The 230,686-nt window shown below is 34.9% G+C and carries 208 protein-coding genes, 1 tRNA gene, 9 pseudogenes, 2 riboswitches and 1 other annotated feature (2 of these 221 running past the window's edge); of the genes and pseudogenes, 51 read left to right on the top strand and 167 right to left on the bottom strand.

Translation table 11 applies throughout. The features are described from left to right. The 21 genes and pseudogenes from PYW37_RS06390 to PYW37_RS06285 all read left to right on the top strand — a co-directional run. Positions 1-900, top strand: partial view of a WaaS/CpsH family glycosyltransferase gene (locus tag PYW37_RS06390; RefSeq protein ID WP_023189226.1) — the 3' portion only. 3 nt of this gene lie to the left of the window's left edge; only the last 900 of its 903 coding nucleotides appear in the window; its start codon lies beyond the left edge, outside the window; the stop codon is at positions 898-900. Between the two features lie 216 nt (positions 901-1,116). Next, complete coding sequence (locus PYW37_RS06385; RefSeq protein WP_021723439.1) at positions 1,117-3,066, top strand: cation:proton antiporter; 1,950 nt, start codon at positions 1,117-1,119, stop codon at positions 3,064-3,066. A gap of 329 nt (positions 3,067-3,395) precedes the next feature. Further along, a complete protein-coding gene (locus PYW37_RS06380) occupies positions 3,396-4,103 on the top strand; it encodes a hypothetical protein (RefSeq protein WP_025017084.1) in 708 nt (235 codons plus the stop codon). 269 nt (positions 4,104-4,372) lie between these two features. After that, a complete protein-coding gene (locus PYW37_RS06375) occupies positions 4,373-5,839 on the top strand; it encodes an AcpB/EbpR/MafR family transcriptional regulator (RefSeq protein ID WP_025017083.1) in 1,467 nt (488 codons plus the stop codon). A gap of 367 nt (positions 5,840-6,206) precedes the next feature. Beyond that, positions 6,207-7,703 (top strand): annotated as a pseudogene (glpK, locus tag PYW37_RS06370) (glycerol kinase GlpK). A gap of 36 nt (positions 7,704-7,739) precedes the next feature. Beyond that, a complete protein-coding gene (gene glpO / locus PYW37_RS06365) occupies positions 7,740-9,569 on the top strand; it encodes a type 1 glycerol-3-phosphate oxidase (protein WP_044009675.1) in 1,830 nt (609 codons plus the stop codon). Between the two features lie 51 nt (positions 9,570-9,620). After that, a complete protein-coding gene (locus PYW37_RS06360) occupies positions 9,621-10,358 on the top strand; it encodes an MIP/aquaporin family protein (RefSeq protein WP_004257908.1) in 738 nt (245 codons plus the stop codon). 299 nt (positions 10,359-10,657) lie between these two features. Continuing rightward, complete coding sequence (locus PYW37_RS06350) at positions 10,658-10,861, top strand: DNA recombination/repair protein RecA (RefSeq protein ID WP_250645389.1); 204 nt, start codon at positions 10,658-10,660, stop codon at positions 10,859-10,861. Between the two features lie 113 nt (positions 10,862-10,974). After that, entirely contained in the window at positions 10,975-11,196 is a 222-nt protein-coding gene (locus tag PYW37_RS06340) for a RecA family protein (protein WP_306305599.1), read from the top strand. Between the two features lie 480 nt (positions 11,197-11,676). Beyond that, positions 11,677-12,327, top strand: coding sequence for a deoxynucleoside kinase (locus tag PYW37_RS06335; RefSeq protein ID WP_023189232.1), 651 nt, complete (start codon positions 11,677-11,679; stop codon positions 12,325-12,327). Between the two features lie 2 nt (positions 12,328-12,329). Continuing rightward, complete coding sequence (locus PYW37_RS06330) at positions 12,330-12,884, top strand: LOG family protein (protein WP_025017081.1); 555 nt, start codon at positions 12,330-12,332, stop codon at positions 12,882-12,884. Beyond that, positions 12,868-13,347, top strand: coding sequence for a nucleoside 2-deoxyribosyltransferase (locus PYW37_RS06325; protein ID WP_023189234.1), 480 nt, complete (start codon positions 12,868-12,870; stop codon positions 13,345-13,347). Before PYW37_RS06330 ends, PYW37_RS06325 begins: the two co-directional genes overlap by 17 nt. 64 nt (positions 13,348-13,411) lie before the next feature. Next, positions 13,412-14,464 (top strand): BMP family lipoprotein, encoded by a 1,053-nt coding sequence (locus PYW37_RS06320; protein WP_023189235.1) that lies wholly within the window; start codon positions 13,412-13,414, stop codon positions 14,462-14,464. A gap of 179 nt (positions 14,465-14,643) precedes the next feature. Next, positions 14,644-15,567 (top strand): FAD:protein FMN transferase, encoded by a 924-nt coding sequence (locus PYW37_RS06315; RefSeq protein ID WP_023189236.1) that lies wholly within the window; start codon positions 14,644-14,646, stop codon positions 15,565-15,567. Positions 15,568-15,582: 15 nt separating this feature from the next. After that, a complete protein-coding gene (locus PYW37_RS06310; protein WP_025017080.1) occupies positions 15,583-16,188 on the top strand; it encodes an NADPH-dependent FMN reductase in 606 nt (201 codons plus the stop codon). 53 nt (positions 16,189-16,241) lie between these two features. Continuing rightward, the gene (locus PYW37_RS06305) at positions 16,242-17,453 is read left to right on the top strand and encodes an NAD(P)H-dependent oxidoreductase (RefSeq protein ID WP_023189238.1); all 1,212 of its coding nucleotides are present in this window, start codon (positions 16,242-16,244) and stop codon (positions 17,451-17,453) included. A gap of 375 nt (positions 17,454-17,828) precedes the next feature. After that, positions 17,829-17,963: a RecA protein gene (locus PYW37_RS06300; RefSeq protein WP_023189240.1), complete on the top strand. Its 135-nt coding sequence runs from the start codon at positions 17,829-17,831 to the stop codon at positions 17,961-17,963. 73 nt (positions 17,964-18,036) lie between these two features. Then, positions 18,037-18,342 carry a P-loop NTPase family protein gene (locus PYW37_RS06295; protein WP_023189241.1) on the top strand — a complete coding sequence of 102 codons (306 nt, stop codon included), beginning with the start codon at positions 18,037-18,039 and terminating at the stop codon, positions 18,340-18,342. Next, positions 18,276-18,518, top strand: coding sequence for a hypothetical protein (locus tag PYW37_RS13265; protein WP_330218590.1), 243 nt, complete (start codon positions 18,276-18,278; stop codon positions 18,516-18,518). The genes PYW37_RS06295 and PYW37_RS13265 overlap by 67 nt, the downstream gene beginning before the upstream one ends. A 259-nt stretch (positions 18,519-18,777) precedes the next feature. After that, complete coding sequence (locus tag PYW37_RS06290; RefSeq protein WP_023189242.1) at positions 18,778-19,269, top strand: MarR family winged helix-turn-helix transcriptional regulator; 492 nt, start codon at positions 18,778-18,780, stop codon at positions 19,267-19,269. Further along, entirely contained in the window at positions 19,266-20,057 is a 792-nt protein-coding gene (locus PYW37_RS06285) for a hypothetical protein (protein WP_025017078.1), read from the top strand. Before PYW37_RS06290 ends, PYW37_RS06285 begins: the two co-directional genes overlap by 4 nt. 479 nt (positions 20,058-20,536) lie before the next feature. On the opposite strand, the gene PYW37_RS06280 is transcribed toward PYW37_RS06285, so the two are convergent. Further along, positions 20,537-20,938, bottom strand: a complete 402-nt coding sequence (locus PYW37_RS06280) for a MerR family transcriptional regulator (RefSeq protein ID WP_023189244.1) — start codon at positions 20,936-20,938, stop codon at positions 20,537-20,539. 215 nt (positions 20,939-21,153) lie between these two features. Between PYW37_RS06280 and PYW37_RS06275 the strand changes: the two genes are divergently transcribed. From PYW37_RS06275 to xerS (PYW37_RS06205), 15 genes are all read left to right on the top strand, one after another. Further along, entirely contained in the window at positions 21,154-21,627 is a 474-nt protein-coding gene (locus PYW37_RS06275; protein WP_025017077.1) for a flavodoxin family protein, read from the top strand. A 16-nt stretch (positions 21,628-21,643) separates the two neighbouring features. Continuing rightward, positions 21,644-22,501 carry an aldo/keto reductase gene (locus PYW37_RS06270; RefSeq protein WP_025017076.1) on the top strand — a complete coding sequence of 286 codons (858 nt, stop codon included), beginning with the start codon at positions 21,644-21,646 and terminating at the stop codon, positions 22,499-22,501. 570 nt (positions 22,502-23,071) lie between these two features. Then, positions 23,072-23,145: transfer RNA gene (locus PYW37_RS06265), tRNA-Met, on the top strand. Positions 23,146-23,249: 104 nt separating this feature from the next. Beyond that, positions 23,250-23,450, top strand: coding sequence for a hypothetical protein (locus PYW37_RS06260; RefSeq protein WP_023189247.1), 201 nt, complete (start codon positions 23,250-23,252; stop codon positions 23,448-23,450). A gap of 130 nt (positions 23,451-23,580) precedes the next feature. Further along, the gene (locus tag PYW37_RS06255) at positions 23,581-23,781 is read left to right on the top strand and encodes a cold-shock protein (protein ID WP_003132324.1); all 201 of its coding nucleotides are present in this window, start codon (positions 23,581-23,583) and stop codon (positions 23,779-23,781) included. 278 nt (positions 23,782-24,059) lie between these two features. Next, positions 24,060-24,260: a cold-shock protein gene (locus PYW37_RS06250; protein ID WP_025017075.1), complete on the top strand. Its 201-nt coding sequence runs from the start codon at positions 24,060-24,062 to the stop codon at positions 24,258-24,260. A gap of 866 nt (positions 24,261-25,126) precedes the next feature. Then, positions 25,127-25,450, top strand: coding sequence for an ArsR/SmtB family transcription factor (locus PYW37_RS06245; RefSeq protein WP_021723433.1), 324 nt, complete (start codon positions 25,127-25,129; stop codon positions 25,448-25,450). Positions 25,451-25,464: 14 nt separating this feature from the next. Then, positions 25,465-25,860 (top strand): arsenite efflux transporter metallochaperone ArsD, encoded by a 396-nt coding sequence (gene arsD / locus PYW37_RS06240; protein WP_023189248.1) that lies wholly within the window; start codon positions 25,465-25,467, stop codon positions 25,858-25,860. A gap of 12 nt (positions 25,861-25,872) precedes the next feature. Continuing rightward, a complete protein-coding gene (gene arsA, locus PYW37_RS06235; RefSeq protein ID WP_025017074.1) occupies positions 25,873-27,588 on the top strand; it encodes an arsenical pump-driving ATPase in 1,716 nt (571 codons plus the stop codon). A gap of 16 nt (positions 27,589-27,604) precedes the next feature. Beyond that, entirely contained in the window at positions 27,605-29,284 is a 1,680-nt protein-coding gene (locus tag PYW37_RS06230) for an FAD-dependent oxidoreductase (RefSeq protein ID WP_025017073.1), read from the top strand. Next, complete coding sequence (arsB, locus tag PYW37_RS06225; RefSeq protein WP_023189251.1) at positions 29,281-30,333, top strand: ACR3 family arsenite efflux transporter; 1,053 nt, start codon at positions 29,281-29,283, stop codon at positions 30,331-30,333. Before PYW37_RS06230 ends, arsB begins: the two co-directional genes overlap by 4 nt. 8 nt (positions 30,334-30,341) lie before the next feature. Next, positions 30,342-30,545 (top strand): hypothetical protein, encoded by a 204-nt coding sequence (locus PYW37_RS06220; protein WP_023189252.1) that lies wholly within the window; start codon positions 30,342-30,344, stop codon positions 30,543-30,545. Positions 30,546-31,149: 604 nt separating this feature from the next. Beyond that, a complete protein-coding gene (xerS, locus tag PYW37_RS06215; RefSeq protein WP_025017072.1) occupies positions 31,150-32,205 on the top strand; it encodes a tyrosine recombinase XerS in 1,056 nt (351 codons plus the stop codon). 83 nt (positions 32,206-32,288) lie between these two features. Next, entirely contained in the window at positions 32,289-32,579 is a 291-nt protein-coding gene (locus PYW37_RS06210; protein WP_044009676.1) for a hypothetical protein, read from the top strand. 478 nt (positions 32,580-33,057) lie between these two features. Beyond that, positions 33,058-34,128 carry a tyrosine recombinase XerS gene (xerS, locus tag PYW37_RS06205; protein ID WP_003131037.1) on the top strand — a complete coding sequence of 357 codons (1,071 nt, stop codon included), beginning with the start codon at positions 33,058-33,060 and terminating at the stop codon, positions 34,126-34,128. A 44-nt stretch (positions 34,129-34,172) separates the two neighbouring features. On the opposite strand, the gene trmFO is transcribed toward xerS (PYW37_RS06205), so the two are convergent. The 13 genes and pseudogenes from trmFO to leuC all read right to left on the bottom strand — a co-directional run bounded on the left by trmFO (position 34,173) and on the right by leuC (position 49,407). Next, positions 34,173-35,516: a methylenetetrahydrofolate--tRNA-(uracil(54)-C(5))-methyltransferase (FADH(2)-oxidizing) TrmFO gene (gene trmFO / locus PYW37_RS06200; RefSeq protein ID WP_025017071.1), complete on the bottom strand. Its 1,344-nt coding sequence runs from the start codon at positions 35,514-35,516 to the stop codon at positions 34,173-34,175. Positions 35,517-35,587: 71 nt separating this feature from the next. Continuing rightward, the gene (gene topA / locus PYW37_RS06195; RefSeq protein WP_023189256.1) at positions 35,588-37,720 is read right to left on the bottom strand and encodes a type I DNA topoisomerase; all 2,133 of its coding nucleotides are present in this window, start codon (positions 37,718-37,720) and stop codon (positions 35,588-35,590) included. 261 nt (positions 37,721-37,981) lie between these two features. Beyond that, complete coding sequence (gene dprA / locus PYW37_RS06190; RefSeq protein WP_012897825.1) at positions 37,982-38,830, bottom strand: DNA-processing protein DprA; 849 nt, start codon at positions 38,828-38,830, stop codon at positions 37,982-37,984. Positions 38,831-38,975: 145 nt separating this feature from the next. Beyond that, positions 38,976-39,356: a RidA family protein gene (locus tag PYW37_RS06185; RefSeq protein WP_003131142.1), complete on the bottom strand. Its 381-nt coding sequence runs from the start codon at positions 39,354-39,356 to the stop codon at positions 38,976-38,978. 40 nt (positions 39,357-39,396) lie between these two features. Then, positions 39,397-40,106: pseudogene (budA, locus tag PYW37_RS06180) on the bottom strand (acetolactate decarboxylase). Positions 40,107-40,221: 115 nt separating this feature from the next. Further along, the gene (ilvA, locus tag PYW37_RS06175) at positions 40,222-41,472 is read right to left on the bottom strand and encodes a threonine ammonia-lyase IlvA (protein ID WP_017864495.1); all 1,251 of its coding nucleotides are present in this window, start codon (positions 41,470-41,472) and stop codon (positions 40,222-40,224) included. 55 nt (positions 41,473-41,527) lie between these two features. After that, entirely contained in the window at positions 41,528-42,550 is a 1,023-nt protein-coding gene (ilvC, locus tag PYW37_RS06170; protein ID WP_025017225.1) for a ketol-acid reductoisomerase, read from the bottom strand. Positions 42,551-42,595: 45 nt separating this feature from the next. Further along, the gene (gene ilvN, locus PYW37_RS06165) at positions 42,596-43,072 is read right to left on the bottom strand and encodes an acetolactate synthase small subunit (protein WP_010905839.1); all 477 of its coding nucleotides are present in this window, start codon (positions 43,070-43,072) and stop codon (positions 42,596-42,598) included. Further along, positions 43,065-44,792, bottom strand: coding sequence for an acetolactate synthase large subunit (locus PYW37_RS06160; protein WP_025017226.1), 1,728 nt, complete (start codon positions 44,790-44,792; stop codon positions 43,065-43,067). The genes ilvN and PYW37_RS06160 overlap by 8 nt, the downstream gene beginning before the upstream one ends. 10 nt (positions 44,793-44,802) lie before the next feature. After that, positions 44,803-46,515: a dihydroxy-acid dehydratase gene (gene ilvD, locus PYW37_RS06155; protein ID WP_025017227.1), complete on the bottom strand. Its 1,713-nt coding sequence runs from the start codon at positions 46,513-46,515 to the stop codon at positions 44,803-44,805. A 121-nt stretch (positions 46,516-46,636) separates the two neighbouring features. Further along, complete coding sequence (locus PYW37_RS06150; RefSeq protein WP_023189262.1) at positions 46,637-47,416, bottom strand: ABC transporter ATP-binding protein; 780 nt, start codon at positions 47,414-47,416, stop codon at positions 46,637-46,639. Between the two features lie 13 nt (positions 47,417-47,429). Beyond that, on the bottom strand, positions 47,430-48,005 hold the full coding sequence (leuD, locus tag PYW37_RS06145) for a 3-isopropylmalate dehydratase small subunit (protein WP_003131129.1): 576 nt from the start codon (positions 48,003-48,005) through the stop codon (positions 47,430-47,432). 19 nt (positions 48,006-48,024) lie between these two features. Next, complete coding sequence (gene leuC, locus PYW37_RS06140; RefSeq protein WP_023189263.1) at positions 48,025-49,407, bottom strand: 3-isopropylmalate dehydratase large subunit; 1,383 nt, start codon at positions 49,405-49,407, stop codon at positions 48,025-48,027. A 124-nt stretch (positions 49,408-49,531) separates the two neighbouring features. On the opposite strand from leuC, the gene PYW37_RS06135 reads away from it, so the two are divergent. Next, entirely contained in the window at positions 49,532-49,675 is a 144-nt protein-coding gene (locus PYW37_RS06135) for a hypothetical protein (RefSeq protein ID WP_023189264.1), read from the top strand. Positions 49,676-49,698: 23 nt separating this feature from the next. Here PYW37_RS06135 and leuB read toward each other — a convergent pair whose 3' ends face one another. Beyond that, complete coding sequence (leuB, locus tag PYW37_RS06130; RefSeq protein WP_023189265.1) at positions 49,699-50,736, bottom strand: 3-isopropylmalate dehydrogenase; 1,038 nt, start codon at positions 50,734-50,736, stop codon at positions 49,699-49,701. An 11-nt stretch (positions 50,737-50,747) separates the two neighbouring features. Next, positions 50,748-52,289 carry a 2-isopropylmalate synthase gene (locus PYW37_RS06125; protein ID WP_023189266.1) on the bottom strand — a complete coding sequence of 514 codons (1,542 nt, stop codon included), beginning with the start codon at positions 52,287-52,289 and terminating at the stop codon, positions 50,748-50,750. A gap of 425 nt (positions 52,290-52,714) precedes the next feature. Between PYW37_RS06125 and trhO the strand changes: the two genes are divergently transcribed. Continuing rightward, positions 52,715-53,674, top strand: a complete 960-nt coding sequence (gene trhO, locus PYW37_RS06120; RefSeq protein ID WP_025017194.1) for an oxygen-dependent tRNA uridine(34) hydroxylase TrhO — start codon at positions 52,715-52,717, stop codon at positions 53,672-53,674. Between the two features lie 13 nt (positions 53,675-53,687). Here the strand turns inward: trhO and PYW37_RS06115 are convergent, their stop codons facing one another. From PYW37_RS06115 to PYW37_RS05960, 33 genes and pseudogenes are all read right to left on the bottom strand, one after another. Further along, entirely contained in the window at positions 53,688-54,497 is an 810-nt protein-coding gene (locus tag PYW37_RS06115; protein ID WP_023189268.1) for a histidinol-phosphatase, read from the bottom strand. Further along, the gene (hisIE, locus tag PYW37_RS06110; protein ID WP_023189269.1) at positions 54,498-55,136 is read right to left on the bottom strand and encodes a bifunctional phosphoribosyl-AMP cyclohydrolase/phosphoribosyl-ATP diphosphatase HisIE; all 639 of its coding nucleotides are present in this window, start codon (positions 55,134-55,136) and stop codon (positions 54,498-54,500) included. Then, entirely contained in the window at positions 55,133-55,912 is a 780-nt protein-coding gene (gene hisF / locus PYW37_RS06105; RefSeq protein WP_012897811.1) for an imidazole glycerol phosphate synthase subunit HisF, read from the bottom strand. The genes hisIE and hisF overlap by 4 nt, the downstream gene beginning before the upstream one ends. Beyond that, on the bottom strand, positions 55,902-56,621 hold the full coding sequence (gene hisA, locus PYW37_RS06100; RefSeq protein ID WP_012897810.1) for a 1-(5-phosphoribosyl)-5-[(5-phosphoribosylamino)methylideneamino]imidazole-4-carboxamide isomerase: 720 nt from the start codon (positions 56,619-56,621) through the stop codon (positions 55,902-55,904). The genes hisF and hisA overlap by 11 nt, the downstream gene beginning before the upstream one ends. Next, the gene (gene hisH / locus PYW37_RS06095; RefSeq protein WP_023189270.1) at positions 56,622-57,230 is read right to left on the bottom strand and encodes an imidazole glycerol phosphate synthase subunit HisH; all 609 of its coding nucleotides are present in this window, start codon (positions 57,228-57,230) and stop codon (positions 56,622-56,624) included. 38 nt (positions 57,231-57,268) lie between these two features. Continuing rightward, entirely contained in the window at positions 57,269-58,057 is a 789-nt protein-coding gene (locus PYW37_RS06090; RefSeq protein WP_025017193.1) for an aminoglycoside 3'-phosphotransferase, read from the bottom strand. Then, positions 58,054-58,656 (bottom strand): imidazoleglycerol-phosphate dehydratase HisB, encoded by a 603-nt coding sequence (hisB, locus tag PYW37_RS06085; RefSeq protein WP_025017192.1) that lies wholly within the window; start codon positions 58,654-58,656, stop codon positions 58,054-58,056. Before hisB ends, PYW37_RS06090 begins: the two co-directional genes overlap by 4 nt. A 149-nt stretch (positions 58,657-58,805) precedes the next feature. Beyond that, on the bottom strand, positions 58,806-59,399 hold the full coding sequence (locus PYW37_RS06080) for a methyltransferase domain-containing protein (protein ID WP_023189273.1): 594 nt from the start codon (positions 59,397-59,399) through the stop codon (positions 58,806-58,808). A gap of 95 nt (positions 59,400-59,494) precedes the next feature. Further along, on the bottom strand, positions 59,495-60,751 hold the full coding sequence (gene hisD / locus PYW37_RS06075) for a histidinol dehydrogenase (protein ID WP_232238914.1): 1,257 nt from the start codon (positions 60,749-60,751) through the stop codon (positions 59,495-59,497). 22 nt (positions 60,752-60,773) lie between these two features. Then, a pseudogene (gene hisG / locus PYW37_RS06070) lies at positions 60,774-61,399 on the bottom strand (ATP phosphoribosyltransferase). Continuing rightward, positions 61,392-62,378 (bottom strand): ATP phosphoribosyltransferase regulatory subunit, encoded by a 987-nt coding sequence (locus PYW37_RS06065; RefSeq protein WP_023189276.1) that lies wholly within the window; start codon positions 62,376-62,378, stop codon positions 61,392-61,394. The pseudogene hisG and the gene PYW37_RS06065 overlap by 8 nt, the downstream one beginning before the upstream one ends. Next, positions 62,366-63,449 (bottom strand): annotated as a pseudogene (gene hisC, locus PYW37_RS06060) (histidinol-phosphate transaminase). Before hisC ends, PYW37_RS06065 begins: the two are co-directional and overlap by 13 nt. Before the next feature lie 469 nt (positions 63,450-63,918). After that, entirely contained in the window at positions 63,919-65,916 is a 1,998-nt protein-coding gene (rnr, locus tag PYW37_RS06055; protein ID WP_023189278.1) for a ribonuclease R, read from the bottom strand. Positions 65,917-66,016: 100 nt separating this feature from the next. Continuing rightward, positions 66,017-66,091: a hypothetical protein gene (locus PYW37_RS13260; protein WP_228764464.1), complete on the bottom strand. Its 75-nt coding sequence runs from the start codon at positions 66,089-66,091 to the stop codon at positions 66,017-66,019. Positions 66,092-66,295: 204 nt separating this feature from the next. Continuing rightward, positions 66,296-66,861 (bottom strand): annotated as a pseudogene (locus tag PYW37_RS13255) (MucBP domain-containing protein); the annotation flags it as partial. A gap of 709 nt (positions 66,862-67,570) precedes the next feature. Further along, a complete protein-coding gene (locus tag PYW37_RS06040) occupies positions 67,571-67,915 on the bottom strand; it encodes a helix-turn-helix domain-containing protein (protein ID WP_012897802.1) in 345 nt (114 codons plus the stop codon). A 792-nt stretch (positions 67,916-68,707) separates the two neighbouring features. Continuing rightward, positions 68,708-69,337 (bottom strand): potassium-transporting ATPase subunit KdpC, encoded by a 630-nt coding sequence (gene kdpC / locus PYW37_RS06035; protein WP_023164159.1) that lies wholly within the window; start codon positions 69,335-69,337, stop codon positions 68,708-68,710. A 17-nt stretch (positions 69,338-69,354) separates the two neighbouring features. Beyond that, positions 69,355-71,421: pseudogene (gene kdpB, locus PYW37_RS06030) on the bottom strand (potassium-transporting ATPase subunit KdpB). A gap of 8 nt (positions 71,422-71,429) precedes the next feature. Beyond that, positions 71,430-73,157: a potassium-transporting ATPase subunit KdpA gene (locus PYW37_RS06025; RefSeq protein WP_025017049.1), complete on the bottom strand. Its 1,728-nt coding sequence runs from the start codon at positions 73,155-73,157 to the stop codon at positions 71,430-71,432. Between the two features lie 9 nt (positions 73,158-73,166). Then, complete coding sequence (gene kdpF, locus PYW37_RS13310; RefSeq protein WP_072285303.1) at positions 73,167-73,247, bottom strand: K(+)-transporting ATPase subunit F; 81 nt, start codon at positions 73,245-73,247, stop codon at positions 73,167-73,169. 246 nt (positions 73,248-73,493) lie between these two features. Next, the gene (locus PYW37_RS06020) at positions 73,494-74,204 is read right to left on the bottom strand and encodes a response regulator transcription factor (RefSeq protein ID WP_025017050.1); all 711 of its coding nucleotides are present in this window, start codon (positions 74,202-74,204) and stop codon (positions 73,494-73,496) included. After that, positions 74,194-76,824 (bottom strand): sensor histidine kinase, encoded by a 2,631-nt coding sequence (locus PYW37_RS06015; protein ID WP_023189285.1) that lies wholly within the window; start codon positions 76,822-76,824, stop codon positions 74,194-74,196. The genes PYW37_RS06020 and PYW37_RS06015 overlap by 11 nt, the downstream gene beginning before the upstream one ends. Before the next feature lie 287 nt (positions 76,825-77,111). Beyond that, on the bottom strand, positions 77,112-79,580 hold the full coding sequence (locus PYW37_RS06010; protein WP_023189286.1) for a lectin-like domain-containing protein: 2,469 nt from the start codon (positions 79,578-79,580) through the stop codon (positions 77,112-77,114). A 304-nt stretch (positions 79,581-79,884) separates the two neighbouring features. After that, on the bottom strand, positions 79,885-83,562 hold the full coding sequence (locus PYW37_RS06005) for an LPXTG cell wall anchor domain-containing protein (protein WP_269083691.1): 3,678 nt from the start codon (positions 83,560-83,562) through the stop codon (positions 79,885-79,887). 104 nt (positions 83,563-83,666) lie between these two features. Further along, positions 83,667-85,223 (bottom strand): KxYKxGKxW signal peptide domain-containing protein, encoded by a 1,557-nt coding sequence (locus tag PYW37_RS06000; protein ID WP_232238891.1) that lies wholly within the window; start codon positions 85,221-85,223, stop codon positions 83,667-83,669. A 441-nt stretch (positions 85,224-85,664) separates the two neighbouring features. After that, positions 85,665-87,328 (bottom strand): annotated as a pseudogene (gene alsS / locus PYW37_RS05995) (acetolactate synthase AlsS). Positions 87,329-87,482: 154 nt separating this feature from the next. Continuing rightward, complete coding sequence (locus PYW37_RS05990; protein ID WP_023189289.1) at positions 87,483-88,739, bottom strand: tetratricopeptide repeat protein; 1,257 nt, start codon at positions 88,737-88,739, stop codon at positions 87,483-87,485. 27 nt (positions 88,740-88,766) lie between these two features. Continuing rightward, positions 88,767-89,939, bottom strand: a complete 1,173-nt coding sequence (locus PYW37_RS05985) for an AI-2E family transporter (RefSeq protein WP_003130134.1) — start codon at positions 89,937-89,939, stop codon at positions 88,767-88,769. A 66-nt stretch (positions 89,940-90,005) separates the two neighbouring features. Then, a complete protein-coding gene (locus tag PYW37_RS05980) occupies positions 90,006-90,626 on the bottom strand; it encodes a class I SAM-dependent methyltransferase (protein WP_023189290.1) in 621 nt (206 codons plus the stop codon). Position 90,627: 1 nt separating this feature from the next. Further along, positions 90,628-92,235: an NAD(P)/FAD-dependent oxidoreductase gene (locus tag PYW37_RS05975; protein ID WP_023189291.1), complete on the bottom strand. Its 1,608-nt coding sequence runs from the start codon at positions 92,233-92,235 to the stop codon at positions 90,628-90,630. Positions 92,236-92,271: 36 nt separating this feature from the next. Next, a complete protein-coding gene (gene rlmD, locus PYW37_RS05970; RefSeq protein ID WP_032943539.1) occupies positions 92,272-93,642 on the bottom strand; it encodes a 23S rRNA (uracil(1939)-C(5))-methyltransferase RlmD in 1,371 nt (456 codons plus the stop codon). A 206-nt stretch (positions 93,643-93,848) separates the two neighbouring features. Beyond that, complete coding sequence (locus tag PYW37_RS05965) at positions 93,849-94,094, bottom strand: hypothetical protein (protein WP_003130138.1); 246 nt, start codon at positions 94,092-94,094, stop codon at positions 93,849-93,851. Between the two features lie 286 nt (positions 94,095-94,380). After that, positions 94,381-95,202, bottom strand: coding sequence for a MurR/RpiR family transcriptional regulator (locus PYW37_RS05960; protein WP_003130139.1), 822 nt, complete (start codon positions 95,200-95,202; stop codon positions 94,381-94,383). Between the two features lie 159 nt (positions 95,203-95,361). Between PYW37_RS05960 and PYW37_RS05955 the strand changes: the two genes are divergently transcribed. Next, a complete protein-coding gene (locus PYW37_RS05955; protein WP_025017051.1) occupies positions 95,362-96,057 on the top strand; it encodes an N-acetylmannosamine-6-phosphate 2-epimerase in 696 nt (231 codons plus the stop codon). A gap of 61 nt (positions 96,058-96,118) precedes the next feature. Here PYW37_RS05955 and PYW37_RS05950 read toward each other — a convergent pair whose 3' ends face one another. From PYW37_RS05950 to PYW37_RS05895, 12 genes are all read right to left on the bottom strand, one after another. Further along, positions 96,119-98,626 carry an HAD-IC family P-type ATPase gene (locus PYW37_RS05950; protein WP_044009681.1) on the bottom strand — a complete coding sequence of 836 codons (2,508 nt, stop codon included), beginning with the start codon at positions 98,624-98,626 and terminating at the stop codon, positions 96,119-96,121. 553 nt (positions 98,627-99,179) lie between these two features. Next, on the bottom strand, positions 99,180-100,628 hold the full coding sequence (gene cls / locus PYW37_RS05945; protein ID WP_023189295.1) for a cardiolipin synthase: 1,449 nt from the start codon (positions 100,626-100,628) through the stop codon (positions 99,180-99,182). Positions 100,629-101,017: 389 nt separating this feature from the next. Beyond that, a complete protein-coding gene (locus tag PYW37_RS05940) occupies positions 101,018-101,365 on the bottom strand; it encodes an AbiJ-related protein (protein ID WP_003130146.1) in 348 nt (115 codons plus the stop codon). 638 nt (positions 101,366-102,003) lie between these two features. After that, complete coding sequence (locus PYW37_RS05935; protein WP_010905797.1) at positions 102,004-102,567, bottom strand: hypothetical protein; 564 nt, start codon at positions 102,565-102,567, stop codon at positions 102,004-102,006. After that, a complete protein-coding gene (locus PYW37_RS05930; protein ID WP_025017053.1) occupies positions 102,530-102,919 on the bottom strand; it encodes a DUF4430 domain-containing protein in 390 nt (129 codons plus the stop codon). The genes PYW37_RS05935 and PYW37_RS05930 overlap by 38 nt, the downstream gene beginning before the upstream one ends. Positions 102,920-102,941: 22 nt before the next feature. Continuing rightward, on the bottom strand, positions 102,942-104,192 hold the full coding sequence (locus PYW37_RS05925) for an MFS transporter (RefSeq protein WP_021721826.1): 1,251 nt from the start codon (positions 104,190-104,192) through the stop codon (positions 102,942-102,944). Between the two features lie 233 nt (positions 104,193-104,425). Next, positions 104,426-106,684 (bottom strand): B12-binding domain-containing radical SAM protein, encoded by a 2,259-nt coding sequence (locus PYW37_RS05920; protein WP_025017054.1) that lies wholly within the window; start codon positions 106,682-106,684, stop codon positions 104,426-104,428. Between the two features lie 98 nt (positions 106,685-106,782). Next, positions 106,783-107,643 (bottom strand): Rgg/GadR/MutR family transcriptional regulator, encoded by an 861-nt coding sequence (locus PYW37_RS05915; RefSeq protein WP_023189298.1) that lies wholly within the window; start codon positions 107,641-107,643, stop codon positions 106,783-106,785. Positions 107,644-108,017: 374 nt separating this feature from the next. After that, complete coding sequence (locus PYW37_RS05910) at positions 108,018-109,085, bottom strand: ABC transporter substrate-binding protein (RefSeq protein WP_023189299.1); 1,068 nt, start codon at positions 109,083-109,085, stop codon at positions 108,018-108,020. Positions 109,086-109,132: 47 nt separating this feature from the next. Beyond that, on the bottom strand, positions 109,133-109,933 hold the full coding sequence (locus tag PYW37_RS05905) for an ABC transporter permease (protein WP_010905791.1): 801 nt from the start codon (positions 109,931-109,933) through the stop codon (positions 109,133-109,135). Between the two features lies 1 nt (position 109,934). Further along, entirely contained in the window at positions 109,935-110,723 is a 789-nt protein-coding gene (locus PYW37_RS05900) for an ABC transporter permease (RefSeq protein ID WP_012897758.1), read from the bottom strand. After that, positions 110,720-112,006: an ABC transporter ATP-binding protein gene (locus PYW37_RS05895; protein WP_023189301.1), complete on the bottom strand. Its 1,287-nt coding sequence runs from the start codon at positions 112,004-112,006 to the stop codon at positions 110,720-110,722. Before PYW37_RS05895 ends, PYW37_RS05900 begins: the two co-directional genes overlap by 4 nt. A gap of 429 nt (positions 112,007-112,435) precedes the next feature. Between PYW37_RS05895 and PYW37_RS05890 the strand changes: the two genes are divergently transcribed. Continuing rightward, a complete protein-coding gene (locus tag PYW37_RS05890) occupies positions 112,436-112,576 on the top strand; it encodes a hypothetical protein (protein ID WP_023189302.1) in 141 nt (46 codons plus the stop codon). 153 nt (positions 112,577-112,729) lie between these two features. Here PYW37_RS05890 and murB read toward each other — a convergent pair whose 3' ends face one another. The 13 genes from murB to PYW37_RS05825 form a co-directional block, all read right to left on the bottom strand. Next, positions 112,730-113,629 (bottom strand): UDP-N-acetylmuramate dehydrogenase, encoded by a 900-nt coding sequence (gene murB / locus PYW37_RS05885; protein WP_010905790.1) that lies wholly within the window; start codon positions 113,627-113,629, stop codon positions 112,730-112,732. A gap of 42 nt (positions 113,630-113,671) precedes the next feature. Further along, positions 113,672-114,271, bottom strand: a complete 600-nt coding sequence (gene niaX / locus PYW37_RS05880) for a niacin ECF transporter S component NiaX (RefSeq protein WP_025017055.1) — start codon at positions 114,269-114,271, stop codon at positions 113,672-113,674. 254 nt (positions 114,272-114,525) lie between these two features. Further along, entirely contained in the window at positions 114,526-115,416 is an 891-nt protein-coding gene (gene thrB / locus PYW37_RS05875) for a homoserine kinase (protein ID WP_012897755.1), read from the bottom strand. 4 nt (positions 115,417-115,420) lie between these two features. Continuing rightward, complete coding sequence (locus tag PYW37_RS05870) at positions 115,421-116,707, bottom strand: homoserine dehydrogenase (protein WP_023189304.1); 1,287 nt, start codon at positions 116,705-116,707, stop codon at positions 115,421-115,423. Positions 116,708-116,882: 175 nt separating this feature from the next. Then, the gene (locus PYW37_RS05865; protein ID WP_025017056.1) at positions 116,883-117,521 is read right to left on the bottom strand and encodes a deoxynucleoside kinase; all 639 of its coding nucleotides are present in this window, start codon (positions 117,519-117,521) and stop codon (positions 116,883-116,885) included. A gap of 129 nt (positions 117,522-117,650) precedes the next feature. Continuing rightward, complete coding sequence (locus PYW37_RS05860) at positions 117,651-118,934, bottom strand: bifunctional folylpolyglutamate synthase/dihydrofolate synthase (RefSeq protein ID WP_025017057.1); 1,284 nt, start codon at positions 118,932-118,934, stop codon at positions 117,651-117,653. 18 nt (positions 118,935-118,952) lie between these two features. Continuing rightward, on the bottom strand, positions 118,953-119,450 hold the full coding sequence (locus PYW37_RS05855; protein ID WP_021721819.1) for an NUDIX domain-containing protein: 498 nt from the start codon (positions 119,448-119,450) through the stop codon (positions 118,953-118,955). A 2-nt stretch (positions 119,451-119,452) separates the two neighbouring features. Then, positions 119,453-120,526 carry a dihydropteroate synthase gene (gene folP, locus PYW37_RS05850; protein ID WP_023189308.1) on the bottom strand — a complete coding sequence of 358 codons (1,074 nt, stop codon included), beginning with the start codon at positions 120,524-120,526 and terminating at the stop codon, positions 119,453-119,455. Then, positions 120,523-121,572, bottom strand: a complete 1,050-nt coding sequence (gene folE, locus PYW37_RS05845; RefSeq protein ID WP_023189309.1) for a GTP cyclohydrolase I FolE — start codon at positions 121,570-121,572, stop codon at positions 120,523-120,525. The genes folP and folE overlap by 4 nt, the downstream gene beginning before the upstream one ends. Positions 121,573-121,651: 79 nt before the next feature. Beyond that, entirely contained in the window at positions 121,652-122,002 is a 351-nt protein-coding gene (gene folB / locus PYW37_RS05840; protein ID WP_003132106.1) for a dihydroneopterin aldolase, read from the bottom strand. Positions 122,003-122,055: 53 nt separating this feature from the next. After that, positions 122,056-122,643 carry a ribosome biogenesis GTP-binding protein YihA/YsxC gene (gene yihA, locus PYW37_RS05835; protein WP_010905788.1) on the bottom strand — a complete coding sequence of 196 codons (588 nt, stop codon included), beginning with the start codon at positions 122,641-122,643 and terminating at the stop codon, positions 122,056-122,058. Further along, entirely contained in the window at positions 122,640-123,875 is a 1,236-nt protein-coding gene (clpX, locus tag PYW37_RS05830) for an ATP-dependent Clp protease ATP-binding subunit ClpX (RefSeq protein ID WP_012897750.1), read from the bottom strand. Before clpX ends, yihA begins: the two co-directional genes overlap by 4 nt. A gap of 243 nt (positions 123,876-124,118) precedes the next feature. Then, positions 124,119-124,625, bottom strand: coding sequence for a dihydrofolate reductase (locus tag PYW37_RS05825; RefSeq protein WP_010905786.1), 507 nt, complete (start codon positions 124,623-124,625; stop codon positions 124,119-124,121). A gap of 398 nt (positions 124,626-125,023) precedes the next feature. Between PYW37_RS05825 and PYW37_RS05820 the strand changes: the two genes are divergently transcribed. Together PYW37_RS05820 and PYW37_RS05815 are read left to right on the top strand one after the other, a co-directional pair. Then, entirely contained in the window at positions 125,024-125,533 is a 510-nt protein-coding gene (locus PYW37_RS05820) for a tRNA (cytidine(34)-2'-O)-methyltransferase (RefSeq protein ID WP_010905785.1), read from the top strand. Positions 125,534-125,767: 234 nt separating this feature from the next. After that, a complete protein-coding gene (locus tag PYW37_RS05815) occupies positions 125,768-126,055 on the top strand; it encodes a hypothetical protein (RefSeq protein ID WP_223848639.1) in 288 nt (95 codons plus the stop codon). Between the two features lie 28 nt (positions 126,056-126,083). Here PYW37_RS05815 and PYW37_RS05810 read toward each other — a convergent pair whose 3' ends face one another. The 27 genes from PYW37_RS05810 to pcrA all read right to left on the bottom strand — a co-directional run bounded on the left by PYW37_RS05810 (position 126,084) and on the right by pcrA (position 153,882). Then, on the bottom strand, positions 126,084-127,388 hold the full coding sequence (locus PYW37_RS05810; RefSeq protein WP_023189312.1) for a nucleobase:cation symporter-2 family protein: 1,305 nt from the start codon (positions 127,386-127,388) through the stop codon (positions 126,084-126,086). Between the two features lie 48 nt (positions 127,389-127,436). Beyond that, complete coding sequence (locus tag PYW37_RS05805) at positions 127,437-128,030, bottom strand: xanthine phosphoribosyltransferase (protein ID WP_003132093.1); 594 nt, start codon at positions 128,028-128,030, stop codon at positions 127,437-127,439. Positions 128,031-128,141: 111 nt separating this feature from the next. Continuing rightward, positions 128,142-128,239: riboswitch (purine riboswitch) on the bottom strand. Between the two features lie 62 nt (positions 128,240-128,301). Beyond that, positions 128,302-129,291, bottom strand: coding sequence for a GMP reductase (guaC, locus tag PYW37_RS05800; protein WP_012897747.1), 990 nt, complete (start codon positions 129,289-129,291; stop codon positions 128,302-128,304). Between the two features lie 258 nt (positions 129,292-129,549). Further along, positions 129,550-130,167 carry a TIGR01906 family membrane protein gene (locus PYW37_RS05795; protein WP_021721812.1) on the bottom strand — a complete coding sequence of 206 codons (618 nt, stop codon included), beginning with the start codon at positions 130,165-130,167 and terminating at the stop codon, positions 129,550-129,552. Positions 130,168-130,269: 102 nt separating this feature from the next. Next, positions 130,270-131,043, bottom strand: coding sequence for a TIGR01457 family HAD-type hydrolase (locus tag PYW37_RS05790; RefSeq protein WP_012897745.1), 774 nt, complete (start codon positions 131,041-131,043; stop codon positions 130,270-130,272). A gap of 49 nt (positions 131,044-131,092) precedes the next feature. Further along, on the bottom strand, positions 131,093-131,821 hold the full coding sequence (locus PYW37_RS05785; RefSeq protein ID WP_017864442.1) for an acyl-[acyl-carrier-protein] thioesterase: 729 nt from the start codon (positions 131,819-131,821) through the stop codon (positions 131,093-131,095). A 96-nt stretch (positions 131,822-131,917) separates the two neighbouring features. After that, on the bottom strand, positions 131,918-132,358 hold the full coding sequence (locus PYW37_RS05780) for a deoxycytidylate deaminase (RefSeq protein WP_021721810.1): 441 nt from the start codon (positions 132,356-132,358) through the stop codon (positions 131,918-131,920). Between the two features lie 105 nt (positions 132,359-132,463). After that, the gene (locus PYW37_RS05775) at positions 132,464-133,267 is read right to left on the bottom strand and encodes a glycoside hydrolase family 25 protein (protein WP_014570581.1); all 804 of its coding nucleotides are present in this window, start codon (positions 133,265-133,267) and stop codon (positions 132,464-132,466) included. 58 nt (positions 133,268-133,325) lie between these two features. Continuing rightward, the gene (hemW, locus tag PYW37_RS05770; RefSeq protein ID WP_003132086.1) at positions 133,326-134,465 is read right to left on the bottom strand and encodes a radical SAM family heme chaperone HemW; all 1,140 of its coding nucleotides are present in this window, start codon (positions 134,463-134,465) and stop codon (positions 133,326-133,328) included. Positions 134,466-134,644: 179 nt separating this feature from the next. Then, positions 134,645-135,172: an IbrB-like domain-containing protein gene (locus tag PYW37_RS05765; protein ID WP_003132085.1), complete on the bottom strand. Its 528-nt coding sequence runs from the start codon at positions 135,170-135,172 to the stop codon at positions 134,645-134,647. Continuing rightward, positions 135,154-136,473, bottom strand: a complete 1,320-nt coding sequence (locus PYW37_RS05760; protein WP_025017058.1) for a phosphoadenosine phosphosulfate reductase — start codon at positions 136,471-136,473, stop codon at positions 135,154-135,156. Before PYW37_RS05760 ends, PYW37_RS05765 begins: the two co-directional genes overlap by 19 nt. Before the next feature lie 231 nt (positions 136,474-136,704). After that, positions 136,705-137,292 carry a hypothetical protein gene (locus PYW37_RS05755; RefSeq protein ID WP_023189315.1) on the bottom strand — a complete coding sequence of 196 codons (588 nt, stop codon included), beginning with the start codon at positions 137,290-137,292 and terminating at the stop codon, positions 136,705-136,707. Positions 137,293-137,340: 48 nt separating this feature from the next. Next, complete coding sequence (locus PYW37_RS05750) at positions 137,341-138,312, bottom strand: choloylglycine hydrolase family protein (protein WP_023189316.1); 972 nt, start codon at positions 138,310-138,312, stop codon at positions 137,341-137,343. A gap of 162 nt (positions 138,313-138,474) precedes the next feature. After that, positions 138,475-139,233 carry a triose-phosphate isomerase gene (tpiA, locus tag PYW37_RS05745; protein ID WP_003132078.1) on the bottom strand — a complete coding sequence of 253 codons (759 nt, stop codon included), beginning with the start codon at positions 139,231-139,233 and terminating at the stop codon, positions 138,475-138,477. A 130-nt stretch (positions 139,234-139,363) separates the two neighbouring features. Then, a complete protein-coding gene (locus tag PYW37_RS05740; RefSeq protein ID WP_003132077.1) occupies positions 139,364-140,215 on the bottom strand; it encodes a MurR/RpiR family transcriptional regulator in 852 nt (283 codons plus the stop codon). Next, positions 140,216-142,156, bottom strand: coding sequence for a glucose PTS transporter subunit IIA (locus PYW37_RS05735; RefSeq protein ID WP_023189318.1), 1,941 nt, complete (start codon positions 142,154-142,156; stop codon positions 140,216-140,218). It lies immediately after the preceding gene. A gap of 34 nt (positions 142,157-142,190) precedes the next feature. Then, positions 142,191-143,084, bottom strand: coding sequence for an N-acetylmuramic acid 6-phosphate etherase (gene murQ / locus PYW37_RS05730; RefSeq protein WP_003132073.1), 894 nt, complete (start codon positions 143,082-143,084; stop codon positions 142,191-142,193). Continuing rightward, positions 143,077-144,138 (bottom strand): DUF871 domain-containing protein, encoded by a 1,062-nt coding sequence (locus tag PYW37_RS05725; protein ID WP_023189319.1) that lies wholly within the window; start codon positions 144,136-144,138, stop codon positions 143,077-143,079. Before PYW37_RS05725 ends, murQ begins: the two co-directional genes overlap by 8 nt. Positions 144,139-144,296: 158 nt before the next feature. Further along, positions 144,297-145,268: an L-lactate dehydrogenase gene (locus PYW37_RS05720; RefSeq protein ID WP_023189320.1), complete on the bottom strand. Its 972-nt coding sequence runs from the start codon at positions 145,266-145,268 to the stop codon at positions 144,297-144,299. A 97-nt stretch (positions 145,269-145,365) separates the two neighbouring features. Continuing rightward, entirely contained in the window at positions 145,366-146,268 is a 903-nt protein-coding gene (locus tag PYW37_RS05715; RefSeq protein ID WP_025017097.1) for a bifunctional riboflavin kinase/FAD synthetase, read from the bottom strand. Between the two features lie 30 nt (positions 146,269-146,298). Beyond that, entirely contained in the window at positions 146,299-147,288 is a 990-nt protein-coding gene (gene truB, locus PYW37_RS05710) for a tRNA pseudouridine(55) synthase TruB (protein ID WP_023189322.1), read from the bottom strand. Positions 147,289-147,428: 140 nt separating this feature from the next. Beyond that, on the bottom strand, positions 147,429-148,121 hold the full coding sequence (locus tag PYW37_RS05705; protein WP_012897733.1) for a hypothetical protein: 693 nt from the start codon (positions 148,119-148,121) through the stop codon (positions 147,429-147,431). A 170-nt stretch (positions 148,122-148,291) separates the two neighbouring features. Further along, positions 148,292-149,800, bottom strand: coding sequence for a flavocytochrome c (locus PYW37_RS05700; RefSeq protein ID WP_025017096.1), 1,509 nt, complete (start codon positions 149,798-149,800; stop codon positions 148,292-148,294). Positions 149,801-149,964: 164 nt separating this feature from the next. Then, positions 149,965-150,423, bottom strand: a complete 459-nt coding sequence (locus PYW37_RS05695; protein WP_017864437.1) for a VOC family protein — start codon at positions 150,421-150,423, stop codon at positions 149,965-149,967. 77 nt (positions 150,424-150,500) lie between these two features. Further along, positions 150,501-151,073: a DNA-3-methyladenine glycosylase I gene (locus PYW37_RS05690; RefSeq protein WP_014570578.1), complete on the bottom strand. Its 573-nt coding sequence runs from the start codon at positions 151,071-151,073 to the stop codon at positions 150,501-150,503. Positions 151,074-151,118: 45 nt separating this feature from the next. Next, positions 151,119-151,586 carry an 8-oxo-dGTP diphosphatase gene (locus PYW37_RS05685; RefSeq protein WP_010905770.1) on the bottom strand — a complete coding sequence of 156 codons (468 nt, stop codon included), beginning with the start codon at positions 151,584-151,586 and terminating at the stop codon, positions 151,119-151,121. 19 nt (positions 151,587-151,605) lie between these two features. After that, the gene (gene pcrA / locus PYW37_RS05680) at positions 151,606-153,882 is read right to left on the bottom strand and encodes a DNA helicase PcrA (protein ID WP_003132060.1); all 2,277 of its coding nucleotides are present in this window, start codon (positions 153,880-153,882) and stop codon (positions 151,606-151,608) included. A gap of 156 nt (positions 153,883-154,038) precedes the next feature. On the opposite strand from pcrA, the gene PYW37_RS05675 reads away from it, so the two are divergent. Beyond that, positions 154,039-154,815 carry a rhomboid-like protein gene (locus tag PYW37_RS05675; protein WP_010905769.1) on the top strand — a complete coding sequence of 259 codons (777 nt, stop codon included), beginning with the start codon at positions 154,039-154,041 and terminating at the stop codon, positions 154,813-154,815. Here the strand turns inward: PYW37_RS05675 and PYW37_RS05670 are convergent. The 11 genes and pseudogenes from PYW37_RS05670 to PYW37_RS05620 all read right to left on the bottom strand — a co-directional run bounded on the left by PYW37_RS05670 (position 154,760) and on the right by PYW37_RS05620 (position 171,263). Continuing rightward, complete coding sequence (locus PYW37_RS05670) at positions 154,760-155,389, bottom strand: DUF998 domain-containing protein (protein ID WP_010905768.1); 630 nt, start codon at positions 155,387-155,389, stop codon at positions 154,760-154,762. The genes PYW37_RS05675 and PYW37_RS05670 overlap by 56 nt on opposite strands. After that, on the bottom strand, positions 155,376-158,141 hold the full coding sequence (locus tag PYW37_RS05665) for a phosphatidylglycerol lysyltransferase domain-containing protein (protein ID WP_023189326.1): 2,766 nt from the start codon (positions 158,139-158,141) through the stop codon (positions 155,376-155,378). The genes PYW37_RS05670 and PYW37_RS05665 overlap by 14 nt, the downstream gene beginning before the upstream one ends. Before the next feature lie 121 nt (positions 158,142-158,262). Next, positions 158,263-159,507 carry an XcbB/CpsF family capsular polysaccharide biosynthesis protein gene (locus PYW37_RS05660; RefSeq protein WP_023189327.1) on the bottom strand — a complete coding sequence of 415 codons (1,245 nt, stop codon included), beginning with the start codon at positions 159,505-159,507 and terminating at the stop codon, positions 158,263-158,265. A gap of 115 nt (positions 159,508-159,622) precedes the next feature. Continuing rightward, positions 159,623-161,293, bottom strand: coding sequence for a transglutaminase-like domain-containing protein (locus PYW37_RS05655; protein ID WP_223848638.1), 1,671 nt, complete (start codon positions 161,291-161,293; stop codon positions 159,623-159,625). Between the two features lie 81 nt (positions 161,294-161,374). Beyond that, on the bottom strand, positions 161,375-162,121 hold the full coding sequence (locus PYW37_RS05650) for a class A sortase (RefSeq protein WP_012897725.1): 747 nt from the start codon (positions 162,119-162,121) through the stop codon (positions 161,375-161,377). Between the two features lie 121 nt (positions 162,122-162,242). Continuing rightward, positions 162,243-163,325: pseudogene (locus tag PYW37_RS05645) on the bottom strand (FAD:protein FMN transferase); the annotation flags it as partial. A gap of 83 nt (positions 163,326-163,408) precedes the next feature. After that, a complete protein-coding gene (gene gyrA, locus PYW37_RS05640; RefSeq protein ID WP_010905763.1) occupies positions 163,409-165,898 on the bottom strand; it encodes a DNA gyrase subunit A in 2,490 nt (829 codons plus the stop codon). Between the two features lie 245 nt (positions 165,899-166,143). After that, entirely contained in the window at positions 166,144-167,610 is a 1,467-nt protein-coding gene (locus tag PYW37_RS05635; protein WP_025017094.1) for an APC family permease, read from the bottom strand. Between the two features lie 172 nt (positions 167,611-167,782). Then, on the bottom strand, positions 167,783-168,418 hold the full coding sequence (locus PYW37_RS05630) for an SDR family oxidoreductase (RefSeq protein WP_012897721.1): 636 nt from the start codon (positions 168,416-168,418) through the stop codon (positions 167,783-167,785). A gap of 66 nt (positions 168,419-168,484) precedes the next feature. Continuing rightward, on the bottom strand, positions 168,485-170,308 hold the full coding sequence (gene lepA, locus PYW37_RS05625) for a translation elongation factor 4 (protein WP_023189331.1): 1,824 nt from the start codon (positions 170,306-170,308) through the stop codon (positions 168,485-168,487). 289 nt (positions 170,309-170,597) lie between these two features. After that, positions 170,598-171,263 carry an acetolactate decarboxylase gene (locus PYW37_RS05620; protein WP_012897719.1) on the bottom strand — a complete coding sequence of 222 codons (666 nt, stop codon included), beginning with the start codon at positions 171,261-171,263 and terminating at the stop codon, positions 170,598-170,600. A 110-nt stretch (positions 171,264-171,373) separates the two neighbouring features. Here PYW37_RS05620 and murT point away from each other — a divergent pair, with 110 nt between their 5' ends. Both murT and gatD read left to right on the top strand, forming a co-directional pair. Next, positions 171,374-172,723 (top strand): lipid II isoglutaminyl synthase subunit MurT, encoded by a 1,350-nt coding sequence (gene murT / locus PYW37_RS05615; RefSeq protein ID WP_003132046.1) that lies wholly within the window; start codon positions 171,374-171,376, stop codon positions 172,721-172,723. Further along, positions 172,724-173,509, top strand: coding sequence for a lipid II isoglutaminyl synthase subunit GatD (gene gatD, locus PYW37_RS05610; RefSeq protein WP_021722506.1), 786 nt, complete (start codon positions 172,724-172,726; stop codon positions 173,507-173,509). Between the two features lie 75 nt (positions 173,510-173,584). Here the strand turns inward: gatD and PYW37_RS05605 are convergent. From PYW37_RS05605 to PYW37_RS05585, 5 genes and pseudogenes are all read right to left on the bottom strand, one after another. Beyond that, positions 173,585-176,266, bottom strand: a pseudogene (locus tag PYW37_RS05605) (ABC transporter permease). A 3-nt stretch (positions 176,267-176,269) separates the two neighbouring features. Then, positions 176,270-176,971: an ABC transporter ATP-binding protein gene (locus PYW37_RS05600; protein WP_010905758.1), complete on the bottom strand. Its 702-nt coding sequence runs from the start codon at positions 176,969-176,971 to the stop codon at positions 176,270-176,272. A 129-nt stretch (positions 176,972-177,100) separates the two neighbouring features. Next, positions 177,101-177,925: an NAD(+) synthase gene (gene nadE, locus PYW37_RS05595; protein ID WP_025017093.1), complete on the bottom strand. Its 825-nt coding sequence runs from the start codon at positions 177,923-177,925 to the stop codon at positions 177,101-177,103. Between the two features lie 60 nt (positions 177,926-177,985). Continuing rightward, positions 177,986-178,474 carry a GNAT family N-acetyltransferase gene (locus tag PYW37_RS05590; protein ID WP_023189335.1) on the bottom strand — a complete coding sequence of 163 codons (489 nt, stop codon included), beginning with the start codon at positions 178,472-178,474 and terminating at the stop codon, positions 177,986-177,988. Beyond that, positions 178,471-179,943: a nicotinate phosphoribosyltransferase gene (locus PYW37_RS05585; protein ID WP_021722509.1), complete on the bottom strand. Its 1,473-nt coding sequence runs from the start codon at positions 179,941-179,943 to the stop codon at positions 178,471-178,473. Before PYW37_RS05585 ends, PYW37_RS05590 begins: the two co-directional genes overlap by 4 nt. A 539-nt stretch (positions 179,944-180,482) precedes the next feature. Here PYW37_RS05585 and PYW37_RS05580 point away from each other — a divergent pair. Continuing rightward, positions 180,483-181,070, top strand: a complete 588-nt coding sequence (locus tag PYW37_RS05580; RefSeq protein WP_004255345.1) for a nicotinate-nucleotide adenylyltransferase — start codon at positions 180,483-180,485, stop codon at positions 181,068-181,070. A 22-nt stretch (positions 181,071-181,092) separates the two neighbouring features. On the opposite strand, the gene PYW37_RS05575 is transcribed toward PYW37_RS05580, so the two are convergent. The 8 genes from PYW37_RS05575 to PYW37_RS05540 all read right to left on the bottom strand — a co-directional run bounded on the left by PYW37_RS05575 (position 181,093) and on the right by PYW37_RS05540 (position 189,316). Beyond that, on the bottom strand, positions 181,093-182,304 hold the full coding sequence (locus PYW37_RS05575) for a voltage-gated chloride channel family protein (protein ID WP_015426309.1): 1,212 nt from the start codon (positions 182,302-182,304) through the stop codon (positions 181,093-181,095). 91 nt (positions 182,305-182,395) lie between these two features. After that, a riboswitch (Fluoride riboswitch) is annotated at positions 182,396-182,470 on the bottom strand. 44 nt (positions 182,471-182,514) lie between these two features. Then, on the bottom strand, positions 182,515-182,757 hold the full coding sequence (locus tag PYW37_RS05570; protein ID WP_004255340.1) for a DUF896 domain-containing protein: 243 nt from the start codon (positions 182,755-182,757) through the stop codon (positions 182,515-182,517). A gap of 110 nt (positions 182,758-182,867) precedes the next feature. Continuing rightward, the gene (glyS, locus tag PYW37_RS05565; RefSeq protein WP_023189338.1) at positions 182,868-184,889 is read right to left on the bottom strand and encodes a glycine--tRNA ligase subunit beta; all 2,022 of its coding nucleotides are present in this window, start codon (positions 184,887-184,889) and stop codon (positions 182,868-182,870) included. Next, the gene (gene glyQ, locus PYW37_RS05560; RefSeq protein WP_003130667.1) at positions 184,889-185,842 is read right to left on the bottom strand and encodes a glycine--tRNA ligase subunit alpha; all 954 of its coding nucleotides are present in this window, start codon (positions 185,840-185,842) and stop codon (positions 184,889-184,891) included. Before glyQ ends, glyS begins: the two co-directional genes overlap by 1 nt. Before the next feature lie 285 nt (positions 185,843-186,127). Beyond that, the gene (locus tag PYW37_RS05555; RefSeq protein WP_023189339.1) at positions 186,128-186,874 is read right to left on the bottom strand and encodes a bifunctional UDP-sugar hydrolase/5'-nucleotidase; all 747 of its coding nucleotides are present in this window, start codon (positions 186,872-186,874) and stop codon (positions 186,128-186,130) included. Between the two features lie 114 nt (positions 186,875-186,988). After that, entirely contained in the window at positions 186,989-188,008 is a 1,020-nt protein-coding gene (locus PYW37_RS05550; RefSeq protein WP_012897709.1) for a DUF475 domain-containing protein, read from the bottom strand. 47 nt (positions 188,009-188,055) lie between these two features. Further along, complete coding sequence (locus PYW37_RS05545; protein WP_023189340.1) at positions 188,056-188,553, bottom strand: VanZ family protein; 498 nt, start codon at positions 188,551-188,553, stop codon at positions 188,056-188,058. Positions 188,554-188,686: 133 nt separating this feature from the next. Then, positions 188,687-189,316: a YigZ family protein gene (locus PYW37_RS05540; RefSeq protein ID WP_003130660.1), complete on the bottom strand. Its 630-nt coding sequence runs from the start codon at positions 189,314-189,316 to the stop codon at positions 188,687-188,689. A gap of 56 nt (positions 189,317-189,372) precedes the next feature. Here PYW37_RS05540 and PYW37_RS05535 point away from each other — a divergent pair, with 56 nt between their 5' ends. Beyond that, a complete protein-coding gene (locus tag PYW37_RS05535) occupies positions 189,373-190,722 on the top strand; it encodes an ATP-dependent helicase ComFA (RefSeq protein WP_025017173.1) in 1,350 nt (449 codons plus the stop codon). Between the two features lie 60 nt (positions 190,723-190,782). On the opposite strand, the gene PYW37_RS05530 is transcribed toward PYW37_RS05535, so the two are convergent. The 11 genes from PYW37_RS05530 to PYW37_RS05480 all read right to left on the bottom strand — a co-directional run bounded on the left by PYW37_RS05530 (position 190,783) and on the right by PYW37_RS05480 (position 198,541). After that, a complete protein-coding gene (locus tag PYW37_RS05530) occupies positions 190,783-191,361 on the bottom strand; it encodes a nucleotidyltransferase family protein (RefSeq protein WP_023189343.1) in 579 nt (192 codons plus the stop codon). A 13-nt stretch (positions 191,362-191,374) separates the two neighbouring features. Beyond that, a complete protein-coding gene (locus PYW37_RS05525) occupies positions 191,375-191,830 on the bottom strand; it encodes a diacylglycerol kinase family protein (RefSeq protein WP_003130653.1) in 456 nt (151 codons plus the stop codon). After that, positions 191,814-192,302 carry an rRNA maturation RNase YbeY gene (ybeY, locus tag PYW37_RS05520; RefSeq protein WP_003130652.1) on the bottom strand — a complete coding sequence of 163 codons (489 nt, stop codon included), beginning with the start codon at positions 192,300-192,302 and terminating at the stop codon, positions 191,814-191,816. The genes PYW37_RS05525 and ybeY overlap by 17 nt, the downstream gene beginning before the upstream one ends. 151 nt (positions 192,303-192,453) lie before the next feature. Further along, the gene (locus tag PYW37_RS05515) at positions 192,454-192,933 is read right to left on the bottom strand and encodes an NUDIX hydrolase (protein WP_003130650.1); all 480 of its coding nucleotides are present in this window, start codon (positions 192,931-192,933) and stop codon (positions 192,454-192,456) included. A 57-nt stretch (positions 192,934-192,990) separates the two neighbouring features. Next, on the bottom strand, positions 192,991-193,959 hold the full coding sequence (locus PYW37_RS05510) for a PhoH family protein (RefSeq protein WP_003130649.1): 969 nt from the start codon (positions 193,957-193,959) through the stop codon (positions 192,991-192,993). Positions 193,960-194,060: 101 nt separating this feature from the next. After that, positions 194,061-195,593, bottom strand: coding sequence for an Nramp family divalent metal transporter (locus tag PYW37_RS05505; protein ID WP_023189345.1), 1,533 nt, complete (start codon positions 195,591-195,593; stop codon positions 194,061-194,063). A 264-nt stretch (positions 195,594-195,857) separates the two neighbouring features. Continuing rightward, on the bottom strand, positions 195,858-196,142 hold the full coding sequence (rpmA, locus tag PYW37_RS05500; protein WP_003130646.1) for a 50S ribosomal protein L27: 285 nt from the start codon (positions 196,140-196,142) through the stop codon (positions 195,858-195,860). Position 196,143: 1 nt separating this feature from the next. Beyond that, positions 196,144-196,479: a ribosomal-processing cysteine protease Prp gene (locus PYW37_RS05495; RefSeq protein ID WP_012897702.1), complete on the bottom strand. Its 336-nt coding sequence runs from the start codon at positions 196,477-196,479 to the stop codon at positions 196,144-196,146. 2 nt (positions 196,480-196,481) lie between these two features. After that, complete coding sequence (rplU, locus tag PYW37_RS05490) at positions 196,482-196,796, bottom strand: 50S ribosomal protein L21 (RefSeq protein ID WP_003130644.1); 315 nt, start codon at positions 196,794-196,796, stop codon at positions 196,482-196,484. Between the two features lie 39 nt (positions 196,797-196,835). Beyond that, positions 196,836-196,909, bottom strand: a sequence feature (ribosomal protein L21 leader region). A gap of 56 nt (positions 196,910-196,965) precedes the next feature. Continuing rightward, positions 196,966-198,141: a DUF998 domain-containing protein gene (locus tag PYW37_RS05485; RefSeq protein WP_017864425.1), complete on the bottom strand. Its 1,176-nt coding sequence runs from the start codon at positions 198,139-198,141 to the stop codon at positions 196,966-196,968. Continuing rightward, positions 198,134-198,541: a YwiB family protein gene (locus PYW37_RS05480; protein WP_023189346.1), complete on the bottom strand. Its 408-nt coding sequence runs from the start codon at positions 198,539-198,541 to the stop codon at positions 198,134-198,136. Before PYW37_RS05480 ends, PYW37_RS05485 begins: the two co-directional genes overlap by 8 nt. A 168-nt stretch (positions 198,542-198,709) precedes the next feature. Here PYW37_RS05480 and PYW37_RS05475 point away from each other — a divergent pair, with 168 nt between their 5' ends. From PYW37_RS05475 to PYW37_RS05465, 3 genes are all read left to right on the top strand, one after another. Beyond that, on the top strand, positions 198,710-200,071 hold the full coding sequence (locus PYW37_RS05475; protein WP_023189347.1) for an HD domain-containing protein: 1,362 nt from the start codon (positions 198,710-198,712) through the stop codon (positions 200,069-200,071). A gap of 46 nt (positions 200,072-200,117) precedes the next feature. Next, positions 200,118-200,933, top strand: coding sequence for a sugar-phosphatase (gene yidA / locus PYW37_RS05470; protein WP_003130632.1), 816 nt, complete (start codon positions 200,118-200,120; stop codon positions 200,931-200,933). A 121-nt stretch (positions 200,934-201,054) separates the two neighbouring features. Beyond that, entirely contained in the window at positions 201,055-201,420 is a 366-nt protein-coding gene (locus tag PYW37_RS05465) for an iron-sulfur cluster biosynthesis family protein (protein ID WP_003130630.1), read from the top strand. 38 nt (positions 201,421-201,458) lie between these two features. Here PYW37_RS05465 and PYW37_RS05460 read toward each other — a convergent pair whose 3' ends face one another. From PYW37_RS05460 to PYW37_RS05400, 13 genes are all read right to left on the bottom strand, one after another. Then, positions 201,459-202,232 carry a Nif3-like dinuclear metal center hexameric protein gene (locus tag PYW37_RS05460; protein ID WP_023189348.1) on the bottom strand — a complete coding sequence of 258 codons (774 nt, stop codon included), beginning with the start codon at positions 202,230-202,232 and terminating at the stop codon, positions 201,459-201,461. Next, entirely contained in the window at positions 202,229-202,921 is a 693-nt protein-coding gene (locus PYW37_RS05455; protein ID WP_023189349.1) for a tRNA (adenine(22)-N(1))-methyltransferase, read from the bottom strand. The genes PYW37_RS05460 and PYW37_RS05455 overlap by 4 nt, the downstream gene beginning before the upstream one ends. Further along, complete coding sequence (gene nth / locus PYW37_RS05450) at positions 202,914-203,570, bottom strand: endonuclease III (RefSeq protein WP_021722525.1); 657 nt, start codon at positions 203,568-203,570, stop codon at positions 202,914-202,916. The genes PYW37_RS05455 and nth overlap by 8 nt, the downstream gene beginning before the upstream one ends. 21 nt (positions 203,571-203,591) lie before the next feature. Continuing rightward, the gene (locus PYW37_RS05445; protein ID WP_012897694.1) at positions 203,592-204,260 is read right to left on the bottom strand and encodes a DnaD domain-containing protein; all 669 of its coding nucleotides are present in this window, start codon (positions 204,258-204,260) and stop codon (positions 203,592-203,594) included. 406 nt (positions 204,261-204,666) lie between these two features. Next, complete coding sequence (locus tag PYW37_RS05440) at positions 204,667-205,938, bottom strand: dihydroorotase (RefSeq protein ID WP_025017171.1); 1,272 nt, start codon at positions 205,936-205,938, stop codon at positions 204,667-204,669. 300 nt (positions 205,939-206,238) lie between these two features. Next, a complete protein-coding gene (gene pyrE / locus PYW37_RS05435; protein WP_044009682.1) occupies positions 206,239-206,868 on the bottom strand; it encodes an orotate phosphoribosyltransferase in 630 nt (209 codons plus the stop codon). A 569-nt stretch (positions 206,869-207,437) separates the two neighbouring features. After that, positions 207,438-207,599 carry a hypothetical protein gene (locus tag PYW37_RS05430; protein WP_021214547.1) on the bottom strand — a complete coding sequence of 54 codons (162 nt, stop codon included), beginning with the start codon at positions 207,597-207,599 and terminating at the stop codon, positions 207,438-207,440. Between the two features lie 64 nt (positions 207,600-207,663). Continuing rightward, entirely contained in the window at positions 207,664-207,852 is a 189-nt protein-coding gene (locus tag PYW37_RS05425) for a hypothetical protein (protein ID WP_025017230.1), read from the bottom strand. A gap of 33 nt (positions 207,853-207,885) precedes the next feature. Then, entirely contained in the window at positions 207,886-208,068 is a 183-nt protein-coding gene (locus tag PYW37_RS05420; protein ID WP_003132753.1) for a hypothetical protein, read from the bottom strand. A gap of 9 nt (positions 208,069-208,077) precedes the next feature. Continuing rightward, on the bottom strand, positions 208,078-208,809 hold the full coding sequence (locus PYW37_RS05415; RefSeq protein ID WP_023189355.1) for a hypothetical protein: 732 nt from the start codon (positions 208,807-208,809) through the stop codon (positions 208,078-208,080). A gap of 246 nt (positions 208,810-209,055) precedes the next feature. Further along, complete coding sequence (locus PYW37_RS05410) at positions 209,056-209,757, bottom strand: Rgg/GadR/MutR family transcriptional regulator (protein WP_023189356.1); 702 nt, start codon at positions 209,755-209,757, stop codon at positions 209,056-209,058. Positions 209,758-209,931: 174 nt separating this feature from the next. Beyond that, entirely contained in the window at positions 209,932-211,839 is a 1,908-nt protein-coding gene (locus PYW37_RS05405) for an ABC-F family ATP-binding cassette domain-containing protein (protein WP_039115323.1), read from the bottom strand. A 177-nt stretch (positions 211,840-212,016) separates the two neighbouring features. Then, positions 212,017-212,409, bottom strand: coding sequence for a Spx/MgsR family RNA polymerase-binding regulatory protein (locus PYW37_RS05400; protein WP_023189358.1), 393 nt, complete (start codon positions 212,407-212,409; stop codon positions 212,017-212,019). Between the two features lie 224 nt (positions 212,410-212,633). On the opposite strand from PYW37_RS05400, the gene PYW37_RS05395 reads away from it, so the two are divergent. Continuing rightward, complete coding sequence (locus PYW37_RS05395) at positions 212,634-213,284, top strand: redox-sensing transcriptional repressor Rex (RefSeq protein ID WP_003132737.1); 651 nt, start codon at positions 212,634-212,636, stop codon at positions 213,282-213,284. Between the two features lie 180 nt (positions 213,285-213,464). On the opposite strand, the gene PYW37_RS05390 is transcribed toward PYW37_RS05395, so the two are convergent. The 18 genes in view from PYW37_RS05390 to PYW37_RS05305 are tightly spaced (at most 59 nt apart) and all read right to left on the bottom strand, a layout consistent with a single transcriptional unit that may run on beyond the window. Then, complete coding sequence (locus PYW37_RS05390; protein ID WP_058222345.1) at positions 213,465-214,244, bottom strand: peptidoglycan amidohydrolase family protein; 780 nt, start codon at positions 214,242-214,244, stop codon at positions 213,465-213,467. Next, positions 214,244-214,531: a phage holin gene (locus PYW37_RS05385; RefSeq protein ID WP_010905390.1), complete on the bottom strand. Its 288-nt coding sequence runs from the start codon at positions 214,529-214,531 to the stop codon at positions 214,244-214,246. Before PYW37_RS05385 ends, PYW37_RS05390 begins: the two co-directional genes overlap by 1 nt. 12 nt (positions 214,532-214,543) lie before the next feature. After that, positions 214,544-214,894, bottom strand: coding sequence for a hypothetical protein (locus PYW37_RS05380; RefSeq protein WP_003131003.1), 351 nt, complete (start codon positions 214,892-214,894; stop codon positions 214,544-214,546). Between the two features lie 12 nt (positions 214,895-214,906). Then, the gene (locus PYW37_RS05375) at positions 214,907-215,143 is read right to left on the bottom strand and encodes a hypothetical protein (protein WP_025017282.1); all 237 of its coding nucleotides are present in this window, start codon (positions 215,141-215,143) and stop codon (positions 214,907-214,909) included. A 10-nt stretch (positions 215,144-215,153) separates the two neighbouring features. Next, complete coding sequence (locus PYW37_RS05370; RefSeq protein ID WP_232238893.1) at positions 215,154-219,566, bottom strand: phage tail protein; 4,413 nt, start codon at positions 219,564-219,566, stop codon at positions 215,154-215,156. Then, positions 219,566-221,101: a distal tail protein Dit gene (locus PYW37_RS05365; RefSeq protein ID WP_059232549.1), complete on the bottom strand. Its 1,536-nt coding sequence runs from the start codon at positions 221,099-221,101 to the stop codon at positions 219,566-219,568. The genes PYW37_RS05370 and PYW37_RS05365 overlap by 1 nt, the downstream gene beginning before the upstream one ends. Next, a complete protein-coding gene (locus PYW37_RS05360) occupies positions 221,101-224,874 on the bottom strand; it encodes a tape measure protein (protein WP_025017200.1) in 3,774 nt (1,257 codons plus the stop codon). Before PYW37_RS05360 ends, PYW37_RS05365 begins: the two co-directional genes overlap by 1 nt. A gap of 17 nt (positions 224,875-224,891) precedes the next feature. After that, on the bottom strand, positions 224,892-225,062 hold the full coding sequence (locus PYW37_RS05355; RefSeq protein WP_021166226.1) for a hypothetical protein: 171 nt from the start codon (positions 225,060-225,062) through the stop codon (positions 224,892-224,894). 17 nt (positions 225,063-225,079) lie between these two features. Beyond that, the gene (locus PYW37_RS05350; RefSeq protein ID WP_021166227.1) at positions 225,080-225,424 is read right to left on the bottom strand and encodes a phage tail tube assembly chaperone; all 345 of its coding nucleotides are present in this window, start codon (positions 225,422-225,424) and stop codon (positions 225,080-225,082) included. 59 nt (positions 225,425-225,483) lie between these two features. Beyond that, on the bottom strand, positions 225,484-226,089 hold the full coding sequence (locus PYW37_RS05345) for a phage tail protein (protein WP_025017201.1): 606 nt from the start codon (positions 226,087-226,089) through the stop codon (positions 225,484-225,486). A gap of 1 nt (position 226,090) precedes the next feature. Then, a complete protein-coding gene (locus tag PYW37_RS05340; protein ID WP_010905383.1) occupies positions 226,091-226,486 on the bottom strand; it encodes a DUF806 family protein in 396 nt (131 codons plus the stop codon). Beyond that, on the bottom strand, positions 226,483-226,965 hold the full coding sequence (locus PYW37_RS05335) for an HK97 gp10 family phage protein (protein WP_232238894.1): 483 nt from the start codon (positions 226,963-226,965) through the stop codon (positions 226,483-226,485). Before PYW37_RS05335 ends, PYW37_RS05340 begins: the two co-directional genes overlap by 4 nt. Next, positions 226,965-227,300, bottom strand: coding sequence for a phage head closure protein (locus PYW37_RS05330; RefSeq protein WP_025017203.1), 336 nt, complete (start codon positions 227,298-227,300; stop codon positions 226,965-226,967). The genes PYW37_RS05335 and PYW37_RS05330 overlap by 1 nt, the downstream gene beginning before the upstream one ends. Continuing rightward, positions 227,287-227,592 (bottom strand): head-tail connector protein, encoded by a 306-nt coding sequence (locus tag PYW37_RS05325; protein ID WP_025017204.1) that lies wholly within the window; start codon positions 227,590-227,592, stop codon positions 227,287-227,289. Before PYW37_RS05325 ends, PYW37_RS05330 begins: the two co-directional genes overlap by 14 nt. A 10-nt stretch (positions 227,593-227,602) precedes the next feature. After that, positions 227,603-228,916: a phage major capsid protein gene (locus tag PYW37_RS05320; protein ID WP_025017205.1), complete on the bottom strand. Its 1,314-nt coding sequence runs from the start codon at positions 228,914-228,916 to the stop codon at positions 227,603-227,605. Then, positions 228,906-229,493 (bottom strand): HK97 family phage prohead protease, encoded by a 588-nt coding sequence (locus tag PYW37_RS05315; RefSeq protein ID WP_025017206.1) that lies wholly within the window; start codon positions 229,491-229,493, stop codon positions 228,906-228,908. Before PYW37_RS05315 ends, PYW37_RS05320 begins: the two co-directional genes overlap by 11 nt. After that, a complete protein-coding gene (locus PYW37_RS05310; protein ID WP_025017207.1) occupies positions 229,493-230,572 on the bottom strand; it encodes a phage portal protein in 1,080 nt (359 codons plus the stop codon). The genes PYW37_RS05315 and PYW37_RS05310 overlap by 1 nt, the downstream gene beginning before the upstream one ends. Next, a protein-coding gene (locus PYW37_RS05305) for a hypothetical protein (RefSeq protein WP_032943695.1) crosses the window boundary here: on the bottom strand, positions 230,569-230,686 show its 3' portion. 47 nt of this gene lie beyond the right edge of the window; 118 of the gene's 165 nt are visible here — the last part of the coding sequence; its start codon lies beyond the right edge, outside the window; its stop codon occupies positions 230,569-230,571. The genes PYW37_RS05310 and PYW37_RS05305 overlap by 4 nt, the downstream gene beginning before the upstream one ends.

Raw genomic sequence — 230,686 nt, 5'->3', positions numbered from 1 at the left:
AAAGAAATTTCTTACAGTAAAATACTCTTAGTAGCTAAAAATGCACATCTTTATTTTTTCGATACCTTAGATAATATTGATGTAATTTCAGGACGCCGATTAGTCCATTTTATAAAAAGTGATTTGGGAAAGCATCGGCTTGCCCGTTATCAGCTTATTATATTTTTAGATTCTGGTTTTAAAGCTAACTATCCTAATATTATAAAGGATTTTACCGAGGCAAAGATGATTCTATTTTTTTGGAATCATTTGACTCAAAAATATATTGATTTGCTACATACCTCTAGAGAAATAGGAGTAATTGATTCCTACTATAGTTTTGACCCTATTGAAGCAAAAAAATATGGGCTCTATCATAATTCTACTTTTTATACTCCTTGTATAAATTTACCTCTTCAAATACCAGATTATGATTTGTTTTTTGGAGGAAATGATAAAGGAAGAACTCAACTTGCACATGTTATTTTAGATAAATGTGCCAGTTTAGATATTTCAATATTACTTTATATCATTAATGGAGAAAAAGGTTTTAAAAATAAAGGATATTTACCCTATCCAAAATTTTTAGAGTTCTTAATTAACAGTAATGGTATTCTTGAAATTATGCAAGAAAACCAGACAGGTTTGACCTTGAGAACAATGGAGGCTATTTTCTTTAAGAAAAAATTAGTTACAACAAATAAAGCCATCAAGCATTACCTATTTTATCATCCAGATAATATTTTTATTTTAGGAGAGGACTCAATAGAGAACTTATCTAATTTTTTGGAAAAAGACTATCATCCGCTAGAACATGATAAAATCAATTTTTTTGAAAGCCAAAACTGGTTTGACAGATTCTTATTTCCTGAAAAGGAATTACTGAATATTGAATATCGTGATAGTTTACTGGATGGTTAAAATGTTCAGCAAAATTACTAATGACCAAATCAAAATAAATAAAAAGACGTCAAAATAGATGTCTTTTTATCATTATATTAATAATCTAAATAACTTTTATATACTATGAAAATGACAAATCGTCTTGTATATTTCATAAATTTTAATACTAGTCTTGGAAACCCAATCTTGAACATGTTATACTGTAAGAGTATAAAAATTAGGAAATGGTGTTTTATGTCAGCTATTAGTTTTATTGCTGTGATGATGATTGGTGTTATCGGGGCAAATATAATCAAAGAGTTTTTTCCACAAATTTCAGAAACTTTTATCTTGATTGGTGTGGGCCTTATTTTGAGTTTCCTACCAGAATTTCAAAATTTTGAATTGGAGCCAGAGTTTTTTATGATGTTAATCATTGCTCCATTAATGTTTTATGAGGGAAGTAAAACTTCATTAAAAAAAGTACGTAAAAATTTTAGAGGAATATTTTTTCTATCAATTACTTTAGCAGTGGTAACTGTACTTTTGGTAGCAGTGCTTACGAATAATATAATGGGTAGTTGGATTTTTCCTTTAGCTATCTGTTTTGCAGCAATTGTAACGCCAACAGATGCAGTTGCTGTAAAGTCAATCATTTCTGGAAAGAAAATGCCCGAAGGGGTTAATGAAGCAGTTGAATTTGAATCTTTATTTAATGATGCAACAGGGTTAGTTTTACTGAGCTTAGGATTATCTGTTTTAGAGAGTGGGCATTTCAGTATTTGGGAAGGACTTGGTCGCTTTATATTTGTCTCAATTGGTGGAATTATAATTGGTTTAGTTGTCGGTGCTCTACTGGTACGAATTAGGACGGCAATCAATCTCAGAGCAACTCGGCCAGAAGCTACCATAATTCCTATTTCAATTCTGACCCCCTTCTTTATTTATTTGTTAGCAGAACATTTTGGAACTTCCGGTGTTTTAGCTGTAGTTGCTGCTGGGTTGATTCATAATTTTGAAGGAGATATGCTCAAACTGACTTCAACAAATGTTCAATTAACGAATAATACAATCTGGGAGATTTTAAGCGATATTCTGAATAACTTTGTTTTCATTCTCTTGGGTGTAAGTCTATTTGGAATTTGGGACATTTTTAAATCACTTGGTTGGAAAGAATCAATTGTACTATTTTTGATAAGCGTTTTAGTTTATTTACTTATGTTATTCATAAGAAAATTTTGGACTAATAGAAAAGGAAATAGATCAATCGAACACTTTTTCTCTGATGTAAAAGAAGAGCGTAATAGTGATTCAACAATTTTTGCTTTGTCAGGAGCCCATGGAACAATGACATTAGCAATGGCTTTCTCTTTACCTTTGAATACTAGTATTTTGAGCAACGAGAATAGGGAAATTATTATTACAATGGCCGCTATTGTTATTCTTTTAAGTCTTATTGTACCAACACTGATTCTGCCAAAATTATTACCGGCACTTGGAGGTGAAAGTACTGATAATATAAATCAGGTTCGTAACGATATGGTTGATTATGCGATTCTTCATATGGTAGAAGAAATTGAGGATAGTAAAGTTCGTAGTAGTCTTACCAAACAACTACAATCACAAAAAGGATTACAAATCCCTGACCACACTAAGAGTAGTAAATTAATGGACGAGATAATAAGTTGGCAGGAAACATTACTTGATACAACAACTATAAAAGCACAATTTTCATCTAAAGTTATTGACTATTTTAGAATTTATCTAGAAAACAGTAGTAAACATTCAACTAGTAAGAAAATAAGACGATTATTCTCCAAAAGACGACGTGGCAGAAGAGTAGATTCAGTAGAAATGCAAGAATTTGCGACAATAAGAACTGATATAAGCCGACTAGAAAGCAGTTTATATCAACAAACAATCGAAAAATTAAGTTCTCTTGAAAAAGAGCGATTAGAAAATAAGATAACTGACTTTAGTGATATTGAAGAAGTAAAACATATTTTGGAAAATAGACATTACCGTATTCGTAACGAAATTCAAGAAGATACAATTATTCCAAACGAATTACTCATAGAGGCTTTTCAACTTGAATATCAATTTATATTGAACCAGGTAAAAACTGATGTAATTTCTAAAGAAACAAGTAATAAACTTTTTAAAGAGATAAATAATGCTCAAGTTTTACAATTACAGAAACAATAAAAAGCCTATTGAGGCTTTTTTCTAAAGTAACTAAATATATTACCAATAAAGTTGATTCGCATGGTTCATAGCAACGATAAACGATTATGTTCCATCAAACAGCCGTAGGATCATTACCCTCTTTATTAGAACTCAGTTGATTACTGGTAATTATCAATTCTATTTGCTAGAATATGCTTGTGTTGGACAAGAGCTTATGATGTTGGAGTGTCTTTATTATTTCATTGATAATAATAAAATCAGTCTGTAACAAGTAATGGATGCCTAATGAATTTACAAAAATTTAAAAGATTGTTGCTAGAGAAATTGATACATGGAGGTAATGATAGATGAAATTAATACGATCATCAATTTTGTTAGGATTCGGTGGATTTGATCCAGTGGGAGCAGTGCTTATAATGGCTGCACTAGCAAATGGAACAAAGAAAAAACAAGTATATTTATTTTCTTTGATGGCTCTACTTTCCACGGTCGTTTTCGGATTAATATTTTCATACGGTACTAGTATAAGCTTGAATTATTTTATAGATATAATGAATCATATTCCAGATATGGCTTATGTATTTACCGGTTTTTTGATATCCATTGTATGTGTAGCTTGGTTTATAAGATCTACCTTACTAAAAGGAAATAAAGAAAGAGTAGATGATCAGAAAGAATCGAAATTTATGAAATTTGCAAAGAGAAGTATGCCACTTGTAGGTTTTATTTTTGGGTTTTGGGCTATGTCAGATCCGACTTTTTGGGCAGTGGTTGCACTAAGTGCAAAAGAGGGGAATATACTATTAACAATATTATGTTTAACAATTTGGATGTTGTTAGGACAGATTCCTTTATATACTTTAGTAATATCATTAATATTTAATGTCTATGAAAAATTGATTAAAATAGCAAGTAGTTATTTAGATAAAAATAACCGAAGAAAAAAATTAAGTAATGTCACTAGAATAATAATATCATTATTTATATTAGGTATTGGTATTTATTTTTTTATTGATTCATTGGTATATTTACTAAAAGGGATTTGGTTATATTAGTTTATATATTATCGTGAATTAATATAAAACATGTTTAGTGTTTGATAAACAGATTATAATCTAAGTTTATCTAATCACTTTTATAGTTTAGTCGCAAAATATAGAAGTTTAAAAGAAGAATAAGGCTTTTGGTCATATTCTTTTTAGTGTCCAATTTACTATGTTCATACTGAGCAATTTTTAATAACAAAATATAGGGGAGTGATAAAATAGAATGAGAATATGAAAACTCCTACAAAAAATATTAATTTAGAAAAAGAGGAACAGCTGTGAATATTGAAGTTTTACTTGAAAAGAAAGAACAAATACAGGTTAAGATTTTACGTCAGTTGTTCCTCAAACATGATAAGCTAACTGCGCAGGAACTGTGTGATTGGGTAAACCTCTCTCGACCTTCAGTTCAGAGTTATTTGGAGGATATATCTTATATAGGACGAATGATTGGGAAACCCATGGAAGTTATTCGTCAGAACAATAAACTCGTTCTAAACATGTCGGAATCACAAACCTTAGATGAAGTCATCAGTTTTTTAATCCAAGATAGTGTCAAATATCGCCTGATTCTCTTATTTTTAGAACAAAAAAATTACATGATTTTTGAATTAGCAGAACTCTTGCTACTCAGTGAATCTACTTTGTTTCGCAAAATCAAAGAACTCAATAAACTTTTATTGGAATTTGATATTCAAATCAAAAATAATAAATTGATCGGAGAAGAAAGTCAAATTCGCTATTTTTACTATCTGCTATTTGATTCGCTTCATCCTAAATTTCGACCAGATTTGCTGCAAGTCACTAAATTTCAGGTTGAATTTGTACGGCAACTTGAAGAAACATTAAAAGTAAATTTTTCCGAAAGTAGCAAAGATAAACTTTATCGGTGGTTGGCAATCACAGAAAGAAGGCGGAAACTTACAGATATCCAAATTACTAAATCTTTAGAAATGAAGAAAATATACCAAGATGACCATCTCTATCAACTATTGGATTCTCTTTTTTATCAACATATTTATGATAATCAGAGCAAGGATAACTGTGAGACAATTTTTTTCTACGGTTTTCTCCAATCTTTTTTCATTCTAGATAAAGAAAGTTATTACCGTTTTGATATTTATCGCAGTAAAAAAATTCCAACTGTTCTCTTGAATATTTCTTTAAGAGAGCGAATGTTAAACCACTATCGTCCCCATCGTTTAGGTTTCGAAGAGGAGAAATCCATCAGTTATCAGTTAGCTCAAGTAAACAATAAATTCACCTTTTTCCAAGGTAGCCTCTTTACCAAAATTCAAGAAGATTTGATGCTACATAAACAAAACTGGGTCGATAAGAGTTTTCAAGATTTACTCGATAACCTCAAAGATATTGCTTTAAGTTATATACCCAAAGAGCAGGATTTGCCAGAACTCATCTTTGGTTATCGCAATGCCTTGATGCTGCTGGAGCTCTTATCTGCTCAACAATTGACGGTGGCTTATGATTTGTCTGATACACCTGCCTATCAAATCCCGATGGAACACTATCTGAAAAATCACCTCAGATCTGTTGAAAAGATAAAATTAGAGCATTATCAAGAAAGCCAGAGTTATGATCTACTTATCTCAAGTAAAAGAAATGACAGTCGAAAGTTTGTCTATATACTTTCCGAGTTTTCCAGTGATTATGATTTTGAAGAGTTATTGTCGCGTATTGAAAACTTAAAAAAAGAAAAATTTCAAAAAAAAGCAATTTTGAATTAAGAATGAAACACGAAAGAGGGGTGCTCTCCTCTTTTTTTATGTTTTCACGTGAATATTATTTTACATTTATGAATATATTACTGCGGTCCCATTATTTAGCATTTTCTCACTGAATTTATTACAGAATAGATGAAGAATTAAGAATAGCAAATCAAATAAGTTTAAAATTAAATTGGGGTAGAGACTCCCTCTCTCATTATTTCTTAGTAAGCACAAACTGCCCAAATTCAAGTAATTTTTCTATGCGAATCTGTTGTTTATTTTCGACTGCCAATTTTTTTTTGAATTTGATAAAAAATGAAAGTTTCTATTCGTTTTAAAATGCTATAATATAAATCATAGAAAACGTTTACAAAGGAGAAACAACATGACAGAAACTTCTTACATTATGGCAATTGACCAAGGTACAACAAGCTCAAGAGCTATTATATTTGATAAACATGGTAAACATATCGGCAGCTCCCAAAAGGAATTTACACAGTACTTTCCTAAAGAAGGTTGGGTGGAACATGATGCCAACGAAATTTGGAACTCTGTTCAGTCTGTTATCGCAGGGGCTTTTATCGAGTCGGGGATTAAGCCTGTACAGGTTGCGGGTATCGGTATTACTAACCAACGTGAAACTACCATTATATGGGACAAGAAAACAGGAAAACCAATCTATCATGCTATTGTTTGGCAATCTCGTCAATCTGCCGATATTGCCAATGGTCTTAAAGAAGCAGGACATGAGGAACTCTTCCATAAAAAGACAGGACTTATTGTCGATTCATATTTTTAAGCCACAAAAATTCGTTGGATCCTTGACCATGTCGAAGGAGCACAAGAGCGTGCAGAACGCGGAGAGCTCCTCTTTGGAACCATCGATACATGGCTCTTGTGGAAGTTGACAGATGGTGATGCACACTATACTGACTATTCTAATGCCAGCCGTACCATGCTCTACAACATTCATGAGTTGAAATGGGACGAAGAAATCCTGAAAATTCTTAATATCCCAGCTTCAATGCTTCCAGAAGTCAAGTCCAACTCAGAAGTTTACGGCGTGACTAAAGGTTTCCATTTCTTTGGCTCTGAAGTGCCAATCTCAGGTATGGCAGGGGACCAGCAAGCTGCATTATTTGGTCAAATGGCCTTTGAACCTGGAATGATTAAAAATACCTATGGTACAGGTTCGTTTATCGTCATGAACACAGGTGAGAAACCACATATTTCGAAAAATAATATGCTTACAACAATTGGTTATGGCATTAATGGAAAAGTTTATTACGCCTTAGAAGGAAGCATCTTTGTTGCGGGGTCCTCTATCCAATGGTTACGTGATGGTTTGAAAATGTTGGAACGTGCCAGTGATTCCGAAGAAGTGGCACTCCAGTCTAGGAGTCAAGATGAAGTTTATGTGGTGCCAGCTTTTGTCGGCCTTGGTGCTCCGTATTGGGACCAAGAGGCGCGTGGTGCTATGTTTGGCTTGACACGTGGAACAACAAAAGAAGATATTGTGAAAGCAACCTTACAAGGGATAGCTTATCAAGTTCGTGATGTAGTCAGCACCATGAAAGAAGATACAGGAATTGATATGTCTGTGCTCAAGGTAGACGGTGGCGCTGCAAACAATGAATATTTGATGCAGTTCCAAGCTGATATCTTGAATATCCCAATCCAACGTGCGGGAGATTTGGAAACGACAGCACTTGGTGCAGCCTTCCTTGCAGGACTTGCCGTTGGTTTCTGGAAAGACTTAGAAGAGCTTAAAGAATCCTATGAACCGGGCAAAATTTTCCAAACTCAGATGCAAGAAGAACGTAGAGAAGAACTCTATGCCGGTTGGAAAAACGCCGTGAATGCGACACGCGCTTTCAAATAATAATCAATCAGACAGTAATCTAAAAGGAGAATAGAAATGGCTTTTTCTAAAAAAACAAGACAAGAAGCAATCACAAAAATTCAAAATGAAGAGATGGATTTACTCGTTATCGGAGGAGGGATCACTGGTGCTGGTTTGACATTACAAGCGGCGGCGGCTGGCATGAAAGTTGCTGTACTTGAAATGCAGGATTTCTCAGAAGGGACATCCTCACGCTCAACAAAACTCGTGCATGGTGGCATCCGTTACCTCAAAAACTTCGATGTCGAAGTCGTTTCCGATACAGTTTCAGAACGCGCTGTTGTTCAAGGCATTGCGCCACATATTCCTAAGCCAGATCCGATGTTACTTCCTATCTACGATGATGAAGGCAAGACAACGTTTGATATGTTTTCTGTGAAAATTGCGATGGATTTGTATGACCGTTTGGCCGGTGTGGATGAAGATTCGCCATATGCCAACTACACTATCTCACCAGAAGAAGTCCTGCGCCGCGAGCCACTCATCAAGAAAAAAGGTTTGCAAGGGGCTGGAGTCTATCTTGACTACCGTAACAACGATGCCCGCTTGGTGATTGATAACATCAAAAAAGCTGTGGAAGACGGTGCCCAAGCCATAAGCAAGATGAAAGTGATTGATTTTATCTATACAGACGGACAAATTTCTGGTGTTCGTGCGCGTGATTTGTTGACAGATCAAGTCATTGAAGTCAAAGCTAAACTTGTGATTAACACAAGTGGACCTTGGGTAGATAAGATCCGTTACTTGAACTTCACACGTCCCATCGTACCCAAAATGCGTCCAACAAAAGGTGTCCATCTTGTAGTAGATGCGGCCAAATTACCTGTGCCACAACCAACTTATTTTGATACAGGCAAACACGATAAACGCATGGTCTTTGCCATTCCACGTGAAAATAAAACTTATTTTGGTACGACAGATACGGATTATCATGGCGACTTTACCGATCCAAAAGTAACTCAAGAAGATGTAGATTACCTCTTGGATGTTATTAATTTCCGTTACCCAGAAGCAAATATTATGATTAATGACATCGAAGCTTCATGGGCTGGATTGCGTCCATTGTTAGGCGGTAATTCTGGATCAGACTATAACGGCGGTGATAATGGTGCGGTCTCTGAAACCAGCTTTAACGCTGTCGTTGAGGCGGTGCTCCGCTATAAAAATAAAACAGCAACAAAAGCCGAAGTGGAGCATTTGTTGAACAATATGGAATCAAGTCTTTCCGAAAAAGGAGATGCACCATCTTCCGTTTCTCGTGGCAGCTCACTTGAACGCGAGAGCGATGGTTTGATTACTTTAGCGGGTGGTAAAATCACGGACTACCGTAAAATGGCAGCAGGTGCGATGGAGCTCATTTGCCAACTGCTTGAGGAGGACTTTGGTTTGAAATACGAACCTATTGACTCTAAAAAATACCAAATCTCTGGTGGCGAATTTGACCCAACTAAAGTTGAAGAAGTCGTTGATGGAAACATGAAGGTTGGTGTCGCTGCAGGTCTTACAGAAGAAGAAGCAAAATACATTGCTGACTTTTATGGTATGAATGCACTCCAAGTCTTTGCCTATGCTTCTGAAATGGAAGTTTACGAAGGCTTATCTCTAGCCGAATCCGCACGTCTTCGCTATGCGCTTGAGGATGAAATGATCTTAACACCAGTGGACTACTTGCTTCGTCGTACCAACCATATTTTGTTTATGCGTGAAGGAGTAGATGCTATCAAGGTACATGTTGTCAATGCCATGGCGGACTACCTTGGCTGGTCTGCAGAAGAAAAGGCAGAACAAGAAAAAGCTTTGGAAGAAGCACTTCGTGAATCTGACTTGTCGGACTTGAAGAAGTAAAAAAATGTAAAAATAATTGAAACAAATAAAAAATAGAAAAAAGGAGTCAATATGCACTCAGAAATGGTACAGTTACTTGGTGAATTTTTAGGCACATTTATCTTAATCCTTCTTGGTAACGGTGTGGTTTCAGGCGTTGTCCTGAACAAGACGAAAGCTACAGGAGCGGGTTGGGTTGCCATCACACTCGGTTGGGGCTTTGCAGTAATGATGGGGGTTTATGTTTCCGGATTTATGTCGCCTGCCCACTTGAATCCAGCAGTAACAATTGCAATGGCAATGATTGGCAGCTTTAGCTGGAGTCTGGTCTTCCCTTATATTATCGCACAAATGCTCGGGGCAATGGTGGCCAGTATTATCCTCTATCTGATGTTTTACCCTCACTATGCGGAAACTAAAAATCCAGCAGATATCTTGGGGACATTTTCTACAGGTCCTGCCATTCGCCAGACGAGTTCAAACTTAATCAGTGAGATTGTGGGAACAGCAGTCTTAACGACAGGTATTCTGGCCTTTGGTCAATACGCAATTACGCAAACTTCAGGTGTTTCACCTCTTTTAGTGGGTGCTATCATCACAGCTATTGGTTTATCACTTGGTGCAACAACAGGATACTCTTTAAATCCCGCACGTGACTTAGGCCCCCGTATCATGCACGCTATCTTGCCTATCAAAGGCAAAGGGGATTCAGACTGGTCTTACGCATGGATTCCTGTCGTAGGTCCAATCATTGGAGGTAGCTTGGGCGCCCTTCTCTTTAACATGGTTATTCAATTTGCAAGTAAATAAACTGAAATAATATACAAAAAAAGAGTTAGACAAAGTTCTAACTCTTTTTTTAAAAAATAAATGAGCCATAAGAAAAAATTTTCTATAATCAAAGTCACATAATCAATTGAGAAAAAATTTAATTCAAATATAATTCTTGATGATGATGGGAAGTCTGTCCAGCATGTTCAGGCAGTACTTACTGGTATTCTGTCATTAGACTGTGCAATTGGAAGTGGTGGTTATGCAAAAGAAAAGGACGTTTTATAGGACTGTTCGGGGCAGAATCCTCTGAAAACCTTGAGGTAAAATCGGAAAGTTTGATATTCGTTCAACCAGATACAGGCGAAGAGGCCTTCAATATGATTAACGAGTTTATCAAAACAGGGGCCTTTGATTTAATTGTTGTCGATTCGGTTGCTGCTCTGACACCTACTTTAGAGATAGATGGAGTGAGTATTCCAGGTCAGCAAGCTAAAATGATGTCAGAACAGCTCTCTAAGCTCGTTTCAAAAGTCAACTAAACAAAGACGGTCATTATCTTCATCAATCAAGTGCGTTCAACCATGAGTGGACTATTCTTAAATAAAGAAACCACTCCAGGGGGGCAGCACTAAAATTTTATTCTTCTGTACGGATTGAAGTTAAATCAGGACAAAAAATCAAAGATGGCATTGATACTATCGGTAAGAAAACCACGCTTCATACCGTTAAAAATAAGGTATCAGCTCCATATAAAAAGCCAACTGTTATTAATGTATTTGGAGATGGATTCTCTCAAGAAATAGACGTGGTCACATTAGCGATTCAAATGGGTGTGCTTAAGAAGATGAACGAATGGTACTCGTTTAATGGTTAGAAGTTAGGTCGTGGAATTTTTAGCGTTAAGAAATAACTAGCAAGTCATCAATTTGTTTTTGAAACGCCTAAAAACTTAACCAGAGAGTCGCTACAATTTTTCTAAAATAAACAACTTACATAAATAGTATTATGTAAATAAAAAAGTTAACTACCAAGAGTCGACTTTTTTATTTGTAAATTTATGTTAAATAAAATAGAAATATCACATTTTTTTATTAAATAAATCGCTTAGTAAAAGCTATACACAAACAAATGTAAAAAAAGTTTGACATTTTTGCAGTTTAAACACGCTACTATATGTTGTGTTGTGCTATAATAAAAAGCGTCACAAAACACAACATGTAGTAACTTGTGTTTTATTGACGTTTGTTTCACGTGGTAACATACAAAATCGTCTTATTTTCTATCAAGAAAATGAGCAGTATATATTAACTCTTATAGTCTATATTAATAGATTTATTAGAATAGGAAGGACATAATGTCAGTGTTAGTATTAGCAGGTACAATTGGAGCTGGAAAAAGTTCCCTTACAGAAATGTTGGCCAAAGAATTAGGTACGGAGGCTTTCTATGAAAGCGTAGATGACAATAAAGTTTTACCTCTTTTCTATAAAGATCCTCAAAAATATGCGTTTTTACTTCAAATATATTTTTTAAATAAGAGATTTGATTCAATAAAACAAGCATTATCAAACAATAATAATGTTCTTGATCGATCGATTTATGAAGATAGTTTACTTTTTCACCTTAATGCTGACCTGGGAAGGGCAACAAAAACAGAGGTTGAAGTTTATGATTCATTATTAGAAAATATGATGCAAGAAATCAATATATTAACTTTTAAGAAAAAACCAGATTTACTCATTCATATCAGTGTCTCCTTTGAAAAAATGTTGGAACGCATCCAAAAAAGGGGTAGAAAATTTGAACAGTTGGAATATGACCCAAGTTTGTTTGACTATTATAAAGAACTCAATAGAAGGTATGAAGATTGGTTTGATAATTTTGATATTTGCCCTAAAATACAAATTGATGGTGATAAATTTGACTTTGTAGAAGAAGAATCAGCGCGTAAGATTGTTTTAAATAAAATCAACGATAAATTAAAAGAAATTGGAAAGGACAAGTAAAAATGAATGTTACAGTATTTTTATCAGCACGAGATGGAAAAAATCCTATCCATAGGATTAAAAGTCAACGTTTAGGTGAGCTACTACCCAAATCTGGACATACTTTGGTTTATGGAGGCTCTATGGAAGGATGTATGGGTGTGGTATCTGACGCTGTTTTAAAAAATCATGGTAAAGTAATTGCAGTATATCCCGATGGAATACTACCTTTAGAACCTCCTAGACAAAATGCAACCGAGTTACATTTAGCTAAAACTATGGATGAACGTAAACATAAATTAATCGATTTTGGTGATGCTTTTGTTATTCTCCCAGGCGGATTTGGAACAATGGAAGAGGCATTTCAGTTATTAACAGAAATGTCAATCGGTCAAACGTTAATCAGACCCGTAATTTTTATTGGAATCAATTTTTATAAACCCTTATTTGAAATGGTGCAGCATCAAATTGAAGAAGAAATGTTAAGCTTAGAAGTGGTTAAAGAAATGTACCTTGTAGATACAACTGAGGAAGCAATGCAATTAATTGGAGATCAAGAATATGAACAAATTATTTAATAAACCTGTAAAAGTCTATTTAGCAGGACCTTTTTTTAGTGAAAAACAGATACAAAAAGTGGAACAACTTGAAAAAGCGCTCCTAGATAATAAGACAGTATCATCAATATTTAGTCCAATGCGTTGTCAACGCCCCGAAGAACTAGCAGAAGAAATAGAAGATTTCACACCCGAGTGGGCAAAAATAACGATGGAAAATGATGTAAAAGAAGTAGAAGCCGCAGATATTATTATTGCAATTGTGGATTTTGATGATGAAGATACAGATTCTGGAACTGCGTGGGAATTGGGCTATGCAATTGCTCAAGAGAAACCAACGGATTTGATTCGCTTTGAAGAAACTGTCCCTACTAATATTATGCTTACGGAACGCAACCGAGCTTTCTTTACTGAGATAAATCAAATTAGAAACTACGATTTTTTGGCATCACCAGCAATTCCTTATAGCGGTAAATATCAATAAGAAATAATTATGATTAAACGAAAGTAAATTTGAATAATAAAAATTTTTTGGGGGAAATCTTTCTATGAAGAAGCAAAAGATAATTGTGAGTGCTATTGCGCTCATATCATTATTTAGTCTTACAGCTTGTGGATACAACAGAGAAAATCAATCAGGTAAAGCAAAAACGACTCTAAAGGTGGCACTTGTTCCAGGAACAGGAGGAGTCAACGATCGCTCATTTAATCAATCCGCTTGGGAAGGATTACAGGATTGGGGTAAAGAAAACAATTTAAAAAAGGGGGTAGGTTATAATTATTATCAGTCAAATTCAGATTCTGAATATATAACAAACTATAACTCAGCTAAACAAGCTGGCTATAAACTACTTTTTGGTATCGGTTATTCGCTGCAGGATGCTACAACGATAGCGGCTAAAAATAATCCTGATTCAAATTTTGTCATTATAGATTCTGTTATCACAAGTCAAAAAAATGTTGCGTCAGCAACATTTGCAGATAATGAAGCAGCTTATCTTGCTGGTGTCGCAGCAGCTAAGGCATCAAAAACCAATAAAATTGGTTTCATTGGTGGAATGGAGTCAGATATTGTAACCCATTTCGAAAAAGGATACATTGCTGGAGCCGAGTCTATAAAGCCAAACATTCAAGTTAAAGTTCAATATTCAGGAACATTTACAGATGCTGCGAAAACTAAAACAATTGCAGCTGCCATGTATGCTTCGGGAAATGACGTTATCTTTCAATGTGCTGGTAATGCTGGGTCTGGGGCTTTTAATGAGGCAAAATCATTAAATAACAATAGAAAAGAATCAGATAAAGTATGGCTTATAGGTGTAGATCAGGATCAAAAATATTTAGGTAAATATACCTCAAAAGATGGTAAAAAGTCTAACTTTGTTTTAGTTTCTACTATTAAAGAGGTGGGAGAAGTAGTTAAGGATATATCTGAAAAGACGAAAAATAATAAATTCCCTAGCGAAGAAGTCATTAAGTATGACCTTAAAAATGGAGGTGTTAGCCTAGGGCTGGATAATGTTACTTCAGAAATCAAAAACTCTATTATACAAGCTAAGGAAAAAATTGTTTCAGGAAAAATCATTGTTCCTGAAAAATAATATTTTATACACAAAAAGGAAGCCTTAATGGTTAACCTTTTATTTTTTTCATAATATAAATTCAAAATATAAAACAAAATACCACTATTTGTACAACTAATATTTATCTATGTAAGCATTATCTTTTTGAAAGTATTATAATAAACTTGTTTAATGCTATACGAAAGTGAGGATAATTATTGAAGTTAAGTCAACAAATTCATATGATGGGAACAACAATTGACCTTCTCATTGAAGATGATCAGGCAGACCTGAAATTAGAAATTGCTTGTCAATTACTCGATATCTATAACAAAAGATTCAGTGCTAATGACTCTGAATCAGAATTATCTCAAATTAATCATCAGGCTGGTCTCAAACCAGTACAGATCCATCCTGAGTTGTTTGAACTTATTAAAATAGGTAAAAAGGAAAGCTTATCTACTCCTAGTAATCTTAATATTGCTCTAGGCCCGGTTACACAAGCTTGGCACATCGGATTTCCTGATGCCAAGCTACCGGATAGTCAGGAGATACAAAAATTACTTTTATTGAGTAATCCAGAAATGATTATTTTAGATGAAGAGAACTTAACCGTTTTTCTTCAACAAAAAGGAATGATAATAGATTTAGGGGCATTAGCTAAAGGATATATCGCTGATCAGATAATTAAAAAAATCAATGCAAGTTCCATACTAATTAATCTTGGAGGAAATGTTCTAGTTTCAGGACCAAATTCTAACAGAGAATCAAGTTCTTGGAATATCGGGATTCAATCTCCAACAAAACCCAGAGGAATGCATGTTGGAGTAGTATCGATAGAAAACCAATCGGTTGTAACCTCGGGCATTTATGAACGTAGCTTTGAGTTGGAAGGAAAAACTTATCACCATATTTTTTCATCTAGGACCGGCTATCCTATAGAGACTGAAATGGCAAGTTTAACAATATTAGCGGATAAATCATTAACTTGTGAAATTTGGACCACGCGGCTTTTTGGATTACCCATTTTGGATGTTCTTCAAATAATAGATGACCGACCAGAAATAGAGGGAATTATTATTACTAAAGCCGGTCAAATTTTATATTCAGAAAATATAAAATCACATTTTAACTTAATATAGAAAAGAGAATAACCAATGAAATTAATTGGACTCGTGGGAAGTAACTCTAAGAAATCAACTAATCGTATACTTTTACAGTATATGCAGAAGCATTTTACGGAAGGGGTTGAAATTAAACTTATTGAAATAAAGGAATTTCCAATGTTTAATAAACCTGCTAGCATGAAGCTACCAGATATCGTTCAAGAAATATCTGAAGAAATTAAACTATCTGATGGTGTGATCATCGCTACCCCAGAATATGATCACGCAATTCCAGCAACGTTAATGAATGCTTTAGCTTGGTTATCATATGGAATAGACCCATTTTTGAATAAACCTGTTATGATTATAGGAGCTTCGTATGGTACATTGGGTTCATCTCGTGCTCAACTTCAATTGAGACAAATTCTTGATGCACCTGAGCTTAAGGCCAATGTTATGCCTGGCTCAGAATTTTTACTGGCTCATTCTTTACAGTCATTTAATGAAGCAGGCGATTTATCTGATATTGAAGTTGCAAAAAATTTAGAAAAACTCTTTAAAAGTTTTCAGCTCTTCGTAAAAATGGTCGCAAACTTTTCCAGTGCAAAGGAATTTATCCTCGAAGATACTGAGAATAAAGAATCATTGAATAAATAAAAAATATGAATATCTATTCGTAAACAAGAATAGTAATATAGAAGGTAAATAATATGAAATTTGTCGGAATAGTAGGTTCGAATGCTGAACAATCTTATAATAGAAAGTTGTTAAAATTTATTCGACGTCATTTTAAATTGAAGTTTGAACTTGAACTTTTAGAAATAACTGATATCCCAATGTTTAATCAAGATATTGATGCTTCAGATAATTTTAATTTAAAACTCCTTTATAATAAAATTACTCGTGCTGATGGTGTAATTATAGCAACACCTGAGCATAATCATACAACTACTCCAGCACTTAAAAGTGTTATTGAGTGGCTATCTTATGATTTACATCCTTTTGAGCATAAACCAGTTATGATTGTTGGTGCTTCCTATTATGATCAGGGGTCTTCACGTGCTCAACTTCAATTAAGACAAATTCTTGATGCACCAGGTGTCAACGCATATGTATTACCTGGTAATGAGTTTTTACTTGGTAAAGCTAAAGAAGCTTTCGACAATAATGGTAACCTCATTAATTCATCTACTATAGAATTTTTAGAACTCTGTCTTGATAACTTTACGAAGTATGTCGAAGTTGTTTCGCATTTAAAAAAACCAAAGCCTCTTGATCCAGAAGATTTAACAGTAGGAAAACCCATTTCAACAACAATAAAAGGAATCGATCCAGATGATCCTCACTGGGTTGAAAAAGCTTCTGAGCAAGTTGGAGCAGTATCTGGAGATACGTATGTGAAGCTTAATCACGGTTTACTTACAGTGGATCAAATTAATATGTTTCTAGATTCTATGCCTTTTGAGCTAACGTATGCGGATGATAATAACCAATTTTTATATTATAATAACAAACATCAAGACCCAGAAACTATGTTAGCAAAACGGATACCCGAACAATCTGGGAATCGGCTTTCTACTGTCCATAGCTCACTTCCACCTCAAAGAATGAAAAATGTAGAGTGGGTTATTGCAACTCTTAGGGCGGGCAATCAGGAGTATGTTCGGACTGCTATTCCAGGAAAGAATCCGGATTTAATTAATACTCATAATTATCAAGCTATGTACTACCCTAATGGTGACTATGCTGGTATCAATGAGATTGTGCTCAATTTTAAACCTTGGCTAGACTGGTACTTGAATCAAACTGGTCAGCATCTATCAGGAGGAAATAAAGTCGATGCTACAAGTGGTGCATCTTCAACGTCAAATACAACTATTGAAAATGAAACAGATGCTACAAGCGGTGCATCTAGTCATTAATAAAGACTAAATACATTGCTCATAAAGTGTACTATGTTAATATTTTTATATCGAGCTATCATAATATTATCATCAAAAAGACAACTAATTAATGTTAGTTGTTTTTTATTTATCATAAGATATTAAAATATAATAACTGTGATCAAAAATTCTTTCGAATTATAATATTCTTTATTGAATTTTCTTGAGTAAAGAACTTGAGAAGGACCCAACTTTTGCTAACTGATAAGGTAGGCAATAAGTACGGGAATGATTAGAGGACTTTTAAAAAACTATTTTTGGGTGAGAGGAACAATTTTTTTCACTGCCATTCTATCATTAGATTGTACCCTTGGTATTAGTGATTATGCAAAAGGACATGTCTAGAGTTATTTGGTGCTGACACCTGATACTGAATATACTGAAGATATTGGGGTAAAATCAGAAAGTTTGATATTTGCTCAACCAGATACAGGCGAAGAAGCCTTTTATATGATAAACGAGTTTGTAAAAAGAGGGCTTTTGATTTAATTGTTGTTGATTCGGTTGCTGCTCGGACACCTGCTTTAAAAATTGAAATATTCCAGGTCAGCAGGCTAAAACGGTGTCAGAACAACTCTCTAAGCTCCTTTCAAAAGTCAATCAGACTAAGACGGTCATTATCTTCATCAATCAAGTGCGTTCAACCATGAGTGGACTATTCTTAAATAAAGAAACCACTCCAGGAGGTTCAGCACTAAAATTTTATTCTTCTGTACGAATCGAAGTTAAATCAGGAGAAAAAATCAAAGATGGAATTGATACTATCGGAAAAAAACAAGTCTTCACATTGTTAAAAACAAGGTGTCAGCACCTTATAAAAAGCCAACTGTTATCAATGTCTTTAGGGATGGATTCTCTCAAGAAATAGACGTGGTCACTTTAGCGATTCAAATGGGAGTAGTTAAAAAGATAAATGAGTGGTACTTGTTCAACGATCAAAAGTTAGGACGTGGAATCTTTAATGTTAAGGAGTATCTGGCAAGTCACCAATCCGTATTTGAAACACTTAAACATCTTACTAGAGAGTCGCTACAATTCTACTAAACACATCGTATACATAAATTTTATTATGTATTTATTTTTAGTCACTGCATTCAGGTAAGTGGCTTTTTTTTCTTAGTTGTTGGGGTCGATATTAAGTTCAATTTGTAGTCGTTATACTTTTTACAAAAATTAGAAATATTCTTTGTTAAACATTATTCACAAATCAAAATACTTTACAAATATTGTATAGTACTATACTATATTATTATCAAAGCTCCGAACTTTGATAATAATATAGAACTAAATTAAAGGAGGATTTATGACTAAAATAGAAAATCAAGATTTCAATACATTAGTTGAAAATTTTTTCAAAGTAAATAATAAAATTACACAGATTCAAAAAATACCTCTATCATTTCCAAATGGAATTAAATTATCAACTAATGCTCTTCATCTAATAGAGGTAATAGGTAAACACCCTGATTCAAACATAACAGATCTTGCTCAAATATTAGAAGTTACCAAAGGTGCGGTTTCGCAACAAATACCAAGGTTAGAAAAGCAAGGCCTTATAAAGAAGAAAAAATTTGATTCTAATAAGAAAGAGATATTGTTATCATTAACAAAAGAAGGTGATGAAATATTCGTCTTTCATGACAATATGCACTTGAAACTATACAAGGATATTCAGAAAGATTTAGAAAAACTAACTTCAATAGATTTGGATTTGATAAATCTTATTTTAGAAAAAATTGTAGCCAGCATCAATCAATACCAAGAGGAATATAGAGATAACGGAGAAAGAAAATGAAAATTAATAATGAACTAATATTTGAAATTAACGGTGAGAAAGTAACACATGATATAGTTTATAACTGGGAATATAAGAGAATGATTGCTGTTCATAAAACGCTTGCTAAGATGGAGGGGGTTAAATTTTCACCGTACTTTGATAAGTGGGTCAAAGAAAAAAATATAGATGCTATGCGTTCAGAAATTTTGAGAATTAAAATACAATTGGGAATAGAAAAGATGCGATCAGAGCTTAAAGCTAAGACCAAATTGGCAAACATTATTTCAAAGTTTTCTAATGTTCTGAGCAACAAAAGAAAATTCAGTATTACAGAAATTGTTGTACCCAATACAAATCTTACTCCAAAGGAACTGCTTGATAGAATAATTGAAATAATGATGGTAAATAATGATAAACATCTAGAAATTAATCTAAATACAAACCCCGACCATTATGTTTTACAAGAAGTGTCTGATGATGTTCAAGAGGTCTTAGAGACAACTGGTGGCTCACCACTACCAACTCATTTCTTTGCACATTATAATGATGAAGAAAAGCTGGTATCTACGTTCGATCCTAAATTTGAAGTTCAAGCTCCAGGTACAGCAAGATTAGAAGATGGAACGATAATTGGTGGAGTTCGCCATCAAGTTGGACGTGATAAAGATGTTTTGAGATTTAGAGCTTTAGTTGAGTTTCCAGCTGTTTTACCAAATTATATGATTAAAGAGCATCAACTACATTTAGCTTGTGAGTTTGGACATTGGATTAGTGCAGCTATTGATGATAATAATTTTAAATCTTAGAAATGAAATTTGTTTGAACTATTGGTTGAGCGGTTATGAATGCTGAAACAGAAATAGCCTTCGGATGATAAAAAAATTTAGTGTTAAAAACAATGAAAAAATAAACCATAAAACATCATATTTTGGTATTTTTAAGTTTTTTTTGGAATTATATTGATATTAGGGTCGGTATTGAATAGTATTATTAATTTTAATACTAGACTTACAAAAATTTATAGCTATATGCTTTGAGAAAAAGCAAACTTTTTCGGAAAGATATACCAAAAAATGAGAGAGCGTTATTATTTTAATCGTTAAAAATAAGATAAGAATCTTTCGTATCAAGAAAGTACTCGGAAAGTCCCAATCTATCTTTGGTACTTTAAAGAACTACTTAGAGAAAATCTATTTATATTTTTTATTAAATTCAACAAATCTAAATAATTTAAAATACTAAAAAATGACTGCATAATTGTAGTCATTTTTTTAAATATAATTTTTTACTCTTTACTTTCGGCTATGAGATTGCTCTCATATCTTATAGTACCATTAAGTACATCATTATAGAACTTTTGCTTATTATCAATATATTCTATTGAATCCTCAACTGTTTTAAGTTTAGCCAAAAGCTCTTGTTTTTTCTTAGCCAACATAATTTTTCGTTCATTAATTGTATCTTGTCCCTTAAGGCAGTATTCCAAGTATTGTTGCATTTCTATAATTGACATTCCGCACTGTTTTAAACATGAAAGACTATTAATCCAATCTACATCATGCTTACTAAAAACTCTATAATTATTTTTATCTCTTTTAACATTAGGAATCAATCCTTTGTTGCAATAAAATTTGAGTGTATCATATGTCATATCACATAAATCACAAACTTCTTTCATAGTATACATAAAAAAATCTCCTAAAATAATATTTATTACTTGACCGGGTGTTACACACGAGTAGTATACTTAAATAGTACCAGAAATTAATAATATAAACAAGGAGATGTGATATACACTTATTTATATTATTAGGTATTTTAATTATAATGACCTCATCAGCTTGGGTACATTAAGTAAAGTGGCTTGCTATATTAGGTCAATCAAAATGAACGGAGGGCGATGTGAATAATCAAATATTGTTTATTAATTCAAGTCAGCACCTGAACGGAAATACAGTCCAGATGGGGATGAGACTTCTAAAAAAATATGATTACAAAACTTTGAGCTTAATAAATTATAAAGTCGGATTTTTAGGGCAAAGTGATAATAATGATGAGTTAGACAAGATATTTACTGAAATTAAAAATAGTAAAGTACTAATCATTGGAACTCCAGTTTATTGGCACTATATGAGTGGTGCATTAAAAACGTTCATAGATAGAAGTTCTGAAAGCAGTCTGGAAAATCCCTTCAAAGGGAAACATCTATACTTTTTCCTCCAAGGTTCAGCTCCGACTGAACTTTCAAAGGAATTAATCCTCTACACTATGGAAAGATTTGCAACTCAAACAGAAATGATTTGGGAAGGTGCAGCTACTAATGAGAGAGAATTGCATCTATTAAAAGTCAAATTTGAAAAAAATAACAGAATTTAAGAAAGTGAGATAAAAAATGAAAACATTTAAATTAAACAATGGGGTAGAAATTCCTGTATTGGGTTTTGGAGTCTTCCAAATTCCACAGGAACAAACGAAACAAGCTGTATTAGATGCAATTGAGGTAGGTTATAGACACATTGATACAGCTCAATCATATTTTAATGAAGAAGAAGTTGGTGATGCTATTGCCGAAACCATTGTTCCTCGAGAAGACTTATTTATCACCACTAAAGTATGGTTCAGTAACTATGGATATGAGAATACGAAAACTTCTATTAAAATATCACTAGAAAAAATGAAACTTGATTATCTTGATTTAGTATTACTTCATCAACCTTTTGGGGATGTATTTGGGAGCTATAAAGCACTTGTAGATTTGCAAAAAGAAGGTAAAATACGAGCTATTGGTGTATCTAATTTTAATGAACTACGTTTAGCAGATATTATTGCTTTTCAAGATACTGTACCACAGATAAATCAAATTGAAATCAATCCGTTTCATCAAAGAGAGGAGGATTTGCAAAACGCTTTATCACGTGGGAATGTACAATTAGAGGCATGGGCACCATTTGCAGAGGGGAAAAATGGCATTTTTAAAAATGAAATTTTATTAGCTGTTGGCAAAAAATACGGCAAAAGTCCCGCACAAGTCATTTTACGTTGGTTATATGAACGAGGGATTGTCAGTCTTGCTAAATCAGTAAAGAAAGATCGCATGAAACAAAATATTGATATCTTTAATTTCAGCTTAACATCAGAAGATAAGGAACAAATTGGTACTTTACAAACATCTGGTAGCCAGTTCTTTGATCATGATGATCCCAAGACTGTAGACTTTTTTGAAAAACTTGTTAAAGAACGAGAAATTTGATATATAAATCAATATAAAATATATTTTTTACACTCATCGAACTTATTGGAAGCATTGTCTCCAATATTATTGCAGGAGTTAGTCTTGTAGTTGTACTCATTAATAAACTAATAGTTAGTATTAACTTTTATATGGTGCTATACTTAATTTTATGAGATCACAGTCTCTGTTGTGGAATAGAAACCAAATATGGTTTCTATTTTTGATTACTATTGTAATTTCGAATTAAAGTGATATACTTAGCTCATGGGTGGTTTAGCGAAAGCACCACACCTTCATCATTAGCTGCTCAATTGTGAGTAGCTTTTTTAAAATAATGTGCAGTGATAAAGAATTAAGTCGGTAATAAGGAGCGAGGAACGTCTAACGAATAAGAATAAAGAGAAAAAAGCGATTATAAGCTTACTATTTTTTGGGTTTGTAGTAAGTATATTAGTTATATATCTAGTAATAAGTTTTCTGATGTGAGAAAAATTTTGAGTTATGTTCACAAAAACACTTTTTAGTTAAATAATTATCGAAGTTTAAGGGTTAAATTGACTTTAACTGATATTAGTGTTATACTTGCGAAGCGGGATGGAGCAGTTAGGTAGCTCGTCGGGCTCATAACCCGAAGGTCATAGGTTCAAATCCTATTCCCGCAATATTTTAAGGGCTTTAGGGAGCCCTTATTTTTCTTATATAGATCTCACCCTTAAGTAGTAAAATTTTTTCGTGAAATAGGCAGCGCCTAGAATGGAAGTGAAAAATGAAAACAGGAGATAAAATTACATTATCAAATGGGGAACAAGCAACGGTCGTTTCTGGAGATATTAATCTCTATAAGAATGCACTAATTGTTGAATTAGAAAACCATGATGTCAGAGTTGTGGATAGAGAAACCTTGACACTTGCTAAAGCAAATCCTCATGAAAATCTTGGGAATCATAAAAAGATCAATAAGTTTTAAATAGACCAATTTGACTTTGGTAAGAATAGGTGTTACTATTATGAGGTAGGTTTTGTCTCGAGTTTAAATGTTTTAGGAATGCACTTTTTCGCAAAATAGGATTTACAGATGATGCGAAAGGATGTATTATATGAATAAAGGAACAATAAATTGGTTTAACGCTGACAAAGGCTATGGTTTTATTATGGCAGATGATATGCAAGATGTGTTTGCTTATCTCTTATCCATTCAAGGAAATGATTTTAAAAAATACGATGAAGGTCAAAAGGTTACTTTTGATATCAAAATGACGTCTCGTGGACGTTACGCTTCAAACGTACATAAAAGATAAATGATTTAAAGCATAGGGTGTCCTTTGCTTTTTATTTATTGCTATTGCAAAAATGAATTAAAATGTTATACTAAGTGAGGGAAAGATTAGTTGCTTTCCCTACAGTTCATAAAATCCATGTCACTACGATATGGATTTTATTAATGAGAGAGTAGTTTGACATTGAGTATAATTAGTGTTACTATGAAGAAGTAGATTTTGTCATGAGTAAAATGTTTTATAGATTCACTTTTCGCAAAATAAGATTTACAATTTTGTCGAAAGGAAATAAATATATTATGGCAAATGGAACAGTAAAATGGTTTAACGCTACTAAAGGATTTGGTTTTATTACCTCTGAAGATGGTCAAGATTTGTTCGCTCACTTCTCAGCAATCCAATCTGATGGATTCAAATCACTTGACGAAGGTCAAAAAGTTGAATTTGATGTTGAAGAAGGTCAACGTGGACCTCAAGCAGTTAACATCACAAAAGTATAATTATATCTGAAAATCGTGCAAAAACTGGAGTCATTACTTCAGTTTTTTTATATTCAGTTGCAATTATGAGATGGTATGATATACTTAGCCAGCAAGAGGAAACTCACACTTCCCATGCATAAATTAGGATCACTCTAATATAGAGTGGTTTTTTCAATGTCTGTTAATTAAAATTAATATTTAAAAGATTTATAAAAAAACACCTATCACAGCACATAATGATAGGTAGTTTTTTGATGCATGTGCATAGATTAAGAAGTTAATATTTAAAACATACAAATTAATAATATCATATAGATAGTCTTGAGGTCAAAAATAGAGAGATATGTTATAATGGAGTACCTTAAACATAAGTGCCAGCGTTTGCTGGCTTTTTAATTTTATCAATAAATTATATATTTTATATCGTAAGCTTTTCGTCCCTCTTTTGATGTATAGTAATCATAAAGATTATTAATTGCTGTTGTTTTTCCTGCGTTTTAAGTACCAGATATAAGTATTGCTTCTATCATTAATTTATCCTCCAAGACTATTTTTATGTAACATGAAGAAGCTAAAAAATTGTCAGTACTATTACTCTCATATCGTTAATTAGCCTTACTTGCCTGTAGAAAAAATACCAAACCATCTTTGAAACACTAAAAACTCTAACTAGAGAGTCACTCCAATTTTTTAATTATAATTAAAGATAAAAAAGAAGTTGTCTTAACCTACAACTTCTTTTTATCTGATTAAAGGCTTCTGTTGACACATAAACTATAATTTACAATAAAAATCGAAACATAAATAGTCGTTTATGTTTGACAATACATAAGCATTTGTTTATATTATATATAAACGTACGTTTATGTTTGAGAAAGGATTTTATGAATTACGAAAAAATTGCAATGAGTTTGAAGGCATTAGCTGAGCCAAATCGTTTAAAAATTGTCGACCTGCTGTCATGTGGAACAAAATGTGCTTGCGACCTATTAGAGCATTTTGATTTTTCACAACCTGCATTGTCCCATCACATGAAGGTTTTAGAAAAAGCAGAAATTATCACTGTTGAGAAAAAAGGGACTTGGAATTATTACACTTTAAGTGATGATTTTGCTAAAGAATTCCAAAGCATGTGTATGACTCTATTCTCACATAATGAAGAAACTTGTGTGTGTGGTACTGATAAAAAATGTAATTGTTCTAATTAAGAAAGGGAACTATAATGAAAAAAATTGAAATTTTTGAAGCTGCGATGTGTTGCTCTACTGGAGTTTGTGGTCCATCAGTTGATTCAGAGTTACTTCGTATTACAAACCTATTTGATACGTTGAAAGAGAACGAGGAGGTGAAAGCTTATCGTTATAATCTTACAAGTAATCCTCAAGCGTTTGTGGTTAACGAAAAAGTTCTGAATCTCATACAAAATCAAGGAAATGATATTTTGCCAATCACATTAATTGATGGAGAAATTCTCAAAACCGAAAGCTATCCAACTTCTGAAGAACTCGGACTAAGCAATATTAATTCTGAAAAAGGAGCTTGTTGCTCAAATTCTCAAGAAGAAGTCAAAGTAGAGGCAAATGCTTCATGTTGTGGTGGGAATACTGGTTGTTGTTAATAGGGAGAAATGATGAAAGCTTACGATCCAAAAAAATTAGAATTGACTAAATACCTGTTCTTTACAGGAAAAGGTGGGGTTGGCAAAACAACCTCTGCTTGTGCAACTGCAGTAAGTCTTGCGGATTCAGGTCATAAAGTGATTCTTGTCAGTACTGACCCTGCTTCTAATTTACAAGATGTGTTTCAAACAGAATTAACCAATAAACCAAAAGAAATTCCAGAAATTCCAAATTTAAAAGTCGCAAATTTTGACCCAGTATCTGCGGCAAATGATTATAAAGAAAGTATAGTTGGTCCATATCGAGGAATTTTACCAGACTCAGCTGTAGAAAATATGGAAGAACAACTTTCAGGTTCATGTACCGTTGAAATTGCTTCTTTTAATGAATTTGCTGGTTTCTTAACAAATAAGGATGTCGAAGATGAATTTGACTATGTCATTTTTGATACTGCACCAACTGGACATACCCTCAGAATGCTTGCTCTTCCTTCCGCATGGTCTAACTACCTGGATGAAAATGATACTGGTGTTTCGTGCTTAGGTCAACTTTCAGGACTGGGAGATAAAAAGGAAAGTTACGAACGAGCAGTAAAAACATTAGCTAACGGTGAATTAACAACGCTTATGTTAGTAACACGTCCTCAAAAAGCATCAATTGAGGAAGCCAAAAGAGCTTCTGGTGAACTTGCGGAACTTGGAATAAATAATCAAAAATTAATTATTAATGGACTTTTAACTCAAGCAGATGATGAAGTATCAAAGATTATTGCCAATCAACAAGAAGATGATTTAGAGCATTTGCCTAACTCTCTCAGTAAGTATGAACAATTCTTTATTCCACTCAGACCCTATAATGTGACTGGGTTAGATAAACTTCGCATCCTTTTAGATACAGTTCAACCCGAATTGCCCGAGATTGATTCAGAAATGAGAGAATATCCAGAACTCTCAACTGTGATTGATAATTTTGTCAAAACAGGTAAAAAAATTATCTTTACAATGGGTAAAGGTGGAGTTGGAAAAACTACTGTAGCGATTAAAGTTGCTCAAGCTTTGCAAAAGCAAGGTAAAAAAGTTCATCTGGCTACTACAGACCCTGCGGACCATCTTAATTTCTACTTGGGAGATACTTCTGGACTCTCATTAAGTCATATTGATGAAGAAAAGGAACTTCGAGAATATAAAGAAGAAGTTTTAAGCAAAGCAAGTGAAACAATGTCAGGCGATGATTTTGACTACGTTAAAGAAGACTTGGAATCACCATGTACGCAAGAAATTGCAGTCTTTCGTGCTTTCGCTGAAATTGTTGAAAAGGCAGATGATGAGATTGTAGTAATTGATACTGCGCCAACTGGTCATACCCTCTTATTACTTGAATCAACTCAAAGCTATGCGAAAGAAGTTGAACGGACAAGTGGTGAAGTTCCAAAATCAATTCAAAAACTTTTACCAAGATTACAAAACTCTGATGAAACAGAAGTTTTGATGGTGACTTTACCAGAAACCACTCCAGTTTATGAATCAATGCGATTAGCAGATGATTTAGATAGAGCAAATATTGCACATACTTGGTGGTTAGTAAACCAAAGTATGGGTGCAACTCATACCTCGAATGAAGTTTTGAAAGCACGTGCATCAAATGAAGTAGAATGGATTAATAAAGTTGCCAAACTTTCTAATCAACACTATGCAGTAGCTAAATGGCAAGTTGACTTTGAAAAATAAAGGAAATGATTATCCTATGAAAATTATTATAATTGGTTCTGTAGCTTCAGGAACAAGTGTTGCTGCTAAGGCACGTAGAAATACAGAGAATGCAGAGATTACTCTTTATGATAAGGACACTGATATTTCTTACGCAGTATGTGGTATTCCATATGCTATTGGTGGGGAAATTGGTGATTTTGATGAGTTAACTCCTCGTGATGCTCGATGGTTTAAAAAACGTTACAATGTTGATATTCATACTTCTCATGAAGTTTTAGATATTAATCATTCAACAAAATCTCTCAAAGTTAAGAATCTTTTGACTGGTGAAATATTTGATGATTCTTATGATATCCTTGTTTTTGCAACTGGAGCAACTTATCATAGACCTGAAGTTTTTCAAGGTAAATCATTCGGTAATGTATTTCAAGTAAGAAATATTAATAGTGGTAAAAACTTTAAATCTTTCTTGGATGATAAAAAACCAAAAACAGCAATTGTTGTAGGAGCAGGTTATATTGGTCTTGAAGTTGCCGAACAACTCAAAGAACGAGGACTTGATGTTACTGTGCTTCAACGTGGAAAACACCCAATGGCACACCTAGATTGGGATATGTCTATTCGCATTGAAGATGAAATGGAAAAGCAAAATGTTCATTTTCTATCTGAGGAAGTAATCACTGAAACAAAGGGAGAACAAACACTAAAAAGTGTCATAACAAGTAAAGGCAATGTCCTTAGCGCTGATTTGTATATGTTGGCTACTGGAGTTCGACCAAATACTCAACTCGCAGAATCAATCGGGGTGAAACTAGGTGAAACTGGAGCGATTGCTACAGATACAACGATGGAAACTAATATTGAAGGTGTCTATGCCGTTGGGGATGTTGCAGAAAGTTTCCATGTGATTACTGGGAAAGCGACATACCGCCCTTTGGCATCAACTGCAAATAAGATGGGGAGAATTGCAGGAGATGCAATGACTGGTGGACCTCTTCGTTTTCAAGGTGTGCTTGGGACTGGAATCTTACGCTTCTTTGATTTAACCATTGCTCAAACAGGATTAACTGAAAAAGAAGCGATCGAAGAAGGTTATGAAATAGCAGTATTATTCAATATTAAACCAGACAAACCTGATTACATGCACGGTAAAGAAATGGTTATCAAAGCAGTCGCAGATAAGTTATCTCATCGAATTCTTGGAGTTCAAATTATTGGTCCTCAAGGCGTAGATAAAAGAATAGATGTTTTTGCCTCAACAATTACACTGGGGGTTACTGCAGAAGATTTGTTCCATATGGATTTAGCTTATGCCCCACCATTTTCAACAACTAAAGACCCTGTCGCATATACAGGAATGGCACTAACCAATGCCTTAACTACTGCGCCATTAATAACGCCTCATGATTTGATGGAACTTCAAAAAAATAGTGCAGACATAACAATTATTGACACACGTGCAAAAGCAAGTTATGAAAAGAAGCATATACCAAATGCAATAAATATTCCGTTGGCTGAACTTCGTGAAAAATCATCTATTCTTGATAAGGATAAATTGACAATCGTTTACTGCAATAAGGGAGTCACTGGCAATGCTTCTCAAAATGTCTTGAGGAATGAAGGGTTTAGAGAAGTATACAATTTATCAGGCGGAAATAAAAATTATCAAGAAATTGCAAAACAAGAAAAAATTAGGGGAAAAACTCAATTATGAATCAAGTCACAAAGAAACTGTCGTTTTTAGACCGTTATCTGACGCTTTGGATATTTGTAGCAATGGGAATTGGAATCGCTTTGGGATACTTCGTTCCTAGTGTTGCAACCACTATTAATGACTTATCAGTAGGAACAACATCAATTCCAATTGCCATTGGACTAATTCTCATGATGTATCCTCCATTAGTAAAAGTAAAATATGGAGAAATGGGAAAAGTATTTAAGGATTGGAAAGTCTTGTTGCTTTCATTAGTTCAAAACTGGATTATTGGACCAATACTAATGTTTATTCTTGCGGTTGTATTTTTACAAGGTTATCCAAGCTATATGATTGGGCTTATCATGATTGGGCTTGCACGTTGTATTGCAATGGTTATTGTTTGGACTGATTTAGCACATGGTGATAGTGAGTATACAGCAGGACTTGTAGCCTTCAACTCACTTTTCCAAGTATTCTTTTACTCAATCTTTGCTTATTTCTTTGTAACTTTACTTCCAAAATGGTTAGGCTTAGGAAATTTTGCAGTACATATAACAATTGGTGAGATTGCTACCTCAGTATTCATCTATTTGGGAATTCCATTTATTGCAGGGATTATCTCTCATTTTGGTTTGATTAAATTAAAAGGTAAAGAATGGTTTGAAGAAAAATTCATTCCGAAAATTAGTCGTATAACATTGGTTGCTCTTTTGTTTACAATCATTATCATGTTTGCAGTTAAGGGTGAAAAAGTAGTAGAGCTTCCATTTGACGTAGTTAGAATAGCAATTCCATTGCTTCTGTACTTCGTATTGATGTTCTTTGTTTCCTTCTTTCTCTCTAAAAAAATGGGAACAAGTTATCCTGTTACAGCATCTTTATCATTTACAGCAGGAAGCAATAACTTTGAGCTTGCGATAGCGGTTGCGGTAGGCGTATTTGGAATTAATTCAGGAGAAGCCTTTGCGGCAGTTATTGGTCCGTTAGTGGAAGTCCCTGTTATGATTGCTTTAGTTAATGTGGCGTTGAAATTTAAAAAAATCTATTTTACAAAAGAATCCGTATAAGGAGTATTATGAAATTTAAATTCACATCTCTTTCTTCGGCTGAAGAGAATTCTATCAATAATTACACGGGTGAAAAAAGTGGAGAATATATTATTAAAGAGTTCATTAATATGAAATCAGCTGTTCAATATGTAGCTAATAATTCTGGTTTTGTAACTACTGATGATGAGAAAAAATCATTTGTTGTTAGAAATATTGAAAAAATAAATTAAAAAAACACCATGTTTTGGTGTTTTTTTAATTTATTAGGGTCAGTATTGAGGCCAGTATTGAGGCCAGTATTAGTTCGGTTATCAATCTTAATATTGTATCTATAAATGTTATTAATGCAGTAAGAAAAAGCTAACTTTTTCGGAAAGATATATATCATTTCAAAAAGTTCATATTATACGATTCTGAAGCATCTTTCTGAGACTAAAATACCGAAATACTGGAAACCCGTTTTTCGGATGAAATAACCGTAATACTGAAAAACCGTATTTCGGTTACCGTAGAACGCCTTTTCCGTATTACGGATTTTCCAGAAACTGGATTTATCGGATTACGGTTTTTCCAGATTCCGTTAAATCAGCCACTACAAATTACCCACTATTAACAAACTAAAAATACTAACAAATAAAATATCTTTTACAAAAAAATATTTGAAAAGATGAGGATGAATAAAATTTATAAAAAAGTCCAAAATAAAAAGCGGTCAGGAAAAAACAGACCGCAAAGTATTAAGTTTTGAGTTTATACAAAAATTGACAATACTTTAATATTTAACTACAATATATTCTAATTTGAATAGAAAATGTTGAGGAACAATAAAAAGAGATGTCAGAAAATCATGGTTATCGTTATAATGTAAATAAACTCATGCTTGAGTTTCCCTACTACGTCAATGAGTTTATCCAGTCTAAGGACACTGTGCCACTGAGTATTGCCTCTATTTACTCTTACTGCTTAGAATTTAGAAAATACTTGAAATGGATGAATGAAAATAATATAACGAACCATGCTAACATCAAAGAAATCACTTTGAAAGAAATGGAAAACGTAACGAAACGTGAGCTAGAAGCTTTTGTACTTCACGAACGACTCCGTTTAGAATCAAAATGTGGTTCTAATACACATACATCAGCATTAAATCGAACAATTGCTGCAATAAAGAGCCTATATAATTATCTTTGCGAACAAACCGAAGATAGTAATGGCAATACTTACATGACTAGAAATGTTAGCCGGTTAATTCATATCCGAAAAAAAAGCGAAACCTTGCATTACCGTGCAGCTCAACTGGAAGCTAAACTATTTTTAGGAGACGAAACTAAAGCATTTTTAAAGTATGTTGAACATGACTATGAAAAGTCTATCAGTAATCGTGCAAGAACAAGTTTTAAGAAAAATAAAGTCAGGGATTTAGCTATATTAAGTCTTTTTTTATCATCTGGATTACGTTGTGCGGAACTTGTAGGAATCAATCTTAACGATTTAAACCTTGAAACTGGAAAAGTAAGAGTGATGCGCAAAGAAGGCAAGAAGGATGTAGTGCCTATTGCTCATTTTTCGCATAAATATATAACAGATTATTTTGAGTCAAGAAGTAGCTTAAATACTGATGTAGAAGCCTTATTTATCACGGACTATAATCAAACAATTAGAAAAATTTCTAACGCATCGATAAATAAGCTAGTCGCAAAGTATTCAGAAGCCTATAAAGTTAGAGTAACCCCTCATACTCTAAGGCATACATTCGCAACAAGACTCTATAATGTCAGTCACTCTCAAGTCCTTGTCAGCAATCAATTAGGGCACTCTTCAACCAAACCAACTGAGTTATATACCCACATTGTCAGTGCTGAAGCTAAAGATGCGTTAAAAAAATTATAAAATTCACAAAATGTCTGAAATTTATTTACTGTACAATTTTTGATATAATCAAGTTAACGTAATTAAATAACAGGGGAGTAATCATGAAAATCATTCAAGCAGTCCATATAAACGGAACTGACAAACATAAACGCTATTGGAAGGTACCAGACCACCTACAACCAATTAGACTACGTAAAGGCGACGAGGCGGCTGTTGAAACCAAAAGTGGCCCCCAAAGGGTTAAGATTGTTGCCGTGGTTACCTCAAAGGATGGATTTTTGTATTGGAAAAATGGTGACACCTGGCATAAATTTGAAGTTAAACAGGAGGCCTTAGCTTTCTTTGACAGAAAAAAATGGAAGTTAAATACCCACCAAAAGCCGATTAATTAGCATAATAGAGCATAACAAAAAAATCCTTGCAAGCAAGGTTAATTTATGTTATAATCAAGGCAAATAAAAAAAGGCCTAATTAAGCTAGTAACTTAATCAGACCTGCCGATTAAGAACACAGTCCGTTCAATCGACTTACTTAATGATATTATAAATAAATATGCATAAAAAGTCAAGTCAAATGATGTAAAAGGGAGATTCTTAATTGGAATCTCCCTTTTTTGATGGGTAGCTGATTACAATTAATATCTATTTTTAAATTTTTTACAAAGCAAGACTTTCTTAGAAAAAATTTTTTAGAAAGATAATTAAAGCAAAAAGCAGGAGAGCAATGTGTTACAGAAACCTTATAATAGCAAGGTTTACGAAACCTTTTGAAAAGGTGTGACACAGAACTCCTATATGTTTTAAGTAACATCTTTCCGAAAAACTGTAATTTTCTTGACAATTGGATATCTCTTCTGGTATACTTAAATTTATGAAACGTGAACAATTAATACAAAATATTGAAAAACTAAAACATATCATGCCTTCTTATGTTTTAGAATATTATCAATCTAAACTTACTATTCCTTATAGTTTGAATACACTTTATGAATATCTTAAAGAATATGAACGTTTCTTTAGTTGGTTGGTCGATTCTGGAGTTGCTGATGTTGATAAGATAACTGATGTTTCCCTCTCTGTTTTAGAAAACTTAACTAAACGAGATTTGGAGTCATTTATCCTCTATCTTAGGGAGAGACCCCGTTTAAATACGCGCTCTACTCGTTATGGGGTAAGTCAAACAACAATTAATCGTACTCTATCTGCTCTTTCTAGTCTTTATAAATACCTTACTGAAGAGGTTGAAAATGAAGATGGTGAGCCTTACTTCTATCGTAATGTTATGAAGAAGGTACAGACTAAGAAAAAATCCGAAACTTTAGCTTCTCGTGCTGAGAATATTAAAGGGAAGCTTTTTTTGGGAGATGAAACTCAAGGTTTTCTTGACTATATTGATAATGAATATGAAAAAACATTATCAAATAGAGCTCGTTCTAGTTTTTTCAAAAATAAAGAACGTGATTTAGCAATTATTGCACTTATTTTAGCCTCTGGTATTCGTCTTTCTGAGGCAGTTAATGTAGATTTAAGAGATTTAAATCTTATTACTATGGTTGTTGAGGTGACTCGTAAAGGAGGAAAAAGGGATGCTGTTCCTTATGCTCCTTTTGCCAAAACTTATTTTGAAAGATACTTGGAAGTACGAAGTCAACGTTATAAGACTACAGCGAAAGATACGGCATTTTTTGTGACACTTTATAGAGATGTTCCTAGCCGAATAGATCCTTCTAGTGTTGAAAAATTAGTTGCTAAATATTCTCAAGCTTTTAAAGTGCGAGTTACCCCTCACAAGCTTAGACATACACTTGCGACTCGACTTTATGCTCAAACAAATTCTCAGGTATTGGTGAGTAATCAGTTAGGGCACGCTTCAACTCAAGTTACAGACCTTTATACTCATATTATCAATGAAGAGCAAAAAAATGCTTTAGATAATCTATAACAAATAAAAAACACTTGATTCAAATTCCAAGTGTTTTTTATTTGTTATAGATTATCTTTTGAAATAATATCTGTTAAGCTATTTAAAGCACGCTCTGCTACCTTAGTATAACGTTCTTTTTTATCACGAATTCGTGGGCCTTCTAATTCTTCAACAATTCCGAAGGTTACATTCATTGGTTGAAAATGTTTGCTGTCAGTATGGGTGATGTAGTAAGGTAAACTTCCAATCGCCGTTGTTTTTGGGAATATAACTACTTCTTCGTCATTAAAGAGTTTGACGGCATTAATTCCAGCAACTAAACCAGAAGCAGCTGATTCTACGTAACCCTCTACTCCTGTCATTTGCCCTGCAAAGAACAGATTCTCTTGTTTGCGAGATTGGAAGGTTTGTTTAAGAAGATTTGGAGAATCCATGTAAGAATTGCGATGCATGACTCCATAACGAACGAATTCAGCATTTTCAAGACCTGGAATCATTTGGAAAACTCGTTTTTGTTCTCCCCATTTTAAATGAGTTTGAAATCCTACGATATTGTACAAAGATGCGGAAGCATTATCTTGGCGAAGTTGAACAACTGCATAGGGAGTCTTAAAATCACCGTCTCTCGGTCCTTTATAATCTTCAGGATATTCTAATCCAACAGGTTTCATCGGTCCAAATAGCATTGTTTTATAACCACGTTTGGCCATTTCTTCAATAGGCATACAACCTTCAAAGACTTTTAAATCTTCAAAAGAGTTTAAAGGAGCTTCTTCAGCAGAAATTAAAGCTTCTTGAAAGGCTTGAAATTCTTCCTTGGTCATTGGACAGTTGATATAGTCAGCTTCGCCTTTATCATATCGAGATTTTTTATAGACTTTTTCAAAATTAATCGAGTTGGCGTCAATAATCGGTGCTGCTGCATCATAAAAATAAAAGCCATCCGCACCGTTAAACTCATGAATTTTTTCTGCTAATTTATCTGAAGTTAAAGGTCCGGTAGCGATAATTGTAATTTCATCTTCTGGAAGATCAGTAATTTCTTCTCGAATTACTTCTACTAATGGATGGTTAGAAACTTCTCTTGTGACAAAATCAGAGAAGCCTTCTCTATCAACGGCTAATGCTCCACCAGCAGGTACTTGAGTCACTTCTGCTGCCTTGATAATGACAGAATCAAGTCTTCTCATTTCTTCTTTTAAGAGACCAACCGCGTTAGTGATTGCAGCTCCACGAAGAGAATTTGAACAGACTAGTTCAGCAAATTTATCTGTTTTGTGTTGAGGGGTTTGTTTAACGCCTCGCATTTCGTATAGTTTAACGGGAATGCCACGCTTAGCAATTTGATAAGCAGCTTCAGAACCAGCAAGTCCCGCTCCAATAACGTTAATATGTGTTTTTTTCATAGTCCCAATTATATCTAAATTTAGTAAATTTTTCCATTGATTAATATAATAAAAAAGCGCGGAAGCGCCTTTTATTTTTGTTTTTCTTCTTGATAATCACATTCATCATTTGAACATACCACTTGTTTACCGCCACCACGAACTTTCTTTTCAACAAGAAAATGTCCAGATTTAGGACAATCACGTCCGATAGGTTTGTCCCAACTTGTGAATTCACATTCTGGGTAACGATCACAACCATAGAAAATTCTATTTTTCTTTGTTTTGCGTTCGATAATATTTCCTTCATGACAAAGCGGACATTTTACGCCGATTTCTTTGACAATTGCCTTAGTATTTCGGCAATCTGGGAAGTTGCTACAAGCATAAAATTTTCCGAAACGTCCCAACTTAATTACCATCGGACTTCCACAAACATCACAGTCAAAGCCAGCAGGTTCATCCTTGATTTGGATTTTTTCCATACCTTCTTCGGCATTTTCAAGTTCTTTTGCAAAGGGTTTGTAAAATTGGTCAACAACCTCAATCCATTGACGTTTTCCTTCTTCAACTTCATCAAGATCTTTTTCCATTTCAGCTGTAAATTCAGTATTTACAATGTTAGGGAAGAACTCAACAATAAGCTTATTGACAATTTCTCCAAGCTCTGTAGGTTCAAAACGTTTTGCTGACAATCTCACATAGTAACGTTTTTGAATTGTTTCTAGTGTAGGCGCATAGGTTGAGGGACGTCCCACTCCATTTTCTTCCAATGTCTTGATGAGTGTTGCTTCGGAATATCTAGCTGGTGGTTGAGTGAAATGTTGTTCTGGTTTAACATTCGCTTTTTTGACAGTTTCATTTTCTTCCATCTCTGGAAGCATATTTGATTTATCAGAATCATTGTAGATTCGCAGATAACCGTCAAATTTCACTTGTGAACCATTAGCAATAAAGATAACACCATTTTGAGACAGATTTACTTTAACAGTATCGAAAATAGCTGCGACCATTTGACTGGCAACGAAACGATTCCAGATGAGTGTGTAAAGTTTTAGTTGATCTTTGTCTAGATATTTAGCAATGGCGTCTGGAGTGTTAAAGACATTTGAAGGTCGAATTGCTTCGTGGGCATCTTGGGCTCCAGAGGCATTTTTAACTTTTGAACCGTGTTTACTATATTTTTCTCCAAATTGATCAGCAATATAATTATGAGCTGCACTTTGTGCAACAGGAGAAATACGTGTTGAGTCTGTACGCATATAGGTAATTAAACCTTGATGGCCCTGGCTTCCTAAAGTAAGACCTTCATAAAGTTGTTGAGCAACCATCATTGTTTTACGGGTACGAAAGTTAAGTTTATTAGCTGCGTCTTGTTGCATTGAGCTAGTTGTATAAGGAAGAGGAGCGTTTCTGCGACGTTCTTTCTTTTCAACTTTATCTACGTTAAAATCAGGACCGTCTAAACGTTCCATGACTTTGATGACATCTTCATTGGTTTTTAAAGGATGTTTTTTTCCGTCAATTCCCCAGAAGGATGCTTTGAATTTTTTAGTTCCTTTTTTAAATTCACCATCAATTGACCAATACTCTTCTGGAATAAAAGCATTAATTTCATTCTCGCGGTCAACAATTAGTTTTAAGGCAATAGATTGAACTCGACCTGCTGAGAGTCCTTTTTTGACTTTTTTCCATAGAATAGGACTAATTGAATAACCCACCAAACGGTCAAGAACTCGGCGTGCTTGTTGGGCATCAACTAGATCCACATCAATTTGACGCGGCTCCTTAAAGGCATTTTTAACAGCATCTTTAGTAATTTCATTAAAGACCACTCGATTTTTTTCTTCAAGTGGAAGATTTAAGATATGTGCTAAGTGCCAAGAAATTGCTTCGCCTTCACGGTCCGGGTCACTTGCGAGGTAGACGGCTTTGGCAGCCTTTGCTTCTTTTTTGAGAGAGTTGATTAATGGGGCTTTCCCACGAATATTAATATATTGAGGTTCATAGTCATTCTCTATATCAACAGACATGGTTGATTTTTTCAAATCACGAATATGACCTACTGAAGCCACAACTTTGTAGTTTCGACCTAAATATTTTTCAATTGTTTTAGCTTTTGCTGGCGATTCTACAATAACCAGATTTTTACCTGGAGTGACTCTTTTTCGTGTTGTTTTTTTCTTTGTAGTTGTTTTTGTTTTACTTTTAGTTGAAGTTGGCATAATTTTTCCTATTTATTCTTTTTGGTATCCACTATCTTTTAGTTATTGTATCTTAATTCATAGAGGTATATATCGAATGTGGAAGTAAAATAATAGTTTAAGAGGTGTTAATACTCTTATTTACATTAAATTCACTCTCTCATAATAAATGCTTTTCTTCAATATGTCAAGTTATTTAGTTTTCTTATAGTAGAACTTGATATTTTTTTGTACTATAAAAACCGACTTAAGTCATGTGGTGCAAGGTGATAAAGGCTTTTTTTAATCATACAAATATTCTTCTAAGATATCTTGGGCTTGATAGATTAATTTTGCTCCTTGTTGTATTAGATGATTACAGCCATCTGAAAATCCATCTGCTATGTTTCCTGGTACAGCGAAAATATCTCTTCCTTCTTCCAGAGCGCGCTCACAAGTAATTAAACTACCACTTCGTAACTTTGCTTCTATCACTACTACACCATGTGAAAGTCCCGCAATGATACGATTACGTTCAGGAAAATGATAACGAAGTGGCTTTTCTCCGACTGAATATTCTGATAGTATGAGTTGGTTTTTAGCAAGATACTCTTGAATTTTTCGATTTTCTAAAGGATAAAAGATATCTAAGCCTGTACCGATAACTGCAATTGTAGGGATTTTATTTTTAATGGCAGAAAGATGACTTGCTGTATCAATTCCTTTAGCGAGTCCGCTGACAATCGTAAAATTTTGGTTCAACTCTGTCACAATTTTTTGAACGGCTTTAATTCCTTGTGAGCTTGCTTGTCGACTACCAACAAAAGCTAATTTAGGAGTTTTTAAGAGTCTTATATCTCCTTGATAAAATAATAGAACCGGTGGATTGTAAATTTCCTTGAGCCTTTCGGGATAAATTTCATCAAGAAGAGAAAATGATGGGTATATTTTATACTCTTCTCTCAGTTTACTTACGTCTTGATTTTTATATTGTTCAATAAAGTTGGGAATTGATTTAAGTTGTGCTACTTGTCCCATTTGTCTTAAACTTATTTTTTTATCATATCTATGAAAAAATTTTAAAAGTTTATTTACTCCTAAATTGGTCATGCCAGCTTTTTTCCAACGATATAAATCAAAATTTGTTATCATAATTCCTCCATTTTTTACTGACAGATTTGTCAGCAATTTTAAAATTGGCTTATAATTTTCTATACGTAAAAAAGACTGACTTGTAACCAAAAAAATTACTGACAGAAATCTTGTCAGTAATTTTTATAGCTAATATGTTTTAATTTTAGGATTTAACTTCTGCAATGACTTCTATTTCAATAAGGACATTTTTAGGTAATCCTGCAACTCCAACAGCGGAACGCGCTGGGAATTCCTTATCAAAAAACTTTGAATAAATTGCATTAAATCTTGAAAAATCTTCAATATTTTTCAAGAAACATGTTGTTTTGATGACTAAGTCAAAATCAGAATGTGCTTCTTTCAAAATAGCAGAAATATTTTTCATCACCTGTTCGGTTTGAGTCTCAATGCTATCTCCAACAATCTCTCCATTCAATGGATTCAACGGAATTTGGCCTGATGCATAGAGTAAACCATTAACAATTTTGCCTTGAACATAAGGACCGATAGCGGCTGGTGCATCTAATGTTGCAATAATTTTCATAGATTTCTCCTTTAATATAGCTAAAGAAATCTAGTGATTATCATTCAGCTACATCGATATCTTTTTTTAGTGCTTCAATATCAAGGTCAGCAAACAAGAATTTGCGATCTTGAACGGGGAATGATTGGTTCAATTGGTCAATTGCGCCAATTTCAACAGTACCATTATCAATAATAAAATCAAGGACATGTCCACCAAAAGTAAAATCTTCACTAATAAAATGGAGGTGATAACCAGCAACACTCACACCATGAAACATTTCTGGAGTCCAAATCCCAACAATTGTTCCTTTGACGTTTTCTTCAGTGTATTCGGGTTGATTTTGTGAAACTTCTACAAATCTTGTCCCTGATTTTGCCCGTGGAATCAACGAACGTGCATTTTTGGAAACTCACCAGTTATTTTGATTGAGCGAAATAAGTTTTGCCCGTCAAAATAGCTTTCGATTCGGTTTTCTAATTCCTTATCACTGGCCGTAAATTTTTGTTTAAAAACTACCTCTGCCTGATGGGGAACAACTGCAGCATAAGGAACTTTGATGTCATCAGTTAATTCGACGATAGTTTTATCACCTTTAGCTTGGTAGGCTTTGCCGTCCAAAACAATTAATTCTCCATCAACAGAATCTAAAGTTCCAATTCCTAAATCACCATGTTTCAGAAGTTCACCAATTGTCATTGTCCCCTCGTAAAGGCCTGCCATTAAAGCTCCAAGGGTATTATATTGAAAAAGTTGTGTGATTTCTGTCATGATATTTCTCTTTTCTATCTCATTAAATTTAAATAATTTATTAATTAAATTATATCAAATTTCTAGTGATTTAAAGAGAATTGAAACTAGAAAATGGCTCAAACCAATTGGTTAGTTAGACCAAAAGTTCGTATAAACTATCATTTCCATGTAAGTTAACATAACGATTATCAAATCTTTCAATCCGATCAATCAATGAATCATAATCACTAGCATCTGAAAGTAAAATCCCAACAAGACAAGGCCCTTTACCTTTATCAGCCCTTTTGATGTACTCAAATCGGGTAATATCATCATTTGGCCCTAAAATATCACTGACAAAAGTTCGTAAGGCTCCTGGTCTTTGAGGAAAGTTAATGACAAAATAATGTTTTAGACCTTCATAAACCAAAGCTCTTTCTTCAATTTCTTGCATTCGACTAATATCATTATTTCCGCCGCTGATGATACAGACAATATTTTTACCCTTGATTTCATCTTTAATAAGTTCAAGTGCGGCAACAGATGTTGCACCTGCTGGTTCGGCGACAATTCCTAATTTTGAATACAATTCGAGTATGGTTTGAGAAATTAAACCTTCATCAACCGCAAGCAATTGTTTCACTTTGTCATTAATAAGTTGGTAAGTTTTCTGACCGACAGTCGCAACCGCAATTCCGTCAGCAAATTTATCAATGTGTTCCAAGGTGACGGGCTGACCAGCAGAGTAGGCAGCTTTCATACTTGTTGCCCCTTTTGCTTCAACTCCGATAATTTCAGTTTGGGGATAGCGCTCCTTACTGTAGGCCGTAATTCCTGCAATTAAACCACCTCCACCAATCTGTACAAAAATCTTATCTAAACTTATTGCTTGTTTTTTAGCTTGCGCAAAAATTTCTAAAGCCACTGTTCCTTGACCAGCAATTACATTTTCATCATCAAAAGGGTCTATAAATGGTTTGTCATTATCTTGAGAAAAAGCTTTTGCTGCTCTGGCTGATTCATCAAAAGTATCACCAATTAAACGAATTGTTACATGACTTTCGCCAAAAAATTTAACTTGTGAAATTTTTTGGTTAGGTGTGGTAACGGGCATAAAAATTGTCGCAGAAATATTTAATTGATTTGCAGCAAAAGCAACTCCTTGTGCATGATTTCCTGCGGAGGCACAAACCACTCCTTTAGAGCGTTGCTCATCAGATAATTTACTGATAGAATAATAAGCTCCTCGTAATTTAAAAGAACGAACTTTCTGTAAGTTTTCTTCTTTTAAGTAAATATTTGCTTGATATTTATTGGAAAGGTAAGGGTCTAATTGTAAAGGTGTTTTAGTGACAACTGCTTTTAACAAATCATAGGCATCTTCAACCTCTTTGGCACTTATCATTTATGTCATTCCTCCATAAAATGCTTTTATATTTTTGTTCAATCAATAAGAGAAATTACTGATAGATTTTAAAGGCATCGTCATCACCAGATTGTGTGAATGGCATTGCTTGACGTAGCTCTGCCCCAATTTTTTCAATTTCAAGATTTTTAGCAGCTTCGCGATAGGCTGTTAATTTTGGACGTCCCGCTTTGAAGTCATCAACGAAATCTTGAGCAAATTTTCCAGATTGAATATCAGCCAAAACAAGCTTCATATTCTTTTTAACTTCGTCAGTAATAATCCGTGGACCAGTCACATAATCGCCAAACTCAGCAGTATTTGAGATGGATTGACGCATTTTAGTAAAACCACCTTCATACATGAGGTCAACAATCAATTTCATTTCGTGCAAAACTTCAAAGTAAGCCAATTCGCCAGCGTATCCAGCTTCTGTCAGTGTTTCAAAACCGGCTTCAACAAGTGCTGTCAAACCTCCACATAGAACAGCTTGTTCTCCAAACAAATCTTCTTCTGTTTCTTCTTTAAAAGTTGTTTCAATAATTCCCACTCGAGCACAACCAATTCCTTTGGCCCAATCCATTGCGATTTCACGCGCATGACCACTTGCATTTTGGTGTGAAACAAACAAAGCTGGTGTACCAAAACCTTCAGTATAAGTCCGACGGACAAGGTGACCTGGAGCCTTAGGTGCAACCATAAAGACGTCAACGTCTTCTGGTACTTTAATATAGCCAAAATGGATATTAAATCCATGAGCAAAACCAAGTGCTGAACCTGCTTTCAAGTTTGGTTTGATGTCCTCTTCATAAATGGATTTTTGAAGTTCATCTGGCGCCAAAACCATAATAACATCAGCTTTAGCTACTGCTTCTCCTACTTCAAATGTTTCAAAGCCATCTTCTTTTGCTTTATCAAAAGATTTTCCGTGGCGCACACCAATGATAACGTTGTGACCAGAATCACGCAAATTCTGTGCGTGAGCATGTCCTTGTGAACCATAACCGATTACTGCAATTTGCTTTCCAGCAAGTGCTGATACTTCTACATCATCTTCATAATACATTGTAACTGCCATTTTTGTTTCCTCTATTTTTCTATTTATTTGTTAACTTATTTAAATTTAGCCACGCTCAAAACCTGCACTACCTGTCCGAGCCATATTTAGAATACCATAAGGACTAACAACATCAATAAGTGCTTCGATTTTTGCTGAATCACCCGTTAATTGAATGGTGACATTTTCCAGATTGACATCAACTACATTTACTCTAAAAGGTTCAATCATTGTAAAAATTTCTGCCCTAATGGTCGGTGGAGCTGATACTTTAATCAAGACGACTTCACGTTCTACATGAGGCAAATCTGTAATATCAGCTACTTCAATCACATCTATTAAGCGATTTAATTGTTTAATGATTTGTTCTACTTCATCAAGATGATCAACTTCAATAACAAAAGTGGTATGAGTTAAGTCTTGACTTTCTGTAACTCCAGCGGTAATTGAGAGAATGTTCACTTGCCTTCTATTGAGAACGGCGGTAAATCGATTCATAATTCCTGTTACATTATGAAGTTTTGCGATAATCATTCTACGCATTATCTACCTCCTCATTCTCATCAGTAAAATGAAGTCCAATCATTTCGTCATTGTGTAATCCAGCTGGTATCATTGGTAAAACATGCTCAGATTTTGAAATTAGAACTTCAATAAGCATTGGCTCATCTTCTGTAATAATTTTTAAATCATCAGCCAAAGTTTTTGGATTATCTAACTTAACATGTTTGATGCCATAAGCTTCGGCTAACAATTGAAAATTGGGTTCAACATCAAAAACCGATTGTGAACGTCGCTCTTCATAGAATGATTCTTGCCATTGACGTACCATTCCCAATGAATGATTATTAATCAGAACAACTTTGATTGCAATACCGTAGCCATTAAGTAATGCTAATTCTTGATTAGTCATTTGAAAGCCACCATCGCCAACAAAAACAATGACATTTTTATTTGGCTGTGCCAGCTTTGCACCGATTGCTGCAGGAATGCCAAAGCCCATCGTTCCCATTCCCCCAGAAGTAATAAGTTGCCTTGCATTTTTATAAGGATAATATTGCGCCACCCACATTTGATGTTGCCCAACATCGGTCACAATGATTGCATCTCCTTGAGTGTATTCTCCAATTAATTTAATTGTTTCCTGTGGACGGATATCATGGTTTTGGGGCTCATAAGTAAATGGTGCTTTCTCTTTATTTTCAATGACAGTTTTAATCCAATCATTAAAAACAGTCTTGACATTATTTAATTGCAAAAGTCTGCTTAAAGCCACTTTCAAATCAGAAAGGATTGGAATATCGGTTTTTACAATTTTGCCAAGTTCAGCAGCGTCAATATCAATATGAGCAACGACAGCATTATTAGCAAATTTTGCTGGATTGGATACAACTCTATCGTCAAAACGTGATCCCAAATTAATAATATAGTCAGCTTCAACTAAAGCCATATTTGCAGCGTATGAACCGTGCATTCCTGCCATTCCTAGTTGCAATTCGTGGCTGATTGGTAATGTTCCTAAGCCAAGCAATGTAGAAACAACTGGAATTTGATATTTTTCGACAAATGCTCTGAAAATATCAACTGAGCCAGAATAATTAATTCCTCCGCCAGCAATAATGACTGGTTTTTTACTGACAGAAAGTTCTGTCAGTAATTCTTGCAATTGTTCATCAGTCGCTTTTTCACTTTCGTGATAATGAGGAAGATTCAAGCTTGGGTCATTAATTTCAGTGACTTCAAGGGTGGAAACATCTTTTGGTAAATCGATTTCTACTGGCCCAGGACGTCCTGTCCTTGCCAAATAATAGGCTTCTGTAACAATTCTTGGAATATCTGCGGTTTCCCTAATTTGATAATTATATTTTGTAATTGGGGCTGTAATTCCAACAGTATCCGCTTCTTGAAAAGCATCTTTACCAATTGACTGACGGCCAACTTGACCTGTGAAAACTAACAATGGGACTGAATCAAGATAAGCGTCAGCAATTCCAGTTACTGCATTAGTCGCTCCCGGTCCAGACGTAACAACGACGACACCAACTTTACCAGACGATTTAGCGTAACCTTCGGCTTCATGCGTTGCTCCTTGCTCATGACGGGCTAAAATATGTTGAATTCCTTCAAAATTATGAATCGCATCATACAAGGGGAGCATGGCCCCACCAGGATAACCAAAAATAATTTCTACTCCAAGTTCTTTTAAGGTTTGGAGAACAAGTTGGGAACCGGAAGTAGGTTTTTCTAACTTTATTTTTTTCATTCAAACCTTTCTATAAATCTGTAACGCAACCTTCACTAGCGGGGCGCGTAAGTTTGGCAAATTTTGCAAGAACACCACGCGTTGCTTTAGGGGCTGGCTTTTGATAATCGGCACGTCGTTTAGCAATTTCTTCATCAGAAACTTTTAAACTAATACTATTATTCACCGCATCAATTTCGATAATATCATCATCTTCAACTAAACCAATCAACCCACCTTCAACTGCTTCAGGGACGATATGCCCCACAACAAAGCCGTGGGTGCCACCAGAAAATCTTCCGTCAGTAATGAGTGCACAAGACTTTCCAAGTCCGGCTCCAATTAATGCTGAAGTTGGTTTTAACATCTCTGGCATTCCCGGACCTCCGACTGGGCCAATATTTCTAATGACCGCAACATCACCGGCATGCAATCGGCCAGACTCAATGCCATCGATAAAGTGTTGTTCTCCATCAAAAACACGAGCAGTTCCTTTGAAAAATTCTCCTTCTTTACCAGAAATTTTTGCAACAGAACCCCCTTGGGCAAGATTACCGTACAAAATTTGTAAATGTCCAGTAGCTTTAATTGGATTTTTTAGTGGTCGCATAATATCTTGACTGTCAAAGTCCAAATCTAATGCTTTTTCAACATTTTCAGCCAAAGTTTTACCTGTGACGGTCAAACAATCACCGTGAAGTTTTCCTTCTTTAAGTAGGTATTTCAAAACAGCAGGAAGGCCACCAATTTTGTGCAGATCTTCCATCATATATTTTCCGCTCGGTTTGAAATCGCCAAGAACAGGGGTAATATCTGAAATTCGTTGGAAATCATCTTGCGTAATTTCTACACCTATGGCATTTGCCATTGCAATGATATGAAGCACAGCATTGGTTGAGCCTCCAAGGACCATGACAATTGTTATAGCATTTTCAAAAGCGTCTTTGGTCATGATATCACTTGGTTTAATATCTTTTTCTAATAAATTTTTGATGGCTGAACCAATTTCATCACACTCTTCTTGTTTTTCTTGACTGACTGCTGGATTGGAAGAGGAATAAGGTAAACTCATTCCCAAAGTTTCAATAGCGGCAGCCAGGGTATTGGCAGTGTACATTCCTCCGCAAGCACCTTGTCCTGGAATGGCATTACAAATGACGCCATGATAATCTCCATCAGAAATATTTCCAGTGATTTTTTGCCCCAGAGCTTCAAAGGCCGAAACAATATTTAATTTTTCACCTTTATATTCGCCATGTTCAATCGTTCCGCCATAGACCATAATTGACGGACGATTTAAGCGAGCCATTCCGATAATTGACCCTGGCATATTTTTATCACAACCAGGAATGGCAACGATGGCATCATAATATTCTGCGCCAGCATTAGTTTCGATGCTGTCAGCAATCACTTCACGACTGACCAAAGAGTATCTCATGCCAAGCTTTCCATTGGCAATTCCATCAGAAACTCCAATTGTATGAAATTGAAGTCCAATCAATCCGTCAGTTTGGTTGACAGAACTTTTGATTTTACTCCCAAGTGTTCCCAAGTGCATATTACATGGATTTCCGTCCCAATCCATGCTGACGATTCCGACCTGAGCTTTTTTGAAATCCTCATCTTTAAAACCAATGCCGTAGTACATCGCTTGAGTCGCTGGTTGTGTTGGATCTTGAGTCAATGTCTTAGAATATTTATTGAGTTCCACTGATTCAACTTTTCCGTTATATTTGAATTCCATATGTTATCTTTTTGACCTCCCCGTAAATTTACATAGAGCTATTTTATCACTAAAAAAATGAAAATACAATAATTTGTCAGAATATTCTATATAGTCTATAAAATACTTTTGCTTTCCTTTCTCAGTTAGCAGGAATTACAAAATATTTCTGCTCAAAACGGTGAACTTCTACTTTTTCTTGATAAAAATCAGTAAGTATCTTTTCATTTAATAAGTTTTCTTTTTTCCCTGATTGAATCACTTTTCCTTCTCTTAAAAGTAAAAGGTGAGTAAAAATATCAGTGATTTCATCGGGATGATGAGAAATATAAATGAGTGTTGGTGCGGTTTTTAATTGATTAATCTGCTGCAGTTGCTTTAATAATTTTTCTTTAGCAAATAAATCTAAACCGTTCGTTGCTTCGTCCAAAATTAAAAGCTCAGGCTTTAAAATTAAGCTCCTAGCAATAAGAAGAACTTGCTTTTCTCCTTGAGAAAGGCTGGCATAATTTCGGCCAATAAGTGATTTTACGCCCATTTGTCTTAAAAGCTGACGGGCCTCATCAAGTTCCTGATCTGTGTAGGGTTTATAGAGCATGCTCGAATTAAATTTCCCAGTATAAACAAGGTTTTCAGCCTTAATATTTGGTTGAAATCTTTCAGCAATAAATGAGCCAACTACGCTGATTCTTTTTCTCAACTTAGGAATTTCTCCATTTCCAAATTGAGTATTTAAAACAGTGATTTCGCCAGAAGTTTTCCATTCTTCTGCTAAAATCAATTTCAAAAGACTTGATTTTCCAGAGCCGTTGAGGCCCAGAATAACCCAATTTTCGCCGGGATTTACTTTCCAAGTAATATCTTTAAGAATTTCTTTTTTATTTCGAGTAAGATTTACATTCTTTAAATTAATAATTGTCATTTTTAGCTCGCTCTTATTGATTTTTTTGTTCGTAAGCTGAGATTGCTTCTTCATATTGCAAAGTTATTCCAATATCATCTAAGCCATTAATTAATTTGTCTTTCCAAATGGGGTCAATCTCAAAATGAAAGTCACCAAGGCTTGTGATGATTAGCTGATGGGGTAAATCAATTGTAATTTCTTCTTGACTTGACAGTTTTGTCAGTTGATTTAGAACTTCTCTTGGTTGTTTAATTGGTAACAAGCCATTTTTTAAAGCATTATTATAAAAAATATCTGAGTAAGAGCCAGCAATAATTGCCCGAAAGCCGTAATCTGATAAGGCCCATGCCGCATGTTCTCTTGAAGAACCCGAACCAAAATTATCTCCTGAAATTAACAGAGAAGCTTTTTTGTATTTTGGAGCATTCAAAATAAAATCAGGATTCTCATCGTAATCTTTGAGATAACGCCATTCATAAAATAAATTTTTCCCAAAGCCCTTTTTATCGATTGCTTTCAAAAATTGTTTAGGAATAATTTGGTCTGTGTCAATATTATCGTTCATGACTGGAACACTTGTCCCTTTGTAAATCGTGAATTTTTCCATCTTTTTTTCTTTCTACAGACTAATCTGTTACGAGCGTTCTAACATCTACAAATTTACCAGCGATTGCGGCGGCAGCGGCCATAGCTGGAGAGCACAGGTGCGTTCTTGCATTATGCCCTTGACGTCCTTCAAAATTTCGATTAGAGGTTGAAGCACAATGAACGTATTCTGGAATTTGGTCAGGATTCATTCCAAGACAGGCTGAGCAACCCGGTTCCCGCCATTCAAAACCAGCTTCTTTAAAAATTTTATCAAGCCCTTGTGCTTCAGCCGCTTCTTTCACAGGTCTGCTTCCAGGGACGACAATTCCTGTCAGTCCATCAGCAATATGTCTGTCTCCAATAATTTTTGCAGCTTCTTCTAAATCACCAAGTCTAGCATTCGTACAAGAACCAATGAAAATATAGCCTAAATCTATGTCAGAAGCGGTTTGGCCTGGCTTTAAATCCATGTACTGATAAGCACGTTCATAATTCAAATCATTGTTAATTTCCGGAAACTTTTCGCCAAATTCTAGGCCCATTCCGGGATTTGTTCCCCATGTCACCATTGGTTTCAACTGGCTGACATCAAGACTTAAAATCTTATCGTATTGTGCATCAGAATCACTGACAAGTTTTTCCCATTTACTGACAGCTTCATCAAAGTTTTTAGGTGCATGTTCACGCCCTTTGACATAGTCATAAGTTTTTTCATCAGGATTCATCAGGCCAATTTTTGCCCCAAATTCAATTGACATGTTACAGATTGTCATCCGTTCTTCCATGCTTAAATCACTGATAGCATCCCCACTATATTCAACCGCATAACCTACACCTGCATCCACACCATATTTAGCAATTAATGCGAGGATAAAGTCTTTGCTATAAATTCCTTTTTGTGGATGACCTTGAAATTCAATTTTCATACGCTTGGGTTTAACTTGCCAAATGGTTTGAGTTGCAAGAACATGTTCAACTTCACTTGTACCAATTCCAAAAGCAATTGCACCAAATGCTCCATTTGTTGCGGTATGACTATCGCCACAAACAATTGTTTTTCCCGGTTGAGTTCTGCCAGATTCAGGTGCTACCATGTGAACAATTCCTTGTCCTTTTCCACCATGAGTCTCCGCTGGAACATCAAATTCTTTGACATTTTTAGTAAAAGTATCAATTTGTTTTTTAGAAATCAAATTTTGAATATTAAAAATATCTTGTGTTGGAACATTGTGGTCAAGAGTTCCGTATGTCAAATCTTTTCTCCGAACACGACGTCCTGCTTCACGTAAGCCCTGAAATGCTTGCGGACTCGTAACCTCATGAATAACATGAAGGTCAATATAAAGCAGTTGAGGTTCTCCCTCATTTCCAGCAATCACATGCTGATCCCAAAGTTTATCAAATATTGTTTTACCTGACATTTTTTTATTTCCTTCTTTAAAAATTTATTCTGACAAATTCTGTCAGTAATTTTGTACTTTCTGTCAGTAATATTTACTGACAGAATTGTCAGTTACGCTGATAGTTCTTTTATTTACAACTAAAATGCTCACTATTCAATCGCAATTACTGACAGAACTGTCAGCTGCGCTGACGGTTCTTTTATCTACAACTAAAATGCTCACTATTCAATCGCATTTTACTGACAGAACTGTCAGCTATGCTGACGGTTCTTTTATCTACAACTAAAATGCTCACTATTCAATCGCATTTTACTGACAATTTTTCAGGATTGCTTCTGTCATTTCTTTAGTTGTTGCGGTCCCACCTAAATCTTTAGTCAAAATTCCGTCAGTAAAAGTTTGGGTTACGGCTTTTTCAATCATCGCAGCCCCCTCTTCTTGCCCAAAAGATTCTCTTAGCATCATGGCAATTGATAGAATCATCGAAATAGGGTTCGCAATTCCTTTTCCTGCAATATCTGGTGCCGAACCATGAATTGGCTCATAGAGTGCTAGACCGTTAAATCCATGCGAACTCGAAGGCATCACTCCTAAGCTACCGGCCAAACTACTTGCTTCATCAGAGAGAATATCACCAAATAGATTTTCAGTGACTATCACATCAAATTGTTGCGGATTAGTAATCAGTAACATCGCACAAGAATCGACCAATTGGTGCTCTAATCGTACATCAGGATATTCGTCAGCAATTTCATCAGCCATTTTTCGCCATAATTTAGAAGTTGCAAGGACATTTTGTTTATCAACCGAAGTCACTAATTTTCTGGGCCGACTTTGAGCACTTTTGAAAGCAAAATGAAGAATTCTTCTTATTTCATCAGCAGAATAATCATTGACATCCCGTGCTTTGTCATCTGCCAATTCATGCTGACCGAAATAGATTCCCCCTGTCAGTTCGCGAATCACTAGGAAATCAACATTTTCAACATTTCGGATGGGAGAAAGTTTTTTTAGAGCCGGATAAATTTTTAATGGACGAACATTAGCATACAGTCCTAATTCTTTTCGTAAAGCAAGTAGCCCTTGTTCTGGTCTAACTTTTGCATTGTTGTATTTAGGATGACCAATTGCAGCGAGCAAAATTGCGTCAGCATTTTTAACTGCTTGCAAAGTTTCTTCTGGTAAAGGATGACCATGCTTATCAATTGCAATTCCTCCAAAATCTTTAGCTTCTAATTCATACTCAAAATCAATTTTTTTACTGACAGCTTTTAAAACACTTAAACCAGCTGACATAATTTCTGGCCCAATTCCATCTCCCGCAAGTGTCACAATTTTTTTAGACAATCTTTTTCACCTTAAATTCCATCATGAGCTGAAATTTGTTCAACCTTTCCTTGTAAATTTTCTTTTTGAACTAAAACATTAGCGTTCATGTAAGCAATGGCGCTTCCTTTCAATACATCATAATCAACACCTTTAGCATTAAATATAGTGCCTGTAGATAGATTTTCAACAGAAACCAAAGTCGTTGCTTGTGCATCAATTCCATCAGTTACAGCATCAACTGAATAGGAAATTAATTTTAGTTGATGATTAAAGACTTTATCAATAGCTTTAAAAATTGCATCCACTGAACCTGACCCCTCTCCTTGACTAACATAAATTTCCTCTTCTTGATTTTTTAGTTGCACCAATGCCTTGTGGCCATCAATTTGAACATTATCAAGTATAAATCCAGCTAGATTTTTTACCGTTTCTCCTGTAAACAAGGCATGAACATCTGCGTCAGTAATTTCTTTTTTCTTGTCAGCTAATTTTTTAAATTTTTCAAATAAAATTGCAAGACTTTCATCGTCATAAGCAATATTAAGTTCCGTCAATTTTTCACTAAAAGCATGACGACCAGAAAGTTTACCTAAAGGCAACGAATTATGCTTTATTCCGACAAGTTCTGGTGTAATAATTTCATAAGTTTCAGCATTTTTAAGGACGCCATCTTGATGAATTCCTGATTCGTGTGCAAAAGCATTAGCACCGACAATTGCTTTATTTTTTGGAATAGCAATTCCTGAAAATTGTGAAATTAGTTCTGCCGTTGCAGCAGTTTCTGAAAGTTTTAAAGGACTTTGTGCCTGATAAAAATCTTTACGAATATGTAGTGCCACAGCAATTTCTTCAAGAGCAGCATTCCCAGCTCGCTCTCCAATACCATTGACAGTTCCTTCAACTCTCCCAGCCCCAGCTTTAATTGCAGCTAATGAATTAGCTACAGCCATTCCTAAATCATCATGACAATGTGGACTAAAAATAATTTCTCTCTCAGACTTAATATTTTCAATCAAAAATTTAAAAATTTTTCCATATTCTTCTGGCGTCGTATAACCTACAGTGTCAGGAATATTAATATAAGTTGCTCCAGCATCGACAGCCGTTTGAACAGCCTCTAAAAGAAAATTCAACTCCGTTCTTGTTGCATCCTCTGGAGAAAACTCAACAACCTCGACCCGTTCACGTGCGTATCTCACACACTTATCAATATTTTTCAAAACTTCTTCGGGACTGATTTTAAGTTTATATTTCATGTGAATAGGTGAAGTGGCAATGAAAACATGAATTTGCGGATATTTAGCCCCCTTTACCGCTTCAACCGCTTTATCGATATCTGAGATAACACAACGAGCTAATGCAGTGACAGCCGTATCATTCAAAGAATCAGCAATTTGCTTTACTGCTTCAAAACTATCTGGACTTGCCGCAGGAAAACCAGCCTCTATGACAGAAATCCCCCATTTTTCCAGTTGTTTAGCAATCGTTACTTTTTCTGAAATGGAGAAACTAACGCCCGGTGTCTGTTCGCCATCTCTCAAACTTGTGTCAAAGAATTCAATTTTTCGCATAATATTACCTCTATTTTTTATTAAGAAACAAAAAAGACGCCCGTGAGGACGTCTCTCGGTCCTCGAAATGACTATCTCCAAACAGGACCCACATATTTTAGCCACAAAAGCTAATGTAGGTCCACCTTGATCAACAACAATGAAAATTGTGTGTATGTCATTTCAAGTTCCTCTTTTTTTGTTAATTTACATTATAATACTCTTAATATTTTAAATTGTCAATAAAATAATAATATTTAATAAATTTATTTGTATTAACAAGAATTTAACAACAAATAGATTACAACTTCTCCCTTTAATATTCAATTAAATCCACAATAATTAAGCTTGTTAGAAAATATACAAGCAATTTTATTGCTTTAGGTAGACATAAAATGATTAAATTATAATGGATTCTAATGTACTAATAAGATTAAGGAGAAATTATGACTCAAGATTATCGAGTTTTATTATATTACCAATATGTCCCAATTGAAGATGGAGAAACTTTTGCCCAAAAACACCTCGCAGACTGTAAAGAATTAGGTTTAAAAGGACGCATTTTAGTTGCTGACGAAGGAATTAACGGAACTGTTTCTGGTACTATCGAGCAAACAAATGCCTACATGGAATTGATGAAAAATGACCCTCGCTTTAGCTCAACAATTTTCAAAATTGATGAAGCCGAGCAAAATGCTTTTAAGAAAATGCATGTCCGTTATCGCCCTGAATTAGTTAATTTAAGTTTAGAAGATGACGTCAATCCCTTGGAACTTACTGGGACTTATCTTGATCCAAAAGAGTTTCGTGAGGCCATGCTTGATGAAAATACAGTAGTGATTGATGCACGAAATGATTATGAATTTGACTTAGGACATTTTCGTGGCGCTATTCGTCCAGAAATAAGAAGTTTTAGAGAACTTCCACAGTGGATTCGAGATAACAAAGAACAATTCATGGAAAAACGTGTTTTAACCTACTGTACCGGTGGAATACGTTGTGAAAAATTTTCAGGATGGCTCGTTCGGGAAGGCTTCAAAGATGTTGGTCAACTTCACGGAGGAATTGCCACATACGGAAAAGACCCAGAAGTTCAAGGAGATCTCTGGGACGGACAAATGTATGTTTTTGATAGCCGAATCGCAGTTCCAATCAACCAAAAAGAACATGTCATTGTCGGACGTGATTGGTTTGATGGAAGCCCATGTGAACGTTACATCAATTGCGGAAATCCAGAATGTAACAGACAAATGTTAGCTTCAGAGGAAAACGAAGCAAAATATCTTGGTGCTTGTTCACATGAATGTCGAGTTCATCCCAATAACCGTTACATCAAAGCCCACCAACTATCAAATCAAGAAGTTCAAGAACGTCTTGCGCTACTTGAGAAAGATTTAGCATCATAATATAAAAAGTCTATTATTTTTTAATAGACTTTTTATTTTTATCAATTTTCATCCCACTAAAAGTTGCTAGTTCGTGAAAACCAGCTTTTTTAATTAAAGTTCTTGCTTTATGAATTGAAAGCCAATCACGCTTTGCTATATGACTATCCGTTCCTAAAGTTATAAATTTTCCACCTAATCTTTTAAAATTAATCAATAAATCACTATAAAATTGTTCAGTTTTCGGATCATCAAACAATCTAGTATTTATTTCTAATGCTTTTTCTTTTGAAGCTAAAGCCCGCAAGATTTCAAATAAAATCTCCCGATTCTCTGCAAACTTTATTGATTTATCCGTGTAAGGCCCATATCTAGCAACATAATCTAAATGACCAAATGAATTATAATTCTCAAAATTTTGAACAACATCTAAACAAGCTAAAAGATATTCTCTTTGTGCTTCTTCTTTTGTTTTCTGTAGATAAAATTCTGTTCCGTCATAAACTTCAATATCTCCAATTTCATGAACAGAGGCAATCACAAAGTCAAAAGGAGCCGAATCAATAAACTGATTAATTTCTGATTTAAAACGTAAATCAATTCCCATTTCCAAGCCAATTTTTATTTTAATTTTATCTTTAAATTCCGCTTGCAATTGATTAATTTCTTGAAAATATTCAGGTAGATTTAATGAAAAATCCATTCCTGGGAAATAAAAATCTCGATGCTCTGTAAAACAAATTTCTTCTAAACCATGTGCTATAGCTTCTGTCACATGCTTTCTAGGAAGCTCCTCACTATCAGCCGAAAAATGAGAGTGGAAATGATAATCTAATTTTTTCATTTAATCTGCCGTCCTTGTATGAAATTCCTTCTTATTTCCCTCTAGCTGATGCCGTTCTTTTGCTTTTTGCCGTACTTCTTCTAGAGAAATACCTTGCTGATTCATTAATACAAACAAGTGATAAAGTAAATCATCAATTTCTCCTAAAAGTTCTCCTTTATCTGAATTTTTACTAGCAATAATCACTTCACTTGCTTCTTCACCAACTTTTTTTAATACTTTATCAATGCCCTCTCCAAGCAAATAATTCGTATAAGATTTTTCGACTGGATGTAACTTTCGGTCGACGATTTGCTTCTCCAACTCTCTGAAAATATCAGAGTCATCAAAAGGAATAAGTTCATCATAAAAACAAGAGTAAGCACCAGTATGGCAAGCATTACCAATTTGTTCAACAAAAACCAGTAAAGTATCTTGGTCGCAATCCAAACGCATTCCTTTTATTTTTTGAAAATGACCTGATTCTTCTCCTTTGTGCCAAAGTTTTTGTCGTGAACGTGACCAAAACCAAGTCTCACCAGTTTCAAGCATTTTCTCAAAAGCCACTTCATTTGTATAGGCAAGCATTAATACTTGATTTGTTTGATAATCTTGAACAATAACAGGAATAAGTTCCTGCTTATGAAAATCTGGTCTCATAATGTCTCCTTCTTAATAATTCTTGCTGGAATATTATTTTTTATAAGTTCGTCTTTAACTTCATCAACTGTTGCTTCGCCATAATGAAATAATGAAGCAACAAGGGCAGCATCGCTTCTTGTATTTTGAAAAACTTCAACAATGTCCGAAATCTTCCCACAACCGCCACTTGCTACAACAGGAATATTAACAGCAGTACAAACGTCATTCAGCATTTCCAAATCGTAGCCTGTCTTTGTTCCATCCTTATCCATTGAGGTTAGTAAAATTTCGCCTGCTCCTAATCTTTCACACTTTTTAGCCCAATCAACTAAGTCAAGACCTGCATTTTCACGCCCACCTTTGATATAGACATCATATCCCCTATGGTCTGCTCGTTTTTTAGCATCAATAGCAACAACAACACATTGAACGCCAAATTCGTTAGCCGCTTGACGAATAAGTTCAGGATTTTCAATTGCAGCTGAGTTGACGGATACTTTATCAGCTCCTCTAGCAAGAATTCTTCTAAAATCGTCAATTGAACGAATTCCTCCACCAACGGTTAATGGAATTGAAAGTTCACGCGCCGCCCGACCAATTAATTCACCAATAATTTCACGTTCTTCAAAAGATGCTGTAATATCAAGAAAAACAATTTCATCTGCACACTGTTCTTCATATATTTTGGCCAATTCCACTGGATCACCTATTTCTCTTAAACCCACAAAATTGATTCCCTTAACAACCTTACCATTTTTAATATCAAGACAAGGGATGATTCTTTTAGTTAGCATTCCTGAACTCCTTTTCAAGATTAATTTTCCCCTCATAGTAAGCTTTCCCAACGATAATTCCATAGAAGTCAGAACGAGTTGCACGTTGAATATCAGAATTATCCTTTACACCTCCAGAAATAATCACGTTTAGGGAATTTTCCTTTGAAATTTCATCATAAAGTTTAAAATTTGGACCTGTCAGTGTTCCGTCTTTGGAGATATCAGTAATAATAGTGGTTTTAACCCCTATTCTCTCTAATTTTTTTAAAAATGACAGGTAAGGAAGACTTGTTTTTTCTAACCAACCACTTGTTGATACAAAACCCTCTCTAATATCAACTCCAACAACGATTCTGCTTGGACCATATTTAATTAATAATTCCTTAAGAAAATCAGGCTTTTCTACTGCTGCGGTTCCTAAAATCACTCGTTCCACACCAATTTGTTCAAGATACATTCTAACTGTATCGAAATCTCTAATTCCACCACCAATTTCGATTTTCAATCTTGTTTCATCTTTTATTTTTCGCACAAGCTCTAAATTACGAGTTTGTCCTATCTTAGCACCATCTAAATCAACCAAATGGAGGTCAGTCGCTCCCATTCTTTCAAATTTTTGAGCAATTTCAAGGGGATTTTTTGAATAGACCGTTTTCTTATCATAATCTCCTTTGTAGAGACGCACGGCTTCACCATTTTGCAAATCAATTGCTGGAATAATCTTCATTTAAATTTCCTCCAAGAATGCTTTTAGTATCTTTCTGCCAATTTCTCCACTCTTTTCAGGGTGAAATTGACAGCCTATCACATTATTTTTTCCAACAATTGCCGGAATTTTTACTTCGCCATAAGTGGTGTAGGCAATGAGTTCATCATCAGGACAAGTCGCCTGATAAGAATGGACAAAATAGACCTCATCATTATCAGACAAATAATGAGTTGTTGGACTGGTTTTAGCCAGGTTTAATTGATTCCATCCCATATGCGGAATTTTCTCATTAGTTTTGATTGGAATTACCTCTCCCTTTAAAAGTCCAAGACCTTGTCTTTCTTCTATCTCGTATCCTTTTTCAAAAAGCACTTGCATCCCTAAACAAATTCCCAATATTGGTATTCCAGCAGCAGCTCGTTCTTGTATAAGTTCAATCAAATTAAACTTTTTTAAATTATTCATTACTGTAGGAAAAGCCCCAACTCCTGGAAGAATAAGTGCATCTGCTTTACGAATTTCCTCTAAACCTCTTGAAATCACTGTTTCTTGTCCCAATCGTAAAAATGCGGCCTGTACACTTTGAAGATTTCCGATATTGTAGTCGATGATAACAATTTTTTTCATAATGCTCCTTTCAATATCAAAATATACTAAAATTCAATTTAACCAAAAACCTCACAGCAGCCAACCAATTTCAAACGATCAACATCGATTCTATCCCGACCATAAGCATCAAAAAATCGGTCACGATATTGATCAGTACCAATATTAAAATTAAGCGTCCATGCACCCCAAAAGAGGTCAATATGTCGGTCGCCAACACCTGCACAATCCAAATCAATAAAGCCTTTGAACTTCCAATTGTCTAGGATTATATTAGGTAAACAATAATCTCCATGTAAAAGCGTATCATTCTTTAATAGCAATTTTTTATTTTCTATATAATCATAAGCTTCTTCTGTTGTTCGGATATTATAATTATCGACAAAATCTAGATTTGAATGCTTTATACTTGCGTTCTTTTCGACTTTCTTCAAATAACGTTCAGAATGGTCTAATATGGGACAATCCTCAAAATTTTGTTCATGAAGAAATCGTAGATTTTCAGCAAGACTATCACACAGACGTTTTGGATTATTAAGATATTTTTTAGTCAAATAATTATCTCCTTGAATTTTTTTCTTGAGTAAAAAATCTTGGGATTGTCCTGATAAATAAGAAATATATCCTAAACCTAACTTTTTCTTTTGAAAATAAGCAGTCATTTCAGCTTCTCGCTCTAAAGTTTTTGATGAAGCTATTTTTAAATAATATCCATCTTTCTTATCAATGAATAACACTTGAGCTTCAGGAGAGGAACTGCTATCATAAATTTTTGCATCTTTTAGCGTATTGTGAAGTGCTTCAGAAAATTTTTCAATATTAATACTTAATTCTTTTAGATTCGTCATAACACTCCCTTACTGCTCGGTATTTCTCCAACTTTCGCTTCATCAATACTTACAGCTTGTTTTAGCGCTCTCGCTGTAGATTTAAACATGCCTTCAATAATATGATGCGTATTTTGCCCATAATGTTCGTTCAGATGTAAAGTAATACCAGCATTAAAAGCAAGGGCACGAAAAAATTCTTCAGTCATTTCTGTATCATAGCCACCAAGTTTTTGATTTCCTGATAAATCAGCATGAAATACCAAATAAGGTCGTCCACTAATATCTAAATCACAAGTCACCAAAGCTTCATCCATTGGAATGGTAAAACTTCCATAACGTCGAATACCGAGCTTATTACCTAATGCTTCGCTGATACATTTACCAAGAGCAATCGCAACATCTTCAATGAGATGGTGCGGGTCCATCCCTACTGTTTCATGATCCCCATGTCCTATGATTTTTAAGTCAAAATCGCTGTGAAAGGTGAGAAGTATCAGCATGTGGTCGAGAAAACCAATACCTGTACTAATGTCCGCTTGACCTGTGCCGTCAAGATTGATGGAAAGTTCGATTTGTGTTTCTTTGGTATTACGCGTGATGTGTGATATGCGTGTCATAACAGATTCTCCTTAGTTTTTTTAAATATCAAATGATGTAATCGTGCGACTGGATACAGCGTTTGGTCTTTCGCTACTTTTTGCTCTAACTTAAGCATGGGTTGATACCAGTTGTCTGTTTCTTTGATTTCTGCGTTTTTTGAAATACCTTAAAAATGACGAATTCCAAATTTTTCTTGGAGTTTCAGTTTGTAATTTGCCACAAAATCTGTCAGCCAATCATCGTCATAAACTAGGATATCGCCGTGGTTGTGAGAAGCGACAGCTTCATTTTCATAAACATCAAGCGCTGCCTGCGGATTATCACGTCCTGCTGCCATTTCTATCATGCTACCGTACTTACTGTGCTTGACAATAGAAAGCGTGCCGCCATCTGTCAAAAGTGACAAGAGTAATTCCAACACGACTTTTCGGTCGAGGACGTATTCTAAAACATTGTGAATGAGAATCACGTCGTAACGCTCATTTTTAACAGTTTCTGCAAAGTCGTCAAAAGTTCCTGTCAACTGACGAAAAGTTTGGTCAGACATCATCTCGAGCTTTTCTACATCAGGCTCATAGCCCGTGACTTCAAATCCCTGTTCCTCCAAAAATGTTTCCGTCCGTCCAAATCCAGAGCCGAAACTCAGAATTTTTGAATCTTTTGTCAAATTTGGTAGGAGCTGTGGAAAAAGTAAGTCATAGAACATCCGACCCCACGGTTTTTCGAAAACTTCTGCGTAATAATTTTCTTGTTTTGTCATGTTTTTCTCCCTACTATTTTTCTTATTCAATATTTTAAAATCCATGTGGCTCCTCACGCCTTGACCAATAAATTTTGAAAATCTTGTCTCAAGTATTACATTTCATCAAATCTCACAGAAATTGAGTTAGCATGAGCCGTCAATCCTTCTGATTTTGCAAATGTCTCAACATCCTCTTTAAAGTCAGCCAAAACTTCTTTAGGATAATAGCTATAAGTTGAATATTTTATGAAATTATAGACACCCAAACCAGAGTAAAATTTGGCTGTTCCTCCAGTTGGTAAGACATGATTGCTTCCTGACATATAGTCGCCTAGCGGTTCTGGCGTATACTCTCCAAGAAAAATTGAGCCAGCATTTTTGATTTTTGGAAGTTGGGTTAAAGGTTCACTAGTCAAAACTTCTAAATGTTCTGGAGCCAGCTGATTGGAAACATCAAAGGCTTCATCAATATTTTTTACAACAATGGCTCCACCGTAATTCCTGATGGAACTTTCAATGATTTCACGACGTTCCAAATTTTGAACTTGTCTATTTAATTCCTCATCTACTTGTTGAACAAGTTTTTCAGAAGTCGTCACTAGAATCGCTGACGCAAGTTTATCATGTTCTGCTTGCGCCATTAAATCAGCAGCGATATATTTTGGATTGGCAGTTTTGTCAGCAATAACTAGAACTTCTGACGGACCGGCTATCATATCAATATCTACCACCCCATAACAGATTTTCTTAGCTGTAGCCACAAAAATATTTCCGGGTCCGACAATCTTATCAACTTTAGGAATTGATTTTGTCCCATACGCAACGGCAGCAACACCTTGTGCTCCACCCACTTTATAGATTGTTTCTATTCCACAAACTTCAGCAGCTGCTAAAATATTAGGATTTACTTTTCCATCAGCTTTAACTGGAGTAATTATAATAATTTCTTTGACGCCTGCTAAAAGCGCTGGAACAGCATTCATAATGACTGTTGAGGGATATGCAGCCGTTCCTCCAGGAACATAGAGAGCAACGCATTCCAGAGGACGTGCAATTTGTCCCATGATAACACCGTTTTCCTTAAAAATATTCCATGAATTTCCTAGTTGATGTTTATGAAATTCTTCAATCTGTGATTTGGTACGCCTAAGAATTCTAAAATAATCCTCATCAATTTGTTCTAGTCCTGTTTCACGTTCCATGGGCGTGACGAGTAAATTACTAGTATTCACATCATAACCATCGAACTTTTTAGCATAGTTAAATAAGGCAGTATCTCCACTTTTTTGAATGTCTTCTACAATCTGTTGAACAGTTTTATTAACTTCTTTTGATACTTCTGTTTTTCGACCTTGAAATTTTTCAGCAATTTCTTCAAGCTTTCATTGATAATCAATTTGTTTGAGCATCTTCTAACCTCTCCACCATTTCTATAATTTTATCTTTTTTAAATTTGAAACTAGATTTATTGACAATCATCCGTGTTGAAATATCACTGATTTTTTCAATGACCTCTAAACCATTTGCAGATAAAGTATTTCCTGTTTCGACAATGTCAACAATTGCATCAGCTAAACCAACAACTGGTCCAAGCTCAACAGAACCTTCCAACTTGATAATTTCAATATCTTCTTGCTTTTGAGCAAAATATTTTTTGTCACTCTTGGATATTTTGAAGCAATTCGTTTACGTCTTTGAAAATTTTTATTTGAAAAGTCAGGATAGGAAGCAAGGGCAAAAATACACTGCCCAATTTTTAAATCCAATAATTCATAATAATCATCAAAATCATTTTCATCAAGCGTATCTTTACCAACAAAGCCAATATCAACAATTCCATGTTCTAAAAAAGTAATGACATCATTAGCTTTTCCAAAAATGATTTGTAAATCATCTTTCGTTTTAATTTGTAATTCACGTCCTAGATTTAGAATTGGTTCAACATCATAGTCCGCATTTTCTAAAAGTTTGGTGACTTGTTTTTGGGTTCGACCTTTAGTTATGGCAATTTTAATCATTGTCTTCCTCCAATTCTTGTCTTTCCAGTGCCTTTAAAATAGTATCCATATGACAACAAAAACCAATGGCAACCGCCTCTTCTTGAAAATTACTTAATAGTTGGTCATATCTTCCACCTGATAAAATAGGTTGATTCGCTGCTGAACTGTAAGCCTTGAACATCAAATCAGTATAATAGTCCATCTTAGGAACCATTCCCAAATCAATGATAATCGGTTCAATCATTGAAAGTTTCTCTGAAAATTCTTTGAGCTGATCAAAGGAAGAAATGAGCACATCATCTTTTGTATTTGTCACTAAATTTTCCAACCTTGATAACTCATTAGTAATAAATATTTCTTTAAAAAGTCCTCTTAATTCCTTAGAAAAATTATTTTTTTCGATAAAAGCATTGAGACCACTCAAATCTTTCTTGAGTAAAAGTTCTGTAAGTAATTCTGTTGAACCATCAGCTAACTGACATAAACGTTGAAAAAATTTTGCTGAGCCTATTTCAAAGACCGTTTTATTCAAACCTAACTGTTCAATCACTTGAAGGGCTAAACTAAGAATTTCTAATTCTGACTTATCGGCTGATTCACCAAAAAGTTCAATACCAATCTGATAATTTTCCGTTGAACGACCTTTATGCCGTTTTTCTTTTCTAAATATTTTTCCAAAATATGAATAACGAGCACTAGTAGAATCCTTGATTTGCGAATAAAGTCTAACTAAAGGAAGTGTAAAATCATAACGGAGTGTAATTGATTGTCCCTCATGATTGATAAACTGAAACATTTTTTCTTGATTAAAAGTTTTTCCATTATTTTCAAGTGCTGTATAGAGTTGTGTATATTCAAAGCTTGGGGGCATGACTTCCTGATAATTCTTCAAGCCAAATAATTTCCTTAAACGACCTTCTATCTGCCGTAGACTTTTAACTTGATTCAAGGTCATTTCTGCCGATTCTTCAGGAAGCAGATAATTTATTTTTTCCATTCGTCAATTTCCTCATTCTTTTTTAAATAGCTTTTTAAAAATTCAATCACTTTGTTCATTTCTTTATTAGTTCCAATAGTTATCCGTAACCAATCATCAATCCGTGGTTGATTCCAATGCCTGACAATAATTTTTGCCTCATAAAGCGCCTTAAAAAGTTCTTCTGCTTTTACTTTTGGATGATGAACAAAAACAAAGTTAGCCTTTGAATTAGTCACTTCAAATCCTAAATTAACCAAATTATCTTTAAAAACTTCTCTTGTCTTAATGATTTTCTGAATGTTTTTTTGAAAATAATGTTCATCCATTAAACTTGCTTCTCCAATAATTTGTGCCAAACTATCAATTGGATAGGAATTAAATGAATTTTTCACATCATACAAATGAGAAATTGCTTCAGCAGAGCCATAAGCTACACCCAAACGAATTCCTGCCAAACTCCGTGATTTAGAAAAAGTTTGAACCACTACTAAATTATCGTATTTTTTAAGCAAAGGAAGACATGTTTCACCGCCAAAATCAATATAGGCTTCATCAATCAAGACAATTGATTTTTGATTTTTTTTCAGAATTTCTTCTATATCTTTAAGATTTAGTGCCAAAGCCGTTGGAGCATTAGGATTTGCAATCACAATTCCACCATTTTCAATACAATAATCTTTTATTGAAACTTTAAAATCATCATCCACAGGGACTTTTTGAAAGGGAATTCGATAGAGTTCGCAATAAATAGGGTAAAAAGAATAAGTAATGTCAGGCATTAATAAAGGGCTTTGACTATTAAAAAAAAGTCAGAAAACTAAGTGACAAAACTTCGTCAGAGCCATTTCCAATAAAAACCTGTTCAACTTCTAAATGATGATATTCGGCCAATTTTTTTCTTAAACTTTTCGCGTCAGTACTTGGGTAAAGACGCAAATTTTTTGTCTTATAACGTTCATTAAATAATTGAGCTACACTAGTGGGCGGATATGGATTTTCGTTAGTGTTTAATTTGATCATGTCAGTAAGTTCAGGTTGTTCACCTGCAATATAGGGACTTACTGACCGAAGGTTATTTTGCCAACTCATAGATTTCTCCTTTCGAGAATAGAAAGATAATATAAAAAAACGCCTAAAAGTACTTGACTTAAAGGACGGTTTAATCGTGGTTCCACCTTAATTTATCACTTTTTCACAAAAGTGACCTCGGTAAGTTATAACAACTTAGCATTAACGCAGCTAACGCTCACATAATAATGTGGGTAAGATAGCGATGAGTGTGGTTCATCCCAATATCAGACCTTTTCTCAGTAACAAGGCTCTCTCAACTGATACCTAAGACTACTCTTTCATCTCTCGTTTGTTAATTCTTAATTATCTGAATTATAATACTTATATTTTTAAAAGTCAACATTTATTTTAATAAAATATCTATCTTGTTATTTAGCATAATAAAAATACCAGTAAATACTGGTATTTTACTCGAAAATATTTAAATTTCAATAGTTTAATTTATCTTATTAGTCCTTTATTTATTCGACATAATAGTAGACTGGCTTTATTCAGGAGCAATTTGTTCAAAATCAACTGTTCCTTTTCGTTTATTAGCAGCAATAACACGAATTTTTATTTCTTGTCCTATTTGATAGACTGTTTCTGATTTTTTTCCTTTAAAAATACTTGCTTCTTCATCAAATTCAAGTTCTTCCGTAGTCCCAGTATGTAAATTAGGTACACGAATTAAACCTTCAACTGTATTATCTAATGCAACAAAGATTCCAAATTTTTGTAGGCCTGTAATTGTACCAGTGTAAACTTCTCCAATCCGCTCTGACATATATTCTGCTTTTTTCATTGCATCAATAATTCGTTCAGTGACGACCGCACGGTGTTCCATATCAGAAGAATGGCTAGCAATTTCAGGTAAACGTTCTTTCCACTCGTCTTTAGTACGGTTAGAATGGTCAGAAGGATATAAATGCAATAAACGATGGATGATTAAATCAGGAAAACGTCTAATTGGGCTTGTGAAATGCGTATAGTTAGTCGCTGCGAGCCCAAAATGTTTTGTATTTTTTTCAGAGTAAACCGCTGTTGACATCGTATGTCGAAGTTGATAAGTCAATGCCTTTTCAGAACTTGTTCCTTTAATTTCATCAGCAAAGAAATTAATGGCTTGATGAGAATCTGAATTCAAGGAAAAACCAGCATTAGCAGCAGCTTCCATCAATTTAGCAAAAGCTTTCTCTTTAGGGTTATCATGAACTCGATATAAGGAAGGTAGTTTTTTCTTTTGAAAATCAAGGGCAACAGTTTCATTTGCCATCAACATAAAGGATTCAATCATTCGTTCTGCAGTATCGCGATCACGTTTTACAATTTCGATTGGATGACCTTTTTCATCTAAAATAATTTTTGCTTCACTCTCGTCAAATTCAATCATTCCTCTGTCTTTTCGCATTGTTTCAAGAATTTCATGAAGTTCAACGGCCACTTTAATCGAATCGGTAATTTTAGAGAAGTTTTCAAGGGCTTCCCTATGACCTTCTTGTCCTTGATGAATCATTTTATTGACATTATTATAAGTCATTCGATAAGTTGTTTTTATGACTGAAGGTGATATTTTATAACTGACAATCTTACCTTTGTCATCAATTTCCATTAGACAAGACATTGTCAGTCGTTCTTGAGCTTCATTGAGTGAACACAAATTATTGGATAACTTAACAGGCAACATCGGAACAACTCGGTCAGTTACATAGACTGATGTTGCGCGTGAGTAGGCTTCTTCATCTAAAGAAGAACCCTCAGTCACATAATGACTGACGTCAGCGATATGGACTCCTAATTCAAAATGTCCATTTGATAATTTTTTAACGTGGATGGCATCATCCAAATCCTTAGAATCATCTCCATCAATGGTATAGGTAATTTCATTCCGATAATCTTCACGATCTTGCAAATCTGAATCAGTTAATTTTTCGGAAAATGCCTCAGCCTCAGCTAAAGTTTCAGAAGAGAACTCTTGTGGAATTTTCATAGCACAAAGCACTTCTAAAATATCTAGTCCTACTTCGCCTTTATGTCCAATAATACCTGTAATTTTTCCTTCAAATGTCTTGGTATCGGTTGGATATTGGGTTATTTTAAGACTTACTACATCTTCTTCTTGAACCCCTGATAATGGTTGTTTGATATATAAAGTATCAGAAATTCGATCATTATAGAGTTCTATTCTTCCTTTGTATCCTAATGCTTTGACTTGACGATTTGACAAAGAACGGTAAGTCCCGACCGTATCAACTACGGCTCGTTCATTTATTTTAGTAATTTGTCCACTTGCACCGCGTTTTTCAGTTTTAGGATAGGTAACTTTAACGGTAACTTTATCCCCATCCATCGCAAATTTAGTATCATTTTTACCGATATAGATATCATTTGTTTTATCTGTTGCGTCTTCTGGATGAACAAATCCGAAACCTTTAGGATGTTTAGAAAATACTCCCTTACTTTCTGTTTGATTAAGTGCTGATGCTAATTCTGATAGCTGAACCATATATATTTATTTCTTCCTCCAATTGTATCTTTCTATCATAACATAATCAGTAAGCAATATTCGACTATTAATAATAAAAAGGCCTTTGATAGCCTTTTATTTATTCTTTTTTATGTCGAAATACTATAATAGTTGACCCTAAAGTTATAAGAGTGAGTCCACTAATGAAAAACAATATACTCCTTTTTTTGTTTTCACCAGTTTCAGGTAGTTTTTGGGATTTTTCAGAACTGGAGTTTTTAACTTTTGGATTAGTTTTATTTATTATTTTTGTTCCAGAATTTACTAATTCATCTTTTGGTTTTATAATATGATTTTTAGTATAAACATAAGTTATGGTCTGAATTTTATCCGTATATTTACCTTTTGAATTACCTCGAATTCCTTGAAAAGTATAACCAGAAATATTTTTTTCTTCAGTTATATAATCTTCCCCAACAGTTCCAGTTCTAACAACATCTTTTAAAATTGATTTTCCATCTGTATCTATATATTTTACAACAACTTTTCCTGTAGCAATAGGTAACTCATTTTTTTTGTATATATAAGTAACTGTTTGTACCTTTTCTGAAAACAGACCTGATGAATTTCCTTGAACTTCTTTTAGAGTATAATCTTTAATATTTTTTTATCAGTATAATAGTTTTCACCAATATTTCCTTGTAAAATGATATCTTCTGAAATAGGATTATTCTCTATATCTACATATCTTACTGTCACATCAGCTGCAACCACTGGATTTTTAGAATAAACATAAGTGACTGTTTGAAGCGCTTCTTTAAAATTTCCTATACTATTTTGTGGTAGTTTAGATGTGTTTAATGTGTAACCATCTAAGACCAATTTGTACTGATCTGTACTGGCGTCATAAACATCTCCTTTTGAACCACTAATAGTTTGTGGATCATGAATTTCATTTCCTTCCTCATCAACATACTTCACCATTACTCCTTTAGAATAATCTGGGTATACGAATTGGAGTTGATTTCGATCAGTAAAAAAGGGATAAGGACTATAATTTTGTAACCAGTACTCTCCGCTAAAAGGAATAAACTGTTTATTTAAATTGGAATTGCTCAATATGTAATCAGTATCAGGAGAAAGTTGAAAAGAAACCTCTATATCATTCTCTTGGTTATTTGCATCATCTGGATATACAATTGGTTTAAGAAGCTCGACCATGTAGCCTTTGAGCTGTTCTAGACTTGGTTTACTATCAGAATAGTTAATCCCATCCGTTGTATAAGTAACTTTTATGTCTCCTTTAGTTGCTTCTGGATAAGATAAAAATTTGAACCAGGATTTTCCTGATGAATCCTGATTCAAGAAAGACATTTTCCATTTATCTATTCTGCCATTATATACTGTTAGTATCTGTTTATTATAAACAACTTTATTTTTCGCTAAGTCAACGGTTGTAGGCCTAACGAAGTGATTATAAAAGTCAGAACCTATGATATAGTAATCAGAACCATCGGCAGAGACCTGTAGACTCGTACTCGAAACTGAACCTTGAGCATAAACCTTTCCAGCTCCAATTACTAACATCATTGATGCAAGCAATAATGACATTAAAAAAGTACTTATAAGTCTTTTTACCATCTTATTTTTTATTATCATAATAAATAAACTCCATACAATCTCTAAATTCTTTTTAATTGTGAGATTGTTCCTCCTTTAATTCTTGCAACATCCAGGTTTGCGAAAACTTACATATTTCAATTTTTTGATTTTTATCAAGACTTTTAAAAAGAAACTCTGCAAAATCTCTTTCTTCATGATTTTTTGAACAAATTTTATCCATCCCTAGTAAATATCTTGGTGTTACATCAAAATACTCTGCTAACTCTAATAACCGAATGGCTGATGGCATGGTTTGTGTTTTATAATTACTTAAGGCATTTCGAGAATATCCTAATTCTTTTTCGATTTGATTAAATGATTTTCCTAAATCAGTCGCTAGCTTTCTAACTCTCTTATAAAATATACTTTCTTCCATCGCTTTTCCTTTCAAAATATCAAAATCTAATTTTCAGAAAAATTAAGATTTTTCGGAAAGTACTGTGACTGTTCTGTTATACTTATATATGAACAATTCGCTTAAAACAGCATTTACAAAAATACTGAAAAAAAAAAGGTATTTAAAATAAAACAATTAAGTAAATAAAAGTCATGGTATGGGAATCGTAACGAATCATAAGTGGCATATTATGTATTTTTCAGCACAAAAAGACTCCGAAAAATCTTAATTTTTCGGAGTCTTATTATAATATGTTACGGAACATCATGATATTTAAACAACTAACTGTTTAAATACCTTATTCATCAGACTTTTTTTAATTATAAAAATGTTACATTAATTACATGTACTCTATATTATACATTTTTTTATTTTTTTTGCCAACATGTTTTATATATATGTTAATTGAACCAAACGATTTTATTCCATTTCATGTCCTAATCCATTAATTTTTTCGATAGAAATTTCAAAAATTGTTAATACTTCACTGGTATTTTTTAGCTTCTTTGAAAGGGTTTCTTAGAATAATTCTCATAAACCAGGACCGTTGATTTTCTGTTATCTAATTGTGTATTCTAAATCATTTTTGGTTTAATTTATCGCTAATTTAAAACTTCTTACTTTTTATGTTACCATCAGTAAATGCTTATTTTTAGAAGTATACAATTGGAAAGATAGTCTTAAAATCTTTCCATACTATTTTTATAAAAAGAGAATATCTAAAAAAACTATAAATCATAGTGATTTATAGTTTTTCTTTTTTTACCTTTATTAATCACTTTTTTCACTTAATTGATTGTAAATTTCAAGATTAACTTTTAATACATTGACTGTTTTTTCACCTAGAAATCCTAAAGTTTTATTTTGAGTATTTTTATCAATAATTTTTTTCAAATTATCTACGCTTATACCTGTATACTTCGAAATTTGAGGAATTTGAATCAGGGCACTTTGTTGGCTAATGCTAGGATCAAGGCCTGATCCTGATGATGTCAATAAATCTGTAGGGATATCTTTTTTAATTATGCTCGGATTATTATTTAGAAAGTTTTGTAAATCACTCTCTACTCGTTCTTTTAGTAAGGGATTACTAGGTGATAAATTTTGAGAACCTGAAGCCACTCCCAAATATTTACCCTCAGATTTTTCTTTTGCAGTATAAGTATTATAATTAACAGCTGAGGGACGTCCCTTCATGAATCCTTCATCAGAAAATTGTTGCCCAATTAATTCAGATCCTGTCACTTTCCCCTTATTAACGATAAGACTACCATTAGCCTGATAGGGAAAGATACTTTGTCCCAGACCTGTTATGAGCAATGGATAGAAAAGACCACAAATCACTGTAAAAACCACTGTAACTAGAAAAGGTGTTTTTAATTCTTTAAATATTTTTCTCATCACTTCTCCTTTTAGCATTAAAGACCAATCATGTGCAGTAACGGAGCAATGATTAAGTCAATAATTTTTATTCCAATGAATGGGGCAATAACTCCTCCTAAACCATAAACTAACATATTATGTGTCAGCATTTTATCCGAATGCTGTGGTTTATATTTTACGCCCTTCATCGCTAGAGGGATTAAAAGCGGAATGATTATTGCATTAAAAATTAATGCTGATAATATTGCACTGGAAGGCGTTGCAAGATTCATGATATTTAAAACATGAATTTGTGGAATAGCAAGCATAAACATTGCGGGAATAATCGCAAAATATTTGGCGATATCATTGGCAATAGAAAATGTTGTTAGTGCTCCTCTTGTAATTAAAAGTTGTTTACCAATCTCTACAATATCAAGAATTTTAGTCGGATCACTGTCTAAATCTACCATATTTGCTGCTTCTTTGGCCGCACTTGTCCCTGAATTCATTGCAATACCAACGTCAGCTTGTGCTAGTGCTGGTGCATCATTAGTTCCATCCCCTGTCATTGCAACAACTTTTCCATCGTTTTGTTCAACTTTTATTGCTTTGATTTTATCCTCTGGTTTACATTCAGCGATATAACTATCAACCCCAGCTTCTTGAGCAATCGTTGCGGCCGTCAAAGGATTATCACCAGTACACATAATTGTTTTAATTCCCATTTCACGTAAACGAGCAAACCGTTCTACCAATCCTGGCTTTATTGTATCTTTTAAATAGATAACTCCCAGAATCTTTGAATCTTCTGATACTACCAATGGGGTGCCACCTACCGAAGATATTTCATCGGTAATTCTCTTCAAATCGTTAGGAACTCCCCCTCCTTGTTGTTGAATATAATCAATCACAGCATCTGTTGCTCCTTTACGAATTGTTTTTCCTGTCGGAAAATCAACTCCACTCATTCTTGTTTGAGCTGTGAACTCTACAAAAGTCATTTCAGCTGGGGTCATAAAGTCCTTATCTTCTTGTTCTTCTGCTAATCTAATAATAGACTTGCCTTCTGGTGTTTCATCTTTCAATGAAGTTAAAACAGCATTTTCTGTCAATTCTTCTAAAGAAACACCGTTTACTGGAAGAAATTTTGCGGCCATTCTATTACCAAATGTAATTGTTCCCGTTTTATCTAAAATCATAGTATCCACATCACCACTGGCTTCAACTGCTTTACCAGACATTGCAATCACATTAAAACGTGTCACTCTATCCATTCCGGCAATCCCAATTGCCGATAGTAAGCCACCAATTGTTGTTGGAATTAAGCAGACCGTTAAGGATATGAGCGTCGTTACACTTAACTTCACATGGACAAAAGAAGCAATGGGGTAGAGTGTCACAATAACTATTAAGAAAATAATAGTTAAACTCACAAGTAGAGTATTTAATGCTATTTCATTCGGCGTTTTTTTCCGTGAGGCTCCTTCAACAAGAGAAATCATTTTATCAAGAAATGATTCTCCTGAACTAGAAGTGATTTTTATCATGAGCCAGTCGCTTGAAACAGTTGTTCCTCCTGTTACTGAGGCAAAGTCACCACCAGATTCTTTTACAACAGGGGCAGATTCTCCTGTTATTGCCGATTCATCGACGGAAGCAATTCCTTCAATCACTTCTCCATCACTTGGTATCAATTCACCTGCTTTAACTAGAACTATATCATCTTTTTTTAACTCAATTGCATCAATAATAGTTTCCTTAGTCTGATTAGTAGCTTTATCTTTATTAATAATTCTTGCTTTCATATTTTTTTGCGTTTTTTTCAAGCTCTCCGCCTGGGCTTTTCCTCTGCCTTCAGCGACAGATTCTGCAAAATTAGCAAAAAGAATTGTTAAGAATAAGATTAAAGTCACAATTATATTATAAATTTGACTTCACGATTGAACTGTCCCAAATAAGTTAGGAAAAATAGATAGAATTAATGTAATAGTAAATCCAACCTCAACGACAAACATGACTGGATTTTTCATCATATATACTGGATTAAGTTTGATAAAAGCTCCTTTGATAGAACTTTTTAGAATCTCTTGATTCAATAGTTTTTTATTTTTAGAAATCATCATAAGCCTCATAATGTTAAAGATTCAGCGATTGGTCCAAGAACCAAAACTGGTAAAAATGTTAATGCTGATATTACAATCACTATTACAAATAGAACGACGGTGAAAGTTCCACTATCTGTTTTAAGTGAACCTACAGAATTATTTACCGACCTTTTCATCATTAATGATGAAGCAATCGCAAGTTGAATAATTAAAGTGAGATATCGGCCTAAAAATATAGCAACTCCAGTCGTAATATTCCAAAAATCGGTATTATCTTTTAACCCCTCAAAACCCGAACCGTTGTTCGCTGCCGAAGATGTATACTGATAAACAATTTGCGATAAACCGTGAAAGCCAGGATTGGATACTCCAGCAATACCCGCGGAAACAGAAACGGCTAGTGCCGTAAAACTTAAAATAATTAAAGGGTGTATGATAATTGCTAGAGCAGTCAATTTCATTTCTTTTCCTTCAATTTTTTTCCCTAAGTAAACAGGAGTTCGGCCAATCATTAAACCACAGATGAATACTGTCAAAAGAACGTAGAGAATCATATTCATTAATCCAACGCCTTTTCCTCCAAAAACAAGATTAAGCATCATATTAATCATGGCAATACCACCACTTAATGGTGCCAGACTATCATGCATGTTATTAACAGAACCTGTTGTGAAAGCAGTAGTAATTTCGGTAAATAAAGCTGACATATTTGTGCCAAATCTAGTTTCTTTCCCTTCCATGTTACCCATAGCTTGACTTAAGCCTAGGTGCTGTAAAATAGGATTACCTTTGGACTCAGCCCAAATAATTATTGTAAGCCCGATTAAAAATAAAACACTCATTACGATAATTAATGGTCGAGCCTCTTTTCCTAAGAAAAATCTTCTTTTACTTTTTAATTGAGAATTTAATAGTTTATTTTCTTGATGACTATCTGAAACAATATATCCAAAAGCAAATAATATCGAACCAGGTAATAGCATCATTGATAGCATTTCAATTATATTTGTAATAATATTTGGATTTTCAAAAGGCATTGCTGAATTTGCTGCAAAAAAGCCACCGCCATTTGTTCCCAAATGTTTGATGATTTCAAGTGCTGCCACTGGGCCTAGAGCAATATCTTGCATTTTCCCTTCAAGGGTTGTAATTGTTAAATTATGTACTAATGTCTGAGGAACGCCTTGTGATATCAATAATAAAGCGCCAATAATAGAAAATGGAAGTAATACACGAGTAATCACTCGTACAAAATCATAATAGAAATTTCCCATATCTTTGTATTTTCCAGATAGTCCTCGAATGAAAGCCATTGAGGCTGCAAAACCAGAAGCTGCTGATGTAAACATCATAAAGGTAATGACAATCATTTGACTCATATAGGAAAGGGCAGACTCTCCAGAATAGTTTTGTAAGTTAGTATTAGTGATAAATGAAATTACTGTATTAAAACTTAGACTTTGCTCCATTGCCCCAATGTGGTTAGGATTTAGAAAGGGAATTTCTTGAATTCTCAAAATTAAATAACCAATAAAAACCATTACAGCATTTGTTAATACTAGAGATAGCGCGTATTTTTTCCAAGTCATGGGCTGTTTTTTCATAGCAATCAATTTATATATAAAGCCATCAAATTTATCCATGACCGGATCTGCAAAGGTCTTTTGATCTGTTGCTATGTGATAAAGGTATTTACCTGTAGGTATCATTAATAATATGGCCACTGCCAATACGAAAATAATTTGTAACATCTGTTCCCCCTAAAACCTCTCTGGATAAATCAGAGCATAAAAGAGATAAATCGCCAATAACATGATAATAATCCCTAAAATAATAAACATTTTAAAAACTTCTTTCTAAATTTCTTTAATTTGCTTGTCACACCAAGCTATTAGAGCCAGAATTAGTAGAAAACTTACTACTAATCCTCCAAGCATCAATAAATCCATCAAAATATTTCCCTCCTCCTTGATGTTGAAATTATTTTAACACTTGAAAAATAAAAAGAGTGTAAAGATTGGGTTGTTCGTATAAAGATAATCTAAAGATTCTCATAAAAAAAGTACTGACGAATCTGTCAGTACTTTTTAGTCAATTTTTATCATTCGATAGCCGACACCAATATGTGTCTGTATCAACTTTGGATAATTGGAATCAAGTTCAATCTTCTTACGTAGCGTATTTGCAAATACTCTAAGTGCTGAAAAATCTTCCTCATAATACCCCCAAATTTCTTTGACAAGATAGTTGTAGGTCATCACACGGTCCAAATTTTCTGCTAATAAACAAAGAAGTTTGTACTCAATCGGTGTGAGATGTATCTCTTTTTCATTTACGAAAACACACTTTGATAAATAATTTATTTTCAACCAGCCATTAGTAAAAGTTGTTACTTCTGTCAGTAAATTTTGATTATTTCCAGAAAACTTAGCTCTTCTCAAACTTACCCTAAGTCGAGCCAAAAGTTCATCAGTACTAAATGGTTTTGTCAAATAATCATCCGCACCAGCATCTAAAGCTACTATTTTATCAGCATCTTCTCCTCTGGCGCTGACTACGATAATTGGAAGTTGAGAGAATCCACGAACTTTAGAAATAATCTCTTTTCCGTCCATATCCGGTAAGCCTAAATCTAAAATTAGTAAATCTGGGCGCTGAGAGATAATCTCTCTTAACGCTTCCTTACCATTTTGAACAGCTACATAATTATAATCTTCAACCTCCATTGTCAAAGATAAGAGTTTATTAATTGACAAATCATCTTCACAAATCAATATTTTTATATCATCATTGTTCATCAGAAATTAAAACCTCCTCTAAAGGTAATTTGAAACCAATAATTGCTCCATTTGGCTGATTATCTTTAACATAAATTTGTCCTCCATGTGCTAAAATAATACTTTTACACAAAGAAAGTCCTAAACCTAAACCACGCTTAGAATCAACTTGCCGATTTTCGTCAGTATAAAATAAATCAAATATTTTTTCTTTGGCTTTATCAGTAATCCCAGGCCCATTATCAGAAACTTCAAGAACTAACTCATCATTAATTTTTTTGGTTTGTAGTTCTATTTTAGAATTAATTGGTGTATATTTCACTGCATTATTAATCAAGTTTACAATCACTTGTATCATAAGAGCCACATCCATTTTTGCCATTAAGAGTTCGTCGGCTAAATTTAAACTAAATTCATGCTGTTTCAAATGCCTGTCTACATGTTTAAGGGCTTCTTCAACTACTTCATCAATAATATTTGCTTCCAACTTTAATTCTATTTTTTCATCCAATCTTGTGATAGATAAAAGATTTTCAACTAAATTAATCAACCACATTGAATCATCATAGATATAAGCTGATAATTCTTGAATTTGAAGTTTATTTATTGTGCTATCATTTTTCATCAGTAATTTTGCATGTCCAGAAATACTAGTAAGTGGAGTTCTTAAATCATGTGAAATAGCACGTAACAAATTTACACGTAACTGTTCTTGCTCAATTTGAATTTCGTTTTTTTGTTGGACTTCTCGAAGAATTTCTTTTTCTAAAGCTAATCCTGCTTCACCTAATATAGCCAGAATTATAGATTTTTCAAATGTTTCCAACTCATTTTTGTCCTTCATTAGGATACCAATCACCGCAAAAGATTGATTTTTCCCACGAATTGACAAATATAAGTAATTAGCAGCTGATAATGTATTGGTCGTTGCTCCTGCACGTTTATTATTGTGCATTACCCACTCAGCTACACCTCTCTCATTAAAATTCTGGTATTTTTCTAAATTATACTTAGAAGACTCAGTTGAAAAATATGATTCATCTCCTAAAACTTTATCTTTGATTGGATAAATCACAATATCTCGATCAAGTAATTTTTTTAACTGTTGAACTGTTGCTTCTAGAATTTCTACTACCGAATCAACCTGTGCTAAATCTTTATTCGTTTGTAAAAGTACTTCTGTTCGATATGATTTTTCCGCAGAGACTCGAACTTGTTCTTGAATTCTTTTGATTAATGTCGACGTAATTAATCCAGCAGCCAACATAATTAAGAAAGTAATTGGATAATTAGAGCTAAAGGCTACAAAAGTGTAATAAGGTTCTGTGAAAAAATAATTAAAGCAAAGTACAGATAAGACTGAGGATATGAGACTAAAAATTCTTCCTTTTGTAAAAATAGCATTAATCTGAACTCCTAAAATATAAAGCATAATTATATTAGCAACATTGAAGTTCCAGTATTTGAAGGCTAACCCACATGAAGTGACAAGAGTTAGCATCAGTATTGTTTTCAATAAATCACTTAATGAAAACCGGATTTTTTTAAAATTATACAAAGTTCCAGAAGTATTTTTTTGTTGTCCTCTTGCATTTGGAATGACATAGATATCAAGTTCTGGCGCTTCCTGACTTATAAAATCTACAATATTTTCCCTACTCCAAAATGAACTTTGTACACTTTTACCAATTACCAGCTTTGATATTTGACTAATTTTAGCATATTCGACAATTTGCTTAGAAACATTATCTCCATAAAGGACAGATAGTTTTGCGCCTAACTGTTCAGCCAAACGTAAATTCTGTCTCAGTCTTTCTTTTTCTTCTTTGGAAGAATTTTCTAAATCACCGATATATAATGCCGTAAATTCTGCTTTAAATGCAACTGCAAGTCTCGCAGCTGCATGAATAACATGAGAGGCTGAGGGTGAGGCTGAAACACATACTAAAACATGTTCTTTTGCATAAATACTTTTTTTATTTTGAGCTTTACGAATAGCGCTCTTATTGACTTGGTCAGCAGTTTTTCGTAAAGCAATTTCCCGAAGGGCGATAAGTTTTTCTAATGTAAAAAAATTTTCTTTTGCTTGATTTACTTTGTTTAACTGATAAATTTTTCCTTTATCTAGTCGTTCTAATAAATCAACGGGTTCAATATCAATTAGCTCAATTTGATCAGCCTCTTCAAATATGTAATCAGGAATTTTTTCATTTACAATAATCCCAGTTATTTTTTCAATTACATCATTTAGACCTTCAAGATGCTGAATATTTATTGTTGTAAAAACATCTATTCCTGCTTTCAAAAGTTCTTCAATATCTTGAAATCTCTTCTTATTTCTTGAACCATGGCAATTTGTGTGGGCTAATTCATCAACTAGGATAACCTGAGGTCGACGAATCAAAGCTTCTTCTAAATTGAACTCTATTAATTGAATTCCTTTATAATTTATTTTTTTTAAAGGTAAGGTTTCGAGCCCTTCAATTAATTTTGAGGTCTCTGGTCGATTATGAGGTTCAATGTAGCCTGAAACAACATCAATTCCAGATTTCTGAACCTCACGCGCCCCTTCGAGCATAGCAAATGTTTTTCCAACACCAGCAGCATAGCCAAAATATATCTTTAGTTTTCCCTTTTTCATTGGTTGCCTCTAAATTTTCTTGTCCATATTATAGCATAAAAAAACGTAGTCCATTAATGACATAAACTTTCTAACCCTTCCAATTTTACAATCTTCAAAATAATTCAATTTTGGAATTTCTGCTTAGTTAAAGAAACAAGACTTGGCCGCACAACTAAGTATACTTTAATTTTTCAACAAAAAAACTCTATTTTCATAGTATCTTCAGATTCCATGAAAATAGAGTTTTTTTGCTTTTAACAGAACTGGTCAGAATTTATATAATGCTTTGGTTCTTTTTTAGTTTATCATTTTTTTCTTTCTTGTTTATGCTTCACTAACAATACAACTCCAAATAGTAATGCGGCACCAACAAGTATCAACCAAAATCCTGAATATTGCCCCACCACAGGGAGATTTTCTGTGGTTTCTTTTTTAGCATCGTTGTGTGCTTCTTCTGAATGATTTGAGTTACCATCATTATTATTAGTAGGTTCGCTGTCACCGTCATTATTAATGTTGTTGTCCTCCTCCTCTTCTTCAGGATTAGGCTCTTCCTTCACAAATTTATTAATCAAAGTAATTTTATTATTTTCTTGAATTTGATCAACTTGATAATGCTTAGCTACGTCAATTTCTTTAATTGAATATAAAATATCATTGCCCAGTTCATCTCTTATGGCTAAATCGGTAAATTCCCAAGTCCATTTTTCACTGACTCCAATAGTGACTGGATTCCCTTGCAACTTATTATTTGCCAATAGTTGAATTGTGATTGTTTCTGGTCTGATAGATTCATAGCCTTTATCATCCCACTCTTTATTAACAATCAAGCTCATTTTTTCTACTTCAATAGCTGTATTGACAATATCTCGTCCTATAACTTGTGACTCATAGCGATATTTATAGTCAGTTGACAACTCTTCTTTTAAGAAATACTGAATTCCTTGTTCAACTCCTTCTTCTATCTCCTCCGTTCCATGCAAGTGAGAGAAAGTATATTCCCAGTTCTTATTTGAATTTGTCTCTTGTGTCACAAAATCATTAGAATTTACTTGTCCATAAAAGCTTTGATAACCGGTTGCTAATTCATTGAATTGAACCTGACGTTCTTGCTCACCATCTTTTCTCCATAGTTGAACTGTGATATGAGCTGGTCGTGAAGTAATATTTCCATCATCCAACCAGATTTTTTCGCCCGAAATGGTAAGTGGATTTTGAATCTTATTAGAAAGTTTAAATTGAATTTCTGAATCATTTTCGTCATTTAATCTTTGGCTTGTTGACTCATAACCAGCTACGGGAATTTCTTTCACGTCATAGAAAATTTCACGCCCTTCGTTATTATATTTTGGTAGATTATCATAAACATAGGTCCAATTATCTGTAGCTCTTATTTCTATTGGGGTCTTATAAGGAAGTCGAACTTCTTCTTTATTATTCGTTGCTTTAAGATTTGCCCAAACTTGAACTTCAATGGTATCGGGCCTTAGACCGTTTATATCGCTCTCATCTTCCCAAATTTTATCGATTGTCAATCTTTTTACCGCTGAGTATTCAAAAGAATCAAATCTAAATTGTTGAAGATTACGAAAGGCACCTGTTGATGCAGATACAGCTAAAGCTAGCGAGTCAGTTGAATCAATTTCTTTTTGACCAATTAAATCATAAACAATGCCCTCTTCCGTCAATGCACCTGATGAGATTGGATTAGTTGTTATACCATGGAGCAAATAAATTCGAAGCGTTCCTTTTCCTGAATCTCCAGGTTTATAATCATAGATGACATTTTGAAAACCTGTGGTGTCATCTTTAGTTGAACCACTTAGTAAATCATCATTAGCATCATACCCATAATCGGAAATTAATCTTCTACTTTCCCCTTGTACAGGGTTGCCGTCGATATCATCACCAATTTCACCACGGCGACTGACACCTGAATTTTGTAGTATCTTACTTGTGTCTAGCCAAGCAACTTGATTCCAATCGGCTACACCAAATCCTGCATCAGTTGCAAAAGGTACGACTCGTCCTGAATCCAAAAGGAGAGCGTTGGATGGAGTAGGTTCAGTTGTCGTCTCGATAAAAGATCCGAAAGGATTACCTTCGTGAGGTGCGTTGCTTCCAGGATCATTTTCCCAGCCCAAGCGATGGTTATCATCATCATTACTTTGCTGCGCAGTATTCCAGTAAGTATCAAACTTATAACCAATCGCACCTTTAAGACCGCCAATTCCCATGTTAGCCCCTGTAAAACCAACCTTTCCTACTTCTTCAGGATGAAAAGCAAAACCTATCCCGTCCGCACCTCCACTTGGAGTTCCTCCATTTTCGCTAGCTTCTTCTTTATCTCTCCAGTCTTCATCTGTCCTATCTCCCAAATAAATAGCACCTTTAAGTTTAAAAGGTTGTTCTGTTGAGATTCGATTATTAAGCGTGAAATTGCCTGACCAGTCATTTCGATTGGGGGTTAAGGTGATAATTCCTGTTTCTTCATCATATCTGGCTTTCCTTTCGTCATCAGTTAGAGCAGGACCAAAAGGATTAAATGCTCCACCGACTTGATAACGCATGCCAACAGTGCCTGATAAAGTAAAATTATCATTGAAATCACTCCTAGTAAGTGTCGTTGCTCCCGTATCAACATCAGTTGAATGAACAGTAACTACTTCCTCAGCATTAGTCTGTTTAGTTTGAACTGATAGCAATGTTAATAGACTAATAAATATTAAACCAATTAGAGAGAATATTACAGTTCTTTTTTTGTTTAGAATCATTCTTCACCTGCTTTCGATTTTGTATTTAATTTATTACCTCAACTACATCGATGTATTCGTTTTCATTATATCATTAATTATTTTTGTCCCAAAATAATATCCTGACTTCTTTTTTGAATTGTGTATTATATAAAGTTCAACGGTTTTTTATTAAAACGCACTCCTTAACTGTTCTTTTTTTCTAAACATAAGATGATTAGTTGTAGAAATGACAATATATTTGTATTAAAAAACCTTGAATAACAAGGTATTCAAGATTTTTATTAAATAGATTCATTTTGAGATTCCTTATAAGTCTCAGAAATTATGATTTTTTTACAGTTGATTTTTTGCGTCGTTTCAAACTATAAATTTCCAAACCTATAAAGCCAATTAGAGCCGCCCCTCCGTATATGGTGAGAGATGAATCGCTATTATCTCCGGTATGAGGAAGTATTTTACCTACTGGCACATACTTGAGAGGTTCTGGTATTTTTAGTCGACTTGACGTCAATGATAGCGTAGGTTTTCTCGGTATCATTGGCTGATTTGGCACCTTTGGAACTTGTGGTATCCTTGGACTGTTCGGCAGATTTGGCTTTTCAGGGATATTTGGTGTTTCAGGCGGTGCAACTGGTGGCACTGTTGGAGGTGTGTTCGGTAACACCGGTCTTACGTGCACAGTATTCGTCGGCTGCTTCGTCTTGCCTTTCGGACTTGTGGTAATGGTGTAAGCCGTATTATCATAGTCGGGGCCAAGTCCTGCTATCACCCATGTCGAGTGGGTCGGAATTGAAACCGTCAGGGTGTTGTTATAGAGACGGTCGGAGAGAACAAAACTTGAAGCAAAGGTAATTGTAACCAGCTTGTGGGTCGCGTCAACGTCTGTAATTGTAACCGTGTATTGGTCTGGCGAGACGAGATTTCCGTATTTATCATGCACAGTAATCTGTGAAACATCCGTCGGCAGGATAATCTGTGTCGTGTCAAAGGTGTCAAGAATGATGTCAGACGTGTAGAGATAGTCGGCAGCATCCGTGTCCGGCGTATCAGGGACAGTAATCTCTTGTACTATTGGATGGTCGCCCTGCGTAAGCGTCTGCTCTGCGTCCTTATCAGCAAGGCTTTCTTTTATCGCTTCAGGGACAAGTCTAGAGTCAGCTGAGAGGTCAGCACTTGGTCCGTCGGTCATTGGCTCAATCGTGGCTTCGCTTGCCTTGTCTTCCTTATCAGGAATTGTTGCTTCTTCGGCGAGCGTGCTCTTTTCAGGAATATTTGCTTTCTCAGCTTCGGTTGTTTTATCTGCGATGCTGTCTTTTGCGGCTTTGCCTGACAGCGTTGGAATGTCGGCTTTTGTTGCTTCGTCAGACATTGCAGCAGGTGTTTCTTTCGTTTCCTGAGTGACTTTGTCCGCATAGGTCGTCTTCGTTTCCTCAGCGACTAATGGCGTCTCTGTAAAGTCTGTCATGTCGTAGCTGTCAGTAACGAGCTGTTGATAAGCGCTGTCGTAGGCTTCCCACGCAGTCTTGTAAGTCTGATAAGTGGCATCATAAGCTGTCCAATCACCTTCATAAGTTCCTGTGACACTGTCATAAGTACTAGAATAAGTGCTGTAATCACTCAGATACTTCGTCCATGTGCTATTGTAATTGCCGACAGCAGTCGCATAATCATTCGTGTAAGCTTGATAGGCAACATCGTAAGTGTTCCAATCATTATTGTAGTTGCTAACGGCGCTATCACAGCCTGTCTTATAGGTCTGATAGTCCGTATCATAGTTCGTCCAGTCGCTCTCATACTGGCTGACAGCTGTGTCATAGTCCTCAGAATACTGACTAAATTGCGTCAGATACTGTGTCCATGCGCTTGTATAAGCCGAGACCTCAGCGTCATACTTGCCGGCATAGTCATTATTGGCAGAGACATAAGTAGCCCATGCTGTCGTGTAGTCCGAGACGGATTTTTCATAAGCATTCTGATAATCGTCGTAAGCTGAGACATAGGCCGACCACGCTGACTGATAAGCGGAAACTACACTCTCGTACTGGCTCTCATAGTCACTCTGCGTTTGCTTGTAGTCGTTGTACTCGCTCTGATACTTGGTGACAGCCGCGTCATAACTGCTTTCGTAAGTCTGATAGGCACTGTCGTAAGTTGTCCAAGCAGTATTATAGCCACTAACCGCTGTATCGTAGTTCTCAGAATAAGTCTGATAAGCAGTGAGGTAAGTTGCAATCGCTGCTGTGTCCGCATCATAAGCTCCGTCAGCATCTGCGACTTGTTTCTGATAATCGCTGATAATCTGTGCCACTTGGTCTTTCCATGCAGAAACCGCTGCGACATAGTTTTCAAAGTCGCTGTAAGCAGTTGGCGTGCCGTTCGTCTGTTGACTAATAATCCAGTCCCAAAGCATGCTCGGTTCTGTCGTCTGACCGTTGATTGAAGTGCTGCCGTTAGTGACGGCTTTTGATGGTGCCGGCATATCATCAACCGGCGTAAAGCTCGGCAGGGCCGGCAAGTCAGGAATTGTCACATTCGGATTTGTCAGCGTCGGTGGCGTCGGAGCACTTGGCAGACTAACCGTCGGTGGTGTCGGCGGCATTGGTAGCTTAAGACTTGGTGCGTTTGGAACTTCCGGAAGTTGTCCGAGCACTGTTGGTGTTGGTGCCGTTGGCAGGGTCAACTTCGGTGCATTGGCATCTGTCGGCAGATCAAGCGTTGGCGGGACGGGTAACGCTGGCAAACTTAGGCTTGGCGGCGTCGGTACTGACGGTATCGTCAAGCTCGGCACGGTCGGAGGAGTTGGCAAATTAAGACTTGGAACACTCGGTGCTGGAAGCAAAGTACCTAGAGTTGGTGGCGTGGGTGCTTCTGGTGCGGTCGGAAGCGTAGTTACGGCCGGTGGATAAACAGCGTTCAGCATCAAGTTCGGTGCTGTTGGCGGCGCTTGAAGTGTGCCATAGATAGGTGGCGTAACCGTCACAGTTTCGCCGAGTACGAGACTGGCAGCGAGATTAGGTATCTTGTAAGCGGGCGTGTTCGGCTGTGTTGGCGCGTTCGGCGTCATCTCGTTAGAAGTTGTGCCTGTGTATCCTGTATTAAGGTCTGGCGGAGTAAGGGGAGTAAGTGGGATTGGGTTTTGAACAACGCCAGCCTGTGTAGGAGCATTGGGATTAGCAAAGCCATTTACCGCATAAAAATCGTTCCATAAATCTGGGTCAAGCAATGTGGTCGCATTTAGCCCTGGATTAGCCGCGTTGATTTCAGCAAGAAGCCAATCTTGATAACCGCTTGCGGGTCCTGAATAATTTTCAGTGATTGCCCAAACACCAGGTACACTGTTGCTATTATAAAGTGAACTATAAATCGTGTCCAGTGCTGACAGATTATTAAGAACACCACCATTCGGTGTTTGTCCGCTAAAATTATTCACACCGTACTGCCGTAGGGCTTGATTAAGTGTGTAAAGCGGATTTTTAATATTCCATGTCAAATAAGGAGTTGTCGTCAGGCCTGTTGTTGAGCCGTCCCAACCATTATAAGTATTATAAATAGTCGCAGATGAAAGATAAGCACCTAAATCTGCCTGAACAGTTTTAATAAGCGCAGGTTCTGCTGCTATAAGCTGCGCGATTGCTGACGACAAAGAATCACAGAGTGTTGGTAGACTCAATAAATCTTTGATATTATCCAAACTCAGCTCTGTCAAGCCGTTATATGTATTCAAAATGCTGGTAATTTGTGCATAGCTTGGTGCATTTGTTGCTTTGAAGTCATTGATTGTATGTATCAGAGCATTAATATCAGTTTGTAATTGGTCATAAGACGCGCTAACTAAATTATACTGGTCTTGCTGGAGCTGATTCGTGAGGTAGGTCACTGCTGCCGTTGGAATGTCGCCTATTATTGCAGTTGCTCCTGTTACTGTCCCATTAAAATAGTCGGCAGGATTTGGAGCCGTTGGCGGTGTTGGCAGAGCAGGTGCTGCCTGATTATTCTGCATAGCATTCGTGTAAGCCATTTCATAGTCAGACTGATAGGTTGCAAGTGCAGTCAGATAAGTTTGAAAGTCTTGATTGTACTTAGTAAAATCTGTCTCATAATTCGTCAGTAATTGTGCAGCATCAGCTGAGACCGTGCCATTCTGCGCCGTATTAATCGTTCCAAGTCCTGTCTGGATTTATTGAGATAGTCCGCCGCCGTATTGCCTGTCGCTGTTGGGAGAGTCGGATTGTCTGACGGATAAAGAGGGTCAGTCGCATCGTCGTTGTAAGCAGCCAGCTTGTCATTATAAATACCTTGATAGTATTCCGTCTTTGCGACATCGGACTGGAGAGCATGGATAGCAGCTGTATATTGAGATTCCCAGCTAGTCAAAGTATCGGTTGCTGTTGTCTCGCCTGATGTTGAGGCGCTCATTGGGAAGTTGGTAACGATGTCAGTAAGCGTCACCAAGTCGGTATTTTGCTGTGTGGCAGCATTTGAAAAGTCGGTATAAGCAAGGCTTGCCACTTCGTAATCTGCCATTATCTGCGCATTATCGTTCATTAATGTGCCGTTGTATCCTGCTGCTTTAGCAGTATTTGAGTCTTGTGCGTATTGCTCCGCAGCCGTTATGTAGGTGCCGTAGTCCGTCTGATATTGCGTCAGAACTTGATTTGCCGTCGTCTGCAATCTTACGACAGCTAAGCTGTAAGCGGATGAGTAATCGTAAGTCGCGACATCACTTCCTGCAGCAGCAACTGATGCGGCCGCTGAGCTAAAGAAGTTTGAGGCGCCTGAGGCGGAGACGAGACTGTTGAGGCCAGAAAGTGCGGTTGCAAAAGCTGATGAATCACTCTTTAGAGCACCCGCCGGCGTGTTTGCTGCGCTATCGCTATCATAAGCGTTGAGAATATTTTTGTCTGCTGTGAGTGTATCGTACCAGCCTGAAAGCGTGGCATTCTTATCCAGCGTCGCTACAGCAGAATTATAGTAGTTGTGAACTGCTGTGCTGTAGCTGTCAACAGCGGACTGATACTGACTAACCGCATTGCTTGAGTAGGTATTGCCTGAACCGTCGCTGTAAGTTGCCGCATACTCAGAGTTGGCACCGCCTGATGTCTTGATGTTATTGGCAACATTGTAACTGTTCGCCGAATCAAGGGCATTCTGATAGTTGCTGACAGCGCTCGAAAGACTATTCGTCGTAGTATTCGACGAAGCTGCTGATACAAAACTTGAAGCAGCATTATTCCAGTCATCAAGCGTGCCTGATGCGACACTAGAAGCGCCTGACGAGAGTGAGCCAGTGCTTGAACTGATGTAGCTGTTCGCGTCGGCCGCTTTATCATTGGCTGAGCTGACAATATCGCTCGCACCACTGCTGTGCACGCCGTCTGAATCTGTACCGCTAAGGGCTGAACTCGCCGCTGCATAATAGCTGCTCGCATTCGCTGCTACTTCAGATGAAACAACCGAACCCGGACCCGTCGCTTCTCCTGCTGGCCGATAAGCCGCAGGCGTCACCGTGTCAGCACTTGCCGTGACTACTGAGCTTGCGGCTGCGCCACCTGTGAGAACGGTTAGGATACTGGCAGCATAAAGCCACGATTTTCCCTTTTTCCATGTTCTGAATTGAGTTTGTTTTGCGATATTTTCATGTTTTGAGTGATACTTCTGCATATTGCTCTTTTCGCCTCAACTTTCTTTTAATGCATGATGATATTATCAAAACTCATAGTACTAGATCTTTTTTTCTTGTTATAATCAGGAATAAAGCCAGTTTTGAGCTAATAATTATTGGAAACTATATTTTCTAATGAAAACGAAAACAATATAATTGTTTTGTTATAACGAAATGTTTGTATTCTCTCAATAGTCATTTGTCACGACTTTGTAATCAATTAATAAGCAAAGGTTATTAATTGCAGATAATTAAAGGTTTTTATGTTTAAAATATTCTGCCTAATTATTCTATTTTTCATAATTTCAACCTCTAATTGGTCATAACTAGATTTCAAATTAGAAATAACCCCATTCTAAAACAAAAAGAGAGTCCTTATATAAAGGACTCTCTTTTTGTTTCCAAGTAAATTTAGGATTATTTGGTATTTTTATTTTATCTTAGTAAAATTCTTCTGGCAATAATTTTTCTGCTAATTTAATGTTATCAGAATAGTCCAAAGGAACGTCAATTACTACTGGTCCAGTAGTATCTGGGATTGATTTAAGAATTTCAGCAAGTTCTTCTTTGCTGTGTGCACGGTAACCTTTTGCTCCCATTGCTTCAGCATATTTTACGTAATCAACATAGCCAAAATCAACGGCTGCTGAACGACCATATTTCATTTCTTCTTGGAATTTAACCATATCATAATGGCCGTCATTCCAGATAATTTGAACGATTGGAAGATTCAAACGTACAGCTGTTTCCAACTCTTGCCCTGTGAAAAGGAAGCCTCCATCACCAGAGTGTGAATAAACTTTTTTACCTGGGCGCAACAATGCGGCTGTAATTGCCCAAGGAAGTGCAACTCCAAGTGTTTGCATTCCGTTTGAGAAGAGGAGATGACGTGGTTCGTATGATTTGAAATGACGTGCCATCCAAATGTAGAGTGAACCTACGTCAACGGTTACTGTTTCATCATCTTTGACGATTTCTTGGAAAGTGCTGACCAAATCAAGAGGGTGCATTCTACCTTCTTCAGTATTTTCAGTATCAAATTCGTGTTGCTCAGCAACTTCATGAAGGCCATCGAGATAATCTTTTGTTCCTTTTGGAATTTTGTATCCACGAACAGCTGGTAAAAGATTATCCAATGTTGCTGCGATATCACCAATTAATTCACGTTCTGGTTGGTAGTAAGTATCAATTTCAGCAATGGCATTATCAATAACGATAATTCGACTATCAATTTCTGCATTCCAGTTACGAGCTTCATATTCAATTGGGTCATAACCAACAGCAATAACAAGGTCAGAACGTTTCAGAAGCATATCTCCTGGTTGATTGCGGAAAAGACCGATACGTCCATAAAAAGTATGTTCTAAATCATGTGAAATAACCCCTGCACCTTGGAATGTTTCAACGACAGGAATATTAACATGAGTTAATAGATTACGCAATGATGAAGCGACTTTAGCATCTGAAGCACCAGCTCCAACCAAAATTACTGGCAATACAGCATTTTTAATTGCTTGTGCTAAATAATTAATGTCATCAATAGAGGCATTCCCCATTTTAGGGTCTGAAAGTGGTTGAATCGCTTTGATTGATACTTCGGCATCCGTTACATCTTGGGGGATTGATAAGAAAGTTGCACCTGGATGTCCTGATTTTGCAATACGATAAGCATTGGCAATTGATTCAGAAAGTGTATCAGGGTCAAGAACTTCTGCTGAATATTTTGTTGCTGATTGCATCATCCAGCATTATCCATTGATTGATGTGCACGTTTAAGACGGTCACTTCGTTTAACTTGTCCACCGATAGCCAAAATAGCATCACCTTCTGATGTCGCGGTCAAAAGCGGAGTCGCAAGGTTTGATACACCAGGCCCACTTGTAACAACTACTACACCAGGTTCGCCAGTTAAACGACCAACAGCTTGAGCCATGAAAGCAGCTCCTTGCTCATGACGAGTCACGACCATTTGAGGACCTTCTTCATTTTCTAATAAATCAAAAATCCGGTCAATTTTTGCTCCTGGAATCCCAAATACATACTTCACTTTATGGTTAATCAAACTATCGACAACCAAGTTCGCCCCAAATTGTTTCTCAGACATTTTTTATTTTACCTCAATTTGTTCTAATTCATATTTCATAATCTCTTGGATTACTTCACAATCATTTTATCAGATAATAGAACCTTTTACAATTATTTTGACGCAAGTTTGTGAATTTTCTAGCTTACAATAAAAATAATTACTGACAGCTTTGTCAGTAATTATTTTTTAAGTCTGTCAGTAAATTTCTCATATTTTCATCATCCGGAACAAGTTCCAAATATTGTTCAATAATTGGTTCTGTTTTAGAAATTTGACCAATTTCTTTAAGAAAATCAATATAGTCTTCTAAAAACTCTGGATTCTCTGACAGATTGGTTTGAATGAGTTCTTCATACAAACCAGCCGCTTCAGAATCATTTTCCAAAGCTTTATGTGCCCCTGCAAAAAGCCATTTAGCTAATAAATGTTCATCTTCTAAAAGCTCTTCGAGATTAATGACGGCTTCAAAATCTTCTTCGTTGAAGTATAAATTAGCAAGCAAAAAGACTGTTTCGTCATGTAATTCTGGTAAATTTAAAGCATCCATGAGATAACGTTCCGCTGCAGCTTTGTCCTTAAGTTTGAAACTAATTTTTGAAGCGAAGTGTAAGAGAGGAACGGCATTAGGATTTTTTTTCATCCCTTTCTTTGCCATTTCTAGTGCAGCTTCAAATTCTTGATTAGCTTCTAGGGTTTGGGCATAGGCTAATTCATAGTTCAAAAATTCAACATCCATTTTTTCTAACCGTTTGAAATTAGCAATGGCTCTTGTTTCATTATGAGTTTCTCCATAAAGAAGAGCAATTTTATACAAGGTTTCCGGTTTTTCATCAAATTCTAGTGATTTTTCAAGAAATGATATGGCATTCTCAAAATTACCTAATTGGGCATAAGAGTCACCAATTCTTTGATAAATAGAAATTTTTGTTTCATGTAAAATTTTGCGTTCTGAAAGTTTTGCATATTCGGTAATGGCAGCTGAATAATCACCTTGTTCAAAGTAGGACTCAGCCAAAGCAAAAGTAATCAGAGGAGAATCCGATAATTCTCTTGCTTCTTCTAACTTAGAAATTGCTGTTTCAAAATCACCTTCAAATTGATATAAGTCAGCAATTTTGACTAAAGCAGCAATATAATTTTCATCATTCACCGGGATTTGATAAAGATAATTTAATGCTTCATCCAAATTACCGTTATCTTCTGCGATTTCTGCTAAGTTAATCAGGTAATCAGTTGTTTCCGGATCTTCTGACATAATTTGATCATAAATTTTTTGACTTTCATCAATGAAACCCATCATTTGTAAATATTCGGCTAGGTCAGCCAACATTTCACTATTATCATTTTTTAACGCTTTGGCAAGTGAATTTTGCATTCCAATCAGATCTCCCTGATGTAAGAAATCAATTGTATCTTCTGAATAAGACATTTTTCTCCTTATTTTTTATTCTATTAATTACTCATTTGCTTCTTCTGTAGCCGTTTCTTCACGATAAAGAACTGAAATTTCACGATACCATTCGTAAACATGGACAATAATAACTTTCAAAGTTGCATAGAATGGGATAGCAAGTAATACTCCCCAGACACCCAGAATTTGACCCGCTGTCAGTAAAACAAATAATATTGTAATTGGATGAATTGACATTTGTTTTCCAAGAACTAAAGGAGAAATAAATCTTCCTTCAAGTGTTTGCTCAATAATAAGGACAATGATTACTTTTACAAGCATCAAAGGTCCACCAATTGCTAAACCAACAATTACCATTGGGATAGCAGCTAAAAATGAGCCTAAAAATGGAACTAAGTTCAAAAATCCTGCGGTGATTGCTAAAGCAACTGCATAACGCAAACCAATAATAGGTAAGCCAATCATAAACATGATAGCAACCGCAATTGCGACCAAAACTTGGCCACGGACATAATTTGAAAGCTGACTATTAATTTCGTGCAAAACTTTTGAAGTTTCTTTACGCCAATCATTTGGCAATAAATGAGTGACAAATCCATTTAATCTTTGACCATCTCTCAATAAGTAAAAAAGAACAAATGGGAATACAATTAATGAAATTAAGATACTTGTTGTTTTACTGATGAGATGTGAAAGAGTCGTAACAGCATTAACAGAGAAAGCTTTTGACCAATCAATCAATTGATTACCAATTGACTTAGCAAACTGGTCAACTTGTGGTCGAAATTGTTCAAAATGTGGATTTTTTGCTAAAGCATTAATCTCTTTTTGAGCAGTATTTACATAGTGAGGGACTGACGAAGCAAAATTATCTACTCCACTGATAATATTAGGAATAGCAACAATTAAGCCCCAAGCAATCAAAGCTGCAATTATTAAGAAAAGAACAATAATCGTAACAACTCGTGGGACTCTTTTCTTTTCCAAAAAATCAACAATTGGGTTAAGAAGATAATAAAATACAGCTGCCAAAATAACGGGCAGCGAGATAACCGTTATAAATTCTCCTACAGGTTTAAAAATAAATCCAACTTTATTGAGTAAGAGAATATTCAGCAATAAGAGAAGGACGATTGCTAAAGCTGCAACTACTTTATTATTAATAAACCACTTGAAAAACCAAGAGGCTTTGAAACCTCGGTGTTGTTCTTGTTCCATATTTTTTTTCCTAATTCTTTTTTTAGAATTACTGACAGATATTGTTCAAAGTCATTTAGTGTTCTGTCAGTAATTTTTTTCTAGTTCATAATATTGAATCTGTAAAAAAAACTTTTTGTCGGTAATTTTCCAACCGTTGTGATTAAAAATTCTTGTCAGTTCTTTTGGCTGATAGACTTTTACATCTCCTTCTGTTGAAAATTTATTAAGTCGCCAATTATAGGCTTTTGTAATAAATGGAATATGAATCTCAGCGATGACCAATTTACCCTCTGGTGCCAGTAGTCGTTTAGCCTCCGCTAAAAAAAGCTCAGGTAAAGGAAAATGATGAAAACTAGCTGAACAAATAATCAAATCAAAATTAGCATCCTCAAAGGGAATTTTTTGAGCAGAGCCTTGCTTAAAAGTAAAATTAGGATGCTTAACTTGAGCAATTTTTATCATTTCTGACGAAATATCTAAGCCACTTCCAAAAATTTTCTCTTTTCGATTTAACATTACCAAAAGATTTCCATTAGCACAACCAACATCTAAGATTCTTGAATTTTTTTCAACTTTTAAACGTTTTATAATAAATCTCTTGAAAAAACTGGCTAAAAATCCATCAAAACTATGATCAAAACGACTCGCAATATGGTCATAAAAGTCTTCAGATTCTCTTTCGTAATCATGAGTCTTTTGAGCCATTTTAGTCCTCCATCAAAGGTTTAGCGAATTCTGCAATCATGCTCTCAGCACATTTTAAACCGTCAATACCGGCTGAGACAATTCCGCCAGCAAAACCAGCCCCTTCACCTGAAGGATAGATTCCTTTTGTCGAAACAGATTGATAATTTTCTTCATCACGATTAATTCTGACCGGCGAAGATGAACGAGATTCAACCCCTGTCATTACAGCATCAGAGAGTGCAAAGCCATGCATTTTTTTATCTAATCCAATAATCGCTTCACGCATAGATTGTGTAACATAGTCTGGGAATAGCGATTCAAGATTAGTTGGTTTGACTCCTAAAGCATAACTAGGTTCAACTGTTCCCATTGCTTTAGAGGCTTTTCCATCAAGAAAGTCTCCAACAAGTTGAGCTGGTGCTTGATAATTAGAACCACCTAATTCAAAGGCTTTATGTTCTAATTCCTTTTGGAACTCTACTCCAGCAAGTGGATGGTCAGTTGGGAAATCTTCTGGAAAAACTTGGACTAAAAGTCCAGAATTTGCATTTTTTTGGTCTCTAGCATGTTCAGACATCCCATTAGTCACAAGGCCACCTTCTTCTGATGCAGCTGGGACAACCAATCCTCCTGGACACATACAGAAAGTATAAACGCCACGCCCTGATGATGCCTTATAAGTTAAGCGATATTCTGCTGCTCCAAGACGCGGATGGTCAGCAAATTCTTTATATTGTGCTTTATTGATTAAAGATTGGGGATGTTCAATTCTGACTCCAACAGCAAAGGGTTTAGCTGTAATCGTTACCCCTTTATCATAAAGTTCTGAGAAAGTATCACGTGCCGAATGACCAATGGCTAAAATAGCCTGATTTGTTTTAATAATATTTCCGTCAGCAAGTTTTACAGCCTGTAATTCTTCATCTTCAATTAAAAACTCTTCAACTTGAGCATCAAAATGAACTTCTCCGCCCAACTCAATAATTTGCTTTCGGATATTTTTAACAATGTCACGAAGTAAATCAGTTCCGACATGAGGATGTGCCTTATAAAGAATATCTTCTGGGGCACCAGCTTGTACAAATTCCTCCAAAACCTTACGACCACGCAAATCACGAACACGACTCGTTAATTTACCGTCAGAAAAAGTTCCTGCTCCACCTTCACCAAATTGAACATTCGATTTTGGATTAAGTTTTCCTTCAAGCCAAAACTTATCAATTGATTTTACACGCTCATCAACAGCTTGGCCTCTTTCAAGAACAATTGGACGATAACCATTTTGAGCCAATAATAAAGCCGCAAACATTCCTGCGGGACCAAATCCAATGACTACAGGCCGATGAAGCATTTTTTTACTTCCTATAACTGGATTGACATAATCTAATTCAGGTGCCAAAGAAACATTTTTTATTTTTTTAGACAGAATTCTTGCTTCATCTTTAAGTTTAATATCAACAGTATAGATAAAATCAATTTCGCCTCTATGTCTTGCATCAATTGATTCTTTGTAAATTCGATAATCCAGTAAGTCAGATTCTTGTAGTCTTAGTTTTTTCAAAACAAGACTTTTAACCTTACTGACAGGTTCATCAATTGAAATTTTGATTTGTGTTATGCGAATCATGATTTTCTTTCTATGAATAGGATTTATTATCCTCTTTTATTTTTTATTAAAACTAGCAACTAATTCAATATGATGCGTTTGTGGGAATAAATCAACTGGTTGAACTTTATCCAGCAAATACCCCTCAGCTTCAAAGCGAACAACATCACGAGCAAAAGTTGCTGGATTACAAGAAATATAAACAATACGTCGAGGATTCATCATTGCTGCTGCTTTAATAAAGCCTTCATCCAACCCTTTTCTTGGTGGATCAACAAAAATGACATCGGGTTTTATTCCTTCTGAAAGCCATTTAGGCATGATTTTTTCAGCAGTTCCAACCTCATAATGTGTATTTTCAAGTTCATTTAATTGAGCATTACGTTTAGCATTTTCAACGGCTGCTGGAACAACTTCCATGCCATAGACTTTTGCAACTCTATCAGCCATACTAATTCCAATTGTTCCAATTCCAGAGTATGCATCAATAACAACATCACCTGGTTTTAAACCCGCAAATTCATAGGCAGTTTCATAAAGCTTTTCAGCTTGAGGTGTGTTAACTTGATAAAAGGCAGGAGCCGAAATTTGATAAGTTTTATCTAGCATCAAATCTGTGATGAAATCTTTGCCGTATAATAAAATAAATTCTTTTCCTAAAATAAATGAACCTGTTCCAGAATTAATATTTAATTGAACAGATTTTATATTTGTAAAACGTTCAACCAAATGATCAATCACAAGTTCAACCTTTTCTGGAAGTTTTTTACTTGTAACGACTAAAGTAATCATCATTTCACCCGTGTGAAATGCTCGACGGACAACAATATTTCGCAACCAACCTTTTCTTGTTTTCTCATCATAAGCTTGTAAATTAATCTTTCGAAACTCATCGCGCAAAAAAAGAACCACAGCGTCAATCTCAGGATGTTGAATATAAAAATCTTCCACAGGAATCAAAGTATGAGAATTCTTTCGATAAAATCCTGTAGTTAAAAGCCCGTCAATCATTTGGACAGGAATTTGTGCTTTATTTCGATAATTAATTGTTTTAATTGCTTCAACTACTGGTAAAACTGGATAATCAGATTTACCAGCTGTTTTTCTCAAAATATCTACTACTTGCTTATGTTTAAATTTCACTTGTTCATCATAAGATAGATGACCAAAATCTGCGATTCCGGTGCGCAAATAATCAAGGTTAAGCTGAGTAACACGATGTTTACTCTGACTTATAAATTCATCCACACGCCCAAATCCAAAAGATTTTCCAACCTTAAGCACATGCATTTTGATACGTTCCCCAGGTAAAGCATTATCCACAAAGAAAGGGAAAGAGTCGATTTTAACAACCCCTTGTCCTTCATGTGTTAAGTCAAGGACTTCTGCTTCAAATATATCGTTTTTCTTGAAATTTGTCATGTCCATATTATAACACATATTATCATTTGGTTCCTATAAATGAAGAGTATTTAAATTTTTGAAAAAATATACTCCATAATTCCCGGATTCTTTCACCTAAAATGTAGTTAAAAGTGTAGTCAAATATTTTTCGACAATAAAAAAGCCACTCACAAGGTAAGTAGTTCTAATTTATCTAATAAAGAAAGTGTAGTCTTTATTATGAATTTATATTAACGCAAAATCTCTATTCTACGCTGAGCACTTGCATGAATGAGTTTCACTTTATTTTCTCCAAAAAGTTTTACTAATTTATCAAATTCTGCACTTTTAGCAAATTTTTCATTATGTTTCATATTTTTTTTGCCATTTTTTTTAGATTTCAGTGAAATATAAATTTCTTGTCCTTTTTCATTACGTGGAACAAAATTAGTTTGTTCTAAAATTATTTTTTCAATTTCTTTTTTTGATTTCGCCATTGAAACAATACTCCTTATTCTTTTTATTCAATAAATATCATAGCATAAGATCGTCAAAAACTTAAATATTTATCATTTGCTTATTAATTTAAATAAGATGGAATATATTTTCCATCTTTACTCTTTAAAATCATTTAATTTCTTTCTTCAGTCCACTTTCAACCAGCCTAAGCCACTTTTTAATTTCTTTAATATCTTCATCACGGTGAAAGAAAATCAAATTTAAACAGTAGATAGGTAAATATAAAGCTGAATTTTTTACGCGAGATTACTAATCACCAAATAATTAATCTATTGATTTACTAATAACCGCTCTGATAATTTCTTCACGACTTTTTAAAGCCTCATTTTCAAAAATCTTTTCGTGATGTCTTACTAGGAGTTCACAAATATATAACTGTGATATTTTACCAGATAAAGAACCACCATCAAAAAATTCTTCAGCTGTTGTTTGTAGCACAATGTCTGAAAGCTGAGCAATTGGAGACACTAAATTACTGGTTATTGAAAGGATTTTAGCTGTATGTCCTTTAGCGATTTTAAGCGATTCATATAAATCTAAAGTCCTTCCTGATAAAGAAATTCCAATAACCAAATCAGTGTTTTTTAGAATAGCGGCCGTTTGCGCCTGAAAGTGAGTATCACTAATTGCTTTAGCTTGAATACCAATCCGTAAGAACATTGCCTCCAAATCTTTTGCCGTATTTCCGCTTAAGCCAACACCAAAAATATAAATTGCTGAGGCATTTGAGAGTAATGCAGAACTCCTCTCCAATAGTTCTATAGACAATTTTCTTTTTGTTGTTTCTAGACTGTTGACAATTTTTCTCTCTTTTTCGTCAAAGAATAGCTCACTATCTTTAGCCTGAGATTCTTTTTGAGAATAGTCTTCTTTTGCTATCTCAATTTTTAAATCTGAGAATCCTGAAAAACCTAATTTTTGACAGAATCTGATAATTGTCGCATCCCCTACATGAATCTCACTTTTAATATCATTCATCGTTCCATAAATAATATGATTAGGTGACTCTAATACGTAGTTAGCAATTTTTTTCTCAGATTTGGTAAGAGTTTTATATTTTTCTTCAATGACTTGTTCAATTTTCATAATATCCCTTTGGTAAATGTAGTTAGCTTTTTCTTTATTTTACTATTTTTTTATATTTTTTATAATGAATTAGAAAAAGTTGACAAAAATGTAAGCGCATGCTATATTAGTTATTGGAGAATTTCTCCATTATACCTTAAATTGGAGGATAAATAAACGGTGAAAAAAGAAGTATTTTTAGACAAAGTAAAAAATGGTATTATTGTATCCTGTCAGGCTTTACCTGGTGAAGCTTTATATTCTGAAAAAGGTGGTATAATGCCTTTGATGGCTAAAGCAGCTGCACAAGCGGGAGCCGTTGGAATTAGGGCAAATTCTGTAAGAGATATTAAAGAAATTCAAAAAATAGTTGATTTACCAATAATTGGTATTATTAAAAGAGATTATCCACCACAAAAACCTTTTATTACTGCTACCATGAAAGAAATTGATGAGTTAGTAGCCACTTCTTGTGAAGTAATCGCCTTGGATTGTACCTCTAGAGAACGTTATGATGGCCTAACTATTAATGAATTTATCAAATCAATCAAAGAAAAATACCCAAACCAACTTTTGATGGCAGATTGTTCAACCTTTGAAGAATGTAAAAATGCATATGAAGCTGGGGTAGATTTTGTTGGTACAACGCTTAGTGGTTATACAGATGAAAGTCCAAAACAAGATGAACCTGATTTTGCCTTACTTGAAAAACTAGTTGAGGAGAAGATTCCAGTCATTGCAGAGGGAAGAATTCATAGTCCAGAACAAGCCAAACGCATTTATGATATCGGTGTTGATGCCATGGTTATCGGGGGAGCAATAACCAGACCTTTTGAGATTGCCACACGATTTATAAAAGCAATTGGTGAAAAATAGTAGACCATTCATCAGAATAAAAAAAGATACCTCCAAAAAGGATGGTGTCTTTTTTTTATGCTTATCTCTCGTTTACATTTTCTTTATTAACCTGAGATCTTTCCCAATTATCGACTAATATCTTCTTATATTGAGGTCTTTCAATCGCTGCTTTTGCATTATACTGTTTTAATTTGGTAAATGAAAATCCACTGATTAAGGCTAAACCTACAAGAAGTATCGCAATTTTCTTTGTTTTTCTCTTTATATTTTTAGAGAATAAAGCTCTAACCATAAGAATCATTAAGATACAGATAATTGTTGGTATAACAAATCTGAAACTTTTGAAAGGTGCAATTCCTAAAAATTTAGTTACTGGTGAAATAAAGTAAGTTCCATAAAAGAGTGCTGTCATTCCGACAATAACAATAGCTCTAAAGCGGCTTAACGGACGGCATAAGAGATAGAGTGAAAAGAGTTGAACACTACCAATAACCAAAGTTACATCACTGATAAACTCCTTATAATGAGTCACAAAGTGTCCATCAGTAAATGTCGTATAGATTGGGAATTTATAGGCCAAGCTGAACATTACAAATATAGCAATCCCAATAATAATTCCCGTAGGGAGAGCGTCGTCTCTAATTTTTTGGAGAATATCATCTTCATTTCTTTTTTCATCTTTTTCTAGCACAAGTAGAGCACTAGGAATTCCGACGGTAAAGATACCCATCATCATTAAATTTATTGATTCTAATGGGGAGAGATGACGTGTAATTAACAATAGAACTGTTAAGGTAAAGATGTATATCACTCTTAGAAGATTCATACTAGCGACACGTGTAATATTATTAATTACCTTTCTTCCCTCTTTGAGAATATTTGGAAGAACAGAGAAATCATTTTTCAATAGAATAAATTGAGCAACTGACTTTGTAGCTTCATTACCGCTTCCTAAGGCAATTGGACAATCTGATTTTTTAAGGGCAAGAATATCATTAATTCCATCACCAATCATTCCCACAGTATGACCATTTGCTTGTAAGGCAGCAATGATATCACGTTTTCTTTCTGGAGTTATGCGACCGAATATTGTCCTTTCTTCTACCACTTCCTGTAGTTCTTTTTCACTTTCAGGAAGTTCTGATAGACCAATATAATCCGCTTCTAAACCGACCTCTTTTGCAATAAGTGAGACCGTTTTTGGATGGTCACCCGAAATAATTTTAATCTGAGTCCCTTGTTTTTCAAAGTATTCTAATATTTTTTTAGCTTCTTTTTTAGGTCTATCTTTTAAGAAAATAAGACAAAGAAGTTGGCTTTTTTCTCCCAAAACATTATGAGAGAGAGCGAGAATTCTATAACCTTTTTCCAAGGCTTCCTCAATATCAGCTTTTTGTTTAGAGGTAACCTCTTTCGCTACTAAATCAAAAGCTCCTAAAATATAATTTCCTTTATTTTTAATTTCTACAGATTGATATTTAGTTTCTGAGCTAAAAGGTTGGTATGAAACTAATTCAAAGGTATTTTGTTGACCACTAGTAAAATATTTTGTCAAAGCCTCCATTGAGGAATTTTGTTCTTTATCTAAGGAGATAATATATGAAATGATATCATTTGTTTCAGCTTTATCATTATAGTATAGAACATTTTCAACATTCATTTGTCCTTCAGTAATTGTTCCCGTTTTATCTAAACATAAAACGTCAACCCTAGCCAATGTTTCAATTGCTGATAATTCTTGAGTCAAAACATCCATTTGTGAAAGTTTAATGACACCTAAGGCCAAAGCAACTGATGTAAGCAAGACTAATCCTTCAGGAATTAAACTTGTAATCGTTGTTGCTGTTCCAACAATCGCCATCTTTCTTTGAGGAATCACTGATAAGTTTAATGATGAAAAGACGAACTGGTTCAGCAAAACAAGAATTGAAATAGGAATAATTCCTATTGCGATAATTTTTAAAATTTTATCAATTTGTTGTTGAATTTTTGATTTTGATTTTTTTAAAACTGAAGCTTCTTTTGTGAGTTTACTGATAAATGTATGATTCCCGACTGCCTGAACTTGTGCTTTTGAAGCACCTTGCATGACAAGACTACCTGAATAGATGAAATCACCAACATGTTTTTCGATAAAATCAGATTCTCCGGTAATCATGGATTCATCAACATCTAGTCCTTCTTCCAAACATATCGCATCAACCGGAACCTGAACCCCTTTTTTCAGACAAATAATATCCTTTAAAACAAGCTCTTCTTTTTCAATACTTACTTGTTCACCTGCTCTTATCACTTCTACTTTATCTTGTTTTAGAAAAGAAAGTTTTTCAATAATTCTTTTGGCTTTAATTTCTTGATAGATGCCAATTGAGGTATTAGAAATAATTGAGAAAATAAACAGCATATTTTTATAAGAACCAATGATAAATAACACAACCGCAAGTACTAGATTGAGTAAATTAAATAAGGTCATTGAATTTTTAATGATAATATTTTTATTTGAATTCCCAACTTTAACCGTCATGATATTCAAATTTCCAAGTCTTTTTTGTTCTTCGACTTCTGCATTTGACAGTCCTTCGGTCATGTTTACTTTATTCAATATCTGCTTTTCCTCCTAAACTAATTTCTTTAATTATTATTATATCTAAAATTTTACCTTTTTTTCTTACATTTTTGAAAGTATTTGAAAAATTATTTTATCAAAAAAGTTATTAGAAGGCTAATAATTCTAATAACTTTTTAGCTTTTAAATTATCTATTGATTATAAAAGATTTTTATTTGTTCAATATCAGACAAGTAAAAAAGTCGCCTCATGCAGTGGCTAAAAAAACATGCATTAAAAGACGTTTTTCTACTAAATTTATCTTTTGGAGATTAACCCTCTGGTCTGATATTAATAAAAAATGCTCGCATAAGTTCAGCAAACCTTTTGACTTTTAGTAGACAATCAAGGTCTTAGTGAGTATGAATGATTTGTAGCATCTATTACTCTACTCTTGAACAATTAACTTTCAGTTGAATATAGGAAGAATTACTCCAAAATAAAAACCACTAAAATTTTCAAGTGATTTTTATTTTTCAATATTAATGTATTTTAAAGGAGTCAATTCATCCTTATTAAGACCTATAGGACCATTTATAATATCGGACTAAGTAATCTCGAAAAGTTTTGCTTGATTTTAAGCCAAGTAGATTGTTGGGAAATTTCTTCATCTGTAAGTAGCTTTGAATTTCTTAAGTCTCCCTCAAATGTCCTGCTCATCTCTTTTGCTACAGTTTCATCATAACAAAAGGCACTTATCTCGAAATTTAATTCATAACTGCGAATATCTTGATTAGTTGTACCAAATACGCCTAATTTTCCATCCATTACAAGAGTTTTAGAGTGTATGAAGCCATTTGTATAATTGTATATTTTCACACCGTGTTTATGTAGATAATTTGCGTAATATTGTGTTGCTCTAAAAATAAATGGATGATCTGGCATATTGGGAATCATAATTCTTACATCAACACCAGAATTCGCCGCTGCTACAAGCGCTGTTATCATAGAGTCATCAGGTATCAAGTAAGGCGATTGAAGCCAAATATAGTCTTCCGCATCCATAATCATTTTAATAAAACCTGTTCTTAAGGTTTTATTATCACTCTCTGGTCCGTTAGCGACAATCTGAATATCAATGTTCCCTTCTTCTTCCGGTACCACAAAATATGAATCTTCTCTTTCAAGCTTATCTTTAGGATCTCTGACTGAAACATTCCAATCTCGAATAAATGTTTCTTGAAGACCAAAAGCTGCTGTACCAACAATTCTACCGTGTGTATCGCGCCAGAAGCCAAACTTTTTACTGTTATAAATATATTGATCACCAACATTAAAACCGCCAGTCCAACCAATTTGACCATCTATCACTACAATTTTACGATGTAAATGATAGTTAAGTCGGGTTTTTGTTAGTGTATTACGCGATGTGATAAAGGCTGTGACCTTACCTCCTGCCTCTTCCAAAGGTTTAAAGAAATCCTTTCTCGTTTTTCCTCCCCATGGATCGTAAACTACTCTAACTTCCACCCCTTCTTTAGCTTTTTCAATTAGATTATCGCGAAAAGCAGTTCCAATTTTGTCATTAAAGAATGCATAGTATTCTACATGAATATTATCTTTAGCATTCTTTATGTCATCAAACAAGGCTGAAAATTTATCTTCTCCATTCAGATAAAAATTCACTTTATTCCCACGACAAAGTGGTGTACGTTCCATATTATTAAAATACCTTTTCAGTAATCTTTCATGGGGTGCCATTTCTTTTGGCTCAAATTTTTCATTATTTTCACGCACCCTTTGGGCAAGAATAGATAGATTATATTTATTTTCTTCTTCAAAACGATTTGTTGTTGTTCGATCAAGCCCTCTTCCTAAAAAAAGATAGCCAAGGAAACCAACCCCTGGTAAAAAGAACAAGAACATAGACCACGCAAAAATACTGGCAATAGACCTAGGTTTCCGAAAAATTGTCACAAGGGCAAGCAATGTGTTAATCGTTATTAGTGTTCCCATCAAACTATAGATTGTCGCAAGTGACATAAAATATTTCTCCATAATCTCCATAAAATAATATTATTTATCTAATTATATCAAAATTTATTGGATACTTTATGTATTTTATCTAAGCAAAATTTAATGTTATTTTTATAAGTGTTATTGATTCATTAATTCTTAATGCATTTGTCTTATCTATACCATTTAAATAAACCAACTCTCAACCTTTTCTTTGACACGCACCATTGCAGTAACAAAAGAAAGCCTATCCACAATACACACATCTTTTCTTGAACAAGAACTACCAGTAATTATTTTAATCTTTTTTTCTCCTATTTTTTTACTTTTTAACGTATAATATATGGTTCAATCAAACTGAATGACATCTCCTAAACTAATTGTTCCATTTCTATCTGCTTGTTCATTTTCTTCAGTTAACCCTGAGTTATTGATATAGGATGGAAAACCTCACATAAGAATTCCAATAAGGTAGAATCCGGGCCATCCATTAAGTCAAACCGAGAGTCATTAAAAACCCACCCAAAATTCCAAGTATCATTGTTAATGGTATGTTGCCACATCTCTTCATCTACGTTATTAAATCTTTCATCTGTTGTTACCATATTTTCTAAAGGATAGATCCTTTTCAAGAAATCTATTTCTTTAAGTCGTCCATAATATGGATAAAAGTATTTTTTATCACTCCCAAAATAGATCTGTTCAATACATCCATTTTCAAATAAGTCGAAAATATCATGACGTATCAATTCAGTAATTTCCATCTTTTCAATCTTTTTTATATTTATTCTAATAAAATTAATTGATAATTTTCAAATACAATAACAAAACAGTATTTCATTAATACTGTTTTATTAATACTTATGTAGCACATTTCTTTCAAAACATAATATAGCAAAATACAAAAATATTTACGATTAAAAGTTTTAATTATTCTACCGGATTCGTTAAATTTGCATGTTCTGCAATTAATTATGAAACAACATCGTTCGTTTTCGAAAATTATTCTCTCATTGAATCCGTTTTAGTGATGGTTGATTTTGCCACCCAAGTCCCACTATTAAATGGATTTTGAGCCATTGTGTTTGATTTTCAAGATAAAAATCTCTTGCCATTTTACTCAACTTAACCGACTTAACAACTGCTCTTTAGAGCTCAGTAGAGCCGTTTGTCTCATTTCACCAACATTCACAAAGATAATGTTAGCCGTATGTCAATAATAAAGAATAAATTATATATCTTTTAAATAGGAAAATGCACTTATTAAGTGCTTTTATTATCTCTATAAATTAAACCCAAAATAACGAGTGTTTACTTTGCTGTCTTTATTCTCTGACAACTCAGTTTTGAGGTTTTATTTTACATAAAAAATAATACAAGGAAAGGTATGTAACACCAAATTTCAAACAGAATCATCGTTGTAAAACCTTGTTAAGCTATTGAATTGCCGCTTGAGAATTCGAGCTGGTCTAAATACCAATATCATAAATAGAAAATTCCCTAATCCATGCATCAAGTCAAAGGGGAGACCAGCAATATAATAAATTTCAAATGATGAAATTTGTAAAACAAAAACCTCAAACATTGAGATTACAATTCCATAAATTAACCCGAGTATAAGGCATAATATTGCTTGCATAATTAAAAACTTCATAATATCAATTTTTATAAACAGCCAATATAAAAAAATTATTAGAGAATATGCTAGTAACTGACCGACTACCCAGTAGCCCATTCCTAGATAAACGGATGTTGCTATAATCGTCATGTCAGCAATAATAATTGCTTCGCTCAATCCAATGTTTAAACAAATGAGTAAGTAGATTGTTGTTAAAGGAGTAATATTTGGCAGATATGAAAATGGAAAACGAATTACGGAGCACAGTGCTATTGTCATCGCAATTAGCGTAAGCTTACGAACTGTCAATTTAGTATTTTTCCAAATAAAATCTGATTTTTTCACCATTTATTATTTTAACGCCCTCTGCGCCAATCACTGATCTTTTTCCATTTATATCAAACATTAAATAAATTGATTCTTTTGTATTCTGCCTTAAATTACCGACAGAGGTAATAAAGCCCTCGTGCTCTTTTGCATTCAACTGAGAGATTGCAAATGAAAGTAAGGTAGTGCCTTTTTTTACTTGATAACGCTTTGATTTTCCCTCAATTATTACAGTAACTGTGTTCTCTTTATTTGAGTGTGCATTTGACGTATTTCTTGGCAGTTCACTCTTTGAGGTGAAACAAGCTGATAACATCAACAATGCAAAAACTAGAGCGACTATCACTTGGAGATTTTTAACTATTTTTTTCATACGGTCTCTTCTGTCCTATCAATCATTTCGACATTTTCCATTTTTTCAACAGAAATGCACGAAAGCCTCTTCCTATTTCTTTCCAAAATGCAAAACATACAATTACTATAACTAAAATATTATTGATGATATATGTGACATCGGCTCCAATAGCTGATGCTAAAAATCCTGTGTACAGGATTCCAAGAGGGACGATCAAATTTGCAGAAAAAGAAAGGAGAGCAAAAAATCGACTTTGAATATTTAGGGGAACTTGGCTCTGAAAAAAAGACGTCATTGGTACATTCACTAAAATTGTAATAAACCCAAGTAACACTTCAAAGAAAAGCATTAGTCCAAAGAAAACAAAAGCATTAAAAGAGATTAAAAAAACTGATGAAAATCCAATTAAAACCATGACCAAACTGTTTAGCACGAAGAGTTTGGAAATATGCTTTCTGAACTCAATTTTTGAGTTTTTAGCAATGAAAATCCCTGATAATATTACACCTATTGAAAAGGCAATTGACACCAGTCCAAAAATAGAAGTTGGAAGATGATATTTTTGAATGGCAATCCCTGGGTTCGTCACTTCTTCTGATGAAGCAACAAAAAAGTTAAGTGCCATAATGAGCAAAAAATATTTTAATATCGCTTTTTCTGTCCGAATAAAATGAAGACCTATCCTAAATTTCTGGACAAAACTTTCTTCAACAATTTGATCATTTCCTCCGTTCTTACTTTCCAATGGAATAAACGCAATGACCACAGCTGCCAAAACATAAAGTATAGCTAAAATTAAAATAACACTTGAGAAACCGAACACTCCATACACCAAGGTTCCAAGCATCGGTGCACCGAAAACAGAAAGGTTATCTAAGATACTTCTAATACCATTATATTTTTCTAATTCTGATTCATCAACAAGTTCAGTAAATAGAACTTTTGAAGATAAATCAAGCATCATAGAAAAAATTGCAACTAAGATTGCAAAACAAACAAGATAAATAAAGTCATAACGCCCAAACTTTAAGAGCATAGACTCAATACTACATAAGATTGCAAGAGTCAAAACTGAAAAGAATGTTACTTTCTTCTTTTCATATTTTTCAATCCACACTCCCATAGCTGGAGTAAGCAAAACACTCGGTAACATTGTAATCGTAAAAAATAAACCCGAAAGACTTAAAGAATGGGTTGTTTTCAAAATGAATAACGGGAATACTACGGGTAATATTGCTCCTGCAAACTCAGATAAGCAGCGAGAAATAAACAAATATTTAATTTTAGACAAGACAACTCCTTAAAATCTGAATAAGACCAGAAAAAGAGAAAGTCTATTACTTTCCCCTTATCAAAAGATTAGCAATACTTTGTGTTCATCTCAGAATCTACTGCTTGAGCAGAATCTTTTGTGGATTGTACTTCCATCACTTCAGCAAGTGATTTAATTTTTTCGAAATCCATTTTTCGCTCTCCTTTATTAAAATTTGTATTTTTTCTCCGGTGAGGATTTATACATAAACCTCATATCATGACTTTCAATACCTTTGATTCCAAAGCGTCCACGATCAGTTTTTCTAACTTTTCAACAGGTAAATTTAAGCCTGAGCGTGTTATCTCAGCATACCATTCCTGAATCTTATGCGAAATCGTGAAGTATTTTAATAACTCATGCCCCAAAACATTAGTCTGTATCACTTCCTTAAACATCTTGTTGTATATCAACAAATCCGTTGAATTATAGTGCTCAAAAAAATAATCGTTCAGGCATAATTTATATTTTCCTTCAAAAATTTCATCCATAGTAGAATATTTTTCTTGTGAATTTTCAAGTTCCAAAAAATCATAATAGGCTAAATCTGATTTAATATTATCTAAAGCAAAGGTAATCTTAGCATTTCCTATCTGCAAATCTGAAGTAGGATAAGAAAGAAATATTCCATGCTTAACATTATACAAAAGAGTCATCTGCGTTTCTTCATCTATAATCAAGCTAACATAGCGATTTATTTTAAGACTTTCATTCTCAAAACAGAATCCATAAACCTTATAAGAACGTTCTGCTGCCCTTTTTTCACGTTCGTTGATTAAATCAATTTCTGATGGGAGAATAGACTTAGGGAATTCAATATCAAATTGTTGAGCATCAAAAGAGGTTTGCAGAGAAATTTTAGAGCTACGCATCGTGCTCACAAGTTGTTTGGCCTCATCTGATGTCAAGCCTTCGTGAATATTATAATCCCGAGAGAGCCTTAAATCTTCATCATCAGCTGGTTCTAAAATTTCAATATTAAATACTTCGGGTTTCTCATAAACGCCTGCGCCCACTTCAAGTCCAAACGTGCCAAATCCCTTTGTAGAATAAGGAAGGCCATAATCCTTTTTGGATTTCAAAATCATTTCATTTGCAAAATGATAGGTATTCTTTGCTTCTTCTAAGGTTTCTGTCGGAAATCCTGTCATAAAAAAGAGGTGAACCGAAATTCCTGCTTCAAAACAATTTATAATATTGGGTTCAATCCAAGCAATATCAATATTTTTATCCATCAGGTCCAGTACCCTTTGATTATAAGATTCAAGCCCAAATTGAATATTAGAACATCCCCCTTTTCTCAAGATTTGTGTCGTATCTGCGGTAAGCAACTTTGAAAAGCGGGTTTCGCAATACCATGAAATGTCTTTCTGCTCATTGTCAATCAATAACTTTGCAATTTGCTTCATTTTAGGCATAAGAAATGTTTCATCTACAAATGAAAAATGAGAAATGCCGTATTTTTCCTTCACAACTTCCATGTTTTCTACGACTTTTTTAGCAGGCATATGTCTAAATTTCCCCCCTGAAGCGTTAGGAATTGTACAGAAGGTACACTTATTTACGCAAGCTCTTGAGGTATAAATGGGAATCCATAGATTATCTGTGAAGTATTTGGAAAAATCAAATCCATCAAAATCTGGCGGTAAGCTATTTATTGTTTTAGACTCTACGATCTCATTTCGTTTCAAATTTCTATGATCATCCAAATAATATAGATTAGGAATGTTTGAGTAATCTTTATTGTTTTCCAACTGCTGTAAAAAAGATGATAAGTTTTCTTCACCATCATAAAGAAGCATAGAGTCAATGTAGTTCCAAAAAGGATGTAGATTACCAATAAGTGATGAAATACGAGTAATAAAATTACCGCCTAACTGAATGTGTTTTACGCTTGGACATAATTCTTTAATTGCCTTACACATTGTTAAAGTTGGAATGAGTTGGGTATTTCCTGTGACAGAGAAACCAATATATTCAATCTCTTGATTTTTAATTTCTTCAATGGTTGAACAATCCTTTTCAAAATATTCAATGAGTGGATTGGCTGCTCTATCTGATAATGCTTTCATTATCTCTGAAGTGGAATCGTGCGAATATTTGAAATGCATGCTGTTAAAATCGATTTCGAATCCTTTATAAACTTTTCCTGCAAGATAATTCAAATTGGATAAAACATTCCAAGCAAACTTTCTTTGCCAAGACTTTGAATCTTTTGAGCGTATTACATCTTTTGCTTCTTGGATATGTAATGTTGAATTGAAATAAATACTCTTTTTTAGAGTTGAAGTTTCTCTACTCATCCGCTTGAAAAACTGTTCTGAGAAGAAAAAGTCATAAAATTCAACATTTTCATCACGAATTAAAACCTCTTGATTATTTTGTTGAAGATAGGCTTTTAATACAGGCAAAGATAAATAGGGCCCCCGTGGATCCCAACCTGGCGGAAAAATTAACATTGACTTCATCATGAGTACTCCTAAAATAAAATCTCAATAACTAAACTAAGTTATCGAGATTTTATCATTTTATCTTAAATATTTTTTAAACTTTTAAATATATGAAAACATTACAATTCTCCTAAATCGTAAATCTCTTCATAAAGCTCCTGAGCTGCTTGAGTATATCCATATTTTTCGATGTCTTTAGCACAATCTTGCATCATTAGTTTCCCTTTTGGGTCCTCCAATAGATGGAGATAATGTCCTTCCAAATATCTTAATGTAATGGCTTCTTCAAAAAACTCAATCGGTATTCCAATTGTCTTAACACGATTAAGACAAACCAATGCCTTCTCTAATTTTTTTCGATTAAGCCAGGTGTCTGCAAGATTCAACATTGTCCGAATGACCATTTGTTGGTTCTGGTGAACATTTTTATAGTAACTTGACTTATCAAATATTTCTGTACCATAATAATCCAACATATTATCGTCAAGATAATGCTGACAAACACTGAACACCCAAATTTCATACCTCCCCCACTGTTCTACTAAATCCAAATAACTCATCAAAACATCAATATCATCTTTGGTGGGGTTCCCACCAGCAGTAGAAGCGAGTGATACCTTAGATACAATGTAATTTAATTTGAAATATTTTTTATCCGAATTTTTTTCTGATTTCTCTTTCCAATAATGCAACCATTTTTTGATTTGATTCAAGTCTTTGATACGATGTGCTTCTCGAAGCTCATCATGAAAAGTATAGTTTTCAGACAAGGAATAATTATCATAAAAATCTTGAAATTCATCTAACGAGAGTTGAGTGTTTTGGAGCAAAAGTAAAAATTTATCAATCGTGAGTGAGGTTTCTCCACGTTCAAACTTTGATTCCTGAGCCAAAGAGAATTCATTTGCCGTCACTTCTCTAAGTGTTAAGTGCTTCGCCTCTCTAAGAATCGAAAATATCTTGCCAGTTTTATTTCCCATTATTTTTTCGCTTTCTCATATATTCAAACAAATTATACCAAAAATCTCTGTAAGGTATGAGGTATGTGCTCAGAGTGATATTATGGAACAAAAAAATGGAGCTTATACTCCATTTTTACGCTAGTCTTCATCCTTTGCAGTCCCAATGTGTGGTTCCAAAAGATTAGCTGGATTTAGTCATAATGCATTGTGAAACTTCTCGCTTGCTTTGTTGCGTATGCTGTTGTATTTTCTGAGACAATTATATGCGCTCAAATTCTTGTACCACTGTACCCATTCAAATTTAAATTATTTCTTATTTATATATACTCGTTGTTTATTTACGTCCAAGCATTTTTCTTCAAATTAGACTAAATCACTCTAAATATCACTTTTTATTTATTCATCTTAAATTCTAAATATAAATCATTATAAATTCCAGTCCAATATGGATTAAGGTTTTTGTAGGCTTCATCGTCTTTGATGGTTGCTTCATCTGGATAAAAGGATTTATTATCTCGAATTTCTTTGGGTAAGAGGGCTTTGGCTTTCAAATTTGGGGTTGCATAACCAATCCACTGCGCATTTTGGGCTGCATTTTTGGGTTCTTGCATGAAATTGATAAATGCGTAAGCTGCTTTGACGTTTTTAGCTGTTTTTGGAATGGCTAAATTGTCATACCAAATATTTGTTCGCTCGGGGATAACGTATTTCAAATTTTTATTTTCAGAGGTCATTTCTGCTGCTTGTCCGCTATAAACAACGGCCAAAGGTGTTTCATTATTAATCATGTAATTCATGATTTCATCACCCAGAATTGCTTTTACATTTGGCGTAAGTTTTAGAAGATCTTGATAAGCTATATCTAGCTCTTTTTGGTTGGTTGTATTTAATGAATATCCATGTTTACTAAGGACCATTGCCATAACGTCACGCACACTGTCTGTCAGTAAAATTGAGTTTTTGTAAGTTGGTGACCAGATATCATTCCACGTTTTTGGTGGCCTTGTTACTGTTTTTGAATTATAAACAATCCCTAATGTTCCCCAGAAGTATGGAACAGAATAGTGATTTCCTTGGTCAAAAGCCGGATTTAGGAGTTTAGGGTCATCATCTTTTAAACCTTTAATCTTACTATGGTCTAGCTTAATGAGCAAATTTTCTTTGGCCATTTTTTCAATCATGTAATCGGAAGGAACAATCAGGTCATAAGCTGTTCCTCCTTGTTTGACTTTTGAATACATGGCTTCATTGGAATCAAAGGTCATATAGTTTACTTTATAACCTGTTTCTTTTTGAAATTTACTAATCAAGTCTGGGTCGATATACTCTCCCCAGTTAAAAATGGTCAGGCTATTATTTTGAGTTTTGACTCCATCAGCAGCTTTCATTCTATTAGTAATCAGCCCTAACGAGGCAGTAATAATCAAAATTCCTACAAAGAAGTATGATAATTTTTTCAAGTTTCTCCTTTCTATACTTTGAGCTACAAAGTATCAGTAAAATAGTTTTAAGTCAGATTTGAAGATTTTCCAACAGTTTCTGAATCTCTCATAATATAATAATAGCCTATAACTAATAGAATTGAAAAGAGAAATACAAGAGTAGAAAGGGCATTAATTTCTAAAGAAATTCCGGCGCGAGCTCTGGAATAGATTTCAACTGATAGGGTTGTGAAATCATTTCCTGTGACAAAGAAAGTGACAGCAAAATCATCTAAAGAATAAGTAAATGCCATAAAGAAACCAGCAATAATTCCTGGTGTTAAATAGGGCAGGGTAATTTCACGCATTATTTGGCTTGAATTTGCCCCTAAATCATTTGCGGCATCAATGAGTGAACTATCCATTTCTTGATAAAGCGGCATTACCATCAGAACAACAATAGGGATAGAGAAGGCAATATGACTGAGTAAAACAGACATAAAACCAAGTTTCATTCCAACAATTGTAAATAAAATCAGGAAGGAAGCACCGATGACAACGTCTGGGGAAACCATTAAGACATTATTTAAGCCCAGTAAAGTTTCACGACGTCTTCTCTTGAATTTAACAAGGTTCAAAGCACCAATTGTTCCAATAACTGTAGCAATCAGTGAGCTTAAAAAGGCGAGAAAGAAAGTTTGAACAACAATCAGAATTAGACGACTGTCAGCAAATAACGTTTTGAAATTATCTAATGTGAAACCTGTAAATTTGCTCATATCACTTCCGGAGTTGAATGAGTAAAAAATAAGGTAAAAAATAGGTGCATATAAAAGGATGAGGACAAAGGTGAGGTAAACTTTACCAAGTGAATTTTTATTTCGCAAATCAATCTCTCCTTTCTTTCGTCATTCTCATGACAATCAACATGGCTACAACTAAAACAACAGCAATGGTTGAACCCATTCCCCAGTTTTGTGTCGTTAGGAAGTGTTCTTCAACGGCCGTACCGAGTGTGATGACTTTATTCCCACCGATTAAACGCGTCAACATGAAGAGTGACAAACTGGGAATAAAGACAGCCTGCACTCCAGCTCTGACACCGTTTAGTGAAAGTGGCCAAATCACTTGAGTAAAAGTTTGGAAACGTGAGGCGCCTAAATCGGCACTCGCATTTACCAAATTATCATCTAAATCATTTAAAGCATTAAAAATTGGTAAAACCATAAAGGGAATGGAAATATATGATGCGACCAAAATAAAACTTAGGTCAGTAAATAGAATCTGTGTCCGTCCAATTCCCAAAAACTGTAAAAAGTTATTAACTGAACCATATTTACCAAAAATTCCAATAAAGGCATAGGCTTTGAGTAACAAGTTAACCCATGTAGGTAAAATAATAAGCATGAGCCAAAATTGTTTCATTTTTAGTTTGGTCAAAACATAAGCTACGGGGTAGGAGATGACAAGGGTTGCTACAGTAATAATCAGTGCGTAGAGAATAGAGTTCCATGTCATTAAGAGGTAAGTTCCGCTAGAAAAATAGAGGATATAATTGTTAAGGGTAAAGTGACCATTTAAATCAAAAAATGATTGCCATAAAAGCATGGCCAAAGGGACGATAACAAAGAAAAGAATCCAGAGAAAATAGGGAACAGAATAAATTCTTTTGGTCACTTATTGGCCCCACTTTCTTTATTTTCTGACTCAGATTCATTCTCTTGCTTTTGTAAAATTTCATTCACTGTTTCAGCAAGTTCTGTCAATTCCATCGTGTTTTCAAGCGCTTCTTTAACGGCTTCTTGAATGGCAGCTTCTTCTTCGGCATTTTCTTCTTCGACAGCATTAGCTAAACCGACAGTTTCTTCTTCTTCAACATATTCTTCAATACGTGCGTCAAATTCTTCTTCTGTTTCATTAAGACGCATGATGTGAATGGCTTCTGGGTCAAAATCGAGTCCAACTGTTTCTCCAACAATGGCTTTATGCGTTGAATGAATGAGCCATTCGTTATTAAATTCATCGTAGGCTACAATTTCATAATGGACGCCACGAAAGAGTTGAGTATCTACTTTTACATTGAATTTACCTTCGTCAGGCAGTGTAAACCAGATATCTTCAGGGCGAATAACAACCTCAATTGGTTCATTTTTACGCATCCCACCATCAACAGCTTCAAATTTCTGACCATTAAATTCAACGAGATAGTCTTCAATCATTCTTCCGTTTAGAATGTTTGATTCTCCAATGAAATCAGCAACAAAATGATTAATTGGTTCATCATAAATATCAGTTGGAGTCCCTGATTGCACAATTTCGCCTTCATTCATGATGAAGACCCAATCAGACATTGCTAGCGCTTCTTCTTGGTCATGCGTAACAAAGATAAATGTAATTCCAAGACTTTGTTGTAACTCTCTTAATTCATATTGCATATCTTTTCTGAGTTTCATATCAAGTGCTGAAAGAGATTCATCAAGTAAGAGAACTTTAGGGCGATCAATTATGGCACGGGCAATAGCTACCCTTTGTTTTTGCCCTCCTGATAATTTAGTAATTGAACGCTTTTCAAAGCCGTCTAAACGCACGAGTTTTAAACTCTCAGAGACGCGCTTGGCAATTTCCTTTTTATCTACCCCTTTAATTTTAAGAGCGAAAGCGACGTTATCAAAAACGTTCATATTTGGAAAAAGAGCATAGGATTGAAAAATAGTATGAACATTTCGTTTATTTGCGGGTAAGTCATTAATTCTTTTATTATCAAGAATAACATCACCATCGGTTGCATCAAGAAGCCCAGCAATAATATTTAAAATTGTTGATTTTCCTGAACCTGATGCGCCTAAAAGAGTATAAAATTTTCCCTCTTCTAGTTCAAATGAAATATCTTTAAGAACGGTTGTATCAGTGTCAGCATAAGTTTTACTGACATTTTTAAATTCGATAATTGTTTTTGACATTTTTTTAATTCCTTTGAATATAAAGATGTGATAAGCCGTAAAATTGCTTGTAAGTAATATAAAAAACCAAGCCAACGCTTGGTTTCATCATCAATTTAAGTTTTCTGATTCCAAAAGGAAAAACAGAAAAATCTAGTGCAGAGTCTATACAGCAGAAGAACTTTTAATACTCTTATTGATGCGCCAAAGCGTGTTTTTCTTGGGTGGGGCTTTTATATTCCCCATAACTCCTAAAAAGAGTTAATCAATAAGGCAACGAAAGTCGCCAATTTCGGCTTTTGACCCGGCTGTCCGTCTGGCCTTGGCTCAATTTTTACTGACAAATCGTCAATATTTTACTGACGAGATGTTATTTTTACTGACGAAAAGTATTTTTGAGAAATTTTTAGTTTCATCAGTTCAATGCGACCAAAGTAAGTCATTGAATCGGTGGATAAGGGAAGTTTCAGCTTTGCTGAAATTTCTATCAGTTCAATGCGACCAGAGGAAGCCATTGAAGCGGTAGATAAAGGAAATTTCGACTTTGTTGAAATTTCTGTCAGTAAATTAAATCCAGAATTCAACCATTAAATTGGCAGATAGAAAGGTCTAATTTGCTGACGGTTTATTCATCAGTATAATTGAGCGGTCAAATCTTCTGTATATGCACAGAACACCATTAATTATAGCTTAAATTAGATGATTTATCAAGTTGAAATTTGAAAAAGACAGGAAAATCCTGTCTTATTTTTCACCGATTATTCTAACTTCAGGTTCAAGAGTGACCCCTGAGTTTTCTTTCACTTTATCAATAACATGTGCGATAAGTTTTTCATAATCTGTCGCATTTCCATTTGCAACATTAACCATGAAACCTGCATGTTTTTTGCTAACTTCAACACCGCCAATGCGTACGCCTTGTAGATTAGCTTCTTGGATTAATTGTCCCGCAAAATGACCGACTGGGCGTTTGAAAACTGAACCGCAACTTGGATATTCCAAGGGTTGTTTACTTTCACGCAGGAAATTGAGTCGATTCATTTCATTTTGAATTTGAGTCGGATCACCTGCTTGGAGTTCAAATTTTGCTGACAAAACAACCAAATTTTTGTCACGAATGACAGAATGACGGTAGCCAAATTGCATTTCACTTGCAGTCAGAACCGAAATGTTTCCGTCAGTATCCATAACTTTGCAACTTACCAAAACTTGAGAAATTTCGCCACCATAAGCTCCAGCATTCATGAAAACAGCACCACCAATTGAACCTGGAATTCCGCAGGCAAATTCAAAACCTGTCAGTGAATTTGCTTGTGCCACTTGTGTTACTTCTTTTAATTTTGCACCAGCTTGAGCTTCAATCGTATAGCCAGCCACTTTTACTGACTCTAATTTTTCAAGTAAAATCACAAGGCCACGAATTCCACCATCACGCACAATCAAATTTGAAGCATTTCCAAGCACAGTAACTGCTGTGTCAGTTGATTTTGCTTTAACTAATAATTCTGTCAGTGCTTCAATTGTAGCTGGAAAAGCTAAGATATCTGCTGGTCCACCTACTTTTGTATAGGTATATTTTGATAATGGTTCATTAAATTTAACCAGCAAATCTGGGATATTTTCAAGGTCAGTTTCTTTTATCATATCCTTATTTTATCATTTTCTATTAAAGATGACAATTTTGTCTTAAATTTCGGCTTTAACTTTCTTTTTATTCAAGAAACCTTTAGCTTTATCGAAGATATCAATTGGGAAGGCTTTGCTCAAAACATTGCACAAACCAAGCGCTAAATTGAAATCAATTATACTGTGAACAAGACCACCAAAACCAATCAATAATAGAAGATTAAGTAGAGCAGCTTGATCAATATTTGCAAAACCTAAAGAATAAAAGACATAAACTACTAAAGTTTCCAAACCAGCATGAAAAATACCGAGAATAAAATTAAAAATTTGGATTTTAACTTTTTGATGAACAAGTTCAGGATGTTTCTTTAGGACATAAGCACCCACTGTCATTACAGGGAGATGCATAAGGGCACGCAACCAAATAGTTGGTACCGGAATACTAATCATAAATCCTAGGGTAGTTCCTAGAGCAACAAAAGCGGTCATTAATGGACTGAAAAACATGGCAGCCATTACGGGAACATGTGAGGCAAGCGTGAATGATGCAGGACCAATAATAATTTTAGCCGGCATAATCATTGGAATTAAAATTCCAAGTGCAGTTAGCATCGCAGCAATAATCAGATTTCTGACTTTTGCCTTTTTTGTTTGAGCCATTTGAGTTTCCTTTTCTTTTTAAACTCTTGCTTTAAAAAAGCGGACAGTAGGGCAATAATGGTTTTTCATTTAAATCACATTTCCTGTCAATAAAAGAAATTTAATTATTCATTACTTTTAACTTTAAAAAAAATGATCAATCAAAAACCTTGTTCTGACAAATAAAATGAAAGTTAGTGAACTACTTTACATTCTTTTTTGCTTTAATGATTATATCATTTTATATGTAAAATAATCAAGAAAAAAATCTGTATTTATAATACAGATTCTTCTACTTGTAATCCATTACTGTCAACTTCCAAGGAATAAAGTTGACCAGATAAATTTTGCTCATTAATTTTTTCTGTCAGTAAATTCAGCTTATCATCGGGTAAAAGTAGCATTACTGTTGGCCCCGCCCCAGATAAATAAGTTCCATAAGCACCAAATTCATGACCAATTTCTCGCAAAATTTTCAGTTCAGGAACTAAAGAAGCGCGATAATTTTCATGAAAACGGTCAGACTCTATCATTTGCCCAGCAACTTTTAAATTTTTTGTCAAAAGACTGGCCGTCAGTACATTTGCAATAGAGCTGGCAGCAACGGCCTCTTTGTAAGCCAATTCCTTAGGTAAAACTTTTCGACTTTCAACAGTTTTTAACTCATAGTCTGGAACAAAAGCTAGAAGTTTACATGAAGGAAAGTCTGAGCTAACATAATTCGTTTTGTCAGCAACAGTACTTGCTATAACTAAATTTCCCAAAAGTGCTGGTGCAACATTATCAGGGTGCCCTTCAATTACACAAGCAAGTTCAAGTTTTTCTTCCGTTGTCAAATTTAGCTTTGCTAGTTGATTAGCCAATTCAATACCAGCAATAATGACTGAACTTGATGAACCCAAACCTCTTGCTAAAGGAACTTCCGAAGTCATTTTCAAATGATATTTTGCTGACAGACTACTATTTTTAGCTTTCAAAACTGCTGACAGCGTGGTCAGTAATAAATTTTTTTCGTCAGTAGGAATATTATTTCCTAAATCATGGTCAATTTTCCAATCATTACTTTCTTCAAGTACTTCCACTGTCAAATACAAGTTGACCGCAATACCAATTGAGTCAAAACCTGCACCTAAATTTGCTGATGTCGCTGGTACAATAATTTTCATTTTCCTAGTCCCCCAAAACTTTAAAATAATTAAGTAATTTAAAATCTACTTCTTCTTTTAATTTATCTTGAATGGCCAAAAGTTGAACGCGGTTAATCTGATGACTGATAATCACAACAACTGCACGATGTCCATCACCTTTTTGTTGTAAAACTTGTTCAAAAGAGACATCTTCACTTGTAAATAACTCCACCAAGCGCAATAATTGCCCAGTTGAATCTGGTGTTTCAACGGAAAAATAATATTTATTTACAATATCATGAGGATTAGCTAAGCTCGTTGGACGTGCGTATTCATTAAACGGCTTCCCAATTGTTCCATCTTTTACCCGTTTAACAATTCGAACAATATCAGCTAAAACACTCGTAGCGGTTGGCTTTTGACCTGCTCCCGCCCCATAGAACATTGAATCCCCAATTCCATCTGATTCAATAAAAACAGCATTCATAACACCATTGACACTGGCCAATGGATGACTTTTTGGAAGAAAAGTTGGGCTAACCTCAGCGAAAATTCCTGATTCAACCTCATTAATTTCACCTGTCAATTTTAAAACATAGCCAAATTGTTGAGCAATTTCAACGTCAGTTTTTTGAATCGTTCTGAGGCCAGATTTAGAAATTTGATCAGGACTTAGAGTCATTCCGAAAGCAAATTCACTTAAAATCGCTAATTTATAACTGGCATCAATTCCGTCAACATCATTTGTTGGGTCAGATTCAGCATAACCAAGTTCTTGAGCTTTGGCCAAAGATTGGTCGTAAGTCCATGCCTCCTCTGACATTTTCGTCATCATAAAATTACTTGTTCCATTAAGAATTCCTAAAAGATGTGTGATTTTGTCTGATGAAAATGAATTGGCTAAAGTTCTTAAGATTGGAATCCCACCAGCAACAGCCGCTTCATAATAAAGAGCAACATGATGTTTCTCTGCCAAAGCACGCAATTCAGTTCCATGAACAGCCAGTAAATCCTTATTGGCTGTGACAACATTTTTACCCGCTTTAATCACTTTCGTAATGTAGGTCTTAGCCGGTTCAATCCGTCCCATCAACTCAACAACAATTGAAATCTCAGAATCAGCCAAAATTTCTTCTAAAGTTAGAACAAAATCATATTGATAACCCTGTGCTCTAGCTTTTTCAATTGCTTTTTCATCTCTCATCAAAACTTTTGAAATGACGATTTCTTCATCTAAAATTTTTGATAGTTTTTCTTTATTCTCAGAAATTAAAGTTGGAAGCCCAGTTCCAACTGTCCCAAACCCCAATATTGCTATATTTACTGTCATCACTTCTCCTTTTCAAACAAAAATTAAATTTTAAGATAATTCAAAAAATAACTTTCGCTCAATTTCTTAATATTATACCATTTTTATCGAAAAAATTTACTGACAGAAAGCTCAGTAAATTTAAAAGAATAAAAATTACTGACAGCCTTGTCAGTAATAATAATTTCACTATTTTTTAAAGCAAATCTAGTTTTTTCAACTCATCATCGATTTGTCCCAAAACTTCATCAAGATGTTCAGGATTATTGACAAAATCAATAGAATCACCATCGATTCTCAATTTTGGCGAAATGTTGTAATTTTTATACCAATCAGGATATTCATCATGCACTTGAGCATAATAATCTTTTAGTCCTTCTTGATTTTCAATTTGTTCAAATGAACGTCCACGTTGTGCAATTCTTGAGAGCATTGTTTCAAATGACACATCAATATAAACCAATAAATCCGGACATTTTTTGGGCATTCCATCAAGTTCTTCTAACATATTTGCTAATAAATCTTGATAAATTTCCAATTCAGTTTTTGTTACATTTCCATTTTTATAGTTCAAAGTTAGGAAAAGTTCATCCTCAAAAATCGAACGGTCAAGCACGTTATTATCCTGACGATAAGCCATTTTAATTGATTCAAAACGTTTATTCAAAAAATAGATTTGTAGCAAGAAAGCATACTTTTGAGGGTCTTGATAATAAAGATCAAGAACAGGATTATTGTCCACCGCTTCATAAAAAACATCCGTTTTCAAATGTTCTCCTAAAGCCTTTGCTAGACTCGACTTCCCTGCACCAATTGTACCTGCTAATACGATCAAAATTGTCTTTTCCTCCTCGTCATTTCTTCAAAAGAAAGAAATGAATTTATAAATCTATTTTATTATAGCCGAATTTTTTAAATTTACAACTATTTATTAATTTTAAAAACTAAAAAATCATTTTAGTTATTACTTCTCTTTTTTCAAAAACTCACGAACTTGAGATGAGAAATAGAGAGAGCCTGTAACTAATAACAAATCATCTTCAGCTAAATTTTTTTGCGCACGAACTAAAGCTAATTCCCAACTTGGAGCCAATTCAACCCCTTCTTCTTCCAATTTTTGAAAATCCCCCAAATTCAAAGCTTTCGGATAATCAAAAGTTGTCAAAATCAGATGCGAATTTTTCACAGTTTGAAGCATTTTTATCATTTGACTAATATCTTTTGTAGTAATGGCTGAAAAAATGATTGTAATCTTTTTATCTGGAAACTCAGAGCTAAGGTTTTCAAGCAAACGATTCATCGCATGAACATTATGAGCACCATCCAGTAAAATGAGTGGTTTTTCACCCAATTTTTCCATACGAGCTGGCCAAAAAGCTTCACGAATTCCAGAACGAATCACATCCTCAGTCAATTCAATCCCAACCTTACTTGCATAAACCTGAGAAAGTTCAATAGCCATACCAGCATTTTCTATTTGATGTAAGCCAACTAAAGATTTTTCAATATCCAATATTGCTTCTTGACCAGAAAAGAAATTAAAATGTTCGTGTTCTTCCACTTCCGTACGATAATCATATGGAAATTGATAAACACGCGCTGTATTTTTTCTAGCCACTTCCCGTATAACCCGAAGTGCTTTTAATTCAATATTTCCAACAACTACTGGAATTCCTGGTTTAATAATTCCAGCCTTTTGAGCTGCGATTTCTTCAATGGTCGAACCAAGAATATCAATATGATCTAAACCAATTGTTGTAATTCCAGAAACAACAGGTTTAATCACATTTGTTGAATCAAGAAGTCCGCCTAAACCAACTTCAATAACCGCTAAATCAACCTGCTCATCAGCGAAATATTTAAAAGCCATTGCCGTGATAATTTCAAATTCGGTAATTCCAGTTAGTTCAGCATCTTTATCAAGTTCAGCAACAAGAGGCTGGATCAATTCTACATAATAAATTAATTTATCATCAGCAATCGGGAGTGCATTAATCGACATCCGCTCACCAAAAGTGGTGATGAAAGGACTTGTGAAAGAAGCAACCTTCAGACCTGCCTGCATAAAGATTGAGCGTGTGAAAGCGACTGTGGAGCCTTTTCCATTTGTTCCAGCAACGTGAATCATTGACAAAGACTCTTCTGGATGACCAAGCAATTCTAAAAGGGCCGAAACACGACTTAGGCCTGGGCGAATATTAAATTTTAAACGTGAATGTATCCATTCCAATGCTTCTTCTATAGACATTTTGTGACCTTTTCTACTTTATCTTTTGTATTGATAATATTTTTTAAATTCATCAGGAGCTTCAGTCCTATCAAGAAGGAAAAAAGGCAATTCAGCAAGGTCTGCTTCTTTTTCTTTTAATTCCAATAGAAAACGAAAATCAATGTGTTGATGTTCTTTCTCATTCTTAATTTTGTTGTAAGGAATATTAATCAAGTTAACATCTACCAACTTGCCTGATTCTGACGCTGAAAAACCTGTTTCTTCATGGAACTCACGAATCGCAGTTTCCAATGGCTTTTCTCCTAGTTCAACATGACCTGCTGGAAGCAAAAGCTCCTTTTGATAAGGGTGTTCAATAAAAAATAGTTTATGTTTTTTAAAAACTAATGCACTTGCTGACAATTGTAAATCTGGATTCTTTTTCCCCCGAAGCTCTAAAGTCGAATTTTTCAATAATCGAATAATCTCGGAAAATTTTTCTTCACTTCCAATAGCAGATAAAGCTTGAATTTCAGCAATTAGGTCTTCATTCATTTTTAAAATTCCTTATAAATTTCAATTGCATCGAGTAAACGTTTAGTCTCCTTAACATCATGAACACGCAAAATCCGTCCCCCGTCAGCAACCATTTGCGCTTCTAGGACAAGGCTTGAAAAAAGCCGCTCATCTCCTTGGGCATTGAAGAGTTTTCCCATAAATGACTTACGAGAGATTGCAATCATAAGAGGTAAACCTATTCTGCTTAAAATTTCAGTTGATTTAACCCGCTCAAGACTATCTGAACCTGAATCTCCATTAAAAAAACCAACTCCAGGATCAATAACGATTTGTTCAGCTTTTAAACCAAGTTGAAGTAACTCTTCTTTTTTATTTTCAAAAAATAATGGAAGTTCTTCATAAACATTATCAGCATAACTAAAACCAGCTCGCCCATTATTCATAGCAACTAAAGCCGGTTGATACTTTTCTACCACTTTTAATTTATCATTTGTATCAAAACCATCAATATCGTTAATAATATCAACCCCAGCGTCTAAAACTCGTTCCATGACATAAGCTTCATCCGTATCGACAGCAAAAATCGCTTTAGGAAAGTTTTTTTTCAACTCAAGAATAGGTTCTTTCAGTCTGTTCCATTCCTCTTCTGGGCTAATATCGTCATATCCTGGTTTCGATGATTTCCCTCCCAGCTCAAGAACAGAAGCTCCATTTTCTAAATCAGCTTCTACTCTTTTTAAAATATGAGAGAGGTTTAAATTATCTGGATCTCCATCATAAAAAGAGTCTGGTGTAACATTGACGATTGAATAGACAATTGACTTTCTAGTTAAATCAAAATTGAAATTTTTACCTGACCAAATGATTTGATGACGCTTATAAATCACTTCAAGCATTTTTTTATCTTCATCATTTTCAAAAAGATTAATCAATTTTGCTAAGTCATCAATTGTTAAAACTACTAACAAGGAGTCTGGAGCCAGTCTTGTCAAACTACCATTTCGATAAAGTTTTTTTTGAAGAGAAATCATTTCATTGTGATTTAACTCATCAAATTTTAGGATAATATTTTTAAGAGAAAAAGATTCTTGATTAAGTTCTAAGATTTTCATAAAAGACTTTCTAAAAATTCCATTCTTTTTTCATTATTTTCTTTAAATTCACCTAAAAAATAAGAAGTTTTAGTAATAGAATTTACTTTTTTTACTCCACGCATTTCAACGCACATATGACGTCCTTCAACAAGAACTGCCACTCCTTTAGGATTCAAAATATCAGTCAAAACATCTCCAATATCATGAGTGATATTTTCTTGAACTGAGAGTTTGCGCGAAACATAATCAACTAAACGGGGAATTTTTGACAAGCCAATAATTTTTCCATCAGCTGGAATATAGGCAACATGAGCTTTCCCAAAAAATGGTAACATATGATGCTCACACATTGAATAAAAAGGAATATCTTTAATCAACACGATTGAATCCGTTTTAGAAGAATCAATTTCAAAAAGTTTATACTCATTAAACTTGCTTAAGCGTTGTGACGAAAGAATTTCTTCATACATTTTAGCTACTCTCGCTGGAGTTTCAAGTAATCCTTCTCGATTTGGATTTTCACCTACTGCAAAGAGAATCTCTTTAACAGCATCTTCAATACGATTTCTTGGTGTTTTTTCTTCTTTTATCACATGGAGCTCTTGTTCACTTACTGAAAGTTCGGCTATTGCTTTTTCTATTGACGCATAATATTTAAAGTCTTTATCAATAAGTTCAAAAATAGGTTTCAAGACAAAAAGACGATTAAAAGCTTCTTTATGTGGAATAACCAAGTTTTCTTCTTGCATTTCTAAGTCGTTATAGAAAATAATATCAATATCAATTGTTCTTGGCCCCCAATGAATTTTTCGCTCACGGTTCAAAGATAGCTCAACTTCATGAATAAAAGATAATAATTCCAAAGGTTCAAGTAGCGTTGCCACCTTTAATGCCAAATTAGTAAAATCATCTTGTTTGACGCCGCCGACTGGAGTACTTTCATAAAAATTTGATACTTTTTCAATCATAATTTTAGGGTGTTTTCCCAATAAACGAATGGCTTCATGTAAATAATACTGACGGTCACCAATATTACTTCCCATGCTTAAGTAAGTTGTTTGCATAAGTCCTCCATTTAGACATAATCTTTTATGATTTTGTTTCTCTTCTATCTCTTTAAAATATTTATCTTAAAAACCAGCTTTAGCCTCTCATCTCAATTTCAGCTGAATCAAAAATTCCTTCAATCGGTACGGCTAATTTTCTAAGATGGACTTCAACCGTTGATATACGCTCTGAAGTAGCCTTTACTGCTTGAATAATTTCAAAGGCAACATGTTCAATTAAATCAGCTTTTGAAGATTCTACAACTGCTTTTGTTGCCTCATAGAAATCAACATAAGACAAAGTTTCATCTAATTCGTCTTTTCCTGAAAAATCAAAATTTGTTTCCACGATTAAATCAATTTCGAGATTTTGTCCGAGAACTTTTTCTTCTGGCAGAACACCAATATGTGCCCTAAATTTTATATTATTAAGTTTTATTTTGTACATATTTCCTCTTTTTAAGTGTAGAAAAGGCTATGAATCTCTTCATAGCACTATTTTCAGAGATATCTTAAAATCGCTTCCCAAGCTTCTTCAAATCCTGTCTTATCAGTAGAAGAAAAGATAATAAAATCATCTGTACTATCAAATTTCATTGCTTTTTTGATAATAGATTCATGTTTATTCCACTTACCACGTGGAACTTTATCGGCTTTGGTCGCAACTAAAATCACTGGAATATGGTAGTATTTCAAAAACTCATACATCATCAAATCATCTTCTGAGGGTTCATGACGAATATCAACTAAGCTGACAACTGCTTTTAAATTTTCTCTTGTTGTCAAATATTCCTCAATCATTTTACCCCATTTTTCGCGTTCCTTTTTAGAAACGCGAGCGTAGCCGTAACCAGGTACGTCAACGAAATGAAGTTGATCATCAATATTATAAAAATTGAGCAACTGTGTTTTACCAGGTTGACCAGAAGTTCTGGCAAAGTTTTTACGATTAAGTAAAGTATTAATAAAACTTGATTTACCGACATTTGAACGCCCAGCTAAGGCAATTTCTGGCCAATCATTTTCTGGATATTGTTTTTTTGATGCTGCTGAAATTGTTATTGTCAGATTATTTGTATTTATGGTCATTTTTTCTTGGCCTCTCGAATCATTTGTGGCTCAGCTTTCCCGTCAACAACTGCTTCATTAATAATAACTTTGGTAATTTCTTCATGACTTGGAACTTCAAACATGATATCCATCATTACTTCCTCAATAATTGAACGAAGTCCACGCGCTCCTGTTTTGCGCTCAATTGCTTTTCTAGCAATTGCCATGAGGGCTTCATCTTCAAATTCAAGTTCAACATTATCAAATAAAAGGAGTTGTTTATATTGTTTAATCAAAGCGTTTTTAGGTTCTGTCAAAATTTGAATCAAATCCTCTTCGGTCAGACGTTCCAAAGCAGCAACAATTGGCAGACGACCAATAAATTCAGGGATTAATCCGAATTTTTGAATGTCCTCGGCAATAATTTCTTGCATATAAGAATCATCGTCATTTAATTTTTTATTATTGGCACCAAAACCAATAATTTTTTCACCTAAACGTTGTTTGACAATTTCTTCAATCCCGTCAAAAGCTCCACCAACGATAAATAAGATATTTTTGGTATCAATTTGAATCATTTCTTGATTAGGGTGTTTACGTCCACCTTGTGGTGGAACACTAGCTACTGTCCCTTCAATAATTTTCAAAAGGGCTTGTTGAACACCTTCCCCGGAAACGTCACGAGTAATTGATACATTTTCAGATTTTTTAGCAATTTTATCAATTTCATCGATATAGATAATTCCACGTTCAGCACGTTCAATATTGAAATCACTCGCTTGTAAAAGTTTTAAGAGAATATTTTCAACGTCTTCTCCAACATAACCAGCTTCAGTCAAACTTGTCGCATCTGCAATCGCAAATGGAACGTTGAGTGATTTCGCTAAAGTTTGAGCGAGAAAAGTCTTACCAGAACCGGTAGGTCCGATTAATAGAATATTTGATTTTTGTAGTTCAATATCTTCAGCAATTTTACTTGCTGTAAAATTAATTCGTTTGTAATGATTATAAACGGCAACTGCAAGTGCACGTTTTGCTTTTTCTTGACCTATCACGTACTCATTTAAATGGTCAAACATTTCTTTAGGTGTTTTAACTTCAAGCATTTCTGAATCTTGTTCTTCTCTTAATTCTTCTTCTAAGATTCGAGTTGAAAGTTCAATACATTCATTACAAATATAAACGTCTGAACCGGCAATCATTTTTTTTACATCATCTTGACTCTTTCCGCAGAAAGAACAATGTATATTTGGATTTTGTGTATTTGACATAGTTATTTTTTTCCTGATTTCACTAACATAAAAAGTAAGTATTATTGGCTTACTTAAAAGGCACTTTTTCTATTTTTTAAAATAAAGTTCCAGAAAAAGCGTGAATTGTATTTACGAGGTTCGTAAAAGCATTGAGTAAAAACAATACTCCCAGACCCCAACGTTTTTTTCTAAAGCATTGAATAGCGATGACAATGCTAATCCAACAAAGGAGAGCTGTGAAAAGCCCAAAAATTGATTTTGTCATGGTTGTTTCACTTTTTCATATTTTTTAATTGTAAAAGTATAAGAATTCCGCTCATCTTTATCGTGAAATTTTTCAGAGACTAGCTTAAATCTTCCAAAGTCAAATGTACTTGGAAAATAAGTATCTCCTTTAAATTTTTCATGAACAACTGTTCGATAGAGCAATTCAAGTTCAGATTCAAAAAGGGCTAAAATTTCAGCTCCTCCTGTGATAAATAAGTCTTTATTTTGCTTATGGTACCAATCTAGAACTTCCTTAGGGCTGTGCATGATGAGCACTTTTTCATTATCTGATTGATAAGTTTCATCGCGAGTTAAAATAATACTTATTCTCCCTGGCAATACACGTTTATTCATTCCTTCAAACGTTTTTCGTCCCATCAAAATCACTTGATTCATGGTTGTTTCTTTAAAATGTTGTTGTTCAGCAGGTAAAGACCAAGGCATTTTATCAGCTTCACCGATAAGACCTGCTTCATCTTCTGCCCATATTCCAATTATCATAGCAACCCCTCTCATTGATTTTTACTTTTACTATTATAGCAAATTTTTGCTGTTTTCGCTTTGACAAGTTTGATATTAGTCACTCATTTTTAAAAATAATTTCTTTTTTTTATCAAAAAAATTTAGTTTTCTCTTTACAAAATACAAAAGAAGTGGTATGATATCAATTATATTAATTTGTTTCAATCTTTCCTGTTATGATTAAAGCAAATTAGTCCCCCAACTAGACTTCTTGCTGAGATTGACTCCGAGGGGTCTAGTTTTTTTGTTTTTTACTTTAATTAATTTACTGACAGCTCTTCTGCTTATGGTAAAATGTTCTTAAATAATTACATTTTGCTCATAGATTTTTTGATAAGGCTGTCAGTAAAATTTTTGTTATTAAGAAAGTGTATTTCATGAATCATATTGCTCTTTTTGAACCTCGTATTCATTTCAATACAGGAAATATCGCCCGCACTTGTGCGGCTACTAATACCGTTTTACATTTAATTGAACCCTTTGGTTTTGAAATTTCTGATAAGCATCTTAAGCGTGCTGGTTTAGACTATTGGGATAAGGTAAATATTGTCTATCATAAAAATTTAGATGATTTTATGAATTCAATTAATGACGGAGGACAACTCTATTTGGTCAGTAAATTTGCTGAGCATGTTTATTCTGACGTTGATTACTCCGATGATGAAAAAGATCACTACTTCTTGTTTGGCCGTGAAGATACTGGTTTACCTGAAGAATTTATGCATGAACATCGTGATGAATGCATTCGTATTCCAATGAATGACGAACATGTTCGGTCATTAAATTTATCAAATTGTGCTTGTATGATTGTCTATGAAGCTTTAAAACAACAAGATTTCCGTGGACTAGAACTCGTTCATACTTATGAAAAAGATAAGTTAAAATAATTGTATTTATAAATAGACAAACGCCCTATTACTGACAGGCGTTTTTTTATTGTTCTTTTATTTAGCGGGTGCTATAATGAAGGCAAATAAGAAGGAGATACAAAGATAAAGAGCATTTTATGAAGGCTAAACTAGGCAATGAAATTGTTGAATATTGGCAAATCAGCCTGACTAAACCCGCAAACGAATCGTGGGTCTTAGAGGGGACAGCTCTCGTGGTCTGGTCAATTTGCAATGAATAAGGAGACCAAAGAAAAATTACTTGCTGACGGAATGTCTACAAAAAATCCAGCTGAGCATGATACCCTTTCTAAAGAAATAAAACATTTGGACTGGCTAGGGCTTTATATTTCGCCAAATAAGCTGAGTAATGCTTATCCGAATAATATTTATCTTGTAGTCAATCAAGTACGCATCCCAGCCTTTGGACGACTTGGAGAGTACCTCCTAGTAGCACCTGATGGTTCTTTTGAAATTTACTCTGAAAAGAAATTTCAGCGAGATTTCGAAAAAATTCAATAAAAAAACCACCTCAACGGTGGTTTTTATTTTATTTTGTTTCGTCATTAACTAATTCATCTTTTTTTCCATGATTAAATACTAAATTCAGGATAATTGCTGAAACAGTACTCATCACAATCCCATTAGAAACAAAAGGTTGAATAAAGCTTGGAAGTGCTGTAAATAAGTTTGTTGAGTTAAAACCAACACCCATCGCAATAGCAACCGCAGCAATCAGAAGATTTTGATTTCCTTCAAATTCAACTTTTGCCAACATTCTAATTCCTTGTGTGGCAACCATACCAAACATAATCAACATCGCTCCACCCAATACTGGAGTTGGAATAAGTTGTGCAACAGCGGCAAATTTTGGAATAAGTCCTAATACAATTAAAAATCCAGCTGTGAAATAAATAGGTTTACGTGTTTTAATTCCTGATAATTGCACTAAACCAACGTTTTGTGAAAAACCTGTGTAAGGGAAAGTGTTGAAAACACCACCAAGAAATACAGCAAATCCTTCCGCACGATAACCATTACGCAAACGTTTTTCATCAAGATTTTCACCAGTAATATCAGCAAGAGCTAAATAAACTCCTGTCGATTCAACCAATGACACGATAGCAATAATAATCATCATTAATGAATCAGCCAAATAAAATTTAGGTGCTGAGAAATAAAAAGGTTGTGGCAAGTGTGCCCATGGTGCTTGAGAAACAACTGAAAAATCAACTAAGCCCATGCTAGCAGCCAAAATTGTTCCAGCAATAAGTCCAATTAAAATAGCAATAGAACGAATAAATCCAGTAGTAAAGATATTAATTAAAAGAATAATCACTATAGTTGAAACAGCTAAAATTAAACTTTGGATTGTTGGTTTATCAACATTATTCCCCATATTGCCAATAGCAACAGGAATAAGGCTTAAACCAATTGTTGTAATTACTGAACCAGTAACGATTGGTGGAAATAGTTTTCGGATTTTAGAGAAAATTCCTGAAACCAAAATAACGAAAACCCCTGCAACCATTAATGAACCAAACATTGCTCCAGAGCCATGTCTTTGACCAATAATAATTAATGGAGCAACAGATTGAAAAGCAACACCAAGGACAACTGGTAAGCCAATCCCAAAGTGCTTACGTAGTTGAAGTTGCAAGAAAGTGGCTAAACCACACATAAAAATATCTGCTGAAATTAAATAGGTTAACTGAGTTGCTGAGTAATTTAAAGCTCCAGCAATCATGATTGGAACAAGAATTGAACCTGAATACATGGCCAGCAGATGTTGTAATCCTAAAACAGCAGATTTTGAGTTACTTTGCTCCTGGCTTTGTTCATTTTTTTGAGACATTTTGATTTTCCTTAAATTTTTCTTTTTTTATTTTCTTATTGCTTAAGCTTAGTCGAAATCTTTATCATCGGCTGGGGCGAAGATGACTTTACCATCTTCAAATTTTTCAATCCGGGCAAGACTGGTAAGTTTCATTCCTTGGTCAAGAAGTTTTTGACGGCCATCTTGGAAAGATTTTTCAATCACCATTCCTAAACCGACAACTTCTGCTTTAGCTTGTTCCATTAAATGAACCAAACCAAGTGCTGCTTGACCATTAGCTAAAAAGTCATCAATAATCAAGACTTTATCGCCTTCTTCAATGAGTTTGCTTGAAATTTGGACAGTTGAAGTTAATTTTTTAGTGAAAGAATAAACTTCTGTAATCAATAAATCATCATTCATAGTTACATTTTTTGCTTTTTTAGCAAAAATCATTGGAACGTTGAGTGATTCAGCAGCATATAAAGCAGGGGCAATCCCACTTGCTTCAATGGTTACGACTTTTGTAACTCCTGCATTTGCATAAACTTGTGCAAAACGTTTCCCGATTTCCTTCATCAATTGATAATCCACTTGGTGTGTCAAAAAGCGGTCAACTTTAAGAATGTCTTGTCCTAATACTTGACCGTCTGTATGAATGCGGTCTTCTAATAACTTCATTATTCTCTCCTTAAAAAAATTTTTTCTCATCTGTGCCCACAGGTGAGAAAAACGTCTCGTTATAAAAAATAACAAGACGTTTCAAATACGCAAAAAAGAAATTAAATTTACTGAAAAATCGAATTTCCTTATTGTCTCGCATTTACGGTACGAGGTAGAAACGCCCAGCCATATTCTAGGTATAAATAAGATTGTTCTATTATAGACTAAATGCTAAAGTTTTTCAAGCATAAGTCTTGGTATTCCCGAACAATGGGAAAGAAAATGCTTACTAAATCGCATCACCATTCCAAATTGAGTTTTTAACAACAACATAATCAACTTTTGTCAGCGCAGACAAATCACGACCGCCAGCATAAGAAATTGAACTTTGGAGATCTTCTTCCATTTCTTTCAATGTATCTTTAAGTGAGCCTTTGTGAGGAAGGAGAATTTTCTTTCCTTCGACATTTTTGTGTTCACCTTTTTGATATTCTGAAGCCGAACCAAAATATTCTTTGAAAAGTTGTCCGTCACGTTCAACAGTTTGTCCTGGTGATTCTTCGTGTGCAGCAAAAAGTGAACCGACCATTACCATTGTTGCTCCCATACGGATTGATTTCGCAATATCGCCATGGGTACGAATTCCGCCGTCAGCAATAACTGGTTTACTTGCTGCTTTAGCACACCATTTTACCGCTGCAAGTTGCCAACCGCCTGTACCAAATCCAGTTTTAACTTTTGTAATACATACTTTCCCTGGACCAATGCCGACTTTAGTCGCATCTGCTCCAGCGTTTTCCAATTCACGGACAGCTTCTGGCGTTCCAACATTTCCAGCAATCACAAAAGTTTGTGGCATCAAACGTTTAATCAATTGAATCGTTTTAATAACAGAATCTGCATGTCCATGAGCAATATCAATTGTAATAAATTCGGGAATGAGTGCGTCTGCTGAAATTTCTCGAATAAAAGCATGTTCATCTGCTTTAACACCAACAGAAATTGAGGCAATCAGGCCTTGTTGGTGCATTTTTTTAATAAATGCCGCTCTATTTTCTGCTTCAAAACGGTGCATGATATAGAAATAGCCTTCTTTTGCAAGCATTTCAGCAATTTTATCATCAATAATGGTTTGCATATTCGCTGGAACAACAGGGAGCTTGAACGTAAAATTTCCTAGTTTTACGCTTGTGTCTGCTTCTGAACGGCTATTAATGACACATTTATTTGGGATAAGTTGGATGTCTTCGTAGTCAAATACTGAGTTTAGATTATTCATTGCAATTTCTCCTTGAGGATGAGTAGGCTTTTATGAATTTCTAGCCTGTGAACTCATTTATGATTTGATTTACAGAAAAGACCGACCAAACCCTTCGGGTTTCACTAGTTGAACGATTATAAAATCTCTGTCTGCTCAACCTTCCTTATTCATTTTATCTCAATTAAACGGTTTTTTTAGTTATTTACTTCTATTTCTTCAAAAAACACATAACATCATTCGGAAATAGCAAACAATAAAAAAACACCGACCATTCTGTCAGTATTTTTTCTTTAAAAATAAAGTTCCACGTCTATAAATGACAAAAAAGATTAATTCATAGATGAGTAAAAAGATTAAAAAGCTATGCATGAAAAATTGCTCAGGCAAAACGCTAATAATCGGGTCTGTCGCTGGGTCAAAGAGCCAACTATTATCCCGAAAAAGCACTTCATGAAAAGCTACAAAAAATTGGTCAAAGCCAATTAGCCAAGCAATAACTCCAATTGCTAAAGGAAATAGCATAACAACTCTAAGCGCATTATGGAAAACAAGCGAAAGATTTTCTTTTATAAATCGAATAGTGAAAGGAATCAAAATGATTGTCAGAAAGAAAACAAGCATAAACAAATTTTTCACTTCTGCGAAATGGTGAAGACCACTTGCTGACGAGGGGAAATCAGGCATAGATAGTTTCGTTTCCAAAGGATTAATTAAATAATTCATCAGAATTAAAAAATTATGCCATATTTTACCGGCAGTCATTTGAACTAAATCGGTTAATTGATACCAAAAAATTTCACCAAAAAATAAGGGAATCGCCAAAAAAATAGTTAAAGTTACTGACAAGGCAATAATCCATAAAATACTAAATCCAAAAATGACTTTATCTCTCATAGGCGCTCCCAAAGTATTCTAAAATTTACTGACAGAAATTAATTTTTCCGTCAGTAAATTTTTAAAAGCAATCAATTACTGACAGACCTGTCAGTAATATTTTCAAACTTCCCACTCATCTAAACTAGCTACAACATAAGTCGGAGGAACTGGAAGATTTGGTACTTCTTCAGCTCTTGTAAATCCAGTTGTGACAAGCAAGCTATCAATTCCGTTATTAATGCCCGTATGAATATCTGTCAGATAATTGTCGCCAACCATTAATAAATCAGATTTAGGAAGCCCTAATTTTTCGACCGCTTTATTGGCTATAATAGCTTCTGGCTTACCAATAATGGTTGCTTCAACTCGTGTTGCCGCTTCAAGCATTTTTATCAGCGCTCCAGCTCCAGGAGTCAAACCACGTTCGTTTGGCAAATTCAAATCTGGATTTGTTCCGATAAATTTAGCTCCTTTATGAATTGCCAGAGTAGCAAGGACAAGCATTTCATAAGTTAAATCAGTATCTAAAGCGACCACAACGTAAGCTGGATTCTCACGATCTTTTTTGTAACCTGCCTCATAAATCGCTTCTTTAAGACCATCTTCTCCAATGATATAAACTGTTTTTTCTAAGCCTAAATCATTCATATAATCAACAGTAGCAAGACTTGCAGTATAAATCGTTTCCAATGGAGTGTCAATATTAAATTGTTGACTCAAACGGCGTTGTACCACGCGCGGTGTTTTTGTTGTGTTATTTGTGACCAAAAGATAAGGTATTTTAGCCTCTTGTAGCCGATGAATGAAATTCTCGCCTGCAGGAATACGCTTATTTCCCAAGTAAATTGTCCCGTCAAGGTCAATTAAGTAACCACCATATTTTTTATTTGTCATTTTATTCTCTTCTACTTTTTATCACTAAAATTTACTGACAGAGCTGTCATTAAATTTTTCCCCAGTGAATTTCAATTTGAGTACTTCCGTCATTAAAATTGTGATGACTCACTTCGTCTTCCCAAGACATTAAAGCATTAATTTCTTCACCATAAAGGACTTCATGATTATATTTTATAAATACATGTTTGGGTTGATGACTTTTACGGAATTCAAAATCCACCATATCAGCTGCCCAATCATAATATTTCGCATTATTAACATGTCCATTCATATCTAATGCTGAAAAACGGACAGGATAAACAATTTTTTGAGCATCACTAAATTCGTCAATTTTACGGAATTTATGAGGACGTGAAATTTTTGATACTTTTTCAGATTCATAAGGATCAACAATTTCATCCAATACACGGTCAATTTTTCTCGTTGCCTTATCCATCAAAACCCAAGTTGAACGAATTTCAACTAAAACTTCTCCATTTTCATCTAAAAATGAGAAATTACGATAACAAAAGAATTTATTATAACTAGTTGCTTCAGTTTCAATTGTTATTTTTTCATTAAATTCTGGTAAACGATGAATCGTCAATTCATATTCAATAACTGCCCAAAAGAGGCCATATCTCTCAAATACCCAGACATCTGAGCGTCCAAGTGCCGTTGATTGCTCTCCAGAAATCTGTAAAGCCACAGCTAAAAGGCTTGAAATTCGCATTTTTTTAAAAGCATCACTTTCATAGAAAGGAACTTGATAATTTTGTTGATATTTTATACCCATTTTATGATAACCTCGCCTTCTATTTTAGCAAAAAAAAGAGCAATTTTCATAAATTGCTCATCTATTAGCCAGAGTTTTTAAAGTTCTCAGAGCTAATTAAATTTTTTCACAGGCGATTTCTAAAGTATCAATCAATAATTCTTCATAAGGATCTTTAGCATGATACTCATCAATGTATTTAATTTCTTTCACACCAGCAGCAACAACTAATTTCAGGCAGGCAAGGCAAGGAAATAACGTTGTATATAAAATCGCACCTTCAGGTGAAACGCCATGTTTAGCAGCTTGAGCAATCGCATTTTGTTCTGCATGAACCGTTGCTACACAGTGTCCATATTTATCTTCAGTACAACCAATATCTGTACAATGTGGCATCCCCGAAACCGCACCATTATATCCCGTAGAGAGAAGTTGACCATTAGGACTGACCAATAAAGCTCCTACTTGAGCATGGTTACAAGTTGATCGTTTTGCAACCACTTGGACAATTTCTTTAAAATATTCATCTTTACTTGGTCTTGTAAATTTCTCTGACATCATGAACTCCTTAATTGCTTTTTGATTTATTATAGCAAATTTATTTATTTCAGGCTTAATAAAAAAACTTCCAAGAGAATCATAAATTAACTTGGAAGAAAAATTTTATTTTTGATTTTTAAACAATTCATTATAGTTGGTTTGGTTATTAACCATATTCAAATCAACATTTCCCGAGTAACCTGGTAAAGTTCCTTGGTCAGTAAATTGTTGCATTTTATAACTTAAAGTCGTTTCTGGTGAAGCATCCCAATAACCTGTATTTCGTCCATAGGCAGCAATCCAAATCGCTTTAAATTTATCAACTTTTATTTGATTATCTCGCAAGAACCAGTCTTGGGCATAAATACCAATGTTTTTAGCTCCTTGTTTCTCCAACTCAGAGCGAAAAGCCTCAATCCCTTGGTTCATATTTTTCATATTGGTTACCTCGACATCAAGCCAATAATAGGTCGGCTTATAAGGGCTTGCTCGACGATAAAAGTCTCTTGCTTGCTTCCTCATTTCAGAAGTGTTTTCTCCAGTCACAAAAGCATAAACCGCAGTCGGGATTCCCCGCTCTTGGAAAGCTTTAATGTGCTGTTTATAGGCAGTATCTTCTCCATCCTTGCTTGCTGAATTATCAGCATGACCATAAGAACCATTGACACGAATAACCGCACCAATCACATGCTGACTTAAGGTGTTGTAATCAATATCTTCTGGACGTTGCCAACCCGAAAGGTCAACAACTGGTTTATTCAAATCCAAAACCTTCTCATCCAAAATATGATTTACAACAATTTTTTCAGTTGCTGCTTTTTTAGGAGGTTCTACCGGTCGAATTCGTACTAAACCAAGTAAGGCGATCATTGCAATCATGGATGCTGTAAAGATAAAAGCTCCCATTTTTTTAAGTTTACGTCTCATTTTAGGTTTCATTAATTATATTGTAACATAATTTTCACAAAAATTCATCATGATAGCATTAAAAATTAATATCATCGAGCAAAAATTTCTCAAAGACATTATTCCCCAACTCAAAACCTTTGTCTGTCATATGGATTCTTTGTCTATCATTATATAATAATTTTTGATTAATAAGTTCTGTGATTTGTTCACCGTATAATTTTTCAAATGAACACTTGAATTTATTTTCAAACTTCTCAACCAAAACTCCCGATTTTTTCCGAAGACCTAAGAACATTTCTTCTTCTATTTGAGATTTTTTACTTAAAACTTCTTCATTTATCCTTTTTTCAGTTGGAGCAGCTTTAAGGTAATGATGAACTGGACCAAGATTTTTATAACGAATCCCTGCTAAATATCCTGACGCTCCAGCGCCAATTCCATAATATTCCTCATTATCCCAATAAGTTATATTATGTTTGCTCTCAAATCCTGGTAAGCCAAAATTTGAAACTTCATAGTGATTATAACCATTTTTAGCTAAAATATCCATGATATATTCATACATGTCCGCATTTTTATCTTCACTTGGTAGGCGTAAAAGACCACGACGTTGTCGATTCATAAAAACTGTATGGTCCTCTAAAATAAGACTATATAATGCCACATGTGGTAGTTTTAATTCTAAAAATTTTTCAACATCTGACTTAACCATCTCCATCGTTTGCCCAGGTAAAGCATAGATTAAATCAATCGTAATATTTTCAAATCCAGCTTTTTTCAGTCTTTCAACTGAATCATAGACTTGAACTTCTGTATGTGTCCGCCCGATTTTTTTGAGCAAAGCATTATTAAAAGTTTGGACACCTAATGAAATTCGATTGACTGCTGAATCAGCCAAAACTTTAATAACCTCATCTGATAAATCCCCCGGATTTGCTTCAACAGTAAATTCTTCCAAAACTTCTAAATCTAACTGTTCAGCAATCGCTGTCAGTAAACGTTCAAGTTGTTGGGCTGATAAAACGCTGGGCGTTCCACCACCAATATAGATTGTTCTTAATTTTTCTATCTCAAAACTTTGAAATTCTTCTATGAGCGATTCAATATAAGCATCAATCGGCTGTCCTGTCATCAGTACTTTAGCAAAATCGCAATAATAACAAATATGAGAACAAAAAGGAATGTGAAAATAAGCCGAATTAGGTTTTTGCAACATTTATAAGTCCCTTCAAAAATTTTTCCTATTCAATGAAAGATAGTGAGAGGATTAACCCTAAAATTAATCTTACCAATAAAAATCACAAATACTTGACCTATTATAACACACCTATGGATAGCAATTGACTTTACAAAACGGAAAATATAGATAAAAAAGAGGGTAGCTTTAACTACACTCTATTCTTCTTTATCCCATTCCCAAGACCGTGAAAACTCCCCTCCTTTAAACAAAGAGGCAAGCCCACTTAATTGTTTGAGCCTTAATAATTCTTCTTTATCCATTCCAATATTTGTCATAATCCACCGATCACTTAAACCAGCTTCAACCAATTGTTGAACAATTTCTGTCATTAATTCTACTGAATGAGTCCCTCTGGCACGATTATGGCGAATAGTGCTGGCTATTCTATCTTCTAATGGGCGATCAATCACAGAAACGGGTAAACAGTTCCCTTCTCTTTGCGCAATCGTTTCAGAATTTTTCATTACAAGATAGCGGTGAAAACCATCCACAATCTCATAAGTATCATTTTCTTTGTCATAATAGCAGACAATTGGCATGGTATAACCATCTTCTAATATCGACCGTTCTAAAAGTTTAAATTCAGTCGGCGCAGTTTTATTAGGATTATAAGAATTTGCTCTAATCTTTTCAATTGGAACCCGTCTCACTTGATAAGCTGGACTTACAAAAAGCTCTCCCATTTTTTCATTGCCTCCTTCTTCTTTTGCAATTCATCTTTCGTTTGACCAAATCCCATATATTGACAGGAAGTATCATTTTTTAAAATGGTGACACACATTCTTTTATAAGAGGGGACTAATCTGAAATTTTTAATTGGTACATCATCAGGGTATTTTTTGAAACGAACTAATTCATATTCCTGTTTGTAATTTCGATTATTTTTTGGAGTACCTAAATTTTCAAATTGCAAATTTGTTTCTTCTAGTTCACTGACAACTTTCTGAGGCAAAGCTCCCCCATTTTTTGTCCAGTAAGTCAGAGAACTCTGGAACTTTTTCAGATAAACTTCTCGAATATCCTCTGGTAATGTCTTGAGTAAAAAGTCAAAATAGGTCTCCCAAGTATGCCCCTTAGGAAGACTGACTCCACGATAACCAAGAGCAATTGTCCCACCATAAATAGCCGCAAAATTTGCTCCATTGACACGACCAATCAATTTTCCCCAAGTCTCTGGCTCCAATGCTTGATACAATTTCAAAGATGAGACGCCACATTGATGAAAAGGATTGGCAACCCTCATACTTTTAAAGGGTACTCCTGCTTGAAAATATAAATCATATAAATGATTATAATCAAAAGAAAATTTAGCATTTGCTACCCAGACATCCTCAAACAACCAATCATACATCGGATAAAAATTGAAAACATTATGAAAAATTCGATGACTATAATTTGTAGTTCCAAATCTTGAAAAAGTTTCATCACGTGTCACAGCATTAAAGCGATTTAAACTTTCTTGAGCTCTGATTCCGACAAGAACTGCTGTTCTTTCTGCTTTCTTTTCTTGATGAAGCCACTGACAGAATTTGCTTTGAAAATCATAATCAGACATTCCTATTTCAAAAAATGGGAAATTGTGATTTTCAAGATGAATTGCTCCTTCTGGAACTGAATTCAACCAGAGTTCGGGATGTTCAGGGTCCCAAGGAAGCCAAGTCGATTGTGACATCGATATTCCACATGAAGCAGAGACAGGCATACAAATATGATAATAATCAAAATCAGGATATTTCCCCATTGAGCGTTCTATATAGTCTTTGGTTTCTTGATAATTCCCCTCATAGTCAAGATAATAAACAGAAACTGCTATTTCTCTGTCAGCAAGATTATTTTCTTCATAATAACGATGAACAAGTTCTAGCATCAATCCAGAATCTTTCCCGCCAGAAAAGGAGACAATTAAGTGGTCGAAATAATTACAAATATAATCTAGTCGTTTATTGAAAGCTTCGTAAACATTTTCCTTTTGATATTTTCTCACATTCGTTACCTTTCGCATAACTTTTTCAACATTTCACTTATTGAGCTTAAAACATTTAAATCCTATTAAAGTTTAGGTCTTCCAATTGAAACCATATTTATTATTTTAAAATACAAAAATTAAATATAAAATACGTTTATATCTTTATATTTTATTATAAATTACTTTATTTTGCAATTTTATATTAGAATCGTACTTTATCTTAAGGCTTAAATTATAAAAAAATACTTGTCAAAGTACTTTTTTATAATTTAAGTATTTTCTTCTTCCTTCAATAAGGAATAACATTGTCAAACTAAGCAAGATGAGATAAATTGGAAAAGCAACTTCTGCGAAATTCCAATGATGAATCTCTGTAAAACTTGTTGATGCAGAAAAAAGACTACCTAAAAACAAGAAACCATTTTCTGTTTCGGGATACTTCCAACCTTTTAACATGGTAGGTAATGCGGCTAGAGCATCTGATAATATCGCAAGAGATATCGCAATATTAGGATTTTTAGTCAAATACCAAGCTACTAAGGCCAAAATAGAAACAAGGCCACAAATATAATCAAATCTTTCAATTCTCCAATAAGCTGCTTTGTTAAATGACGAAACAATAAAAACTAAAATTGGACCAAAGCCAGCCATAAATACGGGTAAACTTGCCCAAGAAACACCAGTTGATAAGGATGCTGCTGTACTAATCAATGGAGCAATTCCCCAAATTAACCAAGTAATTCTATTCGGTTTAACTCGACCACGCAGACTAGCGATAAGATAAGTAGTTGTAAAAGATATTGAAATAAGTGCGCCTAAAATAACGATGAGATGCATTAAATTCTCCTAAAATAATTTTGTTTTCATTATAACAAAATCTTAGGATTATAATTCATCTGGGAAACGATAGACTTGTATACTTAAATCATCATACGTTTGTAAGTAAAGTCTGCGACTGTTCACTTCCACAGCACTGCGATAAACAGTATAAGTCCCTGAGCGGCCTTCAGACTTTGGAACTGTAACACCATTTAAAATATGCCATGCCTCAACAATATTTTGCTGTTCATCTTTAGGATACACCGCTCTTTCTTTGTAAATAGCTGCTCGAATAAATCGAGCTGTTGGTGTGAATCCTCCAGGAAAAACTGGTTTCCCATTGAAACTTCCTGTCGAAATTTGGTTAGGATTATCATTTTTTACTGACAGATTTTCTAATGATGAATTACTATCCTCATTTTTACTGACAGAAGTATTTTCACTTTCTGTCAGTAAATTGATATCCATATAAGTCCTTAATTTCTCAACTTCATTCTCAAATTTAGGAGCATTTGTAACCACACCAATTGGATTATCTGAAATGACCAATCGTCCACCATGCGGTTCAATATTAATCATTTGGCCGTTTGGATCTGTCGCAGAAAAATGTAAATCATTACGTCCAAATTTGTAGATTGCATTTTCATCAGTCATCAACTGTACATTATCAATATTCTGACGAACTTCCTCAATTGAACGGCAATTCCCCAGCAACCAAAGCAAAAATTCAAAAGCAGCAAGTTGAACTTTTCCCTTCTCTGCTTCTTTAGCGTAATCTGACTGATTTGAAAAAGTTAGTTTTTGTGCCGCCAAGCCATATTCATTTACACCATCTGAAATATCAGCATGTAATCTCATTTCGCTATTTCCGACGCCAAGGATGGCATATGGATTAATCATTTTTTGATTGTTATAGACGCTTGTCCATTCATAATTTCTTGGTAGAACAAGGGCAGCGGCATTAAAAGTATGCCAATCCATTGTTCTAGCAAAAACCAATCCACCGTCACTTGACTTTAGTTGAAAACTGGTACACATTTTTCTCCCCTTAATTAATTTGTCATCTCTTTATTTTATCAAAAGTTTTACTGATAGAGATACTAGCAGAACTGTAAACTTCAATCCTATGACAAAAACTAAAAAATGTACGAAAAAAGTACTGACAGAATCAGTACTTTCATTCAACCCATAATTATAAAATTATTTGTACATTTCAAGCAATGCAAGGAAGCTATCAGCTTCAAGTGAAGCTCCACCAACGAGGGCACCGTCGATGTTTTCTTTAGCCATCAATCCTTCGATTGTTTCAGGTTTAACTGAACCACCGTATTGGATACGTACAGCTTCTGAAACTTCTTTTCCGTAAAGTTTTTCAACTGTTGAACGAACAACACCACAAGTTTCGTCAGCGATTTCGTTTGTTGCAGTTTTACCAGTTCCGATTGCCCAGATTGGTTCATAAGCAATAACCAAGTTTGAAACTTGTTCAGCACTCAAGCCAGCAAGACCAGCTTCGATTTGACCTGAAACCCATTCAGCTGTTTTTCCAGCTTCAAAAGTTTCCAAAGTTTCACCACAACAAAGGATTGGAGTTGCTCCAGCAGCGAAGATTGCTTTTGCTTTTTTGTTGATGTCTTCGTCAGTTTCGTGGAAATATTCACGACGTTCGCTGTGACCGATGATGATGTATTCAACACCTAAATCAACGATAGCAGCTGGACTATTTTCACCAGTGAACGCTCCAGCATTTTCAAAGTAGCTATTTTCAGCAGCAAGTTTCAATTCTGAACCTTGACGAAGGTAAGCCATAGGAGCGAGGAAAAGTGCAGGTGCACCGATAACTGATTCAACATTATCAGATGAAGGCAAGTTATTTTTTACAGCTTCAACAAAAGCTTGCGCTTCTGACAAAGTTTTGTTCATTTTCCAGTTACCAGCGATAATTGGTTTACGTGACATTCTAATTCTCCTTATAGGGCGTTTAAGCCTCTTAAATTTTGGACTTCAGTCCATCTTTTACAAGGTCTATTTTATCACATTGTGAAAAAAATTGCAGAAATCAACTCATCATTAATAAATTTCAATCCTGTCACTTTTTTTCCAATAATTTTATAGCATCACGTGTTTTTTCCAACTTGTCATAACTTTCTGTAAAATGCTCTGATACATACATATAAAAAAGAATGTCAACAACATAAAGCTGAGCCATCAAACTCATTGTTGCAGCAGTCCGCATTTGATAATCTTCACCAGAAACAGAATGAAGAATACAATCAGCCATTTGTCCTAAGCTTGAATTTTCCCGAGAAGTAATTGCAATAATGGGGATTTTCATATTTTTCACCACGCTTGCGAGTTCCAGAACTTCTTTTGTTTCCCCCTTCATTGAAATTCCAATGAAGATTGTTTTTTTATTAGAAACAGAAAGAGAGGAAACAAATAAATGGGCATCTTGAATAAAGATAACTTGCTTGCCAATTCGACTAAACTTTTGAAAAATATCCTGAGCAACCATTGAAGATGCTCCAATTCCAAAAACAAAGATATTCTCAGCAGCATCAATTGAAGACACAGCTTCCATGATTTCATCATCCAACAGAGCAGAATTTGTCGTCTCTACCATGTGATTTACCCGGACTTTGAGTTTATTCTTAATTGAAGTAGGTGATTCAGAATCATTTACTTCCTTGTAGTATTCTTCATCATCTACATGAGCAGCATACGAGGCACTCAATTTTTGTTTAAACTGGGAGAATCCATCATAACCTAACTTTCTGGAAAATCTTACTAAAGCCGCAGAGGAGCTACCAATTTCTCCAGCCACTTCTTGCGCACTTTTTTCTAGCATTTTCTCTCCGACTTCAAAAATATAGTCAGCTATTTTTTTCTCAACTGTCGTAAAGCTAGAATAATTTTGCCTAATGATAAGTAAAGTATCCATTTAACCTCTCCGTTCTTCTTTAATTATTTTCCCACCATGACTGATAATAATTTCTCGATAAGTATCAGAATTTGTGATAACCACAGGTGTAATTATAGATAAACCTGCTGCTTTTATTTTTGAAAGATCTGCTCTTACCAGTAAATCTCCTTTTTTGACACGATCATTTTGCTTAACGAAACTTTCAAAAGCTTCACCATTTAAGCCAACAGTATCCATTCCAATATGAATTAGAATTTCAACACCGTCATCACTAGTCAAACCAATCGCGTGCTTAGTTGGAAAAACTGTAGTAACAACTCCAGCGACGGGCGAAACGACATCTCCATTATCTGGTTCAATGGCTACTCCTTTACCCAACATTCCGCTTGAGAAAACTTCATCCTCAATTGTAGAAAGTTCTTTCACATTCCCCTCAAGTGGTGATGCAATTGTTGAACTAGAAAATTCTGGAGTTGTCACAACACGTAAAGTAGGTTGAATAGTTTCCATTTGGACTGATTTTCCATAATTATCTGCTTTTTCTTTTGCATCTTTAGGAATACCAAAGAGATAAGTAGCAATAAATCCACCAATATAAGCACCCAATAGTCCAAGAAGATAAACCCACCATTTGCCATTGGCAATAAGTGGAAGGAGAGCAAGGCCTGAAGGGCCAATAGCAATGGCTCCAGCTTGACCTAATGAACCGATGATTGCACCACCAATCCCCCCACCGATACAGGCCGTGATGAATGGACGACCAAGAGGTAGGGTAATCCCATAAATTAAAGGTTCTCCAATTCCTAAAATCCCTACTGGAAGAGCACCTTTAACAAGTTCGACAAATTCTTTATCTTTTCTCAAACGAAGCCAAAGCGCAATCGCAGCACCAACTTGACCAGCTCCAGCCATTGCAAGGATTGGCAATAATTGTGTTGAGCCCGTTTTAGCAATCATTTCTAAATGAATAGGGGTTAAGATTTGGTGTAAACCAAACATAACCATTGGTAAGAAAAGTACACCCAAAACAAAGCCAGAGAAACCACCACCAACTTGAAGAATAAAGTTAATTGCCCCGACTAAACTTGAAGAAATAACTCCCGCTACCGGCATAATGGCAAAAATCTCCGCAAAACCAATGACCAATAAACCAATGGTTGGTGTCACAATAATATCAATTGAGTCAGGAATAAATTTACGTAGTTGTTTTTCTAAAATCGATAGTAACCAAACAGCGAAAATTACGCCAATAATTCCACCTTGTCCTGCCGAAAGTGCACTTCCATTAAAGATATTTTTCAATGGTGCTTCTGGGTTCATTCCTGTGAGCAAGGAAACCGCACCGATAACACCACCAAGCGAAGGTGTTGCTCCAAATTCTTGAGCTGAATTAATTCCGACATAGATGGCTAAGTAAGAAAAAATTCCAGATTGAATAATTTTTAAGACGGTAATAAACTGGGTCCATGTTGCGGCATCTAAGGTACCAGCAGTGACTAAGTTTCCTAAAACAGAGGCCAGCCCACCAATCAAACCGGCACCAACAAAAGCAGGAATCAATGGAACGAATATTTTAGAAATCGTATTAAGAACCGCTTTAAATTTTGAAGGCTTATTATACTTTTCTTTAGCTTCCGATTTTGTTTTTGCCATTAAATCATCAATTGATTGACCTTCAGCACTTGGGAAAGTTTCTCCTAACCTTACCCCAACTGTCTCAACCATTGCTTGAGCAACTTTATTTACAGTTCCAGGTCCGATGACAACTTGTAGTGTTTCATCTTCAACGACACCCATCACTCCATCAATTGCCTTTAAACCAGCTAAGTTAACTTTTGAATCATCAATAATGGTCATCCGAACACGAGTCATGCAATGAATCAATTTTTTTACATTTTGTGTTCCACCAACATTTTCATAAATCTCCCGTGCAATACGAGCTATTTTTTCTTCTGCCATTTTTGCTCCTTCTCCTACCTTAAAAGGTAAATTCTTAATTCAGAGTATTTTTCACAAAACCATTTGCTCTAACAAGCTTGGTTTTTCCTTCTTCTGCTGCACAATCAGTTAATAACATGACAATTGCAAGTTTAACATCTTGATCGGCTTCAATGAATTTTTCTTCGGCTTCTTCATAAGTACAATCTGTCGCTTGCATAATGATGCGTTTACTACGCTCAACTAATTTTTCATTTGTTGGTTTAACATCCACCATCAAGTTATTATAAACTTTACCAATCCCAATCATTGAAATTGTTGAAATCATATTCAAAATTAATTTTTGAGCTGTTCCCGATTTTAATCTTGTTGAGCCTGTTAAAAATTCTGGTCCACAATCAACTTCAATTGGAAATTCGGCATGTTTTGAAATTTCAGCATTAAGATTACAAGAAAGGCTTGCCGTTTTAGCACCAATTTCTTTAGCGTAATCTAAAGCTCCAATTACATATGGAGTCCGACCACTGGCAGCGATTCCTAAAACAAGGTCGTTCTCATTCAACTTCAAATCAATCAAATCTTGTCTTCCAAGTTCAAGACTATCCTCAGCCCCTTCGACAGCAACCGTCATTGCTTTGTCACCACCGGCAATTAAACCAATCACTTGGGTAGCTGGTACGCCAAAGGTTGGGACACATTCAGCGGCATCAAGTACACCTAAACGACCACTTGTTCCAGCACCCATATAAATCAAACGGCCACCTTTGTTAAAAGCTTCAATCGCTGATGAAATAACTGGTTCAATATTTGGAAGTGCTTCTTCAACTGCAAAAGCAACTTTTTTATCTTCATTATTCATTTTAATAAGCGCTTCTGCGACAGTCATTTGGTCAAGGTTAAAAGTTTCGTTATTTCGTCGTTCTGTTGTTAGTGTTGATAAATCAATCATTATTTTTCTCTTTTTCTATTTTAAATTTTTGTCCTGGGCCAATAAAAGAAATAAGTTCTAAATCTTCTTTAATAATATTTCCCACAACATTTACTTTTTTATCTGCTGGCAAATTCCTTTTAGTAATTTGAATTTCGCCCATATAACGACCATATTCACAATTATCAATAGTAATTGAGCCTTTTTTTCTCTCAATTGTATTTTCTGGATTTATTTCAGAAATTTCATTGAAGCGGGCCTGAGCGCTGCGGATCACATCTCTAGCATCATCTTGTCTATTTTCATGCTCACTGAGAACTTTAGCAAAATCACTTGTTGCTTGGGTTGCTTGCAATACAAGTTCCCTCTTTTGAAGATATTGGTTAATCTGCCAAGCTGTTCTTGCTTTTAATCCTCCATCCCCAACATAAATATGATCTATATTTATAGACTCCATATCAAGTAAGGAAGAGAGTGGATGTTGATAGCGGTGCGCTTCAAGGGTTGGTAATCCTTCATATAAAGGATGGCGTAGAGAATCATCTCCCGGAATAAAGGCCATAACTTTAAATGAATTTCTTTTCAAAAATTCATTTTTTCTAAGAAAGCTCTCCCGAGAAAGGCCTGTTTCTGGTCTTGGGTAATAGTTGTGCCAGGCTTCAAGCTGATTAAAGTTTGCCTTATTTTCTTTTAACTCGTCAATATCTTCTTGCCTAATTGTACTGGCATTTAGACTGACAGTCATTTTTTGACTAACTTGCGCAATTGTCTCATTGCTGATATGATAATCCATTCTGAGACCAGTTACTCCAAGTTCTTGAAGTTCTTCTACTCTATCAATAGAAAATCCAGCTTTTTCTAAAGCTTGACCTGAAATATCAACCATAAGTTTCAAATGATTCTTTTTAGCAGCTGTTCCTAAGTCTATTAGTCTTTTTTTATATAGACTTGCTTCATCCTCGGGAATATGCATCGATGTGAAAATCCCTTTAAAACCATGATTAGTCATCTTGTCAATATATAAATAGTCCTTTTCATTTAAGTCTCTATTCATAAAAATTGAATAACCGTACATTTTTTATCCTTCCGAAATATTATTTCCTGATAACGTATTCATTATAACCTAAAAGAATTATTGTTTCAAGTATCAATTTAACCTTTTTTTATTTTGAAATATTATTTCATTGTTTTGTATAATAAAAAGAATAAATTTCTTTATTCTTTTTATTATATTTACAAAGTACATTTTTCTTTAATTGAATCAAAATTCTCTTTAAGAAGAACCGTTGAAGCTTTAAATTTTTCTTGCTCTTCTTGAGTTAATTCTAACTCTAGGACCGCTCGAACACCTGTTCTATCAATAATTGCAGGACTTCCTGTATATAAATCGGACTGGCAATACTCTCCTGTCAAATAGGCAGAAACTGGTAGAATCACGCTTTCATTTCTAAAAATTGCTCTTGTCAAACGAGCTAATGAAGCAGCGATTCCGTAAGAGGTATTTCCTTTTTGCATAAAGATATCCAAACCTACTTCACGAATTTCTTGATCAATTTCATCGAAGGTTGGAAACTCTGGATTAGGATATTTTTTGAGCCACGTTGTTAATGGAATCGCACCGACTGTCACATTTGACCAAGCGGCAAAACTTGATTTCCCATGCTCAGCTAAAACATATCCATGAATACTTTTAGGATTAATTTGGAGTTTTTCAGCAACAATCTGGCGCATCCGACTAGTTTCTAAAAGCGTTCCTGTTCCTATCACACGATGTTTAGGCAATCCAGATACTTCTGCAACAACTTGGGCAAGGACATCAACTGGATTTGATGCGACCAAGAAAATACCATCAAAACCTGCATCCATTGTTTTACGAGTTATATCACGAATCATTTCGACATTATTTTCTAATAACTGTAGGCGATCTGGATTTTTTCCGAAAGTTGCTGATGGAGCATTGGCAGACAAAACAACAATATCTGCATCAGAAACATCTGAATAATCAGCAGCATAAATGTTTTTAGGAGCTGCATTTAAATAGGGAAGCGCATGAAGCAAGTCTAAACTGTTGGCTGAAGCTTTACTTTTGTTGGTATTTATTATTGCAATTTCATCTGCTAAATCATCAACAACTAAGTTATGAGCATAAGTACTCCCGACGGCTCCAGCTCCAACAATTACAACTTTTTTGTTATTAATTTTCATCTCTTTTCATCATAAAAAAACAGCGGATGTCATTTTGACTCACGTTGTTTTTCTACTCCCTTTCCAAATCTCTTTTCCCAATTTACTTACAGTTTATTTACGCTTTGAAATCACGAGCAATTTGCTCGTCTTCTTTCATTTGTTTAATTAATTGATCTATCCCATCAAATTTAATCATATCGCGAATTTTATCTAGCCATAAAACAGTCAATTTTTCACCATAAATTTCTCCATTAAAATCAAAAATATGAACTTCAACTGTTTTTTCAGTCCCGTTAAAAGTATCATTATATCCAATTGAAGCAAAGCCACGATGACGTTCTCCAGCAAAAATGACATCACAGGTATAAACTCCAACAGCTGGCAAATGAACGTAATCTTTAATTACTAGATTTGCTGTTGGATAGCCCAGTTGTCTTCCGCGGGCAAAACCATGAACAACAAGGCCTCTTGTTTCATAAGAATAACCTAAAAGTTCATTTGCTTGTACAATATCACCTTCTTCAACTGCTTTTCTAATCCGTGTCGATGAAATTTTTCCATGTTCATCCGCTTTTTCCGGCATGATGACCACACGGTAGTCTTCCGTTGACTTGAGATTTTTCATATCAGAGCCTGTCGTATAATCAAATCCTGTAATCACCACTTTGGGATTGAATCTTTTGACGACACTTTCTGCAAATTCAGTTGAAGTTTGATGAGCAAAATTAGAAGTGAAATCTTTAAATACAAGGTAATCTACCCCATTTTCAGCAAAGAACTCTGCTCGTTTTTCATCTGAAGTTAATTTCAAAAGCATTTCAGGCTCAAATTTGTTGAAGGTTAATGTTGGTTTTTCCGGAAAGGTAAAAACAGCTATTTTTAAATTCAATACCGCCGCAATTTTTTTAGCTTCTGTAAAAAGACTTTGATGTCCTCGGTGTAATCCATCAAAATAACCGAGGACAAGGATAAGTTCTTCATCAAATTTTAGTTCATCATTAAATTCTAATATTTCCATTTTTCTCACTTTGGCTCATATTGCTAAGAATTAAACCAATACTTTATTTGGTTTCCAAATTCCTGCTTTTTCTGGATGTTTCATGTAAACAGCAATTAATTTATCATCATAAAAGGCTGCAAATTTATCTCTTGTCAGTTCTGACAAGTCTGTCAGTAAAAATTCACTTTTATTAGACTTAATGACAGGGCTGTCAGTAGTTTCATCTGTAACCCAATCATCCTCAGCAAATTTTTTTCCAACTCGTGCCATTTCAAACTGATCAGCAGTCAAATTTACTCTTGGCAAATCACTGACAGCATATTCTGCTGGGTACATTAAGCTAGAAAGCTCTCCTGCCTCCATTGCTGCTTCAATCTCTGAGAGTTTGACAGCATCTTTAATCATCAGTCCATTACTTGCTGTTCTTTGCAATTTTGACATATGTCCTGCGTAACCAAGTTGCTCTGCTAAATCTACTGCTAATGTTCGGACATAGGTTCCTTTGCTGCACTCAACTTTGAAAGAAAAGCTTACCAAACCTGCCGCTTCATCAGTCATCACGGGACTTGTTCTGACAAATGATTTGATTGTAATCTCTCTTGCCGGACGGTCAACTGTCTGACCAGCTCTGGCATATTCATACAATTTTTTTCCGTTAATTTTTACGGCTGAATACATTGGAGGAATTTGCTTTATTTTTCCAATAAAATTTTTCATTATTGAGTCAATTTCAGACTCTGTCAGCTCCCGTTCTACTGGCGTTTTACTGACAACTTCCCCGTCAGCATCTTCGGTTTCCGTTGAAAAACCAATAGTAACTTCACCTTCGTAAATTTTACCTGCCGCTTCCATGTACTCTAATAACCGCGTCGATTTTCCAACGGCCACTGGTAAAACGCCTGTCACAGAAGGGTCTAAAGTTCCACCATGTCCAATTTTTTTTGTTTTTAAAATACCACGAAGTTTGGCAACAACATCAAAAGATGTCCAGCCCGCTTCTTTATAGACATTTAAAATACCATTTAAATTTTCATTCATCCTGAAAATTATAGCATTTTTTGACTAAAAAATCACTTACAGTCTTTATGATTGGTCCTTTCCATAAAAAAAATTACTGACAGAATGTCAATAATTTCTCTGACTAAAAAAGACTGACCAAAGTCAATCTTTTTTTATACTTAATTTCCTGTTGGAACTTTTGTGGCATTTATTGATTTGATTTGTGAACTACCACTATTGAGCGAAGCATCCGAACCATATTTAGCTACAAGTTGCGCACCTGTCAGTGTTTCTTTAGTTTGCCATTTAACCATTGGCCATGGATCCTGTGCCATTCTTAAACCTGTCTGCGTTGGATCAGGAACTTGTAAATAATAGGTTCCATCAGCATTTTGTTGAATACGTGCTGTATTTTGGATAACATTTACAGGGTCAGAATACGTGGATACGCCATTTGAACCTACATTAACAAGATAAGTTAAGTAAGATTCTCCAGTATAAACATCAAATTTGCCTTGAGCATTATTAACCCATTGGGCATAAACTGCATCTTGCTGCTTTCCAGTTAGAGTTGACCAGCTTTTTGGAGAGTCATTACTTGAAGATGCCGAAGTCTTTGAACTACTTGAAGCGGAAGTTGATTCTTGAGTTGAATCACTCGTTGTACTAGAGCTTTGTGATTTACTACTTGTGCTCTTACTTACTTTTGTCGAGCTTGTTTGTGCAAAAGAGGCTGACTTATCAGGAGTTTTATGAGGATAAAAAACTTGATAAGCAATGATTCCGAGAGCAACTACTAAAATGACTGCCAAACTGGCAATTGCAATTACTTTTTTGCTGTTTTTTGAACTCGCTTTTGAATGTTTTGCCATAAAAAGCCTCCTTAATAAAGCTTGAAAAATACTTTTTCATAATTAAATTATACTTAATTTTCTTATCTATTTCAAAGAATTTACCTTTAATCAATCTTAATAATACAAAAAGTTACTGACAAATACTCCGTCAGTAACTTTTATTCTTAATAACTACTTATAAGTAAATATTAATTGCTTGTTTTAGCATAGGCCGCAGATTGAGTTCCAGCTTGTCGTCCAAAGATAACAATATCAGCAACAGCGTTACCACCAATGCGGTTACCACCATGGAGACCACCTGTAACTTCTCCGGCAGCATATAATCCTTGAATTGGACTACCATCTTTTTTCAAGACTTGAGTATTTGTATTAATTTTTACCCCAGCCATTGTATGGTGAATTCCTGGAGCCACTTTAATGGCATAATACTTACCTGATATTTCAGTAGTCATTCCTGTTGTACGACCAAAGTCTTCATCTTTTTTAGTTGATACAGCTTTGTTCCAACCATCAATTGTTGAAGTCAGTGCTTTTTCATTAATATCGAGCTTGTCAGCAAGTCCCTTGATACTGTCAGCTTCAACGACCATATCTTTAGATATATACTGTTCAACTGCTTTTACTTTATCTTTAGTTCCTTCTCCAAAAATAACATAAGAATATTTTCCTGGTTGTTTAAGTTCAGCAGCAGAAACTTTATCACGAGTATCCATTTCATTAAAGAAACGTTTCCCTTTTTGATTTACAAGAATCGCCCCTTCACCACGAATTGATTCTGAAACAAGATAACCTGTTTTTTGGAATACAGTTGGATGAATTTGAATTTTATCCATATCAACTAATTCCCCACCAAGTTCTGAAATCATAGTAATTCCGTCACCAGTTGAACCAGCCGCATTTGTTGTCACATAATCTTTAAGGTCAGGACGATATTTTGCAATCATTTTCTTATTTGCACCAAATCCACCTGTTGTAACAACGACTGCTTTAGAAGAAATATCTTTAGTTTCACCCTCAATCTTAACTTTAACTCCAGATACTTTACCATCTTTTTCAGTAATTTTGGTAACATCACTATTTACAAATAAGGGAATATTTCGTTTGGTAATATTTTCTTCAAGACCTTTTACCAAATAACCACCAACTGCTGAACCATCATGTGGTCGGTGAGTTCTTGAAACTGACATTCCCCCTGTCGTAGTTAAATTATCTAAAACAATTCCATTTGTATTTAACCAATCAACAGCACCAGCCGAGTGGTCAACAAAATAACGAAGGAGTGCCTTGTCATTCGTACCGCCACCACCTTTGAGCGTTTCTTCATAAAATTTATCATTTGAATCAGCGACACCTTGTGCTTTTTCGACTGATGTTTCTGATGCGTTCAAACCAGCTGAGGCTTTTGAAGTATTTCCACCAGCAATTGGCATTTTTTCTAAAATGACTGGATTCATTCCAGCATCTTTTGCTTCAATTGCTGCAGTCATTCCAGCCCCACCAGAACCAACAATAATCACATCGTATTTATCACTTAAAGTAGAAGGATCAGCATAGATGTTTGATTTACTTGCACCAGCCGAGGTTTCAACTTTCTGAGACGAACTTGATTGTCCTTTTGTATTCTTTGTATTACTCCCACAAGAAGTCAAAGAGAGGCCCACAAGCGTTAGCAAGCCTAGTTTAGTCCAAATTTTCATAAATTACTCCTTTTGTGTTAAAGTTCACATAGTTATTATAACAAATTTTTAGCAACTTTCCAAATATCTATAAAATTTTTAGCTGTCATTAAAAATATTTTCAGAATAAATCACAAAAAGTACTGACAGAATCGTCAGTACTTTCCATTTTTACTTATAAAGATTTATGAGTTCGATTGTAACTTAGAATAAGGCTGAGCATGTAGCATCCAACGCACTCCGTACTTGTCAGTAAAATCACCCATTTTTCCACCCCAGAATTGATTTTCAAAAGGTAAATTAACAGTGACTGTCCCCGATTCAACAGCCTTATTCCAAAAAGCATCTGCTTGTGAGACCGCTTGTTCGTCTTCCGAATCTAAATCAATTAAAATTGAAATGGAATCATAAACAAGAGGATCAACTTTCATAAAATTATCCGCAGCCATAATGGTTGAACCTAGAATGTCAAATTGAGAATGCATTGTTAAATCGGAAGCCTTCTCAATTGGAACCCCAAATTGTTCAGCTTGTTCTTCAGCCAGAGGCAGTCGTGAAATATTTGTCGCTCCAAGAACATCTTTATAATAATCTAATGCTTCCTTCGTATTATTAAAAGTAAGATAAGGGTGAATATTAGCCATAGTAAGCTCCTTTTCTGATAAAATTTTATAGTAATTACAACTTTAATTCTATAACCAGTTTACCACAAGAAAGCGCTTCAATCCATTAATTCTGCTTGTCTATAACAATAATCTGCGTGATCATTAATCACTCCTACAGCTTGCAAGAAAGCATAGATAACCGTTGAACCTGTAAATTTAAAACCGCGTTTCTTCATATCTTTACTCATTTTGTCAGAAAGTTCATTTGTTGCTGGAATTTCTGACTCATCATTAACTTGATGCTGTAAAACTTTTCCGTCAGTAAATGACCAGATGTACTTATTAAAGGAGCCAAATTCTTTTTGAATTTCTAAAACTTTTTGAGCATTAACAATCGCCGCTTTAACCTTTAATTTATTTCTGATAATTCCCGCATTTTGTAAAAGTTCTTGTTCTTTGTTCTCGTCATATACTGCTATTTTTTCAATTTCAAAATTATCAAAAGCTTCATAAAAATTTTCTTGTTTATTTAATATTGTTGCCCAAGAAAGCCCTGCTTGATTTAAATCAAGGACCAATTTTGCAAAAAGTTCCTGATCATTATGTAAAGGCACTCCCCAATAAGTATCATGATAATGAATCATTTTATCAGTTGACAAACACCAATTACATCTTCTTAATTCAGTCATTTCTACCTCTATCCAATCACTTTACATAATAGTTATTATGCAAAATCAATAAAATTTCTTTTCCCAATGCTCTCCATCAATCTCATAAACAAATTCTGAGTAAGTTGAGTGAAGCATCATGTCTGCCATTTCAAGAAAACTACTTGCAAGATTCAAATTCGCTAATTGATTAATATCTTGCCAAAAAACTTTTCCTTCATCTGTTTCATTAATTAATTGACCAGAGAATTCTGTTGTTGAATAAAGAAAAACCATATATCTTCTGTTCTTCTCAGGTTCAAACCAATCCTTAACTCCACAAAGTTTTAAATTTGTGATATCAAGTCCAGTTTCTTCCTTAATCTCTCTTATTGTTGACGGAACAAGAGCCTCACCTTTTTCCAGATGTCCTCCAGGAAAAGCAATTCCAGTCCATGATTTTTTACGCTCTTGAACAAGAACTTTATGGGTTTTTTCGTCAATAATGGCACACATATTTGTCAATTCGACTTGTTCTAACTCATGATAAGTCATTATTTTTTCACTACTTTTTCTATTTTTTCTCAATTGGAGCCATTGCTGCTAATAAACGTTTCATTCCGACTTCTGGGAAATTAATCTTGAGTTCCATATTTTTACCAGAACCAGAAATTCCTAATACCATACCTTCGCCCCATTTACGGTGAATCGCTGTATCGCCAATTTGCCAATCTTCTGTTTCAGAATTATTAATCGTCGCTTGAGCTGCAGTTGGATTAATGACTGCTTTTCTTTGATGAAGCGCATCTGACATCGAGATCCCACTGGCAAAACCACCAGATTTATAAGAAGCATTGAAGCTTGAATTTGCTTTACGAGCAATCCCAGCATATTCTAGTAATTCATCATCAATTTCCGAAATAAAACGGCTGGGACGATTATAATTCGTTTTACCATAAAGCACACGTTGATTGGCATTCATTAAGTAGAGCGTTTCTTCTGCCCGTGTAATTCCAACATAAGCCAAACGACGTTCTTCTTCCAACTCATCAATATCTTCATTTACCCGTGATAAAGGAAAAATGTTTTCTTCCATTCCAATTAAGAAAACAATTGGAAATTCCAAACCTTTTGCCGCATGCAGGGTCATCATTGTTACTTGGTCAGATTCTTCCTCATAAGCATCTGTTTCAGAAAGCAAACTAACTTCGTTAAGGAAACGGCTCAACTTATCTAATCCAGTTTCAACAATTGGCTCTCCCGTTTCTTCATCTAGAGGAATTTCTGATTTTTCATCAAACCCTTTAGTTACTGACAAGAATTCTTCAATATTTTCAATTCGTGCTTGATTTTCGATACTTGGCATCATTTGCAAAGCTTTGACATAGCCAGTACGCTCTAACATTTCTTCAACTAATTCTGTGATTGTTGAACTTTCACTATGGGTTCTCAACAAATCAAAGGCCATTGCCAAATTATAAATCTCACCAGCCGCTTTTCCACGAATATCGGATAACATAATATCAAAACTTGAATCTGCTAAAGAAAGTCCACGACTGTCAGCAAAACGACGTAATTTTTCTAATGCCCCCGGACCGACTCCTCGTTTAGGTTCATTAACAATTCGTTCAAAACTCATATTATCCGCTGGATTTGCTACTACATTTAAGTAAGCAATAACATCACGAATTTCCTTACGTGAGTAGAATTTAGTTCCCGCAACCATTGTATAGGGAATATTAGATTTAACAAAAGAATCTTCAATTGTCCGAGACTGAGCATTAGTCCGATAAAGCACAGCATAGTCAGCATAAGAACGTCCTGAACGAATGCCTGATGTGATAATTTCAGAAACCTTATTTGCTTCTTCTTGTTCATTTCCAGCGCGGAAATAAACAATCTTATCTCCAGCATCATTTTGCGTCCAGAGTTCTTTTGGTCGACGTTTTAAATTATTTTTTATAACATTGTTTGCCGCATCAAGAATTGTTTTTGTTGAGCGGTAATTTTCTTCAAGCAAAACAACTTTAGCTTTTGGATAATCTTTTTCAAAGTCTAAGATATTTTGCATATCTGCTCCGCGCCAACCATAGATTGATTGGTCAGCATCCCCAACGACACAGATATTTTGAAAACGACTGGCTAAAAGTTTAACCAACTGATATTGTGCATGGTTGGTATCTTGATACTCATCAACATGAATATATTGAAATTTTCCTTGATAGTAAGAAAGGACATCCGGGTTTTCATCAAAAAGGCGCAACGTCTGCATGATTAAATCGTCAAAATCCATTGATTCTGCTTTTCGTAATTCTTTTTGGTAAATCTTATAAACACGCGCAACAACCATTTCATATGGATGTCTAGCGCTTGTTTGAGCTTCATAAGCTGATTCATCTAATAAATCATTTTTAGCATTTGAAATCGCATTTAAAAGACCTTTGGGTTCCCATTTTTTAGGATCTAAATTAGCTTCTTTCAAAATTCGTTTCATCAACGATTTTTGGTCCCCTGGATCTATAATTGTAAAATTACGATTATAACCAATATGGTCGGCATCACGTCTCAAAATTCTTACACACATTGAGTGAAAGGTCGCAATTAATGTATCTTGTGCTCTTGGAGTAAGTGATAAAGCACGCTCCCGCATTTCTTTTGCTGCTTTATTTGTAAAGGTAATCGCTAAAATATTCCAAGGATTAACCATTTTTTCATCAATTAAGTAAGCAATTCGATGAGTTAAGACACGAGTCTTACCCGAACCAGCTCCTGCCATAATCAATAAAGGCCCTTCTGTAGTTTGGACCGCTTCTGCTTGTTTTTCGTTCATTCCTTGTAATAGTGGATTCATTTTATTCTCCTAGCTGCAAATCATTATTAATTATATCATAAGTAAATCACTTAATGCGAGCCTCTTATAATCTTCTATTTTTATGGTCTAAACCTAATAAATATGCTAACCCCTCCATAAGCTTTAATGGTATAATAAAAAGAAAAGGAATAAATTATGATTTTTTTATCAACTGTATTAATTTTATGTTGTACTTGGTATTTTTTAAAATTTTTAGCTCATTTTTCTCGTAAAATTCACGATGAGGTTCGAAAATTATCTGTCTATACTCATTTTCTTTCAAAATGGCTTCAGTCAGCTCCTGCAACATTTACCTATACCGCCATTTTTTGCGCTTTTACGCTAGTTCAAAGAACTGCACCGCAACACTTAATTAACATTCTAACGAACCATTCTTCAACAAGTATAGCCAGAGTTTCTGATAAACCAATCTCTACTTTTTTTGATAGTGCTTTTTGGGTTGCGGATAACGGAGCAGGTCTCCTCATTTATGTTGTCCTTTTTTGGACCGTTATTGCTTGGGCAGAACGAAAATATGGTTCACCAAGAATGATTGTCATCACATTGTCTGGTCATATTTTAGCCAGTCTCACTACTATTTTTCTTGAACTTTGGGCAATAAATAGCGGACGTGCTCCCAGTTCTTTAGCAATGGCAACTGATGTTGGTGTTTCATATATTTTAGTTGCTGGTTGCGCTGCTGCCATCCTTATAATGAGAAAACGAATGTTTTATATTGGACTTATAATTTTAGGACTATTTATCTTACTTCCGTTATTCGTTGAACATAGTATTTGGGATATGGGTCATCTATTTGCGGCTTTTTTTGGCTTTATTTCTGCTAGATTACTCCTTAAATTATCACCTGTGCGTACGGTCAGTTCTCCTTACGAACTTCTTTTGAAATGTCGTTCAGAACTCTCCAACAAATAAATACTAACCATATACCACCAAGCACCCCATTAATCTGCTGACCAAGAGGGCCTACTAACTGAGGAATTGCACCCGCAATGAAAGAAAGCAAAGTTGTAATTACAAAAGCAATGGCCAAAAGGAAAACAAATTTATTTCGATAAACTAAAAGTGAAAAAATCACTCCTGTAAGAATAAATAATAATGCTAAAACACTTAATCCGTCATGTAAAAAGAGTTCAGGTGCTTTAAGAGGATTAGGAATTCCCTCACTGTGAGCAATATCAGCATAAGGAAAAAGTGTAGCTAAGCCTGTTGCTGCACCAAATCCCGCAATCGAAAGAAAAATTATGAGAAGACGTTTGTCTTCTCTTTCATTTTGTTTAAAAAGTCCCCACGCAAGTATCAAAGAAAAACAAGCGAAAAGAATATCTGTTAAGGTGAATAATTGATGATAAGGTTGATCAAGTGCAGAAAGTCCACTCAAAAGACTTGAGTTAACTACAGTTGGATTTAACCAAAATGCAAGAATCCAAGCATTGTACAATAAGGCAGCACAAATAGCAATAATGATTAAGTAATTACTTTTTTTCATTTTCTGAATCTACTCCTAAATCAGCTGCTTCAGTTGGTAAATAGAACTCTGCCATTGCAAAAGCAGGCAAACCATAACTGAGCGCTCTTTTTAACTCTGGCAAAGCATCTTCATTAGCTTCAGGGTCTGGAAAAACTTCTGATAAATCCATTAGAACTTCATCTTCAAGTAGATTACTAAGAAGGTTCTTTAAGGATTCAATTGATTGATAAGCCCATAAAACTGTTACTTTTGAATTCTGAATAGAAAATACCTTATCATATCCCGCAGCCAATGCCAAATAATCCTGCTTATCTACTTCAACAAATCTGTTTGATAGCAAATCTCTTCTAATTCTTGATAAATATTCTGTCCGTTCAATAAATTTTGTATGGTCTATTTTTTCGATATCTGTCAGTTCTCTTAGTGTTTTAGAAAGCATTTTCCATGAGTTAACCCGTAGACTCAATTCACCTGTTTGCGTGCGCATCAGCGTTCCTTTAACAAGTACTCTATCACCAACGGTCACATCTTTTTTCCATATTGCAAAATTTTCTAAACGATTTTCTAATTCAGCATATTCATTAAGAGTGTCACGTTTTATAACCAATTGAATTTTTGCTTGATTATCTGCCAAATCTGCAAATTGCATTGCGCCTCGGCCACGCAAACTAATTAACTTCCCATGAATGCTATATTCTTTTTCATCAAATTCATCAACTGATTCAAATTTATTTCTAAGGGTTTCTACTGATTCAGTTTCGCTATCGGGAAGACTAAATGGTGGAATGCCATTTTCTCTAAGATCCTTTAATTTTTTTAGATAACTGTCATCATGACCAGCTTCATTCAATAATTCCAATCGTTTATTTTCTTCAAGTCGATGAACCTTTTTGATGAAATCTGATTTTTTCCACCAGCGATTTTCTGTTCTAGGGTCATAATCTCGTGAAAAGAAACTTTTGATTTTAGAAAAGATATTCGTCGGAACAAATCCTTCAGCTTGGCCAATTGCAAAAAGAACTGAAGTAAGAGAACCGCCATTATCATAACAAATATAACGAGTTCGCCATTCTGGCAAGTAAATATCATTTGAACGATAAAGTGATTCCAATTGGTACCAACGCGAAAAGAATTTCATTACAGTTCGTGCCGCTTTATCTAAGGCATTGGCTTGCAATGTTTCTCCGTTAATGAAGAATTGCCGTGCTGCTGCAAAGTTTAAACTAATTTCGCTTATCTCTTTTTCTTTAGCTGCTTCTATCAAACTGCTAATCATGAAAGTGACAGCTCCATTCATTGCCTCAGGAGAACGTCTCATCGTATCAAGCGACAGTTTATCTGACCCCACCGGAACAAAGGATAAAATTCCTTGAACTTTTCCAGCAGCATCGGATGCCGTTACAATCATTATTTGTTGGTCTGTTGGATCACCAAATCGACTTGAGGCCATTGAATAACCACGTTCATCACCATTTCGCCATTGTTCAGTTAATTTGGTTAAATCACTAAGTTCTGTAGCAGGAATTTCAGCCTGGCGACGAATCTTGACTTGATAGTTTTCTCTTTTTGCACGATGCATAACTTGTGCAACATCATGCATGGCTGGATTTTCAATAGAAAAGTCACGAACGATAACGACCGCTTCATCCCCGAATACAGTTGCGTTCAGCCCTAATTGAGCATACATTTTTGCTCCTGCTTCAGAGGATCCAATAACGCCTGGTGTCCAGCCCTGTGCTCGTGCAAGGTTGAGAAATGCTTCTCCCGCACTTTTCCATGATTTTTCATCTCCGATTGGGTCGCCGCTGGCTAACAAAACATCTCCAAAAAGATGATAAGTGATGGCAGCTTTTTTATTTTTAGAAAAGATAGCTTTTTTATCTCTGCGAGTCGCAAAGTAAGCAAGCGAGTCATTATCACCATAATCTAGAATTAGCTGACGGATTGCTAGTTCTTGTTTCGCATTTGCCGAAAGTTCTTTTTGAGTAGAGCGCGTAAAAATGAGAAATGCGCTGATAAAACCAAGAAGCATTATGACTGAAATCGTAGTACTGACCCAAATATTATTTCCAGAGCTGTACGGGAAAATTTCCTGACCAAAAGGAAGAAGGTAACGGAAATCACTGACAGATTCTCTAAAAACGTAAGCAATTCTTTGAGCTAAGGATACAGAACCATGGAAAGTTAAAAATGAAACGATTACTCCGCCAATAATAGAGCAGACAAATCCTACAGCCGCAATAATTATACCTTTCCACCAAGTGCCATTCACAATTTTTGTTGGGAAGGCATTTCGAGATAAAATCATTAATACAGCTGTCGCAAGAGAAACAACTACTCCCAGAATAACAAATAAAAGTGAGAAGATAGAAAATTGTGACATGTCAAGTGCTTCTTTGGTCACAAGTCCAAAGAAATAGGCCAATAAGAAAATAAGACCAAATGCAACAAAAGCTAATTGGAAATAGATAATTTCTATCCAAAGTGCCAATCTTCTCCGGTGTCGAATTGAGCTTGCTAAAATAAATAGAACAATTGCATTAAAAATACTAAAATCGGTAGGAAGGGCAAAAAGATAGAGGAAACCAGATAATAGTTTTTGAACAGGAGGCATCAACCAGCCGACAATCCCAACTATTAAAGCATAAATTGAGGCAAATTGTAATAAATGCCCGAGAAGTTTTGCAGACTTATCCTGCCATGGTTTTACTCGTTTTAATCTTTGTTTTACCTTATCTTGCTTAACTTTAGCTGATTTTTTATTTTTCATAACTTCCTTCTATCAAATAACTTTTATCCAAAAATAATTAATATATGTCGTTATCATATCATTTTTTCAATAATTTTTCATCCATTTTTATATTTGGAGGATAATCAAAAACCTTGATTATTTATAAGGTTTTTTCATCTATCGTATTCTCTATTGAATCGCATCCATAAAGAAATTCATTAATTTTCATCAAGAGCAGGGGGATATTACGATTTACAAAATCTCCATGCATTTTCCCACCATAGGGCTGATAATCAAATTGTTCATCTGCCAACTTCATACGATAAGTTTTAAGTGCTAACTTCCAAGTTTTTAATTGAATAATAAATGGATAAGTAATCGGAACTTGAGGGCTTGTTATTACTTGTATTTTTTCAGCTGATAAATTTGTTTTTTCCAATAATTGATTGAGCTTATCTACGAATGAAACAGGAATACAATCAAACATTAATTGAACATCAGCAGATTGCAACCAGGGACTACGATCTACGACAGGATCCATTGATACAAGTGCATAATTTCCAAGTAATCCATGGTAAAGTGCACCCATAACCCCGCGGGAAGAACCGGCACATAGTATATTCTCCCTAAGTATCCCTTCTTCTTCGGCTGTTTTTGCGATTAATTCCTGAATATTTTGTTCATAATCTCTAAAATTAGGAGTGTTGAGATAATAAGAACCATTAATTAAATTACTATCGGCAATTCTTAATACCACTGTATTTTTAGCAATAGAGCCTGTAATTCCTTCAAAAGGATTAGGAAAGAAGTTTTCCCGAGCATTCCCGTGATTGTAGCTCAATAGTCCTGGGAACCAAACCAAAAGTTTTTTAGTAAAAAAATCAGGCTGGTTTTGCGAAAGCTCTAAATCATAAAAAACTCCTTTATATTGCTTTAATCCAATTTCTAAATCTTTTCTCTTAACAGCATAAGCTCGACCGGCATAATAACCGTCAATGGTTTTATCTTCTAAAAGAAGCTGACGTAGTTTTTCATTTGCCACTGACCCTGTTTCCATACATGCTGCAACTAAATCATTTTCAATCGGGCAAAGGCTATCAAAATAATCATAACCGATTAAATCAGTAGCAATCAAAGCAACTTGAAAATGTTCCATTCCTGGACGAAGCAAATGACTTTTTTGCATTTTTTCTATCTGACCTTCAAAAATACAAGTGACGTGCCCTTGACTATCTAAAATTAATAGCCGCCCATTTTCAATTTTCCATGTTTGTTCAAAGTCACTATGCATTCCTTTTATCTTACCGTCAGGTTCAAATGACCAGATTCCCCATTTTGTATAGCTTGGCAATTGACAAAAATAAAATATTTTTCCCAGTAAAAAATTATATAATTCTTCATTCATTTTGTTTTTCCCTTTTTGTTTAATTTATGATGACTGTTGCATTTGCTTTTACGATTTGTCCTGTAATGTCTGTGAAATTAAATTGAATATTGTAGTTGCCAGGATAATCGGTAGCCTAATGAGTTTGTCCATCAACAATTATAGTTGGAACAAGGTAATGGATAGAAGACAGAGGGACTTGAGTTCCATTACTATACTTAGCATTCACTATGGCGTTATACATCACTTTTTCATAATTTCCACTGCCAGAAGCTGCACTAACGGTTGTGGTAAGTAAAATTGGACTAACAGTAGTTACCAATACTGTTGAAGTAATTATATCCCCCGTGTTTGGGTCTTTAAAATTGAAATTAACATTATGAACTCCAGTATAATCTGTTGCCCAATAACTCAATCCATCGACAGTTATAGTGGGGACACAAAAGTGTATTTCTGATTGCGGAACTAAACTACCATCACTATAAACTGCATTCACAATGGAATTATACATAATATTTTGGTAGTTTCCACTACCAGAAATCGTTGTAATCGGCTGAGTAGTTAAGGTTGGATTAATCATCGATTTATTCATTAACGTTAATTTCCGAACATTACCAGTATGATAATATAAAGGTTGATTTGTTAATGTATTTATTCCAATCTTATCCTGAGTAGGAAGTTTATCCATACCTATAAGCCCTCTCCAACGTATATCATTATCGGCCCATGTATCATCAGCAATGTACCATTGTCCATTTACTTGAACCTCATTCCACTCGTGTCCCCCATTTCCAAAGGAAAGGTAAAAACCATCAGTAGGTACATTTCCATTATTAATTTCTGTCACTGCTGGAATTCCAGCATAGATATAACCAAGTTCTGAAAGCATCGAATACTGCATGCAATCACCTTTGCCAGATAAAAAAGCACTAAACGCTTGACCATAATATTGGTCATGGTCATTGCCAACAATTTCATTTAAACGTGCACCAGATATAATATTATTTGCTTCCGTACCATCTTGTTCTGCACCTGCAAGATCATAAGTCATTAAATCATCAACGTAATCTTCTATTGCTTCTATTTTGTCAAAATCAGTATTTTTTCCTTCCAATACGTTACTGAAACCTTCCATAAGAGAGGTTGCTGATTTCAATTCATTTTCGCTATAGTTATATTTTTTATATCCGCCAGTTAAAATATAATTTTTTTCTTCTCTGGCTTCAAAGCCTTTTGTCATATATGATATGTCATGTGCATAAAAAGCCATTAGTATATTTCCATTATAGTTATCATAAACAGCGTTATTATCAGAGTCCTCATCTACAATCGCATTCTTATTTAATGTATTTTCTATTTCACTTATAGGTAGTGACGACGACGGTAAAGAAACACTAGTAACCTTAACTTCCTGACTGATTGAAGCTTTGGTATAAGGGTCACCAAAAGAATAAGTTACCGAGTATATACCTGGTTTATCTGTAACCCAATTACCAAAAGCATCAGTTGATATACTATACTTTATCGGCCCGTTGTAATAATCTACTCCCTCTACTCGGTTCCCCTTAGAGTCTATGGCAGTTACAACTGCTTCTTTAGCGTGATTATAAAAGTCACCACTAACAGCATATACAGTTAAGTTCTTAGTAACTAGTGTTGGGACGCTATCAGCACTAACGCTGTTTTCTTGAGAAAACATAGCTATAAGCGTAAACAAACATATAAATAATAACCCTGTAAATGAATAAGTAATCTTTAATTTACAAATAAATTTCATAAGTTTCCCTCTGTTTACTTTATTTACCAAGATAATTATACTATCATCTTCCTTCTTTTGCAATCGCTATCTTAAATAAAAAAAAATTCGTATAATAACGAAGTTCTTAAATCAGAAATTTTTAATTTGATTATATTTGGTTTCAAATGCATTTTTCATGGTATCGGTTGCTTTATCGTAAGATGTCTTATCTACAAAAGTTCCATGTACAATGATTCGATGAGTTGCCTCAGCATCAGCACAGGTTACTAAAGTGATTTCTTTTTTACCTGGACTATCATTGATTACTTCAACATGTTCTGGCGTCACTACATCAATCTTATCAATTTTATACTGATAAATATTATCTTTATCAGTCACATAAATTGTCATTCCTGCTTTTGCTTTCTCTAACGGAGTGAATAAGATAGATAAGTCAGAAGTAAATCCAGTCATATTATGACCAGCCAAACTATAGTTACCTTCACCCATGACTTCGTCAGCTTTCATTGTTCCCGCTCCATATAAAAGTGAAGTATTTCCAACCCCTTTAAAGATAGGAAGATTGATATTTAATTCGGGAATTGCAATACCACCAATTACAGGTAGAGGTTGACTATTAAACTGGTTGGTAAGGACTGATTGAAAATCTACTGATTTTACCGCAGCAAAATCAAAACTCACATCAGCTTTTTTGTTTTTTTCTATCTTTTCTTGTGAAACATTATGAAGTTGATATTTATTACTATTTGTTGCAATCAACATGTTACGAATTGGCTTATTAAAAATTAAGACTAACCCTACTATAAATAGAAGAACAATAAACGTATTTAACAGCCAGTTATATTTTCCTCTTTTAGTTTTTTTACGCTCTGCCATTTTACCCACCTTGTCTTTTTGTGTACTCTTTTTATTCATTGTATCATGCTTTAAGTTCTGAGTCAAAAGTTTTAATTGTTTTACACAAAAAACCTTGCGTATAGCAAGATTTAAACAATTGTTTTAAGTTTGTAATATTACCAACTTCAAATGTTTTTTTATCTGAAAGCTGAAATTTGTCTTTCAGTCCAGGTGTGATATAAACCTTATTATCTTTATCAACAAATACAGCCTCAACGTTTTTCAACTTTTCAACGTATTCGTAACCTTTTTTAGTTCCCATAGCGTATATCATTGTTGACAAACCATCACCATTGGTCTTATCTTTTCCTGAAATTAACAAGGTGATACTGGCAATATCATTCTCAAAAGGATAGCCTGTCTTAGGATTTAAAATATGACTGTATTTATGCCCATCAACTTCTAAATATCTTTCGTAAATTCCTGAAGTATTGACGTGCTCATTAGAAGCTTTAATAATCCCCATTTGAGTCCCAGTTGGATCATTTGGATTCTTAATTCCGATTGTCCACGGACTGTCAGCACCTCTCGGTGAATGACCAATCACATAAATCGAACTAGAACCCAAGTTGACAATCCCTGTGGTAACACCATCTTTTTTGAGTGAATCAACCATTTTCATGGCAACAAACCCTTTGACAATGGAACCCAAGTCCAAACGAGCGCCTTTTTGTGTCAGATAAATTGTTTCATTTTTATCATCAAATTTTATGTCATGATAATTAATTAAAGGCAAAACTTGATCAATTTCTGATTGAGCAGGCTTTCTAGCGTTATCCATTCCAATGTTCCAAAGACTTGTCAGTGAACCAATTGTAATATCATAACCTAAATCTTTAGCTGAATAGTTATAACCAGCTTTAACTAATTCATATACATTTGAATTCACCTTGATAGGTTTAATTCCTGCATTTTGGTTAATCTCATCAATTTGTGAACCTGATTGATTAACGGTTGTTAAATTATTGTATTCAACAGGAAGTTTTAGAGCCTTTTCTACTGCAGCTTCTTTTCCTTTGTCATAAACAGTGACTTTAATGTAAGTTCCCATTGTCGTCACGTCTTTATTAATTGGTGACGTTAATAAATTACGATTATCTTTTTGACTAGATTTTCCATTAGCGCAAGCACTTAAGCTAATTAAACTAAGTGTTGCTAGAACCCAAATTATTATTTTTTTCATTCTCTAATTTTTACTGACAGAGCTGTCAGCACCATCTTATTCAGTCAGAAAGTCTGTCAGTAACTGGCAGACTTTCTTTTCAATTATTCTTCGTTATTGTCAGTAGAAATTGTTTCATCAGTAAGTTCTGGCGCATCAACTTCTTCATCTTCAATGACTGGATCTACAAGTGCAAAGGTTACAATTTGTGCTTCATCATCAAGTCGCATTACTTTAACCCCTTGGGCAGCTCGACCAGTTTGAGAAATGTTAGCCACATTTGTACGGATAATAACCCCTGTATCTGTAATAACCATCAAATCTTCGTCACCATTGACAGCAGTTAAACCAGCTAATTTACCAGTTCTTTCTGTGACATTCATGACTTTCATCCCTTTACCACCACGGCCTTTTGTTGGATATTCCGAAGCCTGAGTTCGTTTACCAAGACCATTTTCTGAGATGACAAGAACTTCTTGACTATCATCAATTCGTGAAGTTCCGACAACATAGTCGCCTTCTCTGAGGTTAACCCCTTTAACACCGGCTGCTGCACGTCCCATATCACGAACAACTGCACCTTTAAAGCGAACTGAGTATCCCAAATGAGTTCCGATAATCACCTCATCTTCACCCGAAGTTCTAAGCACATTAATCAGTTCATCACCATCTCGGAGTTTCAAAGCCTTCAAACCATTTGTCCGAATATTGCTAAATTGACTGGTTGAAGTTCGTTTAACAATTCCATTACGTGTTGTGAAGAAGAGATATTTCGCCGCTTGGTCACGGTCAACATTGATGATTGTTGCAATTTTTTCACCGTCATCAAGCTTGAGGAGATTGACAATTGGCAATCCTTTTGCTGTCCGACCGTATTCAGGAATTTCATATCCTTTCATTCGGTAAACACGTCCAAGATTTGTAAAGAAGAGTAAATGATCATGTGTTGATGTAGATACCAAATGTTGAACAAAGTCATCATCAGACATTCCCATTCCTTGAACACCACGTCCACCACGATTTTGGGCACGGAATTCGTCATTAGCTAGACGTTTGATATATCCTTTATTTGATAAAGTAATCAATACATCTTCTTCCTCAATCAAATCTTCATCTTCAAGAGTAAGAACTTCACCAACTAACAATTCTGTTCGACGTTTGTCAGCAAATTTACGTTTAACTTCTTCTAATTCTTCACGAATAATTTTCTTAACACGTTCAGGTTTTGCCAAAATATCGGCTAAGTCAGCAATCAAAGCGACTAAATCTTGATATTCTGCCTCAATTTTATCACGTTCCAATCCGGTCAAACGACGCAAACGCATATCAAGAATAGCTTGCGATTGTTTTTCAGAGAGGAGGAATTCATCCATCATTGTTTTTTGTGCAATGGCATCCGTTTGTGATTCACGGATAATTGTAATGATACGGTCAATATTGTCAAGAGCGATACGTAAACCTTCCAAGATATGTGCGCGTGCTTCTGCACGTGCTTTATCAAAGGCTGTACGACGTTCAACAACTTCTATTTGATGTTCAATATAATCAACTAAGATTTCTTTCAAAGAAAGAATTTTAGGAATTCCTTTTTCGATAGCCAACATATTGAAACCAAATGAAGTTTGCAAACTTGTTAGTTTGAACAGATTATTTAAGATAACGTGTGCTGATAAGTCACGACGAACTTCGATAACCACGCGAATTCCTTCACGGTTGGATTCATCACGAACCGCAGTCAATCCTTCAATTCGTTTTTCATGGTTTAAACGAACAATATGTTCAACCAAACGCGCTTTATTGACCATATATGGTAGTTCAGTCACAACAATACGTTCTTTCCCACCAGCCATTTCTTCAATGTGGGTTTTTGCACGTAATGTAATTGAACCTTTACCAGTTTCATAAGCACGGCGAATACCAGATTTACCCATAACCAAAGCCCCTGTTGGGAAGTCAGGTCCAGGAATCACAGACATTAAATCAGTAACTGATGCTTCTGGATTTTCCATGAGCATATCTACTGCATCAATTGTTTCACCCAGATTATGTGGTGGAATGTTTGTTGCCATCCCAACGGCAATCCCTGTGGTTCCATTAACTAAAAGGTTTGGAAAACGAGCAGGTAAAACGAGCGGTTCACGTTCAGTACCATCGAAATTGTCCATGAAATCAACGGTATTTTTGTTGATATCGCGCAACATTTCCATGGCAATTTTACTTAAACGAGCTTCGGTATAGCGCATCGCTGCGGCACCGTCTCCGTCCATTGAACCAAAGTTACCGTGTCCGTCAGCAAGCATATGACGATAAGACCACCATTGAGCCATACGTACCATTGCTTCATAGATTGAACTGTCTCCGTGTGGGTGATATTTACCCATAACTTCACCGACAATACGTGCCGATTTTTTATGTGGTTTATCTGGAGTATTTCCAAGTTCATTCATTCCGTAGAGAATACGACGGTGAACGGGTTTTAAACCATCACGTACATCAGGAAGTGCCCGTGCAACGATAACTGACATTGCATAGTCACGAAATGACGTCTTCATCTCCTCAACTAAATTGACATTGATAACATTTTTGTCTTGCATGTTTGCCTTGTAAAATTTCATTAAAATGAAATTTTACTTTCCTTTCTTGCTTTCGGAAGAGTTTGCCCCAATTGACAAACAGATTATCTATATTATACCAAATTTTGCACGAAAAGTCAGCTTTTCTCGTAGATATAGACTAGTTTTTACAATTAATCCTTAGATATTTTTAAGAATACTTATCCTTTTGTTTTATTCTAAAAAAAACATCAAAAAACCCTGAAAAAATCAGGGATAATCTGGCTTTATTCCACATTGAGCGAATTTAAATCAAAACCATTTGTTTTGCGTTGTTCACGACGGGCAATGAAGGGTAAAAGCATACCAAGTAAAATTAAGACAATTGGTGTCAAAATATTCGATGCAAGTTGGAACCACCATGCAGACGGATTAGAAGCATAGTCCAATTTTGGAACCATTCCTAACACGCAGGCGATGAGTGTAAAGAGAAAACACCAGGCACCAGCAATCATGGCTAGACGTTTTTGTTTGATAAATTTATATTCAGATTGGAAATATTTCACTGCCCGATTTAACATAATGAAGGCAAAGAAGACCCAAAGATAACGCATTGGCATCACAACTGAATTTAAATTAGTCAACCATTTGACTAATTCATTCATATCTCCGATTCCAAGTAATGGTAAAAGAATAATGATACTTACAAGAATTCCTGTTAATGTATAACCATTTTTAAGCGTTCCTTTGTTCGTTTTTTTACGCAACCATGCTGGAACGAATTCTGGGTCAGCATCAGCAAGTAAAATGCGTAATGGCGCATCAATAGAGAAAGCTAAGGCAGCAATTTGTCCTACACCGTTAGTTAAAGCATAAACAATCATTAAAAAGTTTCCGACACCAAAGTGTTGACCTAAAATTTGGAATGCTGCATAAGCACCATTAGCCATCAAGTCATTTGGTAAATTACCACTTGAAAAAATCATTCCCATGGCAATCGAACCTAAGACGGCACAGATACCAACCATTCCAGCAAGTAAAAACATCCCTCTTGGAAATTCTTTTGCTGGGTTTTTCGTTTGATTAACATAAGGAGAAATTTTTTCAGCACCACCGACAGCAAAAACCAGCATTGAGATAGTTGTGAAATAACTGAAGTCAAATTTAGGGATATAAGTTTTAATATTTCCCGTGTCAGGCGTTGCAATGTGGAAATCTTTTGCGATAAAAGGTGCTCCAATCGCCATGACAATGAAAAGTAAACTCATAACAAACATTGCTGTTCCCGCAAGTCCTCCAATCACTTTCAGAGTGTTTAACCCTTTTGTTGACAACCATAAGAAAGCTAAAAAAATTGCTAAGGAAGCCAGAGCAACAGCGGTCATTGACATCTGATTAACCAGATTTCCGTTTCCTTGTCCCACCCAACCAAAAGCAATCAAAATCGCTTGTGGTTTTTGAGCCAAATAAGGAATGTGAGCTACCCAATAAGTCCATGCGGCATAATAAGCCAAGCGTTTTGTACTGGTATTTTCAACCCATGAACTGACCCCACCTTTACTATCTTTAAAAGTTGAACCCAGTTGACCAACAATAAGTGCATAGGGAATAAAGTACAAAGCCAAAATTAACAGCCATGAGGTAACAACAGTAATTCCTTGTTGGGCAAAGTTATTAACAACATTCCCCATCCCCCAAACCATGTTAAAGGCAATGAATGCGACGGTAAACCATCTAATTTTTTTTGTGTCCATAAAACTCCTTAAATTTTTTTGAATAAATCGCGGACATTGACAATTTATTGTTTAGCGCTTTCTTTTAAGCGTCATTAAAATTATAAAATATTACAGACTCTCCTGTCAATTTTTTACTGTAATCAAAAAAGATACTTAAATTTTTAAGTATCTTTTAAATGTTAAGAAAAGTTTAAAGACTTTCAAGAGCTTCTTTAATCGCCGTTTTTCCATTGTGCATTGAAATGACTTTTCCAATTGAATGATCGGTCATCACTAATTCTTTGATAGTATCTGCCACATCTCCTATTGTGTTACTTGCAGAAACCTCATCATTAATATCAATCAATCCTGTTGCCTCTTCCTCTGTTAATGCTCCAGGTTGAATGATTGTATAATCTAAATTTGTTTCTTTAGTAAGATATAAATCAGCAAAATGTTTAGCAATATAATAATCTTTTAATGCATCAAAGCCGGCACCAATCCATTTTTCTGGTTGAAGAGAAAAAATCGTACTTAGTAAGATAAATCGTTTAACTTCTGCTTTCTCAGCTGCCTGCATGAGTTTGACAGCCCCATATAAGTCAACTTTCAATAAACTTTTTCCACCTGAGCCTGAAACATTAATAATAGCATCCATTCCATGTAATTGTTTGGCCATTTCCTCTGGTGTCCAATCAACATCAAAATGAACCGCTTTTACATTATTATATTGAGGAACTTGCTCAACTTTTCTTGCTCCAGCATAGATTTGATGGTCCGTTGTTGAGAGAGATTTAAGCAAACTTTTACCTACACGTCCGGTACTTCCAACGATAAATATTTTCATTTTCTACCTCTTTTCTACTTCTTTTATTGTAACAAAAAACCACCTTGATGGTGATTTTAAGATGTTTTATTCTTCATCCATTGAGAGTACAGATAAGAAGGCTTCTTGAGGGACTTCTACTGAACCAATGGCTTTCATTCGTTTTTTACCGGCTTTTTGTTTTTCAAGGAGTTTTCGTTTGCGGGAAATATCACCACCATAACATTTGGCCAATACATTTTTACGAAGAGCTTTAATATCTGAACGGGCAACGATTTTATTTCCGATAGTCGCTTGAATTGGCACTTCAAATTGTTGACGTGGAATGAGTTTTTTAAGTTTTTCAACAATGACTTTTCCGCGTTCAAAGGCAAAGTCTTTGTGGACAATGAAACTTAAGGCATCGACTTTTTCGGCATTTAAGAGAATATCCATTTTCACAAGATTTGATGGACGATAATCAGAAATCTCATAATCAAAGCTGGCATAACCTTTAGTTGATGATTTAAGTTTATCAAAGAAATCAAAGACAATTTCACTCAATGGAATATTATATATGATATTGACCCGATTTGCGTCTAAATAATCCATTGTTAGGAAAATTCCACGTTTCCGTTGAGCTAATTCCATAACCGGACCAACGAAATCATTTGGTACCATGATTTGAGCTTTAACAAATGGTTCTTCGATGTTTTCAATGCGCGTAGGATCTGGGAATTCTGATGGGTTGGCTACTTCAAGGGTTTCACCGTCCGTTGTATTGATATGATAAACAACGGATGGCGCGGTCATGATCAAATCAATACCAAATTCACGTTCTAAACGCTCTTGAATGACATCCATATGCAAAAGACCGAGGAAACCACAACGGAATCCGAAACCAAGCGCTTGCGATGTTTCAGGTTCAAAATGAAGACTAGCATCGTTTAATTGAAGTTTTTCTAGGGCTTCGCGCAAGTCATTGAATTTATTTGATTCAATTGGATAAATCCCCGCAAATACCATTGGATTCATTTCTTTATAACCCTTTAGGGCCTCAGTTGCTGGATTTGATGCGAGGGTCACGGTATCTCCGACACGTGTATCCGCAACGGTTTTAATAGATGCAGCTACATAACCAACATCTCCAGCCATCAAGAAATCACGAGAAACAGCTTTTGGTGTGAAAATACCAACTTCTGTGACATCAAATTCTTTACCGTTACTCATCAATTGAATACGGTCGCCAACTTTAAGCGAGCCGTCAATGACCCGAATTTGAAGGATAACGCCTCGATATGCATCATAAACTGAGTCAAAAATCAAAGCCTTGAGCGGAGCGTCAACTTCACCTTGAGGGGCAGGAACTTTCTCAACAATTTGTTCAAGAATTTCTTCAATACCAATCCCAGCTTTGGCTGAAGCAAGAACGGCTTCAGAGGCATCTAAACCAATCACATCTTCAATTTCTTGACGAACCATTTCTGGGTCAGCAGCTGGTAGGTCAATCTTATTGATGACTGGTAAAATTTCAAGGTCATTATCCAAAGCAAGATAAACGTTTGCAAGGGTTTGGGCTTCGATTCCTTGTGCGGCATCAACAACTAATATTGCTCCCTCACAGGCAGCAAGGCTTCGTGAAACTTCATAAGTAAAATCAACGTGACCCGGCGTGTCAATGAGGTGGAAAATATAAGTTTCACCATCTTTGGCTTTATAATTTAACTCAATAGCATTTAATTTAATGGTAATTCCGCGTTCACGTTCAAGGTCCATTGAGTCAAGAAGTTGGGCTTGCATTTCTCGTTTTGAAACAGTTTCAGTTTGCTCGAGAATACGGTCAGCAAGTGTTGATTTTCCGTGGTCAATATGGGCGATAATCGAAAAATTACGAATTTTTTCCTTACGCGCGTTCATTTCTTGTAGATTCATTTTGATTCCTTTATAAGAGTTCTTGTGGACCTAAACTGGTTTGAAATTTACTTTTCATCCACTGAACTTTTTTTTTTTTGCTTTTTTATAACTAAAAATCAGTTAGAATAATTATAGCATATTTTGCAATAAAAAACCGCTCTTATTATGTAGGGAGCGGTTCTGTGAGAGCTAAAATTACTTTTATTTTATAGCAAAATATTCTATAAATTACATTTTAATCAAATTACTGACTTCTCAATTGAATAGTAACAAAATTTGAGAAGTCTGTCTTCTATATCAGACAAAATTATTGAAATAAGTGCTGGTCAAAGTTTTCATCATTGTCAGGAAATTCTTGGTCAATTTTGGTTATTTTACCAATTTCAATCTCAAGATTTTCTGTAATGAAATTTTGGACATGTGCGGTAAAAGTTTTATCATCACTGACAAAATGTAAGTGAAAACCAAGACCAAAAAGGTCAGTCAAATGTTTTGGCGCCCAAACTCCAACCATAGTTCCAGAAATATTTTCTTTTGTAAAATAAGGTTGGTCAGCCATAATTTCGTCATAAGGACGAGTGTTATTGGCTGGTTTGCTACTGACTGTCACTTCTTTGAATTGACCAGTCATAACAATAGTATAAGCGGTATTTGCTGTTGGAAATCGCTTGGTCAGTGCTGACAGAAAATCTTCTGAATTACTGACAGAGCTGTCAGTAAACTTTGCGATTGGCTGATGTTCGACCATTGCCACATAAGGCATTGTCTCATCTTCTTCAACTAATCGGACATGATTTTCTGAGTCCCCATGATAAGCGATTCCATTGATAATGGTCACTTCTCCATTTGCAGTATCAAGTGTGCCGATACCGACTGATCCGTGTTCTAGTGCTTCTTTGAGGGTAATCGTTCCCTTGTAAAAACCACTAGAAAGTGTCGTAAAAGTATTGTGTTGGAATATTCTGCTATTCATAATGATATTATTTTATCACTTTTTTTTGTTAGTAGTATCAAATATGTTTTATAAATTTTTTTTCAAATTTTATAGAGCAAAAAATCCCTGTATTTGGTATAATATTGCTTATGACAATAAAAACTTCATTTGCAAAGTTTGCTGGTAATTCATCGCGCTTTGTCTTGGAAAAATTTTTCAAGCGCGGTTCAACTTTACCAGGAAAAATTGCTTTAAAATTTGATCCTGAAATTCTTAAATCACTGACAAAAAATTATGAAATCATTGTTGTGACTGGGACAAATGGAAAAACATTGACCACAGCACTGACCGTGGGAATTCTAGAAAAGGCTTTTGGACCGGTTGTGACAAATCCAACTGGGGCTAATATGATAACGGGGATTGTATCCACATTTTTGAAAGCTCCCAAAGCGAAAACTGGCGAAAAGAAATTTGCTGTTCTTGAGATTGATGAAGCGAGTTTGCCAAAAATCACTGAATATATCAAACCTTCGTTATTTGTGTTTACTAATATTTTCCGTGACCAAATGGACCGCTATGGCGAGATTTATACAACTTATGACTTTATTGTCAAGGGTGCGGCAAATAGTCCTAAAGGTACGGTTTTGTTAAATGGCGATAGTCCACTTTTCAACTCAAAAAAATTAGTTAATCCTGTAAAATACTATGGTTTCAACCATGAAAGCCATGAACCTACTCATGCTCATTACAATACTGAGGGGATTGTTTGTCCGGTTTGTCATCATATTTTGGCTTACAAGATGAATACCTATGCTAACTTAGGAAATTATATCTGTGAAAATTGTGGTTTTAGTCGTCCAGAATTAGATTATCAACTGACAGAATTATCAGAGATTACAAATACTTCTTCTAAATTTGTCATCGATGGGACAGATTATAAAATTAATGTTGGCGGACTTTATAATATTTATAATGCTCTTGCTGCTGTATCTGTCGCTGAATATTTCAATGTGCCAAAAGAAACAATTGCGGCTGGTTTTGAACTTTCTAAAGCAGTTTTTGGTCGTCAAGAAACGCTTGAAATTGATGGAAAAAAAGTAACCATTGTTTTGATTAAAAATCCAGTAGGTGCTAATCAAGCCCTTGAAATGATGAAATTAGCCAATTATCCTTTCACTTTAGTTAGCCTTTTAAATGCCAATTATGCTGACGGAATTGACACAAGTTGGATTTGGGATGCTAATTTTGAATTAATTAATGACATGGAAATTGACCAAATTATCACAGGTGGTGTTCGTTCATCTGAAATGGCTAGAAGAATGCGTGTGACAGGATTTAATGCCGAAAATATTTCTGAACGCAAGGAACTTTCAGAAGTTTTAGAGGCAATTAAAGAGAGTCCAAAAGAGCATGTTTATATTTTGGCAACTTACACTGCCATGTTACAAATGCGTGAATTATTGGCTGAGGGTCATTATCTTGGAAAGGAAATGCGTTAAATGGCTTATATCTCTTTAAAATCAAATCTTGAAAATCCAAAGTATTCCCTCAACGTGGCTCATCTTTATGGTGATTTAATGAATACTTATGGTGATAATGGAAATATTCTCATGCTCAAGTATGTCGGAGAAAAATTAGGGGCAGAGATGACCTTCAATATCGTTTCTTTAGGTGATACTTTTGCAAAAGAAGATTATGACCTTGTTTTCTGGGGTGGTGGTCAAGATTATGAGCAAGAAATTATTGCTGACCAATCATTGCTTGACTTGTCAGCACCTTTAAAAGATTACATTGAATCTGAAAAACCACTTCTTGCAATTTGCGGTGGTTATCAAATGCTCGGTCAGTACTATGTTAATTCCGAAGGGACAAAAATTCAAGGAACGGGAATTCTTGGACATTATACTGAAAATTTACGAACTGACCGTTTTATTGGTGATATTGAAACTCACAATGAAGAATTTGGTGAAACTTATTATGGTTTTGAAAACCATTCAGGAATTACCTATCTGTCTGATGACGAAAAGCCACTAGGAACCGTCGTTTACGGTGGTGGAAATAATCCAGATGACCAAACCGAAGGTTTAATTTACAAAAATACTTTTGGAACTTATTTCCATGGGCCAATTCTTTCAAGAAATGCACGACTAGCTTATCGTTTGGTGACTACTGCTCTTTACCAAAAATATGGAGAAGAAATTCAACTCCCTGCTTTTGAAGAGATTTTAGCTGACGAAGATAAAGGCCAACAAATTGGTGACCTCAAACGTAAAGTTGAAAAATAATAAAAAAATTACTGATGAAATTTCTGTCAGTAATTTTTTTATTTCTTAAAAAGCTGTCAGTAAAATTTTTAATGATTAATCTACTGATTTCAAAGCCCCAAGCATATCCACGGCTTTTAATTTGAAATGAACAACAATAGCTAGCAAAAGAGTAGTCGCAAAAGTAATTGCTGCCGATAATAAAAGATTTGTCCAAAGTAATCCCGGTGCAAACATAATTTGGTCAGCTGACAATTGGTTCATAATAACCTGATGGAAATAATCCCCCAAACCAAAACCAACCAGAATTCCTAAAAAGCTTAATAAAATCGTTTCTCGATAAATATAAAGTGTGACTTCACGGTCATAGAATCCTAAAACTTTGATTGTGGCTAATTCGCGAATTCTCTCGGAAACATTGATATTTGTTAAATTATATATGACAACAATCGCAAGTAAAATGGCACAAGTAATCAAAACAATCATGACACTATTAATGCCATACATAAAGGATTCAATCACCTTTTTGAGGTCACTATTTTGTGAAACTGCTTGAATTCCGTCTTCTTGCATAAATTGAGCTGACATTTTTTGAATATTATTTGTAGACGCATTTTTCAACTTAATCAATTGGGCATTTGCCACAAAATCTTTTTTAAAAACCTTTTGGTAAACCGATTGATTCATGAAAATATAATGGCCCATATACATTTCAGTAATTGCTGCTACTTTTATCTTATGAGGCTGATTTTCACTATCTTTTAGTGTCAGAGAATCACCAACTTTAAGGTCTAAAAGTTCAGCAAATTTTTCTGAAAGGACTGCTCCAGAGTTATTTAATTCAATTTTTTGACTATTTTTACGAGATTTTAAACTAATGTATTTTGATAAATCATCAGAACGATTTGTCGCAATTAAGTTAACCTCTTGTTTCTCTAATTTGCCACTGGCTTCTTTTGTCAAATTTTCAAAGGCAATCGGCAAATAATTCTCAATTTCTGATGAGGCTAATTCTTTATCTATCTCTTCTTTTTCTTTGTCATTTACTTTATTTTTTTCAATAGTAATCATGTCATAGTGCAAAATTTGACCAAATTGTTTATTTGATAAACCAGAAATGGAATCACGAATTCCAAATCCCATGACAAGTAAGGCGGTACAGCCAGCGACACCAAAGATAGTCATTAACATTCTCTTTTTATAGCGAAATAGATTTCGAGCCGTCACCTTATAAGTAAAACTCATTCTTTTCCAAATAAAATTAATTTTCTCTAAAAGAATCCGTGAGCCTGCTTTTGGTACTTTTGCTAAAAAGAGACTGGCTGGTACTTCTTTTAGTTCCATTCGGACAACCCAATATGCTGGAAAAAGACTACAAGCTATAGCTATCGCAAAAGCAACTATTGTCCATAAAGGAGAGAATGTTAACCGTAAATTGCTAAAGGTAGATGAAGCTGTGTAAGCATTAAATACCGCTATCGGCAAAAAGGTATGTCCAATAATTGTTCCTACTAAAGCTCCTAAATCGCTAGAAACTAATCCATAGACCATAAATTTCTTACGAATATCACGGTTAGAATATCCCAAAGCCTTCAGTAACCCAATATTTCCTCGCTCTTCTTCCACAAAACGAGTCATTGTTGTCAAACTCACTAATAAAGCAATCGCAAAAAGGACTACTGGAAAAATATTTGAAAGACTGTCAATTCTTGTTGAGTCATCTAAAAATGTCTTATACCCCGGATTTCCTTATTTACGATTATTAATTTGATAAGTCGGTTTTTCAAGCTGGTTTAGGGCTGTTTCCTGCTTTGCAAGCTCTGCTTTATCTTTAGCAATCTTTTCTTTTCCATCATTAATTTGATTTTGGCCTGCATTGATTTGCTCAATCGCTTGAGCGGATGCATTTTCCCCAATTTGATTCTTTTGAGCGATTAATTGATTTTCTTGCTGAGTGAGTTGATTTTCTTCCTCAACTATTTGACTTTTCGCTTCATTAATCTGTTTTTCTGGGGCTGTTTTCAGTGCTGCTAAGCGTTTTTCTGGTTGATTCTTAAAAGTATTTTCTAAGGTTTTTTGTTCGGTTTTTAAACGGCTATCATATTTACTATCAAAAATGGAGATATTTTGTAAGTTTTTATAGGATAGGCGAGCAATCATATAAACATCAGAATCAAAGGCTTCCTTGGTAACAAGCGCATACCCATTAAGTTTACCCGTTCCAACTGTCGTTGAGCCAAAATCACTTTTATCGACATATTCACTTGATTTCACAAATCCAACAATTTTAAAGGAATGATTTTTTATCAAATCAGAATCCTTAGATTTGGGAGGGGTAAAATCAATGGTTTGTCCTATTTTATATTGTCCATCATATAAATAATCTAAAGCAATTTCTGAATCTTTTTGAGGCAACTTGCCTGACATTAACTCATAAGTTGACAATTCATCTGGTTTAGAAAATAAACGCAGACTATTTTCTTTTCCTTTGATTACCAAATCTTGAAAATAGCCAAATTCTGCTTTTTTTACACCCTTGGTTTCGTTAATTAATTGCTGGTCAGAATGGTCCAATCCCAAAGTTGAAGTTAGCGTCAAATCTGCTAAATGATGTTGAGCATAAAAATCTTCCGCTGTCCTTCTCATATCGGGTCCAGAAACTTTTAGTCCGACAAAAGCGAAAGTCCCTAACAACATCAAGGAAAAAATAGAAATAAAGCGACCTAATGAACCCGTAATTGACCTGCGAATTTCTTTATTTAAAGTTTTTTTTCGCATAGCTTACCACTCAATTCTATCGATATCTTCTGGTTGGCTATTATTATCAATTTGTTTAATTTTTCCATCATGCATTTGAATGACACGGTTGGCAATTGGAGCAATTGCAGCATTATGCGTGACAATAATAACTGTTTTTCCTTCTTTTCTGGCCATATCTTGAAGAATTTTCAAGATTTGTTTTCCTGTATGATAATCTAAGGCACCGGTTGGTTCATCACAAAGCAAGATTTTTGGATTTTTGGCTATGGCACGCGCAATCGCTACTCTTTGCTGCTCGCCACCAGAAAGTTGCGAAGGAAAATTATGAAGCCGATGTTCCAGACCGACACTCTTCAGCACTTCTTTAGCATCCAGAGCATTTTCGACAATTTCAGAAGCTAATTCGACATTTTCTAGTGCTGTCAAATTATTGACAAGATTATAAAATTGAAAAACGAAACCAACGGCATAACGTCGGTAGGTAATCAATTCTTTGTTTGAAAAATTAGAGATTTTTTCCTCATCAATAATAACCTCTCCCTCATCATTTGTATCCATTCCTCCTAAAATATTTAGGACTGTTGATTTACCTGCCCCAGAGGAACCTAAAATGACAGCCAATTCTCCTTTTTCAATTTCAAAATTTACTTGGTCATTGGCATAAATCTTCTCTTGTCCTGATTGATAGATTTTAGACTCATTAATCACTTCAATAAATGTCATCTTATCCCTCCTTTTTGTTGTAAACGTTTTAGTTAATTATATCATAATTACATTTTACTTCTTATTCAAGTCCTCATCATTTTTAATAAAAAAATTACTGACAGAAATCCTGTCAGTAATTTTTTGTTTTTATTTCCAAAAATCATCAAAAACACTAATTGGTAAGTGACGTTTATGTTGTGTTTTATTCCACCATGCTTCGATTTTAGCCTTAGCATCCTCAGAAATCACTTTACCTTCTGTGTAGTCATCAATATCATTGTAAGTCACACCTAATGCAATCTCGTCAGCAAGTCCTGGTTTTCCTTCTTCAAGGTCTGCAGTCGGAACTTTTTCGTAAATGGCTGGGTCAGCGCCAAGTTCAGCCAAGAGTGCTTTTCCTTGGCGTTTATTCAAGCGGAAAAGTGGGAGCAAGTCTGCTCCACCATCACCAAATTTTGTGAAAAATCCAGTAATATTTTCTGCTGCATGGTCTGTTCCAAGAACCGCTCCTTGATATTGACCAGCCACAGCATACTGAGTAATCATACGTTGACGTGCCTTAATATTTCCCTTGTTGAAATCTGATACTTCAATTCCGGCTTCATTGAGGGCTGCCACTTGCCCTTCAACAGCAGCTTTAATATTTACTGTCAAACTGACATCAGGTTGAATGAAAGCAAGCGCACGTTGGGCATCTTCTTCATCAGCTTGAATACCATATGGCAGGCGAATTGCTACAAATTTATAAGTCTCATCAGCAGTTTCTTGACGCATTTCCTCGATAGCAATTTGAGCCAGACGACCTGCTAAACTAGAATCTTGACCACCAGAAATCCCTAATACAAAAGACTTAATGAAAGGATATTTTTTTAGATAATCTTTCAAAAAATCAACTGACACCCTAATTTCTTCTTTAGGATCAATGACTGGTTTCACACCAAGTTCTTTAATAATTTCATCTTGTAATGTCATTTTATCTTCCTTTTACTGACAGTTTCTATATTTTACTGACAGCTCTGTCATTAACTATTTTTAATCTAAAATTTTGCTCATATAGAATTCATCAATGTATTTCCCATCAACACACACTGCCTCACGGCGAACGCCTTCTATTGTGAATCCATGTTTTTGAAAAAGGGCAATCGCAGCATAGTTATTAATCATTACCGTTAATTCTAAGCGTTTTACTCCTTTTTCTTTTGCCCATCTTTCTAATTCCTCAAAAAGTTGAGAACCAATTCCTTGGTGTTGAAATTCTTCAATAATTCCTACAACAACATAGGCCGTATTTCTAATTCGATTAGCGTTTCCTCTTTTGGCTGACAGAAATCCAACAAATTTTCCATCAACATCAGCACCAACTAAAAAATCAAAACGTGAAATTCGACCAATTGTTCGGCTAAAATCAAATCTTCGCTCCTCTGGTTCAAGCATCATGAACTTACTTTCTGTATCCAATTGCTTTTGGACATCCCAGAAAAGTCTTGCATCACAGAGGTCTATTCGTCTTATTCTCATCATTCATCATCCAATCTCGTCATTGATACTGTTGTACGCACCTGTGAAATTAGGCGCATTTTATGATTCCATAATTCTTGTGACAAATCTACTGGGTAAGGTTGAGGATTCAAATCACGTTTATATTCATCCCAAAGTTCCTCAAGGTTTTCACGAGCAAATTCTTTAATTTCTTGCAAGCTTGGCAATTCATAAATCAATTCGCCGTCCACAAAAATATCTTTCAAAAGTGGATTGGCATTGAAGTCTCGCACATTTTTATTGATGTAGGTATAAAGCGGGTGGAACATGTAAATTTCTTCTGCTACATCTGGGCGTTCATCAGAAAATGTAATATAATCCCCCTCTGATTTGCCGTCTGCTTTTTTGGTGATTCGCCAAACTTGTTTTTTACCTGGTGTAGAAACTTTTTCAGCATTACTTGAAAGTTTAATGGTATCCTGCATTTGACCACTTTCATCTTCCATAGATACTAATTTATAAACTGCACCAAGCGCTGGCTGATCATAAGCCGTAATTAATTTAGTTCCAACTCCCCAAACATCAATTTTTGCTTTTTGCATTTTTAAACTTAAAATTGTGTTTTCATCTAAATCATTTGAAGCGTAGATTTTTGCATCAGTAAATCCTGCTTCATCAAGTTGCTGACGAACTTTTTTCGAGATATAGGCCATATCTCCAGAATCAATTCGTACACCTTGGAAATTAATTTTATCGCCAAATTCACGCGCCACTTTAATCGCTGAAGGAACTCCAACTCTTAAAGTATCATAAGTATCCACAAGGAAGACACAATCTTTATGTGTCTGTGCGTATGCTTTAAAAGCCTCATAATCATTTCCATAAGATTGAACCAAAGCATGAGCATGTGTTCCACTAGCCTTCAAACCAAAGATTTTAGCTGCACGAACGTTTGATGTCGCATCAGCACCACCAATGATTGCTGCTCGTGTTCCCCAAATGGCTGCATCCATTTCTTGAGCGCGTCTTGTCCCAAATTCCAACAAAGGGTCATCCCCAATTACAGATTTGATACGAGCAGCTTTAGTAGCAATCAAAGTTTGGAAATTTATAATATTAAGAATAGCTGTTTCGACCAACTGACATTCCGCAAGCGAACCTTCAACCTGCACTAAAGGTTCGTTAGCAAAAGCAAGTTGTCCTTCTTGCATCGCTCTAACTGTTCCTGTAAAACGCAATTCTTTTAAATAATTTAGAAAATCTTCTGGATAATCTAATTCGCGCAAATAGGCAATATCTGTTTCCGAGAATTTAAGATTCTTTAAATAATCAACCATTCTTTCTAAACCAGCAAAAACAGCATAACCATTTTTAAAGGGCATCTCACGGAAAAAAACCTCAAAGACCGCCTGACGCTGATGTCGTCCAAGCTCAAAGTAAGTTTGCATCATATTAATTTGATATAAGTCCGTATGTAATGTAAGACTGTCGTCTTGATATAGATGTGGCATAATTTTTTCTCCCATATTCACTTCCGCTAATCATACCGATTTTAACGCAATTCTAATATTTATTTTATCAAATTTTACCCTAAATTTGTACTGGGAACCCTTTATAATTATACAATAAATTATAATTTAAATTTCGCCATGTATTTTATATAAAACTAGTCAATTTTTTGCTCCACTTATGTTTTTTATACTACAATAGAAGTAATGGAGAAAGGAGAGGATTATGATTAGTTATCTAAAGAAACTACTTAAACAAAATGATAGTGTAAAAATCCACTTAATAGACGGAAGTGTCGTCTCTGCCTTACATTTCAAGAAAGGTTACAGCAACGGAAATTGCCTTGTAATTGATGAGGATAACACCGAGCATTATATTAACAGTAGATACATTGTCCAAATCGAATCTTAAATTAAAGAACTCCCTTGAGGAGTTTTTCTTTAGTCTTATAGATTGCGATGAGCTATGGTACAATATAAATTGACTGATTCAAAATATTGGTAGATTAAATAATTTCAAAAATTAAGGAGAAAGCCCCCTTATGGATAAAGGGAACAGAAAAAAAGTAGGTCTATTAGGAGGAAATTTTAATCCAATTCATCATGCTCATTTAATGATGGCTGACCAAGTTGCCCAACAAATGAATTTGGATAAGGTATTACTAATGCCTGAAAATATTCCACCTCATGTCGATGAAAAAGAAACCATTTCTGCAAAACATCGAGTTAAAATGCTTGAGTTAGCAATCAAAGAAAATCCTAGACTCGGTCTTGAGTTGATTGAAATTGAACGTGGTGGAAAATCTTACAGTTATGACACGCTCAAACTCCTGACTGAAGCTAATCCTGATACCGATTATTATTTCATTATTGGTAGCGACATGGTGGAATATCTTCCCAAATGGTACAAAATTGATGAACTCCTAAAACTTGTGACATTCATTGCCTTAAGAAGAACGGATACAATCTCCAAAAGTCCTTATCCTGTTACTTGGCTTGATGCTCCCTTGTTACCAATTTCTAGTACAATGCTAAGGGAAATGTTTGCCAAAAATATTGAACCCACTTACTTCTTACCTCAAAACGTTATTGATTACATTAAAACTGAAAAATTATATAAAAAAAGATGACCCAGAGAGGTCATCTTTTTGTTTAAACTTCCAAATTTAGAACTTCTTGCGCATAAATGGATGAATTTCCATTCAAAACATAGGCAATTGTCATAATTGGTAGGATATATTGAACCGAACCAAAGCCAAAGACCTCCGCAGCAATAAAAATTGGCCCAAAATAAGAGTTTGTTGCGGCTGAAAAAATTGAAACATAACCCGCAGCAGCCACAAATTCGACAGGTAAACCAAAGAGCATAGCCAAAGCTGCACCCAATGTTGAACCAATAGCAAAGAGTGGTGTGACTTCCCCACCTTGGAATCCAGCAGAAATTGATAAAACCGTAAAGATTAATTTTAATATCCAATCATATCCATTGATATGTCCACCATTAAAACTTAAAGAAATCAAATTTGTCCCAAGACCAGCATAACGGTCCAAATGAATAACAAGTAAACCAATTGAGATGACAATTCCCATCAAAATAATTCTATAATAAGGATTAACAATTCTTTTAGCGACGGTTGCTTTCATAAAAGCTAAAGATTCCGCAAAAAATCTTCCTACAAGTCCAAAACAAACGGCAATGACAGCCAATTTTAAAAGAACCAAAGGGTCAATATGAATGTTAGTATTGATTGCGAAAGAAAATTTTTCTAATCCCAAACTGCTTGAAGTCCAACTTGCAACATATGAACCAACCAAAGCTGGGATTAAAGCTCTATACTCAATTTTACCCAACATTAAAATTTCAATAGCAAAGAAAGTTGCCGCGATTGGCGTTTGAAAGAGCCCTGCAAAACCAGCAGCCATACCAGTAATCAAAAGTATTTTTTTAGCTTCTTTTGCTGAGAGTTTTTTACCAATCGCATGTCCAATCACACCACCAATTTGAACTGCAACTCCTTCACGACCAACACTGGCACCAAACAAATGAGAAAGCCAAGTCGAGAAAACAATCAGCGGAACAAGACGTTTTGGAATATCTTCTCGCCCATGATTCCCCGCTTCAAAAATTAGGCCCATTCCTTTTTGGCTGTCTTTACCAAAATTCTTATAAATATAAACGATTAAGAGACCAGCTAAGGTTAAAAATGGAATTAAATATAGGGCATGACTATCTCTAAATTCAGTAATATAGATAAGCCCTCGACCAAATATAGCATCAACAATACCAATTAATCCCCCAATAATTACAGCTAAGAAGACATATAAAATTGCGCTTCTTGAAATTCCTACTTTAAAAAAATTCATTTTTGAAACTCCTTGTTTGTGAGTTTAACTCACTTTATAATATTTTACAAAACAAAAGGCGCTACAAACAAGACTACTTGGAGATAGCCTTTTGTTTGTAGGCGCCATTAGTTTTAAGATTTTATTCTTAAAGCGGTTTCGGGTGTGCACCATACCCATCATTTATTAATATTTATTTTAACATTTTATGAAATATTTGCAAGAAAAAGCTCAGTCGCGCATCCCATTCTTACGTTGAATTTCTTTAAGTTTATCCGGAGTAACATCTTCTCCTGTTTTTTCATCAATAACTTTGATGGTTTCAACTTGTGAGCGGAAATTTGCTTTAACACTATCGAGGTAAGCACGACGTAAAAGGGCTTGTTCTTCAAGCTCAGCTTCTGATAATCCTTCTGCTTTCTTCTTACGCGCTAATTCATTAATACGTTCTACTTGTTCATTTGTAATTGCCATTTCTTAGTTCCTTTCTTCATGAATATTGTTAAAATTACTGACAGAACTCAAATTTTACTGACAGCTTTTTAGAGTCATAAATAAACTTTCTGTCAGTAAATCTATCAATTTTATTTTGTATTAATCAAAGAAAAATCAGCCATAACACTTGTTAATGCAACAACTTCTGACAACAACGCAATACGATTATCACGAACTGATAAATCTTCAGCCATTACCATTACACTTTCAAAGAAAGTTTCAATTGCAGGTGCAAGTGAATGAACAATTGCTCTGAATTTTTCTTCACCAGGCATATAAGTCCATTGATTTTGAAGAGAAATAACAACGTTATAAAGAGCTTCTTCTGCATCTTCTTCAAAAAGTGTTGGATTTATTTCTTTAATATCTTTTGCTTTTTTAACCAAATTAATTGAACGCGAAACATTTTCAATTGCTGGTTTAAAAGGTTCGTGAAGTTTGTGCCCATCAATGACAAAAGCCGATTCCATCATGTTTGTAATATCAAAGTTTGAACTATTAATTGCCGCTTCAACAATATCATGACGATCGAGTTTTTCAAGCAAGAGTTTTTGAATACGTGCTTTGACGAAATCCAAAATTTCAAGATGATTTTCACCTTCAAATTGGTCGATAAATAAAGATAAATCGAAATGCCAATTCATTTTTTCAATAATACGAATCAAGCCTTGTACTGCTCGACGTAGGGCATAAGGGTCATTTGAACCAGAAGGAATTAAACCAACATTAAAGAAAGAGAGGACTGAATCAATTTTGTCAGCTGCTGCAAGCACAGAACCAACTTTTGTTTCAGGCAATTCTCCCTCGGCTGAAGTTGGCATATAATGTTCACGAATTGCTGCAGAAACATTTGCATTTTCACCAGCTAAAAGCGCATATTTTTCACCCATTACCCCTTGTAATTCATCAAATTCTCCAACCATTCCTGTCAAAAGGTCAAATTTATAAATTTCAGCACTACGGGCAACGTCTCTTTTTTCTTCATCTGTCAAACCAGCAATATCAGCTAACTTAGCGGCTATTTCTTTTGTTCGCGCCATGTGTTCAGTAATTGAACCAATTTTAGCATGGAAAGTTACTTTAGCAAGTTTAGCGACCAAATCTTCAATTTTAAGTTTTTGATCTTCTTTCCAGAAAAACTCTGCATCTTCAAGACGAGCAACCAAAACTTTTTCATTTCCAAGCACTACATTTTCAATATTTTCAGCGTTCCCATTACGGACAGAGATAAAGTTTGGTGCGAGTTGACCTTCTTGGTTATAAACTTCAAAATAACGTTGATTATCACGCATTGATGTCACTAAAACTTCTGCTGGAACAGAAAGATATTTAGGATCAAATGAACCAACAAAGGCAGTTGGATATTCAACAATATTATTTACTTCTTCTAATAAATCTTTATGCAAAGTAACTTGCCATTTATTTTCAGACGCAAGAGCCAAAATTTGAGATGAAATTTCTGCTTTACGATGTTCAGCATCAACTAAAACAAAGTTTTCTGGCATTTTGCTAGCATAATCATTTGCATTTTTGAGTTCAACCTCAACATTTGCCAAGAAACGATGGCCTCGTGAAAAACGATTTGCTGTTACGTCCAATAAATCAAAAGCAACAACTTTATCTTCTAGAAGTGAAACAATCCATTGAATCGGACGAACAAAGAGAAAATCATTATTTCCCCATTTCATATAAGTTGAGAATGTCATTTTTGCGATGACTTCATCGCCAACTTTAGACAGAATTTCTTCTGCTTTTACTCCGTCAATATGTTTTTTAGCATAATAATAATCACCCTTAAGGATTAAATCATCTGGAGTAGCTCCTTGTCCTCTTGAGAAACCTTGAATCGCTTTTGACCAATTCCCTTGCGCATCTTTAGCAATTTTAGCAGATGGACCTTTAACTTCTTCATCAATCGCTTCTGACGCTTCTGCCAAACCTTCAACAATAATTGCTAAACGACGTGGAGTTGAAAATTTAATAATTTTATCAAATTCTAAACGATTTTCTTTAAGAAAAGTTTCCATTCTTTCGGCTAATTGATTGATTGAAGGAGTCACCAAATGTGCTGGAATTTCTTCCAAACCAATTTCAAGTAAGTAATTTGTCATTATTTTTCTTCTCCTTCTACAATCTTAGTATATTTTCCTTTTTTACCAAGGTATTTTTCACGTAAAGCTTCATCTTTTAAGAGCGGGAAACCAAGTTTTGCACGTTCTTCAATAAAAGTTTTTGCTACCTTACGTGCCATTGTACGAACTCTATGCATATAGCCTGCGCGCTCAGTTACAGAAACTGCTCCACGTGCATCAAGTAAATTGAAGGTATGTGAAGATTTCAAAATATAATCATAAGCTGGGTGAACTAAACCTTTATCTAATAAATCAAGCGCCTCTTGTTCATATTCTCCAAAAAGTTTAAGTAAAAGCTCTTGGTTTGATTCTTCAAAGGCAAATTTAGAATGTTCGTATTCAGGTTCTTTGAAAATATCACCGTAAGCTACGCCATTCCCCCATTCAAGGTCATAAACAGAATCAACCTCTTGAATAACTGTCGCAATACGTTCCAAACCATAAGTGATTTCTGAAGTTACGGAATCAACTTCAATTCCTCCAACTTGTTGGAAATAAGTAAATTGAGTACATTCTTGCCCATCAATCCAAACTTCCCATCCAATACCGGCACATCCCATTGAAGGATTTTCCCAGTTATCTTCAACAAAGCGGATATCATGCTCTAAAGCATCAATTCCAAGTTCAGCTAAACTTTGAAGATAAAGTTCTTGGATATTTTTTGGAGATGGTTTTAATACAACTTGGAATTGGTGGTGTTGGAACAACCGATTTGGGTTTTCACCATAACGACCGTCAGCAGGACGACGTGAAGGTTGCACATAGGCGGCTCCCCAAGGTTCAGGTCCGTTTGAACGCAAGAAAGTGTAAGGGCTCATTGTTCCTGCTCCTACTTCATTATCATAAGCTTGCATCAAGTTTGCCCCTTGTTTAGACCAAAAGCCTTGTAGGGTCAAGATAATATCTTGAAATGCTAGTTTTTTATTTGCCATTATTTTCCTCCGAAATTCAAAAAACCGCAATTCACACACTCATCAATCCTCGAAAAAATCCGAAAAGAGACAAAGGGTGCAAATGCACGGTTCCACCTTTATTTTTTACTTTATTTGTGTTCATTACAGTTTTAAGTTAAGCCATTATTGTTCTCGAACTTTCACTATCTTCGAGTCGCTACCTATAAATTCTAGCTCTATTTTCCCATTTTGTCAAGGCAAAATAAACTGATGACCTTACTTCTGTCTTATTTGGTATCAATTTTCTGGTTTTATCTATCATATTCAAACATAATTATTTTCTTGAATAAAAAGTAAATTGCCTTCGTCATCAATATTGATTTCAGATTCTATAAGAGAATAGTTATCAGTTTCAGATTGAATAATGAGTGTATTTCCGCATTTTTCAACTTTTTTTCCTGATGTCCCTACGGGTTTATCGATAATAATATCAATTTCTAAAAATTGTTGAGCTAACATTTGGTTCATTTCTTCTCCAAGTTGACTTAATAAAATAATAACATCAACTCCAAGGTTCTTTAATCTTTTAACTATGAAATCTGCCTTATCAAAAGGGTTAAAAAAGATAGTCTCCGCACTCGGATGTGAGCGATAAACAATATCCATTGTTGTCAAACCAAATATTCCTATTTTCTTACCTGATGTTGTATTTTTAAGGAGATAAGGAATAAATTTTCTTTCTTTTACTAAAGGATTTAAAAGTTTATCATCTTCAAAATTAACATTAGCGGCTAAAATTGGAAAATTTATTTTATTTAGATTTTCCACTATTCCTTTTGAACCCTCATCAAATTGATGACTTCCCAATGTCGTCGCATCAAAAGGAAAGGTATTCAGGAGGTCTTGCTCATCATTTTTGTGCTCAATGTTATTAAAAATGCTATTTCCATCTCCTAAAACTAAAGTTTCTATGACTCTTTTTTTATTTTCTTCTTTGATTTTATTAATTAAAGAAAAATCCTTATCAAGGGTGAGATGAGTATTATTTATATGTAAAATGCTAAGTTTCATTATCACAACCAAACCTATATATAGTATTTAATATCTATATTTTATCATAAAAAACACAATATATTGTGTTTTAAACTTTTTTCTAAAAATAAAAAGATGACTTCCGTCATCTTTTTAATGATTTCGATTATAAATCACACTCGAAATAAAGGAAAGAATAATAAATACAGCTCCTAGAAGTCCTGTAACAACCTCACCAATCTCCCATTTGATACTTGCTAAAATTAAAAATGCAAGCGTGAGAATGGCCCAATGTGCTCCGTGTTCAAGATATACAAGGTCATTCAATGTTCCTTTTTGAACAAGATAAAGCGTTAGACTTCTTACAAACATCGCTCCAATCACACCTAATCCTAAAAGAATAATAATCGGGTCTGCTGTAATTGCAAAGGCACCTATTACCCCATCAAAACTAAATGAAGCATCTATTACTTCCAAATATAAGAATAAAGCAAGTCCAGCCTTACCAGTCGCAACCACACTACTTGTTGTGTTTGCAGCTTTGCTATGACTCATCGTTTCTCCAAAACCGTCAACAAGCATGAAAGTTAGGATTCCTAAAATTCCAGCAAATAAAACAGCGTGAGCATCTTTAGCAATAAATTCCGATGTGATTAAAAGCAAAATAATGGAAATAATTGCATTTGCTGCCGGAAAATTTCCAATTTTTTGAAGGATTTTCTCTGGTATTTTAAGCCAAGTATGTGCCCGTTCATCAAAGAAAAATCCTAAGGCTAGCATCAATAGAAACATTCCACCGAAAGCTGCGATTTGTGGATGAGCATGGTGCAAAATATAACCATAGGTTCCTACTGTATTGGGATTTCCCTTTTCTAAAGCTAATTTTAAAGCACTGATAGGGTCAATTTGGGCTGACACTCCAACAATCAAGAGTGGAAAAATCAAACGCATTCCAAGAACGGCAATCAAAACCCCTAAGGTTAAGAAAGCTTTTTGCCATGCAGAACTCATTCGTTCGAGAATACGTGCATTCACAATAGCGTTATCCATAGATAAGGAAATTTCTAGAACAGCAAGAATAAGCGTAATAAAAAGTCCATTCCACCCGGCATAAACAAATGCGATAATTAGGGCAATTAAACTAACAATAAATGAGCCTCTGAATATTTTCATAGGTCTCCTCTTCTAAAATAATCTTCTCATCTATTCTAACATACTTTTTACACTCTCACTGTGCCTAGAACTATGCTTTGCTTGATAAAGATTATCGTAAAAATGAGCAAAATCGTAAAAGAAATTGTCAAAATAAGGTCGACTTTTGCTTTTGAAAAGACTTTTATGAGTAAATAATAGAAACTTATTCCAAGTAAGGCTCCAAGTGAGTTAGTGATGAGGTCAGTAATATCCGTTGCACCAATGGCAAGAAGATATTGTAGACTTTCAAATGAAAAACTTAATAAAATGGAAATTGCCAATTTATTTAAAAAGGAGATTTTTGGTGCATTCATAGTCAATAAAATACCAAAAGGAATAAAAGCTAGAATATTAAATAAAACCTCGCGACGACCACCGGACATGGCTAAAGGTGTCAGATTAAGACTTCTTGTATTCGTCATTTCAAGAAAAGCAAATGGATGAAAAGAAAGTTTAAATAATACCAGCCAAACCAGTCCTAATATATAAATGAAAAATAAAAGCTGTGCTAATTTTTTTGTCATTTTTCTCCTTTCTTAAGAAAATAGGTTTTCGATTGTTGTTCTTTTAGTATTTTAACTGATTTAACTTAAACAGAAACCTTTATCAGTTATGATATAAATAAAAAGGGAATTCTCCCTTTTTAAAATCAATATTTTATGACAGGAATTCAACTTCTACTTGTTGACTGTCCCCTTTTTTCATGATTATTTTTCCATTAAAAGTTTCTGTCAGTAAATTCATGACTTCGTCAACCTTTTCTTCGTCAATAAAACATTTTACTTTGATATCCGACAAAAACTCACTATCCGAAATTTTGATTTTTTGGTCAATTAAAAAGCGCTGTAAGCTGTCATAGAGGCTGTAATCAAGGTTTAAAATAAGCTCACGTTGATTGATAAATTCAACTAAACCAACAGCTTCGATGGCATGATTTACACTGCCCGCATAAGCACGAATTAAACCACCAGCACCTAATTTTATTCCACCAAAATACCGAGTAACAACGGCACAAACATTGATTATTTCTTTTTTCTTTAAAATTTCAAGCATCGGAACACCAGCAGTCCCTGACGGCTCTCCATCATCACTTGTTCGTTGAATTTCTTGACGGTCACCTAATGTATAGGCCGAGCAGTTATGATTGGCTTTCCAGTGTTCTTTTTTGATTTTCGCAATAAAATCACGCGCTTCTTCTTCAGATGAAATTCTTTTCAAATGGCAAATAAATCGTGATTTTTTGATTTCCTCTTCATTGATAAAATCAGTTTTTATAGTGATAGTCATGCTACTGATTTTAACAAATTTTGTTACATTTTAACAGCATTTTCGTATAGAATAGTATGAGCACTAATCAAGAAAAGTTATTTGGCCGTTTATTATTAAAAAATGATATTTTACAACTTATAAAAAGTACTGACAAGATTTCTGTCAGTAAAATTTTTAGTAATTTTTTGTTAGAAGCGAAGGTGAATCCAAATTTGGGAATGACTTCAATTTCTTCCAATAAAATAAAATGCAACCGTTGTGGGACTGTTCATATAAAAAATTCTGTCAAACTTCCAATTGGTGTATTTTACTGTCCAAGTTGTATTCAATTAGGTCGAGTCCGCTCCGATGAATTCTTGTACTTTCTGCCACAAAAGAATTTCCCAAAGAAATCATATATAAACTGGTCGGGAAAACTGACAGAGAATCAAAAATCAATTTCAAATGCCCTCTGTCAGGAAATTAATTCTCATCAGCAAATAATTGTCCAAGCTGTGACTGGAGCTGGAAAAACTGAAATGATTTATCAAGTCATTGAGCAAATTTTAGAAAGCGGTGGGGTTGTTGGTCTAGCTAGTCCAAGAATTGATGTTTGTCTTGAACTTCATCAGCGATTATCACGTGATTTTTCCTGTAAGATTCCACTCTTATATCATGATGGCGACAACTATTTCCGAGCTCCATTAATAATAATGACCAGTCATCAGCTTTTACGTTTCAAGGAAGCTTTTGATTTGCTGATTATTGATGAAGTTGATGCCTTTCCCTTTAGAGATAATGAAATGCTTTATTTTGCGGCAGAAAAAGCAAGAAAAATAGAAGGAAATTTAATATATTTGACCGCAACTTCTACTGACAAACTTGAAAAAGATATAAAAAAGCAAAAACTCTATCCTTTGTTTCTCCCGCGTCGTTTTCACAATTTCCCTTTAGTGGTGCCTAAATTTTTTTGGAAAAATAAATTTGATAAGAAATTAATTGAGCAAAGAAATAGTGGCTTTCCTCTTCTTATTTTTGCTGCTGAAATTGAATTTGGACAAGAATTTGCAAAACAACTACAATTGAAATTTCCTAAAGAAAAAATTACTTCCGTTGCTTCAACAACAAAAGATAGATTGGAAATTGTTAAAGCTTTTAGAAATAAAGAAATTACCATTTTAATAGCGACTTCAATTCTTGAACGGGGAGTCACTTTTCCAAATGTTGATGTTTTTGTCATCAACAGTGAGCACCCAAACTTCACTAAATCCGCACTGATACAAATGGCTGGACGTGTGGGTCGTAGTCCTGAACGTCCAACAGGCTTAGTTAGTTTTTTTCATTACGGAAAATCCAAAGCAATGTGTCAGGCAGTTAGAGAAATCAAAAACAGGTACCACCTTATATCACGCATCACAAATTCTAAAAGAAGCTGGTGTTCATGAAATAAGGAGCTTTTCTCTCTGCCGTTAATCATAAATCAAATAAAAAAGCCTTTCAGCTTTTTATAAATTCTTTATTTCATCTGACCATTCAATAATCTTTAAATTACTAAATCTTTCTTGCCACCTAGCAACCTTATTTTCATAAAGTATTCGATTATTATCGACATGATAAATTGGCCGAATTGTTTTAGTAAAAATATCTTCTAAGCCGTAGGGAGCAAAAATTTCAATATTGCGTGAATTACCACTTATGCCTACAGCATGAACCGTAGCAATCCAACGCTCAATCGCATTTTCTGTGTTTTTATACGGTACTTTATTTCCATTATGCCAAAGATGCATGTATGCTTCATTATGAATATCAAATTGATAGGGAAATTTTTCAGATAAAACTTTTTCTAACTTTTTATCATTTTTAGCAGAGCTGTCAGCAGAAATCTCTTTATCAAAGTACACAATATCAATATCGTGAATTCCTGTCATTAAATTATTTCCGTCAGAATAATTCCAAACCGTTTGAAAGACACTTCCTGCGGCTAGATAATAATTAGGCAAATTTAAAACAGAAACTTCATCCAAAATGAACATCAATTCGGAGTTCTTTTTCAATATTTTTAGAAAATCATTTTTTCTATCCATTTCCGCTTATCCTCTAAAAGAAAAGATGCCAAATTTTAGGTAAAAATACAATCAGACCAACAATCAATGCAAATCCCGAAATAACTAAAACTGCCCCAGCTGCCATATCTTTGGCTCGTTTTGCACGCATATAAAATTGGTAATCTGATGCTAAATCCACCACATTTTCGATTGCAGAATTAAAAAGTTCTGCCATAAAAACTAGAAAAATTGACAACAACAAAAAGAGCCATTCAAATTCTGAAATTTGAAAAACGAGACCAAAAACAATAGCTAAAAAGGCTGCCAAAGCATGTTTACGCATGTTACGTTCTTCTTTAAAAGCTGTCCAAATTCCAGACAGTGCAAAGTCTAAACTCGAAAGTAAATTAGGATTTTTCCAACGGGCCCTATCCTCTTGAACAGGTCTTTTACCATTATTAAAATCCTTTTTCTTAAAGAGTTTTACATCTTTATCTTGTGAGTCCATAGGCAGTTAAAATCTCCTCTTGCAAACCAAACATTTCTGACTCTTCTTCTGGTGTGTAGTGGTCATAACCATTGATATGCAAAAAGCCATGAACAGCTAACCAACCATATTCACGTTCAATCGAGTGACCATAATCAGCAGCCTGTTCAGCAGCCTTGTCTATTGAAATAAACAATTCACCAATAAATGGATCCATTTCTTCCAACAATTCCTCTGGTAATTCCATATCTTCATCAAAGAAAAATTCTGATTCATCAGGTTTATATTCTAATGAGATAACATCGGTTGGTCGGTCAGTTTCGCGATATTGCAAATTCAACTCATGTGAACGAGCATTATCAACAAAAGTTACTGACATTTCTGTTGATTCTTTCAAGTTCAGTTTTTTAGCAGCAAAAGCTAAAACTTCTTTGGTTTGTTCAATAATCTCACTTGGCACTTGGCCTGTTTCATCAACTAATTCTACGTACATTTTTTTCCTTATTTAATTACTGACAATAATTCATAAAATAGCCCTAAGTAGCTCAATATTTTAGCTATTTCTATTATTCTGTCAGTAAATTTTAATGACAGACAGAACTGTCAGAGAATTTCTCATTCAATCTGTCACTTACAATCAACAATTACTTTCTGTCAGCCTTTTTTTGCAACATTTCCTTACAAAAGGACAAAATGGGACCTCTTGTGGCAATTAATATATCTTCTGGCAGATTATCAAAGGCAAACCATTGACAGTCAAGAACCTCTGATTCTTCTAAAAGAATCTCTCCAGAAAAATCATTACAAGTAAAAACAGTATCAACAATATGAACTTCATCCCCATTAGGATAGAAAAAGTGTTGTTCTGTCCCAGAAGCGACAGTGTACAAATTAATTTTTCCAGCTTTTAAGCCAACTTCTTCATAGAGTTCACGTTTCGCTGCTTCTTCAACCTTTTCATTCGGTTCAACTGACCCACCATGATAACACCATTTCCCATTATCTGCCCGTTTTTGAAGTAAAATTCCACGATTTTCATCATAAATAATCAAGCTTGCACATGCAATTACCATTGGGACATGCCCAATTTTTTTGCGCAAATCCATGACATAACCTTCGGCCATTATTGTTTCCTTCTTATCTAGAAATTTGATCAATCTGACATTAACAAAAGTCCCAAACTATTCATCACCATAGGCTTTGATAATTTCAGCAACAACTGGATGTCGAACGACATCTTTTGCCATGAAATAAACAAAATCAATTGATTTCACATGACTTAATTTATCTTTGGCATCAATCAAACCTGATTTTACTTTATTAGGTAAGTCAATTTGTGAAATATCTCCATTAACAATCATTTTAGAATTAAAGCCGAGTCGAGTCAAAAACATTTTCATCTGCATCGTTGTTGTATTCTGTGCTTCATCCAAAATGACGAAGGCATCATCAAGCGTACGACCGCGCATGTAAGCAAGCGGAGCAATTTCAATAATTCCTCGTTCCATCATTCGTTCAGTTGCCGTCTTTCCTAAAATTTGGAAAAGGGCATCATAAACTGGTCGTAAATAAGGATCAACCTTTTCTTGCAAATCACCTGGTAAGAACCCAAGACTTTCACCAGCTTCTACAGCTGGTCTTGTCAAAATAATTCGTTTCACCTGACCATTACGTAATGCTTGAACAGCCATCACAACAGCTAAAAACGTTTTCCCTGTTCCAGCTGGTCCAATTCCAAAAACAATATCATGATGTTTGACAGAATCAACATAAGTTTTTTGAATCAGATTTTTTAGTCGAATTGACTTTCCAGCTGCATCTTTCGTCAGTTCAACTTCATAAAGTGCAGTGAAATTTTCAATATCATCATTTAAAACCATCTTTATTGCAATAATGACATCTGACGCATGAACTGGAACTCCTCGACCTACTAGTACCTGCAGAGCTTGGAGGGCTTTACGAGCTCGCTCCCTTGTCAATTCATCCTCAGAAACGATTTGAACCGTTTCGCCACGATAATTAATCTCAACCCCTAGTTGAGATTCAACTAACTTCAAATATTTATCTTGTACCCCAAAAAGTAGACTTGCATCTTCTGGATTTTCTAGTTTAAATTCAATTGAATTTTTAGTCAAATACACAATCTCCATTAATCATTTTCTTACATTATAGCACATTTCATATTTTAATTTAAATCACACCTTACTGAATATAAAGAAAAACTCTATTTTAAAATAGAGTTAAATCAATTTTAGTAAGCCATCATTTTTTTATTTCCTCGATAAAGTTCTACGATTGTCCAAATTAATAAAAAGAGAACTCCCAAAATAAGAAAACCAGAAATAAGATGAGATAGTCCAAGATTATGAGGTATAAAGTTGGCAATTTGATCTGGCAAACCAATCAAATTAAGATAGGTCAAAGCAATAACTGAAAACCAGCCCAAACATTTAATAATCAAATTATTTTTAAAATCACCCATCTCCTTTTTACTATTAGTCAACATCAACAAAGGAATGATTGAAAAAGGTAGAGCAAAAGCTAGAAAAACTTGAGAATTATTCATCAAATTATTAATTGCTTCATGCTGTGCTTTCAAAGTTTGTCCTCTTGTCATAGAGACACAAATCAATACTGGAACAACTGAAAGCAAACGTGTTACTAATCTTCTGGCCCACATTGGCATTCTCATATGAATGAAGCCTTCCATAATAACTTGACCCGTTAAAGTCCCTGTAATAGTAGAATTCTGTCCTGAAGCAAGAAGAGCTACGGCAAACAAAGTGGATAAAGCTCCTGTTTTTGCTACATCAGCAAGCAGTCCATTGCTTAAAACAGTTGGATTAGAGAGGGCATCATATAAACCAAAGAATGATGGATCATCAATCACGCCCGTTTTGAATACGGCAACTCCCATGATTAACAAGAGGGAATTCACAACAAAAGCCACTGTCAATTGAATATTAGAATCCCATGTTGAAAATCTCACCGCTCTAGCAACATCTGCTTTATCCTGATGATTGATTTTTCGGCTTTGTGAAATAGAAGAATGGAGATACAAATTATGAGGCATAACTGTAGCACCAATAATCCCTAAGGCCCCTGTTAAAGGAGACATCCCTGCCACTGTTGGTGAAGAGGCAAACGTCCGGCTATTGGGGATAAATCCCTCAATAATTCCTTTCCAATCTGGATTTGATAAAGCGACTTGATAAGCAAAAATGACCAAAATGACTAAAATCAAACAGATAACAAGGGCTTCAATTTTTCTAAAACCTACTCTCGTCAATAACAAAAGCAAAAAGACATCAAGAACTGTAATAAAAACCGCTAAGATTAATGGGATATTAAATAAAAGATAAAGAGCGATAGCAGCCCCAATTACTTCTGCAATATCCGTTGCCATTATGGCAAGCTCAGTTAATATCCATAAAACAATTCCTAGAGATTTACTTGTTCTTGCTCTTATAGCTTGAGCCAAATCCATTTGACTGACAATACCCAATTTTGCCGACATATATTGAAGGAGCATCGCAATTAAACTTGACATCAGAATGACTGAAATCAGTAAGTATTGAAAGTTTTGTCCGCCAGTTATTGAGGTTGACCAATTTCCTGGGTCCATATAACCAACTGCAACTAAGGCACCCGGTCCTGAATAAGTTAGCAACATTTTGAAAAAGCAAACATTTTTAGGTACTTCTACTGTCCCATTTATTTCCTCTAAGGATTTTCCATTCGTATGATAAATCAATCGATGACGTTGATGTTCTTTATCATTCATTATTTCTCCTAGCTCTAAGTTGAATAAAATTCAACAACCATTATGTTAAGTATATTTTTATAGTAATTAAAATAAATCAATTATCGATTTAAGAAATTATCAAACTTTTTAATCTATAACTGATAATAAAAATATTATAGCACCACCTTATCTTTTTTTCAAATATTTTAGCATATATTTAAAAAGATACAAAAAAAGCCCTCAAGAGGACTTTATTCATTAATATATAAAAAAAAAACCTGTCAAAGACAGGTTTCAAAATTCTTATTTAGCCACTACTGGATAAACTGATACGTGTTTTTTACCACGTTTCATTTCGAATTTAACAGTTCCTTCGATTTTAGCGAAGAGAGTATCGTCGCCACCACGGCCAACGTTAGTACCTGGATGGATATGTGTACCACGTTGACGGAAAAGGATTGAACCGCCGCTTACAAGTTCACCGTCAGATGCTTTAGCACCGAGACGTTTAGCTTGTGAGTCACGTCCATTGGAAGTAGAACCCCCACCTTTTTTGTGGGCGAAGAGTTGCAGATTAAGTTCAAGCATGTTATTGCCCTCCATTTTCAAATTTAAGTGTAATGTACTGACCATAGCTTTTCTCAACTGCTTTCATCGAATTTGCAAAAGCTTCGAGCAAAGTTTGAGCCAATACGCCTTGTTTTTCAGGTATGCTCAAAGGAATTTCAACATACAAGTAACCATCTTCCATCTGAGTCACAGGTTTAATGCGAGCCATCTCGTAGATATTATTTGCCGTTGTAATTGATAGAACGCTGACCGCCGCACAAACCACATCGTGTCCATACTCGCCAGATTCAGCATGTCCTGAGATTTCATAAGAAACAATTTTGTCTCTTTTTGTCCTGATACAAGCTTCAATCATAATTAAGCGTTAACTGATTTGATAACAACTTTAGTGTATGGTTGACGGTGACCTTGTTTACGGTGTGAGTGTTTTTTAGGTTTGTATTGGAAAGTAACAACTTTCTTTTGCTTACCATGTTTTTCGACTTCACCAACAACAGTTGCGCCTTCAACGAGTGGTGCACCAACTTTAGTTGTTTCGCCTCCGACAAAGATAACTTCGTCGAAAGTAACGGTTTGACCAGCTTCAACATTGAGTTTTTCAACGTAGATTACTGAACCTTCTTCAACTTTAACTTGTTTACCACCAGTTTTGATGATTGCATAGTTTGACATTGTGATTCCTCCTTGTTAGATTTCATCGCTTTTAAGTCAAGCGACTGTTAGACTCGCCTTTGTTCGTGGGCGTATGCCACTTAATACGAAACTTCGTGCGGTTGCACTTTATGAGACTTCACAAAGACAACTATATTATTATACTACTTCTTTTTCTACTTTTCAAGTCTTATTTTTCACTTTTTTCTTCTATAGAATTAAGCGAGACTTTATAAATCTTTTTCGTATTCCAAAGCATATTAATCAAAGTATTTACCAGTAAGAGTAACCAAGCAAAAGACAAGCTAAAAGAAAGAATTTCAAAAGCCGTTAATGTCAAATAATGAATAGGATGCCATAAAACATAAGAGATTAAGATAAGACCCACAATAAAATAAGACATACGATATAAATTTGGATCAGCATTTGGTAAAAACCAACGAATTCCTAGTATCGAAATAGCCATAAATAAGACTATTAATTGAGCAACAATGTCATGAGCAATATGCATCCAGCCTGGATCATTGGGAATTAATCCAACTAAAGCAATTGAAATAGCACAAAGTGTCAATAAAACTTGCAAAATATTTTGTCGATAATGACTGCCCGCTTTTTGCCTTAATGAAACAAAAATATAATCAATTAATGCTGCAAATAAGGCTGCCGAAACAATTAACGTCAGATTAAATTGCCAGCTTGAACGTGAAGCCTGAGTTCCAAGCAAACTAAAATTCCTTTGCCACCAGTACTGATTTCCATTGGTGGCCATACTTGAGACGAAACCACCAATAGAAACCACTAAAAGCATTGTTACCATCATATTAATCGAAAAAGTATCTACAACAAAAATCATGACATAATTAATGATTCCAGAAAAAATAGTAAAGATTAGGGTGGAAGTAAAGAGTCCAAAACTTACACCATAAAAAATTTGACCTAAAAACCAAAAAAGGCCCATCGATGCTAAAATGACGATAAGTAAAACAGATAAAGTGACTGTGGCAAATGTCCGCCAGTAACTTCTTTTGGTCATCTGTTTATAAAATTCTTTTCTGCGAGAGAAATAAGCAGAAATAAAAGTCAGCATCCCTATTGCATTAGCAATTGTAATAACCGCCGTTGCCAAAGATTCATTTCCAGAAAGCGCGATAACATGAGGATGCTTTAGGACAAAGGCAAAAATAATAAAGATAAATGCAGAAATAATCGTTGGAATAATAAACCACTTGGGCGCCTTATCTGATTTTCTGGCATTGATTTTTCGAATGGTAAAACTATCAGCCGCTAAATCGACGATTTCAATTTCTTCGTTTTCTTTAAGGTCTAATCGTTCATATATTTCTTTAGGTAGATGAATTTTATCCATTTGTTTCTCCTTCCACACTTTGCTCTCTCCAGTCAATTCTCAAATGATAATCGGCTATTTTTTGGGCACCTTGCGAAAGTTGGTAATTAATTTTAATTGTCCTGCTCTCATGATCAATGCTTAAAGCATTTGTCAGAATTGATAGTTCTCCTAAACCTTCATATTCAGTTAAACCTGGAATTTCTGGATGAAAATGCATTTTGATAGGTCGCTTTGCAAAGCGGGTCATTATCACTTCTTTTTCATCAAATTTAAGTAAAACTTTTTCATTTGCAGCATTTTGATACTTGAGTAAGGTCTGATGTTCTCCTTTTTTCAACTCTCCCTGATATATTTCTTTGACCAACTCTTCTTGCTGGTCAATTTTAATTCTATTCCTAATTATAATTTCCATAATCATATTTTACTATAATTCCTTGAATATTAAAAACATAGTCTGTGCTAAAAACATTAAGGTGATGAGGGTCTGCATTTTAGGAGAAAATAGGGTATAATTAGTATAAAATAAGGGAAAATCTGATTTATTTTTAATAGAGAATAGACCTTAAATTCTAGAGGGGGTTTTATTTTGGAAAAAGTCTTTCGTGACCCAGTTCATGACTATATCACAGTGAATCATCCTGTAATTTCAGAATTGATTGATACTGCTGAATTCCAACGTTTAAGACGAATTAAACAACTTGGAACATCAAGCTTTACCTTCCATGGAGCTGAGCATACCCGTTTTTCTCATTGTTTGGGTGTTTACCACATTGCCAAAAGGATTACTGATTATTTTAGTCGGAATTTCCCTTTGGAATGGAATCCTGATGAGAATCTTTTAACTCAGTGTGCAGCCTTATTACACGATGTTGGACACGGTGCTTATTCACATACTTTTGAAGGTTTATTTAATACAGACCACGAGGCGGTCACTCGAGAAATAATTACTTCTCCTGATACAGAAATTAATGGAATTTTACGCAAAGTCTCTCCTGATTTTCCTGAAAAGGTAGCTTCTGTTATTTCTCATGAATATTCTAATCCTCAAGTTGTTCAATTGATTTCAAGTCAAATTGATGCTGACCGCATGGATTATCTCCTTAGAGATGCTTATTTTACTGGTGCTGTCTATGGACAATTTGATTTAACTTGGATTTTAAGAGTGATTGTTCCTACGGAAAATGGAATTGCTTTTAAGTACTCAGGAATGCATGCAGTTGAAGACTATATTGTCAGTCGATACCAAATGTATATGCAGGTTTATTTTCATGCTTCTTCACGCTCAATGGAAGTTTTACTGCAAAAGTTACTCGCACGGGCTAAGTTTTTATATGCCAGTCAGCCAGACTATTTTGCGATATCAAGTCCTTGTCTCGTTCCCTTTTTCGAGCAAAATCATAATTTACAAGATTATTTAAGACTTGATGATGGCGTTATGAACACTTATTTTCAAGTTTGGATGAGTCATGATGATGAAATTCTCGCTGATTTAGCTTCTGCTTATGTCAATCGTCATTTACTCAAATCAATTACTTTTGACCCCAAGACTGTAGAATTAGAAGATTTAGAAATTTTATCTTCTTTGGTTGAAGAAGCAGGCTTTAATCCTGACTATTACACTGGTATTCATAGTAATTATGATTTACCTTATGATTTCTATCGACCAAGTTCTGAAAAACCGCGGACTGAAATTAATATTTTACAAAAAAATGGTTCGCTAACAGAGCTGTCAGTACTTTCTCCACTTATTAAAAGTTTGACAGGTACAATTCATGGAAATAGCCGATTCTATTTTCCAAAAATTATGCTAGAAAATCCTGAATTTACCAAGTATATTGTTAATGACAGCTTGGTGATTAATCAAAATTTTACTGACAGAAATTCTACTGCCTCTGAAAATACTGACGACTCTGTCAGTAAACAATTATCACTTGATGACAACCTATAATTGCTAAATATTTAATAAATTGAAAGAAATAGAAAGAGAAATTCTTATGATTAAACTTGTTGCTATTGACCTTGACGGAACTTTACTTGACCCTAATCGCCAAATTACTGCCGAAGTAAAAACGGCTGTTAAAAAAGCTAAAGCGGCTGGCGTTAAAATTGTCATTACAACTGGCCGACCTTTACCTGGTGTTGTTGATATTCTAAAAGCACTTGAATTAACTGACCAAAGTGATTATGTTATTACTTATAATGGTGGGTTGGTTCAGCGAGCAACTGGTGAAGAATTTATCAAAGAAACTTTGAGTTCTGAAGATTGGCTTGACTTAGATGCTGCTGCTCGTAAAATCGGACTGCCGATTCACGCAATCACTCGCGAGGGAATCTATACTCCAAATCACGATGTCGGAAGATATACTGTCCAAGAAGCCCAAATGGTTAAAATGCCACTTTATATTCGCCAACCCGAAGATATTGCTGCTTTAGAAATTGCTAAAGTAATGATGGTTGATGAACCGGCGGCTCTTGATGACGGAATTGCATACCTTCCCTTTGAATTCTTTGAACGATATAATGTAGTGAAATCAACACCGTTTTATTTAGAATTCATGAATAAAAAAGCAAGTAAAGGGTCAGCAGTTCAACATTTGGCTGAGAAACTTTCTTTTGACTTGGATGAAGTAATGGCTATTGGAGATGAAGAAAATGACCGTTCAATGCTTGAAGTTGCAGGTTGTCCTGTTGTGATGGAAAACGGAAAATCGGAATTGAAAAAAATTGCTAAATATGTAACTAAATCAAATGCTAAATCAGGCGTTGCTTATGCGATTAATGAATGGGTTTTAAAAGATTACCAAGATTAATTAAAAATTTATGAGCATTATTGTTCCCTACTGAACTTTTTAGCGTTATAATATAAGTATAAAAAGATAACAAATAGATGAATTTACAAGTCATCTTTTGATATATAGTGGAGGTAATAAGATGAAAATTACATTTGATGAAAAAACAGCGGATAAAATTAAAGCATTTGGTGATGTTGATTTAGTTTTTGATTTTGACCATACTTTAAGTGAAGTCAATACTGAAGTTGACGCTTGTGCTGGTGGAATTTCTCGCTATCGTATCGTTGCCGTAGAAAAAGGAAATGTTCCTGAAGTTTTTGATGCAAGTATCGATTCTGAATTTGGACCAATTTATTATAAAGGTTATGGTTCTTACTTCTTCCAAGATGAAATGTCTACCAAAATCAATCCTTCATATAATTTGATTGAATTGCGTAGTACAGCTGAATTGCTTAGCCCTAACCTTTTAATCGTTGACTTCCGTGGTAAACAAAAAGCTAGCTAATTAGTTCCAACCAAAAAGACCCTCCAAGAGGGTCTTTTTTATATGTCATAAAATGGATTTGTCTTTTCTTGGCTTTCATAAATCTTGACACCCAAATCAAAAGAACGAAGCTTGTCAGCAACTAATCCAATAAAAGCATGTTCAATATAGTGACCAGGGTCTATTCCTAATAAACCAGCTGAAAGCATATCATGACCAACATGATAATAAATATCTCCTGTTATGTAAATATCTGCCTTTTTTTCCAAAGCTTTAGGCCATAATTTTCCACCTGAACCGCCACAAATTGCAATTCTTCCAATTTTTTGAGTCAAATTATGGTCATAAGTGATAAGACGTAATCTATCTAACCCAAATGCTGCTTTCACTTTTTCTGTCAGCACTGATAATTCTGTCAGTTCAATGTTTCCAACACGGCCCAATCCTTCTTCGTCATCTAGCACTTCAATATCAGTCATTCCAAGTAACTGACTGAAATAATCGTTTAAACCACCAGTAACCACATCAATATTTGTATGGCTGGTATAAACAGCAATTCCAGCTCGCGCCAAATCCAAAACTAATTTTTCCTGATCATTCATTGAAGTCAATGCAGAAAGGGGGCGGAAAATCAAAGGATGTTTAGCAATAATCAGATTCACACCCAGCGCTTTTGCTTCTGCCACTGTTTGCTCACGAATATCCAAGGTTACCAAAACTTTTGTTAGTTCATCGTTTGGGTTCCCAACTTGTAAACCTACAGGATCACCTTCAACAGCTAATTCTTTGGGGCAAAATTTTTCGTATTCAATCATAAAATCAGAAATTTTCATCGAAGCACTTCCTCAATTCTCGCAATTTGATTTAAAACCTCTTGACGTTTTTCGGCTTGTTCTTCAGGCAAACGAGCAATAATTTTATTCAAAGTATTTAATTCCTTTTGCCATTTTTGTTGAAAAACAGTTGATTTTTCTTTAGATAAAAAAGGGCCAAATGTTAAATCATTTACTGACAACTTTTCTGTCATTAATTTTGAGACTGGTTCGGCAACAATAATCTCGTAAAACTTACCAGCCTCCAATAAAATCTCTTCTTTTTTAATGACAAATTGATGATTCACTAACCACTGACGGAGGCTTTCCTCATGATTATTAGGTTGCAAAATCAAACGTTTAACATGGCCTAACTTTTCTTTACCTGCCTCTAAAATTTCGGAAATTAATATTGCTCCCATACCAGCAATCACGATTGTATCAATCTTGTCAGTATTTTCAATAGCACCTAAGCCATTGGCCAATCGAACCTCAATCCGATCACTTAAATCAGCTTCTGATACATGATTTTTAGCAATTTCAAAAGGCCCTTTAACCACTTCTCCCGCTACCGCAAAATCAATCACCAATTTTTGCATCAAATAAGTTGGTAAATAAGCATGGTCTGAGCCGATATCAGCAAGTCTTGCTCCATTATCAACATAGTCAGCTACTGCTTTCAAACGTTTTGAAAGTTTAATTTCATTCATTTTTTAAATATTTCTTTCCAAATTTACAATAATCTAAAACAGGACAGTCTGCACATTTCGGCTTTTTGGCTGTACAATGATAACGCCCAAAGAAAATGAGATGGTGATGTGCTTGAACCCACTTTTCTTGCGGAATCAACTTCATCAACTTTTCTTCCACTTCTAAAACTGTTGCTTTTTTGGGAACAATGTCCAAACGTTTTGAAACTCGTTCAACGTGTGTATCAACCGCAATCCCCGGAATTCCGTAAGCTTCTGCTAAAACAACATTTGCTGTTTTTCGACCCACCCCCGGTAAAGTTTGTAAAACCTTTTTATCCTTTGGCAAATCAGGCAAAAGGTCCCCAAAGTCGGTCACTAACATCTGTGATGTCCGTAAAATATTTTTAGCTTTAGTCTTGTAAAGACCAATTGTCCGAATCAGCTTTTCAATTTCTTCCACTTTTGCCTGTGACATTGTTTGTGCATCTGGAAAAGCGGCAAAAAGAGCCGGCGTCGCCTTATTAACTCCTTTGTCAGTTGCTTGGGCAGATAAAATCGTCGCAATCAATAGTTGAAAAGGAGTTTCCCACTCTAGTTCTCCGTGAGCTTGCGGGAACATGTCTTCAATAATTTCTAAAGCTTCAAGATATCTTTTTTTACTTAACATCGTGCACGTCCATTATCTCTATTAACTATTCCATGGTCCATCCAAAGGAATATAAAAATCTTCTTGTGGTTTCTTTCTCTTAGCTTCTTCGCGTTCCATTTGTCGACTCTCAATCGCTTGAAGAGAATTCACCCCATCATTTTTCCAATTTCGTAAAATAGCTTTAATGTAATTTAAAGATACCTTACGATTGAGGACTGCTTCACGCAAAGCTTGTTTAATCAACGAAAAGTCATAACCATCTTCAAACAGCCAAGCTCTCAATTCTTCCATTTGTACAGGAGAAATCATGCCCATTTCTGCTTCAAACATGCTAACTAATTCTTTAAGCTGCCCCTCTTCTTGAACTTTTTCATTCTCTGGAGTTGAACTCGCAACAGCACCACCCAAAATTTCATCTAAGTGCTTAAAGGCCGGGCTAATATCAAAGAAAGTTTCCATTTCTCCATCAATTTCAATTAAAGTCACCTTCATTGCTCCAAATTTGGACAGATTATCAATGGCCTGATTGACCTCCGATAATTTTTTACCTGTTTTTTCAGCAATTTCACTAGGTGCAATATCTTGATTTTCAAAAAAGTATAACCAAATCAAAAAATCAAAAGCAGAAGGGAAAAGCTTACTAAAATGTGCTAAAAACACATTTGGTAAGACAAGATGCCCTTTGCTATATTCATCGTAATAATTCATAGAACTATTATAGCATATCGTGTCATTATGGTTCAATGAACTTCACATAAAAACTGCTTAAATCAGTTAAACTTTAGCTAATTTTTAATCAATTATTTATACTATTTAATTTCAGACCTTAATTTCCTAAAGTAATTATTTTCTTCAATTACATTTTTGTAAGAATTTAGCAAGCAAATCCTTGATATACTATACTTATAAACAAAAGGACATTTGAAAGGAAATAAACAATGAAAACACAAACAGAAAAAATTACTCAAAAAGTAGAAAATGAAAAATCAATCAAAGATAATTTAGAAATTATCCACTCACTTAATGACTTACTCTACAACGGTTCTTTATACTGATGTAAAGTAACACAAAAAAAGGACCTATGAAAATTAATTTCTTATGGTCCTTTCTTTTATTATTTCGCTTGATAGACTATTTTTCCATCACATATTGTATATTTGACTTGCCCTTGAACTTTCTGTTTAATAAATGGAGAATTGGTCGCTTTGGAGTCAAATGTTTCACCGACCTGATAGTCATTTTCAGCGTCAAAAATGACGAGGTCAGCTGGTCCATTTTCTGCGAGGTAACCTGCATCAAAATTATAAAGTTTAGCTGGATTAACGGTCATTTTTGTCAGTAATTCACTGAGTGTCAAATGGCCTTTTGCGACTAAGTTTGTCAAGCCAAGTTGCAATGAAGTTTCTAATCCAATCATTCCTGAAGGCGCCTTATCAAGGCTGACATTTTTCTCTTCATGAGTATGAGGGGCATGGTCTGTGGCGATGACATCAATCGTTCCATCTTTCAATCCCTCAATTATTTTACCGATATCAGTAGTTCTACGCAATGGTGGGTTGAGTTTAGCATTGGTCCCTTGCTCAAAAATCATTTGTTCTGTAATCGAAAAATGTTGTGGAGTCACTTCTGCTGTGATTTTTGCTCCTAAATTTTTGGCAAATCGCACCACTTCAACAGATTCTCCAGCTGATAAATGTTGAATGTGCAAGCGAGCGCCTGTTTCGTAAGCAATCATAGTATCACGCGCCATCATGCTGTATTCTGAAACAGTCGGTGCCCCTGTGAAGCCACATTTATGAGCCACTTCGCCATCATTCACTCCTAAAGTTCCAATCAAATTTGGATCTTCTTCATGAATTGAAATCAGGCTGTCAGTTAATTTCGCTTTTTGCAGAGCTTTACGTAAAACGCCAGCATCTGTCAGTGGAATACCATCATCAGAAAAGCCGATTGCTCCTGCTTTAATGAGTTCATCAAAATCTGTTAAATGCTCTCCATCAAAATCTTGCGTAATTGACCCAACTGTATCAATCTTAATATCTTCTTTGTCAGCAATTTCTAAAGTTTCTGTCAGTACTTTTGGCGTAGATAAAATAGGTTTTGTATTTGCCATCATAACTACTCTTGTAAAACCACCAGCCGCAGCTGATTTTGCACCGCTATGAATCGTTTCTTTATGTGTTTGTCCTGGTTCACGAAAATGAACATGAACATCAATTAAACCAGGGGCAACGACTAATCCCCTTGCATCAACAATTTCTGCATTTTCTACTGACAAATTTAAGCCGATTTTTACTATCTTGTCATTTTCAATCAGAATATCTAACACTTCATCTCGATTTGATTTGGGGTCAACAAGTCGTCCATTTTTAATTAATAAAGTCATTTTCTTCCTTTCATAAATTACTGACAGAACAAACAGCTTTGCTGACTTGTTCATTTATCTACCGATTCAATGTCTCTCTTTGGTCGCATTGAACTGACAGAACAATCAGCTTTGCTGACTTGTTCATTTATCTACCGATTCAATGTCTCTCTTTGGTCGCATTGAACTGACAGAACAATCAGCTTTGCTGACTTGTTCATTTATCCTCCGATTCAATGTCTCCTTTTGGTCGCATTGAACTGACAGCTGTTCCAGAACCTAATTATTTACTGACAGGCTCTTTGAATTTCTGTCAGTAAATTAATTTTGCCAAGTTTCTTGATTTTCTTTGAACTTTTTAAGTAATTCTAATTCTTTTTTTGTCACATAACCCGTTTCTTTAGCAATTTCAATCAACTCAGAATAAGTTGTGAATGTGGCTAATTTAACACCAGCATCAGCAAATTTACTGTTCGCTTTTTCTAATTCATAAGTGAAAATTGCAACCACACCAAGAACATCAGCACCTTCACGTTCTGCGGCTGCAACAGCTTCTAAAACAGAACCACCAGTCGAAATCAAATCTTCAACCACAACCATTTTTTGGCCTTTTGCCACACGTCCCTCAACCTGATTTCCTGCTCCATGGTCTTTTGGTTTGCTACGAATATAAGCAAATGGTAATTTAAGATAGTCAGCAATAATTGCACCATGAGGAATTCCTGCTGTAGCAGTTCCTGCAATGACTTCAACTTCTGGAAATTCCGCTTTAATCAATTCTGCAAAAGCACCTTCGATTTGGCTTCTAACTTCCGGATAAGCTAAGGTCACCCGATTATCAGTATATATTGGCGACTTAATTCCTGAAGCCCAAGTAAAAGGTTGACTTGGTGAAAGACTGACCGCTTTAATTTCTAATAAATCTGCAGCAATGGCTTTTGATATTGACATAATTTCTCCTTCTAGTTTACTGACAGAACCATCAGCAAAGCTGACAGTTCATTTTTCTACCGATTCAATAATTCCCTTTGGTCATGAACTACGGTAGCGAGTATAGATAACGTGCAACCCAATCCTGGTAGTTGTCAGCAATAAAAAACACTTGCCAAGAATCCTAGCAAGTGTAAAAAGTATCAAAACAAATTCATTTTTACTGACAGAAAATTCTGTCAGTAAAAATAGAATCAATTTTTCCTGATTTCAACCTTGCTAGCCTCTCTGGACTAGTTTAAAAGTTATATTGTTTATTAGTTTAACAAACTTGAGCCAGATTTGCAAGTCTTATTTTTTCGACTTATGATAATTGGAATCAAAAAACATTGTAATAATATTGAATGCAACCATAGATAAACCAACCCATTTCATTTTATTATCAGCCGAATAGTTTGTATAAAAATACCAAGCCAAAACCATAAAAAGAAATCTTAAGATAACATCTGCTAAAAATATAAATTTTTTCATTAAATTCCCTCAATGATTGAAAGCAAATTCTACGTCCATAAGCTCTTTTCTCTTTTCTTTTATTTAGATTTCCTATAAGCTTTAATTGCTTCTGGTATGATAATAAGAAGCAGAACAGCAATATAAAATATTTGTACTAAAATATTTTGATGAAAGAAAAATATACTTATGCTTGCACTTATCACAAGCACTCCTTTAAAAATTGGTAAGATTCTTTTCATAGCTAAACCTCCAAATGCTTATTGGAATCGAACCATTTCTATCACCCCTCAGCCCTAACCCCTATCATTTATTTCTATGAAAAGTTTGCATGATAAGACTTAAAATGCTAAGAATTACTGCAATACTTGCAAAAATATATTTAAGTATGCTATGGCCATTTGGAAAAATAAAAATTAAAACACCGAGTATTACGGCAAATATACTACTCAGATATTGTACGATTCTTATACTCTTTTTAGTAATCATTGCCATTCAAACCCCCAGACTCCTCCACTGAAATCTTAGTTATTTTCTCAAACTCTTATCAAAGAAAGTTGAAACTAAAACAAACAGTGCAATTACAAACCCTAAAATATAACCAATGCTCCATTTCTCGGAATTGTTAATTAGAATAGCACCACCTAAAAATAAAATTGTACGAACGAGAGCTATAGCAACAAATCTTTTCTTGTTATTATTTTTCATCATAAACCTCCTTCATTGCCATCCCCACTTAGTTGGAATAAGTCCCCAGTCAATCCAGATTCCTCCATTAACACTTGACATCCAACCACAAGCTACAGCGGCTGATGCTGCCAATTTAACCACCCAAGTCGTTGGCATCCAAATCGTCGCAATTGAAACAGATGTAGGACCATACTTCAAAATTTTATTTACATCATTTTTACTTAAAAACAAACGCACACCATACCAGTGAAATTCAACTTTTGTTACTCCTACATGTTTAGTAGCCATAGAAGTAGCAGAATTCTTCAAAGTCGTTGGGTTTTCAGCTAAAATAATGGAATTTCCTTTTTGAACAACCTTAACATCAATATCAGATTTTTCGATTTTTTGAGCTCCAACGATAAGTTGTTGATTTGCAATTTTAACTGATTCATTTAATTTATTTATTTCTTCACCACTTGTATTTTGAGGTAACACATTATGATTTACAACATATTTCCCATTTAAAAGAGATATAGCATTATCAAAACGATTGATAAAGTATTGATTAATTTGACCATTATTCGTCGTTGGCGTAGTTGGTTGGCTTACTGTCAACAAGTCAATATCACCAGAATAGTTTGAAACTTGATTTACATTTTTAGCTTCGAGTTTTTGTGATGAGACCTTATTGTGTGCAGATTGGGCAAGCCCAAGACTTCCACCCGTTACGAGTAAAATTGTTAGACTTGAAAATACTAGATTATTTTTTAAATGTGACATATTTTTTCTCCTTTTTGAGATGCGATGCAAATCAATAGAGATTTTGCATCATTGCTACGGTGACATTTCTTCTTTCAAGATTTTTAACCCTCCTTTTACCATTCTGAGTGAGCGACACTCAAGATTCATGAATCATTTTCTAAACTGATTATATCAAATCAAACTGCCCCAAAAGGCCTTTTCCGAAATCTCGGAAAAATTTTTTATAAAAAATAAAAAGGGAATTCAAATCCCTTTTATATCCCACTAGTTTTTTACAGATTCATCAAATATTTTTTGATAATAAGCCTTCATCTCTGGCAAACCCAATTCATCAAAAAGACGGATAGAACTCTCCATTTTAGCTTTCCCCTCGGCAGTTTTGCCTGATTGATGAAGCAATAAGCCAAGAGTAAAGCGAGACATATTACCGCAAAATAAATCCTTTTTATAAGGTATTAAAGCAAAATTAACATCTTCCAAGAGTTTTTGAGCAATGGAATATTTATTCTCACTAATATACTTTACAGCTGCTTCGATATTAAACATTAAATCAGTAACTTCAACTTCTTCTCGCTCTGTCAATCCATAAAGCAAATTTTGAGTCGCAAGAAATATCATTCGATTTCCTTGTTCATTATCATATTTTCCAGCTTCACTATTAATCGCTTTTAATTTTACAGTATCTTGCATATAATTCGCATCTTCAATTTCATCACAAATCTCAACAAAATAATCAGAATGGTAATTGTTAAAAAAATATTCAAACTCAGAAACCTCAATATGCATTAATTCTAAAGCTGCATCTAATTTATCAAATCTAAGAATAGACTTTCCACTTTCAAAATCTGAAAGTGATGATTTTGACAAACCTACTTTTTCAAAGTCAGTTAATCTAAAGTTTCGTTGTGTTCGTAAATCATAGAAAATTTCTCCCATCAAAGAGGTTGTTCTATTGCTTTTTACCATTCCACATTCCAGCATTTCAATTTATTTTGATTAAATTGTACTACTTTTTAACAAAAAAGCAATGATTATTTCGCTTTATTTAAATATAGGATTTTTAGATTACATAATAAAAAAAACGCAAAGCTTTCAAGCTTCGCATTTTAGCATATTTACACTAAATTCTCTTCACAACACTTACAAATTTTCCAATTCTTCCATCGCTTCCAAAAGAGTCATTTCTATCTCATCTTTTTCATCATTAAAGAGGTCAATTTCAGCTTGTAATTCTCCTAATTTAACAAAATCAGCGGTATTTTCTTGCATTTCCAATAATAGAGCTGCAATTTTTGCTTCCAAATCGGCTAGTTTCTCTTCACAAGCCTTGATTTCGCGCTCTACTTTACGTCGATTCTTTTGAGCTTCTTTCTGAGCTGTAAAATCTTGTTGAGCTAAACTTTCTATCGGCTCCCCATTTTCTGAAGAATTACTCTCAGCTTGTACTTCTTCTTTTTTCTCGACATAATAATCATAATCTCCCAAAAATTCTGTACTTCCTTCGGGAGCAATTTCTAAAACTTTGGTAGCTACTCTATTGATGAAATAGCGGTCATGAGAAACAAACAAGATTGTTCCTGGAAAATCAATCAAAGCATTCTCCAAGACCTCACGTGAATCAATATCCAAGTGATTGGTTGGTTCATCTAAAACTAAAAAGTTATCGTGATCCATTGCTAATTTAGCAAGTAAAAGACGGGCTTTTTCACCACCCGAAAGCATCCCAACCGTTTTCTTTACATCATCTCCACTAAAAAGAAAGGCTCCAAGCATATTGCGAATTTCAACTTCATTAAGTAAGCGATGCTCATTCCATAATTCGTCTAAGACAGTATTGGAAGCTGTCAATCTTCCTTGTTCTTGGTCATAATATCCCAAAGTAACATTGGCACCCAATTTTGCTTGACCTGCTAAAAATGGAATCTGTCCAACAATTGACTTAATCAATGTTGTCTTACCTACTCCATTTGGTCCTACAATAGCAAGGGACTCACCTTTACGCTCGTCAATGTTAATCGGACCAGAGAGACGATTATCTTCATAACCTACCGTTGCTTCTGAAACGGTTAAAACAACATTTCCAGACGTTTTTTCAGGAGTAAAAGTAACATTGGCCGATTTATCATCACTTGTTGGTGCGTCTAAACGCTCCATTTTCTCCAACTTTTTACGACGCGATTGCGCCATTTTAGTCGTCGAAGCCCGAACTAAATTTCTGGCAACATAGTCCTCTAATTTAGCAATTTCTTTTTGTTGTTTTTCAAAATTTTTGAGTTCTAACAAGAGTTTTTGCTCTCTTTGTTCAACATAGCGAGAATAATTTCCAGAAAAACGAGTCAATTCTCCTCTAGATAATTCTAAGACTTCATTAACCACTTTATCCAAAAAGTAGCGGTCATGACTGACAATTAATAAACTACCTTCGTAATTTTTAAGGTAATTTTCAAGCCAAGCCAAAGTTTCAATATCTAAGTGGTTAGTTGGTTCATCCAAAATCAAAAGTTGTGGTCTTTCAAGCAACATCTTAGCAAGAGCCAAACGTGTTTTTTGTCCCCCCGATAAACTTGAAATTTCTCTTTCCCACATTGTTTCATCAAAGCGAAAACCATTTAAGACAGACTTAATTTCAGATTCATAAGTAAATCCATTTTTCATCCGAAATTCTTCTGATAAAGCATCGTAACGTTTCATCAAAGCTGTCAATTCATCCCCAGCAAGTTCTCCCATTCGCAATTCCATCTGGCGCAATTGTTTTTCCATTTGGCGAAGCGAATCAAAAACAGAGAGCATTTCGGCAAATATTGTCCTTGAGGAATTCAGCCCAGTATCTTGCGCTAAATAATTCATTGTCAAATCTTTGGTCTTGGATACAGTTCCGCGACTCGCTTCTTCAACTCCAGCAATAATTTTAAGCAAGGTTGACTTACCAGCTCCATTTCGGCCAACTAGGGCAATTCTTGAATGGTCTTGTAAACTAAAATTGATATTTTCAAATAAAACATCGCCACCAAAAGTGCGTGCAATTCCATTCCCTTGCAGTAAAATCATGATATTTATCCTCTTCGTTAAATCTCAAAGCATATTTTTAATACTTCGTTTTTCCTTTTCATATGATAGAAAAGCAGTCCTTCTATTATAGCATTTAAGGCAAGTTTTTTGTAGTTCTTCCAAATTCTTAAAATTAAAAAGCTTACCAAATCTGATAAGCTAAAAATAAAATTAATATTAGACTAAAATTAATCTTTCACGCAACTCAATTCTCCTAACTTCTGGTGGAATAAACGCTCTGATTCCATCCTCGTTAAAACCAATCAATAGACAGTCCTCGTCAAAAATTAATGGTCGTTTTAGAAGACGTGGATTTTCCTGAATTAATTCAAAAGCTTTTTCTAGTCCTAATTCATCGAAATTATAATTTAAAGATGCGTATGTTTTCCCTCGGGTCGCAATTATATCCTCAAATCCGTTTTCAGTCAAGGATAAAATTTTGATTAAATCATCTTTTTCCATAAAATCTTTTGATAAATTAATTTCTTCAAATTCAATGTGATGTTTACGTAACCATTTTTTAGCTTTTCTACAAGATGAACATGAACCACTAAGATAAATTTTAATCATATTTTCTCCCTATCTATTTTTTCATATTTCTATTCTAACATGAAAGCGCCTTAATTAAAAGGGTAAAATAAATATTTTTTTAGAATTGTAATAAATTTCTCATTTTGCGTGAATATTCCATTCCTTTTGTTTGATAATTTCACAAATTTTTGATAAAATTATCACAAAGAAACTAAATATTAATTAGTTTTAATAAAATCGAATTAAATTTTTGAGGTATAACAATGACTGATCATAAACCAAGCAAAAGCTTGCCTAAAGCAACTGCTAAACGACTGCCACAGTACTATCGACTGTTCAAAAGTCTTGTCGAAGAAAATGTGACACGCACAAACTCACAACTTATTTCAGAAAAAATTGGAGTAGATGCTGCCACAATTCGCCGAGATTTCTCTTTATTTGGCGAATTAGGCCGACGTGGATACGGCTATGAAACGAAAGTGCTCCGTGATTTCTTTGGAGAACTTCTTGGCCAAGACCAAGAAACGCATATCGCTCTGATTGGTGTCGGAAATCTCGGTCGTGCATTACTTCATTATCAATTCCAAGATAGAAACAAAATGAGAATCACGCAAGCCTATGATATTTCTGGCAATCCCTTAGTTGGAACACAAACAGATGATGGAATTCCAATTTATAATATTTCTGATTTAGAAAAAAATGTTAAAAAATCGGATATCAAAACAGCAATTCTCTCTGTTCGCAAAGAAAATGCCCAAGAAGTTGTTGACACTCTAGTCAAAGCTGGTATCAAAGGTTTCCTAAACTTTGCCCCAATTCGTTTGAAAGTCCCTTCAGATGTGGTTGTTCAATCAATTGACTTAACTAAGGAGCTGCAAACACTACTATTTTTCATGAACGATAATAAACAATAATAGAAAAAATATAAAATAAAAACGGCTTAACATAGCCGTTTTTCCTATTTTTAAAACAACTAAAAAATATAGAAATAAAAAACTCGTACAACAAAATTACAACATATCATTATGTTTCTGATAGTATTGTTGTAAATTTACAACAAACAAAAAAAGCCTGACCGAAGTCAGGCATAATTTTTATAGTTTATTCGCATTCAATCGACGTTGTAATTCTCTCACAGAATCAGAAACTGGGCTGATAGTTCCGTCTTGCGTCGTTCCAAGGTGCTTTTGTAGTGCTTTAATTGTACCTTGGCCAAACAGTCCGTCTTGGCCAATTCCTAGGAATCTTTGCAATGCTTTAACCACGTTTGAACCTGTCAGCGATGAATCAAACTGAGCAGCATAGATATTTTGATTAAAGGTTTGTTTGTACTGGTGACTGATTACTCCATCTTTACCAGCGGTATCAAAGTATTCTTGGAGTCTTTTAGCAGTCGCATTACCAAATTTTCCATCAACGTTTAATGTAACCATTTGAGGTTTGCTGTCAGTATTTGCTGAACCTGAGCCAACGATTCGATAAAAGTGATGTGGCAAGCGAGTGCTCATGTATGCATCATTCGTATCAACCGCAATTCCGTTGTGAGTGTAAGAGCAGTGAATGAATGAACCGTTACTTAAGAAAATACCCGTATGTCCATCCGAACCAGCCGAACCTCCTGGAGTACCTGAAATGAAGATATCGCCACGTTGCACCTCTCCACGACTGATTTCTTTGAGTTTAGTTCCTGACATTCCAAACAAAGTTTCAGTATTACCCATTGAGCCAACCGACAGAAATCCACCAGCAATCATGGCAAAGAATACTGACGAGCTACAATCATAAGAGTTTGGCCCCATTCGTGAAGTCATTGAGTAAGTTACCTTACCCTTTCGTGCTTGCATCCAAGCTATCATATTTTCAATACTTGACATTATTCGCCTCCTTCTGTGAATTCATGGTCAGCATCAGATGCCTTAACTACTTGAACGCTATCTCCATTTTTCAAACTTTTTGTAAGTTCAGTTCCTTTTTTAGCTGCATGAGTGAAGTCGTTATTCTTCCACCAAGCCCAAAGTGCAAAAACTGTTGTGATAACTGTGCTGACAGTATTATCGTCAAGCGGCAATGGATTAATACCCAATGCTGTTAGAATTTGGTTAATGATAGCTAACCAAAGCAAAACTGTACGTGTAAGCGTTCCTTTATCAATTGTTTTCATGTTCTTTCTCCTTTATTTAAAAAATACTTTGATTATTTCAGTTAATGCTACAAAAATTGCTGCTGCAGAACTGCCGATTCCAATCGTCAACTTCCAAAAGTTTGTTTTATCAAGTAATTTCAACTGAAACTGATGTTCATCTGAGCTTTCATTGCCTTTAATAACAGCTTGCAATATTTGAGCATTTTGTTCAGATTGACGAGTGTTCTGTTCTCTTAAAAAGCGATTGGATTCATCCACACGAGTCAGACCGTCATTCATTTGCTTTTGCATTTCAACCGACATATCATTAAGTCGAGATAATTCTTTGTCATGTTGCTTGAGCTTGTCCTCGTGCTGCTCCACAAGTTGTTCTAATTCCATAACCCCTACTTTCTATTCTTTACTTGCTCCACCACTTATTTCTTTGGACTTATCCAAAATTTGATTGAAAAATTCTGTTAGTTCAATCCTTTGGGTTTCCTCACTGAAAAATTCATTTGCGTTAAAAACAGTTACTTCCAATTTGAAAGACCCATCTTCATTAACATTTCCTTTAATATTACCTGTTGGAATATCAGCTGTTCCAGTCTCTCCTACATACTGCAAGATGTTTGATTTTAGTATTTTCATTGTTTCTCCTTTATTCAACGTAATAACTAATATAAGCACCAAAATAAACAGAATCTCCGCCCCAGCGATAACACCTCACTTCTCCCGTGGAATTAATTGAAATTTGAGCGGTTGCACCAGCTCCCTGAGCAGTAGCAGGCATGGAAATATCGCTTGGAGGTCTAGCGTTTGTTGGAAGTATTCCCAAAAGCGTTCCGCCGCTCGTGACGACAGGGAACCTATCACCGTTACCACCGTGGATATTCATCGTAACTCGATTGTTTTCACGTTTCCACTCAGCTCTACGTCCACCGATATTTCCGATTTGAGTCCAGTTTACATCGGAGGACAACTTGACACCGGCTGGTGAGATACTCGCAGAAATTCCCGTGCTGTCAGTTAAGGACATGCCTTGAAAATTCGTACCGACTGATATTGTTCGTCCTGTTGAATTCTCGGTGTAAACCATGATAAGTCCTTGGGTGCTATCCAAACCAATAGAGTTTGTTGTGTTAACAGAGGAATCTGTTCGGGTAATTATTAAATGGTCCTTTTCAATATTCGTGCTCCCAGCAACGGTTCCATTTTTCCAACTCGTTTCAATAACTCCGTCTGTGAACTTCCCGTTTTTCACTTCTAAATCTGTACCATTGATTTTTTCTGCAGTGATAGAATTGGCATCGATGTTATTAGCACTTAGAAAGTTAATCATCCAGTGAGTTCCGTTGTAGTAATACTCCGTATTAGGCTTGATAACTGTTCCATCACTTGCGGTAAGGTCAGACGTACCTGAATATTTCCAAGTCAAGCCTTTGAATCGAGTCGTTGGTTCAGTATCAGATACAACTTTACCAGGATTACCGTCGCTTCCAGCAGGACCAGCAGGACCAGTGTTTCCCATTTTACCTACTGAATATCCTGTTTCAATGGTATTATCAGTATAAGCCCAAACAGTCTTAGTCCACAGATAACTACCTGCTGCAACTGTTGGAACTGTGGAAGTCCAACCAGTATTCGGTACTGTCGTTCCACTTGTTGAGCCTGCATATGTAATAGTCGTAGTTTTAATACCAACACCATCTTTACCAGCAATTCCGTCATGACCGTTGTTCCCGTCTTTAGAAATATAAGTGACTGAATAACCTGTTTCAGATGAGTTGTCCGTGTATGACCATACTGTTTTCGTCCAGAGATACTGACCTTTTATAAGACCTGGAACAGAACTTGTCCATCCAGTATTTGGTGCTGTTGTTCCATTTGTTGAAATAGCGTAAGTGATAACAGTGGTTTTTATTCCAACACCGTCCTTACCTGCTCTTCCGTCTTTACCATCTGCCCCATCTTTTCCGTCATTCCCTCGTATCAGACTCCAAGTGTAGTCAGATGGATTAGTGCTGTCAGCTTGCGTAAAGTCGGTGTACTGACCGATGTAACTAGGCCAGTCGGCAGTTGTGACTTCGCTAGCTGAGCGCATGTGTGGAGTGGCGGTTGAGCCTTCTTCCCACTTATGTCCAGCAGTCCATAAAATTGTATCTGGGGCTGAACCACTTATTTCGTATCTAGTGTGCATAACATCGCCAGCTTCCAAAGTTATACTAAAACTATCCCTTAACCAATCGAAGTTATTTCCTAGAAACTTGTTAGGCAAGAGAACATTTACACCATTTTTAAAAATAAGCCTATATATACCTGCCGTATCTCCTGAACTTTTAACATAAGCTGAAAATGTGTAAACACCATCTTTTGGAGCTGTAAATGTTTTATAAATACCGACCCATTGATTGGTTCGTTTTTTAACAGTTAAGCCTTTATACGTTCCATCAGTTACCCAACTACTTGCATTTGTCCAATTCCCACTAAAATCTTTAGTACCGTCTAACAAATTCAAATTCGGATAAACAGTTGTGAAACCGTCCGTACCGTCTGCGCTGTAAGACCATGCTGTGTGAAAATACGGTGTCTTACCGTCTGTCCCAGGTTTGCCCGGTGTCCCTTGCGTTCCATCCGCTCCTTTAACAAGCGTCCATGAGTAATCGCTCGGAGTGGTTGAATCATTGATGTTAAAATCAACATACATCCCGATATAGGCACGATTAGAATCAGAAGTTGAAAAGCCTGTTTTACCATCGGCACTATTTGCGTATGCGATATGTGTATATTGCGTTTTTCCGTCAGCACCTTTAGGTCCAGGAATCCCTTGACTTCCATCATTACCTTGAATACCTTGAATACCTCGGTCTCCCTTATCGCCCTTTTCACCGAATTTAGAAACTGAATAACCTGTCTCGCTGGTCTTATCCGTATAAGCCCAAACAGTCTTAGTCCATAGGTATTGCCCCGCTGGCACGTTAGGCACTTGGCTATTCCAACCGCTTGCTGGAGCAGTTGTTCCTGATGTTCCGACTGCGTAAGTGATTGTGGTTTTCTTAATTCCAGTACCATCTTTACCAGCAATTCCGTCATGACCGTTATTTCCGTCTTTCGCAATGTAAGAGACTGTATATCCCGATTCACTCGTTCCGTCTGAGTAATTCCAAACTGTTTTCGTCCAGAGATATTGCCCTTTGACTAAAGTAGGGACTTGTGAATTCCATCCAGCCGTTGGGGTAACTGTTCCGCTTGAAGATATAGTATATGTAACTGTGGTTGAACGTAGTCCAACACCGTCCTTACCTGCTCTCCCATCATTTCCAGTATCTCCCTTATCGCCTTTATCACCATAAACTGCTTTTTGTTCAATAACATCTTGCGTTAAAGGTGCTAAATTGAAAGTTGTTCGAGTGATAGACCAAAGATACTTATTAGTAGATGTTGTTGTAGGTTGAGAAGTTAACCAACCAGAATCAGTCCAATCTTGTGTGGGGATGCTTGAGGAAGTTGTTAATCGGTACTTCTGCTCAATATTTGTAATAGAACGTCCATCAGACCCTGCTGTTCCATCATCTACATTAGTGATGGTAACCGACTGACTAGCGACTACTTTACCCGCAACCGTCGCTTTAAAGCTATAAACTGCCTTATCCGCAACTCCGCTGGCATCAACTGTGATAGTCTGAGTTGGAGCGACAACTGTTCCATCTTTCGACCATTCGTAGCTATCTGCGGTTGCTTCTTTATCATCTGACCCAAAATAGATGTGAGCGCCTAATATAGTCGTTCCTGTTCCATTTTTAAATTGCAAGCCATTGGTAGAAGTGATATCAGGACGGTAAGGAGTATTAGCGTTGATAATTTCTTGCATTCTAGCAGTTAGATCATCAGATACTTCACTTTTCAGCTTGATGTAATTAGAAAACATAATTTTGTTACTTGTAGGATTAGTGAAACTTATTTCTAGTTCACTCACTCGTGCTGACAAGAATAATCCAACATTTCCATCTGAATCAATGAAATTCTTATCTTGAATTCTGACTGTATCTCCGATATGAAGCGGCATACCGTCTCCAGTACTTGAAACTGTCAAGTTACTTGTGGCTGTCACTTCATAAGTCACTAATGGATAAGCATATTGTTTCAACTGACTTAAAGCATAGCCCCACATTGCATTGACTGTTGCATATTCAGTCGATTCATTATTGTTGGTAAATATGTCACCGCTCGAAGATTGAAGCTGTGAGGGGAACATTTGAGCAGATAGCGGAGCTTTAGCATAACTTTCCCCTGCTCGTTTATAGAACTCTTCTTGCCCTTCTGAATTAGTGACTGACCAAGCAGAATTTTTCCAACTTAACCCATCTTTACCAGTGACATAAAGTGAATTAAATATCTGAGACTTTTCAACTTTTCGATTAACCCCTGTAACATTTTCTCCAAAGGATAAAAGCACATCATTTCTGTTTTGACCCACTCCTTGAACATCGCCACCATCATTTTTCTTGTAAATATTAAGTGTGATATTATCAAGCGTTCCATCTCTTTTTAATTTTGTGACAAATTCAAATTCGGCATCAAAGTTCTGAATGACTGAAATTAAACGAGCAAGTTTAGTATCTTCTGAATCATAATTAATGGTCCTTGTATAATTTTCAACCTGATTAATACCAAGTGAGATTTTTGCAAAATTGATTAGGCCTAATTGGTCAAAGTACCATTTAATGTTATGGCTCACTGTATTTTTTAAGGCTTTCACTTCTTCATTTCGCATTTCAAGGTTTAGGCTTAGACAATTGAAAGTGATTTTGTCATCATCTTCTTCGACAATGACAGAATCAAAAAGGAAATCCTCTCCCTCATACTGAAAGCTGAAATAAGCTCGTTCATTTAACAGTTGAACATAATCTTGAACCACTCCATTTTTTATTTTGTTTACAGTAAAGTCAAAAGTAGAGGTTCCCTGTGCTAAGTAGCGATGAAAATTATCATCTTTAAAATCGGGCGTTTCAGAGTCATCATTACTGAGAAAACCAACCCGTTTTAAAGTATGGTCATGAATCGAGATTAACATTATAAGATTCGCTCCTTCCACTTGATTTCAACTTTAGGCGGGCTTGTTGTGAAATTTGAATACACAATATCTAGCCTTTGGCTTGCTCCTGGAGGAATTGAAAAGAATTCTGAACCCGTGATATAGTCTGAGTTCGCCCCTAAGTCATTAACTGTGATTTTTGATTTTTCCATATCAACCTTTACTTCATCTTCTGGTTGGTACTTATTAGGAATATCGACAGTGTACTCATTGTTTAGATTCATGAGTTTAAATGATCTAAGACTTGTATCTGCTACCATTTGATAATATCGTCTTTTCCCGATCACGATATAAACATAAGCAAGTTTGGTAGATGCTGGCACATCATCCATGAGATAAGTTTCAGCCATCGCTCGCCAGTAGAAAGAAATCTTGTTACCTTGTTTAACAATAGCCTGTCCGCCATGACTTGCAGCAAAAAGTGGAGACCCATTTTTATCTGGTTTTCCAGTTGTCGCTGAAAATGTATGATTTTTGAAATGTTTTAATTTTTTATCTCCACCAATCCGCCAAAAGTTCAAACTTGCATTTTCACCAACGCCTCCTTTATAGATTTCAAAGCAAGCAAGAGGCTGTTTGTTTTCATCCGCAAAATGAATTTGAAATCGGCCGCATTGTTCAAGATTTTTCTGAATATATAGTGTATTGAAATTAGCATGCCAATCTTTAACATAATTACCCAAATCATCTTTAGGTACTTCATATCTTAAAACTCCTGCGTTCCAAAGCGAAGATTGTGCCATTGCTCCAATTCGAATTCCATCATCTTTCCAAGCAATCGTACTATTTAATGGCATACCATCAAGATTTGTTGGCCATGAAGTCGTCCAGCTTGTATCTGGAACAAAGTTAGTTTCAAAATCAGACTTAGTTTTAAAATCACAGACTAGCTTTTGACTTTTAGCGGTGGTTGTATCTGCTTCATCTGGATTACCAATTTCAAGGATTCCGTTTTGCCCAACAAAGGCTAAATAGCCTGTTTCAGATGTTGGAGTGACTTTAATTGTGGGATAGATAGGCAAGGTTCCATTGTTATTAATCAATACCGAAACTGAGTTATCAGCATTATTTATGATGGTTCCATTTTCTCCGCCTGAGTTATCATTATTCAATATTTTAGTATCGACTGATTCTGCGTAGCCGCTTGGAACTAAGAACGTGAGAGTGCCAAAAGCTTGATAAAAAGATGATTCGTCTAGCGTTGGTATGCCATCAGGCACTGCATACCAAACGCTATTTGGATCATCATCAAAAATTAAAACACATGGTTCATTTACATTTAATATTTCTCCTAGTGCTTTTCTAACAGATGTAAATCTATCTTTTTTTACATTAACTACAAAATTTATAGTTATGCTTTTTGAATTGATTGAATTTCGAAGAAAATCAGAGCCTAATTTAGATTTAGTTTGCAAGTTATTTGTCCAACCTGCTCCTATATTTCTTGTGATACCTGTGAATCCATCGACAATATTAGACAAATCAGTGCCATTGTAATAAATTTTAAACGCCATTAATTATTATTCCCCCAAAGCCAACTATTTTTATTTTCTTCATTTTTAAGAGCAGTATTCATATATTTTGCTAATAGATTTGTAGCCATTTTTCCGTCTATCATTGCATAGGCTATCAATGGATTATTTTTAATATCATCTAAAGATTCATATATTTTTGATAATAAATTGATAATAATTGAATTATCAATTTCATTATTTTGAACATGCTCACTATTCCCATTAATTCTTTGATTAGCTTCCGCAAGCAATTGATTTGCTCTTGCATTTTTTTCAACAGACAAAGGAATAACCATTTCTGGCTTATTTCCTTCGCCAATTTCATATAGTCCATGGCTACTAATTAATCCACCATTTTCATAGCCATGCCCATTTCCAAGGAATGACAAACTTGGGCCATAGGTTTTTTTAGCATAGTTAAGAGCAGCTAATAAGTTATCGTAACCATTAAAAATATCACCGTGACCAGGGAATTTATTGGCGTTGAAAGTTGAGGAAATTGTTTGCATCAACCCTTTAGCAAGGTCACCAGTGATATTGTTAATATCTCCGATGTTCCCTTGGACCGCTTTTTCATTACCACTTGACTCAGAAGCGATTTGGCGAAGCACACGGTCAATCATGTCTTGGCTAGTACTCAAGCCGTTAGCTGCAAGTGCTTCTTTAACTTGTCCAGCCCAACGTTGAACACCGGAACCAGATGGCGAACCTTGAGAACCGCCACCGTCATCTTCGTGTTTTTTCTTTAATGAACCAAGTAACTTTTTGATTGGGTCAACGATTGCATTGACAAATCCATTACCAAGAGCTGGTGCTATAGAAGTAACTAAAGGAGAACCACTAATACCTGATATAGCATTAGTCATGAAGTGAGTTAAAGTCTTAATAGGGTGCTTAATCATTTCTGTTAAGCCATCCCATTTATCTTTAACCCACGAACCAATAGAACTCAACCAATCTGGAGTGCCATTTTCAAAGTGAGGGATAGCGTGAGCGGGTACAACTGTTTCACCACCTTGGAAGTTTACAAGCCTGTTCCGACCTTCCAGTACATGCATTTGACCTGAATTGTCTATAACAGCTTCTTGGTAATGTTCGCCTGGTGCATCGTTAATTAATGCGACTCCTTTAGGTGCGCCTTTAGTACCGTTCGCCAGTTTAGGTATTTTACTAATTGCATTTTTAGAACCGCCGAATGTATGAATCACACCGTTAATTCCGCCGATACCGTTGTTTATTACATCTATAACTGAATTGATACCATTTTTTCCGAATTGGATTAAACCATCCCACATTCCTTTCCAAAAATCACTGACTTTAGTTTTAATTGTGTTGAATGTATCCCAAATCTTAGTACCGAAACCTTCGATACCTTTTTTGATAGAATCAACCTTTTTACCAAAGATAGACTCAACAAAACCCCATAAAGCATTCCATATCTTCTGGATATCCTTGCCGAGATTTCCCCATTTACCTGTAAAGAAATCAGTAAAAAGTTTTAAAACTGACTTAAAAACATCAATATATTTATTAAATACATTGCCAATCCAAGACCATGCACCATTCCATGCGTTTTTTATTCCGTTTAAAAGCGAGTTAAACACTTTAGAAAATGAGTTGACGAAGTTGTTGAAACCTTTAGAAACATCGTCCCATGTTTTCTTGAACCATTTAACAACACTACCAGCCCATTTTGAGACTGCTTTAGCTATACCATTGATGAAGTTTCGGAATTTCTTATTGTGCTTATATAGTTCTACAAATGCGGCGACTACGGCGACAATGCCTGTGATAATAAGAATAAATGGATTAGTTTTTAAAAAGTTAAAAGCGAGTTTCATTCCAGTGGCTGTTTTTTTGATTGAACTCCCAAAACCTAAAACTAATTTTTTAGCTTCTTTAAATTTTTCTACACCTTTTAAAACGCCTAATGTACCTTTTAATGCAATTTTAAGTCCTATAATTGCAAGAGCAATTTTCTTAACGTCTTTCGGATGTTTTGATGCCCAAGTCCCAAACTTCTCAAGCCACGGTATAACTGTTTTTAGAGTGTCGCCGATTAACTTAAATGCAGTACCGCCTAAATTTTTTACCATACCAAAAAAGTTTTTGATATCATTGGCATGTTTAGAAATAAAGTTCCCTAATTTTTCAATTTTATTAGCCAGTCCATTCGCAAAGTCTGCTAATGGATTTTTCGTTCCTTTAAAAACGGAGCTAAAAGCTTTAGAAATAGTTGTGACAGCTTTATTTGCACTATCTCCGATATGAGTAAACGCCTTTTCCGTTTCCTTTCCATCAAGAGATTTAGACATGTTTTTTAAGAAATTATTATTTGTTTTAAAGAAACCTTCTGTGATTTTTCCAGATAAACTTTGGTATTTTTCTTGCAAGTGACCAGAAAATCCGTCAAATGAAGTGAGGTAGTTTTCAAGCCCTTTAGGTTTAGCGGCACTCATGTTTTCAATTGTCTTTGATAAATCAGACATTGAAATTTTACCGTTGCTTGCTAATTCGTTGAGTTTATCGCGAGAGACACCCATTGTCGTGGATAATGTTTTAGCGAACCCAGGTAGCGTTTTTTCCATTTTGGTAATTGAACCAGAAGTAATTTCACCACTTGCATTCATTTGAGTAAACTTAGTGATAATGTTTTGCATTGAATCATCAGATTTACCAGTTGCACGACCTAAATTAACAAAAGCGTCAGATAATTTTTTAGCGCCATCAGCCGAACCTGTTAATCCATAAGTTTTTTTAGTTAAAAGACTTAATGTATCAATGGAATATCCTGATTCTTCTCGCAAATTTTTGATATTATCAACTAAAGAATCATTCAGTTTTTGATTACCATTTGTAAAATTATTCAAAGAAACCGATAAATTCTGCATTTCTTTGTTATACTCTACGCCAGCTTCTAACGCACCAGTAAATTTGCTCTTAATATCACCAATCGCACCGATTACACCGGTAGCTAAGATGTTCCCTAAAAAGACATCTTTAAAATGGCTATGTGTACGGTCTAATAAACCATTAAGACTTCTAAGCTGACTCTTTACTTTACCTATACCTTCTGTACGAGGTTTTATTTCAGTGCCATTGAGCCTTTTTATATCTCGAGTAGCTTCTGAAACCTTTGTGGACATTTGCGCCACACGAACTTCTTGAAGTCTATAAGCCTTAGAGTTCTTATCGCCTGATTCCCCTAGTTTTTCCAATTCGGTTTTTTGAATCTTTAAAATTTGAGAATATTTTTCTTGAGCTGACTTTAATCCATCAATTTTGGCTTTGTTGGCTTCTTCAGTTTTTCCTTCCGCTTCGAGTTGCTTTACCCGTTCTTCCGTAAGCTTGTTAGAATGTTGAACTTCCTCGTTAAGTTTTGCAAGTCCTGATTTTTGGTACTCATAAGCTTGTTTTGCTTTATCTTGTTGACCGTTTAGGGCGGTTAACTTAACTTCTGCTTGAGTAATTTGTGAAGCATATTTTTGATAAGCTTTCTCTCCATCAGAAGTAGAACGGTTAACTTCTGATTGCTCTTGTTTTAGCCGCTCAAGCACTGATTTTTGTTTACTTAAAGAATCAGACAAACCCTCATACTTAGCTTTAGAAGCACCTAGAGTATCTCCTGACAGCTTCATTTGAGATTCCATCTGTTTCCAAGCATTGGTGCTATCTTTAACTGAATTTTTAAGGCTTTCAATACTGGTTACTGCATTAGTAGTATTAACTCCGATATTAGTGGCCAAAGTCCCAGCTATTTTTTCTTTTGCCATATATTCCTCCTTTCTTTTTAAATTAACGAATTCCATTGAGCAGCTAAATCCTCAGCTGACATCATTTTGTTATCAGGATTTGCGCTCATGACATCAAGCAATTCCTCATATTCCTGTTCTCCAATTGTGCTTAAATCCCAATGAAGATTTTGAATCACATCTTTTTCGAATAGCTGTAATTCTAACAAGTGATTATGATTGCTGATTATTCGCTCTCTTGGGCTAAACCCACTTCGCCATTTTCTTTGGCTTTTTTGATGTCCGAATCAGAAGCACCTTGCAATTTTGCAACAATATAAGAAACAACTTCCATCAACTCTTCCATTTCAAGTTCTTCAAGTTCTTCTTTTTCTTTTTTGCTGAGTTTAGCGATATCAGAGACAAATTCGATAATTGAATCAAGATAATCTAAGACTAGTTCATCGTTTCCTTCACTAATTTTTTCTTCTGCTTCGGCCATGTTTTTGGCAAATTTATAACTCTTCTTGAGATTTTTAATTGAAGCTTTGACTTCAACGGTTTTTTTAAGTTGTTTGATTTTAATTTCCATGTTTTTCTCCAATATTTTATAAATAAAAAAGCGGGATGTAATCATCCCGCACTGTTTAATTAAACTCCTAGTCCACTAGCAGCATATCCTCCCATAACTTCTTTTAGCATTGCCGCTTTATCGAATCCAGAATCTGCAGAATTGAAAGTTTTCATTCCTTGATTATTCCATGCCGCAAAAGCCAGTGATTGATAAGTCAATGCATCTTCAACTCGGTTTTGCGCTGTATGGTCAGTTTGAATGTTCAATGCAGTTTCAGTCATTTGCCCATTACCGAATGCGTAAAAAATTGAATGTGAACGATCAATTAACTCTGACTCAATAATCAAAGCAACTTGTGGCAAATCTTGTGATTGAACGTATCCGCCTTTTTTGTCGCTTACTTCTCCTTTAATTTTAGCTTTAATATCAAAAGGAAGATTGTTCCAAACTGCAGCGACTTGCGGAAATGATTTTGAACTCACTACATCAACAAGACCGTTGTCTCCAAATTTTTGAGTACCAGCAGCTGCAATATTAGTGATATTTGCAGAAGCTGTACCTAAATCTTTCGGATTTGACATATAAAGTCCATCTGTTGTTAGCCCTTCAGGACCTGCAATAATTTTGCCTGTTTTTTTATCAATTAATCCAAGATAAGTTTTTTTTAAACCTACAATTGTCATTTTATTCTCCTTTTAATTCATTAATTTCCACAATTTTTTCAACTGTGATATTTTTTTTAGTTTGTTGTTTTGTTGTATTGGTACTAACGTCTAGGTAATGTGGTTCACTTGAAATTGTTAACCACCCGCTATCTTTTAGTTTCTCCATCAATTCTATTTCTGCAAGAAGCATACTTTCAGAGAGATTAAATCCGTAGAAAATTTGGATAGTAACTGCCAGAACAACGCTATTAAAGGTTCCGTCCCCATAGTTTGTAATATCTGATTTAAACTCTGTCAGTAAAACTTGAGTATTGTCTAAATCATTAACATGTTCTTTGGGAATAAAATTTTCAAATACTAACCAAGAGGGGCGGAAAGCACCTACTATTTGCGAAACTTCTTGTGTTGGTCTCATTCTGCCCCTTTCTTTTTGAGTATTTCTGAAAAAACTTCTTCTTCCGCTGAAAACATGGCAACTTGAGCTTCCATGCTATCACGATAAGTAGAAACAAAAGGGTCAGATGTGATTGCAACTTGACCCCCTTTTCTATATTTCGTTCCTTTTTTGGAATACATCGGAAAACGTGTGCCGTTTTCAATCAGATGACCTACCCTTGATTTGGTGTAATCCCAACCAACGGTAGAATTTCCATCTTTAATACCATCAATATTAGTGTTCTGAACCAAAATACTATCGGCTAGATGTGGATTTTTCCCAGTTTTACGAATACGATAATGCTTATCTTTAGTGACTTTTTCAAGTCCTCTAGCGAATGCATTTGCACCAGCCTTGGTTATTTTCGCTTTATCTTCAACCGTTAGAGATGTACTGACAGATTCTGCTTCTTCAATTAAGCTATTCATGATTTCTTCAAAATTAAGTTCTTGACCCATCATGAACTCCTTTTCAACGTCAAATAGTCGTACCTGATAATGTTACTTGTTTCATCAGGCGAATAATTGACGATATCATATTGGACATTATCAATCACAGCAGCCTTTAATTTTTCTGCTGATGAATTGTGTCGTATGATAATCGTACGTGAGTTTTCAAGAGCAGTTCCTTGGAGTTGGTATGATTGACTCAACGTTCTTGTTTTAGATGCAAACCAAACATTTATTTTCGGAACAAAACCGCCATAACCAGCACCAGTATATTCATTTGTTTCAGTTTTAACATCTCCTAGTTGAACTTTTTTGTTAAAGTCAGCTAGATTAAGTTGTGCCATTCAGCACCTCACACATTCTAGCTCTTATTTGATTAATCATAATCTGAATACCCATACCGTAACCATCAGATAAATCTCTACTGAAATATAGACGGGTTGCAAGAGCTGAAACAGCTCTATTGTACTGGTCGGGTAAATTATCCATGATTTGCTCATCAGTAACTGAATCAGAAATAGAACCACGAATTAAGGCACTTGCATCATGAATAAGTCTATTCATAGTTGCAATTTCATCATAGTTTGAATCAATATGATTTTCATCAAGTAATTCTTGTGCTGTAATTAGTGCCATAATTCACTCCTTATACTGCTGTAGATTGAACAGCTTTTACTTCTTTTAGCTTACCTGTCAAGTTAACAATTAAGTCTTTACGAGCTTGTACAACGTTTTGACGCAAGAAGATGCCTAATTGTTTATACCAGATATCATAAGTATCTTGGAATTGACCAGTAATTTCAGTAAGTTTAAAGTTGATTACTGCTTTTTTGAGCGGAGCAACAATGATATTTACATCCCCTGCACTAGCACTAGGGAACAATTTATCATCAACGATAACAACTGTTTTCCCAAGCAAAGTATAACCAGTTGCTGCGGTAACGTTTGGTTGCAACAAAGGACGACCCATTGCATCAGTAGCCGTATCAAAGAGGTTATAGGCAGATTGTGACATAACAATCGAAGCAGCTGCAGAATCTTGAGGTTTTAAAGTAACGTTCAGAGCTTTCTTAATATCTCCAAGTAAGTCAGTAGAGGAAGTTTTTTTAACTCCATCAGTCAAAGCTGTAATGATAAGAGAATCATCAGTATTATCACGAAGCTCAGTCAATCGTGATTGAAGTTCAGCTTGCCAATCATAAGACGAATCAGAAATCAATTCTTGAGAGAATACGTAGCCTCCTGTATATGTTTTCAAGTCCCAAAGAATAGGCGTAATAACTGGAGTTGCATTTTTAGTTGTTTGACCATACTCTGTGTGAGCAGTCAATAGGTCAGTAGAGTTATTAAAAATTGGAAGCTTACCAGTTGATGTAGTTACTGATTCGGTTCGAACCAATGAGCCAAGCCGCGGGAATTGATGCACTTCTTTTTCTGGAGTGAGAATTGTTTCAGGAATAATTACTTTCCCATCTTTCAAAGCAATACCTGTAACATCACGAACTTCACCAGTTTTTAAATAATCAGCAAAAGCAGTCACTTTTTTATCTGCGATTTCGCCACCAACTTTTAATTTCATATCTTGCAATCCTCCTGCATCTCTTTTTTCTTCATCTTTGACAGTATTTTTATCTTTTTCTGCTTCTGATTTTGTTTCAGTTTTAGTTTTTTCTGGATCATCTTCTTCGTTATCTGCTGAATTTTCTTCTAATTCAGGAGCAACCAAATCAGAATCATCTCTTTTTTCTTCAACTTTTAATGCTGAAGCTTGCTCCAAAACTTCAATATTAGAGCGAATTTCTTTGATTTCATCTTCTTTTTCTTTGATTTCTGTCATTCCAGCTTTGACTTCATCAATTGTTTTGTCTTCTGACTCAGTAAAGCTTCGAATTTCAGCTTTTTTGGTATTAAGTTCAGCAGTTTTAGTCGCTAAATCTTTTTTTAATTTTTCAATTTTCATTGAGTCCTCCTAGGTAGATTTTTACCTTTTCTTTATATTTTCTCGTTCGTTCCGACAAAAAAGCGTCCATTGAACGAGTAACTTGGACGCTTGTATCATCATAAGCTGGTCTGCTTACAACACTTATTTCACTCAACGTTTGAAGTTGATTAATAATTCTTATTGGACTATCTGCTCCTTGTTGCCATGAATCACCACCGTCCGCAACAGAGAATCCAAAACTCATACCTTTAAGGTTCCCAGCCTTAATATTGTTATAAACGTCATGGCCAACTGTTGTATCTGGCATATCCAAAACAAAATGCAATCCGACTTTATCAATGCTTAACTTTAAAGTTCCTGCATCAACTCTGCCTAGCACATTGGCGTAATCATGGTTATATAAAGCTAATACATCGCTTAAATCGACATTATCAAGTGCCGTCGGAGCGATATATTCAATAAATGGAGCCATTGCAGTGCTAGGAGTATTGAATTTAATGGCATACCCTGCAATTTGCCCAATAAAATCATTATTTGTAGGGCTCCTCGTCTCTAACTCTGTTGAATCAAAATAACGATATTCGATGTTTTCCACTAAATAATCCCCTTGCTTTCTAATAAAGTCTTTGCTTCTGTTGGCTCAATAATCCCTTCTTTTACCCAGTTCAATATATCTGCTTTAAACACAGAATTTGAATAGTCGGTAATGGGAGACATATCAACGCCAATCGATGAATCGCATTTGATTCTCAGTTCTGAAATTAAAGGCTCAATGAATCGGTTTAAAGCATTAACATAAAGGTCCTTAATTTGGTCAAGACTCGACTGTTGGTCTCCTGTTCCGTTTAAATAACTGTCAGATACTCCGAAAGCTTTGGCAATTTGAGTTCTTCCCCAATTCATTGAATTAAGGTAATTAGCAACATCGGCATTTATGGATACTGTAGAAAAATCAGCTGATTGATCCAGAACCATGACACGTCCTGAATTATTTCCTCCGTTTGTTTTTTCGAACTCATTTCTTATAGAGTCTTTAGCTTCAGGAGATAAGGTGCCTTGCGGAACTTTGACAACACTTGTAGGATTAAGCGCCCCTTTTAAAGTTGATAGAGAAAGTCTATGTGCTTCTTTCTGTTGTCCTATTTCGCTTGTAAGAGATTCTAGTGGAGAATGACCAACCAAGTTATGGAGTGTATCGACACCATAAGCCATGATTTTTACATGTATCATTTCACTGGCGTTATATTTAGCACTTGGATAATCATCAAATTGATTAACTTCGTAAGTCAATGTATTATCGGTCAAATCTATTGTTATGGCGTTACTAGGAATTAACCTCAACTCTTTCATCAAGCTATTATCACCTTTTAAAATGGCTAGAAATACATTCCCGTTAAGCAAAAGATTTAATATAGCTGTTTGCCAGAAACTAAAAGCATTTGTAAAGTGGCTTGGATTGTTTAGAACGCTCGTGAACACTTGATTACCAGTAAATCTTGTACCTGCGATATCCGAGCTAATTAAACTAGTTACTGCATATAAATCGCTATTTTTTAGTGCTTCTGTTGCATCAACAAGCGAATTAGGAACAATCGAACCATTTTGAACCATAAAAGGGTAATAATTATTAGGTGTAATTGAGCTTCTACGTTCAAAAGGGTTTAAAATACTCATGTATGTCCTCCTTTATTTGAATACATATAAGCTAGGGCAAATAACAATAGCCCTGAAACAATTAGTCCTAACAGAACATTAATAATGAATACACCAACCGATACAAATAAAAAA

Source organism: Lactococcus lactis (assembly GCF_029023865.1).
Classification (GTDB): domain Bacteria; phylum Bacillota; class Bacilli; order Lactobacillales; family Streptococcaceae; genus Lactococcus; species Lactococcus lactis.
This window is presented reverse-complemented; position numbering and strand designations above follow the sequence as displayed.

What these genes read in the sequence shown, in the direction of transcription:
- PYW37_RS06150 (WP_023189262.1), bottom strand. Translation starts at nt 47,416, where the DNA reads ATGACAATTATTAATTTAAAGAATGTAAATCTTACTCGAAATAAAAAA.
- PYW37_RS05950 (WP_044009681.1), bottom strand. Translation starts at nt 98,626, where the DNA reads ATGACCGAAGGACTGTCAAATGCAGAAGTCGAAGAACAAAAAAGACTT.
- PYW37_RS05380 (WP_003131003.1), bottom strand. Translation starts at nt 214,894, where the DNA reads ATGGAATTAGAACAACTTGTGGAGCAGCACGAGGACAAGCTCAAGCAA.
- PYW37_RS05915 (WP_023189298.1), bottom strand. Translation starts at nt 107,643, where the DNA reads ATGGGAAATAAAACTGGCAAGATATTTTCGATTCTTAGAGAGGCGAAG.
- PYW37_RS05325 (WP_025017204.1), bottom strand. Translation starts at nt 227,592, where the DNA reads ATGGCACTAATTACAGCACAAGAATTACTTGATGAAAATCATATTGAT.
- pcrA (WP_003132060.1), bottom strand. Translation starts at nt 153,882, where the DNA reads ATGAATCCACTATTACAAGGAATGAACGAAAAACAAGCAGAAGCGGTC.
- kdpF (WP_072285303.1), bottom strand. Translation starts at nt 73,247, where the DNA reads ATGTTTATTATTTTAGGGATTATTATCATGTTATTGGCGATTTATCTC.
- PYW37_RS05820 (WP_010905785.1), top strand. Translation starts at nt 125,024, where the DNA reads ATGAATCATATTGCTCTTTTTGAACCTCGTATTCATTTCAATACAGGA.
- PYW37_RS05375 (WP_025017282.1), bottom strand. Translation starts at nt 215,143, where the DNA reads ATGAAAATACTAAAATCAAACATCTTGCAGTATGTAGGAGAGACTGGA.
- PYW37_RS05660 (WP_023189327.1), bottom strand. Translation starts at nt 159,507, where the DNA reads ATGAATGAAGAATTATATAATTTTTTACTGGGAAAAATATTTTATTTT.
- PYW37_RS05310 (WP_025017207.1), bottom strand. Translation starts at nt 230,572, where the DNA reads ATGAGTATTTTAAACCCTTTTGAACGTAGAAGCTCAATTACACCTAAT.
- PYW37_RS05630 (WP_012897721.1), bottom strand. Translation starts at nt 168,418, where the DNA reads ATGAAAATATTTATCGTTGGAAGTACCGGACGTGTAGGTAAAAGTTTG.
- arsD (WP_023189248.1), top strand. Translation starts at nt 25,465, where the DNA reads ATGAAAAAAATTGAAATTTTTGAAGCTGCGATGTGTTGCTCTACTGGA.
- PYW37_RS06090 (WP_025017193.1), bottom strand. Translation starts at nt 58,057, where the DNA reads ATGACGAATCTAAAAGAATTAAGTATTAATATTGAAAAATTTTCTGAA.
- PYW37_RS06020 (WP_025017050.1), bottom strand. Translation starts at nt 74,204, where the DNA reads ATGAACAATGATGATATAAAAATATTGATTTGTGAAGATGATTTGTCA.
- PYW37_RS05985 (WP_003130134.1), bottom strand. Translation starts at nt 89,939, where the DNA reads ATGGAACAAGAACAACACCGAGGTTTCAAAGCCTCTTGGTTTTTCAAG.
- PYW37_RS05365 (WP_059232549.1), bottom strand. Translation starts at nt 221,101, where the DNA reads ATGGCGTTTAAAATTTATTACAATGGCACTGATTTGTCTAATATTGTC.
- cls (WP_023189295.1), bottom strand. Translation starts at nt 100,628, where the DNA reads ATGTCACTTGCGACAATCTATAGTTTGATGGGAACACTAATAACGATT.
- PYW37_RS05930 (WP_025017053.1), bottom strand. Translation starts at nt 102,919, where the DNA reads ATGAAAAAAATAGTTAAAAATCTCCAAGTGATAGTCGCTCTAGTTTTT.
- rplU (WP_003130644.1), bottom strand. Translation starts at nt 196,796, where the DNA reads ATGTCAAACTATGCAATCATCAAAACTGGTGGTAAACAAGTTAAAGTT.
- PYW37_RS06185 (WP_003131142.1), bottom strand. Translation starts at nt 39,356, where the DNA reads ATGAAAATTATTGCAACATTAGATGCACCAGCCGCTATCGGTCCTTAT.
- PYW37_RS05895 (WP_023189301.1), bottom strand. Translation starts at nt 112,006, where the DNA reads ATGTCAAAAACAATTATCGAATTTAAAAATGTCAGTAAAACTTATGCT.
- PYW37_RS05460 (WP_023189348.1), bottom strand. Translation starts at nt 202,232, where the DNA reads ATGAAAATTTCTGATTTTATGATTGAATACGAAAAATTTTGCCCCAAA.
- PYW37_RS05735 (WP_023189318.1), bottom strand. Translation starts at nt 142,156, where the DNA reads ATGGCAGAAGAAAAAATAGCTCGTATTGCACGGGAGATTTATGAAAAT.
- gatD (WP_021722506.1), top strand. Translation starts at nt 172,724, where the DNA reads ATGGCTTATATCTCTTTAAAATCAAATCTTGAAAATCCAAAGTATTCC.
- PYW37_RS05940 (WP_003130146.1), bottom strand. Translation starts at nt 101,365, where the DNA reads ATGGAAATTACTGAATTGATACGTCATGATATTTTCGACTTATTTGAA.
- PYW37_RS05410 (WP_023189356.1), bottom strand. Translation starts at nt 209,757, where the DNA reads ATGGTAAAAAGCAATAGAACAACCTCTTTGATGGGAGAAATTTTCTAT.
- PYW37_RS05585 (WP_021722509.1), bottom strand. Translation starts at nt 179,943, where the DNA reads ATGCCACATCTATATCAAGACGACAGTCTTACATTACATACGGACTTA.
- hemW (WP_003132086.1), bottom strand. Translation starts at nt 134,465, where the DNA reads ATGTTGCAAAAACCTAATTCGGCTTATTTTCACATTCCTTTTTGTTCT.
- PYW37_RS06080 (WP_023189273.1), bottom strand. Translation starts at nt 59,399, where the DNA reads ATGACAAAACAAGAAAATTATTACGCAGAAGTTTTCGAAAAACCGTGG.
- PYW37_RS06230 (WP_025017073.1), top strand. Translation starts at nt 27,605, where the DNA reads ATGAAAATTATTATAATTGGTTCTGTAGCTTCAGGAACAAGTGTTGCT.
- arsA (WP_025017074.1), top strand. Translation starts at nt 25,873, where the DNA reads ATGAAAGCTTACGATCCAAAAAAATTAGAATTGACTAAATACCTGTTC.
- PYW37_RS06335 (WP_023189232.1), top strand. Translation starts at nt 11,677, where the DNA reads ATGTCAGTGTTAGTATTAGCAGGTACAATTGGAGCTGGAAAAAGTTCC.
- ybeY (WP_003130652.1), bottom strand. Translation starts at nt 192,302, where the DNA reads ATGTACGTAGAATTAGTTGATGAAACAGGCCAAGTGCCAAGTGAGATT.
- PYW37_RS06310 (WP_025017080.1), top strand. Translation starts at nt 15,583, where the DNA reads ATGAAATTAATTGGACTCGTGGGAAGTAACTCTAAGAAATCAACTAAT.
- PYW37_RS05495 (WP_012897702.1), bottom strand. Translation starts at nt 196,479, where the DNA reads ATGATTGAAGCTTGTATCAGGACAAAAAGAGACAAAATTGTTTCTTAT.
- PYW37_RS05580 (WP_004255345.1), top strand. Translation starts at nt 180,483, where the DNA reads ATGGATAAAGGGAACAGAAAAAAAGTAGGTCTATTAGGAGGAAATTTT.
- PYW37_RS05600 (WP_010905758.1), bottom strand. Translation starts at nt 176,971, where the DNA reads ATGACATTTATTGAAGTGATTAATGAGTCTAAAATCTATCAATCAGGA.
- trmFO (WP_025017071.1), bottom strand. Translation starts at nt 35,516, where the DNA reads ATGAAAAAAACACATATTAACGTTATTGGAGCGGGACTTGCTGGTTCT.
- murQ (WP_003132073.1), bottom strand. Translation starts at nt 143,084, where the DNA reads ATGATTGATTTATCAACACTAACAACAGAACGACGAAATAACGAAACT.
- glyQ (WP_003130667.1), bottom strand. Translation starts at nt 185,842, where the DNA reads ATGGCAAATAAAAAACTAGCATTTCAAGATATTATCTTGACCCTACAA.
- glpO (WP_044009675.1), top strand. Translation starts at nt 7,740, where the DNA reads ATGGCTTTTTCTAAAAAAACAAGACAAGAAGCAATCACAAAAATTCAA.
- PYW37_RS06245 (WP_021723433.1), top strand. Translation starts at nt 25,127, where the DNA reads ATGAATTACGAAAAAATTGCAATGAGTTTGAAGGCATTAGCTGAGCCA.
- PYW37_RS06325 (WP_023189234.1), top strand. Translation starts at nt 12,868, where the DNA reads ATGAACAAATTATTTAATAAACCTGTAAAAGTCTATTTAGCAGGACCT.
- truB (WP_023189322.1), bottom strand. Translation starts at nt 147,288, where the DNA reads ATGAATGAAAATTTAAATGGTATTTTAAATGTCTATAAAGAAGCGGGC.
- PYW37_RS05690 (WP_014570578.1), bottom strand. Translation starts at nt 151,073, where the DNA reads ATGACTGAATTAAGAAGATGTAATTGGTGTTTGTCAACTGATAAAATG.
- PYW37_RS05635 (WP_025017094.1), bottom strand. Translation starts at nt 167,610, where the DNA reads ATGGACACAAAAAAAATTAGATGGTTTACCGTCGCATTCATTGCCTTT.
- PYW37_RS05440 (WP_025017171.1), bottom strand. Translation starts at nt 205,938, where the DNA reads ATGACTTTATTAATTAAAAATGGACGACTTGTTGACCCCAAATCAAAT.
- PYW37_RS06220 (WP_023189252.1), top strand. Translation starts at nt 30,342, where the DNA reads ATGAAATTTAAATTCACATCTCTTTCTTCGGCTGAAGAGAATTCTATC.
- topA (WP_023189256.1), bottom strand. Translation starts at nt 37,720, where the DNA reads ATGCCAACTTCAACTAAAAGTAAAACAAAAACAACTACAAAGAAAAAA.
- rpmA (WP_003130646.1), bottom strand. Translation starts at nt 196,142, where the DNA reads ATGCTTGAACTTAATCTGCAACTCTTCGCCCACAAAAAAGGTGGGGGT.
- PYW37_RS05700 (WP_025017096.1), bottom strand. Translation starts at nt 149,800, where the DNA reads ATGAAAATTTGGACTAAACTAGGCTTGCTAACGCTTGTGGGCCTCTCT.
- PYW37_RS06330 (WP_025017081.1), top strand. Translation starts at nt 12,330, where the DNA reads ATGAATGTTACAGTATTTTTATCAGCACGAGATGGAAAAAATCCTATC.
- PYW37_RS06285 (WP_025017078.1), top strand. Translation starts at nt 19,266, where the DNA reads ATGAAAATTAATAATGAACTAATATTTGAAATTAACGGTGAGAAAGTA.
- PYW37_RS05340 (WP_010905383.1), bottom strand. Translation starts at nt 226,486, where the DNA reads ATGAGACCAACACAAGAAGTTTCGCAAATAGTAGGTGCTTTCCGCCCC.
- xerS (WP_025017072.1), top strand. Translation starts at nt 31,150, where the DNA reads ATGTCAGAAAATCATGGTTATCGTTATAATGTAAATAAACTCATGCTT.
- PYW37_RS05860 (WP_025017057.1), bottom strand. Translation starts at nt 118,934, where the DNA reads ATGTCTATAGAAGAAGCATTGGAATGGATACATTCACGTTTAAAATTT.
- PYW37_RS05505 (WP_023189345.1), bottom strand. Translation starts at nt 195,593, where the DNA reads ATGAATGATAAAGAACATCAACGTCATCGATTGATTTATCATACGAAT.
- PYW37_RS06320 (WP_023189235.1), top strand. Translation starts at nt 13,412, where the DNA reads ATGAAGAAGCAAAAGATAATTGTGAGTGCTATTGCGCTCATATCATTA.
- PYW37_RS05390 (WP_058222345.1), bottom strand. Translation starts at nt 214,244, where the DNA reads ATGTCAAGTATTGAAAATATGATAGCTTGGATGCAAGCACGAAAGGGT.
- ilvA (WP_017864495.1), bottom strand. Translation starts at nt 41,472, where the DNA reads ATGATAAGTGCCAAAGAGGTTGAAGATGCCTATGATTTGTTAAAAGCA.
- PYW37_RS06005 (WP_269083691.1), bottom strand. Translation starts at nt 83,562, where the DNA reads ATGCAGAATAATCAGGCAGCACCTGCTCTGCCAACACCGCCAACGGCT.
- PYW37_RS06260 (WP_023189247.1), top strand. Translation starts at nt 23,250, where the DNA reads ATGAAAACAGGAGATAAAATTACATTATCAAATGGGGAACAAGCAACG.
- niaX (WP_025017055.1), bottom strand. Translation starts at nt 114,271, where the DNA reads ATGGCTCAAACAAAAAAGGCAAAAGTCAGAAATCTGATTATTGCTGCG.
- murT (WP_003132046.1), top strand. Translation starts at nt 171,374, where the DNA reads ATGACAATAAAAACTTCATTTGCAAAGTTTGCTGGTAATTCATCGCGC.
- PYW37_RS05750 (WP_023189316.1), bottom strand. Translation starts at nt 138,312, where the DNA reads ATGTGTACCAGTTTTCAACTAAAGTCAAGTGACGGTGGATTGGTTTTT.
- PYW37_RS05990 (WP_023189289.1), bottom strand. Translation starts at nt 88,739, where the DNA reads ATGTCTTATTCAGAAGATACAATTGATTTCTTACATCAGGGAGATCTG.
- PYW37_RS05965 (WP_003130138.1), bottom strand. Translation starts at nt 94,094, where the DNA reads ATGGCGAAATCAAAAAAAGAAATTGAAAAAATAATTTTAGAACAAACT.
- PYW37_RS05675 (WP_010905769.1), top strand. Translation starts at nt 154,039, where the DNA reads ATGATTTTTTTATCAACTGTATTAATTTTATGTTGTACTTGGTATTTT.
- pyrE (WP_044009682.1), bottom strand. Translation starts at nt 206,868, where the DNA reads ATGTCAATATCAAAAGCCATTGCTGCAGATTTATTAGAAATTAAAGCG.
- PYW37_RS05545 (WP_023189340.1), bottom strand. Translation starts at nt 188,553, where the DNA reads ATGACAAAAAAATTAGCACAGCTTTTATTTTTCATTTATATATTAGGA.
- PYW37_RS05590 (WP_023189335.1), bottom strand. Translation starts at nt 178,474, where the DNA reads ATGATGAGAATAAGACGAATAGACCTCTGTGATGCAAGACTTTTCTGG.
- hisA (WP_012897810.1), bottom strand. Translation starts at nt 56,621, where the DNA reads ATGAAGATTATTCCAGCAATTGATTTGCAAAATGGTGAAGCCGTGCGT.
- folB (WP_003132106.1), bottom strand. Translation starts at nt 122,002, where the DNA reads ATGTACAAAATAAAACTTAATAATATAAAATTTAGGGCACATATTGGT.
- hisIE (WP_023189269.1), bottom strand. Translation starts at nt 55,136, where the DNA reads ATGAGACCAGATTTTCATAAGCAGGAACTTATTCCTGTTATTGTTCAA.
- PYW37_RS06125 (WP_023189266.1), bottom strand. Translation starts at nt 52,289, where the DNA reads ATGCGAAAAATTGAATTCTTTGACACAAGTTTGAGAGATGGCGAACAG.
- hisH (WP_023189270.1), bottom strand. Translation starts at nt 57,230, where the DNA reads ATGAAAAAAATTGTTATCATCGACTACAATATCGGAAATCTTCAAAGT.
- PYW37_RS05425 (WP_025017230.1), bottom strand. Translation starts at nt 207,852, where the DNA reads ATGGCAATGATTACTAAAAAGAGTATAAGAATCGTACAATATCTGAGT.
- yihA (WP_010905788.1), bottom strand. Translation starts at nt 122,643, where the DNA reads ATGACCATAAATACAAATAATCTGACAATAACAATTTCAGCAGCATCA.
- PYW37_RS06250 (WP_025017075.1), top strand. Translation starts at nt 24,060, where the DNA reads ATGGCAAATGGAACAGTAAAATGGTTTAACGCTACTAAAGGATTTGGT.
- PYW37_RS05960 (WP_003130139.1), bottom strand. Translation starts at nt 95,202, where the DNA reads ATGAAAATTGAACAAGTCATTGAAGAAAAATATAAAACTCTTACCAAA.
- PYW37_RS05695 (WP_017864437.1), bottom strand. Translation starts at nt 150,423, where the DNA reads ATGGCTAATATTCACCCTTATCTTACTTTTAATAATACGAAGGAAGCA.
- clpX (WP_012897750.1), bottom strand. Translation starts at nt 123,875, where the DNA reads ATGTCAAATACACAAAATCCAAATATACATTGTTCTTTCTGCGGAAAG.
- murB (WP_010905790.1), bottom strand. Translation starts at nt 113,629, where the DNA reads ATGATAAAAGAAACTGACCTTGAAAATATCCCAGATTTGCTGGTTAAA.
- PYW37_RS05685 (WP_010905770.1), bottom strand. Translation starts at nt 151,586, where the DNA reads ATGACTTATCATGAGTTAGAACAAGTCGAATTGACAAATATGTGTGCC.
- rnr (WP_023189278.1), bottom strand. Translation starts at nt 65,916, where the DNA reads ATGGTTCAGCTATCAGAATTAGCATCAGCACTTAATCAAACAGAAAGT.
- PYW37_RS06270 (WP_025017076.1), top strand. Translation starts at nt 21,644, where the DNA reads ATGAAAACATTTAAATTAAACAATGGGGTAGAAATTCCTGTATTGGGT.
- leuD (WP_003131129.1), bottom strand. Translation starts at nt 48,005, where the DNA reads ATGGAAAAATTCACGATTTACAAAGGGACAAGTGTTCCAGTCATGAAC.
- PYW37_RS06290 (WP_023189242.1), top strand. Translation starts at nt 18,778, where the DNA reads ATGACTAAAATAGAAAATCAAGATTTCAATACATTAGTTGAAAATTTT.
- leuC (WP_023189263.1), bottom strand. Translation starts at nt 49,407, where the DNA reads ATGTCAGGTAAAACAATATTTGATAAACTTTGGGATCAGCATGTGATT.
- glyS (WP_023189338.1), bottom strand. Translation starts at nt 184,889, where the DNA reads ATGACAAATTACTTACTTGAAATTGGTTTGGAAGAAATTCCAGCACAT.
- PYW37_RS05510 (WP_003130649.1), bottom strand. Translation starts at nt 193,959, where the DNA reads ATGGAGATTGTGTATTTGACTAAAAATTCAATTGAATTTAAACTAGAA.
- thrB (WP_012897755.1), bottom strand. Translation starts at nt 115,416, where the DNA reads ATGAAAATTATTGTACCAGCGACATCAGCAAATTTAGGTGCAGGTTTT.
- nth (WP_021722525.1), bottom strand. Translation starts at nt 203,570, where the DNA reads ATGTTAAGTAAAAAAAGATATCTTGAAGCTTTAGAAATTATTGAAGAC.
- PYW37_RS05480 (WP_023189346.1), bottom strand. Translation starts at nt 198,541, where the DNA reads ATGATTATGGAAATTATAATTAGGAATAGAATTAAAATTGACCAGCAA.
- xerS (WP_003131037.1), top strand. Translation starts at nt 33,058, where the DNA reads ATGAAACGTGAACAATTAATACAAAATATTGAAAAACTAAAACATATC.
- PYW37_RS05575 (WP_015426309.1), bottom strand. Translation starts at nt 182,304, where the DNA reads ATGAATTTTTTTAAAGTAGGAATTTCAAGAAGCGCAATTTTATATGTC.
- PYW37_RS06385 (WP_021723439.1), top strand. Translation starts at nt 1,117, where the DNA reads ATGTCAGCTATTAGTTTTATTGCTGTGATGATGATTGGTGTTATCGGG.
- PYW37_RS05335 (WP_232238894.1), bottom strand. Translation starts at nt 226,965, where the DNA reads ATGGGTCAAGAACTTAATTTTGAAGAAATCATGAATAGCTTAATTGAA.
- PYW37_RS06280 (WP_023189244.1), bottom strand. Translation starts at nt 20,938, where the DNA reads ATGTATACTATGAAAGAAGTTTGTGATTTATGTGATATGACATATGAT.
- nadE (WP_025017093.1), bottom strand. Translation starts at nt 177,925, where the DNA reads ATGACATTACAAGATGAAATTATTAAAGAACTTGGTGTGAAACCAGTC.
- PYW37_RS05775 (WP_014570581.1), bottom strand. Translation starts at nt 133,267, where the DNA reads ATGAGACGTAAACTTAAAAAAATGGGAGCTTTTATCTTTACAGCATCC.
- PYW37_RS05530 (WP_023189343.1), bottom strand. Translation starts at nt 191,361, where the DNA reads ATGGATAGAAAAAATGATTTTCTAAAAATATTGAAAAAGAACTCCGAA.
- PYW37_RS05665 (WP_023189326.1), bottom strand. Translation starts at nt 158,141, where the DNA reads ATGAAAAATAAAAAATCAGCTAAAGTTAAGCAAGATAAGGTAAAACAA.
- gyrA (WP_010905763.1), bottom strand. Translation starts at nt 165,898, where the DNA reads ATGCAAGACAAAAATGTTATCAATGTCAATTTAGTTGAGGAGATGAAG.
- PYW37_RS06065 (WP_023189276.1), bottom strand. Translation starts at nt 62,378, where the DNA reads ATGGAAAAAATAAATTATCTGCTTCCTGAAGAATCGGCAGAAATGACC.
- PYW37_RS06360 (WP_004257908.1), top strand. Translation starts at nt 9,621, where the DNA reads ATGCACTCAGAAATGGTACAGTTACTTGGTGAATTTTTAGGCACATTT.
- PYW37_RS05705 (WP_012897733.1), bottom strand. Translation starts at nt 148,121, where the DNA reads ATGGCAAAACATTCAAAAGCGAGTTCAAAAAACAGCAAAAAAGTAATT.
- PYW37_RS05385 (WP_010905390.1), bottom strand. Translation starts at nt 214,531, where the DNA reads ATGAAAACAATTGATAAAGGAACGCTTACACGTACAGTTTTGCTTTGG.
- PYW37_RS05755 (WP_023189315.1), bottom strand. Translation starts at nt 137,292, where the DNA reads ATGCATCTCATCGTTATTTTAGGCGCACTTATTTCAATATCTTTTACA.
- PYW37_RS05330 (WP_025017203.1), bottom strand. Translation starts at nt 227,300, where the DNA reads ATGGCACAACTTAATCTAGCTGACTTTAACAAAAAAGTTCAACTAGGA.
- PYW37_RS05320 (WP_025017205.1), bottom strand. Translation starts at nt 228,916, where the DNA reads ATGAAAATTGAAAAATTAAAAAAAGATTTAGCGACTAAAACTGCTGAA.
- PYW37_RS05780 (WP_021721810.1), bottom strand. Translation starts at nt 132,358, where the DNA reads ATGTCAGAGAAATTTACAAGACCAAGTAAAGATGAATATTTTAAAGAA.
- guaC (WP_012897747.1), bottom strand. Translation starts at nt 129,291, where the DNA reads ATGAATAATCTAAACTCAGTATTTGACTACGAAGACATCCAACTTATC.
- hisF (WP_012897811.1), bottom strand. Translation starts at nt 55,912, where the DNA reads ATGCTAACTAAAAGAATCATCCCTTGTCTTGATATTAAAAATGGTAAG.
- PYW37_RS05395 (WP_003132737.1), top strand. Translation starts at nt 212,634, where the DNA reads ATGACTGATCATAAACCAAGCAAAAGCTTGCCTAAAGCAACTGCTAAA.
- tpiA (WP_003132078.1), bottom strand. Translation starts at nt 139,233, where the DNA reads ATGTCACGTAAACCAATTATCGCTGGTAACTGGAAAATGAACAAAACT.
- PYW37_RS06040 (WP_012897802.1), bottom strand. Translation starts at nt 67,915, where the DNA reads ATGGAAGAAAGTATATTTTATAAGAGAGTTAGAAAGCTAGCGACTGAT.
- ilvN (WP_010905839.1), bottom strand. Translation starts at nt 43,072, where the DNA reads ATGCGTAGAATGATTATCGCAAAACTTCATAATGTAACAGGAATTATG.
- PYW37_RS05785 (WP_017864442.1), bottom strand. Translation starts at nt 131,821, where the DNA reads ATGGGTATAAAATATCAACAAAATTATCAAGTTCCTTTCTATGAAAGT.
- ilvD (WP_025017227.1), bottom strand. Translation starts at nt 46,515, where the DNA reads ATGGAATTCAAATATAACGGAAAAGTTGAATCAGTGGAACTCAATAAA.
- PYW37_RS05855 (WP_021721819.1), bottom strand. Translation starts at nt 119,450, where the DNA reads ATGAATGAAGACCTAATTGCTGAAATTCAAGCTTTATCTGCTATTGGA.
- folP (WP_023189308.1), bottom strand. Translation starts at nt 120,526, where the DNA reads ATGAAAATCTTAGAACTTAATCAAGAATCTTTTTCTCTTAAAAATATT.
- PYW37_RS05400 (WP_023189358.1), bottom strand. Translation starts at nt 212,409, where the DNA reads ATGATTAAAATTTATCTTAGTGGTTCATGTTCATCTTGTAGAAAAGCT.
- PYW37_RS05485 (WP_017864425.1), bottom strand. Translation starts at nt 198,141, where the DNA reads ATGGATAAAATTCATCTACCTAAAGAAATATATGAACGATTAGACCTT.
- PYW37_RS05540 (WP_003130660.1), bottom strand. Translation starts at nt 189,316, where the DNA reads ATGACTATCACTATAAAAACTGATTTTATCAATGAAGAGGAAATCAAA.
- PYW37_RS06380 (WP_025017084.1), top strand. Translation starts at nt 3,396, where the DNA reads ATGAAATTAATACGATCATCAATTTTGTTAGGATTCGGTGGATTTGAT.
- PYW37_RS05870 (WP_023189304.1), bottom strand. Translation starts at nt 116,707, where the DNA reads ATGACAGTAAATATAGCAATATTGGGGTTTGGGACAGTTGGAACTGGG.
- PYW37_RS05740 (WP_003132077.1), bottom strand. Translation starts at nt 140,215, where the DNA reads ATGGATACTTTACTTATCATTAGGCAAAATTATTCTAGCTTTACGACA.
- PYW37_RS05715 (WP_025017097.1), bottom strand. Translation starts at nt 146,268, where the DNA reads ATGGAAATATTAGAATTTAATGATGAACTAAAATTTGATGAAGAACTT.
- PYW37_RS05465 (WP_003130630.1), top strand. Translation starts at nt 201,055, where the DNA reads ATGAAAATTACATTTGATGAAAAAACAGCGGATAAAATTAAAGCATTT.
- PYW37_RS05420 (WP_003132753.1), bottom strand. Translation starts at nt 208,068, where the DNA reads ATGATGAAAAATAATAACAAGAAAAGATTTGTTGCTATAGCTCTCGTT.
- PYW37_RS05550 (WP_012897709.1), bottom strand. Translation starts at nt 188,008, where the DNA reads ATGAAAATATTCAGAGGCTCATTTATTGTTAGTTTAATTGCCCTAATT.
- PYW37_RS05570 (WP_004255340.1), bottom strand. Translation starts at nt 182,757, where the DNA reads ATGGCAATTACAAATGAACAAGTAGAACGTATTAATGAATTAGCGCGT.
- PYW37_RS06025 (WP_025017049.1), bottom strand. Translation starts at nt 73,157, where the DNA reads ATGTTACAAATTATTTTCGTATTGGCAGTGGCCATATTATTAATGATA.
- PYW37_RS05720 (WP_023189320.1), bottom strand. Translation starts at nt 145,268, where the DNA reads ATGAAAATTAATAACAAAAAAGTTGTAATTGTTGGAGCTGGAGCCGTC.
- PYW37_RS05980 (WP_023189290.1), bottom strand. Translation starts at nt 90,626, where the DNA reads ATGGCTCAAAAGACTCATGATTACGAAAGAGAATCTGAAGACTTTTAT.
- kdpC (WP_023164159.1), bottom strand. Translation starts at nt 69,337, where the DNA reads ATGAGAAAAATATTTAAAGAATTAAAAACACCTTTTCTAGTTACAGTG.
- PYW37_RS06255 (WP_003132324.1), top strand. Translation starts at nt 23,581, where the DNA reads ATGAATAAAGGAACAATAAATTGGTTTAACGCTGACAAAGGCTATGGT.
- PYW37_RS05515 (WP_003130650.1), bottom strand. Translation starts at nt 192,933, where the DNA reads ATGGCCGAAGGTTATGTCATGGATTTGCGCAAAAAAATTGGGCATGTC.
- PYW37_RS05725 (WP_023189319.1), bottom strand. Translation starts at nt 144,138, where the DNA reads ATGTACGGTTATTCAATTTTTATGAATAGAGACTTAAATGAAAAGGAC.
- PYW37_RS05620 (WP_012897719.1), bottom strand. Translation starts at nt 171,263, where the DNA reads ATGAATAGCAGAATATTCCAACACAATACTTTTACGACACTTTCTAGT.
- PYW37_RS06210 (WP_044009676.1), top strand. Translation starts at nt 32,289, where the DNA reads ATGAAAATCATTCAAGCAGTCCATATAAACGGAACTGACAAACATAAA.
- PYW37_RS06010 (WP_023189286.1), bottom strand. Translation starts at nt 79,580, where the DNA reads ATGATTCTAAACAAAAAAAGAACTGTAATATTCTCTCTAATTGGTTTA.
- PYW37_RS06305 (WP_023189238.1), top strand. Translation starts at nt 16,242, where the DNA reads ATGAAATTTGTCGGAATAGTAGGTTCGAATGCTGAACAATCTTATAAT.
- PYW37_RS05935 (WP_010905797.1), bottom strand. Translation starts at nt 102,567, where the DNA reads ATGGTGAAAAAATCAGATTTTATTTGGAAAAATACTAAATTGACAGTT.
- PYW37_RS05825 (WP_010905786.1), bottom strand. Translation starts at nt 124,625, where the DNA reads ATGATAATTGGAATATGGGCAGAAGATGAAGCAGGTCTTATCGGTGAA.
- arsB (WP_023189251.1), top strand. Translation starts at nt 29,281, where the DNA reads ATGAATCAAGTCACAAAGAAACTGTCGTTTTTAGACCGTTATCTGACG.
- ilvC (WP_025017225.1), bottom strand. Translation starts at nt 42,550, where the DNA reads ATGGCAGTTACAATGTATTATGAAGATGATGTAGAAGTATCAGCACTT.
- PYW37_RS05345 (WP_025017201.1), bottom strand. Translation starts at nt 226,089, where the DNA reads ATGACAATTGTAGGTTTAAAAAAAACTTATCTTGGATTAATTGATAAA.
- PYW37_RS05370 (WP_232238893.1), bottom strand. Translation starts at nt 219,566, where the DNA reads ATGTTAATCTCGATTCATGACCATACTTTAAAACGGGTTGGTTTTCTC.
- PYW37_RS05455 (WP_023189349.1), bottom strand. Translation starts at nt 202,921, where the DNA reads ATGAATGAAATTAAACTTTCAAAACGTTTGAAAGCAGTAGCTGACTAT.
- PYW37_RS05795 (WP_021721812.1), bottom strand. Translation starts at nt 130,167, where the DNA reads ATGAGAGATAAAGTCATTTTTGGATTTAGTATTTTATGGATTATTGCC.
- PYW37_RS05920 (WP_025017054.1), bottom strand. Translation starts at nt 106,684, where the DNA reads ATGATGAAGTCAATGTTAATTTTTCCGCCAGGTTGGGATCCACGGGGG.
- yidA (WP_003130632.1), top strand. Translation starts at nt 200,118, where the DNA reads ATGATTAAACTTGTTGCTATTGACCTTGACGGAACTTTACTTGACCCT.
- PYW37_RS06015 (WP_023189285.1), bottom strand. Translation starts at nt 76,824, where the DNA reads ATGAAAAAGGGAAAACTAAAGATATATTTTGGCTATGCTGCTGGTGTT.
- rlmD (WP_032943539.1), bottom strand. Translation starts at nt 93,642, where the DNA reads ATGGACATGACAAATTTCAAGAAAAACGATATATTTGAAGCAGAAGTC.
- PYW37_RS05805 (WP_003132093.1), bottom strand. Translation starts at nt 128,030, where the DNA reads ATGAAGTTATTAGAAGACCGCATTCATACAGACGGTCAAGTATTAGGA.
- PYW37_RS06000 (WP_232238891.1), bottom strand. Translation starts at nt 85,223, where the DNA reads ATGCAGAAGTATCACTCAAAACATGAAAATATCGCAAAACAAACTCAA.
- PYW37_RS05525 (WP_003130653.1), bottom strand. Translation starts at nt 191,830, where the DNA reads ATGGACTCACAAGATAAAGATGTAAAACTCTTTAAGAAAAAGGATTTT.
- PYW37_RS05360 (WP_025017200.1), bottom strand. Translation starts at nt 224,874, where the DNA reads ATGGCAAAAGAAAAAATAGCTGGGACTTTGGCCACTAATATCGGAGTT.
- folE (WP_023189309.1), bottom strand. Translation starts at nt 121,572, where the DNA reads ATGCAAACAACTTACTTAAGCATGGGAAGTAATATTGGTGACCGTCAG.
- PYW37_RS05975 (WP_023189291.1), bottom strand. Translation starts at nt 92,235, where the DNA reads ATGATTCGCATAACACAAATCAAAATTTCAATTGATGAACCTGTCAGT.
- PYW37_RS05350 (WP_021166227.1), bottom strand. Translation starts at nt 225,424, where the DNA reads ATGGAAATTAAAATCAAACAACTTAAAAAAACCGTTGAAGTCAAAGCT.
- PYW37_RS05405 (WP_039115323.1), bottom strand. Translation starts at nt 211,839, where the DNA reads ATGATTTTACTGCAAGGGAATGGAATTGCACGCACTTTTGGTGGCGAT.
- PYW37_RS05650 (WP_012897725.1), bottom strand. Translation starts at nt 162,121, where the DNA reads ATGGCAGAGCGTAAAAAAACTAAAAGAGGAAAATATAACTGGCTGTTA.
- dprA (WP_012897825.1), bottom strand. Translation starts at nt 38,830, where the DNA reads ATGATAACAAATTTTGATTTATATCGTTGGAAAAAAGCTGGCATGACC.
- PYW37_RS05810 (WP_023189312.1), bottom strand. Translation starts at nt 127,388, where the DNA reads ATGTCTCAAAAAAATGAACAAAGCCAGGAGCAAAGTAACTCAAAATCT.
- PYW37_RS05765 (WP_003132085.1), bottom strand. Translation starts at nt 135,172, where the DNA reads ATGGGAGAGCTTTTTGTAAGTCCAGCTTATCAAGTGAGACGGGTTCCA.
- PYW37_RS05670 (WP_010905768.1), bottom strand. Translation starts at nt 155,389, where the DNA reads ATGAAAAAAAGTAATTACTTAATCATTATTGCTATTTGTGCTGCCTTA.
- PYW37_RS05555 (WP_023189339.1), bottom strand. Translation starts at nt 186,874, where the DNA reads ATGAAACTTAGCATTTTACATATAAATAATACTCATCTCACCCTTGAT.
- lepA (WP_023189331.1), bottom strand. Translation starts at nt 170,308, where the DNA reads ATGAATCTACAAGAAATGAACGCGCGTAAGGAAAAAATTCGTAATTTT.
- PYW37_RS05790 (WP_012897745.1), bottom strand. Translation starts at nt 131,043, where the DNA reads ATGACAAATAAAAAATATGGTGGTTACTTAATTGACCTTGACGGGACA.
- PYW37_RS05430 (WP_021214547.1), bottom strand. Translation starts at nt 207,599, where the DNA reads ATGAAAAGAATCTTACCAATTTTTAAAGGAGTGCTTGTGATAAGTGCA.
- PYW37_RS05445 (WP_012897694.1), bottom strand. Translation starts at nt 204,260, where the DNA reads ATGAATTATTACGATGAATATAGCAAAGGGCATCTTGTCTTACCAAAT.
- PYW37_RS06160 (WP_025017226.1), bottom strand. Translation starts at nt 44,792, where the DNA reads ATGAAAAAAATAAAGTTAGAAAAACCTACTTCCGGTTCCCAACTTGTT.
- PYW37_RS05815 (WP_223848639.1), top strand. Translation starts at nt 125,768, where the DNA reads ATGAATAAGGAGACCAAAGAAAAATTACTTGCTGACGGAATGTCTACA.
- PYW37_RS05535 (WP_025017173.1), top strand. Translation starts at nt 189,373, where the DNA reads ATGAGCACTAATCAAGAAAAGTTATTTGGCCGTTTATTATTAAAAAAT.
- hisB (WP_025017192.1), bottom strand. Translation starts at nt 58,656, where the DNA reads ATGACACGCATATCACACATCACGCGTAATACCAAAGAAACACAAATC.
- PYW37_RS05415 (WP_023189355.1), bottom strand. Translation starts at nt 208,809, where the DNA reads ATGTCACATTTAAAAAATAATCTAGTATTTTCAAGTCTAACAATTTTA.
- PYW37_RS06135 (WP_023189264.1), top strand. Translation starts at nt 49,532, where the DNA reads ATGCTCACTATTCAATCGCAATTACTGACAGAACTGTCAGCTGCGCTG.
- trhO (WP_025017194.1), top strand. Translation starts at nt 52,715, where the DNA reads ATGACTCAAGATTATCGAGTTTTATTATATTACCAATATGTCCCAATT.
- PYW37_RS06115 (WP_023189268.1), bottom strand. Translation starts at nt 54,497, where the DNA reads ATGAAAAAATTAGATTATCATTTCCACTCTCATTTTTCGGCTGATAGT.